This window comes from Pseudomonas sp. IPO3747, from assembly GCF_013385245.1.
Lineage (GTDB): Bacteria > Pseudomonadota > Gammaproteobacteria > Pseudomonadales > Pseudomonadaceae > Aquipseudomonas > Aquipseudomonas edaphica.
The window spans coordinates 203,735-434,420 of sequence record NZ_JACAQL010000022.1 but is presented as its reverse complement, the minus strand read 5'-3'; the positions used below and the strand labels follow the sequence as shown (position 1 = coordinate 434,420).

Sequence of the window (230,686 nt, the reverse complement as noted above, 5' to 3'; positions counted from 1 at the left end):
GCTGACGTCCGGTGCGACGCTGGATCCTTACACCGTTGAGAAGCTCAATGCGATTCTCCAAGAGCGTCCAAACTACCGGTTGCTTCCCGCGGGCCAACAGATCGGCCTGATCTCGGAGGCCTTTTTAGGCACGCCCTATGTTGCCAACAAGTTACAGGGCTCACTGAGCACGCCCGAACAGTTGGTGGTCGATTTTCGAGGCCTGGATTGCTTTACCTACCTGGATTACGTCGAGGCCCTGCGACAATCGGCAGCACAACCCGACTTTATGAAAAACCTGCTGCGCACGCGTTATGTTGATGGCGATCTCGACTTTCTGAGCCGTAAGCACTTCTACACGGATTGGGCCTACAGCGGCACGTATAAGCCGGCGCAAGACATCACCGCGCAGATAAGTGCCCATGCCGTTCGCCGCGAAAAACGCCTCAACCAAAAAGCCGACGGCAGTACCTACTTGCCTGGCCTGCCGGTGGTCCAGCGTACGGTCACCTACATTCCTGCCGGTTTTATCGATAAGAAGGTCATCAATCGCCTGCACGAGGGCGATTTTATTGGCATCTATACGCCCTTGGCCGGGCTGGATGTGACCCATGTGGGGTTCTTTATCATGACGGACAAAGGCCCCGTACTGCGCAATGCGTCCTCACATTCAGGCAGCCAGAAGGTGGTGGATTCGCCGTTTCTGGCGTATGTGGCCAACACGCCGGGGATTGTTGTGCTGAGGGCGAAGGAGTAGGTGGGCGAAGTAGGGCTTTAGCGCGCGAGGCCGCAAACGCGGTGGATCGGCAACCTTGAACTTGGGTCTCTATGGGTTTTGTTACAGGCTATCGGGGTTCCAAAAAAATTGACGAAGAGAAGCTTCCCGGCAATGCAATCGAGCAACCAAGCTCAAGCAGGTGCGCAGTTCTTCATATCGCGAAACGGGGTGATTTCCAGTGGGGGCGTCTGCGCACAAAGTGGCGCCCGCCAATAGCCCACGCTGTGCCATTGACCGTGTTTGTACCCAACTTCAGGGTAAGTACCAATATGAGTAAAACCGAGCGCTTCATGGAGGCCTATGCTCCCCGCATTGGGTAATGCGATGCCAGCATAGGCCGCATGGAACCCCTGCTTCTCAAGAAGGGGAAGTAGCTGCTGATAAAGCGCACGAGCTATCCCTCGTCGGTGCACGGCGGGGTCAACGTAGACGGTGACGTCTACCGACCAGCGATAGGCCTCTCGAGTTCGATGCTGGCTTGCGTAAGCGTATCCAACGACCTTGCCGCCCATCTCTGCAACCAGATAGGGGTACGTCCGCAGGGTTACTGCAATTCGCTCCGCCATCTCGTCGATTGTCGGTGGTGCCAGCTCAAACGAGATGACGGTGTCCAACACCATAGGCGCATAGATAGCCTGGATGGCAGAGGCATCAGCGGGTGTTGCAACCCTAACGTTGTAATTCATGTTTTTCCTTGCTGTTTGCCATAATGAACCGTGGCTGGTCCGGGCTGAACCATGCAAGGCATCAACCGGGATCAGAATATCGCGCTGGATTCGTATATCACCCTTTTGAAAAGCTTCATCACATCCGCGAATCGAAGCGAGGCTCGATCACTGTATAGGGAGCTTCTGCTCCTGCAGGCCTGGCTGCGGGATGTCCACGATCACTTCTTTCCCCCCAAGAACCTTCGCCAGGAATAGTGCAGTCAGCCCGCCAAAGAACTGCGAAATAATGAAGGGTGCAGCATCTGAAATACGTATTCCCGAGAATGTATCGGTGAACCCGCGAGCAATGGTCACTGCCGGATTCGCAAAGCTCGTGGAGGACGTGAACCAGTAGGCTGCGACAACATACGCGGCAACTACCTGAGGCACTTTTGCTTTGTGATATTTATCGCACAGCAGAATTGTCAGTACCAATCCCGACGTTGCCAGGTACTCACTGAACCACTGCGAGGGTCCTGTGCGAGCGTGGTGGGAGAACTCGACCAAGGGCAGCTCAAACATCAAGTGCGCGGCGAATACACCGAAAATCGCACCCATCGTTTGAGCTACCACGTAGGGGCCCAGTTGCTTGCTGCTCAGTCCTCCGCGCAAATAGTCGACTACAGAGACTACCGGGTTGAAGTGCGCACCCGAAAAAGTGGAGAAGCACACGATCAGTACATACAAGCTCGTGCCAGTTGCCAGCGCATTGGCAAGAAGCGCTAGCGCATCGTTACCGTTGGCCAGGCGCTGACCCATGATTCCAGAACCAACTACGGTGCACAGCAGAACTGCTGTACCGAGAAACTCAGCCAAGATCTTCCGTGAAGTACTCATTGGATAGGCTCTATGAGGAGAGATTTTAGGGGTAGCGGCTACTGAGATGGCTCGTAGCCGCAGACGCTGTTACGAGCAGCAGGACTTGGGCTTAACGGGCTGACTTCCCTCCACGACATACAGCGCATCGCCTGCGGAAAGGTAGGCATCCTGTGAGGCTAACTCCGTGGGCACGCCACGCTTGTAAACTCTGCCGCTATCTCCGGTGAGTTCGCGGCCAGGCCCTCGGTAGATCACCGTTGCAGGTGTCCCATTCTGAACTTCGGGTTTGGTACCGGTGACAGTGACGGAGTAGAACCGGACAGAGCCAATTCGCTTGGTTGAGGCGTCGTTCCGGGCCTCAATCTTTATTCCCGTGAGACCGACTTCCTGAAGCTGCTTGTAGAACTCCTGCTCCTGAAGTACGCCTGAGTAGCAGGCCGACCACAGCTTGGTGTCTCGTTTCAATTCGTCAGGAATGGCGATATCTGAGACGTTGTCAGAAATTGCAAAACGGCCACCTGGTTTCAGTACCCGATAAATTTCGGCGAAAACATTCTGCTTTTCGGTCTCACCAACTAGATTGATCACGCAGTTCGAGATCACCAGATCGACAGACTGGCTGTCGATAAGAGGCTTGGACTGGGAGCTATCGCTGATGAACTGCTCGAAGTTTTTCCACGATGCCCAATCAGCACAAGGCTCTGTACGCAGGCGTTCCTCGGCCAGCTCCTGATCGATTTTCAAGTTGCTCGCGGAGGCCTGGTAGAAACGCAAAGGTGCGCTATCCGTTGCCTTCTGAAACGCCTTCGCTTCTTCACGAGCGATCTGCAACATGCTTGGGTTGATGTCGATACCAAAGACAGCACCGTTACTACCGGCGATTTGGGCAGCGACGTAGCAATTCAGACCGGCCCCTGAGCCCAAGTCCAGGACGACATCACCTTCGCGCACATACTTGGTCGGGTTACCGCAACCGAAGTTGGCTTCGATGATTCGCTTTGGAATGTTCTTCAGGTACTGGGCACCATAAGCGTCGCTGCAGCAGCTCTCAGTCAGCTGCGATTCAAGGACAACGTTGCCGTTGCTCAACGCTTCGGTGTAGTCCGCGATGATTGTGTTTTCAATTGCAGAAGTCATTGCTCACATCTCCCGTTCAGCAGCACGAACTACCATCAGCGCAGCACGATTCCTCGGCTGAGCCTGCGATGGGCACAAGCCCTTTGGTGACCTTGGGGTCTCGAACTGAAGGCGTGTTGCAGTCGAAGAAGCCGCTCTTGTCCAAGTCTGGCTCGACATAGCAGCGCACTGGTATGAATTGGCCTTGGTAAGGCGCTGACATCAGCAGATTGAAGGTCTTCTCGCACACCGCGGTACGGACGCCGCGCTGGTAGGTATGGCCGTCGTCGTCGACCGTATGTTTCCAAGGACCTTTGTAGATAACGGCATGCCCTTGGTCGAGGCACACGCCGGCCTTACCCTTGTATGCGCTCACGGTGAACAGGCGGAACTCAATGCCGTCCTGAATGGAGACAGGCACCTCGGATGCCAGCTCATAGGTGATGCCATGGAAGCCCGCCTCGCAGAGCTGCTCGGCAACAGCAGACTCGGTGAGTGCGTTATTACACTCCAACCCCTCAACAGTGAAGGCCCGGAGCGCTACGGCTTCCTCATCAGACAGAATCGCCGGAAATACCAGTCGACCATGACGTTGCAGTCGCTCACAGAGCGATTGCGCGATTCGGCCAAACTCGGGCTCGGCATTGAACCCTTCCCAGTAAATGTTCGCGAACACGGCCGCAGTGGAGTTGGCTTCGTCCGAACTCGGACTGAACACTACGCCCTGAGCTTGCCCATACTGGGCTGTGAGTTCGTCATTGCGGCTCGCGGAGCAGATGAAAAGAGTGTCTTTGCCGTTCTTGAGCGACCTGCTCAACGACTCGTTATGAGCGCGCCAAGCAATATGGCCCGGCACCTGAAGACCATCGGTTTGGTTGGCCAGCCTGAGAGCCGCCTGCAACAAAGTAAGTGACGACATCTATTATCTCCTTAGCATTTCAGGCAGCAACGTTTGAACACACCTGCTTCTGGCGGTGTGACCGAGTCCATGAAGAGCTTGTCCAGGCGGGAATCCGAATGCTGCCAGTCGAAGTGAAACTCGTGCTCCTCCAACTGCAGTTCCTTCACCGTGTCGTTGTTGAGCAGCGGTGAGCCCTTGTAGAGATGCAGCCGAGTTTCAAACTGAATGGGGTCGACGATGTTCTCCAGCTCGTTGCGAGCAATGAAATCGTGCAGCTCGGCCATGTCCTCAAGGCTCACCCAAGGGTTGAACGTGATGAAGGTCGGGTTAACCTTGACGCTGGCCTCTTTCAGAAACGCCAACGCCTCCTCGATCATGGGCACGTTCATTTCCTTGAAGACCTGGTCGAGAACTTCCTGCTTGGGGAACTCCAGCGCGGTGGTGATGAAGGCAAGCCCGAGCTGCCCCATTTCTGTGATGGCGTCCTTGTTCTCCAGAATATGATCCACGCGAGTGGTGAAGTCATAAGTGAGATCAGGGAACTGCGAATGCAGAGTCCGGATGATTTTCAAACCATGCTTCTTGGCATTGAAAAAATCGGCATCCGTGAACGTGAGGTGAGTCATGCCCTGTGCAACGAGGTTCGCCACGTCGCGCTCAACGAGATCGTCGGAGACCAAAAGCACCTTGCCGTCATAGGCCGCATACACCGAACAGTAGGAACACTTATGGTGACATCCGCGCGACCCTTCGACCCCACCCACAACTTTCTTTTCGCCGAGCAACTTCTCCAGCTGAGGTTGCGGATATTTGTGTAGAGGCGGTGCCAGGTCCCTGCGCGGCAGGCGGAATCCGTCACGGATCAACTGAGGCACAACGATCTCACTGGAAAGGCCGCGAGTCCGATCGATCACTCCGCGCAGATCTTGGTCCTGTTCGCCACTCAGATGTTTGGCCAAGCTGACAATAGGTTTTTCACACTCGCCTGCGATTGCATAGTCACCGTATTTGGAGGCCAGGCTTTTTGCATTGATGGTCGCGTATTGACCGAAGAAGCAAACTTTTTGGGAGGGCTTCGCTTCTTTAAGCTGCTTGGCCAACTGCGTTCCCGCAGTCAGAGAGTCAAAAAGCGGTACGCAGATGAAGACCACATCTGCGTCGCTGAATCTCTCCAGGGAAAGTCCCTCGACGTAGATATCGATGAGCTGCGCGTCGATATCTGCATCGAGTAGGGCTGTGGTTGCAGATATCGCGTTGAGCGGTTGATACCCCCCTTCGAATGTACTGGCGACCAGATAATTCATTCTCTTTCTCCTTGAGTTCAGGCACGACAATTCGGTGACTGGAGTCACTGTTGGTTTTGTAGGAATTCGAAGTTAAGGCGATATCAGCAGAAGAACTGCCAGCCCTATGAATGCTTGTAGAACTGAGCCTGCTGTCACCAAGCGCATGTATCTGCCGGTGCTGTATTCGGGAAAAGCGTCCGATTTGACCAGCCAGTAATAGCTGTCGTTAGGGAGAATGGCGACAAAGGATCCGAGACACACGGCGAATGTGACGCTCATCAAGTCCACCCCGCTGGACGCCAGGATCGGCGAGAGAACAGGAGGGATGGCAGCGAAGGTCGCAAGCGAAGAACCATTCAGTGTTTTGAATACCGCTGCCAACAGGAACACCGCAACCAGAATATGCGTGGTGCTGCCCGACGCGCTGAATGCCTGCTGAATCAGATCCTTGGGAAGCACCCTACCAAGGGCCTGCCCCAACGCAGATGCACAGCCGATGGTGAACAGTAGCGAGCTGGTTCTACGCATCGCTTTGGAGAGCAGATCTTGAACCTCACCAGGTTTGCAGCTAATCGCGATCAATAACGATGTGGCGATCAGCGCACCGGCGGGCGTAGTAAAGAACTCGATTACAGAGTGCTGGTTCTTTGTGAGGGTGTACCCGGCGACCAGGAGCGCGAAAAATACTGCCAGAGGCAGAATTACTTTGAAAACCGAGTCCTGAGGCACGGTCGGGGCCGTCGAATTCTGGGGGAATGAAAAGTCTGTGCGAGTCGTCCAGTACGTCCAGATCGTTCCAGTTATCCACGTGACGACGGTGAGCAGCAACCCTAGATACAGAAACTTTGGGTCATGAGTGTTGGCTCCCAGCCCAATCCCGATGATCAGCGGGCCTGCGGGCATCAGCAGCTTGAACCCTGAGTAGCATCCTATGGCGATGTATTTCCTGTGTTGCCCCGCAATGGGAGCAAGAGAGGCGTAGGCCGTATCGGGACAAACCATCCCAGCACCCAAAAGGGGTGATAGAGAGATACCGAATTTTCCAAAAGACACACTGCCTTGCGTCGAGATCCATCCGGCAATGAAAAACGCGCTCAGGATGACGATGGCGAAATAGCCGAGGTTGTTTGCGAAGCCTTCGCTCAGCGATTGAAATACGTCACCGCTGCTAGTGCCGGCAAGAAGAGGGATTAGAATCGCGCCCAGTAGCATTGCGACAGGGAGAGGCATGGAAACGCTGCTCCATAGGTTCCGTAAACGGGAACCTGTTTTCGTCCTAAGCGCTTCTACCAACATCCTTGTGTCTCCGAAAGCTACCGGAATTGCCGTTTGATAGGGCCGCAGGCCTTGCCTTCAGTCCACAATCGCAAAATACGTTGCGAGTCGCAACTAATATATTGGAACAATTTTGCTAGGGCTTATACCCAAAAAAATGTGTCGCTTCGGGTGCTAAGGTGTTATTAGCGTTTCCCCGGAATTGCGAGCCGAGTGCTATGACAAAGATTGATCAGATCGACCAGGATGCCGAACAGCTTTACGAAGCGCTTAGTCACTTGGTTCGCGTCTACCAGTTTCGTGACAGAGACCGCAGCTGCTGCGAAGGGTTATCCGTAACTCAATGCTACGCGCTGGAGCACGTGATAAAGGCTGGGCCTGTTCGCGTTCAATCGCTGGCGAGTGAGCTTTATCTAGACAAGAGCAATGCCAGCCGGCTGGTGGACTCACTTGCCAAACAAGGGCTGGTGCGCCGCGTACCCGACGAAACGGACGGCCGAGCGTTAGCCATTACAGTTACACCAGAAGGCACGGCCATCTATGAAAGTATTCGGTCGGATTTGGTGGGAGAAGCTCGCGATCTTGCCTGTGATTTGTCGAAAGAAGCACGTGACGGGGCGATACAAATGCTTCGCCGTTTCGCCAACGCCACAGAACAACGCTGCGGCTTGAAAGACTTCAGTCGTGACGAGTACCTGCCAAGCAAATGCTGCTGATTTACAGGTTCAGTAATGCAACCGGTTGTAGGTAGGTCTAGCTAGGCAGTAACTATCAAAGGGTAGTGGTTCTATCCCTGTACATGATCCAAAGCTTGTATTTGGCATCAGTGAAAACATCCGCCCACACATCGCCCAGGCGAAAACCGATCAATACGTTGCGTGCAGCGGCCTCGGCTTCAGCGCAACGATGAACCAGATCCCCAGCCAAGCCACCCAGTCCCGTTGGGGTTGTGGATCGTGAGATCCAGATAGGAGAGGGCATTCACCCTCTAAGAGCGATGAGCGTTCTTGAATTCTGCGAACTATAGTCATCCTGCTATGCGGTGATTAACCACACTCACGGCATAAGGGCATTTACATAGTTCAACGATTGCAGACCACTTACGAGCCTGGGGAATACTATGCAAAAACTTGAATGGGTGTGTGTTCTGACGGGGTGCATCGGACTTTTTGCGTGTTCAGACCAGCGATCAGTTATGGAACCGTACGAAACGAGCCTGAAGGTTGGTAGTTCCAATGCCAAGAACTTCCATTCTGTTTTGCATTTTCCGTCCGGAACCGCCTTGCATTACCCAGGTTACGTGGTTGCGCTCGAAAAAAGCCCACAATCGATAGTGGGTGGTCCCAAGCCCTACCCACAGGTAAGTTTTGTAAGAAGTGGTCAGTACATAAACAGCGAGCAAACGAGTGCGGGTGATACGTCCAATATTATCAGCAGATTTCAGCGCAACGATCCGAAGGCAATGTTCATCTCACATATCGTTCAGAATCGCTATACCCAGAACGTTGCGGTGTTGTCCAAGCCCTACGTTTCCACCTCACATTGTTTTGTTTACAACGCTTATGCCGCTAAACCATTGGCACTCATAAAAGAGGATTATGACCTCGCTAAAATCAGCGATTGGCACGCCTGCAGAATCTCCACGAACCTGGATAAGGTGGACGCGAAAGCCTACCAATTGTATGACTATGGAAAGTACGCGTTGGCCTCGTTGGAAACCAACCTTACGCAAGACCTGCTCGACGGTAGTTATACGCACATTCTGGTTATTGTTATGGGCTGGAATACCTCTCAGCAAGAGGCAATCCGAAACTTTAATGACCTCACCGGCAACGTAATTGCGGCCTCGCTTGAGGACAAACGAGGCCTCCAGGAAAACGAGATCAATCGCAAGGAGGCACTGGATACACAGAAAGCTATCAATGGACCATTCAGGCCACTAGTGATTGGCGTCACCTGGCCTTCCTATTGGTCGAACTCTGCCGGTAACGTATTGAGCTACTCAAATAAGGCAGGCGACGCAGATGAAGTCGGATTGTCTTGGCTCAATAAAATTCTGAACGAGACAATTCCCAAGAGCCTGGCCGCTTCAGGTAGCCCCGCACGTGTGGTTGCACTAGGGCATAGCTTTGGGGCTCGGGCAATGACGAGGGCTGTTTTCAGTTCGCCTGCGCTGGTACCTATAGATAACCATTTCCCTGATCAGAAGATGGTGACTAGCTCCGTTGATCTCGCCGTCGCTTTACAAGGTGCAATGAGCATCAATCGGTTTGTAGCTGGCTTGAGCAGTGAGGGCGCTCCTTACCGTGATTATGCGAAGTTAAAAAACACTCAGTTGGTACTTACTGCCGCGGCTAATGACAGTGCGGTGGGCTCTCCATTTATCATTTGGACGTCACCAGCAGGGTCGATCAGTTCTTATCATAAAGCTTGCGACTCGCCCGATTCGCCTTATAAGGATATATTTAATTGTATGACCGCGTCTGATACTTCGGCAGCGTCGGCAGGCAGCTTCAGTATCTGCAAGCATGGGGGGCAAGCTTGTAATGATCCATTCGATGGCAATCGGCAAGTCCGGAAGGTCTCTTATATAAACGTGTCGGACGGCATCACCCAATTTAATTCTCCGGGATCAGGAGGTGGTGCGCATAGCGATATTTATCGCGTGCCCATGGGGCGTCTACTGTGGAAGTTGATAGAGGAATATGCCGTAAATAAATGATGGTTCTTATGAGCGAGGTTGGTATCGTCGATTTTTTTGAGAGCTGTAAGGCAGGCTTTGCCTGCCTGGTCTTTTTAACGTTTGCTAGAAGTTATACGGTTGCGATCTTGAATCGCTAAGGTGATTGAGTCAGTAGCGCTAGAGCAGTAATAAAATTGCTTGGCTCGATAAGAGGAGGGCTGTTTGTTTTCCATATGGCGGGCCTTAGTATGCTTTGGGTGGCACAGGCAAATGCGAGAAGGAAAGTTAAAACCGAAAATGCTTTTTGAGTATTCAGTTTGAATTGAGCCACGGTACTGTCACGGAGGCGACGTTTACAGTGAACTTCGCCGCTGCATGAGCTAACGTTCATGCCTACGCTTTTCCGATAACTCGCTGGATACCGCCCCTATGAGAGATCTGCCGCCCACCGCGACCTTGCGTGCTTTTGAAGTTGCGACCCGCCACCCGACGTTTACAGCCGCCGCACAGGAGTTGCATGTGACTCAAAGCGCGGTCAGTCACCAGCTCAAGCACCTGGAGGCGCTTTGGGGCGTGCAGTTGTTTGAGCGTGGCAAGGCGTTACGCCTCACGGCGGCGGGGGCTACGCTGGCGCCCATCGTGCGGGAGTTTTTCATCAGCCTGGAGGCGACGTTGGGTGACTTGCGCGAGCAAAAGGGCAGGGTGCGACTCAGCGTCAGCACCACCTATTCCTTCGCGCTCAAATGGTTGCTGCCACGCTTGCCACGTCTGGCTCGTCAGCGCCCCGAGCTGTTGGTCTCGCTGGACACCACGGATAAAATCATCCACTTCTCGCACGGCCAGGCGGATGTTGCGATCAGGCTGGGCAAGGGCAATTACCCAGGTCTGCATTCGGAGTTCCTGTTTGGGGAGCAGGTATTCCCTGTGGCCAGCCCCGAACTGCTGCGACGCGTGGGGACGCCGCAGAGCCCCGCAGACTTGTTGCACTTCCCGCTGCTGACGCGCGATGGCGCCGAGTTGGTGCCAAAGTGGGAGGTGTGGTTTCAAACCGTCGGCCTGGCCTATTTGCCGCTCAAGGAGAGCGTCAGGTTTGGCGATACCAACATGACGGTCGAGGCGGCCTTGCTCGGCCAGGGCGTTGCATTGGTGCGCAGCGGGCATGTCGAGAAGGAAATCAGCGATGGCCGTTTGGTGCGGCTGTTCGACATACCGCTGCCATCGCCGCTGGCTTACTACTTCGTCTGCCCCAAGGGCATCGAATCGCAGCCGCACATCGCCAGCTTTCGCCAATGGCTGGTCAGTGAGGCGCTGAAAGTACAGGCGTAGACAAGCGAGTTATGAGCATCTGCTCATGGCGCAATGAGGAGACTTCGCTTTAGCTCCGGCGCCGCATTGCCTACAGTGGCGCATGCCTATTCATCTCGTGTTCCTCGTGCTGTTCGCCGCGCTCCTGCATGCCAGTTGGAACGCGCTGCTGCGTAGCGGCGCCGATCGGCTGTGGTCGATGACGGTGATGTGCGTCGCCATCGCCATCACCAGTGTGGTTGCTGCGACATTCATGGCGTCCCCGGCGATTGAAAGTTGGGGCTACGCGGTGGTGTCGGGGTTGCTGCATGTGGGCTACAACCTGTTTCTGGTGCGCAGTTACCGGGTTGGCGACCTGGGGCAGGTCTATCCGATTTCACGTGGATCGTCGCCGGTGCTGATCACTTTTGGTGCCGCCGTGTTTGCCGGAGAAAGCATCACCCCCGGCGAGCTCGTCGGTATTGCGCTGGTGTCGGGCGGGATTATTTCGCTGGCTTTCAGAGGCCGCAGTCTGTCGGTTCCCAGCTTGCCCTATGCGCTGGGAACGGGCGGCTTTATCGCGGCCTACAGTGTGGTCGACGGCATCGGTGCGAGGCTCTCCGGTGCGCCGCTTGCCTACACGGTGTGGATGTGCGCCCTGTGGGGCGTGCTGATGCCGGTGGTCTACATCGGCCTGCGCGACAGCCGCAGCTTGTTCTGCGTCCGGCCCGGAACAGTGACCGCGTTGGTCGGCGGCCTGGTCTCATTGCTCGCGTATGGAATGATCATCTACGCCATGAACGAAGCGCCCCTGGGCGCGGTATCGGCACTGCGCGAAACCAGCGTGCTGTTCGCGGCGTTGATCGGCTATGCGTTTCTTGGCGAGACGCTCACTGCACGCCGGATACTGGCGTGCGTGGTGATAGCCGGCGGTACGCTCATCATCGGCTGATACAGCCAACAGCTCAGGAGCTATGTTCAATGGTCAATGTCTCGCAGGCACCGCTGATTCTAATCACGGGTGGCAGTCGTGGAGTGGGGGCCGCCACCGCCCGGCTGGCCGCCGAAAGGGGTTATGACGTGGCTATCTGCTACGTTGCCAACGAATCCGCAGCGCTGGCCGTGGCTGCGGATGTAGAAGCACTGGGGCGCCGGGCGTTGGCGATGCGGGCCGACAGTGCCGACCCGCAACAGGTGGCCGACTTGTTCGCGGCCATCGACCGCAGGTTCGGACGTATCGACGTGCTGGTCAATAACGCCGGGATGCTGGGGCCTCAGTCTCGCCTGGAAGACCTTGGCATGGAGCGGATGCAGCGCATCTTTGCGGTCAATGCCATTGGGCCAATACTCTGTGCCCAACAGGCGGTGAAGCGCATGGCTTACCGCCACAACGGCCCGGGCGGTGTGGTGATCAATGTCTCTTCGGCGTCGGCGCGCCTCGGCAGCCCCAATGAGTATGTCGACTATGCGGCGTCAAAGGGCGCGTTGGAGACGTTCACCATTGGGTTTGCAAAGGAGGTGGCGCGCGAAGGCATACGCGTCAACTGTATCCGCCCCGGGCATATCTATACCAACATGCACGCCAGTGGCGGTGAGCCGGGGCGGGTCGATCGGGTCAAGGATTCGATCCCCATGGGGCGCGGTGGTCAGCCCGAAGAGGTGGCTCGCGCGATTCTATGGCTGGCGAGCGCGGAGGCATCCTTCGTTACCGGTACATTCCTCGACGTGACGGGCGGTAAATGAGCCGGCGCCACGGCTCATCGGCTGCTTGCGCCCGGTTCAAGTCAGCGCGGGCTGCCTGACCTTGCGACTCAATCCCGGTGTCTGCCCCGTAATGCGCTTGAATGCACGACTGAAGGCGGCCTGGGAGGTATAGCCCAAGCGCTGCGCCACCTCTTCAATCGGCAGCCTTTCGAGGGTCAGCCACTGGCTTGCAAGCCGCATTCGCAGTTCGGTGACATAGCGCAGCGGGGTCATGCCGATAGTCACTTGAAAGCGCTCGGCGAACACCGAGCGCGAGGTATTGCAGTGCTCGGCCAGCTGCGCAACGGTCCATTCGCGACCCGGTTGTTGGTGGAGCGCAAGCAGCGCACCGGCCAGGCGTGGATCGCGCAAGGCGGCGACCAGCCCAGAGGCGTTGCCGCAGGCGCACTCCACCCAGCCGCGAACGACCATGGCCGCCACCACGTCGGCCAGCCGCGCGAGGATACCAGCGAAGCCGACACGGGCGGCGCTGACCTCGCGTTCCATGGTGGTCAGGATCGGCACCAGTCCGGGGTAACGCTGGCCACCGGCATCAATCAGCATCAGGCCCGGCATCAGCCGACCAAGCCCATGGATGCTGCCCAGTTCAAACTCCATGCAGCCACTGAACACAATAGTTCTTGGCGTAGGGCTGCCGTCGGTCCCGGTATCCACCGCGCTGACGGTGTCGCCCAGAGGGGCGCCGTCTAAACGGTCGATGTCTTGAACCGGCACGTCCGTATGGGAAAACAGTTGATGGGCCGCGCCATGGGAAATAAACACGGCGTTGCCGGCAGACAGCGCGTAGGTGGTTCCGTCCTCCATCTTTAACACCGCAGTGCCGACGGCCATGAAGTGGAACCAGGCGTGCCCGGGTTTTTCCGCGAAGCCCAAACCAAAGGTCGGCCCCGTTTGGATACGCCGGTATTCGACCCCACGCAGGCGCATGCCGCGTAACAGCTCGTTGATGAGATCTGAGGAAAGCGCAAACTGATCTGTAGGCATCGTTCAGGTGTTTTGATCAAAAAGTAGAGACTTTAGATCATAGATCATCCGGATTCCCGTGCCTAGACTGCGGCTCGCAATGAAGATTGGGAGATCCGTGCAATGACTGACTGTGTGTGTAATACCGTTTCCGATAGCCCGTGCGGCGTCGACTCGGACCTAGAACCTGCAACCCCCGCGTGGATGGCAGTATTTTCCCTGGCCATGGGGGTGTTCGGATTACTGACCGCTGAGTACCTTCCAGCCAGTTTGTTGACGCTGATGGCGACTGACCTGGGCGTGTCCGAAGCGCTGGCTGGCCAGGCAGTAACGGTGACGGCCGTGGTGGCGTTGTTCGCCGGCTTGTTGGTACCAGGCCTGACCCGTGGCATCGACCGACGGTGGGTGTTGCTGGGTTTTTCCACGTTGATGGTCGCCTCCAATCTGTTGGTCGCCGTTTCCTCCAGCTTCGTGGTGCTGTTGTTGATGCGTATCTTGCTGGGCATTGCCCTTGGCGGGTTCTGGAGCATGGCGGCGGCAGTAGCGATGCGCCTGGTGCCGAGTGCCTTGTTGCCCCGGGCGTTGTCGATCATCTTCAGCGGCATCGCCATCGGCACGGTCGTTGCGGTACCGCTGGGCAGCTACTTGGGTGGGCTGTATGGCTGGCGCAGCGCGTTCTTTGCGGCGGCGGCGGTAGGCATGGTCACGCTGGCTTTTCAGGCGTTCACTCTGCCGCGCCTTGCGCCGCGCCGACCGGCACGCCTGCGCACCGTTCTTGAGGTGTTGCTGCGCCCGGGCATCGCCATGGGGATGTTCGGTTGTGTGCTGGTGCACAGCGGGCACTTCGCGATGTTCACCTATGTTCGGCCCTTCCTCGAGGGGACTACGGGTATCGGCGCCCAAGGGCTGTCACTGATGCTGCTGGGGTTCGGTGTCGCAAACTTCGTCGGCACGCTGTTGGCCGGGAGGCTGCTGGAGCGCCACCCGCTGGCCACGCTGGTGTTGATGCCCGCACTGGTCGGCGTCGCCGCACTGGCGTTGGTGCTGTTGCCGGCCTCGGTGCCGGGGCAGGCGGTCCTGCTGGCGATCTGGGGCCTGGCCTTTGGTGGCGTGCCGGTGGCGTGGTCGAACTGGGTCGCCAGCTCGGTCCCTGACCAGGCGGAAAGCGCCGGGGGCATGGTGGTGGCCTCGGTGCAGTCCGCCATTGCCACGGGCGCCGCCGCTGGCGGTGCGGTGTTCAGCCTCGGTGGAAGCGCAGGCGTATTTGTAGCCGCGGCCGTGTTGATGCTGCTGGCCGCGTTGCTGATCGCGCTGCGTGTTCGCGTCCCCTCCGCCCATGGCATCCGCCAGTCCAAGCCCGCGTTGCATCTTTGATCCGGTTAGCCAAACCGTTTCGAACCCGTTCGTAACGTGCTTGAGCATTTCTTGCGCAATACGCGCATGGGATAGATGATCTGGGACTTCATTCCCGTTGATTAACCCACCGCGCTCCAGGTCTGAATGGCTCTAAAGCGTAAATGGCGTTAGCATTCCCACCACTCGGCTTAAACAGCCTGTTTTTCAGATCAGGGTCGCATTGTGGAAAAGCTAAAACGCCTCCAAAGTGGAATCGAAGGGCTCGACGCTCTGCTCAAGGGAGGGCTGGTCGCGGGCGCCTCCTACATAATCCAGGGGCGGCCAGGTTCTGGCAAAACGATCCTGGCCAACCAACTTGGGTTCCATCATGCGAACAATGGAGGCCGGGTTCTGGTCGCCACACTGCTGGCCGAGTCACACGACCGTCTGTTTCAATTTCTTTCTACTCTGAGCTTTTTCGACGCATCCAAAGTGGGCGCCGACATTCAGTTTGTCAGCGCGTTTGATACGTTGGAAAACGAAGGGCTGGACGAGGTGGTAAAACTGCTTCGGCGCGAGATAAGTCGCCAAAAAGCTACAGTGATGGTGGTAGACGGCTTGCTTAATGCTCGCTCAAAAGCCGACTCGCACATCGACACCAAGAAATTCATTTCCGAGTTGCAAGGGCACGCCGCTTTCGCGGGTTGCACGGTGCTATTTCTGACCAGCTCCCGTCTCGACGACGGCAGCCCTGAGCACACCATGGTTGATGGCGTCATTGAAATGGGCGAAGAGCTGTTTGGCACCCGCTCGGTACGTCGTATTCAACTGCGTAAAACTCGCGGCAGTGGAGCCATGACAGGCCTTCATGAGTGTGAGATTACCGACAATGGCTTGGTGGTTTACCCTCGTCTCGAAAGCCTTTATAGCCACCCGTCCGCCCCCGACAGCGCCGACATGACGCGTATTGCCAGTGGCATTGGTTCGCTGGACGGCATATTGGGTGGCGGCCTTTACAGTTCCAGCGTGTCTCTGGTCATGGGCCCCTCCGGCATTGGTAAAACGACGCTGGGCCTGAAATTTCTGGCCGAGTCGACGGTGGAAGCTCCAGGACTGCATTTTGGCTTTTATGAAAGCCCGCAACGGTTGCGACTCAAAGGCCAATCATTGGGTATCGATATCCAAGGCATGGAGAACAGCGGCGCCCTGAGCATTGCCTGGCAGCCTACCACTGAGGGGTTGCTGGATGGGTTGGGCGCACGCTTGTTGAGTCTTGTAGAAGAGAAGGGCATCAAGCGCCTGTTCATCGATAGCCTTAGCGGTATGACACGAGTTTCTACAAATCCGGCGCGAATTACTGACTTCTTGAGTGCGCTGATGAATGAACTGCGCTCCAGGGGCGTAACCGTATTCGCGTCCTGGGAAATGCGTGATCTATTTGGCTCCGAGGTCAGCGCGCCAAACTCTGACCTGTCCAGCATCGTCGATAACTTGATGCTGATGCGTTTCTCTGAGAATCACTCTGAACTAAGCAGGACGCTTTCCATTCTTAAGGTACGAGATAGCTCTTATGACCCCTCCAGATTTGAGGTTGTCATCCAAGATCGCGATGTTTTCCTGAAAAAGGCTTCGAGACATGAACCTTCAGCCCCCACTGGGACATCGCCCGGTTCACTTTCTTAAGCTTTTGAGTGGGTTGAATTAACATGACCACCATCCTGGTCGTCGATGACGAGTATTTGATCGCTGACATTCTCAGCTTCGCGCTGGAGGATGAGGGGTTCATGGTGGTGACTGCCAGCAATGGTCGAAAAGGACTGGAAGTGCTGGATAGAGAACGGCCAGCCTTGATCATCACCGATTTTATGATGCCCGTGATGGACGGCCTGGAATTTGCCACAGCCGTTCGAGCCCTCCCGTGCGCTAATCAATTGCCGATCATCCTGATGAGCGGTGCTCAGGCACACATCGGTATGCAGAGATCGGACCTGTTTGATGCGGTATTGGCGAAGCCATTCAACATCGACTTGATCATTGCCGAAGTTAAAAGGCTACTCGCCTCTGATCAGTGAGTACTGCCTCTACCTGCCCGGAGCCACGTGGGATCGGGCTCCGCTAGCCCGGCTGCAGCTCAGCCCTGGATCGGTAGTCATCAGGTTTTCCTTGAGTCCAATTTTCTTCTGTTTTAATCAACCTTTGACACGCGCACGTGTGGGGTTTTCTGCCGTGGTCGTTGCCGGTTGAAATACGCCTTTTGACTCAACCGAATTGCCCTGCCGATTCAACGGCGGTTTTTGGTTTCCTGCTACGTGTCAGCTGATAGGCAATTGCCAGCCATATGAACCACCCCGGCATGACCATCAACGCCACGCGTGTGTCAGGTCTCAATGCCAGCAGGCAGAGCACGAAGCCCATAAAAGCCAGTGACAACCAGGCCATTGGCACGCCGCCTGGCATCTTGTAAGCAGATTTGGCGTGAAGCTCAGGACGTTTTTTGCGATAGGCAATGTAAGACGCGAGGATGGTCGACCACGTGAAGATCACCAGGATCGCCGACACGGTGGAAACGATGGTGAAAGCTGTCATGACTTGCGGAACGATGAACAGCACGAGCACACCTGACAGCATCAACAGTGTCGTGAAGGCCAGGCTCAACAGAGGCACGCTGTTGCCCGATAGACGCCGAAAAATACCCGGAGCGTTGTCTTGATTCGCCAGCCCGAACAGCATGCGGCTGGAGGAGAATACGCCGCTGTTGGCCGATGACGCGGCGGATGTCAGGACCACGAAGTTAACGATGCCGGCTGCTGCGGGAAAGCCTGCGACGAGGAAAAGCTCGACAAAAGGGCTTTTTACCGGTGAAACCTGTTGCCAGGACGTCACGGCAATAATGCAGGCCAATGCCAACACGTAGAACAGGATGATTCGCAGCGGAATCGAGTTGATTGCCTTGGGTAACGTCCTCTGCGGAGCGCGGGTTTCTGCTGCAGCGGTGCCGATCAACTCGGTGCCGGCAAATGAGAATATCGCCATCTGAAAGCCGGCAAAAAACCCCAGCAAGCCATTAGGGAATGCAGCCTGCTTATCCACCAGATGGCTTAGCGACGCGGTGACGCCATTGGGCGAAACGAACGAGCTGGCAATCAGTACGATGCTGACCCCGATAAGCGTTACGACGGCGATGATCTTAATGATCGCGAACCAGAATTCGACTTCACCGAAAAGCCTGACCGTCAGCACATTCAAGGCAAACAGTGTCGCCAGCATCCCGATAGCCGGTATCCAGGCAGGCAGATGGGGAAACCAGTACTGGAAAAAACCGCCGACGACGACGGCATCGCCGATCACTGCAACGCTCCAGCTTAGCCAATAGGACCAGCCGAGAAAAAATGCAGCGCGAGGCCCCAGGTAGGCGCCGGCAAAATCCGCAAAGGTCTTGAAATTCAAATTGGAAAGCAGCATTTCGCCCATGGCACGCATGATGAAGTAAACGAACAGGCCAATGATCATGTAGATAAGAATGATCGAGGTGCCGGAGAGGGCGATGATCTTTCCGGAGCCCATGAACAACCCTGTACCAATGGCTCCGCCCATTGCCATTAACTGGATGTGACGATTGCTGAGCGTGCGCTGCAGCGCAGGCTGCTCAACCTGCTCTGATAGATTCGATTTCATTTCAAAACCTCTTGATTTTATGTTTTTGAGTTTTGGCAGAAAAGTGCATAGTCAGCGCCATTGTCAGGATGCAATGGCGGGTGACGGTGTTGGTTTATGGTGGACAGCGCCGGCCCCTTGCACATGCCTGGGGGCGGCTTTGGTCGGCTGCTGATCAAGCCTCTGGAACAGGTTTTTTATATGTTCAGGTTGATCACGCCGTCTTCGGGCGGATGCTCAAGCGCGCTTGCTCTCGAAGCCATGCAGTACGTTCACCGCGTTGATTCCGATTTCATCGACCATATAGCCGCCTTCCATCACAAACAGGGTGGGGCAACCCACACTCGCTATCAGCTCGCCGATCCCGATGAAATCCTCGCTTTCCAGCAGGAAGTGACTGATCGGGTCGTCCTTGAAGGTGTCGACCCCCAGTGAGATCACCAATACCTGCGGCGAGAATTGATGGAGTTTCCTGCAGGCATGCAGCAGGGCGTCGCGGTAGGTATCCCAGGCGGTGTTTTTCGGCAGCGGGTAGTTGAGGTTGAACCCTTCGCCAACACCTGCGCCGACTTCATCGCTGAACCCCGAATAGTAGGGATAGGACACGGCCGGCTCGCCGTGCAGCGATATGAACATCACGTCATTGCGCGGGTAAAAAATGTTCTGGGTGCCGTTACCGTGATGAAAATCGACGTCGAGCACCGCGACGCGTTTGGCGCCCTGGGTGATTGCCTGCTGTGCAGCAATGGCCGCGTTGTTGAGATAGCAGTAACCCCCCATGTATTCACGCGCCGCGTGATGGCCCGGCGGACGACAAAGGGCAAAGGCGCTGTCATGGCCCTCATCGATAAGCGCCAGACCCGTCAGGGCGATATCGGCACTGGTCTTGACCGCCTGCCAGGTGGTGGCAGTGATCGGCGAGCCGGCATCCATCGCATAGAAGCCGAGTTTGCCGTCAATGAACGTGGGCACCTGATCGTTGGCCAAGTCACGTACAGGCCACACCAGTGGCAGCGCATCATGGGTGCGCCCTGTGGCACACCATTGCGACCAGGCGCTTTCCAGGAAGCTCACGTAGCGCTCGCTGTGCGCGTTGACGTAACACGAGCGGTCGAACGCGCGCGGTTCGACTATCTGGCCAAGGCCAACTTGCTTGACGCGGTTGTGAACCGTGTCGGCCCGACTGGGCTGCTCGAACGACGGCTTGAGCACGCCATCCTTCAACTCGGTGCCATGGTGCAGACGATGGGAATCACTGAAAACTGTAAACATTCTGCGCATCCGTTAATGTGAGCCAGTGCAAATATTCTGTTCTGGTCAGGAGGCGATTTCTTTGCTTTGTTTTTGTGATTTTGTATATTTATCGGGCGATTTAACTCAGGAATGGCGTAATGAAGAAAAATATATCCAGGCGCATCAGCCTCGATGAGACCGATCTGGCCATTCTTGAGTTATTGCAGGAGGACGCGAGCATTTCCAATGCCGAACTCAGTGAGCGGCTTTCATTGAGCCTTACGCCTTGCTGGCGACGGCGCAAGAGAATGGAGGAGGCGGGGGTGATAAAGGGCTATCAGGCAACGCTTGATCGAAGAATGCTGGGGCTGGATATCATGGCATTCGTGCACATCCGCTTTTCCACGCATGCCGATCACGCTCCGGACGCCTTTGAGGCAGTGATTGTGCAACTGCCAGAGGTACTGGCCTGCCACAAGATCACCGGAGATGCCGACTACGTGCTCCAAGTGTTGGCGGAGGACCTTGATAGCTACAGCGACTTTATCGAGCAAGTGCTGCGGCGCCAGGTCGGTATTGCGTCTATTCAGTCGAGTTTGGCGTTGCGTGAAATCAAAGCGGGCAGCCGTATGGCCATACCCAAATTGAGCAAGGATTGAATGTCGGAGGTTCTGGGCCGCGCATGGGTGATTGCGGGGTGGTCATGCTGCGGCGCGCCGAGAATCTGCCGCGGTGCCCCTTGCTCCACCACTTGCCCCCGTTGCCTCGCTGTTGGATGTGCGCAACGCCATCGCCTGCCATAATCCACCCGTCTCACCCCAGCCCCCCCACACGGAGTCCATGCCATTCATGGTGCTGTTCAATCGATTGAGCGCGTTTTCCATCCAGGCGCGCCGGGCACTGAAGCTGGTGTGGGGCACGTCGCGTCCCTTATTCATAGGCCTGCTGCTGGCCACCATCGTTGCCGGTCTGTTGCCCGCGCTGGCTGCCTGGATCGGCCAGCGTATCGTCGATGGCGTGGTGCACGCGATGCAGATTCACGCAGCCGGCAGCCAGGCGCCCGTGTGGCCGGTGATGCAGTACGTGCTGGCCGAGGCGGGCGTGTTGGCGCTGCTGGCCGCCGCCCAGCGTGCGTTGTCCATGCAGCAATCGTTGCTGCGGGTGCAGTTGGGGGTGAAGGTCAACCTGATGATTCTGGAGAAAGCCCAGACCCTCTCACTCCTGCAATTTGAAGACGCCGAGTTCCACGACAAGCTGGTGCGCGTGCGCCAGGGCGCGTCGACACGGCCGCTGAGCCTGGTCACCAAGGGCCTGGGGCTGGTGCAGAACCTGATCTCGCTGATCAGCTTTGCCGTGCTGTTGGTGCACTTTTCGCCGTGGGCGCTGGTGATTCTGGTGGTCGGCGCCTTACCGGTGTTCTTCGCCGAGACGCATTTCTCGGGCAATGCGTTTCGCCTGTTCCACCGGCGCGCGCCCGAGACCCGTCAGCAGAATTACCTGGAATCGCTGCTGTCCCACGAAACCCACGCCAAAGAGGTCAAACTGTTCGGCCTGGCGCCGCTGTTCCTCAAGCGCTACCGCGACAACGCCCGGCGCTTGTACACCGAAGACCGCCAGTTGACGGTGCGCCGGGATGCCTGGGGCTTTGCCCTGGGCCTGCTGGGCACCGCGGCGTTTTATGTGGCTTACGCCTGGGTGGTGCTGGACACCGTGCGCGGCCAGACCAGCCTGGGACAGATGACCATGTACATCGTGCTGTTCAAGCAGGGGCAAAGCGCGATCACCGCCAGCCTCAGCGCGATTGCCGGCCTGTATGAAGACAGCCTGTTTCTGTCGGACCTTTATGAGTACCTGCTGACCCCCGTGGTCGTGCCCCGTGGCCGGCTTACCCAGGGCGCGCGTCCCGGCGACGGTCTGCGCTGCGAGCACGTGGGGTTCAGTTACCCCGGCGCTGAGCGGCCGGCATTGACTGACATCAACCTGCACTTGGCGCCGGGGCAAAGCCTGGCCCTGGTGGGCGAGAACGGCTCGGGCAAAACCAGCCTGATCAAACTGCTCACGCGCCTGTATACCCCGCACGCGGGGCGCATTCTGCTGGATGGCAGCGACTTGCAAGACTGGGATGAACAGACACTGCGCCAGCGCATCGGGGTGATTTTTCAGGATTACATCCGCTACCAGATGACCGTCGGCGAGAACCTTGGCGTGGGTGACGTCGATGCGCTGAACGACGAGGCGCGCTGGCGCACGGCCGCCACACAAGGGGTGGCCGCTGAATTCATCGAGCGTCTGAGCAAGGCCTACGGCACACCGTTAGGGCGCTGGCTTGGCGGCCAGGAGTTGTCGGGTGGGCAATGGCAGAAAGTCGCCTTGTCACGCGCGTATATGCGCCAGGAGGCGGACCTGCTGATTCTTGACGAGCCGACGGCCGCGCTGGACGCCGGCGCCGAGGCGGCGGTGTTCGAGCACTTTCGCGAACACGCCAAGGGCCGCATGACGTTGTTGATTTCCCATCGCTTCTCCAGCGTGCGCAATGCCGACCACATCATCGTGCTGGACGGCGGGCGAATCCTCGAGGAGGGTAGCCATCACCAATTGATGGCGGCGGGTGGGCGCTATGCCGAGTTGTTCGATGTTCAGGCGCGGGGGTATCGCTAGGTATCCGAGCGGCCGTCCAATCCGGCCAAGCGTATTGTTTCAAAGTTTTAGCACGCCATGCTCACCCCAAGCCCTGCGCGCCCCGGCGCACCGCTGAAACCCTGGCGCAGAACGCCCGACAATACCTCCAGGGTATCCCTTCAGACTTTTTCCATATTGGACGCCCCCGTACCCACGCGTCAGCCTGAGCCCAATAACTATAAAAGAGTCGCAACCATGACCGTGCTATTGAGTGAGCGCAGCCAGATTTTCCGGGGTGCCGATGCCTACGCGGTGTCGGACTACGTCAACCAGCATGTGGGCAGCCACTGCATTCGCCTGCCTCCCAAGGGCCGGCCACGGGCGAGTATCAGCCATCGCACCTTTGCCAGCCTGGACCTGTGCCGCATCAGCTACGGCGCTCCGGTACGGGTCACATCGGTGGCGCTGGAGACCATCTATCACCTGCAGATCCTGTTGAGCGGGCATTGCCGCTCCAGCTCCCGTGGTGAGGATGACGTGTTCGGGCCGGGGGAAATCCTGCTGATCAACCCGGACGACCCGGTAGACCTGACCTATTCCGCCGACTGCGAGAAATTCATCATCAAACTGCCGGTGCGCCTGCTGGAAAACGCCTGCCTGGAGCAGCACTGGAGCCTGCCGCAGGTGGGTATCCGCTTCGCGACGGCCCGCCACGCGCTCAGTGAAATGAGCGGCTTCCTGCCGTTGCTCGGGCTGATCTGCCATGAGGCGGAAAACGCTGCCGAGCCCCACATGCAGGGCCTGTACGAACGCATCGTGGCCAACAAGCTGCTGGCATTGCTGGGCAGCAATGTGTTGCGGGTGATCCCCCAGTCGGCCCACGGCGGTGGGTTTGAAGCGGTGCGCGAATTTATCCAGCAGCACCTGGGCGATGACATCAGCGTCGAGCAGTTGATGGCGGTGGCCAACGTCAGCGAACGTTCGCTGTACAGCCTGTTTGCGCGCCAGGTGGGGCTGTCGCCGCGCGACTATGTACGCCGCTGCAAGCTCGAACGCGTGCACGCACGCTTGCAACTGCGCAGCACGCGCAGCGTGACCGAGGTGGCTTTGGACCATGGCTTCATGCACCTGGGGCGGTTTGCCGAGGCCTATCGCAAATGCTTCGGCGAACTGCCGTCGCAGACCTTCAAACGCCATCGTTAAGCGACGTGCGCATGGCGGATAACGATGTGCAGGCAGCGGATATTGACGCGCAGGGCGAACACGTACGGTGAGGGCGCCTGATACAAGAACAACGGAGGGCCCGCCCCATGATCAGTACACTCGACCGACTCGCCGGCCAATTGCGCGAGTCCGTACAGGAAGACCCCGCCACCGGAGTGTTCCGCTGCCGCCGCGACATCTTTACCGACCCCGACCTGTTTGCCCTGGAGATGAAACACATCTTCGAAGGCGGCTGGATCTACCTGGCCCATGAAAGCCAGGTGCCCGAGATCAACGATTACTTCACCACCTGGATCGGCCGCCAGCCGGTGGTCATCACCCGTGACAAACACGCCGCGCTGCATGGCCTGGTCAACGCCTGCGCGCATCGCGGCGCCATGCTGTGCCGGCGCAAACAAGGCAACAAGGGCTCATTCACTTGCCCCTTCCATGGCTGGACGTTCAGCAACGCCGGCAAGCTGCTCAAGGTCAAGGACGCCAAGACCGGCGCCTACCCGGACAGCTTCGACTGCGACGGCTCCCATGACCTCAAGCGCCTGGCGCGCTTTGAAAGCTACCGCGGTTTCCTGTTCGGCAGCCTCAGCGATGCGGTGCCGGAACTGCGCGATTACCTGGGCGAAACCCGGGTGATCATCGACCAGATGGTCGACCAGGCGCCTTTGGGCCTGGAGGTGCTGCGCGGCAGCTCATCCTATGTCTATGACGGCAACTGGAAGCTGCAAATCGAAAACGGCGCCGACGGTTACCACGTCAGCTCCGTGCACTGGAACTACTCGGCGACCATGGGCCGGCGCAACTACGAGGCCGAAGGCACGCGCACCGTCGACGCCAATGGCTGGTCGAAAAGCCTGGGCGGCGTCTACGCCTTCGACCACGGGCATATCCTGCTGTGGACGCGCCTGCTCAACCCCGAAGTGCGCCCGGTGCACGCTCACCGCGAGGCCTTGGCCGAACGCCTGGGCCAGGCGCGCGCCGACTTTATCGTCGACCAGACCCGCAACCTCTGCCTCTACCCCAATGTGTACCTGATGGACCAGTTCTCGACCCAGATCCGCGTGGTGCGCCCCCTCGCCGTGGATAAAACCGAAGTGACCATCTATTGCATGGCGCCCATCGGCGAAAGCGCCCAGGAGCGCGCCACGCGGATTCGCCAGTACGAAGACTTCTTCAACGTCAGCGGCATGGGCACCCCGGATGACCTCGAGGAGTTCCGCGCCTGCCAGACCGGTTACCAGGGCGCGAGCACCCTGTGGAATGACCTCAGCCGTGGCGCCAAACAGTGGGTGGAAGGGGCCGATGAGAATGCCTTGGCCATGGGTATGCAACCGCAGCTCAGCGGGGTCAAGACCGAGGACGAGGGCTTGTTTGTGCGCCAGCATGCGCACTGGGCCCAAAGCCTGCAGCGTGCGATAGAGCGCGAGCAGCAAGGGCTGATTGCCAGCGACCGCGAGGTGCAGCCATGAGCCTTGCCCGTGAGCACCTGCTGGATTTTCTCTACCGTGAAGCGCGCCTGCTCGACGACCGCCAATGGGATGACTGGCTGGCCTGCTATTCGCCCAAGGCCGAGTTCTGGATGCCCGCCTGGGACGATCACGACACCCTCACCGAAGACCCGCAGCGCGAAATCTCGCTGATCTACTACCCCAGCCGTGACGGTCTGGAAGACCGCATCTTCCGCATCAAGACCGAGCGCTCCAGCGCCAGCACGCCCGAGCCACGCACCGTGCATATGCTGTGCAACCTCGAAGTTCTGGCCGACGACGGCTCGCAGGTGGACCTGCGTTTCAACTGGCACACCCTCAGCCACCGCTACAAAACCACCGACAGTTATTTCGGTACCTCCTTCTATCGCCTCGACATCGGTGCCGAGCAGCCGCTGATCACGCGCAAGAAGGTGGTGCTTAAAAACGACTACATCCACCAGGTCATCGACATCTACCACATCTGAGGACACCGCCATGACGTATGCCATTGCCCTGAACTTCGAAGATGGGGTGACCCGCTTCATCGACTGCAAGATGGGGGAAAAGGTGCTCGATGCCGCCTTCCGCCAACGCATCAACCTGCCCATGGACTGCTCGGACGGTGTGTGCGGCACCTGCAAATGCCGCTGTGAAACCGGCGCCTACGACTTGGGCGACGACTATATCGACGACGCGCTGAGCGCCGACGAAGCGCAGGCGCGCCTGGTTCTGACCTGCCAGATGGTGCCGCAGTCCGACTGCGTGATCGCCGTGCCGGTGCCGTCCAGCGCCTGCAAGACCGGCACCACGCAGTTTGCCGCGACGCTGGCCGGCATCACCCGACATGCCGATGCCGCGCTGCAGGTGAGTTTCGAGCTGGACCAGGCGCCAGTATTCCTGCCCGGCCAGTACGTGAATATCAGCGTGCCCGACAGTGGGCAGACACGCGCTTACTCCTTCAGCAGTCGCCCGGGCGACACGCACGCCAGCTTCCTGATCAAGCACGTGCCCGGCGGGTTGATGAGCAGCTGGCTGGAGCACGCCCAGCCCGGCGACCGCGTGGCGATTACCGGCCCGCTGGGGAGTTTCTACCTGCGTGAGGTGGCGCGGCCGCTGCTGTTACTGGCCGGTGGTACCGGCCTGGCGCCGTTCCTGTCGATGCTTGAAGTGCTCGCGCAGCGCCAGGAAACCCGCCCGGTCCGGTTGATCTACGGCGTAACGCGCGATCAGGACCTGGTGATGGTCGAGGCGTTGCAGGCTTTTACCGCGCGTTTGCCCGACTTCAACCTGGTGACCTGCGTGGCTGATCCGCACACCACTCACCCGCGCCAGGGCTATGTGACGCAGCACATGGCCGACGAAGCCCTCAATGGCGGCGATGTCGACGTGTACCTGTGCGGCCCGCCGCCGATGGTCGATGCGGTGCGCGAGCACTTCAAGCAGCAGGGCGTGACCCCGGCCAGCTTCCATTACGAGAAATTCACCGCTAACGCCGTCGCCACGTGCGATGCCGCCTGAGGACTGCCGCATGACTCAACGGTTTAACAACAAGGTCGCGCTGGTCACCGGCGCTGCCCAAGGGATCGGCCGGCGTGTCGCCGAGCGCTTGCTGGAGGAGGGCGCCTGGCTGGTCGCAGTGGATCGCTCCGAGCTGGTGCATGAATTGCAGCATGAGCGAGCGCTGCTGCTGACCGCCGACCTGGAACACTACAGCGAGTGCGCGCGGGTGATGGCCGCCGCCACGGCGCGTTTCGGGCGCATCGACGTGCTGGTCAACAACGTCGGCGGGACTATCTGGGCCAAGCCTTTCGAGCATTACGCCGAGGCTGAAATCGAGGCCGAAGTGCGCCGCTCGCTGTTCCCTACGTTGTGGTGCTGCCATTGCGTGCTGCCCTACATGCTGGAGCAGGGCGCGGGCGCCATCGTCAACGTGTCTTCCGTGGCGACGCGTGGGGTCAATCGCGTGCCGTATGGCGCGGCCAAGGGCGGCGTGAATGCCTTGACGGCCTGCCTGGCCCTGGAGACTGCCGGCAGCGGGATCCGGGTCAACGCCACCGCGCCCGGCGGCACCGAGGCACCGCCACGGCGGATCCCGCGCAACAGCCAGCCGCAGAGCGAGCAAGAGCGTGTGTGGTACCAGCAGATCGTCGACCAGACCCTCGACAGCAGCCCGATGAAACGCTACGGCAGCATCGACGAACAAGCTGGCGCGATTCTGTTCCTGGCCTGCGACGAGGCCTCCTACATCACCGGCGTGACCTTGCCGGTGGGCGGCGGCGACCTCGGCTAAGGCTTTTTCCATCAGCTGACACTGACTCACAACAACAATAAAGAGAGCACTGCCATGCGTAGCCATGATGTCCATTCGATTATCGATAATGCCCCGTTCAACCGCTTCCACTGGTTGATCGTGAGCCTGTGTGCCTTGCTATTGATCTTTGACGGCTATGACTTGTTTATCTACGGCGTGGTCCTGCCGTCAATCATGCGCGAGTGGGGGCTGACGCCGTTGCAGGCTGGCGCCCTGGGCAGCTATGCGCTGTTCGGCATGATGTTCGGCGCGTTGATTTTCGGCACCCTGGCGGACCGTTTCGGGCGCAAGAAAGGCATCGTGTTCTGTTTCACCCTGTTCAGTCTGGCCACCGTGATCAATGGCTTTGCCAGCAGCCCAACCGAGTTCGGTATCTGCCGTTTTATCGCCGGGCTCGGCTGCGGCGGGTTGATGCCCAACGCGGCGGCGCTGATCAACGAATACGCGCCGAAGAAATTGCGCAGTACCTTGATGGCCTTCATGTTCAGCGGCTATTCCCTGGGCGGCATGCTCGCCGCCAGCGTGGGGATTTTCATGCTGCCGGCCTATGGTTGGCAGTCGATGTTTTTTGTGGCGGTGATTCCGCTGCTGCTGTTGCCACTGATTGTGTACTGGCTGCCAGAATCCATCGGCTTCCTGATCCGCCAGGGCCAACAAGACAAGGCTCGCGCGCTGCTTAATCGGTTGTCGCCAGGCACCAGGATCGAGGTCGACGATGCACTGGTGATCGTCGACAGCAAAGGTAAAAGCGCCTCGGTGGTAGAGCTGTTCCGCCATGGCCTGGCGGTACGTACGGCAATGATCTGGGTCGCGTTTTTCTGCTGCCTGCTGATGGTCTATGCATTGAGTTCATGGCTGCCCAAGCTGATGGCCGGCGCCGGTTACAGCCTGGGGTCGAGCCTGTCGTTCCTGATCGCGCTGAACCTGGGCGGCATGGCCGGGGCGCTGCTCGGCGGCCGTTTGGGCGACCGCCTGAACCTGGTGAAAGTCGTGATCTGCTTCTTCGCCGCCGCCATGGTCTCGATCAGCCTGCTGGGCATCAACAGCCCGATGCCGGTCCTATACCTGCTGATCTTCGTCGCGGGTGCCACCACCATTGGTACGCAGATCCTGCTGTACGCGGGGGCTGCGCAGCTTTACGGCTTGTCGATTCGCGCCACAGGCCTGGGCTGGGCGTCCGGCATCGGTCGCAATGGCGCGATAGTCGGCCCGCTGTTGGGCGGCGCGCTGATGGCGATCGAACTGCCTCTGCAACTGAATTTCATGGTCTTTGCGATCCCCGGCGCGATTGCAGCGCTGGCGATGACGGTGTTTGCCCTGAATGAGCGGCGCACCCGTATTGCCATGCCCGTTGCCCCGGCGCTGTGACTGCCAAACCGTCGGCGTTGCTCTGGCAGTTGCATTCGAGCCCTCCAGAAGACGCCTAGAGACTGTCAGGGTCGCCAAAAAACATCTGAATCCGCGACCTCAACCACCGCTCCCCCGGATCATTATCCTGCGACCCACGCCACGCCATGTGCAGCTCAAACGTGCGTACCGGCAACGGTGGGTCTTCGGCGCGCAAACCGCCCGCCGAGGTCAGTGCTTCGGCGGCGTAATCCGGCACGGTGGCGAGGATGTCGGTGCCGGCCAGCAGTGTGCCCAGCCCGTTGAATTGCGGCACGGCCAATACCACGTGGCGTTTGCGATCGAGCTTCTCCAGCTCTTCATCAATAAACCCGCTCAGGTCGCCTGCGAAGGACACGAGGGCGTGAGGGCGGGCGCAGAAGTCGTCCAGGCTCAGGGAGCCGGGCACGCTGTCGGCGCGCAGCAGTTTTGGCAGGCTGCGGCGCAGCACTTTGCGTTTGGCGTTGGCCGGCAGGTCGGCGGTGTAGCTCACGCCGATGGAAATTTCGCCGGAGGCCAGCAGGCCCGGCATCAGGATGTAGTTGACGCGGCGCACCACCAGCACGATGCCAGGCGCCTCGGCACGCAGGCGTTTGAGCAGTTGCGGCAGCAAGGCGAATTCAACGTCGTCGGACAGGCCGATACGGAACACGGCGGTGCTGGTGGCCGGGTCGAACTCGGCGGCGCGGCTCACCGCGGTGGAGATCGAGTCCAGGGCCGGGGAGAGCAGGGCGAAGATTTCCACGGCACGTGCCGTCGGCTCCATGCTGCGCCCGGTACGTACAAACAGCGGGTCATCGAACAGCCCACGCAGACGCGACAACGCCGCGCTGATGGCCGGCTGGCCAAGGAACAATTTCTCGGCAGCGCGGGTCACACTGCGCTCATGCATCAAGGTTTCGAATACGATCAAGAGGTTAAGGTCGACACGACGCAGGTCGTTACGGTTCATCTTGTGTCCTGGAAGAGTCAGCTAACTTGACGTGAGCGGCCACATGTAAACAATGACCGGCATGAATCTTACGGGGAAAGGCTGGTACTCTGCACCGGATAATTGAGTTTTCCTACGATACTTGAGGCAAATGCCTCAGTTGCGGAATCAATGACAGACATGTCGACTATTAATGGCGACCGGTGGCCTTACCTGGAAAGCCCAGATAGAGTTCATGGCATTAGAGGTTACTTTGACGAGGTTTGCGATGTCCCGCACGATCCGTTTTCACAAGTTTGGTCCGGCCGAGGTGCTCAAATGCGAAGAGCATGCAGCCGCGCAGCCCGCACCGGGCGAAGTGCAGGTGCGTGTCGAAGCGATTGGCATCAGCTGGTATGACATTCTGTGGCGCCAGAACCTGGCGTCCTCCCATGCACGCTTGCCGTCCGGCCTTGGCCATGAGATGGCCGGTGTGGTGGTGGCCCTCGGTGAGGGCGTGGATGACTTGGCGGTAGGCGATAAGGTGGCCAGTTTTCCGGCCGAGAGCCCCAATGATTACCCCGTGTATGGCGAGCAAATCGTGCTGCCGCGTTCGGCGCTGACCCGTTATCCGGATGTGCTGAGCCCGATTGAAGCCAGCGTGCATTACACGCCGCTGTTGATCGCCTACTTTGCCTATATGGACCTGGCGCGGGTCAAACCCGGCCAGTTTGCCCTGGTGACTGACGCCAGCCACTGTGCCGGCCCTTCGTTCGTACAACTGGGCAAGGCGCTGGGTGTTCGGGTGATCGCCGCCACCAAGGACAGCGCCGAGCGTGAATACCTGCTGTCGCTGGGGGCCGAGAAGGTCATTGTCACCGAAGAGCAGGACCTGCTGATGCAAATCAACAAGTTCACAGATAACCGCGGCGTGGATGTGGTGTTCGATGGCTTGGGCGGCCCGCAGATGTCATTGCTCGGTGATGTGCTGGCGCCCCGTGGCAGCCTGGTGCTCTACGGTTTGCAAGGCGGCAATCAGACGCCATTCCCGGCCTGTGCAGCGTTCCAGAAGAACATCCAGTTCTTTGTGCACTGTATCGGTAACTTCACCGGTAAGCCGGAGTTGGGCATCATTCAGGACCACGTTGCCTTGCAACGCGCCTTGCGTGACATCAACCAACTGACGGCCGATCGCGTGCTGGTGCCGCTGAAAACCACCGTGTTTGCGTTCAACCAGTTTGTAGAAGCACACCGTTACATGGACGAATGCCCGTGCCGCGAGCGCGTTGCGTTGCAGGTTGAGGCTGTTTGAGGTGTAGGAAGATTCGTAAATGAGTTTTACAAACCCTCGGCGCATGGGGCAAATGCGCCATTTGAAAGGGTTGAATCCGCGCGTTGTCTGAAACGCGCAACGGCCGTCCGGTCCCGCAAACGATGCCCTTTTTCCCGCCGCCGCCCTGAAATTCAGCGCGGCGTTGTTGTGTCTGCGCCCTGCGTATTTGGCCCGGCAACTATCTGAACTGGTTTTCGGCCAGCTTCTGTATCTGTTAATCATTATTTCAGCCCTGATAATTGGTACTTCACTTTCAACTCAAGGACTGAGTAATGAATGATTGTCTGATTCATCAGCAGGTACTTCCTGCAACTACGCGTGACGCCATTGCTATCAGGACGCGAGGTGATCGGCACGCCAAGGACTGGTTCCGATCGATGCATGACCGGAGATTGAAAATTGACAAGTTTTATTTGTCAGATGGATCTTTAAATTCGAGGTTAAAGAGCTGTAGGAGCTTGTCTGAATATTCCTAGGAGCGCTGCTGAAAATCGCTGGGATGCTTGCGGTACGGCTGTTCGACGCCAGCGCTGCCGTGCAAGGAGCCCCCTACGCGGTCCTTATCGATTTGTTACCGGGTGCTAGTGTTTATCTGTCGCACACACTGCGCCGCAGGCAACGTTCTTACACATGCAATAGATCGGACAACTACGCTCGGTAGTTGTTTTGAACTGATATTTCAACTCAGGTAGTAGAACTATGAGCGCTATTCACGAGCAGGCCATGAATTATGTTTACCAGCAAGTTCAACAACGCTTGGTTGGGTATTTCACACGCGCGGAGCGCACCGCACTTCAATTATTGATTCAGCGTATTGTCGTGGCCGCCGGCGGCATGGAACAAGTAGGCGATTACAAAGTGCTGGTGGCCCATGGCGGTGGCGAAGTCAGCAGCTACACCTTGGCGCTACTGCGTGCCGCACAGTTGAGTATTGCCGCACGTGCGCCCAGGACCTTCCAGTTACGGGTGGCAACGTTACGCCACGCGGGTATGACGCAAGAAACCCTCGACGCGATTCATCGCGGTTATAGCCGGCTGTTTTTCCATGATGACGAGCGGGTCGAGTTGTTGATGGTCGAAAACGAACAGGTGTTGCCCTTCAACCATCAGCGTCCGGCCTCCAGCCGTGGCTGTGAAGCTCACCAGCGCAACATGTTGATGGTGGGGCACCTGACCTCCGGCGATGTTCGCGCCACGCTGTGTAACGATGCCTACCTGGCACTGGGGGACTTTTATCAGCGTGTCACCGCCTGGAACGGTGGCGTGCACGCGCTGGTCAGCGGCGATTCCGCGCGCAAACAGAGCCAGCTGCTGGCCTGGCTGAAAAAAGCCGCCCAGGCCAAAAGCGTCAAGGCTGCCAAGGGTATACCGACGTCGCTTGGCGGGTTGTTCACGCGCATGGATGAGTGGAGCGGCGACTTCTACCGTGACCTGTACGGCGAGCACTATGTGCCCAAAGCTGACGTCAGCCCAGGTGGGTATCGCCACCTGGCCTATATCGGCATTGCCGACTTGCTCGAAGGCATCGACCGCGCGACTGCGCCGTTGCTCATCGACTTCATGGCTTACACGCCAGATCCGTTGGGCTTTCACTTTAGCCACCCAAGCTTTGCCAACCCACCGTTGATGGCGCACCTGCGCGGCCTGCAGGCCGAATGCCTGCGCGAGTTGCATTACGAGGAGGGCGTGGAGGAGTTCCTCGGGCAGGCGCGCAATTACCTGCGGCGTCGGCAGGTGCCCGAAGAGCTGGTGAACCAGGTCGCCAATCGCGGGGAGCGTGCGTTGTCGAGCAGCCTTGCCCAACAATTTTTCGGTCTGGACGAGAACCAGTTGGTCTGCCTGCTGTTTTCGCCTTTCATTCATCATGGCGAACGGCTGGAAGGCTATTTGCGTCAGTGCCACCCTGGCATGCTGGTGGCGTTGCCCGAGTTGCACAAGGTTTTGCAGGGTAAACCGGCAGCCGAGATGCTGCAGCAATGGGTCGCCGATGCCAGTGGGTTGCCGTTGCCTTTGCTCCAGCATCTGTACCGCAAGCGGCCGATGAACCTGGCCCTCGGCGGTGCCCGCAGCGCGCCTGTGCAAAGGTCTCAAGCCCGTGATGGCATGGCCTTTCAGCTGTCTGGGCGATGACGCTGCGGGGCGCACGGCAGGCTGACTTTGCTTATCAGGCGGTCTACCGCTACATGATCAGCCTGATTAACGAGGTGAGCACGGATACGCGCGTAAAGCTGCCGTCATTGCGCCAGTTATCCCAGCGACTCAACGTGTCGATCTCCACCATTCAATATGCGTATTCGTTGCTGGAAAAGGAGGGCAGGGTGTATTCGGTGGCCAAGTCGGGGTACTACGCCTGGCCGCTCGCCGGTGGACCCGTGGCGTGTCCCAGCGGGGATCTGCTCGAGCGTCTCTATGTGGCGTCCCGGCGCCCGGGCATGACAGTGCTCAGCGGCGATGAACCGGCCTTGCTGGCATCATTGGACGGCACCTTGCTGCGCCTGGAGCGCGAGTTGGTGCGCCAGTATCCTGGGCATCTGCAGCCTTGGTCACAGCCCTGCGGGGTGTGGGAACTAAGAGCCGCACTGGCGGCTCGCTACACCTCATCACCCACCCGCTGCTGGCATGCTGATGACGTGTACATCGGCGCGGACTTGCGCGGTGTGCTCGACATCCTTATCGAGGTATTGGGCTTGCGCGGTGCCTCGGTGGTGGTCGAGTCACCCTGCGAGTGGTCGATCCTGCGCCTGCTGCAGGATGCCGGGGTACGTGTCCTTGAACTGCCCTGGGGCGAGGATGGCCGCCTGGAACTGGCATTGCTTGAAGGGATGCTGCGTCACGAATCAGTGCAATTGGTCGTGCTGTCGTCGTCGATCAGCTTGCCGTCAGCCTTTGCCCTGCAGCCCCAAGACCGCCTGGAGGTGGCGCAACTGCTCGATCGGTACGATTGCTGGCTATTGGAAAACGATACCTGCGGCGAACTGGGATTCAAGCCGGCACCGGTTGCCCTGCGCGATCTGGTCAACCCTGAGCGGTTGGTGGTGTTTGCCTCTTTCGAGAAAATACTCGGGCCAGAGGCGCCGTTTGGCTACGCATTGTCGCGGCACTTAAGCGGTGAGTTGCAGCGCCAGTTCCTGCTGCGCTCGTTCCGGCTATCCTCAATTCGCCAGCGCGCGATTGCGCGCCTGTACCACAGCGGCAAGATCGACCAGCACTTGCACCACTTACGCCTTCTGCTGCGTGAGCAGGCGCGCGAAATGGGTGAACTTTTGGGTCGGCACCTGGGTGATCAAGTGACTTACCGAGTGCCGGCGGGCGGGGCCACCTTTTGGTTGGGCGCCTCCCGGGCGGTGGACATGCGCAAGGCTTTCCACGCCTTGCTGGCCCGTCAGGTAGTCGTGGCGCCCGGTGAGTTGTTCAGCCTGTGTGGCCTGCATCACCAGCATCTGCGGTTGAGCAGCACCTTCCATGGGCAGCCCAACCTGGACATTGCCCTGGCCTTGGTGGGCGAGGCGCTGCGTGATGCACAGATCAGCTAGATGCATGAAATTTCTCTGTGTCTTGTAGGATCAATACCGTCGCGCAGTAGTCCAACTCTCAGTAAACTGTCATTTTTTCCGAATCCTTCTTTCTCGAGGTTTATGCATGACAATCAGTCCTTTTGCGGGCAAGCCGGCGCCAGCTCAGTTGCTGGTGGATATCCCGCGACTGGTCACGGCCTATTACACCGGCCAGCCTGATGCAGCGATCTCCACCCAGCGCGTGGCCTTTGGTACTTCCGGGCACCGTGGCAGCTCGTTCGAGCTGAGTTTCAACGAATGGCACGTACTTGCTATCAGCCAGGCTATTTGCCTGTACCGTGAAGCCCAGGGCATCAATGGTCCCTTGTTCGTCGGCCTGGACACCCACGCACTGTCGACTCCAGCGGGCGCGAGTGCCCTGGAAGTGCTGGCCGCCAACGGCGTGCACGTGATGCTGGCTGAAGGTGATGAATACACGCCGACCCCGGCCATTTCCCACGCCATCATTTGCTACAACCGTGGCCGTACCAGCGGCCTGGCAGACGGCATCGTGATTACGCCGTCGCACAACCCGCCACAAAGTGGCGGTTACAAGTACAACCCGCCCAATGGCGGCCCGGCCGATACCCACGTTACCAAGTGGATCGAAGCCAAGGCCAACGAGCTGCTGGCCAACAAACTGGCCGGGGTTAAACGCATTACCCACGCCCAGGCACTCAAGGCCGACACCACCCATCGCCATGACTACCTCAACAGCTATGTGGCCGACCTGGTCAATGTGATCGATATGGACGCCATCCGCAGCGCCGACCTGCGCCTGGGCGTGGATCCGTTGGGCGGAGCAGGGGTGCGCTACTGGTCGGCGATTGCCGAGCACTACCGTTTGAACCTGGACGTGGTGAACACCGAGGTCGACTCGACTTTCCGCTTCATGAGCGTCGACTGGGACGGCCAGATCCGCATGGACCCGTCCTCCAGCTATGCGATGCAAGGCTTGATCGGCCTCAAGGACCGTTTCGACGTCGCCTTCGCCTGTGACCCGGACCACGACCGCCACGGCATCGTTACGCCATCGGGTGGCCTGCTGGCACCGAACAACTACCTCGCCGTGTCGATTGATTACCTGTTCCAGAACCGTGCGCAGTGGCGCGCCGATGCTGCGGTGGGCAAGACCGTGGTCAGCAGTGGCTTGATTGATCGTGTTGCAGCGCGTATCGGCCGTCGCCTGTTTGAGGTGCCAGTGGGCTTCAAGTGGTTTGCCGATGGCCTGTTCGAAGGCTCACTGGGCTTTGGCGGCGAAGAAAGCGCCGGCGCGTCGTTCCTGCGCAAGGACGGCACGGTGTGGAGCACCGATAAAGATGGCCTGATCCCGGCCTTGCTGGCCGCCGAAATGACCTCGCGCAAAGGCCAGGACCCCAGCCAGATCTACCGTGGCCTGACTGACGCGCTGGGCGAGCCGTTCGCGATTCGTGTCGACGCCAAGGCGACCCCGGCGCAGAAAGCGTTGCTGGGCAAGCTGTCGCCTGCGCAGGTCACCTCCACGCAACTGGCCGGGGAGAGCATCGAGCAGATCCTCAGCCACGCGCCGGGTAATAACCAGGCAATCGGCGGCTTGAAAGTGATGACCAAAAACGGCTGGTTCGCCGCACGGCCATCGGGCACCGAGGACATCTACAAGATCTACGCTGAAAGCTTTGTGGGTGAAGACCACCTCAAGCAGTTGGTGGAAGAGGCGCAGGTGCTGGTAGACGGCGCCATCAGTTCTAACTGACGCAATGTGGGAGCTGGCTTGCCTGCGACTGCATCAACTCTGTGTACCTGATGTACCGAGTTGTGCGCATCGCAGGCAAGCCAGCTCCCACAGTTGATTGGGTTCAGGCTGAAGGTCAGGCCAGGTCTACCAGGACGATTTCACTGTCTTCAACCGCTGTTACCCGCAACACCTGCTCATCTTCAACCGCCACACCGTCTCGCGCTTGCGCACGCAGGCCATTGACTTCAATCACCCCCGTCGCCGGCACCAGATACGCCCGGCGCCCGCTGTCCAGCCGATATTCGGCACTTTCCCCTGCCTTCAAGTTAGCCGCCACCAGACGTGCGTCCGCCCGAATGCGCAAGCTTTCAGTGTCACCGGCCTTGCCGCTGGCCAGGGTCACAAAACCCTCGCGATTGCCCTTGGGAAACGGCTTGGCACCCCATGATGGCGGCAGCCCGGCTTCATTCGGGATGATCCAGATCTGGAAAATCTTGGCGGGCATGGCTTCCAGGTTGTATTCGCTGTGGGCAATCCCCGTGCCGGCACTCATGACCTGTACGTCGCCCGCTTCGGTGCGGCCTTTATTGCCAAGGTTGTCGGCATGGCTGATGGCACCTTCACGCACATAGGTGATGATTTCCATGTCGCGATGCGGGTGCTGCGGGAAGCCCGTGCCGGGCGCAATGATGTCGTCGTTCCACACCCGCAGGTTGCCCCAGTGCATGCGCTTGGGGTCGTGGTACTCGGCGAAGGAAAAGTGATGATGGGCGTCGAGCCAGCCATGATGGGCGCCGCCCAGGGTAGTGAATGGTCGAAGTTCAAGCATGATGGGTCTCCTGTGGATGGTGGCTATCATCCAGCAGTACATGATCGATAAAAAGCGTAAAAAATGCCGGATTCCAATCTGTTTATTCGATTGATTGCTGGCGTTTTGACTTTTACTTCATCGCCTAACTGCATGACAACAAAGCAATTGGCTGGAACTGCGCGCCGATTCCGGCGACCATGGCACCTTCGCCAGAACCAACCTCATCGCTGGAGTCCGCGTGCCGCAACAAACGCCCGATCTGCCCCCCGAACTGCGTCCCCTGGCAGAAATGCCCCTGCTGAAACGGCTCGCCGCCCGTTTGTTTGGCCATGGCCTGACGCGTTTGCGTGCCCAGCATCGGTTTTCCTGGCTGCACGGCCAGGCGGACGGCTTTCGCAGCGGGCACGAAGCCGGCGTGGAATATGGCTATCGCGAAGGCAAGGCCGACGGCCTCGAGGAAGGTCGGCAGGTGTTGCTGATCCGCGACTTTCGCCCCGACGAGCACCGCGCACCGGGGGTGGATGACAGCTTGTTCGACGATTGGCGCTTGCCACTCACGGCCGACGTGAAGAAGCGCATGAAGGCTGACGTAGCACGTCTGCTACCGGCCCACGCCCAGCCCAGTGCCGCGCAATGGAAGATGATCTTCAGTGACACCCCATCGACCTCAGTGATTGCCGGTGCCGGGGCGGGTAAGTCCACCTCGCTGGTGCTGCGCATCCTCTTGCTTAACCACTATCTGGGCTTTGAGCTGAGTTCGATGACCGTGGTGACCTTCACCCGCGAATCGCGCAAAGACTTCATCAACAAGCTCATGGAAATTCTCGGCCTGTGGGGCCAGCCCCTTGGTTTCAAAGAAGCCCAGGCCGTGGTGCGTACCTTTCATTCGCGCATTCTGCCGATGGTGCGCAGCCTGCCGGGCTTCGAGCGGCTGCAAGCGTTTGAAAACCTCAGCAGCGGTTTCGACGATGCCGACAGCAACCCCTTCGACCTGCGTATCAGCGACGCCCAGCGCCAACAGATGAACACTTGTTATCACCGGCTGCATGGCCGCCATGCGCGCTTTCGCGAGCTGATCGCACCACTGGCCCGTCATGGCCTGCAACTCAAGGAACTGGAGCGCGACCACCCCGACGTGCAGAAACGCATCGCCGTCACCGAGTTGGCAGCCAAGCGCGATGAAGAACTTTGTGACGTGATCGAGGACCTGTGGTTTCGCGCCGGCGCCTGGCCGATCAAGGGCATAGAGCCCAGTCGCCAGACTTTCGAAATCAATGGTGCGCTATTCCACTGCCACGGCTACATCGCGGAACTGGATGCCTGGGTAGTACTGGGTTTTGATCCGCGGGAAAACGCTCAGATCAGCCGGCCGAATTCAAAGCTTTCAGTGCGCGCTGAGTGGGCGGTAAAGCGCACCTTGTTTCAAGCTTTCTGTCGCAAGCCATTGATATGGATCGATAACTACGAATCATCAAAGCGCCTTTTAAGCAGCCTGGCGGGCGATGCCAGCGCCGGGCCTGGATTTGATTACAAGGTCAAGGGCGAGCTGGCCTCGGCGCCGCTGTTGGACAGTTTCGTGATGGCGGCCGGGTTTATCGAGAATCTCGGGTTGGATGTGCCAACGGCTGTGGGCCAAATGAGCTTCGCCAAGGACGACCCGGACCGGGGCTACTTTGAAGCCTTGAGCATTTTCTGGAAGGCGCTGGAAGATCATTTGCTCGATCAATCGCCGCCGATCATGACCTATAACCGCATGTTTTCGCTGTTCGGTGAGAACACCCCGGAGAACCTCAAGCTGCTCAGCGATCCACTGCTACGGCCGATGTCGCACCTGATGATCGACGAGTTCCAGGACGTATCGCCGCAGATCGTCTCGTGGATCCGCGCCAGCCTGCGCGAGATTCGCAGCCGTGGCCCGGCGATGCACGTAGGGCGCGGGGCGCAACGCTCGTCGTTGCTGTGCGTGGGTGATGACTGGCAGTCGATCTACGGCTGGCGCGGCAGTTCACCCAAGTACTTCATGGCGTTCAACCAGGAATTCCCGTCACCCAGCACCACCCGCGTGATGCTCAGCGAGAACTACCGCAGCCACCAGCACATCATCGACGCCGCCGAACATGTGGTGCGCGCAGCCCCGGCGATTCCCGGCAAGAAGGCCAAGGCCAGTGGCGAGCCCAAGGCTTTGGAACCCGTCGTGGTACTGGAACGGGACGACGCCGCACTGGGGCGGCAGTTGCTGGAGCACTATCAGCGCGGTAATACAGTGCTAATGCTTTATCGAAAAAGTAGCGATAAGTTATTGATACAAGAGCATATTCAGTCTGTAGTTAATGTGGATTCTAGCTTGAATCCACAGGATCGCCGACTCAAACAGCTGACTTATCACAGTGCCAAGGGCCTGCAAGCAGACGCGGTATTCCTGCTCGGGGATTGCCAGCACGTCACCAGCTCGCCTTACAAAAACCAGGTTTACCGCATGGCGGGCCTGGGCAAGGACGGCGACAGCGAGCCCTACGACAGCGCGCAGAAAGACGAAGTGCTGCGCCTGGCGTATGTCGGGATTACCCGGGCGGTGAGCCATTGCTATTGGTATGTGGAGAAGCCGGAAGGCCAGGGCGTGAACGTGCCAAGGGCTTCGGAGCGGGTTGATGGGCGCAAGGCGTTTTTTGATGACCGACGCAGCTAGCAGCTAAACACAGTACCCAATGTGTGGGCGGGCTTGCCCGCGATAGCAGTAGATCAGTTGGCAACTTTGCAAACTGACACTCCGCCATCGCGGGCAAGCCCGCTCCCATATTGGTTAAGATTTACCTGTTAAATCGGGTTCACGCCCGCAACGACAGCGGCGGCACAAAACACTCCAGCTCATCCTCCACCGCTTCGATGATGCGCTCCACATCGGCCGCATTCATCACCGTGGCGCAAGGAATGCCGGCAATCGCGATCAACGTCTCGCCGCTGGCCCGGTCGAACAGGCGCGCAACCATACTGCCGGGGGCGTCCATACTCCCCTCGAAGCCCATCGGATGAAAATGCCAGCGCATCAGCTGGCAGGCGTTGGGAAATGTCACTTTGTTCATGTTGCCCACCTTGTTTATTGAGCGCTTCCTTTAGCTCGCGGCAGGGGGCCATGACCTTCACTGGTCGTGGCATCAAGACCTTCAAAATAGCATTCGTTCGCAAGCGCGCGGTGACTTTTTAGGGGCCGTTCGGCAGTTCTTTAGCGATCATATGACGTGGATCATTTCTTACTCAAAACCAGGCAAAAGGCCATTAGTCAGAAGTTCCAATTGACCATTGAATGCCGCCGGCAAATTCGGCAATCTCCCAGGCATTCCCGCCGCAGAGCCTTCCATGCAGCCCGTCTTGAGTGAAGAGTACGAACAAACCCAAGCCACCGGCGATCTGGTGTTGCGCCATCACCTGTGCTGGCGCCATCGCGACCTGGATGGCGTGATGTCCTACTACCACCCCGACATTCAGTACCACGACTTTTTCCAAAACCGCGTGGTGGGTCAGGCCGAGTTGCGCGAGTACCTGCAAGCCAGCATGCCGCGTGGCGCCGACGAGGCGATTGAGCACATCGACCGTATTCGCGCCGACGGCGATACCGCGTTTATCCAGTACCGCATTACGCTGCGCGGCGGCCAGGGCCTGGTGTCATTTCGCACCAGTGAGGCGATTACCGTGCGCGATGGGTTGATCTGGCGCGTCAACGAGTACGCCTCCCTGGTGCATGAGCAGCCGACCCAAACCCTGCGCCCGACAGTCAGCCGCCTGGGCCTGTCGCCCCAACAATTGGGGCATATGGCCAAAGATCTGCAGCAGTACTTCGAACTCAAGCAACCCTATCTCGACCCGGAGCTGGACCTGCAACGTGTGGCCAATGAGTGTGGCTACAGCCGCAACCAGATTTCCTACCTGCTCAACCAGGTGCTGGGGCAGAGCTTCTACCGTTACGTCAACCAGGCCCGGCTCCAACACCTGCTGGCTGCGCTGGACAAGGCTGTGCCGCCGATAAAGGTCGATGACCTGGCCTTTGCCGCCGGTTTTAATTCGCTGTCGGCGTTCTACAGCGCGTTCCGCCAGCACACCGGGCAATCGCCCAAGGCCTACGTCAAACAAATTTCTCTGCGTGCACGCGCGCAAGACAGCCCATAACGCCGCGCTCTAGGATCCAGCCTATCGAAATGAGGTTGGGGAGCTTGGCATGCCGGCATGGCGCAACATCAGTTTATGGATGGACCAGTTGGACGACCCGCTGGTGGCGCGGCCGTCCCTTGCGCACGACCTGGACGTCAATGTGGCGATTATCGGCGCCGGCTACACCGGGTTGTGGACCGCCTACTACCTCAAGCACCAGGCCCCGGAGCTGAAGATTGCGATTATCGAAGCGCAGACAGCAGGCTTCGGTGCGTCTGGCCGCAATGGCGGCTGGCTGATGGGCAACCTGTTGGGCGAAGACCGCCTGCTGGCCGGCCTGTCAGCGCAACAACGGCGCGCCTCGTTTGACCTGTTGCATGGCATCCCCGACGAGGTCGCCCGGGTGCTGTCCCGCGAAGGCATCGACTGCGACTACCGCAAAGGCGGCGTGCTGTACTGCGCGGCGCGTTACCCGGAGCAGGAAGGCAGCCTGCGCCGTTACCTGGACACGCTCCACGCCCTGGGCCTTACCGAAGCGGACTACCGCTGGCTGAGCCCGCAACAGCTGGCCGAGCAAATCCGCATCGCCAAGCCGTATGGCGGTATCTATGCGCCCCATGTCGCAACCATCAACCCCGCCAAACTGGTACGCGGCCTGGCGCGGGTGGTGGAGAGCATGGGCGTGACGATCTATGAGAACAGCCCGGTCACCCATTGGCAGTCCGGCAGCGTGCGCACGGCCAATGCCAGCGTGCGCGCCGCGTGGGTAGTGCCGGCGGTTGAGGGCTACGCCACCACGTTGCCGCCGCTGGGGCGCTATCAGTTACCGGTGCAAAGCCTGATTGTCGCCACTGAGCCGTTGCCGGCCAGCACCTGGGATGAAATTGGCTTGAGCCGAGGCCAGGCTTTTGGCGAAAGCAGCCGCCAGGTCACCTACGGCCAGCGTTCGGCGGATGACCGCCTGATATTCGGCGCCCGTGGCGGCTATCAGTTTGCCGGCAAGCTGCGCCACAACTTCGACCTGACCACCAGCGAAGTGGAGCTGCGCCGCTACCTGTTCAGCGAACTCTTCCCACAGCTTAAACACGTCAGGATTACCCACTCCTGGGGCGGCAACCTCGGCATGTCGCGCAACTTCCGGCCGCACATGCTCTGCGATCACACCACCGGCATCGCGCTGTCCGGTGGTTATGGCGGGGAGGGCGTAGGTGCCACCAACCTCGGAGGCCGCACCCTGGCCGACATGATTCTGGGCCTCGATACGCCGCTGACCACCCAGCCCTGGGTGATTCGCGAGCGTGGCCTGGACGCGCTCAAGGCCTGGGAGCCCGAACCCTGCCGCTGGCTGGGTTACAACGCGATCATTCGCAGTTTTGTCCATGAAGACCAGGTGCTGGCCAACCCCAACAGCGCGCCGTGGCGGCGCAAATTGGCGACCGGCGTGGCCGGGTTCATGGAAGGTTTCATGCACTGAGACGTTTCACTCACACGGGAAAACCCATGAGCATCACTCACTTCAAAGACGCGCTGAACGCCCACCTGCCGGACTCGTCACCGGTGGCCGTGCCCTTGGGCGAGCCTATCGCCGTAGCCTCGACCTTAAGCGTTGAGCGCAACGATGGCGTCGAAACCGGCATTTGGGAATGCACCCCAGGCCGCTGGCGTCGGCAGATCAAATCCCAGGAGTTTTGCCACTTTATCCAGGGCCGCTGCACCTTCACCCCCGACAACGGTGAAGTCGTTCACCTACAAGCCGGCGATGCACTGATGTTGCCGGCCAACAGCACCGGTATCTGGGACATCCACGAGACCGTGCGCAAGACCTACGTGTTGATTCTGTAACGCTTTGATCCTTGATCGCCTGCCATAAAAACAGCCCTAAAACCGCCAGGAAATCGAACCATGAAAGCCATTGCCCTGTTGCCCTTGATGTTGGTGGCCACTATCAGCCAGGCCGCCGAGACGGTGAAGATCTACAACTGGTCGGACTACATCGCGCCGGACACCACCAAGAACTTCCAGAAAGAAACCGGCATCGGTTTTACCTACGACGTATACGACAGCAACGAAACCCTCGACGGCAAGTTGATGACCGGCAAATCCGGCTATGACGTGGTGTTTCCGTCCAACCACTTCATGGCTCGGCAGATCCAGGGCGGCGCCCTTAAAAAACTCGACAAGAGCCAGCTGCCCAACTGGAAAAACCTCAACCCGGTGCTGCTCAAGGCTCTGCAAAACAACGACCCGGGCAACGAGCATGGTTTCCCGTACCTGTGGGGCAGCACCGGCATCGGCTACAACATCGACAAGGTCAAGGCGGTGCTCGGCGACAACGCGCCGGTGGATTCCTGGGACTTGATCTTCAAACCCGAGAACATGGCCAAGCTGCAAAAATGTGGCGTGGCGATTCTCGACAACGGCCCGGAACTGCTGCCGGCGGCGCTTAATTATCTGGGCCTGCCGCCCCACAGCAAGAAGGCCGAGGACTACAAAAAGGCTGAAGGCCTGTTGATGAAAGTGCGTCCGTATGTGGCCTACTTCCATTCCTCGAAGTACACCGCCGACCTGGCCAATGGCGAGATCTGCGTGGCTGTCGGCTTCTCCGGCGACATCCTGCAGGCCGAAAGCCGCGCCAAGGAAGCCAGGAACGGTGTGAATATCGGCTACAACATTCCCAAGGAAGGCGCCGCGATCTGGTTCGATATGGTCGCCATGCCGGCCGATGCCCCGGATGAAAAAGCCGGTTACGCGTTCATGAACTACCTGCTGCGCCCGGAGGTGATGGCCAGCATCACCAACTACGTGCACTACGCCAACGGCAACGCGGCGGCTGACAGCCTGGTAGACCCTGCAATCAAGGCCGACACCAAGGTGTACCCAAGCCCGGAAATGATGGGCAAGTTGTTTGCCCTGGAAGCAATGCCGCTGAACATCGACCGGATTCGCACGCGGGTGTGGAACACCATTCGTACCGGACGCTAGGGGTTACACCGAGCCCCTGTAGGAGCTGGCTTGCCTGCGATTGCGACCTGTCCGTCGGCTAGTGGGGACTGACACACCGCTATCGCGGGCAAGCCCACATTTTGACTGTGCAATGCCGGTTTTCAGGGGTTTTCCAGATCATGCCCCAACGACTGGATAAACAACGAAAACAGCTCCGGCTGCGACGAAATATCCAGCTTTGCGTACAGGTGCCGCCGATGCACCTTGACCGTGTCCGGCGAGATTTTCAAACGCTCGGCCATGGCCTTGGACGAGAACCCACGCAGCACCAGGCGCGCCACTTCCAGCTCGCGCTCCGACAGTACACCGCTGCCAAAATGGCTCAGCGCATCGCGAATCTGCGTGTCCATCGCCGGTACACGCTGGGTGCTTTGCTGCCAGTGCTGCTGCATCAACGGCAGCACCCAGGCCGCCAGTGTGGTCATCAACCCGGTCTCTTCAAAGTTGAAGCGTCGCTGCATGCCCAGCGACAAAGACAGCGTGCCTGTACCGGGTAACTGCAGAATGAATTGCACCTCGTCTTCCAACACGTTGTCGTGGAAGTAGTTGAGGAAGTATTCACTCTGGCGAAAATGGTCCGGTGCCACTTCCTCCAGGCGATACACGCCGCTGGCATAACCTTCGCGGTAAGCCTGGTAAAACGGGTCGATCAGGTACAGGCCATTGAGGTACACCAGCATCGAGGCCGGTTTGCTGCTGGGCTGGGCGTCGTATTCTTCCAGGGCCACGGGCGGGCCATCGAGGGGGTAAAAAATCGCCAGGGCGTTATCGAACGGCAGGCATTGGTGCAGCAACAGCACCAACTGCTTCCAGAAGTGCTCGGTGCCCAGGTGTGCGACGGTGCGGCCCAGGCCTGCGTGCATGCCGACCTCTCTGAACAGGCTCATAAACACGGCTCCAGCCCTCAATTGATCAGCCAAGGGTTCGGCTTTTGCCGAGTATCGTCAAGGGGAGTACGCCAATAGGGGAATTGGCCCGCATAAACACAGCGTTTACTTTGCCGTCATCCAGCGAGAAACATATCTCGCAACCGCCCGACTTTTTTCGTTTCTGCCTCCTACCAAAAATAACGACAGAGGATAACGATATGAGTGCTTCCCCCGCGCCAGACGGCGTGCTCAAGCCAACGCTGAGTGTTTTCGATGTGGTGGCCATCACGGTTTCGGCGGTCACGCCGGCCAGCTCCGTATTCGTGATTGCGCCGTTTGCCATCCAGCAGGCGGGCAGTGGTGTGTTCATGGCGTTTGTGATGGCGGCCTTGCTCGCGCTGATGTTCGCCTTCTGTTACGCCGAACTCGGTCGCGCCCATAACAGCGCCGGTGGTGAATATGTGTATGCCAAGCGAGTGTTTGGCGGCATGGCCGGTTATGCGACGTTTCTGACGGTGCTGGTGATGCTGTTGTTTATCCCGCCGGTCTTGGCCACAGGGGCCGCGACGTACCTGAATAACGCCCTGGGCACAAAATTCGACTCGCAAACCGTCGCCCTGGTGATCGTGGTGTGCAGCTACGCCCTGGGCATCCTCAATATCAAGCTCAATGCCTGGATTACCGGCACCTGCCTGCTGTTGGAAGTGGCGGCGTTGCTGGTGATCGTGTTTATCGGCTTTGGTAATCCCGTGCAGCCCGCCAGCGTGCTGTTCCAGCCGCAGATCGTCGAAAACGGCGTGCTGCACCTGGCGCCCTGGGCATTGGTGATTGGCGCCGTCGGCATCGGCCTGTTCTCGTTCAATGGGTATGGTCCTGCGGTATTGCTGGCCGAAGACATGAAGTGCGGTGGCAAAGGCGTGCACAAAGCGGTGCTGTGGTCGCTGGGGTTGGTGGTGGTGATCGAGCTGGTGCCGATCACGGCACTGCTGATCGGCGCGCCGTCGCTGAGCGCGATGATCAGCAGCCCTGACCCGATTGGCTATCTGCTGACCAGCCACGGCAATGAAACCCTGTCACGCCTGGTCAGTGCCGGGATCTTCCTGTCGGTGTTCAACGCGATTGTCGCTATCGTCATCCAGATTGGTCGAGTGGTGTTCAGCAGCGGCCGCGATGCCCTGTGGACGCCGCGCATCAACGCGCTGTTCACGCGTATTCACCCGCGCTGGGATTCCCCATGGCTGGCAACGCTGTTCCTGGCGGTGCCTTCGGCGCTGTTGAGTTTCAGCTCGAACCTGGCGGACCTGACGTCCTTCAGTGTATTGCTGATCATCCTGGTGTACCTGGTGGTGGCGTTGAGCGCGCTGATGAGCCGGGTGCTGCTGCGTGATCGCGAGCACCCTTATCGCATGCCGTTATGGCCGCTGCCGGCAGTGCTGGCGGTACTGGGCGCCGGTTACCTGCTGGTGACCCTGATCGCCGCGGCGTCGGTGCGCGACATCATGATCATCATCGGCTTGCTGGCCTTGTCGGTGATTTTGTATTGCATCACTGGCCGGACGAGTCCGGCGTTTCAGAAATTGTAAGGAGTGGGTATGCGAGCACGTCAACTGGGCATTACGTTGGGGCTGGGCACGCCCGGCAAATTGAATGCCATCACCGATGTTCCCGGTGTCCGGGTGGGGCACGCCACGCTCAAGACCAGCATCGACGGCAAGCAGGTGCGCACCGGCGTCAGCGTGATCCAGCCGCGCGCCGGGGAGGCGCGACAGCAACCGTGTTTCGCCGGCTACCACGTGCTCAACGGCAATGGCGACGCCACCGGCCTTGAGTGGATCAGCGAAGCGGGGCTGCTGACCACACCCATCGCTATCACCAACACCCACAGCATCGGGATTGTGCGTGACAGCCTGATTGCCCTGGAGCGCGAGCGCCTGGCGGACCCGGCGGTGTACTGGTGCATGCCGGTGGTGATGGAAACCTACGACGGCCTGCTCAACGATATCTGGGGCCAGCACGTCAAGCCTGAACATGTGCGCCAGGCGCTGGACGCGGCCGAGGGCGGCCCGGTGCAAGAGGGCGCCGTCGGCGGCGGCACCGGCATGATCTGCCATGAGTTCAAGGGCGGCATCGGCACGGCATCCCGGCGTGTGCCAGAGGAGCAGGGCGGTTGGACCGTCGGCGTGCTGGTGCAGGCCAACCATGGCAAGCGCCAGGAGCTGCGCGTGGATGGCTACCCGGTCGGGCGCCAGTTGATGGACATTCCATCACCCTTCGCCGAGCGCGGCACGCCGGGCATGGGTTCGATCGTGGTGATCATCGCCACCGACGCGCCGTTGCTGCCCCATCAATGCCAGCGCCTGGCGCAACGCGCCTCCATCGGTATCGCGCGCACCGGTGGCGGCACCGAGGATTCCAGTGGCGACCTGTTCCTGGCCTTCGCCACCGGCAATCACGGCCTGCCACCGGCCGATTACGGGCGCAAGGACCTGGCACTCAGCAGCGTATTGCGCATGGTCAACAACGACCATATTTCGCCCTTGTTCAGTGCCGCCGCAGAGGCGGTGGAGGAGGCGATTATCAACGCGATCCTGGCGGGCGAGGACATGACGACGGAAGACGGCATCACGGTACCCGGACTTGCCGACGAAGTATTAATCGGCGCGTTAAACAAGTGCGGCTGGAGTCTGTCCCGGTAATGGGGGGCACGCACTTTAATAGTGCGGGTGGTGGCTCTTTAATATTGAACTATGACACCGTGTCAATATATTGGATCCATTATTAGATAGGGCCGCTCAGCAAGAGCGGCTTTACCGCTATTTAATATTTAAATAACAGTCGGCGGCGATTTGCAGCGCTAGCGCAATTACCCCCAGCAAACGCTGTGTGCGACTTCCTTAAGTTGAATCTAGGTCACATTTTTGTTGCGGAAATATTTGTAGACGAAAGATTTCAAGTTGTGTCAGTTTCGATACGCCTTCAAAAGAGGCGAGTGATAGGACGATCCTCGCCCGCGAGGTTCCTATCGAACAAAGACTGATGCACTTGCAAACAAGGAAGTACGTTTATGTCAAAAGTAAAAGACAAAGCTATTGTATCTGCCGCGCAAGCCAGCACTGCTTACTCGCAAATCGATAGCTTCAGCCATCTGTATGACCGTGGCGGTAACCTCACGGTCAATGGAAAGCCCTCGTTCACAGTGGACCAGGCCGCCGACCACCTGTTGCGCGAGAATGCTGCGTATCGGGACATTGATGGCAACGGCAAGATCGACCTCACCTACACCTTCCTGACCTCGGCTTCCTCGGCCACCATGAACAAACATGGCATCTCCGGGTTCAGCCAGTTCAACACCCAGCAGAAAGCACAGGCCGCATTGGCCATGCAATCCTGGGCGGATGTGGCCAACGTCACCTTCACCGAGAAATCCTCGGGCGGTGACTTCCACATGACCTTTGGCAACTACAGCAGCGGCCAGGATGGCGCAGCGGCCTTCGCTTACCTGCCTGGCACCAATGCCAAGTACAACGAGAGCGGGCTGGACGGTACTTCCTGGTACCTGACCAACAACAGTTACACACCGAACAAGACCCCGGACCTGAACAACTATGGCCGGCAGACCCTGACCCACGAAATCGGGCACACCCTGGGCCTGGATCACCCTGGCGACTACAACGCCGGGACCGGCAACCCTTCGTACAAAGACGCGGACTATGGACAGGACACGCGTGGCTACAGCGTCATGAGTTACTGGAGCGAGAGCAACACCAACCAGAACTTCAGTAAAGGCGGGGTCGAAGCCTATTCGTCCGGCCCGCTGATCGACGACATTGCCGCGATCCAGAAGCTCTACGGCGCCAACTACGCCACCCGCGCCGGCGACACCACCTACGGTTTCAACTCCAACACCGGGCGTGACTTCCTCAGCGCCACGTCCAATGCCGACAAGCTGGTGTTCTCGGTATGGGACGGTGGCGGCAACGACACCCTGGACTTCTCCGGTTTCACCCAAAACCAGAAGATCAACCTCAATGAGGCCTCGTTCTCCGACGTTGGCGGCCTGGTGGGCAACGTGTCCATCGCCAAGGGCGTTACCATCGAGAACGCGTTCGGCGGTTCGGGCAATGACCTGATCATCGGCAACAACGCCGCCAACATCATCAAAGGCGGTGCCGGCAACGACATCATCTACGGCGGTGGCGGTGCCGACCAACTATGGGGCGGCGCCGGCAATGACACCTTCGTGTACGGTGCCAGTTCCGACTCCAAGCCGGGTGCGGCGGACAAGATCTTTGACTTCACCTCCGGTTCGGACAAGATCGACCTGTCCGGCATCACCAAAGGTGCAGGCTTGAGCTTCGTCAATGCATTCACCGGGCATGCCGGCGATGCTGTACTGAGCTATGCCTCGGGTACCAACCTGGGCACCTTGGCGGTGGACTTCTCCGGGCACGGCGTGGCGGACTTCCTCGTCACCACCGTCGGCCAGGCAGTCTCCAGCGACATCGTAGCCTGATGTAAAGCGCGCGGCGCCCCGGCGCCGCGCTCTCAGGATGGAGCAGCAGATGCCGCGTTTTTCCCATTTGATCGCCTGTGCTTCACAGGTGTTGTTCGTTTCGGCAGGAGCCCACGTCATGGCGAGCAGTCTGGTTTTACCCACCACCGCGCAATTGGCCGGCCATTGGCAATTGCAGCAACAGGACCAGGTGTGTGCACTCGACCTGTTGGATGAGCCCAACGCCGTGGCCGGTGATGTTGCCTGTGCCGAGCTATGGCTGAGGGAAAAGCCCCTGACTTGGTTGCCGACCCCGGACGGTATCTGGCTGTTTAATGCAGAGGGCAGCGGGATTATTCATTTGAATCGCGAGAAAGACGGTGAATACAAAGGGCGCACGCCTTCAATACCGGAAGTTGTGCTGCAACGAACACCCTAATTAAAAAGTTATAAGCTTATAACAAGAGTTTAATAGTTGACCGCTCACTTCAGGGCGCGGACAACTATTGCGCGTCATTGACTTCGGGGAAGAACAGACACTATGGCGAAGTCCAATGTGATTGCGCCCTTATTTAGGGCGCTGGGTGAATACAAGGGTATTTTGATCAGCATCGGCTGCTTTACCGCCTTGATTAACCTGTTGATGCTGGTGCCGTCGATTTACATGCTGCAAGTGTACGACCGTGTGTTGTCCTCCCAGAATGAAACCACCCTGGTGATGTTGACGCTGATGGTCGTGGGTTTCTTTGTCTTCATCGGCACGCTGGAAGTACTGCGCAGTTTTGTCGTGATTCGCATCGGCAGCCAGTTGGAGCGGCGCTTCAACTTGCGCGTGTACAAAGCCGCGTTTGAACGCAACCTGCAACGCGGGCAGGGGCATGCCGGGCAATCGCTGGGCGATTTGACCGTGATCCGCCAATTCATCACCGGGCCTGCGTTGTTCGCGTTCTTCGATGCGCCGTGGTTTCCCATCTACCTGTTTGTGATTTTCCTGTTCAACGTGTGGCTGGGCGTGTTGGCCACGGCGGGCGCTGTGTTGTTGATCGCGCTGGCGTGCCTGAATGAATACCTGACCAAAAAACCACTGGGCGAGGCGGGTGTTTTTTCCCAACAATCAACCCAGCTGGCTACCAGCCACCTGCACAACGCCGAGACCATCCAGGCCATGGGCATGCTCGGCGCGTTGCGTAAACGCTGGTTCGCGGTGCATTCGCAGTTCCTCGGGTTTCAGAACCGGGCCAGCGACACCGGCTCGGTGATTACCTCGCTGAGCAAATCCCTGCGCCTGTGCCTGCAATCCTTGGTGCTGGGCCTGGGCGCCTTTCTGGTGATCAAGGGCGAGATGACCGCCGGGATGATGATCGCCGGGTCCATCCTGATGGGCCGTGTACTCAGCCCTATCGACCAATTGATTGCGGTGTGGAAGCAGTGGAGTTCGGCCAAGCTGGCTTACCAACGCCTTGACGACCTGCTGCGTGAATTCCCACCCGAAGCCGAGCAAATGGCGTTGCCGGCGCCCAAGGGCCAGGTGAGTTTCGAGCACGTCAGCGCCGGCCCGCCGGGGCGGCGTGTGGCGACCTTGCAACAGGTCAGTTTCAACCTCGGCGCCGGTGAAGTGCTGGGCGTGCTCGGTGCTTCGGGTTCGGGCAAATCGACCCTGGCCCGTGTGCTGGTTGGCGTGTGGCCAACCCTGGCCGGCACCGTGCGCCTGGACGGCGCGGATATCCATCGCTGGAACCGCGACGACCTCGGCCCGCATATCGGCTACTTGCCCCAGGACATCGAACTGTTCAGCGGCAGCATCGCCGACAACATTGCGCGCTTTTGTGAAGCCGACCCGGAGCGGGTGGTGAAAGCCGCGCAACAGGCCGGTGTGCATGAGTTGATCCTGCGTCTGCCGCAAGGCTACGACACCGTGTTGGGCGACAACGGTGGCGGCCTCTCCGGCGGCCAGAAGCAGCGGGTGGCCCTGGCGCGTGCGCTGTATGGCGCGCCGCGTTTGATCGTGCTGGATGAACCCAACTCCAACCTCGACACCGTGGGCGAGGCCGCCTTGGCCAGTGCCATCGTGCAGATGAAAGCCCAGGGCAGCAGCGTGGTGCTGGTCACCCACCGCTCCTCGGCGTTGGCCCAGGCCGACAAGTTGCTGGTGCTCAGTGAAGGCCAATTGCAGGCCTTCGGCCCCAGCCAGGAAGTGCTGCGCGCGTTGTCGGGCCAGCAACAGCAGGAAGCGCCACGGGAAAAGGCCGGTGTGAGCCTTAGCCGTCAGTACCAGACCGGAAGGAATCCAGGCGCATGAGCAGCCTTACTGTAGAGCCCCGCTTTAAAGAACGTGATGCCGGTTTTTTCGTAAAGATGGGCTGGTGGTTGACGATTGTCGGCGCCGGTGGGTTTTTCCTTTGGGCCAGCCTCGCGCCCTTGGACCAGGGCATCCCGGTGCAAGGCACGGTGGTGGTCTCGGGCAAGCGCAAGGCCGTGCAAACCTTCAGCCCTGGGGTGGTCAGCCGGATCCTGGTGAAGGAGGGCGAGTTGGTCAAACAGGGCCAACCGCTGTTTCGCCTCGACCAGACCCAGAACCAGGCCGACGTGCAGTCGCTGCAAGCCCAGTACCGCATGGCCTGGGCCAGCGTGGCACGCTGGCAGAGCGAGCGTGACAACCAAGCGGCGATTACCTTTCCCGCTGAGCTGAGCGCCAACCCCGACCCGGCCCTGGCCCTGGTGCTGGAAGGCCAACGCCAGCTGTTCAGCAGCCGCCGTGAAGCCTTTGCCCGTGAACAAGCCGGTATTCGCGCCAACATCGACGGTGCCACCTCGCAACTGAGCGGCATGCGCCGCGCCCGTACCGACCTGTCCGCCCAGGCGCAATCGCTGCGTGATCAACTCGCCAACCTGCAACCGTTGGCCGACAACGGCTATATCCCGCGCAACCGCTTGCTGGACTACCAGCGCCAACTGTCCCAGGTGCAACAGGACCTGGCGCAGAACAGCGGAGAAAGCGGACGCGTGGAGCAGGGCATTCTCGAATCACGCCTCAAATTGCAGCAGCACAGTGAGGAGTATCAGAAAGAAGTGCGCAGCCAGTTGGCCGACGCGCAACTGCGCAGCCTGACCCTGGAACAGCAACTGACCTCGGCGGGTTTTGATTTGCAGCACAGCGAAATCAATGCACCGGCCGATGGCATTGCGGTCAACCTCAGCGTGCACACCGAAGGCGCCGTGGTGCGCGCCGGTGAAACCCTGCTGGAGATCGTGCCCCAGGGCACGCGCCTGGAAGTGGAAGGGCGCCTGCCGGTGCATCTGGTCGATAAAGTGGGCACCCACCTGCCGGTCGATATCCTCTTCACTGCCTTCAACCAAAGCCGCACACCACGCGTGCCGGGCGAAGTCAGCCTGATCTCGGCCGACCAGATGCTCGATGAAAAGACCGGCCAGCCTTACTACGTGCTGCGCACCACGGTCAGCGAGGCTGCATTGGAAAAACTCCACGGTCTGGTGATCAAGCCGGGCATGCCCGCCGAGATGTTTGTGCGTACCGGCGAACGCTCGCTGCTCAATTACCTGTTCAAACCGCTGCTCGATCGCGCCGGTTCTGCGTTGACTGAGGAATGAGCATGCGCGTTGTGTTCATTTCGTTGATGTTGGTGTGCGGCGTTTCCCAGGCAGCCATGGGGCCGTTTGATGTGTACGAGCAGGCATTGCGTAACGATCCGGTGTTTCTGGGCGCCATCAAGGAGCGCGACGCGGGCCTGGAGAACCGCACCATTGGCCGTGCCGGGCTGCTGCCGCGGCTGTCGTACAACTACAACAAGGGCCGCAACAACTCCGAGGCGCACCTGCCGGACGGGCGCGGCGGCAGTTATCGCGACGACCGCAACTACAACAGCTATGGCTCGACCTTCAGCTTGCAACAGCCGTTGTTCGACTACGAAGCCTATGCCAACTATCGCAAGGGCGTGGCCCAGGCGCTGTTCGCCGATGAAAGCTTTCGCGACAAGAGCCAGGCGTTGCTGGTGCGGGTGCTGAGCTATTACACCCAGGCGCTGTTTGCCCAGGACCAGATCGACATCGCCCGCGCCAAGAAAAAGGCCTACGAGCAGCAGTTCCAGCAGAACCAGCACCTGTTCCAGCAGGGCGAAGGCACGCGCACCGACATTCTCGAAGCCGAGTCGCGCTATGAGCTGGCCACCGCCGAAGAGATCCAGGCGCTGGACGAGCAGGACGCGTCGTTGCGCGAACTGGGGGCGTTGATCGGCGTGCAAAGCGTCGACATCCACGACCTGGCGCCGCTGAACCAGAGCTTTGCTGCCTTCACCCTGACCCCGGCCAACTACGACACCTGGCATGAACTGGCGCTGAGCAATAACCCCACGCTGGCGTCCCAGCGCCAGGCCGTGGAAGTGGCGCGTTATGAAGTGGAGCGCAACCGCGCCGGGCATTTGCCCAAGATCACCGCGTATGCCAGCTCGCGCAAACAGGAGTCCGACAGCGGCAACACCTACAACCAGCGCTACGACACCAACACCATCGGTGTCGAAGTCAGCCTGCCGCTGTACGCCGGTGGCGGGATCTCCGCCTCCACTCGCCAGGCCAGCCGCGGCATGGAACAGGCCGAGTACGAGCTGGAAGGCAAGACCCGCGAAACCCTGATCGAACTGCGCCGCCAGTTCAGTGCGTGCCTGTCGGGGGTGAGCAAATTGCGTGCGTACCAAAAGGCACTGACCTCGGCCGAAGCGCTGGTGGTGTCGACCAAGCAAAGCATCCTCGGTGGCGAGCGGGTCAACCTCGACGCACTGAACGCCGAGCAGCAGCTGTACAGCACCCGTCGCGACCTGGCGCAGGCGCGTTACGACTACCTGATGGCCTGGACCAAATTGCACTACTACGCGGGCAACTTGCGCGACACCGACCTGGCGAAAGTCGATGAGGCTTTCGGCCCGGTGAAATGAGCATCCATAAGAAGAATAAGGAGGGGTTAGATGATTACCCATTCACCACGTTTCAAACCGTTTACCGCAGGCTCGTTACTCCTGTTGTCCGTTGCGGCACAGGCGGCCTATACCGAAAACGGCCAAGCGGGAAACCCCGCCAGTTGGCGCTCCGCCGAATTCCAGAGCGACTGGGGCCTGGGGCGCATGAAGGCGGATGAAGCCTATGCGGCCGGTATCACCGGCAGCGGGGTCAAAGTCGGCGCGCTGGATTCGGGTTTTGACCCCAACCACCCTGAAGCTTCCAAAGACCGCTACCACGCTGTCACCGCCAGCGGCACCTACGTCGATGGCAAGCCGTTCAGCACCACCGGCGCACTCAACCCCAACAATGATTCCCACGGCACCCATGTCACCGGCACCATGGGCGCAGCCCGTGATGGCGTGGGCATGCACGGTGTGGCCTACAACGCGCAAATCTACGTGGGCAACACCAACGCCAACGACAGCTTCCTGTTTGGCCCGACCCCGGACCCCAAGTATTTCAAGGCGGTGTATACCGCGCTGGTGGATTCCGGCGTGCGCGCCATCAACAACAGCTGGGGCAGCCAGCCCAAGGATGTCAGCTACCAGACCCTCGGCGACCTGCACGCCGCCTATGCCCAGCATTACAACCAGGGCACCTGGCTGGATGCCGCGGCGGATGTGGCCAAGGCCGGGGTGATCAACGTGTTCAGCGCCGGCAACAGCGGGTATGCGAATGCCAGCGTGCGCTCGGCCTTGCCGTATTTCCAGCCGGAACTGGAAGGCCACTGGCTGGCGGTGTCCGGCCTGGATAAAGCCAATAACCAGAAATACAACAAATGCGGAATCGCCAAATATTGGTGCATCTCTACGCCTGGCGCGCTGATCAACAGCACCATTCCCGATGGCGGTTATGGGGTCAAGTCCGGCACCTCGATGTCGGCACCGCATGCCACCGGCGCGCTGGCGCTGGTGATGGAGCGCTACCCGTACATGACCAATGAGCAGGCGTTGCAGGTACTGTTGACCACTGCCACGCAACTCGATGGCTCTGTCACTCAAGCACCGAATACCATCGTCGGCTGGGGCGTGCCGGACCTTGGCCGAGCGATGCATGGCCCGGGGCAATTGCTTGGCAACATGAACGTCAACCTCGCGGCCGGGCAGGGCGATGTGTGGAGCAATGGTATCTCCGACCAGGCCTTGGTTCAGCGCCAGGCCGAAGACCGCGCCGAGCACAGTGCCTGGCAGCAAACCCTGATCGACAAGGGCTGGCAGAACGGCGTGGGCGCGAATGCCAGCCAGCAGGACCAGACCGATTACGCCGTTGGCACTGCCCGTGATCAGGCCGCAGCCAACCGCGTGTATGAAGGCAGCCTGATCAAATCCGGTGCCGGCAGCCTGGTGCTCAGCGGCGACAGCACGTATCGCGGTGCCACCAGCGTCAATGGCGGCCTGCTGGCAGTCAACGGTTCGCTGACCTCGGCGGTGACCGTCAACAACAGCGGCACCCTCGGCGGCTCCGGGCGCATCGGCGCCTTGAGCGTCAACAGCGGCGGCACCGTGGCACCGGGTAATTCCGTAGGCACCTTGCAGGTAGCCGGTGATGTGAACCTGGGCGCAGGCTCCACCTATGCGGTGGAACTCACGCCCACCAGCAGCGACCGCATCGTCGCAGGCGGCAAAGCCGTGCTGGGCGGCGGCACCGTGACCCTGGCGCTGGAAAACAGCCCCACACTGCTCAGCCAGAGCCAAGTGCAAAGCCTGATCGGCCGCCAATACACCATCCTCCAGGCGGCGGGCGGCGTTCAGGGCCAGTTTGGCCAGGTGCTGCCGAACTACCTGTTCCTCGGCGGCACCCTCGATTACGCCGCCAACGGCGTGCAGTTGGACGTGGGGCGCAACAACGCGGCGTTCGCCAGCGTTGCCGCCACGCGTAACCAGCGCAGTGTCGCGGCGGCGGCCGAGCAGTTGGGCGCCGGCAACCCGGTGTATGAAAGCCTGTTGCAGTCGGACTCGGTGGCCACGGCCCGCCAGGGCTTGCAGCAACTGTCGGGTGAGATCTACCCGGCGATTGGCGCGATGCTGATCAACGACAGCCTGCAACTGCGCGATGCTGTAGGTGAACGCCTGCGCCATGTGCCCGTGAACGGCGAAAGCAACCTGTGGATCAAGGCCCTTGGCGCCTGGGGCAAGACCGACAGCCGCAGCGAAACGGCAGGCTCGACCACCTCGATTGGCGGTTTGCTCGCCGGTGTGGACGGCGCGCTGGATGAACAGACCCGCGTGGGTGTGGTCGCTGGCTACAGCGACAGTTCGCTGAACATGGGCAGTGGCACGCATTCGTCGGCGTCCATCGACAGTTACCACTTCGGCGCGTATGCCGGGCGTGAACTGGGCGACTGGCGCGTCAGCGTGGGTGGTGCCTACAGCTGGCATCGCGGCGACGTAAAGCGTGACCTGCAGTACGGCGAAGTCAGCGGCAAGCAAAAGACCAAGCTGGATGCGCGCACGGCGCAGTTGTTCACTGAAGCTGCGTACCGCATTCACCTGCAACCGCTGGCGCTGGAGCCGTTCGCCAACCTGGCCTATGTACATCTGGACAGTGATTCCTTTCATGAAAAAGGCGCTGCGGCGGCGCTGGAACGTGGCAGTGATCGGCGCGATGCGGTGCTCAGCACCCTCGGTGTGCGGGCCTTGAAAACCCTGCCTCTGAATGACCATCAGCAGCTCGAACTGTCCGGTTCGCTGGGCTGGCAGCACAGCCTGACGGCGGTTGAATCCGAAGAACACTTGGCGTTTGTCGCCGGCGGGCCGTCCTTTGCCGTGCGCAGTTCGCCGTTGTTGCGCGATGCCGCGCTGGTCGGTGTGCAGGCCAGCCTGGCGCTGAGCAAGGCCACGCGGGTCAACCTGGATTACAACGGCCAGTTGGGTGGACGTGCGAAAACCCAAGGCGTGGGGCTGAGCCTTAACTGGCAGTTCTAAACACGCCGCAGCGATGATCGTTCCCACGCTTTGCGTGGGAATGCCTCTTGTGACGCTCTGCGTCACACTTTGGACGCAGAGCGTCCTGGGCTGCATTCCCACGCGGAGCGTGGGAACGATCAGGTTGGATTTCCAAAAAAGTGCAATAAGAAAACTAAGGAAGGTCACCGTGAACAAACGCAAACCAGGGTTAAATACCGCCACTCACACAGGCCCGGGCTACCCGCTCAAGGCTTTGAGCTGCGTGCCATACGGCGCGCTGCTGTGCTGCCTGGCAAGTCTGGGGACTGCCCAGGCCGCACCCTATGTGGAAACCGGCAAACTGGGCGATGCCGCCAGTTGGCGCAGCAACGAGTTCAAGGCCGATTGGGGGCTGGGCGCCATCCATTCAGACACTGCGTATGCCGCCGGCTACACCGGCAAAGGCGTCAAGCTGGGCATCTTTGACCAGCCGGTGTATGCGCAGCACCCGGAGTTCGCCAGCCCCAACAAGGTGGTGACGATTGTCACCGAGGGCATCCGCCAATACACCGACCCGTATATCCCGGTGAAGGCCGGCGATGCGTTCCGCTATGACGGCACGCCGTCCAAGGACTCCAACGGCAAGCTGGGTAACCACGGCACCCACGTCGGCGGGATTGCCGCCGGTGACCGTGACGGCGGGCCGATGCATGGCGTGGCGTTCAATGCGCAGATCCTCAGCGCCGAAAACGGCGACCCAGGCCCGGAAGACGGGATCATCCTCGGCAACGACGGCGCGGTGTACAAGGCCGGTTGGGATGGGCTGGTGGCCAGCGGCGCACGCATCATCAACAACAGCTGGGGCATCGGCATTGGCGATCAATACGCCAAGGGCGGCCGCGATCCGGCGTACCCCAACTTCACGGTCAATGAAGCCCAGGCGCAGTTCAACAACATCCGGCCGATCCTCGGCACGCTTGCCGGCGGCGCCTACCAAGGCGCAATCGATGCGGCCCGCAGCGGCGTGCTGACCATCTTTGCCGCCGGTAACGACTACAACCGCAACAACCCGGACGCGATGTCGGGTCTTGCGTACTTTGTGCCGGAAATTGCACCGAACTGGCTGTCGGTAGCCGCCTTGCAGCAAAACCCGGACACCGCGAGTGCCAACCCGTATGTGATCAGCACCTTCTCGTCACGTTGCGGTTATGCGGCGAGCTTCTGTGTGTCGGCACCCGGTACCAAAATCTTCAGTTCGATCATCAACGGCACCGACCTGAGCAACCTGACCACCGACTGGGCCAACAAAAACGGCACCTCCATGGCTGCGCCCCATGTGGCCGGCGCAGCGGCGGTGCTGATGGAGCGCTTCCCGTACATGAGCGGCGAGCAGGTCGCCACCGTGCTCAAAACCACCGCCACCGACCTTGGCGCGCCGGGCATCGACGCGCTGTATGGCTGGGGCATGATCAACCTGGGCAAAGCAGTCAACGGGCCAGGGATGTTCGTGACCGCTGAGGATATTCCTGCTGAGTTCCGTATCGATGGCGCCTATGGCAGCAGCCAGTTTGTCGCCGACCTGCCAGGCATTGGTGCGGTGGTGGATGCCGGTAAACCGACCCAGCGTCTGTGCACCGACGTGCATTGCGGCCTGGATGTGTGGAGCAATGACATTTCCGGCCATGGCGGCCTGACCAAGCAAGGCATCGGTACGTTGGTGCTGAGCGGCACCAACACCTACAGCGGGCCGACCCTGGTCAACCAGGGCTTGCTGGCGATTAATGGCTCGGTCACTTCCGACGTTACCGTCAGCCAGGCCGGCGTGCTCGGTGGCTCGGGCCGTATCGGCTCGCTGACTGCCAAAAGCGGCGGCACCGTGGCGCCGGGCAACTCCATCGGCACCTTGAATGTGGCAGGCAATGTCACCTTTGATGCGGGTTCGACCTACGCGGTTGAGCTGTCGCCCACCAGCAGCGACCGCATTGTGGCCGGCGGCACCGCCACGCTCAATGGCGGTACCGTGACCCTGGCCCTGGAGAACAGCCCGACGCTGCTAACCAACGCACAGGCGCAAAGCCTGATTGGCCGCCAGTACAACATCCTGCAAGCCGCAGGCGGTATTACCGGCAGCTTCGGCGCGGTGCTGCCGAATTACCTGTTTATCGGCGGCACGCTGAACTATGCCGCCAACGGCGTGCAACTGGACGTGGCACGCACCAACAGCTTCGCCAGTGTGGCGGTCACGCCGAACCAGCGTGCGGTCGCGGCGGCGGCGGACCAATTGGGCGCCGGCAATGCGGTGTATGAAAGCCTGTTGCTGGCGCCCAATGCGGCCTCGGCCCAAGGCGCGTTCCAGCAGCTCTCCGGCGAAATCTACCCGGCGCTGCAAAGTGCGTTAATCAACGACAGCCGTTACGTGCGCGAAGCCGTTGGCGAACGCCTGCGCAATGGCGAGATGGGCGCCAGCAGCGAAACCATCGACAGCCGTGGCAACGTGTGGGTCAAGGCCTTGGGCGCGTGGGGCAAGACCGACAGCCGCAGCGACACCGCGGGCTACACCACGTCGCTGGGCGGCATGCTCGCCGGTGTGGATGGCGCACTGGATGACTCGACGCGTATCGGTTTGGTCGCTGGCTACAGTGACACCTCCTTGAACATGGGCAACGACACCCATTCCCGTGCCTCGGTCGACAGCTACCACTTCGGTGCCTATGCCGGGCATGAAATCGGTGCCTTGCGCCTGAGCGGTGGGGCGACCTACAGCTGGCATCGCGCCGATGTGAAGCGTGACCTGCAATACGGTGATGTGGCCGGCAAGCAGAAGGTCAAAGTGGACGCGAGCAGCACCCAGGTGTTTGGTGAGGCGGCTTACCGCGTCAACCTGCAACCGCTGGCCCTGGAGCCATTCGCCAACCTGGCCTATGTGCATCTGGACACTGATGGGTTCACCGAAAAGGGTGACGCCGCCGCGCTCAAAGGCCATGACGACACCCGCGATGTGGTGCTGAGCACCCTGGGCGTGCGCGCCTTGAAGACCTTTAACGTGAACGATCACCAGCAACTGGAAGTGTCCGGCACCCTGGGCTGGCAGCACAACCTGAGCAGCACCGATTCCGAGCAGCACCTGGCGTTCGCCTCGGGCGGCCCTGCGTTCGCAGTGGAAAGTGCGCCGATGGTGCGCGACGCCGCGTTGGTCGGTGCGCGGGTCAGCCTGGCGCTGAGCAAGGATGCGCGGGTCAATTTTGATTACAACGGCCTGTTGGCCAGCAAGGACAAGGTCCACGGGGTGGGGTTGAGCCTCGACTGGGCGTTCTAAAAGGCTTCACACCTTGTATGGGTTTGGGCTTATGTGGGAGCCGGGCTTGCCCGCGATGCAGACACCTCGGTCGGTCAGTTGTACCGAGGTGAGGTTATCGCAGGCAAGCCAGCTCCCACATAGGCTCACTCACTACGAGGGCCACACGTGTTTTCGCTTTCTCTACAAATCCAACAACAGAGAGGCACTACCATGGGTATCTTTGACTATAAAAACCTCGGCACCGAGGGCTCCAAAACACTGTTCGCCGATGCCATGGCGATCACGCTGTATTCCTACCACAACCTGGACAACGGCTTTGCCGTGGGTTACCAGCACAACGGCCTGGGGCTTGGCTTGCCGGCCACGCTGGTGGGGGCGTTGCTGGGCAGTACTAATTCGCAAGGGGTGATCCCGGGGATTCCCTGGAACCCCGACTCGGAAAAGGCCGCGCTTGATGCGGTGCAAAAAGCCGGCTGGACGCCTATCAGCGCCAGTGACCTGGGCTATGGCGGCAAGGTCGATGGGCGCGGCACCTTCTTTGGCGAAAAGGCCGGTTACACCACGGCCCAGGTCGAGGTGCTGGGCAAGTACGATGACGCCGGCAAACTGCTCGAAATCGGCATCGGCTTCCGCGGCACGTCGGGGCCACGGGAAAGCTTGATCACAGACTCCATCGGCGACGTAATCAGCGACCTGCTGGCGGCCTTCGGCCCCAAGGATTATGCAAAGAACTATGCGGGCGAAGCCTTTGGCGGCTTGCTCAAGAATGTCGCCGACTATGCCGGCGCCCATGGCCTGAGCGGCAAGGACGTGGTCGTCAGCGGCCACAGCCTGGGCGGGCTGGCGGTCAACAGCATGGCAGATTTAAGCAACAACAAATGGTCGGGGTTCTACAAGGACGCCAACTACGTGGCCTATGCCTCACCGACCCAGAGCGCGGGCGATAAAGTGCTCAATATCGGCTACGAAAACGACCCGGTGTTCCGCGCGCTCGACGGCTCATCCTTCAACCTGTCGTCCCTGGGCGTGCACGACAAACCCCACGAGTCGACCACCGACAATATCGTCAGCTTCAACGACCACTACGCCTCGACGTTGTGGAATATCCTGCCGTTTTCGATCGTCAACCTGCCGACCTGGGTCTCACATTTGCCCACCGGTTATGGCGACGGCATGACGCGCATCCTCGAGTCCGGCTTCTACGACCAGATGACCCGCGACTCCACAGTGATTGTCGCCAACCTGTCTGACCCGGCGCGGGCTACCACCTGGGTGCAGGACCTTAACCGCAATGCCGAACCGCACAAGGGCAACACCTTCATTATCGGCAGCCACGGCAATGACCTGATCCAGGGCGGCAAGGGCGCAGACTTTATCGAAGGTGGCAAAGGCAATGACACAATCCGCGACAACAGCGGGCATAACACCTTCCTGTTCAGCGGCCATTTTGGCAATGATCGGGTGATTGGCTACCAAACCACGGACAAGCTGGTGTTCCAGAATGTGGAGGGCAGCACCGACCTGCGCGACCATGCCAAAGTGGTCGGCGCAGACACGGTGCTGACCTTTGGCGCCGACTCGGTGACCCTGGTCGGCGTCGGGCACGGCGGCCTGTGGGCGGATGGCGTCAGCATCGGCTGATCAGTGCCAGTGTTGCCCCCGCCAGCCACCGCCCCAATACGGCCGGTGGGGGTAGCCGTAGCCATAGCTGTAAACATGATGTGGGTAGTAATAAGGCCGTGGGGCGTAACCCCAATGCCCGTAATAAACCGGCGGCGGCGGGGGAGCAACCACGATGACCCGCGGCGGCTGACGAATGATGATGGTATCGGCAAACGCCGGCGCGCTGGCCAGCGCCGCCAGGCTCAGGGGGATGAGTAACAGCGCGCGTACCGTCCGGGACATGAGTGCCATGGCCGTCTTTCTCCGTTCTACCGCCTTCGAAGATGAAGGCGGCTTATCGGTTGAACGCCGGGTTGGCGAAAATCCTTCGGTAAATAAATCTTCACCGACCAGCGGCGCAACGCTGCGACGGGTCCGGCAGGCCTCACGCGTTTAATCACTACCCGCGAGCTGTTTCGCGCGTCATGTGAGGAACCGAACATGTCCCGACTTCGATTGCTGCTGTGCGCCTTGGTGCTACTGGGCTTGGGCGGGTGCGCGGTGTACCCGGCCTATCCTGGCCCATGCTGCTACCGGCCGTACTACCACTCGTATTACTACCATCCCTACTATCACCCGTATTACCACCCGTACTACCGGTACTGATCGTTCCCATGCTCTGCGTCACGCTTTGGGACGCGGAGCGTCCTGGGCTGTATTTCCACGCGGAGCGTGGGAACGATCATCAAACAAAAAGCCCCGCATTGCGGGGCTTTTTATGTTCAGGCGATTGCTTTCACTTTTCGCTGCGTACCGTCGCAACGTCATCAGCCTTGATGCGGATGTGCTTGCCGGCGATGTCGGTGAATTCATAGAACCCATCGGCTGTCTTGGTCTTGGGGGTGTCCTTGGTCAAATACTGCGTGCCATTTTGCAATGTCACCACGGTTTGCGTGGAGCAACCGGCCATTAGCAGAAAAGTGAGTGCAACCAGCGGCAGACCCAAATTCTTCATGTTCATTACCCTTACCTTTAACCCTGAAAAGTCCCGCGCCTAAGGCTTCGGGCCACAAATGTTACGCCATCAACTGTCCTATCTGATCACTTTTATACAAAAAGTTGCGTGGGCCATTTATCTATTACTGATTGCAACAGCCCGCCGCTGGCGGCACTCTGTATGCATAACCAGTATTTGATCAGTGCGCGACATGGCCAATCCCCTCGACGATCCCTTGTATTACCTGCATAACTTCCGCCAAGTCCTGCTGTGGCTGGGGCAGCGTTATGCCGATTTGCTCGACCCGGATGAAATGCAGTTTATTCAGCAATTTGACAGGTTACCGCAGCCGTCCCAGGCGTTATTGGTGCGCATGGTGATGCGCAAGGGCGCGCATTTTCGTGCGAGCAAACTCAATTACCTCGAAATTGGCTGCACTCACGCGGCGGCGCTTGCACTGGTGCAGCAGGGCTGGGTGGCTCAGCAGAGCCAACTGGGTTTTGATGAGCTGTTCGCACTGCTGCAAAAAGGCGAAATCCTCGCCGCCTTCGCGCCGTGGATTGACCAGCCCAAAGGCAAAAAGGCCGACTGGCTGGAAGGGCTGGCGGCGCAGTTCACTGAGTCACGCAGCTTTGCCCTGTGGTGCCCCGAACTGAGCGACACGCTCTACAGCCTCACCGTGATGGACCTGTGCGACCGCCTGCGGCTGATGTTCTTCGGCAACCTGCACCAGGATTGGTCGGAGTTCGTGCTGGCTGACCTGGGCATCTACACCTACGAAAAAGTCGAGTTCTGCGCCGAATCCCGTGGCCTGCGCAGCCGTGACGATGTGCACGGTTTTCTGTTCCTGCACCAATGCCAGCAGGCCTTCGAAGCCGGCCAGGCGCTGGACGAGGTACTGGCGCAGATCGTGCTGCTTGCCACCGATAACCCCTGGCTGGAAAAACGTCGGGCTAAATTGCTGTTCCAGATCGGCCACTATTGCGAACGCAGTGCCGAGCTGGAATTGGCGGCGCAGATTTACCGTGATTGCGCCTATCCCGGCGCGCGCTCGCGGTTGATTCGCGTGCTCGAACGCCAGGAGGATTACGCTCAAGCCATGGCCCTGGCGTGCGCGGCGCAGCAAGCACCGCAAAGCGCTGCCGAACAGCAGCACCTGCTGCGCGTGCTGCCACGCCTGCGGCGCAAGCTCGGTGAACCGGCGCTGCCCAAGGTCAAGCCACGTGAAGTCACGCGCCTGGACCTGGCGCTGGTGCAGGCGCCGCTGATGTCGGTGGAATCCTGCGTGCAGGCGCACCTGAGCGCGCCCGATGCGCCGGTGCATTACGTCGAAAACGGGCTGATCAATTCGCTGTTCGGGCTGTTGTGCTGGGAGGCGATTTTCGCGCCGCTGCCGGGTTCGTTTTTCCACCCGTTCCAGCGTGGGCCGGTGGACCTGCACAGCGAAGACTTTCATCAACGTCGGGCTGTGTTGTTCGCCGCGTGCTTCGAACAGCTTACGGATGAGCGTTACAAAACCACCATCCGCCAGCGCTACGTGGACAAATGGGGCATCCAGTCGCCGTTCGTGTTCTGGAACCTGCTCAGCGAAGAGCTGCTGGAGCAAGCCCTGACGTGCCTGCCGGCCGAACACCTGCGTTACTGGTTTGAACGCCTGCTGCTGGATATCCGCGCCAACCGCGCCGGCATGCCGGACCTGATCCAGTTCTGGCCGGCGCAAAAGACCTACCGCATGATCGAAGTCAAAGGCCCTGGTGACCGACTGCAGGACAACCAACTGCGCTGGCTGGAGTTCTGCGGCGAATACCAGATGCCGGTGACTGTCTGTTATGTGCGCTGGGCGCAAACCGCTTGAGCTACAGCGTTGCGGTGCGCGCGCTGTGCGAGTTCACGGCCAAGGTCGGCGACCTGGACCTGCGCTTTACGCCGTCGCCCAGCGCCCAGGAAGGCATTATCGGCCATCGCACGGTGGCCTCACGACGCAGTGCCCATTACCAGAATGAAGTAGCCCTGGAAGGCGAATACCAGCAGCTCAAAGTGCGGGGCAGGGCAGACGGCTACGACCCGGACAGCAATCGCCTGGAAGAAGTCAAAACCTATCGCGGCGACCTCGACGCGCAACCCGCCAACCATCGCCAATTGCATTGGGCGCAGGTCAAGGTGTACGGCTGGCTGATGTGCCACAAACTCGGCCTGCAGGAAATCGACCTGGCGTTGGTGTACTTCGATATTGTTGGCGAAGGTGAAACCTTGCTGAACCAGCGCTTTCAAGCGGCCGACCTTGAGCAGTTCTTTAACCAGCAATGTGCGCTGTTCCTCGGCTGGGCACGCCAGGAAATGCAGCACCGCGCGGCGCGCAACGACGCCGCGCGGGCGCTGGCGTTTCCCCATGCGCAGTTTCGCACCGGCCAGCGTGCGTTGGCCGAGTCGGTCTACAAGGCCGTCAGCACCGGCCGCTGCCTGATGGCCCAGGCGCCTACCGGCATTGGCAAGACCGTCGGCACGATCTTCCCGCTGCTCAAGGCGCTGGCGCCGCAGCAACTGGACAAGGTGTTTTTCCTGACCGCCAAGACACCCGGGCGCAAGTTGGCCCTCGACGCCGCGCACGTGCTCTACACCAGCAGCCCCGATTTGCCGCTGCGCGTGCTCGAACTGGTGGCGCGTGACAAGGCCTGCGAGCACCTGGACAAAGCCTGTCACGGTGATTCCTGCCCGTTGGCCAAGGGCTTTTATGATCGCTTGCCGGCGGCACGCGTGGCGGCGTCCAAGGTGCGCCTGTTGGACCAGCGCAACCTGCGCGAGGTGGCGTTGGCCCATGACGTCTGCCCGTATTACCTGAGCCAGGAAATGGCGCGCTGGGCCGACCTGGTGGTCGCCGACTACAACTACTATTTCGACTTCGGCGCCATGCTGTTCGGCCTGGCCCAGTTGAACCAATGGCGCGCCGCCGTGCTGGTGGACGAAGCCCACAACCTGGTGGAGCGCGCCCGCTCGATGTACAGCGCCAGCCTTGATCAGTACAGCCTCAAGACCCTGCGCGACAGCGCGCCTGAGCCGTTGAAAAAACCGTTGCAGCGCCTGAACCGCGAATGGAATGCCGTGCACAAGGACCAAGTCGCACCGTACCAGGCCTACGCCAGCAAACCCGACAAGCTGCTGCAGGCCTTAAGCCTGTGCACCAGCGCCATGGGCGATTACTTCAACGACCACCCCGAGGCCCTCAGCGGCGACCTGCAAACCTTCTATTTCGAGGCGTTGCAGTTTGCCAAGGTGGCGGAGCTGTTCAATGAACACTTCATCTTCGATATCAGCCAGCGCCAGTTCGGCAAGCGCAGCGCCTCGACCCTGTGCCTGCGCAACGTGGTGCCCGCCGAATTCATCCGCCCCAGGCTGACCGCCGCCCGCAGCAGCGTGCTGTTCTCCGCCACCCTGAGCCCGCGCCACTATTACGCCGACTTGCTCGGACTGCCTGCCGATACTGCGTGGGTCGATGTGGAATCACCGTTCCAGGCCGAGCAACTGCAGGTGCGCATCGTCGATGCGATCTCCACGCGTTTTGTGCATCGCCAAGCCTCCTTGGCGCCGATTGTCGAGCTGATTGCCGAGCAATTTGCCACGCAACCGGGCAACTACCTGGCGTTTTTCTCAAGTTTTGATTACCTGCAACAAGTGGCGCAGTTGATGGCCGAGCGGCACCCGCAGATTGTGCTGTGGCTGCAGTCACGCGGCATGGCCGAAGCCGAACGCCAAGGGTTTCTGGACCAGTTCACCCAGCACAGCCGGGGCATTGGCTTTGCCGTGCTGGGCGGCGCGTTTGGCGAAGGCATCGATTTGCCCGGCACGCGCTTGATCGGCGCTTTTATCGCCACACTGGGCTTGCCGCAACTGAACCCGGTCAACGAGCAAATGAAAGCGCGCATGGGCGCGATTTTCGGCGCGGGCTATGACTACACCTATTTGTATCCGGGTATCCAGAAGGTCGTACAGGCGGCGGGACGGGTGATCCGCAGCCAGCAGGACCAAGGCGTGGTGATGTTGATCGATGACCGCTTTGGCGAGGCCCGTGTGCGGCAGTTGTTGCCGCGCTGGTGGGCGGTTGGGCGAGGTGCATAACTGGTATTGGGGTAACCGCGGCGTAGAGTTGCGCCATCACCCCAATAACGGTTATGCCTCCCGCTCTTGCGATAGAGCGGCCCAGCCGAGGCCAAGACTTACCTAGATACCGACGCGCATTCCAGGCAAGCCAGCCCTCAAAGAGACTGCGTTATACCTTCAAGGTACGGGTCATGCGCAACGCCAACACACTGCCGGCCACAATCACCGCCGCCAGCAGGTACAGCGCCATGTCCGTGGACCCGGTGGCATCCTTCACAAAGCCGACGATATACGGGCTCAAGAACCCTGCCATCTGCCCCATGGAGTTGATCAGCGCCAGGCCGCCAGCCGCCGCACCCGCGCTGAGCAGGGCAGTGGGTACCGGCCAGAACATCGGCAGGCCGGTAAGGGCACCCATGGTGGCGATGGTCAGGCCGAGAATCGCAAGCGCCGGGGTGGTGGCGAAGTTCACCGCAATCACCAAGCCAATCGCACCCATCAACATCGGCACCACCAAGTGCCAGCGACGTTCCTTGCGCAAGTCGGCGGAGCGGCCCACCAACAGCATGAACACGGCGGCCAGCAGGTACGGAATCGCACTCAGCCAGCCAATCACCAGGTTATCGCTGAAGCCCAGGTTCTTGATGATGGATGGCAGCCAGAAGTTGATGGCGTACACGCCGCTCTGGATACAGAAGTAGATCAGGCCGAACGCCCAGATCGCCGGGTTCTTGAACACTTCGCCGAGCGAATCGGTGGTGGTTTTCGGTTTGTTGGCCAAGTCCGTCGCCTGATCGGCTTCCAGCACTGCACGTTCATGGGGCGTGAGCCACTTGGCGTTGGCAAAGCTGTCGCTGAGCAGGAAGTAGGCGAGGGCGCCCAGGATCACCGTGGGAATGCCTTGCAGCAGGAACATCCACTGCCAGCCCGCAAGGCCGCCTTGGCCGGCGGCGAAGTGGTTGAGGATCCAGCCGGAAAATGGGCTGCCCAGCAGGCCGGACACCGGAATTGCCGACATGAACAACGCCATGATCCGCCCACGGCGAAAGGTCGGGAACCACTGCGAGAGGTACAGCACCACGCCGGGGAAGAACCCGGCTTCTGCGGCACCGGTCAACAGGCGCAAGCCGTAGAAGTGGCTGGGAGTGGTGACGAACAGCAGGCAGGTGGAAAGCGTGCCCCAGACGATCATCATCAGTGCAATCCAGCGCCGAGGGCCGAACCTGGTCAGCGCCAGGTTGCTCGGTACACCACACAGCACGTAGCCGATAAAGAAGATCCCGGCCCCCAGGCCGTACACGGTCTCGCTGAATTTCAACGCATCGAGCATCTGCAACTTGGCAAAGCCAACGTTCACCCGGTCCAGGTAGTTGAACAAGTAGCAGATAAAAATGAAGGGGATCAGGCGCAGGGTAATGCGCTTGTAGATGGCGTTTTTATCGTCATCGGTGGCCAGTGTGGCAGCGGCGCTCTGTGACATGGCAGTCTCTCTTTATTATGATTTTTCGCGATGCGAGGGTAACGTTGATCGCCCAAAGAGTCTCGGCCACCTTGCTGGGTGCTGTCTTTGTGCCCGCGCACAGTCAAGCAGGCTTTGCGCTGTGCCTCTGAACAACAGCATGAACACCCCATGAACAACCGCGCCTTTCAAGGAACTTAGCCTCATGTTCGAGCTCGATCATGACCTGGCGCAGGATATCGTCAATCGCACCATGGCGATCCTGCCCTATAACGTCAACGTCATGGACAGCCAGGGGCTGATTCTGGGCAGTGGCGAGCCGGAGCGAATCAACACTCGCCATGAAGGCGCGCAGTTAGTGCTGGCCAATGGTCGCGTAGTGGAAATCGACGGCCAGACCGCCAAACACCTGAAGGGCGTGCAGCCCGGTATCAACTTGCCGTTGATGCACGACCAGCGCCTGATCGGCGTGCTGGGCATTACCGGCGAGCCGGCGTTGCTGCGCACCTACGCGCAACTGGTGCGCATGACCGCCGAAATGCTGGTGAGCCATCGCCATCAGCAAGCCGAGCAGCAATGGCGGCGCCAACGCTGTGATGACCTGCTGGCCTTGCTGCTGGCCGACAGCGGTAACTCGCCGCGCCTGGTGGATGAAGCCCAGCAGTTGGGGCTCAAGCCTCAGCTGGCCCGCACGCCCTACCTGTTCGAGTTGGGCGCAGGCCAATCGGCGGAGGCATTAAGTGCCTGGCTGACCAGCCGTTACCCGGATAGCTGGTGCGTGAGTTCCGCACAATTCTCGTTGTTGTGGTGCCGGCCTGCGTTGGCTCAAGTGGATAACCCAAGGCTGCTGGAAAAGCTTCAGGGTCTGGGCTGGAATATCTTGCGGGTCGCCGTCGGCGGGCAGGCCGATGGCCTCGCCGGGCTGCGTCGTTGTTACCGGCGTGTGGGGGATTTGCTGGCCTATGGTCGCGATATCCTGCCGCAATCGCAGCTGTTGACCCTCAATCGCTACCGCCTGCCGGTGATGCTCTGGCGTCATCGCAACGACGATGCCTTGGACGAACTGCTCAACCCCTTGCGCAAAGTCCTGGCCAGGGACACCAACGGCCAGCTGTTGGCTACTTTGCGCAGCTGGTGTGAACACGATGGCCAAAGCCAGGCCTGTGCCGACGCCCTGGGCATTCATCGCAACAGCCTGCGTTACCGCATGGAACGCATTGCCGAACTCAGCGGCGTCGACCCGCTGACCCTTGACGGCATGCTCGCGCTGTACCTTGGCGTGCAGCTATTGCCCCAGGCTTTGTCGCAATGAACAACAAACCTCACCCGCACTTGTGCATCGGACCGGCGTCATTGTCGATGGCAACTGGCAGCATGGGCGTTATAAAAACCGGAGAAAGCCCATGAAAATCATCATCGCCCCCGACTCATTCAAGGACAGCCTGAGTGCCGAAGGCGTAGCCCAGGCGATTGCCGACGGCCTCGCGCAGGTGTGGCCGGATGCACAGGTAGTCCAGTGCCCGATGGCCGACGGCGGTGAAGGCACGGTGGACTCGGTTCTCGCCGCCTGCCATGGCGAGCTGCGTCGCGAAACGGTGAGCGGGCCACTGGGCGAGGCGGTGGAGGCACGCTGGGGCTGGCTTGCCGACAGCCATACCGCGATGATCGAAATGGCCGAAGCCAGTGGCTTGCAACGTGTACCGACGGGCCAGCGTGATGCTTGCATCAGCAGCACATTCGGCACCGGCGAGCTGATCCGCGCCGCCCTGGATGCCGGTGCGCAGCGCATCATCCTGGCGATTGGCGGCAGCGCCACCAACGACGGCGGCGCGGGTGCGATGCAGGCGCTTGGCGTGCAGCTGCTTGACGCCCAAGGCCAGGCACTTGCACCGGGCGGGTTGGCTCTCGCAGGCCTGGCGCGGATCAGCCTGGAGCAACTGGACCCACGTTTGGCCCAGGTGCGTTTTGAAATCGCGGCCGACGTCAACAATCCACTGTGCGGGCCGCAGGGCGCCTCTGCCATTTTCGGCCCACAAAAAGGCGCCAATCCACAGCAAGTCGAACAGCTTGACGCGGCGCTTGGGCACTTTGCCGATCACTGCGCCCAAGTGCTGCCCAAAGACGTGCGCGATGAACCGGGCAGCGGCGCGGCAGGCGGTTTGGGGTTTGCCGCCAAGGCCTTTCTCGGCGCACAGTTTCGTGCGGGCGTGGAGGTGGTCGCCGAGCTGGTCGGCCTGGACTCGGCCGTGCGTGGTGCGGACCTGGTCATCACTGGCGAAGGCCGCTTCGACGCCCAGACCTTGCGCGGCAAAACACCTTTTGGTGTGGCACGGATTGCTCAACGTCATGGCGTACCGGTCATCGTGATTGCCGGCACCTTGGGCGAAGGCTATGAGCAAATGTACGCCCATGGTGTGGACGCCGCCTTCGCCTTGCCATCAGGCCCAATGAGCCTGGAACAGGCGTGCAGCGAGGCGCCGCGTCTGTTGCGCGAGCGCGCGGTGGACATAGCGCGGGTATGGCGCACAGCGTTCAGCCAGCGCAGTTAACAAGCCAGCTCCCACATTTTGACCGCGTAACTCGGCGTAACAGACCGACCGAGTTGCCTGCATCGCGGGCAAGCCCGGCTCCCACCCTAGCCAGCATGCAGCCTCGGCCCCTACACTGGCCGGCCACTTGTCTTTCATAGGATGAAACGCAATGCACACACGTGAACCCCATATCGTGATCCAGCGCTTTACCGAAGCCCACCTCGAAGGCGTCGCTGCGCTCTATAACGAACCGGCCGTGTGCCGTCAGGTGCTGCAAATGCCTTACCAATCGGTGGAGGCCTGGCGCAACAAGCTGGCGTTGGATAATGAGCGGCGGCTACAGCTGGTGGCGGTGCATGGCGGCGAGGTCATCGGCCAGCTTGGCCTGGAGCAGACCCTGCGGGTGCGGCGCAGCCATGTCGGCTCGTTCGGCATGGGCGTGGCCACGGCCTGGCAGGGCAAGGGTGTGGGTTCCAGGTTGTTGGCGGCCGCGCTGGACGTGGCGGATAACTGGATGAACCTGCACCGCGTGGAACTCACGGTGTACGCCGACAATCAAGCCGCGCAAGGCCTGTACCGAAAGTTCGGCTTCGAAGTCGAAGGCCTGTTGCGCGATTACGCTTTGCGTGATGGCAAGTTTGTCGACACCGTCAGCATGGCGCGCCTGCGCCAATCGGCCTAATCCGCCAGTGCAAACGCCACCGCAGCCTGCGCATGCAGCTCGGTGGTGTCCAGCAACGGCAGGTGGCTGTGTTGTGGCTTGATCAGCAGGCCGATTTCCGTACAGCCAAGAATGATCGCCTGGGCACCCTGTGCCGCCAATGACTCGATCACGCGTTGATAAACCTGGCGCGAAGCCTCGCTGATCACCCCGACACACAACTCCTCATAAATGATCCGGTGCACGGCCTCGCGCTCGTGCGCGTCGGGCACGAGTACGGTCAAGCCCTGCGCGGCCAGGCGGGCCTTGAGAAAGTCCTGCTCCATGGTGAACGCGGTGCCCAGCAGGCCGACCGTCAGGGTGCCGGCTTCGACCGCTGCCGCTCCCGCTGCATCGGCAATATGCAGGAACGGAATCGATACGGCCGCCTCGATACGCGGCGCCACCAAATGCATGGTGTTGGTACACAGCACCACACAGTCGGCGCCACCCGCTTGCAGGCGGCGCGCGGCGTCTTCGAGGATCAGCGCGGTGTCATCCCAGCGCCCGGCGTGCTGGGCTTGTTCCACCGGACCGAAGTCCACGCTGTACATCAACAGTTGCGCCGAGCGCAGCGGCCCGAGCTGGTCGCGCACCCGCTGGTTGATGATGCGGTAATACTCGGCGCTGGACTCCCAGCTCATGCCGCCGATAAGGCCGATGGTGCGCATGCGATGCTCCGGAACAGAAATGTTACCTCACCTTACCCACAGGCCACGGATTAGTCATACGCAGTTGCCGGCGAAATTACCGGTGCAGTTGCGCAGGCGTTAATCAAACGGTCAGCCGCCGCATCTGCCATGATCACCGCTCGCAACCTGGTTAACCCAAGGAAAATGGCAATGGACGATGTACAGCAACTGGGCGAGATGCTTCGTCATTACGCCGACAGCGAAGCGCATAAAAAACAGCAATTTGACCTGCAGTCAGCGCGCTGGGCACAAAAGCTCGGTGAGTTGTTCGGGCAGATCGAACAGTGGCTGGAACCGGTCAAGCGCGTTGGTTTGCTCGAGGTTCAGCGTGAAGCCTACGTCGCCAGCGGCCCGGGCCTGCCGGCCGAGAGTTCGACCTTCAAGACCGAAAAACTCACCGTGCATATCACCGGCAAGCCCGTGGAGTTTGTCCCGGAAGTGATGGGGGCCGGTGGTTTGATATCGGTGTCGGTGATGGGCCTTACCGCTGCTCGGCACGGCAGTGTGTCGCTGGTGTTGCCGGCCGATAAAAACGATTGGCTGTGGAAGAAAACCAATGGTTTGAAAGACCCGGACACCTTTGCCTTCGATGCCAACTTCCTGGCCACGCAACTGCAGAGCCTGATCCCGCGTGAGCGCGGCTGAAGGCTATTGGCTCGACCCGGTCAAATGTGGGCGTGGAGCGTCGGCGTGATCGGGTAATCATTTTCGGGCGCGCAGGGCGAATTTCTTCGTTTTGCGCTTGATGAAACGTTTAATCAAACAAAAAAATGCACGCGCAAGCGCTTGCGTACGGAAATGCATCTGGCATAGAGTCGGCAACACTCGATTACAAAAATAATAAATCCAGGAGCTCATCCATGAGCCTTGAACCCTTGCTTGAGATGCAGGGCATCAGCAAAACCTTTAATGGTTTGCGCGTGCTCAAGAATGTCGGCCTGAAGGTTTACCCCGGTGAAATCCACGCCTTGATGGGTGAGAACGGCGCCGGTAAGTCAACCTTGATGAAAATCCTTTCCGGCGCTTACCAGGCCGACCCCGGCGGCGAAATCCGCATCGACGGCCAGCCCGTCGCCACCTTCGACCCCGCCACTGCCAAGACCCTCGGCATCGCCGTGATCTACCAGGAACTGAGCCTGTGCCCAAACCTCAGCGTGGCCGAGAACATCTACCTGGGCCGCGAACTGCGGCGTGGCTGGACCATCGACCGCAAAGGTATGCAGGAAGGTTGCATCGAAGTGTTGCAACGCCTGGGCGCCGAGTTCAAACCCGCCACGCCCGTCAGCAACCTGTCGATTGCCGAGCGCCAATTGGTTGAAATCGCCCGCGCCCTGCATGCCCACGCACGCATTCTGGTGATGGACGAGCCGACCACGCCGCTGTCATCGCGCGAAACCGACCGCCTGTTTGCCTTGATCAAACAACTGCGCAGCCAGGGTCTGGCGATCATCTATATCAGCCACCGCATGGCCGAGATCTACGAGCTGTCGGACCGGGTGTCGGTGCTGCGCGACGGCCAGTACATCGGCGAACTGACCCGCGATGCGCTGTCGGCCGAAGTGCTGGTGAAGATGATGGTCGGCCGCGATCTGTCAGGCTTCTACAAGAAGGAACACGCCGCGTACAACCCCGGCAACGTGGTGATGCGCGTGCGCGACATGGCCGACGGCAAACGCGTGCGCAATTGCAGTTTCGACCTGCACGCCGGTGAAGTGCTGGGCATTGCCGGGCTGGTCGGGGCAGGGCGCACGGAACTGGCACGGCTGATCTTCGGCGCCGACCCGCGCACCTGCGGCACCCTGGAAGTGGTCGGCAAGACCGTCACCCAACTGCGAAACCCGGCGGATGCGATTCGCGCAGGTGTCGTCTACCTCACCGAAGACCGCAAGGCTCAAGGCCTGTTCCTGGACATGAGCGTGGCCGACAACATCAACGTGTGCGCCTGTGTGCCGGATGCGCATGCCGGTGGCGTGCTGGACCGTGGGCACGCGGCGCAACGTGCCAATGATGCGATCAAGTCACTGTCGATTCGCGTGGCGTCGGGCAAGGTCAATGTCGGCGCACTGTCCGGCGGCAATCAACAAAAGGTGCTGTTGGCGCGGCTGCTGGAGGTCAAGCCGCATGTGCTGATCCTCGACGAGCCGACTCGCGGCGTGGACATCGGCTCCAAGTCCGAGATCTACCGCATCATCAATCAACTGGCGCTGGCCGGTGTGGGCATTGTGGTGATCTCCAGCGAGCTGCCGGAAATCATCGGCACCTGCGACCGTGTGCTGATCATGCGCGAAGGCCAGTTAGTGGCCGAAGTCGGCGGGGCTTCGGGCCACGTCATTTCCCAGGAACGAATTATCGACCTCGCCACTGGTGGCGATCAGGTGGCTGCCCATGGCTGATTCAATGATTGCAACAACTGGCAAGGCCGAACGCGTGCGTGAGCTGATGCGCACCGTCGGCATGCTGCCCGTGCTGGTCTTGCTGCTGGTGGGCTTTGCCCTGGCCAGCGAAAACTTCCTCACGGTGCAGAACCTGTCGATCATCACCCAGCAAGCTTCGGTGAATGTGGTGTTGGCGGCGGGCATGACCTTTGTGATCCTGACGGCGGGTATTGACCTGTCGGTGGGCGCGATTCTGGCGGCGTCTGCAGTGGTGGCCTTGCAGGCATCGATGTCGCCGCAGTTCGGCATGTTCGGGATTGCGGCGGGCATTGGTTTTGGCCTGTTGCTGGGCTTGGTCAACGGCGGGCTAATCGCTTTCATGCGGCTGCCGCCGTTTATCGTCACCCTGGGTGCGCTGACCGCCATGCGTGGCCTGGCGCGGTTATTGGCCGATGACAAGACTGTGTTCAACCCCGACCTGCCGTTTGCGTTTATCGGTAATGACTCCGTGCTCGGCGTGCCGTGGCTGGTGATCATCGCCGTGGCTGTGGTGCTGCTGTCCTGGTTCATATTGCGCCGCACCGTGATGGGCGTGCAGATCTATTCGGTGGGCGGCAACCCGGAGGCGGCGCGGCTGTCGGGCATCAAGGTGTGGAAAGTGCTGCTGTTTGTCTATGCCATGTCCGGCGCGCTGGCTGGGCTTGGCGCCGTGATGAGCGCCTCGCGGCTGTTCGCCGCCAACGGCCTGCAACTGGGGCAATCCTATGAGCTGGATGCGATTGCGGCGGTGATCCTGGGTGGCACCAGTTTTACCGGCGGCGTGGGCACTATCGGCGGCACGCTGATCGGCGCACTGATTATCGCGGTACTCACCAACGGCCTGGTGCTGCTGGGGGTATCGGATATCTGGCAGTACATCATCAAGGGCATCGTGATCATCGGCGCGGTGGCGCTGGATCGCTATCGCCAGTCCGGCGCACGAACCTGATACACCTCAACAACAATCACAAGAGAGACCGGTATGAACTTCAAACGTATCTTTCCCGTTATGGCCTTGGCTGCCCTGATGTCCCATGGCGTCGAAGCCCGCGAACTCAAAGCCCTGGGCATCAGCATGGGCTCGCTCGGCAACCCGTATTTCGTGACCCTGGCCGACGGCGCCGCCGCGCGGGCCAAAGAGCTGAACCCTGCTGTGAAGGTCACCTCGGTGTCGGCCGACTATGACTTGAGCAAGCAGTTTTCCCAGATCGACAACTTCATCTCATCCAAGGTTGACCTGATCCTGCTCAATGCCGTCGACCCATCGGCCATGGCCTCGGCGATCAAGAAAGCCAGGGATGCCGGCATTGTGGTAGTGGCGGTGGATGTGGACGCCAAAGGCGTAAACGCCACGGTACAAACTGACAATGTCGAAGCTGGCAAGCTGGCCTGCCAGTTCCTGGTGGACAAGCTGGCGGGCAAGGGCAATGTGATTATCCAGAACGGCCCGCAAGTGACCGCCGTGACCGACCGCGTCAAAGGCTGCAAAGCGGCATTGGCCGGTGCACCGGACATCAAGGTGCTGTCCGATGACCAGGACGGCAAAGGCTCACGCGAAGGTGGCTTGAATGTGATGCAGGGTTACCTCACGCGCTTCCCGAAAATTGACGGCTTGTTCGCGATCAATGACCCACAAGCCATCGGCAGCGACCTGGCGGCCAAACAGCTCAAGCGCAGCGGCATCATTATTACTTCGGTGGACGGTGCGCCGGATATCGAAAACGCGCTGAAGACCGACACCCAAATCCAGGCCTCCGCCAGCCAGGACCCTTGGGCCATGGCCCAGACTGCCGTCAACGTCGGCAATGACATTCTCAATGACAAAGCCCCGGCCGAAGCGGTTACCCTGCTCACGCCAAAACTGATTACCCGCGAAAACGTTGCGACGTACAGCGGCTGGTCGAGTAAACATTGAGTTAAAGGGGGAAGCGTCGTGGTCACCATGGATGACGTGGCAAGCCGGGCCGGGGTGTCCACCTCGACCGTGTCCCACGTGTTGAACGGCACCCGCAAGGTCAGCCCGGCCACGGTGCAGGCGGTGCAGCGCGCGATCCAGGCGTTGGGCTATATCCCCAACACCCTGGCGCGCTCGCTGGCGCGTTCGAGCACCAATACCATTGGCGTGGCGATCTCGGCGCTGTCCAACCATTACTTCAGCGAAACCGTGCAAGCGATTGAAACCGAGTGCGTCCGCCACGGCTACATGATGCTGTTTGCCGACCCGCACGACGACCCGGAGCAGGAATTGCGGGTGGTCACGGCGCTGCATCACCGGCGGGTCGACGGGATTTTATTGGCGCCGTCGACCGGCTCCAGCGCGTTGGAATATCTGCAGGCCAACGAGATGCCGACGGTGCTGGTGGACCGCATGATGAGCGAGCAGTTTGATCAGGTTGGGGTGGAGAACACCCAGTCCACCCAGGCGCTGGTCGCACACTTGATTGAACATGGGCACCGGCGCATCGGCTTTATTGCCGGGCGCGAAGGGCTGAGCACTACCGATGAACGCGTGGCCGGTTATCGTGCGGCGTTACAGGCAGCGGGGCTGGTGTTCGACCCACAGTTACTGGTCAACGGCGGTTCCAACAGCGAGCCTGCGCGACAAGCAACCGCGCAGTTGTTGGCGTTACCGGTGCCACCCACGGCAATCATGGCCGGCAATAACCTGATGACGCTGGGCGCCATGCACGCCCTGCGTGAGGCACGCATTGAGGTGCCCGGCCAGATGGGCCTGGTGGGCTTTGATGATTTTGACTGGGCGGATTTCTTCGTGCCACGCCTGACCCTGATCGCCCAGCCGGTCAAGGAACTGGGCGCCCGCGCGGTGCATATGCTGCTGCAACGCATGGCCACGCCCGGCGCACCCACCCAAAGCGTGCGCCTGGCGCCGAGCCTGCAACGGCGTGACTCTTGTGGCTGTATTGAAGTGGAATAATCTACGTATGCGCAACCCTGTTTCCCTCGGCATAGACCTCGGCACGTCAGAGCTCAAGGCGATTTTGATGGACGTCGACGGCAGCGTGCTGGCCCACGTCGGTGTGCGCCTTGGCGTTTCACGGCGCCACAGCGGCTGGTCCGAACAGGCCCCCGAAGACTGGTGGCAAGCCTGTTTGCAAGCGCTGGCGCAGCTGCGCGAGCATGCGGCGTTTGCCCGTGTGGCGTGCATCGGCCTGTCCGGGCAGATGCATGGCGCGGTATTGCTGGGCAACGATGATCGCGTGCTGTACCCGGCCATCCTGTGGGATGACGCGCGCGCAGTGGCCCAGGCCACGCAACTGGGCAGCGGGTTTGCCGAAACCACCGGCAGCCTGCCAATGGCCGGGCTGACGGCGCCCAAACTGCTGTGGCTGCAACAGCATGAACCCGAGGTATTCAAGGCGATTGAGTGTGTGCTGTCGCCCAAGGATTACCTGCGGTTACGCCTGACAGGCGAGCGCATCAGCGATATGTCGGATGCCGCCGGCACCCTGTGGCTGGACGTCGCGCAGCGCGAATGGTTTGCGCCGATGCTCCACGCCACCGGCCTGACGTTGGCACACATGCCCCGGCTGGTGGAGGGCGGTGCGGCGAGCGGTGTACTGAATGTAAGCGGGTTGGGCCTGTCGCCCGAGGTGGTGATTGCCGGTGGTGGTGGCGATAACCCGGTGGCGGCGGTCGGCATCGGTGCGGTCAATGCCGGTGACGGCTTTATCACCTTGGGCACCAGCGCGGCCATCGTCGCCATCACCGACCACGCCGCCGGCAACCCGGCCAGTGCCGTGCACAGTTTCTGCCACGCCTTGCCCAACCGCTGGTACACCATGGGCGCCATGCTCGCCGGGGCCAGTTGCTTGCGCTGGGTGACGCGCTTGACCGGCCAGCCGGATGAACAAACATTGCTGGATCAGGTGCAGGCGCAGTTGCCCATCGAGCAGCCGGTGTCGCTGTCGACGCCGTTGTTTCTGCCGTACCTGGCCGGTGAACGCACGCCGCACAACGACCCGTTATTGCGCGGTGGGTTTATGAACCTGGGGCATGACTGCACCCCGGCGATGCTCGGTTATGCGGTGATGGAAGGCGTAGGTTTCGGCTTGCTCGATGCGCTGCGTGCGGTGCAGTCGACCGGTGCCGACGTGACCGCCTGCGCCTTGGTCGGCGGCGGGGCACGGAGTGCGTATTGGGCGCAGTTGCTGGCCAATATCCTCCAGCGGGAGATCTTCACGCTGCACGGCAGTGAATTGAGCGCGTCTGTGGGGGCGGCGAAGCTGGGGTTTATGGCGATTGGGCAGGGCGCGGATTTGCTTACGGCGGGGATGCCGGTCAAGGCGAGGTATTTGCCGAACCCTCTGCAACAGAAACTGTTAGAGGCTCGGCACTGTAAATTCAGGGGGCTCTTGGATGCTGCAAAATTTTTGAACGTTTGATTCAAGAGTCTCGTAGTTACGCACTCCTTTGTTGCCCCCGATATTAACGTCGATAAAAATTTCTTTTTTGCACATCGCTCAACATTGCACTCCACTCAGTAAAAGAGGGTTCGCCATTAACGAAGTCCGCCTCCAACCTCCAGGAACCGGCGTTACTTGAAAATTCAAGTACAGTCTCCTGCCTGCCGTCGCTATAAAAATGATAGTGCCCATTCACGTTTTGCTTTTCCCCCAAGGTCCGATCACTAAAATAGCCACTGAAATAGCCGTCCTTCTCGCGAAAGTAGTCGATTTCCAAGGTGTATTCATCATTGACACCGCTGTCGTAAAAACCGTTGATAGGATTTGACATGTTGATCGTCCTCTGAGCGTTATAGGTCATTGTGGCTATCGTTGAATGTTTCACTTTATCTGTTAGCCGCCGAGTGTGGCGCAACAGGCGATACTGCAAGTACGGTACTGCCGGTTTATGGGGCTATTGAGTGCCGTACAAGCATTGCATGCCTGATGTTCAAAGGTTCGAATCCAAAAAGGCTTTAAGCTGCGGCTTCGATCCGGCGCCGACTTTGGTGGCAGCCAGCTCGCCGTTTTGAAACAGCATTAGGGTAGGAATTCCTCGGATGCCGAATTGAGCCGGAACCTCTCGGTTCTCATCGACGTTCAATTTAACAATGGTCAATTTGCCGTCGTAGTCGTTGGCCAGCTCATCCAAGATAGGCGCGATCATCTTGCACGGCCCACACCACTCGGCCCAGAAATCCACCAGCACCAGCTGTTGCGCTTTCAAGACGTCAGTATCAAATGAGGCGTCAGTAACATGGATAATCTCGCTCATGAAAAACTCCTTTTATTCTTGAACAGCATCAACAAAGGCGTCTCAAACACCCCATACTTCGCCGCAACGCTGGGGTTCTCATCGATATTCAGCATCACGATGGTCAATCGGTCGGCATAGTACTCGACGAACTTTTCAAGGAACGCTGGTGGTTCCTCATCAGCATTTTTGTAGCACACCAGCACAGGCCCGCTGGCATTGAGCACTTGTGTTTCAAAGCTCGTATCGGTGACTTCTTTAAGCGTTGTGGTGAGCATCGGATCCTCTCCAGTGATGCACAACGTTAACAAGCCGTACGCAGGCGGGAACCTGTAAGAATTGACAGTTTTTTATATTTAAAGGCGATAAACGCTGCTGTTTCAGACAGTTATATCGGCTAACTCACGCAGCACCGTCAGCAACGATGTGTCCCCCTTAAGCACCTGCTCATGCTCAAAACAGATCCAGCCTTCATTGAATCCATCGACCATGCGCATACGTGGCAGTGGGTTCTGAGCGCCCTGGGCGCGCAACAAGGCTTCCCAGGTGTCACGCGCCACCCCTTCAGCGTGCACGTCGCGGCCGAGCACCTGTGACAAGCCTTGGGCGATGTCGTTGGGGCTGACCCACTGGCCTTCCAGTTCAACCACCCGATGGCCGGCCCACGCCTGTTGCAGCAACTGCGCGGCGAGGGTGCCGATATCCGCCGTGGCGATCATCGGCACCGACTTGTCCAGAGGTTGCAGAAAGCTGTGGATCACGCCGGTTTCCCGCGCAGTAATCAGGTCGTACGCCGCATTTTCCATAAACCACGCGGGGCGCAGGAAGGTCATCGGAATGTCCAGTGCGCTCAGGGCCTGTTCCATCAGGGTACGCTGGGTCAGCAAGTTGACCTCAGTAGCCTGGGCACCGATGGTCGAGAGGCACAGCACCTTGTTCGGCGCAGCTGCCTGCAACGCCTGGCTGACTGCGGCAATCACCGCACGGGCTTCGGGAAAACCCGGCTGCGGATCAAACCCGGGAGGCGGCAGGATAAACACGCCGGTTGCGCCGATGAACGCTTCGGTTAATGCCTGTGCGTCGTCCATCTGCGCAAACACCACGTCGCAACCTTGGTCGGCCCAGTAGGCCGCCTTGCCGGCATCGCGCATCACCGCGCGCACCGGTTGGCCGGCCTTGATGAGGTTGCGCGCCAGGGCGCCGCCGACTTTGCCTGTAATGCCAGTAATCACGTACATGAGCTTTATACCTGTGGGTTCCAATCAGTGGAGCCCAGCATAAAGATCGGCCAGTGATGACAGAATAGCGATTGTGTCACTGCGTTGATGACGCAGAATCACTAATCCGCCAAGGGCGGCAAACGGCGTTTTACCGGGGTTTTCTTGACGATGGCGGTGTTGGTTTCGGCATAGGCGTTGAGGCGGTCGAGCAAGCTGTCGAGCTGGTCCATGGTGCGCACATGCAAGCGTGCGATAAAGCAGTCGTCGCCGGTGACCTTGTCGCACTCGGTGAACTCGGGTATCGCCTGGATCTGGCGCTCCACCTCCTGCAACTTGCCGGGCAGGGGGCGGATACGCACGATGGCTTGCAGCAGGTAGCCGAAGTGTTTGGGGTCAATATCTACCGTGTAGTGGGTGAGCACGCCGCGCTCTTCAAGGCGCCGCAAGCGCTCGCCGACACTGGGCGATGACAGCCCGGTAATGCCCGACAAGGCCTTGAGCGACAGGCGCGAGTCGTCCATCAAGGCGCTGATCAGTTGCTGGTCGATGGTGTCAATCATGCTGTCTGCCTAATAACAAAAGGTGAATAAAGGGTTTTGCCTTTTTTAGTCGCTGGAGCCGCTGACCAGCAGATTGCCATAATTGCGCCTCACTTGAGGAGCTTTCATCGTGGACACATCTATCCGTCGCGGGTCGTGGGAAATGGTCGCCGCCATGCTGATCTCGGGCACCATCGGCTGGTTTGTATTGGTCTCTGGTGTATCGGTGATCGAGGTGGTGTTCTGGCGCTGCGTGATCGGCGCGCTGGCCTTGTTGCTGGTCTGCGCTCTGCTGGGTTATCTGCGGCTTGAATTGCTCACCTGGGCCAAGTTCGGCTTGGCGATGCTCAGTGGCGTGGCCATCGTCGGCAATTGGTTGCTGTTGTTCGAATCCTATTCCCACGCCTCAATTGCCATCAGCACGGCGGTCTACAACGTGCAGCCGTTTATGTTGGTGATGCTGGCCGCGGTATTTCTCGGTGAGAAAATCACCGTGCAGAAAATGGCGTGGTTGAGCGTCGCGTTCCTCGGCATGTTGGCGATTGTCACCGCCCATGGTGAGCAGCAAAGCGGTGGCGAGGCTTACCTGGCAGGTGTTGCTCTGGCCTTGGGCGCGGCATTTTTGTATGCGATTGCCGCGCTGATCATCAAGCGCCTGAAGGAAGTGCCGCCGCATTTGATGGCGTTGATCCAGGTGACAACCGGCGCACTGTTACTCGCGCCGCTGGTGCCCTGGAGCAGCCTGCCGGTGTCAACCAATGCGTGGGCTGCACTGGTGACGCTTGGGGTGGTGCACACCGGTTTGATGTACGTGTTGTTGTACGGCGCGATCCAGAAACTGCCCACCGCCATCACCGGGGCACTGTCGTTTATCTATCCGATTGCGGCGATTTTCGTCGACTGGATAGCGTTCGGCCATCGCCTGGGCTGGCTGCAATGGCTGGGCGTGGCCGCAATCCTGCTGGCGGCAGCGGGGTTGCAGCGGGGCTGGTGGTGGCCCCGCGCCCCAAGGGCTAGTGCGTGCCCTGAAAGATGATGTTTTCCGGGTTGAAATGCTCCACCTTACTGCCCGGCTGCGGCAACCCAAGGATATGCCCCTTGATCTTGCCCACCACGTGCATCTCGCATGGCTTGCAGTCGAACTTGAGGGTCAGCACTTCGTCGCCGTGAATCAACTGCATCGGCGCCACCTTGGTTTTCACGCCGGTCACCCCCTTGGCCTGTTTAGGGCATAGGTTGAAGGAGAAACGCAGGCAGTGCTTGGTGATCATCACCGGCACCTCGCCGGTTTCTTCGTGGGCTTCGAAGGCCGCGTCGATCAGCTTGACGCCGTGACGGTGATAAAAATCACGGGCCTTCTGGTTGTAGACGTTGGCCAGGAACGACAGGTGCGCTTCCGGGTAGACCGGCGGCGGTGAGGTTTCAGCTTTGCGCCCGCCACGCGGGTGCGCGGCAACGCGTGCGGCAGTCAGTGCTTCGATCACTTCACGGCGCAAGGCCTTGAGCTGCGAGTTGGGGATGAAGAACGCCTGCGGCGCATCCAGCTCGATGTGCGTGGCGTGGTATTCGGTGGTGCCGAGTTGGCCAAGCAGGTCGCGCAGGGTGTCGAGCGCCTGTTCCGGCTTGTTGGCCACGCCAAACGGGCCGGGCAGGGTGACGCTGGCGCTGATGCCTTCTTCGCTGGTGGCGGTGACTTCAAGCTGGTCTTCACGCAGACGTGCCACCCAGGCCAGGCCGATGCGGCGCTCGGCGGAGGTTTTGAGCAGCGCTTGTTGCCAGTTATGGTCGAGGTTGCGGTTCAGCGGATGGTTCGGGCGCAGTTGATGCAGGCCGGCCGGCATTTCATTCGGCTCGACGCGGTAGCGATAGCGCTTCTGGCCGTCTTCCTCGAACTCGCCCTTGGCTTCGGCGATGTTGGCACGGAAGCCCACCACTTCACGCTTGACCAGCACATTGAGGCCGTCGCCATTGGACAGCGGCTCATGGGTGACCACCTGCAAGTCGCGCTTGCCGGCTTTTTCCACCACACCCACCGGCAGGCCGGTAAAGGTTGGGGTGTCGAAGGCGCCGATGTCGATCTTGCGGTCGCTGACGAAATAGTCGGTGCTGCCACGGTGGAAGGTTTTTTCCGGGTCGGGCAGGAAGAAGTGCGCGGTACGGCCGCTGGAGGCACGGGCCAGGTCCGTGCGGTCTTCGAGCACATCATCAAGGCGCTGGCGGTAATAGGCGGTGATGTTCTTCACATAGCCCATGTCCTTGTAGCGACCTTCGATCTTGAACGAACGCACGCCGGCTTCGACCAGGGCGCGGATGTTGGCGCTCTGGTTATTGTCTTTCATCGACAGCAGGTGCTTTTCAAAGGCCACGACGCGGCCCTGGTCATCTTTCAAGGTGTATGGCAGGCGGCAGGCCTGGGAGCAGTCGCCACGGTTGGCGCTGCGGCCATTTTGTGCGTGGGAGATATTGCACTGCCCGGAGAACGCCACACACAGCGCACCGTGAATGAAGAACTCGATGGCGGCATCGGTCTCGTCGGCGATGGCGCGGATCTCTTGCAGGTTCAGCTCACGGGCCAATACCAACTGCGAGAAACCGGCCTGGTCGAGAAACTTGGCGCGGGCCAGGGTGCGGATATCGGTCTGGGTGCTGGCGTGCAGCTCGATGGGCGGAATATCCAGCTCCATCACGCCCAGGTCTTGCACGATCAAGGCATCGACACCGGCGTCGTAGAGCTGATGGATCAGCTTGCGCGCAGGCTCCAGCTCGTTGTCATGCAGGATGGTGTTGATGGTGGTGAACACGCGGGCGTGGTAACGGCGGGCGAACTCCACCAGTTGAGCGATATCGCTCACCTCGTTGCACGCATTATGGCGTGCGCCGAAGCTTGGGCCGCCAATGTAGATGGCGTCGGCGCCATGCAAGATAGCCTCGCGCGCAATGGCGACATCACGGGCAGGGCTGAGCAATTCCAGGTGGTGCTTGGGCAAGGACATAGTTTTTTTAGTCAGGCTTGTCACGGTTGAGGCGCGCATTGTAGCTGTGAAATGCCTGACCGGCATCTACCGCAGGGCTGTCATGTAGGAACTGGCTTGCCTGCGATGCAGGCAACCCGGTCCATCAGGCATACCGAGGTGATGCCATCGCAGGCAAGCCAGCTCCCACAGTGGATGTGTGCTGAGGCTTGGAACTCAGGCTTTGGCGGCCATCGCGGTGACTTCCACACGCATGCCTTCTACCGCCAAAGCCTCCACGCCAACGGCGGCACGAACGGGCCAGGGCTTGGCGAAAAAGCGTTTGTAGACTTCGTTGAATGCCGCGCGGTCAGCCATGTCGGTGAGGTAGATGGTCAGGTGCATCACCCGGTCCATGGAGCTGCCGGCTTTCTCCAGCGCGACCTTCAGCGCTTGCAGGGTGCATTCGCTTTGCAGGGTGATATCGCCCAGTTCCAGGCTGCCGTCGGCGTGCGTCGGGATTTGGGTGGAAACCAGGATGCCATTGAAGCCGATGACGTCGCTGGAGATGGAGTCGGCATCCGGGTCGGGGGTGAAGGACAGGTCGTGGTTGGCCATGGGCGCCTCTTGTTGGCGGTTGCAGAAAGGCGCCCATGGTCCCCGAAATCTACGGCAGGGGCAAACTACACCCAGCGCCGGAACAGCACGCTGGCATTCACGCCGCCAAAACCGAAGCCATTGGACAGCGCGTATTCAATCGGCATGGGCCGCGCCTTACCGCGCACCATGTCCAGGCCGTCTGCCAGCGCATCCGGGTTGTCGAGGTTAAGGGTCATCGGCGCAATCTGATCGCGCAGTGCGAGGACGGTGAAGATCGCTTCAATGCCGCCGGCGGCGCCCAACAGGTGGCCGGTGGCGGATTTGGTCGAACTGATGGCCGGGTGGCCACTGGCGCCGAACAGGATCTTGATGGCTGCCAGTTCGCCCTTGTCACCCACGGGGGTCGACGTTGCATGCGCATTCAAATACTGCACCTGGGACGCCTCGATACCGGCTTGACGCAATGCTTGCGTCATTGCCCGCCGCGCGCCATCGCCGTCTTCCGGGCCTGCGGTCATGTGATAGGCATCGGCGCTGGTGCCATACCCGACCAGTTCGGCGATGGGTTGCGCGCCGCGTGCCAGGGCGTGTTCAAGCGCTTCGATGACCAGGATCCCTGCGCCTTCGCCCATCACAAAACCATCACGCGCCTGATCGAACGGCCGCGAAGCGAGCTCCGGCGTGTCATTGAAGTCGCTGGACAACGCCCGTGCGGCAGCAAAGCCGGCAAGGCTGACCCGATGAATCGCCGCTTCCGCGCCGCCGCACACCGCCACATCGACTTCCCCGGCGCGGATCATTCGCGCCGCATCGCCAATCGCCTGTACACCCGCCGCGCAGGCGGTCACCGGTGCGCCCAATGGGCCTTTCAAGCCATAGTTGATCGACACATGCCCGGCGGCCATGTTGCTCAGAAACGATGGAATGGTAAACGGCGACAACCGCCGTGGGCCTTTGCTGTCGGTGGTGCGCACCGCCTCGGCAATCGCCGGGAAACCGCCGACGCCGGAGGCAATGATGGTGGCCGTGCGTTCCTGCTCCTGCGGCGTTTCTGGCGCCCAACCGGCTTGCTTCAGGGCTTCATCCGCAGCGGCCAGGGCGAACAGGATAAAGCGGTCCATCTTGCGCTGTTCCTTGGCGGCCAGCAGTCGATCGGGGTCAAACCCGGCTTCGGGGTCTTGCAGCACAGTTTGCACCTGGCCACCGATGCTGACGGCCAGGTCGCCGACCAAGTCTTGCGGCAGGCGACGAATGCCCGATTGCCCGTTCAACAAGCGCTGCCAGGTGGATTCCACACTCGACCCCAGCGGCGTCAGCGCGCCCATGCCTGTCACGACGATACGTTTACTCATGATCAATCGACTCCTGTTGCTTGAGGGATACACAGCTGTGGACGTCACTATCATGATGAAAGTAACATGGCGTCACACACTTTTGCACCCGCACACAGGAACGTCCATGCAACGCAAATCCCTTGTCAGCGACGAATGCCCCATCGCCCGCAGTCTTGAACGGGTAGGGGAGTGGTGGAGCATGTTGATCATGCGTGACGCGCTGCACGGCTTGCGGCGTTTTGATGAGTTCTCGCGCAGCCTGGGCATCGCGCCGAACATGCTGACGCGCCGCCTGAATGGTTTGGTGGAGGCCGGCATGCTTGAGCGCCGCGCCTACAGCGAGCGGCCGCCACGTTACGAATACGTGCCGACAGCCAAGGGCGAGGACTTTCGTATGGTGCTGATGGCATTGGTGGCGTGGGGCAATCGGCATTACGCCGAAGAAGGCCGCAGCGTGGAGGTGGTGGAGCGCGAGACCGGGAAGTTGCTGGAGCCGATGATGGCAACCGCCGAAGGCTCGGTAGTGGGGTGGGATCGCTGCGTGGTGCAGGCCGGTCCAGCCGCCAGCGCAGGAATGCGCGAGCGGCTGAGCCTGGAATGATTACAACAGGGTAAACGGATAGTCGACGATCACCCGCAGCTCATTCAACTTGCCATCGCGTTGGTCGGCGTTGGATGAAACCATGGCGTCACGCACACGAAACGACAGGTTCTTCGCCGGGCCGCTTTGCAGTACGTATTTGGCTTCCACATCGGTCTCGTGGTGGTCGCCGTCGGCGCCATAGTCGCCGGCGTAGGCACTGTTGGTCGGGGTGTGGGTGCCGTTGATGTCCGAGCCGTTGACGTAGCGGGTCATGAAGCTCAGGCCCGGTACGCCGTAGCTGGCCATGTTCAGGTCATAACGAATGCCCCACGACTGTTCGCCCGGCCCGTTGAAGTCGCCCCACTGGATCGAGTTGGCCAGGAACACCGAGTCGCCGCCTTCGCCCGCGCCATTGTTGCCGGTGCCGATGTAGTCGAACGGCGTGTCGCCGTGGACTTTCTGGAACGACAGCGTCAGGGTATGCGCCGCCAGGAACGAGTAGGCCGCCGCCACCGAGTAGGTGGTGTTGTTGATGGCCCCGGCCTTGGCGCTGCCGGTGTCGAGGGTGCGGTACAGGTTGCCGTCCAGCGCGAGTGACTGGTCATGCCCCAGTGGGATCACGTAGTTGAGGTTGGTGTAGTACTGGCGCCAGATGTCTTCCAGCTCACCGGCATACAGGGTCGCGCTCAACGATGGGGTAAAGGTGTATTTGCCGCCGACAAAACTTGCGCTGTTGGCCGCCACGTTGGCGTAGGTCGCGTAGATATCGTGGTCATGGTTGCTGGTCATGCCGCTGTTGGTGCTGGTGAAGTGCCCGGCTTCCAGGTCCAGGCCTGCGATTTCGCTGCTGGTCAGGTCAAACCCGGTGGCGGTCTGCGGCAGAATGCGCGTGCCGCCGGTGGCGAATACCGGCGCGGTGGGTTGCATGTCACCGAATTTAAGCTGGGTTTTGGAAACCTTGATCTTTACCGCAGCGCCCACTGAGCCATAGCCATTTTCCGGGTCGCCATTGCGGTTGGTCGGTAATTCACCGGTGCCGGCATCGGCGTGGGTGGCGTCGAGTTTCATCGCGCCGTAGGCGTAGGCATCCACGCCAAAACCGATGGTGCCCTGGGTAAAGCCCGAGGCGTAGTTGAGCATCGCGCCTTGGGTCCAGTCGCGGTTGTCGGCCTTGCCACTTTGGCGGTCGCGGTCGAAGTAATAGTTGCGCAATAACCCGGTAATGCTGCTGCCGTCGATAAAACCTTTGGAATCGGCCTGGTCGCTGACTGACTCGGCGAGGGCCGCTTGGCTGATACTGGCGCACACCGCCAGCGTTAACAGGCTCCACTGTTTGATCATGTTGTTAGTTCCCCGGAATAATTAACGCGTGCACAGAAACACCGCATGCTTGGATTGCGCTTAAGGTTGTATGGCAGATGTTTCAGGTGAGCGTAATGCTGTTTTTATTGTGCTCGACGTGGTTGTCGAAGCTGATTTTTATCATATTTTTCGAGGGCTGCAGCGGTGCCGAGGATTAAACTCGATTAATTAAACTTCACCTCTTTTAATGTCCCATGGGTGTAGCGTTGACAGGGTCTTAGCCGCTCTGCTTCGACAAAACCTTTGGTTTGCCGCCGCAGGCTCTGCGGCGGATTTTTTAAGCTGATATCAATAAATATATATCCATGTTGATACTTCTAAGTCGCCATCAGTAGTGGCGATATGCTTGCGCGCGCCTAATTATTTTGTTTGTAACAAGACTGTTGCACTTGCGCTCCAATAATCCTTCCCAGTGTTGCGTGAAAGACACTCTGCGAGAAGGTGGACGTGGGAAATCCCAACGCCAATCACTGACGCAAGGCGCAACACCATCACTGTGGCGAGGGAGCTTGCTCCCGCTGGACTGCGCAGCAGGCCCGTTTTTCAGGGACGCTTCGCGCCCCAGCGGGAGCAAGCTCCCTCGCCACAATGGTTGCCTGTTTTACTTGGGTTGCAGTTGCGGCGCAGAACCCATGCCCTATCATGGCGCCCATCATCCTCTCTGAAAGGACCAGAGGCCTCATGAAAAAAGCGTCATGTATCCTGCTCGCTACCGTTTTATTGGGGCTTAGTGCCTCAGCGCTGGCGGCCGAAGGTTTTATTGGCACCGGCATCAATACAGGGAACGGTTATGAGCCGGACGGCCACGGCGGCCTTAGAGGTACCGGGGGAAACCTGGGCGGTGACTACGCGCTGCAAGAAGATGGATCACTCAGGGGCACCGGTAAAAATATGGGCAAAGGCTATATTCCCGCCGATGACGGTGGCCTCAAGGGCATCGGCTACAACAATGGCCGCGGGTTCAGCCCGGACGGCTCGGGCGGCTATAAGGGCACAGGTTTTAACTCAGGTGAGGATTACCGGTCTGACGGCAAAGGCTATTTCCGTGGCGACGGCAAGGCCTCAGGCGCCAGCTGGCGCTCCGATGGCAACGGCGGGTATGAGGGCACCGGCGAGTACCGCAAGCGTGGGTACAAGTCCGATGGTCGGGGCGGCTATGTAGGCACCGGCAAGAACGAGGGCAGGGGGCTTGAGTCCGATGGTCGCGGTGGCTTTATCGGCACCGGCTTGAATGCGGGGGGCGGCTGGGAGCCGGATGGAGACGGCGGCTACAAAGGCACGGGCAATAATCGCGGGGAACGCTGGAGGATTGATTGAAGCAGCCCTCACCGTGAGTATCCGGTGCTGATTGCAACAATCAGCACCGTTGCGGCAATTACTCTTTAACGTCCATGAACTCTTCAGCCCACGCCACATAGCTTTCCGGCAACGTGTAGGTATGGGTCAGCTCCGTAGCGCTGAGGTTGGACGTGCTGCTGGTCAGCTTGCGCTGGGCGCGCAGGCTGTCGTAAGTGGCCTTGATCGACGCAAAGTAGGCGCCGTGGCCGGCCACCACGATGCGCACGCCCAGGGCCGCCAGACGCTCACTGTCATTGAGCTGCGGGTTGCCGTAGGTCACCAGCATCAACGGCACCGTCAGGTTGGCGGCGATCTGCTCAAGGTGGTCGAAGTCTTTGACGCCAACCATGCAGATGCCGTCGGCGCCGGCTTTCTCATAGGCCTTGGTGCGTGCGATCACATCTTCGGTCGGCAGCACACCGGCGTTGGTGCGCGCGATGATCGACAGTTCAGGGTCGACACGCGCTTCAAGCGCCGCCTTCACTTTGCCGATCCCTTCTTCGACGGAAATCAGGTCGGTGGATTTGCGCCCGAACTGCGCCGGCAACAGCGTGTCTTCAATGGTCAGCGCGGCCACACCGGCACGCTCAAGCTCTTCGACGGTGCGCATCACGTTCAAAGCGTTGCCGTAACCGTGGTCGGCGTCGGCAATAAACGGCAGTTGGGCGACGCGGCCGATGCGGGTGGCCTGTTCAACGAACTCACTCAGTGTGATCAACGCAAAATCGGGGGCTGCAAGTACCTGCAACGAGGCGACCGAACCACCGAGGATACCGACTTCAAACCCCAGATCGGCGGCGATGCGCGCGGACATGGGGTCGAAGACGGAGGCGGTTTCAACGCAGATTTGTTTTGCAAGCAGTTCACGGAAGTTGCGGCGCAACGCTGAGTGAGAAATCTTTGGCATGTTCTTTCCTGGCTTTGGTCATCGTCATGTGACGATCAATGTCTATTCGTGGTGGCGCCAAGATTACCACGCAGAGGAACCAGGGATTATGACGTTTGAGCATGAGACAGGCGCCGAACACATGGATCATCGGTTCACGCTCAGGCGCTGGACAGGCCGATTGCACCGTCGCAGGGCAAAGCCGCCCCATCCTGCACAACTGCTGTGCCGGCGGAGTGCTTAATCCCCGCAAGCGCAATGCCTATAGTGGATTTAAACCCGCCCAAGCCTGAGGTGAACCATGAACAGCGAGTTCAAACCCGACCTGACCGATACAGTGCCAAACGAGCAAGTGGACGCCGAGTACTTCGAGTACAGCAAGGCGGCCAACCCGATCAGCGCCAACCTGATTACCCGGATTCCCTACCACAGCTTCCCGGCCTCGCTCTACGACAGCGGCGCCTCGCGGGTGGTCGCGCTGGACCTCAGCCAAGCGCTGGGCTGTGAAGGCCCGGCGACCGGGCCAGGGTTGTGCGCCAATTTTATCCGGTTGAACGCCGGTGACGCCCTGGACCTGCACCCCAATGCGACCTCACAGGTGTTTTATGTCATCGCAGGCGAAGGCCGCGTGGTGCAGGGCGAACATGAGATCCAATGGTCGAGCGGTTGCTTTATCGCGCTGCCTGGCCTGCAGCCTGCGCGTTTCAGTGCGTCACAGGATGCACGCCTGTACTACGTGCATGATGAACCGCTGTTGCGCTACCTGGGCGTGACCCGCAGCACTGATCGCTTCGTGCCGACGCTGTACCCCGCCGCGCTGGCCAACCAGAAGCTGCGGGAAGCCGCGGATGACCCCCGCGCCCAGGACCGCAGCCGCATCAGCATTTTGCTGGGCAACCGCAATTTCCCCCAGACCCGAACCGTCACGCATGTGCTCTGGGCCATGTACGGCATTCTGCCGGCGGGCTCGATCCAGAAGCCGCACCGGCACCAGTCGATTGCGCTGGACTTCATTATCGACTGCCCCAAGGGCTGTTACTCATTGGTGGGCACTGATCTGGACGCTGATGGCCAGATCCGTAATCCGGTGCGGGTGGACTGGTCGCCGGGGCTGGCGTTCGTGACACCGCCGGGTTACTGGCATGCGCACTTCAATGAGTCAGACACCGAGGCATTCCTGATCCCTATCCAGGATGCAGGGCTGCAAACCTACCTGCGGGCGCTGGATATCCGCTTCAGCTGACAGTACTCGGTCAAAATGTGGGAGCTGGCTTGCCTGCGATTGCATCAACTCGGTATGCCTGATGTACCGAGGTGCTAGCATCGCAGGCAAGCCAGCTCCCACAGGTTTTGCTTTAGTGCCAGCCGCTCAGGTCGGCCTTATTTCCAATAGGGCGTTTCACCCAGCTGCTCGACGACAAAGTCGATAAAACAGCGCACCTTGGACGACACGATCCGCTTGGGCGGGTAGACAAACCACACCGCAAACGCCTGTTCAGCCCCCAGAATGCTCCAGTGCGGCAACCAGACCTGCAACTCACCCGCCTCAACGCTTTTGCTCACCAGCCAATCAGGCAGCAAGGCAAAGCCCAGGCCTTGGCGTGCAGCGAGCAACTGCGCGTCCAAGTCGTTGATGCGGATACAGTCGCCGTATACCAGCGGCAAGACTTCACCACCGGCCTCGAAGGCAACATCATGCGTGCTCAGGATGGCGGGCAGGCCGGCCAGGTCTGCCGGTGTCGCTGGGGCCGCGTGCTGCGCACAAAACCCCGGGCTGGCCACCAGCAAGTACTTTCCCGCGCAGATCTTGCGCGCCTTGAGCGTGGAGTCGGGCAGGGCGCCAATCCGAATGGCCAGGTCAACGCCTGCATGAATCAGGTTGACTTGGGCGTTATCCAGCACCAATTCCAGCTTGATTTGCGGGTAGCGCACCAGGAACACGTTCAAGACCGGCAGGATATGGTGCCGGGCAAACGCCGGTGGCAAATTGAGCTTGAGCACCCCACGGGGTTGCTGGTTGAGCGCCGAGGTCGCCGCCTTGGCTTGCTCCAGCTCATCCAGCACACGGCGGGCGTGCAGCAGAAACGTCTGGCCGCCTTCGGTCAGGTGCAGCGTGCGTGTCGAGCGGTTGAACAGGGCGATGCCCAAGTCCTGCTCAAGATCCTTCACATAGCGCGAGACGGTAGAGGCCTTGATGCCCAGTCGCTCAGCCGCCCGGGAGAAATTATTGCCTTCGGCGGCCTCGACAAAGGCGGTTAGCGCAGCGAAATAATCCAAGTGCCGCCTCGGTGGTCAGCGTGGGTGAGCGCTCAGGTTACCGGCTGTGGTCAGGCACCGCCACGGGCACGGATCCCGGTTGTTCGACGTCCTTATGATGGGTTTCACCAATAAACATATACATCGCCGGCACCATAAACAGCGTCAGCAACGTGCCAATCGACAGCCCGCTGAAGATCACCAGGCCCATATCATGCCGCCCCGCAGCGCCAGCGCCCGACGCCCACACCAAGGGCACCACGCCCAACACCATGGCGGCGGTGGTCATCAGGATCGGCCGCAGCCGCACCGCCGCCGCTTCTTCAATCGCCTCACGCTTGCTGTGACCAGCGCGCTGCAATTCGTTGGCAAACTGCACGATCAGGATGCCGTGCTTGGTGATCAGCCCCAGCAACGTCACCAAACCGACCTGGGTGTACACGTTGATCGAGGCGTAGCCCATGGTGATAAAGGCCAGGGCGCCGAACAGGGCAGGCGGCACCGAGAACAGAATCACCACCGGGTCGCGAAAGCTCTCGAACTGGAACGCCAGCGCCAGGTAAACGATCAGGATCGAAAACAACAGCAGCCCGACGAAGCCGCCAGACTCCTGAATGAACTGGCGCGACTCGCCGGAGAAATCCGAGGTGTAGCCCGACGGTGCCACGTTGGTGAGGATGGTATTGAGCTTGGCCAGCAACTCGCCCTGGGCCACGCCGCTGACGCCCGATAGCGTTGCCGAGTTGAGTTGCTGGAAGTGGTTGATCGATTCCGGCTGGGTCGAGGTCTCGATGTGCGCCACCGTGCGCGCCTGGATCATGCTGCCCGATGGCGTGCGGATGTAGTAATCGAGAATCTGGTCCGGGTTGAGGCGGTCGACTTGCAGCACCTGGGGAATGACTTTGTAGGAGCGCCCGGCGGTGGAGAAGTAGTTCACATAATTGCCACCCAGTGCCGCCGACAGCGCGGCACCTACATCGGCTTGGGTCATGCCCAGCGCGGCGATTTTTTCGCGGTCCACCACCAGCTTGGCTTGAGGTTTGTCGAGTTTCAAATCCATGTCGGAGAACCAGAACAGCTGCTGTTTCTGTGCCTCGGCCATCACCGCCTGCGCCACTTCGTTGAGGTTTTCCACCGAATCGGTGGTGGTGATCACAAACTGCACCGGCAGCCCTTGGGCGCCCGGCAGCGAGGGCAGCGGGAAGGCGGCAATGGTGGCGCCCGGCACCTGGTTCCACTTTTGCTGCAAATCCAGAATCAGTTGGGCCTGGGAGCGTGTGCGCTCATCCCAGGTTTTAAGCAGCACGCCGCCCAGGCCCTGGTTGAGCGCGGGCAGGCCGGTGAGCTGGAACATCTGCGCGTATTCCGGCTCTTTATTGGCGATCTGGAAGGCCTGGTCGGCAATCCGCTCCATCTGCTGCGGTGAGGCGGTGGGTGGGCCTTTGATCTGCATAAACACCAGCCCTTGGTCCTCGGTGGGCGACAGCTCACTCTTGGCCGTCATGCCACTGGCGGCCACCAGCAAGAACAGCACAAAACCAAAGGTCACCAGCACCGGCCAGATATTCAGGCCGCCCGCCAGCACGCGGTGGTAACGCTTGCGCAACCAATCAAAATAGTCATCGAGCTTGCGCGCGAAACGACCTTCTTCCTGCCCTGGTTTGAACAACTTGGAGGTCATCATCGGTGAAAGGGTCAACGCCACCACGGCCGACACGGTCACAGCGCCCGCCAGCGAGAAACAGAACTCCTTGAACAATGCGCCCGTCAGCCCGCTGCGCAGCCCGATCGGCACATAGGCGGCAATCAGCACCACAGTCATCGCGATGATCGGCCCGCCCAACTCCCGCGCCGCCACCAGCGCGGCCTCCAGCACGCCTTTGCCTTCTTCCTTGATGTGCCGGTCGACGTTTTCCACCACGATAATCGCGTCGTCCACCACCAGGCCGATGGCCAATACCAGTGCGAGCAAGGTCAGCAGGTTGATCGAATAGCCCAGCAGGTACATCACAAAGAAGGTGCCGACCAACGACAACGGGATCGCCACCAACGGCACGATCACCGCGCGGAACGAGCCGAGGAACAGGTAGATCACCACCGACACAATGATCATGGCCTCGACCAGGGTCTTCACCACCTCGTAAATCGAGGTGTTAATAAACGCGGTGGAGTCATACACAATTTCGCCGCGCACGCCGGCCGGCAGTTGCGATTGCAACTCGGGGAAGGCTTCGCGCACGCTGCTGGCGACGGTGAGGATATTGGCGGTGGGCGCCGCCTTGATGCCAATAAACACCGAGCGCTTGCCGGAAAACGCCACGCTGCTGTCATAGTTCTCGGCGCCAAGGGTGACGGTGGCCACATCCTCCAGGTACACCAGCGCATCGCCTTTCTGCTTGATCACCAGCCGCTTGAACTCATCCACCGTGTGCAAATCGGTGCCGGCGGTGAGGTCGACCGTCACGGTTTGCCCACGTGTCGAACCAACGGCCGACAGGTAGTTATTGTTGGCCAGCGCCGTGGACACGTCCTGCGCGGTGACGTTATGCGCCGCCAGTTTGTCCGGGTCCAGCCAGGCGCGCAGGGCGAACTGGCGCCCGCCGAGGATCTCGGCGGTTTGCACGCCCTGGATCGAGTCCAGCTTGGGCTTGACCACCCGCACCAGGTAGTCGGTGATGTTATTGGTCGGCAGCGTGTCGCTGTAAAAACCCAGGTACATGGCGTCGGTGGTCTGCCCCACGGCAATGGTCAGCACCGGCTCCTGGGCTTGCGCCGGCAACTGGTTCTTGACCGAATTGACCTGTGTGTTGATCTCGGTAAGGGCTTTGCTGGCGTCGTAGTTCAGCCGCAGCGTGGCGGTGATGGTCGAGATGCCGGTGATGCTCGACGAAGCCAGGTAGTCGATGCCCTGGGCCTGGGCAATCGCCGATTCCAGCGGTTGGGTAATAAAACCGGCGACCGTGGAGGCGTCGGCGCCGTAGTAGGAAGTGGTGATGGTGACCACGGTATTTTCGGTGCGCGGCCATTGATTCACCGGCAGTTCAAAAATCGAGCGCAGCCCCAGGATCAGAATGAACAGCGAGACGACGATGGCCCACACCGGTCGCTGGATAAAGGTATCGGTAAGCTTCATGGGACACCTTTAATGTTCTTGGGGCGTCGGCGCCGGGTCGTTCAGCGGCGCGGCGCTGTTGTCGACCTTCACCGGCGAGCCGTTCTTGAGCTTCATCTGGCCGCTGGTGATCAACAGATCGCCTTCCTTGACGCCGGACAGGATCGCGACCTGATCGCCACGGGTCGGCCCGGTCTTGATAAAGGTCTGTTGCGCGGTGAGCACCTCGTCACCCTTGTCATTCTTGCTCGAGGTGGCAATGAACACCGTGGTGCCATACGGGTTGTAGGTCACCGACGTTTGCGGGACGGTGAGGTAGCGTTGGGTGGCGCCCGAGCTGACCACGGCACGGGCAAACATGCCGGGCACCAGGTTTTGCTTGGGGTTCTCCACGGTTGCTTCAACGGTAATGTTGCGCGTGGTGGCATCGAACTGGGTGTCGATGGTGCTGATGCGGCCCTTGAACGTCTGGTTGGACAGGCCGTCAGCCGTTACCGCGACGCTTTGGCCAATGGCGATGGCTTCCATCTGCGTCTGCGGTACACTGAAGTCGATATAGACAGGATCAAACGTCTGCAATGTGGCGATCTTGTCGCCGGGGTTGAGGTATTGGCCGGGGTTGACGCTGGTGATACCGATGCGCCCGGCAAACGGTGCGCGAATGGTCTTTTTCGCCACCAGCGCACGCTGCTGCTCGGCGGCGGCAAGCTTGGCCTTCAAGTCGGCGGTGTCGCTGTCGACCTGGGCCTGGGAGATTGCGTTGACCGCCAGTTGCGCCTTGTCGCGCTTGAGCACGATGACGGCGAGGTCGGCTGTGGCCTCGAGCGAGTGCAGTTGCGCGATGTCGGAGTCGGCATTCAACTGCACCAGCAGTGCCTGGGCTTCGACATCCTGGCCGGGTTTGAACCCGATGGTGCGCACGATGCCGCCCACTTCCGTGGTCACATCTACGCCGCGCACTGCCTTCATCGAGCCCACCGCCGAGACGCTGGGTTGCCAATCGCTGAATGGCACCTGCATCGCCGTCACCACCGCTGCAGGCAAGGGCTGTTTGGACTGGGCGATCAGCGCCGAGATCTGCACGAACTTCACCCCGGCAATGATCGCGACAATCACCAGCACCACCACGATCATGATCAGCATCGGCCGCCACAGTCGCCGCTTGCGCGGGCCATTGGGGGCCGGTGGTGGGGCAGAGACAGGGGTGACTTCAGCCATGGGGTTTCTCACTGTTGATTCAGTTGAGCCGCGCGGCATCGGCCGGCGCGGCTTTGCTCTTGGCCGGCATGATTTCCTGCCACGACGGCAGGCCGAAGCGATCCGGGCTGCCCTTGGTGTCCGGATTTACATCCGCACGGTTCCACCAACCGCCACCCAGGGCCTGGAAGAGGGCGGTGGTGTCGCTGTAGCGGGCGGCCTGGGCCTTCACGCGTGACAGTGCAGTGTTTTGATAGGTCTGCTGGGCCGTGAGCAGGTTGATATAGGCCACCGCGCCGAGACGGAACTGGGCCTGGACCAGATCCAGGTTGGCCTGCGCGGAGCGCTCTGCCACGACCTGCTGGTTGAGCGCGTCGGCGTCGGCTTCCAGCGCCCGCAGTGCGTTGGCCACGTCCTGGAAGGCGGTCACCACCGTGCCGCGATAACGCGCCGCCGACTCGTCGTAAGCGGCCACGGCTGCGCGTTTGCGGTGTTCGAGTGCGCCAGCGTCAAAGATCGGCTGGGTGATTGAACCCGCCAGGCTCCACACGCCAGAGCCCGATGAAAACAGCTTGGTCCCGCTTGCCACCGTGGAACCCAGCGAGCCGGTAATGCTGAACTGCGGCAACTGGTTGGCGACGGCCACGCCGATATTGGCGCTGGCCTGATGCAATTGAGCCTCGGCTGAACGCACATCCGGCCGCTGGCCAACAATGGCCGAGGGCAGGCTCACCGGCAGTTCTTCGGGCAGCCGTAAAGACGCCAGGTTGAAGCGTTCGCCCTGGTCCTGATTCGGGAAGCGCCCCAGGTAGGCCATCAACTGATTGCGTGTCTGCGCCAATTGCTTTTGCAACGGCGGCAAGGTCGCACGGGTTTGCGCCAGTGCGGTTTGCTGGGTCAGCACGTCGGAATCGCCAATCGCCCCCAAACGCCGCTGGGCTTGCAGCAGGTCAAGCTGGCCGCCCTGCAGGCGAATGATTTCCTCGGTAGACGCGATTTGATCACGCACAGACGCGAGGCTGATGGCGGTATTGACCACATTGGCGGTCAGGGTCAGGTAAGTCGCCTCCAGCTGGAAGCGCTGGTATTCGGCCTGCGCCGTGGTCGACTCGATTTGCCGGCGCGTACCGCCAAACACATCCGGGGCATAGGAGACGCTCAGCGACGCTGAACTGACGGTCAGTATTGGCGATTGCGGCACGCCGGAGGTGACCCCCGAGACTTTCTCACGGGCCTTCTGCACATTGCCGCTCACCGACGGGAACAACGAAGCTTGATCGGCATAGATCAGCTCGTTGGCCTGGCGCAACGCGGCTTGCGCGGCGCTCACATCCGGGTTGGCCTTCAAGGCTTCTTCGACCAATGCGTTCAAGGCGGGCGAACGAAACAGTGTCCACCATTGCCCGGGAATATCCATCCCGGCGATCAGCCGCTGCGCGGCGCCACCGGTGTCGATATCGGCGTGGGCGGTGGTGGTGAGTTTTTCTTTTGAATAGTCGGCGTTCGCGGCCACATCGGGTCGGGCGAAATCCGGCCCGACGGTGCAGCCGGCGAGGGCCAGGCACAGGAGGCTAAGCGGAGCGAGAACGTGTGATACACGCTGCCGATGCTGCTCTTTCATGTTGACTCTATTAATCAGTTGGCTAACTGTTTTTTTGTTGAGCAATGACTGCAGGTGCATCAGGGACGCTGGACTCAAACCAGTGTAGGTGGTGCCGGGCGCTATGCAATGTCGCCCCCTGAGTTTCCGATGCACTGATGGCTATAAAATGCATATTCCGCATTCTTGTAGAATTAGGATATGCATAATCAGTATTTTACACAGGATGATCAGTCCCTCATCTTCTCCCTCCTTATAAACAGGCTTCTGGAGAAAAACGTGCGTTACCTGACAACACTGACGGCCGGGATGACCGCCGCCTTGCTATGCCTGACTGCGCACGCGCAAACGCTGGTGGTAGGCGACCAAAGCTACAACGCCCAGGCCGTGATGGAAGCAGCGGGGGTGCTCAACGACCTGCCCTACACCCTGGAATGGAAACAATTCACCGCCGGCTCGCCCGTCGCCGAAGCGCTGAATGCCAACAGCCTGGACATCGGCCTGCTGGGGGATGCGCCGGTGTTGTTCCTGGGGGCACTCGGCGCGCCGATCAAAGTGATTGGCATCAGCCGACAGAACCTCGAAGGCGTGGCGATTCTGGTCAGAAAAGACTCCTCGATCCACAGCCTTGCCGACCTTGCCGGCAAGCGCGCGGCCATCTGGAAAGGCTCCTGGAGCCAGCAACTGCTGCTGACGGCGCTGGACAAAGCCGGCGTGCCACATGACTCGCTGGAGCTGCGTTACCTCAGCGCGCTGGATGCTTCCCATGCGTTGGAAGGCGGCTCGGTTGATGTGATCGCCACCTGGGAACCCTACGTTACCCAGCAGGAACGCCAAGGCGCACGGGTGCTGGCAACGGCTGAGGGGTTGATACCTGCGCAGAGCTTTATTGCCGCCAACACCAAGGCCTTGGAGAGCAAACGCGCACCCATCAGCGACTTTCTGCAGCGCTTGAAGAAGGCCCGCGACTGGACACGCCAAAGCCCGGCCAATGCCGATGCGTATGCGGATGCCTGGGCCAAACGTACCCGCGCCGATGCCGACATCGCCCGCGCCTGGTTTGCCCGCGCGCGCACCACGGTTGAGCCGGTCACGGCCCAGTCACCGGTGGAAGCGCAAAAGACCGTGGACTTTTTTGCCAGCCAAGGCCTGGTCAAGTCCTATTCGGCGGCCAGCCTGTTCGACGATTCATTCGCGGCCGCCTTGCAACCCGCCGTGGCCAAAACGCTTCAAGGAACACTGAACAAATGACTAAAAGACAGCTGAAACTTGGCGCCCTGACGATGGGCTGCGGCGGCCCCGGCCGCCATAACCTATGGCTTGACCCCGAGTTACCGGCCGATGCCAGCGTCAACGTCGACTGGTACATCGACATTGCCCGCCAGGCGGAGGCCGCACTGTTCGACTTGATATTTATCGTCGACAGCCAGTTCATCACGCCCGGCTCGCCGTCCCATTACCTCAATCGCCTGGAGCCGCTGACCCTGTTATCGGCATTGGCCGTCAGCACACGGCATATCGGTTTGGTCGGCACACTGACAACGTCCTACAACTCGCCCTACAACGTGGCACGGCGCTTGGCCTCCCTGGACCTGATCAGCAAAGGCCGCGCCGGCTGGAACGTGGTCACCAGCGGTGACGCTGGCACCGCCGGCAACTACAGCCGTGACGAGCATTACGACTACGACACCCGCTACGGCCGCGCCGCCGAACATGTCCAGGTGGTACAGGGCTTGTGGAATTCCTATGAGGATGACGCCTTCGTGCGCGACCGTGCGACGGGCCAGTTTCTCGACCCCAGCAAACTGCACAGCCTGAACCACAAGGGCGAGCACTTTTCAGTGGTCGGCCCGCTGAATATCCAGCGCTCGCCCCAAGGCCAGCCGGTGATCTTCCAGGCCGGTGACTCGGAACAAGGCCGCGACCTGGGCGCCGCCACCGCCGATGTGATCTTCACTCACGCCGCCAGCATCGAGCAGGGCCGGGCGTTTTACCGGGATATAAAGGGCAGGGCGCTGCAACACGGGCGCGACCCGGAGCAGTTACTGGTGATGCCCGGCGCGGAAATCTATGTAGGCGATACCGACGAGCATGCGCGTGAAATCGAGCAGTATTACCATCAGGCTGACCATAGTTTTGAGCTGGCACTGAAGGAGTTTGGGCGTAATTTCGGCTGGCATGATTTCAGCCAATACGACCTGGATGCGCCGTTTCCGCAGGAGAGTCTGGAGGCTGCACGCAGCAGCTTTTTTACCAATGCCAAGCGCATTGCTGATCAGGCGCGGGAGAAGGGGTTTACCTTGCGTCAGACGGTTGAATTTGGCCGGCAACTGCGGCCGGGGGCGTTTGTGGGGACGGCGGATACTGTCGCGAAAAAAATGGCCGATTGGCTCCAGGCGCGGGCGGTGGATGGGTTCAATATTTATATTGGGCATCCGGGGCAGTTCACGCGGTTTACCCGGGAAGTCATACCGTTGTTGCAAGAGCGCGGGGTTTATCGCGCGGCGTATGAAGGCACGACGTTACGCGAGAGTTTGGGGTTGGGCGTTGCGTAGAGGGTTTTGGGCGCGGGTGGCCTGTTGCAACTTATCAGCGCAGGCCACCGTACCAGCAATAACAGACTCGAGGTTACAACGGGCTCAACCCTGTCGAGGGTTGAGCAGTGTCCAGTCAAACTCGAGTTGCACACGCTTGACCATTTCGATGACCTGAAAGGCAAAACCCGTCTGCTCACGGTCATTTAGCATTAGCCAGGCATCCGGATCAACGCTCCAGTCCGATGCAATGGGCAGCGAGGAGAATGCGCGGGCGTCGTATGTCCACCAGGGCCACCATTTCGTCGTGCCGCCTGACACATCACACAGTGCGTCCATGTGTTTACCGAGCCGCTGAACATCCAGCTCAGCATGTTCACCTTCGTCCCAGCGGCATATCCCGAAATAGAGCCTGCCGTGATTACCCCGATCAAACGCCCAGCCGAGGCCAAACAGGTGTGAGGGATCAAAACGAATACTGAACGACCCTTGCGGCGAACCGTCCAGCAATGTCTGGTCCCAAAACAACTCAGCATTTAAGTGACTAAGGTTGAGTTTCAGGTGAGCCAGAAAGCCTCGCCACATTTCGCGCTTGGCCTCACGCAACTGCTGGGAAATCAAGAATGCAGCCTTGATGTTTTTGTCATTGCGCAGCAACAACCGCGTGAGTTCCTGGGTTGTGTCCAAATGCCGTTCTCCATTGATGTGTTGATCTACAAACTGGGCGAGCGCCTCAACGAACACCCTTACTGAGTTTGCCCGCGTATGACGCGCACAGTCTTCGAGCCACGCCTTGAGACGGAAGAAATCAAAGGTGACGATCCGTTCAGCGAGTGAGGCTGGCGTGCCCATGGGGAGGCTGCGTTCGCAAACATCACCATTGCTTAGGTAGATGAGCAACCACTCATCACCATGCTGCTTGTTAAGGTAGATTGCGTAGTCGAGCAATTGGTTGGGTTGATCGGGCGCCCAAGGTTTGTTCTCGATTGCTACGCTGCCAGAACTGAAGCGCAGGTACATGTCCAGACGGCGACCGCTGGGCAGCCTGAACTCCGTGTGGTTGCTCTTGTGTTCCGCTGGCGCGGGGTGAAATTTCTGATCCTGAAACAGACGCAGGAAGCTGCTCAAATACAGATCACTCTGCCCGTGTGCGCCATTCGGATCGAGCAGCAAGCTCAGATAGGCGGAGAGGGCGTTCTCGTCGCTTCGCAAAAACGCCATGAGCTGAAAGTCAGGGGCCAATTGCGCCTGGTAGCGACGTTTGGCCTGTTGGTCCACGTCATACCAGAGATGGAACTCGTTAAGCAGATCTTCAACAGCGCCGATATTCATCTCAATCCTTGTTGTTCGCAAAAAATCCGGCATTACGATCGCCGCGCCCCATTTGAATGCGTTTGCTTCATCCAGGACCCAGGGTGGCGCAGGCGCTGGCAGGCACCCCGAAGGCAGTGTCAGGCAATAAAAGCGGAGCATACCTAGGGCATGGAGGATTTACGCGAAAGTAAAGATCCGGGTTTTGCCCGCAGGCAAAAATAAAGATTGAGTATTCACACCAAATGTTATTTTAATAACACCCATAAGAGCGTCACGACCGTCCTGGACGTGCTCGCAAGAAAATGGGATGCCCCTGTAAATGACAATTGAACAGCGTTTGATGGAAGAGGCCAAGCGGGCGGCCGAACGCACGTATTCGCCTTATTCCAGGTTTCCGGTCGGCGCGGCATTGCTGACCGCCGATGGTGAGGTCGTACTGGGCTGCAACGTGGAGAACATCTCCTACGGGCTGACCAATTGTGCCGAACGCAGCGCTTTGTTCAGTGCCATCAGCCAGGGCCATGCGCCGGGCAGTTTCAGGGCCATCGCGGTTTACGCACCCAACGTTTCACTGATAAGCCCTTGCGGTGCCTGCCGCCAGGTGATGCTGGAGTTGATGGCCAAGGATGCAGTGGTGATTTGCCAGGGCAGTGACCCGGCCGCCACGCGTACCTGGACCCTGGCGCAATTGTTGCCGGGTGCTTTCGACGCTTTCTAATCCTGGGCAGGCCAATTGGCCTGTGTCCGCTCGGTCCATTATTGAGACGCCTGCATGATCAGTCTTGTCGGAATAGCGACCCTTATTGTCATTGCCATTGCTTTATCCCACCAGCGACGCTCGATCAACTGGCGCACGGTTTCGGTCGCCTTTGTGATCCAGGTCCTGATCGGCGCTTTTGCGCTGTACGTGCCCTGGGGCCAGAAGGTGCTCGCCGCGCTGTCGGGCGCGGTAGCCTCCCTGCAGCTCTACGCCAACAAAGGCATCGAGTTTTTGTTCGGCGGTTTGAGTTCTCCGCATATGTTTGAAGTGTTCGGAAATGGCGGGTTTGTATTCGCTATCCGGGTGTTGCCGATGATTGTGTTCTTCGGCAGCTTTATCTCGGTGCTGTATTACATCGGCGTGATGGGCTGGATTATCCGGTTGGTGGGCGGCGGCCTGCGTCTGTTGCTGGGCACCAGTCGCGTCGAGTCGATGGTGGTGACGTCGGCGATTTTCATCGGCCAGTCGGAGGTGCCGCTGGTGGTACGGCCGTTCATTGCCAAGCTGACGCGCTCTGAGTTGTTCGCGGTGATGGTCGGCGGTTTTGCCGCGGTAGCAGGTTCGGTGCTGCTCGGTTACGCCGGGCTTGGGGTGGAACTCAAATACCTGATCGCCGCATGTTTCATGTCGGCGCCGGGGGCGTTGTTGATGGCCAAGCTTATGGAACCGGAAACCGAAGCGGCGCGCACCGACGAGGTGATTGAAGAGCTGGGGCAGGCCGAGAATCGGCCGACCAATATCATCGACGCGGCTGCCGAGGGCGCGCAGGTCGGCTTGCGCCTGGCGTTGGCGGTGGGCGCCATGCTGCTTTCGTTTATCGCGCTGATCGCCTTGTTCAACGGGCTGCTGGGCTGGGCGGGCAACTGGTTTGGCTACCCGCAGCTGACCTTGCAACTGGTGCTCGGGCACGTGTTGGCGCCGATCGCTTTTCTGCTCGGGGTGCCGTGGCATGAGGCAGTGCTGGCCGGCGGTTTTATCGGGGAAAAACTGGTGCTCAACGAGTTCGTCGCCTATGCCGACCTGGCCAACTACCTGACCGCGGACAAGGCCGCCGCAGCCGGGGTGCCGCTGTTGTCGGCACACACCCAAGTGATCGTCACCTTCGCCCTGTGCGGCTTTGCCAATCTGTCCTCGATTGCCATCCAACTGGGCGGCCTCACGGGTATCGCCCCGCAACGGCGTCAAGAACTGGCGCGGCTGGGCTTGCGGGCCATGATCGGCGGTACGCTTTCGAACCTGATGAGCGCGGCGATTGTCGGCTTTTTCATTTCGCTGTAAGGAGCACAGTATGTGGTTGCCACAAGAAGTGATTCGCCGTAAGCGCGACGGGCATGCCCTGGCCGCTATCGACATTCAACGGTTTGTCGCCGGCATTGCCGACGGTAGCCTCAGCGATGGGCAAGTGGCGGCGTTCGCCATGGCGGTGTTCATCAAGGGCATGGACGTGAGCGAACGCATTGCCTTGACCGAGGCAATGCGCGATTCCGGTCAAATACTGAAGTGGGAGCTGCCGGGGCCGATTGTCGACAAGCATTCCACCGGCGGCGTCGGCGACATGATCAGCTTGTTGCTCGCGCCCTTGCTGGCGGCCTGTGGCTGTTACGTGCCGATGATCTCCGGGCGCGGCCTGGGGCATACCGGCGGCACTCTGGACAAGCTCGAAAGCATCCCCGGCTACGACTGCCAACCCAGCACCGAACGCCTGCGCGCGGTGGTGGCTGAAGTCGGCTGCGCGATCATCGGCCAGACCGCCAACCTGGCACCCGCGGACAAGCGCTTGTACGTGATCCGCGATGTGACTGGCTCGGTGGAGTCGATAGACCTGATCACCGCGTCGATCCTCGGCAAGAAGCTCGCCGCCGGCCTCGATGTGTTGATCATGGATGTAAAGACCGGCAACGGCGCCTTTATGGCTGAACCTGAGCAGGCGCGAGCTCTGGCCGCCAGCATCGTCGCAGTGGCCAACGGCGCCGGAGTCAACACCCGTGCCCTGATCACCGACATGGACCAGCCGCTGGCCCGCAGTGCCGGCAATGCCCTGGAAGTGGCTGAAGCGGTGGCTCTGCTCAAAGGCGAAGTGCGCAGTGAACGCCTGTGGGCGGTGACGTTGGCGCTGGCCACACAGGCACTGACGATGGCCGGCCTGGCGAGGGACGAGGCCCAGGCCCGTGATCAATTGCTTCAAGCCTGGCAGAGCGGCGCGGCCTTGCAGCGATTTGAGCAGATGGTTGTTGCGCTGGGCGGCCCGCAGGGTTTTACCGACAAACCCGATGAACATTTACCCAAGGCGGTCGTGTCGGTGCCGGTGTGGGCCGAGGAGGAGGGCTGTGTCACCGAGATCGACACCCGCGCCGTGGGGTTGGCGGTGGTGACATTGGGCGGTGGACGCAGCCATCCGGACGACGTGCTGGACCTGTCCGTGGGCTTCAGCGAGTTGGCCTTCGTCGGCGAACAGGTGAATGCAAAACGGCCCCTGGGCTGGGTTCACGCGCGCACCCAAGAGCAGGCCGGGCAGGGCGCATCCGCCTTGCGCGCAGCGTATCGGCTGGGCGGTGAACGCCTGGCCTCGCGCGAATTGATCCAGGCAATCCTATGAGCAGGGCCATCGTATTAGTGCTGGATTCATTGGGCATTGGCGCGAGTGCCGACGCCGCGCTGTTTGGCGATACCGGCGCCGACACCTTGCGCCATATCGCCGAAGCCTGTGCCCGTGGTGAGGCCGATGGGCCATTGCGACGGGGACCTTTGAACCTGCCGAACCTGGGCCAGCTGGGATTGGGCGCCGCAGCGGCGGCCAGTGGTAATGGCCCGCTGCCAGGCAACTGGGGCGACGCGACACCGATCGGCGCCTTTGGCCATGCGCGCGAGCAATCATCCGGCAAGGACACGCCGTCCGGGCATTGGGAAATGATGGGCGTGCCAGTGTTGTTTGACTGGGGTTATTTCGAGCAGCCGACCGAGTCCTTTCCACCCCAACTGCTGGCCGACCTGATCGAGCGGGCAGGGTTGCCGGGCATCCTGGGCAATTGCCATGCCTCGGGCACCACGGTGCTGGACGATTTGGGTGAATTACACATCCGCAGCCAGCAGCCGATTTGCTACACCTCGGCCGACAGCGTGATGCAGATCGCCGCCCATGAAAGCCATTTCGGCCTTGAAGCGCTGTACCGAGTGTGTGAAATCGCGCGCACCTTGTGTGATGAATACACGGTCGGCAGGGTCATTGCCCGACCGTTCACCGGGGAGCACGCGGGCCAGTTCCGGCGCACCGGCAATCGCCGCGACTACACCGTGCCGCCACCGTCAGCGACGCTGCTTGATCGCCTCTGCGACGCCGGCGGCACCGTGCACGCGGTGGGCAAGATTGGCGATATTTTCGCTCACCGAGGCATCAGCCGGTTGTACAAGGCCGATGGCAACGACGCGCTGTTCGATGCCACGCTCAAGGCCTACCGGGAAGCACCCGACAGCAGCCTGGTGTTTGCCAATTTCGTCGACTTCGACATGCTCTACGGGCACCGCCGAGACCTGGCCGGCTACGCTGCCGCGCTGGAAGCCTTCGACCGCAGGCTGCCGGAGTTACTGGCGTTGATGGACGCGCAAACGTTGCTGATCATCAGCGCCGACCACGGCTGCGATCCCTCGCGCCCGGGCAGCGACCATACCCGCGAGCATGTGCCCGTACTGGCTTATGGTGCAGGCGTGGCGGCGGGATGGTTGGGCGAGCGAGCCAGCTTTGCCGATATCGGCCAGAGCCTGGCGGTGCACCTGGGGTTGGAGCCGTTGGCATGGGGCACGTCTTTTTTGCTGCGTGAGCCATAGCATCACCAAGCGTCATCGGCCCCAAACTACGTTAAGGTGCTCATCACTTATCCATCATTACGTGAAGCATGAATCGTCCATTATTTGTCTCCCTGGATGGGCCGAAAGGCACGGGTAAAACCACGCTGTTGGAAGCCGTCACCCAGGCACTGCGGGCAGACAACAAAAAGGTGATCCGTCTTTGCGAGAGAAAAAGCGATCCCTACAGGGCTGAAACCATGGCCCTGGTCAACGCACACGCCAGAAACCCCACCGATGATTCGGAGTGGAGAGTGTGTGAGCGCTTTGCGGATAGTCGGCTCTGGATTTCCCGGCACGTGCTGACTAAACAGCCAGCCGACAGCATTATCCTGATAGACCGTTGGTACCCCTCAGATGCCGCGTTTCGCCGGACAGTCCCGTTCGCCGACATATTGCAGTTAAACCTGGACCGACACGTGCGAGTGCCAGACCTGCATGTGGGCGTTATCACCGACCCCGAGATTTCATGGTCGAGGGCCGCGCAACGACGGCGCGGGATGGGCAGTACGTTGATCCATACGCTGCAGGAGCATGTCGAGTGTACCCAGGCGTTTTTGCGAGCGGCGGGTGATCAGGGCTGGGTTTTGTGCCGTAATGAAGGGGCGATTGAACAGGCGACGGGGCAGGTGATTTCCGAGATCTACAAGGTCCTTAAGGCAGTCGAAGCAGGTTAGAGAAATTGCTCCTGCCATCCCGGCCCTGGGATGGCAGAGGTACACAGCCGATACTCGAAAACCTTCAAATGAGAATGAGTTGCAAATGAGATCTGCTGGTATATCATGCCTCCCGAATCCAGGCAGGTTTACCTTCCCGTCCGCTCATCCATTAGGTCCAAAACCCATGCGTCATACCCTGATTTCTCTCTGCGTACTTCAGGCGGTTGCCCCTGTTGCCTGGGCGCAGGTTGCCGGCAGCGAAAATGCCAGCCTTGAGTTGCAAGCCATCAACGTCACGGGAGACGTAGACGCCGAGACGGCTCAGGGGCCTGTCAAAGGGTATCGCGCCACACGCTCTGCCAGTGCCACGCGCACAGACACCTCAATTCATGAGACGCCACAGTCCATCAGCGTCGTGCCCAAGGACGTGGTCGAGGACATTGGCGCGACTCGCCTGCAGGAGGCCCTGGACTATGCCGGCGGCGTCGGCCGAGCGAACAACTTCGGTGGCCAAGGGCTTACCAGCTTCACGGTGCGTGGGTTTACAACAGCAGAGTTCTACCGCAACGGTTTTCCGATCAACCGGGGCTATCCCAGCATGCCGGACGCCAACAGCATTGAGCGCCTTGAAGTGCTTCGTGGGCCAGCGACGATGCTCTATGGGCGCGGCGATCCCGGCGGTACCTTCAACGTGGTCTCCAAACAGCCTTTGCCTGAACGTACGGTCACATTGGGTAGCCAGGTGGATGATCAGGGTATGAAGCGCGGCACCCTCGATGCCTCCGGCCCGCTGGATGAGCAAGGCCGCCTGGCCTATCGCCTCAACGTGGTGGGAGAGGGCGGCGACACCTTCCGCGACCATGTCTCAACCGAACGCTATGGGGTCACGCCGGTACTGAGCTGGCAGGTCAGCGACGACACCAAGGTGATTTTCGAAGGCGACTTCATGCGTAACAATCATCCGCTGGATCGCGGTCTGACCCGCTTCGCCAACCAGCGTGGCACGCCGTCCCGTGAGACCTTCTGGGGTGAAAAGTACGCCGGTAACCTGCACAACGATAACAACATGGCTCAGGTGCGCTTCGAGCATCTACTCAACGACAACTGGACACTGGGCGGTGGTATGCAGTGGTTGGACGGTACGATGAAGGGCAATGGTGTTGAGGCAAACAATGCCACCAGCCTCAACGCCGATGGGCGAACACTCCAGCGCAACTTCAACTACCGCAAGCTGGACTGGACCGACCAGGACTATCAACTGAACCTGACCGGGCGCTTTTCCACGGGCGGCCTTGATCACACGTTGCTGACCGGCATCGAGTATGAGGATTACGACTACAAGTCGATCATCCAACGCTCCAGCGGCGCGGCGGGGGCTTTCCCAATCGATATCTTCAACCCGGTCTATGGCCAGCCACGTCCGGCGCTGACGCGTACGCCCACCCACGACAAAGAAAACCTCAAGACTTACGCCGCCTTCGTCCAGGATCAAGTGGCGCTGACCGAGCGTTTAAAGGTGCTCGCCGGTGCGCGCTTTGAGCGCTTCGAGCACCAGTACGAATCCTACGTGCCCGGTGTGAGAAGCTGGAACGCCGCCGACAACGCCGTCACGCCGCGCATCGGGGTGATGTATGACCTCACTGACACGGTTGCGATCTACGCGGACGCCGCGCGCTCGTTCAAGCCCAACACGGGTGCCAGTCGTCAAGGCGGCGGATTCGAGCCGGAGAAGGGCAAGTCCTACGAAGTGGGGGTTAAGTGGGAAGCGCTGGACCGTCAGTTGAGCGTCGACGCGGCGATCTATCAGATCGAGAAGAAAAATGTCCAGGGTGTCGACCCGGTTGATTCGGCCTTCAATGTCGCGACAGGGCAAGTCCGCAGCCGCGGCTTCGACCTGAACGTGGCCGGCAACCTGACGCCCGAGTGGCGCATGATCGGTGGCTATGGCTATGTGGATGCCGCAGTGACCAGGGACACCACCGTGCGCTCCGGAACACGTCTGGCGAATATTCCGCGCAATAGCTTCAGCCTGCTCAACGTGTACGAGTTTCAGGATGGCGCGCTCAAAGGGTTTGGCCTTGGCGCAGGTGGAAAATACGTAGCCGAGCGTGCCGGGCAGACCGCCAATGACACGTTCTCGATGGGCGCTTACACCGTTGTCGACTTGCTTAGCTATTACAAGGTCAACGAAAAGGTCAGACTCAACCTCGACGTGAAGAACTTGTTTAACCGTGAGTACGACGAAGGCTCGTTCCTGAACTTCTACGCTTATCCCGGTGAGCCGCGTACGGTGCAAGTGGGGATCTCTTATACGCTGTAACCCAATCGGAATACGGTTCGTCGTGGGGGATTGGCGAACCGTGGGCCAGCCTTGGATCGGGGCGGGCTGCATACTGAGTGCGTGGCGGTGCTGACTTACCATCGCCAGTGCGTGATACATAATTTAACATAATATACATTATGCGTAACACGATGTTACTTAATCAGGAGCAGTACGCGTCAGATTTTGAGTCAGCGTCTCCAGGCTTTTCCTCCTCTCACTGATCATCACCACTCAGTTGCCAGGACGCCGCAACCTCATCGTTTTCACCCACCACATGGCAACGCCCTCAGGTTTGATCTTTACTCGTCCCAACGCCACCCGTGCGCAAGGAAGATCTGCATGAAGCTCTATGCTGCCGTATTGCTCACTGCTGCGTTGCTTGGCGGCTGCGATGTCAGTAAGCGCTGCGTCTCGGTCTGGGTTCTTTACAGGCGCGAAAACCCGAAAGCATTGGCTTTATTGTTGACCTGCCAGATGCATCTGCGGGACGCCACGCAGTGATCAAATTCGCCTCGACGATACTGCAGGCCGGTACGGGATTCCGTACTAAAGTGGGGGTGTAACAGCCCCCCCCCCACTCCAATCACCAAGAATGCGAATCCAGTTTGTAGGTTTGATTGACCGCGCCTGTGAAAGACGCTTTGGGGAAATCAGAGGCTCAAGGTGAGATAACATCTCTAGCATTCGTCTCGCGAAGAAAAACCCCAGAGTTCTGGTGATCTCTGGAGTTTTCCGTCTGGGTTGAGATCAGCCGGCTTAGCCGGTTACCGGCGCGGATGTTGATTTTCCTGACTGTCAATCAGGTGGCGGCTATTGCTTTGCGGGCAGGTCGAGGTTTTCTGAAGAGTTCAGGTCCTCATCTGATTGGTACATCTCCTCTAATTCTTTGGCGTACTTCTGTGAGGCCGATATAATCACATCCATGGTGCTCGGATCGCGGAGATGAGTTTCCCATACTAGCTGCTCGCGCAGTAATTCGTCTCGCTTTTTCAATTGCTGTGATGTCAGATTTATCAGTTTTTCTTTAGGAAGATCTAAGAGTTGTTGTTCCGTGTAATCGGGCATGGGAGTTCTCCTTATGTAGAAAATACAGCGTTCCAACAACCCCCATACTTCGGTAATCAACTCTATTTTTGTACTGTTAGAAATAACAGGTTTTTAGACTTTTTTACGTTAATCGTCATTCAGAAAAATCATAAAAAATCCTCTGATATGGACGTTCTGGATAAATCTTCACCGGAACTTCATCATTTTCCCGACTACGCTTTCCCTCCAACCTGATAATCCATTGAATCCGCATCCCTCAATCCTCATCCCGCGTCAGCTTTTCAATCAACGCTCGATGCTGTGGAAACGCTGTCGTGAGCTTCTGGCGATTTCCCATTTCCATGTCGGCAAAATCAAATCCTGGCGAAACCGCTTCACTGATCAATCCAAATCCGTTTGTCCCGTCCAGCAATCGTGATGCTTTCCAGATGCCACCCGGTACGTGCAATTGCAAACACTGTCCTGCGAGAACATCGTTGCCCATGATGACTGTCTGCAATGAACCGTCCGCATGGATCAGGCTGTATTCGAGTGCGTCGCCCAAGTGGAAATAATGCAGGATGTCAGACTGATTGAAATGAAACTGGCCCACCGCTGATTGCTCGGTCAGCAGATAGTAGATCGACGTCATCAGGTAACGCGGTCCTGCAGCGGTTTCGAGCCAGTCGAGATGGTCCGCCTGATAGGTTCTGCGAAAGTAGCCGCCTTCGAGATGCGGTTCGAGATCCAGCGCATTGATTACGTCTTGTGCGCTTGCTTTACGTTGAATCATCGCCCGCTCCCTTGATTTTATGGTGGTTTTTTATAGCTCAACTAAATGTCTATTTAGTTGAGTTATATAAACAGCGTTTCAATAACCGCCCACCGCCGCCATTTCCCCACCCACAATTGCAACCCCCGAACTGCTGCCCAAACGCGTAGCCCCGGCCTCAATCATCTTCACCGCCGTCGGATAATCACGCACGCCACCGGAGGCCTTGACCCCAACCCCAGCGCCTACTGTCTTGCGCATCAGTGCCACGTCCTCAACTGTGGCACCACTGCGGCTGAACCCGGTGGACGTCTTGACGAACGCCACGCCCAAATCCCGGCAGATTTCGCAGGCCTGGATCTTTTGTTCGTCGCTGAGCAGGCAGGTTTCCAGGATCACCTTCAATGGCACGGCGCCGCAGGCTTTATGCACCAAGGCTATGTCTTCGCGCACGGCCTCAAGCAGGCCGTCCTTCAGCCAGCCGATATTGAGCACCATGTCGATCTCCCCTGCCCCGGCGGCTATCGCCCGTTCGGCTTCAAAGGCCTTGGTGTCGCTCAGGCCGGCGCCCAACGGGAAGCCCACCACCGCACAGATCACCACGCGATCGTCGGTCAGGCAGGACGCGGCGTAAGGCACCTGCCCCGAGTTCAGGCATACGGAATAAAAGCCGTGCGCCTGTGCTTCTTCGCACAAGGTGCGAATCTGTTCACGGGTGGCATCGGGGGCCAGCAAGGTGTGATCGATGTACTTGGCCAATGCTGCGGGTTGAAGCGTATTCATATAACGTGCCCTTGCCTGTATGTTGCCAATGGTGGTGTGCCGCGTGTTGCGGCGCTCACATTAAACGTTACAATATTCACAATTAATGTTACTTAGTTAACACAAACAATCAAGCCCTGGAATGCCCGTGGACAGTAAAAAAGCCGAGCGACTCAAGCTTATCCAGCAAGCCCTGCAGGACCAGAGCGCCATTCACCTGCGGGAAATGGCGGCGCTGCTGGATGTTTCCGAGATGACCCTGCGCCGCGACCTCAGCCACTTCAGCGAGCATTTGCGCCTGCTCGGTGGCTACATCACACGGGTCGGCAGTGAGGCCGGTGATTACCGGGTCGCCGACCAAGGCACGCGTCACGTCGAAGAAAAACGTCGCATCGGCAAACTCGCTGCGCGGTTGATACAGCCCGGCGACACGGTATTTTTTGACTGCGGTACCACCTCGCCGTTTGTGATTGATTTCATCCCCGACGAGTTGGAGTTCACCGCGGTGTGCAGCTCGTTGAACGTGTTGCTCAAGCTGCAGAACAAGCCCAACTGCCATATCGTGCTGTGCGGCGGCACCTTTCACCGCAAGAACCAGGTGTTTGAAAGCAGCGCCGAAAGCAGCATTCTCGACAGCGTGCGCCTCACGTGGGCCTTTGTGACGGCGGCGGGCGTCAGCCAGGAATTTGGCGTGACCTGCTTCAACTTCAATGAAGTCGAGGTCAAGCAAAAGGTCCTGCGCCAAGCCCAGCAGCGCGTGCTGCTGGCGGACTTCAGCAAGTTCGATACGGTGCGCACTGCGCACTTTGCCAGCCTTGCAGACTTTCAATACGTGGTCAGCGACAAGAAAATCCCCCAAGCGTACAAAGAAGCCATCCAGGCCAGCGGCGCGCAATTGCTGGTTTAACCCAGCAACGTTTGGCGCTCCCGCGCATTCAAGTAGCCGGTGGTCACGCTGAACGAAGCGCTGGCCCCGGCCGCCAGCACACGCACGTGACCTTTGGCTTTTTCGGCGTTATAACCTTCGGGTTCACAGGTTGACGGCAGTACGAACGCCGCCACTTGCTGGTCCGGTGAGTGCAGGATCCAGCGTGCGGCGTGCTCGAACTCCTTGGGGCGATAACGGGTGTAAAACGCCGCACCATTCGGGTGGTCCAGCAGAAAATGTGCATGGCCGCTGGCGTCTGTGCCCACGTCGTCGAAGAAAAACACGATTTCAGGGGCGTACAACGCCGGTGTGTCGAGACACGCCAACTGCGCCGGATGCTCGGCCAGTTGCGCCATATAGGCGCTCCAGTCAGGCGTGGGCTTGACGTGGTCCGGCACGCTGGTGCGCAGGCGCAGGCGCTGCATGCCCAGCGGCTCGACAAACCGCGCGCCGGCCACATAGGCGTAGTTCATATGGGCCATGTACATCAGTTCCATGGGCTTGCCGGCCAGGTTGGTGACGTCCATATCGATATCGAACAGGGCTGAATCCGCGCGCAGTGTCACGCTCGGGGTTGCCCTGTATCGATCGCCAAAGCCCTTGGCATATTGGTAAGTGCCACCCAGGCTCACAACGCCCTCGCCTATTTCCAGCCAAGCTGTGTCCATGGGCGCGCAGGGCATTTCGCCGTGCAAGGCATGGGTGTCATCCGGCGCCGGGCAACCGTTGCGCAGCAGGCCACTGTGAAACATAAAGCAGCCATAAGTATCAATGACGGTCGGGCTGGGCCTTGGCTGCTCGAACAGGTTGGTCATGGTCAGGTCGCAGCCGTCGAACACCGCCGACCAGATCATCTGCCCTTGATAAGGCAACACCACCAGGCGTCCACGGCTGTTCTCCAGGCCCACGGCCAGCACGCCGGACGGGTAAACCCAGGCGCTGACCTTGAAGTCTTCGGACTGTAGCAAGACCTTTTCCTGCTCGCTGAACAGCACCGGATACAACGGGATACGCGTGTTCATGAGGCCACCGCCGCCGCACCCGACGGCACGCTGTCCGACTGGCGCATGCACTTGAGCGCATACATCACGATCACGATAAAGCACAGCAACGGCACACTGTAGGCCAACTGCATGTTGCCACCGCTGGCGTCAGACAACAGGCCCTGGAAGATCGGAATCACCCCGCCACCGACAATGCTCATCACCAGTAATGAACCGCCGACACCGGTGTCCTCACCCAGGCCATCGATGGTCAGGCCGTAGATGGTTGGCCAGCACGGGCCGAGAAAAATGCTCACGCCAACTGCCGCATATACCGCGGAAATGTTCGGCACCAGGATGGTGTAGGCCAGCAGCACAATGCACAGCACGCCATAAATCGCCAATACCCGGGCCGGGTGCAGGCGGCGCATCAGCAGGTTGGCGATCATCTTGCCGACAAAGTAGGCGGCAAACGTGGTCAGCAAAAACCATGAAGCGCTGCGCTCATTCATGCCGCCCATCTGCATGGCCAGGCGAATGGTGAAACTCCATACGCCGACTTGCGCACCCACATACAGAAACTGCGCGAGTACACCAAAGGTAAAACGCGGGTTGCGCCACAGGCGGCCCAGGCTTTGGCGCAGGCTGCCGGATTTATTGTCGACGGGGTTATTGCCCTTGCAGGCCGGAAACCGGGTAATGGCGATCAGGATGAACATCAGCACCAGTACGGCGATCATCCATTTGTAGGGCAACAGCGTGGACTGGATCATCTGCAACTGCTGCACCGCCGCCTCGGAGGCGCTCATCTGCGTCAGTTGCTCGGTGGTGGCATCGGTGTCCTTGAACATCACAAAGCTGCCCACGTACACCCCGGCCATGGCGCCGAACGGGTGAAAGGTTTGCGAGATATTCAAGCGCCGCGTCCCGGTTTCCCGTGGACCCATCAGGGTTGAATAGGTATTGCACGCTGTTTCCAGGAACGACAGACCGGCGGCAATCACAAACAGGGCCAGCAGGAACATGCCGTACTTGGCGGTGGACGCCGCAGGAAAAAACAACAGGCAGCCCAGCATGTACAGCAACAGGCCGATCAGAATGGTGCTTTTGTAGCTTAAGCGGCGCACCACCATCGCGGCCGGAATCGCCACGAAAAAGTACCCCAGGTAAAACGCCGACTGCACAAAGGCGGTTTGGAAATCGCTGAGCAGGAAGGCTTTCTTGAAGTGCGCGATCAGCACGTCGTTCATGCTCGCCGCTGCAGCCCACAATGCAAAAATGCTGCACAGCAGGATAAACGCGAACCAGGGCGTGCGGTTCAGATAGAAGCCATCGGGTGTCTGTTGCAGCGCAGGTTTGTTCATTATTGTTCTCCGGGCTGGGTTGAGAGTCTTACCGCCGTTGCTGGAAACGGGCGAACGCTTCGGCGTCGGGATAGGAGGTCTGTGTACCCAGCGCTGTGACCGAACAGGCGGAATACGCCACCGCCTGCTCCATGGCCTGGCGAATAGCGCCGTCGCGGCTCCAGTGCTGGATGAAACAACCGATAAACGCATCACCGGCGCCGGTAGTGTCGCGGGCCACCACCCGCTGGCCGGGCACCTGGAATTCGCCCTCCTCGCCCACGTACAGCGCGCCGTGCTCGCCGAGGGTGACGATCACGTGGCGAATGCCGCTGGCCACCAACGTACGCGCGGCGCTGCGGGCCGAGTCCGGCGAGTCCACGACGCGACCGGTGATCAACGCCAGTTCCGATTCGTTGGGAATCAGGAAATCCAACTGCGCCAAGTGCTCGGCACTCAAGTCGGCCAGGGCCGGCGCCGGGTTGAGCAGCACCGTAATGCCATGACGACGGGCAAATTCGATGGCGTAGTAGACCGTGTCCAGGTTGATCTCCAGTTGCAGCACGATCAGCGTGCATTCACGCAGGTCGGCAGCGGCCGTCTCGATGTCCGCTGGCAACAAATGCGCATTGGCGCCTTTGACGATCAAAATGCTGTTATGGGAATCGGCCCGCACAAAAATCGGCGCCACGCCGCTGGAGACGCCCGGCACACGCTGCACGTAACGGGTGTCGATACCAAAACGCTGGAAGTTGGCCAGGGTGTTGTCGGCAAACATGTCGTCACCGACTTTGCTCACCATCAGCACCTGCGCCCCAAGCTTGGCCGCCGCCACCGCCTGGTTGGCGCCTTTGCCGCCACACCCCAGGGCAAAGCCCGGCGCTTCCAGGGTTTCGCCCTGGTCCGGCATGCGGTCGATGTAGGTAATCAAATCCACCATGTTGCTGCCGATGACTGCGATCTTGCCCATTGCTATCTCACCTTGTTGCGGCACGACCAGGCAGGTCGTAGCGCTCTTGTTTTGTTATTTAAATAACATTAAGTGTGATTATTCAATCTTTATTTTATGAAGATCAGTCAAGCCGCAGGAAAATGTAGCGTCTGTGTAAGCATCATCTTGTGTGCCCAGGTACAGCTCACTAAGCTGGCCGATCTTTTGCTGTGACCCGGAACCCCCATGTCTCGAAGTATTGCCCACCTCGCCTTGTTGCTCGGGTTGATCACCGCCATCGGCCCTTTCGCCATCGACAGCTATCTGCCTGCGCTACCCACCCTGGGTGCCAGCCTGCAGGCGTCGCCGGCGGCCGTGCAGATGAGCCTGACGGTATTCTTCATGATCATTGGCGTGTGCCAGTTGTTTTACGGGCCGATCAGCGATGTGTACGGTCGCAAGCCGCCGATTTACGCGGGCCTGGCGATTTTTGCGGTGGCCAGCGTCGGCTGTGCGCTGGCGCCGACGATTGAAGTGCTGATTGGTTTTCGTGCCCTGCAAGCCTTTGGCGCCTGCGCCGGCATGGTGATCCCACGGGCGGTGGTGCGTGACCTGTACACCAGCCACGAAGCCGCACGGTTGATGGCCCTGCTGATGCTGGTGATGAGTGTTTCGCCGATCCTCGCGCCCTTGGCCGGCAGCGTGGTGATTTCACTCTGGAGCTGGCGTGAAGTGTTCGTGGTGCTCGCAGTGGTTTCGCTGTTGTGCCTGGTGATGACCTTTGTGCAACTGCCCGAAACCCATCCTGCCGAACGCCGCCTGGGCAAGACCCTGGGCAGTGCGATCGGCAGCTACGGCGCCTTGCTGCGCGACCCGGTATTCACCGGCCTGTCGGTGGTGTGCGGGTTTGGCTTGGCGACGTTCTTTGTGTTTATCGGCAGCGCGCCGTTCGTGTACATCGAGTATTTCGGCCTGACGCCTACGCAATTCAGCCTGTGTTTTGCAGTAAACGCCGCGTCCTTCTTCGCCATGAGCCAACTGACCGCACGCCTGAGCGCGCGTTTTGGCCTGGCGCCGCTGATTCGCGGGTCGGTGATCGGCGTGGCGGTGGTTATGAGCGCGCTGGCCGTCACCACCTTGTGGAGTGACAACCTCGCCTTGATGATGGCACTGCTGTTTATCGGTTTCGGTTTTCTCGGCCTGTTATTGCCGGCCGCCGGTGTGTTGTCCATGGAAGATCACGGCGCAGTGGCAGGTTCTGCCTCGGCACTGCTCGGTGCTATCCAGATGATCACGGCGGCCGTGTCCATGACGCTGGTTGGCGTGTTTGCCGACCATACGCCTGCGCCCATGCTGGTCGGCATCGCGCTGTGTGCGGTGGCGGCGATGCTGGTGACCTTGTGGACCCTGCGTCGTTTGCCGGCTCACCTGGCGCGTGATTGACGCCATTCGTCGGGGGCGTGGCCCATCCATTACAACTATCGCGGGCGGCAAAACACCTAACTCCATAGCACCTTTGACGTTCTATGGAGTTAGACATGACCGACTACCCTCGCCCACCCTTCGCGCCTCAAGCCCAGTCCGTACCCGGCACCCAGAAGAAAATGGACCCGTACCCCGACTGCGGCGAGAAGAGCTACAAAGGCTCCGGCCGGTTGGCCAACAAGATCGCCCTGATCACCGGCGCCGACAGCGGTATTGGCCGCGCGGTGGCGATCGCCTTTGCCCGTGAGGGCGCCGACGTAGCCATCGCGTACCTGGATGAGCATGAAGACGCCCAGGAAACCGCACGCTGGGTCGAAGAAGCGGGCCGTCAATGCCTGTTGTTGCCGGGCGATATCGCGCAAAAAACCAACTGCCAGGCGCTGGTGGACAAGACCGTCGAGCAGTTTGGCCGCATCGATGTGCTGGTCAACAACGCCGCGTTCCAGATGACCCACGAAACCCTCGAAGAGATCGAGGATGAAGAATGGGTCAAGACCTTCGATATCAACATCACCGCAATGTTTCGAATCTGCAAGGCGGCCCTGCCGCATATGAAAGCCGGCAGCTCGATCATCAACACCAGTTCGGTTAATTCCGATATGCCCAAGCCAACCCTGTTGGCCTACGCCGCCACCAAAGGCGCGATTGCCAACTTCACCGGTGGTCTGGCGCAGTTGCTGGGTGACAAGGGTATTCGCGTCAACAGCGTGGCACCAGGGCCGATCTGGACGCCGCTGATTGTAGCGACCATGCCCGACAAGGATGTGCAGAGCTTTGGCAGCGAAACACCGCTCGGGCGGCCAGGCCAGCCTGTAGAGGTGGCACCGATCTATGTGCTGCTGGCCTCGGACGAAGCCAGCTATATCTCCGGCTCGCGGTACGCGGTCACTGGCGGCAAACCGATTCTCTAAACCTCACATAGCCCTAATGTGTGGGCTTGCCCGCGATTGCGGTGTATCAGGCAGTCAATCTGTCACTGACACACCGCAATCGCGAGCAAGCTCGCTCCCACAGTTTTAATCAGTGTCTGACCTGGAAGCTACAAATCAAACCTGTCCACCGCCCGGCGCCGCTCATTGTCATCGCGCACGTCATAACTGGCGGTGGTCTGGATATTGGTGTGATGCGCCAGTTTCTGCGCAATCGACAGGTCGTGTTCTTCAATCACCCGCGTGATGAACGAGCGTCGGAAGTCATGGGGCATGATCTTCACGCCCACCTGCTCACCGCGTTGACGGGCGATGTAGTAAATCGCGTGCTTGGTGATGCGTTCACGGGTGATATGGCTGCCACGGCGAATACGATTGAACAGGAAGCTATCGTCCTGCTCGCCTTCCTTGAGCTGCTCGCGACGAAACGCCAGCCAGGCCTGCAACTTGTCAAACGCCCAGGCTGGGGCGTACTTGATCAGTTCTTTGTTGCCTTTGCCAATCACACGCAAGCTGCGTTCATCGAAGTTGATCTGCGCCAGATCCAGGTTGACCGACTCCGACTTGCGCATGCCTGAACCATACAAAATGCCGATCACGGCGGCATCCCGCAGGCCTTGAGGGCGTGGGTCGGCGGCACAGACTTCCATCATTTCGCGGATCAGGGTGCGGCGCAGGTTACGGCCCTGGCTGAGGCGTGTGCCCGGCGTGGCCTTGACCGAGCGCATCTTCAACAGGTGGTCCTGGCTGATCAGGCTCATTCGCCAGGCCTCGTTCATCACCCCGCGTACCGCATTCACATACAGCGAAGAAGTGTTCGGCGCGCAGCCGTCCTCGCGCAATGCGCCGACCAGGGCAATCACCTGTTCGGGTTGCAGCAGGTGCCAGTCGATCTCTTCCAGGTTGATATCTTCATAGCCCAGGCGGTCGGCGGCATCTTGCAGCACGTAGCGCATGGTCAGTTGGCTGGAGGGCGCCAAGCGGGTGAGGTAAAGGGTCAGTGGGTTGCGGATAGACTCAGTCAAGGTAGATCAGCCTTTGGATTAAATACCTCATTCAAGCCTTTGTTTAATCGAGGTATTTAGTGAATTGGCGAAGGCCGAGTCTAACCCAGGACCGGGCTTGGCACCAAATCACGGCACAACATCACGGCGCCGATTCGTCGTCCTCGGTCGGGCTTTCAGCCTGAGGTTGCGCCTGGGATTGACTCCAGTCGGCGTCCTGTTTGTGCATCAGTGCAAACCAGTGCTGACGCATGAACGCCAGGTAGCTGTCCGGCGCTTTGGCAAAGTCGCTTTCATCGCCATAACAGCCCGGCAGCGGCAACTCGGTGCCCTGCTCCTTGTACTGGCTGACCAGTGCCTGCTGTGCGGCAACGCTGCAGTCAGTAGGCAGCGGCATACCCCGCAGGGCACCGGCATCCTCGTCCCACCAGCTTGCGCCGACGCGATCGACACCGCGCAGGCGGTACTTCTGGGACTTGCCGACATGCATGATCAGCTTGAACTCACGCGGGCTGACATCGCTGGTGCAGGTGCGCGAGTAGCCCACCGTGGCCTGGGTAATGCCATCGCCGGCAAGATCAGTGACCTTGGTTGCCGCCCTGTCAAAACGCAGCCCTGCATCGAATTCGCAATGCTGCACATCGTCATAGAGCATCCAGACACGCTTGGGGCGGTCGCCGCCGAGCAAATACTGGGCCGCGTAGACAAATGCCGACTGGGTACCGTCGTCATCACGCTCGCTGACTTGCTCGGCGAGTACCAGCAAGTTCTTGCCTTGGTGGTCGTCCCAGGTATAGGCCGCGACCTGTTTGCCGCGCACTTCCACGCCGTCCGGCACCTGCTCGATGCTGGTCAGCGCCACGCCATCGTCGGCTCGAACGGTGGTGACACAGGCCACTACCATCAACAAGCCCATCAATGCAGGCCGCAACTGGCCGTGCAAAATCCGCACACTATTCATCCGAGTACCCTGGCAAGAGATGGCTTACTTTACCGGCACTTGAGGGCCATTGCAGAGAAGTTTGTTGAATTACCTTGCGCGCCTGCGCAGCGGTGCAGAATCCGTCGCGGTTTTGCCTGCAGAACCAATCCCCAGGCGCTTCAGCGGTTTAGCTGAACCCTACCTGTCTACCTGTCAAATAAACGAGTTTTTCATCCGCCTTTCATATTCGTTCAACAATTTTCCGCTTAATCTTGACCGCAGGACTTGAGAACGAACCGCGTCTTCCCCGACTAACCTGTTGATTACGCTTTACCTTTCATAGTTTTCGTCTTTACTCTGCTAGCCCATGGAAGAAACCGTTGCCCGTCCTCAGGAAAGTCGAACGAATGCCGCACACCCACGCTACATTTAATCGGCCGGCGTTGTTGCCGACTGATTACTGCTGTTTTCACGCTCCAATTGTTCTAGCCCCGAGGTCATGAATCTTTGAAACCCTACCCTATTCATTGCGTGTCGATCGTTATCCCGGTCTACAACGAACAAGAGAGCCTGCCTGAATTGCTGCGTCGCACGACTGCAGCTTGCAAGCAATTGGCTTACGAATACGAAATCATCCTGGTGGATGACGGTAGCCGCGACAACTCGGCCCAATTGCTGGAAGACGCTGCCGCAGAAGACGGCAGCAACGTGGTGGCGGTGATCCTCAACCGCAACTATGGCCAGCATGCCGCGATCATGGCCGGCTTCGAGCAGTGCCGTGGCGAGGTGGTCATCACTCTTGACGCCGACCTGCAGAACCCGCCCGAAGAAATCCCGCGGCTGGTCGAGCAAGCCGCCCTGGGCTACGACGTCGTCGCCACTGTGCGTAACAACCGTCAGGATTCGGCCTTCCGCCGCTGGCCTTCGCGCCTGATCAACCTGGCCGTGCAACGCTCCACCGGCGTGGCCATGACCGATTACGGCTGCATGTTGCGTGCTTACCGACGCACCATCGTCGACGCCATGCTCGCCTGCCGCGAGCGCAGCACCTTTATTCCGATTCTGGCCAACGGCTTTGCCCGGCACACCACCGAGATCCTGGTGCACCACGCCGAGCGTGAGCATGGCGAGTCCAAATACAGCGCCATGCGCCTGATCAGCCTGATGTTCGACCTGCTGACCTGCATGACCACCACCCCGCTGCGTCTGCTGAGCATCGTCGGCTTCAGCCTCGCGGCACTGGGCATGCTGTTTGCCTTTGCGCTGGTGTTCCTGCGCTTGGTCTTCGGCGCCGAATGGGCCGGTTCAGGCATGTTCGTGCTGTTCGCGGTGCTGTTTGTGTTCACCGGCGGCCAATTCATCGGCATGGGCCTCTTGGGTGAATACCTGGGCCGCATGTACAGTGACGTGCGTGCCCGTCCACGGTTCTTTATTGAAAAGGTGCTGCGTAACCAACCCGCAGAGCCGGCTCCGGTCGTCGTGGTCGACGGCCTTACAACTTCCCACTCTCCTACTTCTCCTTCCGATCAGGTTTCGTCATGAATTCAAAAGCTGTTGTCTTCGCTTACCACGATATTGGCTGTGCAGGTATTGAAGCCCTGCTGACCGCCGGCTACGACATTGCTGCCGTGTTCACCCATGCCGACGACCCCAAGGAAAACAATTTCTACGGCTCCGTCGCCCAACTCTGCGCCCGCAACGGCATCCCGGTACATGCTCCGGAAGACGCCAACCACCCGCTGTGGATTGAGCGTATTGCCAAGCTGAACCCGGATTTCATCTTCTCGTTCTACTACCGCAACCTGCTGAGCGAAGCCCTGCTGGCCACTGCCAAAAAAGGCGCGTTCAACCTGCACGGTTCCTTGCTGCCTAAATACCGTGGCCGCGCTCCGGCCAACTGGGTGCTGGTCAACGGTGAAACCGAAACCGGCGTCACCCTGCACCGCATGGTCAAGCGTGCCGATGCCGGCGCGATCCTGGCCCAGCAAAAAGTCATTATCGACCGCACCGACACCGGCCTGACCCTGCACGCCAAACTGCGTGATGCGGCCACCAACTTGCTGCGTGATGCCCTGCCACAGCTGGCCCAAGGCAAATTGGCCGAAACGGCCCAGAACGAAAGCCAGGCCACCTACTTCGGTCGCCGCACTGCCGCTGACGGCAAGCTGGACTGGAAAAAACCGGCTGAAGAGCTGTTCAACCTGGTTCGTGCCGTGACCCAACCGTACCCAGGCGCATTCTGCGCTGTCGGCGAGCACAAACTTATCGTTTGGCAAGCTGAAGTGGTCAAGGGCAACGAAGGCCTGGCGCCAGGCCGTGTGATCAGCGTCAACCCGCTGCGCATCGCCTGCGGTGAAGATTCCCTGGTGGTCAAGTTCGGCCAGCGCAACGAAAACGGCCTGTACCTGGCCGGCCCTTCCCTGGCTGACGAACTGGGCCTGGTCGACGGTTCCGTGCTGCGCGGCGCCGAGTCCGGCCGCAAGCCACGTCGCACTCGTGTACTGATCCTGGGTGTGAACGGCTTTATCGGTAACCACCTGTCCGAGCGCCTGCTGCGTGACGACCGTTATGAAATCTACGGCCTGGACATCGGTTCCGACGCCATTGAGCGCCTGCGCAGCCACCCGAACTTCCACTACGTGGAAGGCGACATCAGCATCCACTCCGAGTGGATCGAGTACCACATCAAGAAGTGCGACGTGGTCCTGCCGCTGGTGGCCATCGCTACGCCAATCGAATACACCCGTAACCCGCTGCGCGTATTCGAACTCGACTTCGAAGAGAACCTGAAACTGGTTCGCTACTGCGTCAAGTACAACAAGCGCGTGATCTTCCCGTCGACCTCCGAAGTCTATGGCATGTGCCAGGACCAGTACTTCGACGAAGACACCTCCAATCTGGTGGTTGGCCCGGTCAACAAGCAGCGCTGGATCTACTCGGTCTCCAAGCAACTGCTGGACCGCGTGATCTGGGCTTACGGCGACAAGGGCCTGAACTTCACCCTGTTCCGTCCGTTCAACTGGATGGGCCCGCGCCTTGACCGTCTGGACTCGGCACGTATCGGCAGCTCCCGTGCCATCACCCAGCTGATCCTGAACCTGGTGGAAGGTACCCCGATCCGCCTGTTCGACGGTGGTGAGCAGAAGCGTTGCTTCACCGACATCGCCGACGGCATCGAAGCACTGGCACGCATCATTGATAACGACAACGATATCTGCAACGGCCAGATCATCAACATCGGCAACCCGGAAAACGAAGCCAGCATCCGTCAGCTGGGCGAAGAACTGCTGCGTCAGTTCGAAGCTCACCCGCTGCGCAGCAACTTCCCTCCGTTCGCCGGTTTCCGCGACGTAGAAAGCAAGGCGTTCTACGGTACCGGTTACCAGGACGTGGCGCACCGCAAGCCAAGCATCGAAAACGCCAAGCGCCTGTTGAACTGGGAGCCAACCGTTGAGATGAGCGAAACCATCGGCAACACGTTGGACTTCTTCCTCAAAGAAGCCATGCTCGAAATCGCGGACAAGAAGTAATGCAGGCAGGCTTGCGAATCGACGTCGACACCTACCGTGGCACCCGTGAGGGCGTGCCGCGGTTGCTCGAATCCCTGGATGAAGCCGGGGTAAAAGCGACGTTCTTCTTCAGCGTCGGGCCGGACAACATGGGGCGCCACTTGTGGCGCCTTATCCGCCCGCAATTTCTGTGGAAGATGCTGCGTTCCAATGCTGCCGGCCTCTATGGCTGGGACATCTTGCTGGCCGGCACCGCCTGGCCAGGCAAGCCGATCGGCCGTGACCTGGGGCACTTGATGCGCCAGGCCAAGGCCGCCGGCCATGAAGTCGGCCTGCACGCATGGGACCATCACGGCTGGCAAGCCAACACCGGGCGCTGGAGCGACGCACAGCTGGTCGAGCAGATCCGTCGAGGCGTGGACACCCTGAGCGACATCCTGGGTGAGCGCATCGACTGTTCCGCAGCCGCCGGCTGGCGTGCCGATGAGCGCGTGGTGCAAGCCAAGCAAGGTTTCAACTTTCGCTACAACAGTGATTGCCGGGGCACCAGCCTGTTTCGACCAACCCTGGCCGATGGCAGTGCGGGCACCCCACAAATTCCGGTAGACCTGCCGACCTTCGACGAAGTCGTCGGGCCGGTGGTGGCTGCCAAAGATTTCAACGGCTTCATTCTTGACCGGTTCGCCGAGTCGAAGCTGAACGTCTATACGATCCACGCAGAAGTAGAAGGGATTCTGATGGCTGAAGATTTTCGCCAACTGCTCGCCCAGGCCGGGCAGCGCGGCATTGACTTCAAACCCTTGGGCGACCTGTTGCCCGCGGATGTGACCACCCTGCCCCAGCAACAGCTGGTACGCGGCGCGCTCAGCGGCCGCGAGGGTTGGCTCGGAGTACAGCAGGCATGATCCGGCGCTGGGCATTGCCCCTGCTCCTGTTGGCGTTTGCTGTGTTCTACCTGTTGCCACTGGCCAGCCATGGCCTGTGGATCCCGGATGAAACCCGTTACGCGCAGATCAGCCAGGAAATGCTGCTGACCGGCAAATGGGCCTCGCCGCACTTCATGGGTATCCGTTACTTCGAAAAACCCGCTGCCGGCTACTGGATGATCGCGCTGGGCCAGGCGATTTTCGGGCAGAACCTGTTCGGCGTGCGCTTTGCGTCGGCCTTGAGCACCGGGCTGAGCATCCTGCTGGTCTATCTGGTCTCGCGCCGGCTGTGGAACAACCCGCAAAAAAGCCTGGTCAGCAGCGTGCTGTACATGAGCTTTGTCAGCGTGGCGCTGCTTGGTGGTTACGCCAACCTGGACCCGCAGTTCACCTTCTGGGTCAACCTCACCGGCGTTGCGCTGTGGTTCTGCTTCGACAGCACCACGCGCAACGGCCGCTTGGGGTCTTGGGCCTTGCTCGGCTTTGCCTGCGGCATGGGCTTCATGACCAAAGGGTTTCTTGCCTGGCTGCTGCCAGTGTTGATCGCCCTGCCCTACGCTATTTGGCAGAAACGCTTTCGTGAATTGCTTGGCTATGGTGTGGTCGCTGTGGCCGTCGCAATTATCGTCAGCCTGCCGTGGGCACTCGCCGTGCACCTGCAAGAGCCGGACTACTGGAACTTCTTCTTCTGGCATGAGCACATCCAACGCTTTGCCGGCGATGACGCCCAGCATGCCGAGCCGTTCTGGTTCTACCTGCCGCTGATGGTTGCGTTCTCGTTGCCATGGATCGCCCTGCTGCCGTCCACGGTCAAACAGGCCTGGCTGGAAAAGCGCCTGCCCAAGACCGCGTTCCTGCTGCTGTGGCTGTTGATGCCTCTGGCGTTCTTCAGTTTGGCCAAAGGCAAGCTGCCGTCCTATGTCATGCCGTGCCTGCTGCCCTTGGCCCTGCTGATGGGGTCGACGCTCAGCGACAAGTTGGCCAAGGGCCATGGCCGCGCCTTGCGCATCAACGGCTGGTTGAACCTGGCTATCGGAATCGTGGCGTTGCTGGCCATCAGTTGGTTCCAATTGAAAAAACCGGTGTATGAGCCGGGTCAGGAGACTTTCAGCCTGGTGCTGGTGTTTACGTTCCTGTTCGGCTGGATCGTGGTCAACCTGCTGCAAGCTGCACGCCCATTGAAGCTATGGGCTGCGCCGGCCATCGGCAGTTGGTTGCTGGTGGCCCTGGTGCCGGCTGCCCTTCCGCATTCGGTGGTTTATAACAAGACCCCGGACCAGTTCATCATCGACCATTTGCCCGAACTGCAACCCACCGCGGCACTGCTCAGCAATGACCTTGGCGCTGCCTCGGCGCTGTCGTGGCGCCTGGGCCGCCCGGAGGTTGCGCTGTACAACACGGTCGGTGAAGTGAAGTACGGCATTGCCTATCCAGACACTGCCTATCGCAAGATCGGCACCGCCGACGTCCAGCAATGGATGAGCGAGGCGCGTAAAAAAGGCTCGGTTGGCGTCGTCATGCGGGTCAAGGGCGACGATGAAGTGGCCGAAGTGAACCTGCTGCCCCAAGACGGCAAGCGCTATGAGCAAGGCAATATCGTCATCCTGATCTTCCCACAGGCTGCGCAATGATCACCTTGCTTCTCCTGTTGAGCGCCTGTCTGCTCACCTGCATGGGCCAGGTTTCGCAAAAGTTTGCGGTAGAAAGCTGGCGTGACCAGCCCGACGGTTGGGCGCCGAAACTGCGCTCGCCGTGGCTGTGGTCGGCGCTGGTGTGCCTGGGCCTTGGCCTGCTGGTATGGCTGCTGGTGTTGCAGCGCCTGGAAGTGGGCATCGCCTACCCCATGCTCAGCCTCAATTTTGTGCTGGTGACACTGATGGCGCGGTTTGTCTTCCATGAGCAGATCGATGGCCGTCATTGGCTGGGTGTAGCGCTGGTGATTGGCGGCGTTGTGCTGCTAGGGCGTCACGTATGAGCCGCACGCAAGGGTTTACCCTGGCCTTGGGCAGTGTTGGCCTGGTCAGTGCTGCTCAATTGGGCATGCGCTGGAGCATGACGCGCCTGCCGTTGCCAACTGAGTGGCTCAATGCGTTTAACAGTCAATCGATTGATCTTGGCGCCCTGGGCGTGGTGATCCTGGCGATCATCGCCTATGCGCTGTCGATGCTGTGCTGGCTCGGCGCGCTCAAGCACTTGCCCCTGGGCCGCGCCTATTCGCTGCTAAGCATCAGCTACGCGCTGGTGTACCTGCTGGCGGCCAGCCTGCCGGTGTTCAACGAACATTTTTCGCTTTCAAAAACCCTGGGGGTGGCCTTGGTCATTCTCGGTGTTCTGGTTATTAACTCTCGTCGTGCTAGCGTTGCAAGCCCCAGGAATGCCCCATGAAAATCAGTGTATTTGGTAGCGGTTACGTCGGTCTGGTACAGGCCACCGTATTGGCCGAAGTCGGTCACGATGTGATCTGCATGGACGTGGACAAGAGCAAAGTCGAGTCGCTGCAAAAAGGCCACGTGACCATCTTCGAGCCGGGCCTGGCGGCCATGGTCAAGGAAAACCTGGAAAGCGGGCGCCTGCACTTTACCTATGATGAAAAACTCGCCGTAGAACACGGTGAGGTGCTGTTTATCGCCGTGGGCACGCCGTCGGACGAAGACGGCTCGGCCGACCTCAAGTACGTGCTTTCGGTGGGCGATGCCGTATCCCGCCATCGCGTGGAACCGGTGATCCTGGTGGAAAAATCCACCGTGCCGGTCGGTACGGGCGACACCCTGCGTGCCCATATCGAAAAAAACCTGCACATTGCCGGTCGCCACCTGGAGTTCGATATCGTCTCCAACCCCGAATTCCTCAAGGAAGGCTCGGCCGTTGCCGACTGCCGCCGCCCGGACCGCATCATCATCGGCTGTGAACGCGAAGAAGTGCGCGAAGTGATGCGTGATTTGTACGCGCCGTTCAACCGCAACCATGACCGCATCATCTTCATGGACCTGCGCAGCGCCGAACTGACCAAGTACGCCGCCAACTGCATGCTGGCCACCAAGATCAGCTTCATCAACCAGATCGCCGAGTTGGCCGAACACTTGGGCGCCGACATCGAAGCCGTGCGTTTGGGCATTGGCGCCGACTCACGCATCGGCTACCACTTTATCTACCCGGGCTGCGGCTACGGCGGTTCGTGCTTCCCCAAAGACATGCGCGCCCTGATCCACAGCGCCAAGGAAGCCAACTGCTCCAGCGACCTGCTCGAAGCGGTCGAAGCGATCAACCAGCGCCAGAAGAGCAAGCTGTTCGAGCGTATCAATGCGTATTTCAAAGGCGAACTGCAAGGCAAGACCTTCGCCTTGTGGGGCCTGGCCTTCAAGCCCAACACCGATGACATGCGCGATGCCCCAAGCCGCGTGCTGATGGAAGCCCTGTGGGCGGCCGGCGCCAATGTCCGTGCGTTCGACCCCGAAGCCATGCAGGAAACCCAGCGCATCTACGGTGACGAGTCGCGTCTGACCCTGCTGGGCACGCCGGAATCGGCCTTGAGCGGCGCCGATGCGTTGATCGTGTGCACCGAGTGGCAGCAATTCAAGGCGCCGGATTTCGAACTGATCCACGCCCGCCTGAAAAACCCGGTGATCTTCGACGGTCGCAACCTGTACGACGGCGAGCGCCTGGCGCGCAAGGGCTTCAAATATTTCCCGATGGGCCGTGGCGACTCCTGCGAGCTGCCGATTCCACAGCAAAACTGGGTAGCGCCAGCCAAGGAAGACTAAAGACGTGAACAAAGCTCAATCGCCGCTGCTTACAGCAACGATCCGCAATCAGTCGCTGGGGCTCGGGCTCCTGGCGCTGGTGCTGTTTATTGTCGGCAACTGGCACCAGGCAATCATCGGCTTTGACTCGCGTTTCGTGGTGTTTGCCCAGGAAATGCTGCGCCATGGACCGAGTTTTTTCCCCACCACCTATGGCCAGCCTTACGCGGACTACCTGGCGACCTCGACCCTGCTGACCTGGCTGTTGTCCCTGCCGTTTGGCGAGGTCAGCAGCCTCACCGCGTGGTTGCCCACCTCCATCGCCTCGGCGGTGATCGTGGTGCTGGTGTATCGCCTTACGGCGCCCTACTCCACGCGCTGGGGTTTGCTCAGCATCGCGATGCTGCTGCTCAGCAGCACCTTCATCAGCGAAACCCGCGCGGTGTCGCTGGACCAGATGCTCGCGGCCATCGCCTTGACCGTGTTCTATCTGGGCTATGCCCATGACCACTTCGGGGCAGCCAAACGCTTGCATTGGCTGTTTTTGCTGCTGATCCTGGGCTTTGCGGTGCGTGGGCCAATCGGCCTGGTGATCCCCACTGGCGTGCTGTGCAGCTATTACCTGATCAACCGCCAATGGCGCCAACTGTTCACCTTCGGCTTTATCGCGCTGGCAGTGCTGGCGGCGTGTGTCGGCCTGTTGTTGCTGCTGGCCAAGCTCAGTGGTGGCGAGGACTTCATGCAGGACGTGATCCGCATGCAGTTCCTGGGGCGTATGGACGGCACCGAAGGTTCCAGCGGGGTTTTGTATTACTTCACCAGTTCCATGGGCAACTACGCGCTGGCTTATCCGCTGGCGTTGCTGGTGCTCCTGGCAATCGCCATCGGCGGTCGTCGGTCACCCGACCCGGCACTGAAACTGGTGCTGTATTGCGCGGCGGCAGGTTTGCTGGTGATGCTCGGCCTGTCGGTCCCTCAGGCGAAGAAGGCACGTTACATCCTGCCGATGCTGCCCATGGCGGCGATCATTGCGGCCTACCCGTTCCAGGTCACCCAGGGGCGGCTGTTCGCCTGGCTGCGCGGCTTGATGCTGGGCATCTGGACGCTGCTGCCAGCGCTGCTGGTGATCGGGCTGGTGGTGGCGCGCAAGCGTTACCCGGCACAGCTGGACAACCTGGGCGTGGTCTTCGGCGTGCTTGGCGTGCTTCAGGTCGTGTCGCTGCTGTCACTGCTCAAGGCGCGTCTACGCCCGCTGGGGTCGGCACTCGCGGCGGTGCTGGCGCTGTGGTCGACCTACATTGTGGTGGTCGAGCCATTGGAGCGTACGCTTTACGACACCCGCAAATTCAGCCTTGGCGTCAAAGAACAGATCATGCAGCAACCGGCCCCCGTGGTGCTGCATGGCTTGGGCAAAGATGCAAAAGCCATCAAGTTCATGGTCAACTTCAACTGCGATAAGGTGCCGCTGTTTACCCAGTCGGCTGCAGACCTGGCGCCACTGCAAGGTCCGGCATGGCTGGTAATGAGCACGAAAGACTTCGAAAATCTGCAGGATCCGCGCTTGCGTTCGATCACCCCGACACTCACCGGGGAGTTCGACAAAGACCCGTATGTGTTGCTCCATCTAGAGAAAGTCAGCGCGCCGTAATTACGCTGACAGTGGTCTGACGGAAACAGCGCCCACTCCTTCAAGAGTGGGCGTTTTTCGTTATGACTGCCCGGAAAGCCCCTACATGGCTATGCGTAAACGCTGGCGCACTTTGCCTTTCGATGCCCGGAACCCAAATGTAGACTCCTTTGTCATGTGCGTTAACTATCTACTACCGGGCGCCGTCAGCCTTCCACGCACACAGACCTGCTTGATCAAAAGGGCAATGCCGTGCCAGAAGACCTGTTGCTTATCCCTGCGCCGAGGCTGGATCGCTTGATGGCGTTGCGCGATGCCTTGGTGGCATTGAAGGGGCCTTTGGCCGACGACCCTGCCTTGCGGGAGAACCTGCAAAGGCAGCTGTTCAACGAAGAGGCTGATAGCCGCGTGCTCGGACGCATCAGCACGCCGCTGCCGCAACCGACGCATCGCATCACCTATGACGAGGGTCACTAACTGCATTATTTTTGCATTTAACCCTCATTAATATGCATTGGCGCCATAGCATCAAGCTCGGCACACTGCACAGGTTCCTCCCCCAAATGTTGGAACGTTCAAAGGGCTTATCCGGGCAACCAGGCGAGCCTTTTTTTTCGTCTGCTGCTTTATGGATCGTGTCGATGCTCGCTCGCTGGTTACCCGCTGCAATCAATACCCGCCCCGTCGAATGGAGCCGCGCCGCCATTGGCATGGCCTTGGGCACGCTATTGAGTGTCTGGGTGTGTGCCCAGGTATTCGGTATGGAAGTCGCCTTGCACCTGCTCGGCCCGCTGGGGGCATCGGCGGTTTTGCTGTTTGCCGTGTCCTCCGGTGCGTTGGCACAGCCCTGGTCGATTATCGGCAGCTACTTGTGCGCTGCCGTTGTGGCTCTGCTGGTGGCGCGGGTGCTTGGCCGCACGCTGGGCAGCGCATGCCTGGCTGCGGGCATGACCGTCGTGTTGATTTGCTGGCTGCGCTGCCTGCACCCGCCCGCCGGTGGCTTGGCCATGACGCTGGTGCTCGCCGATCCGGCCTCTATCGCCCTGGGTTGGCAGGAAGTGGGGCCGGTGATGCTCGGGGCTGGCGCGCTGCTGGCCGGTGCGCTGGCCTATAACAACGTGACACGCACGCGTTACCCCAAAGGCGCGCTCGAATCGCCCGCCGTGGTCCTGGGCAGCACAGCGCCGGTGACAGATGCCGCCATCACGGCAGCCGATCTGAAACTGGCCCTGGCCGAGATGGAGCGGTTCTTTGATGTGGAGCCGACGGAGTTGGAGCAACTGATACACGCGGCTGAAGGGCATGCCCGGCGCCGCAGCATCGGTGAAGTGCTGGGTGGCCGCAGCGCTGCATAAATGCAAAAACGACCTGCATGATTCCGGGTTGTACTTGGCAAATTTGCACTGGTACGATCGCGAGATAGTTCGTGCGCGAACATCTTGATAAAGAACAATAAAAGCAGGGAGTTAGTGATGACTGCTCAGGTTTCATCCGAAGCAAGCCACACCAGGATTCTTCAGGGCGAGGTGCTGGCCGAAGTCCGTAACCATATTGGCCACCTCACCCTCAACCGCCCCGCTGGCTTGAATGCCATCACTCTGGAGATGGTCCGCAGCCTGACCACACAACTGCTGGCTTGGGAGAGCGATCCGCAGGTGTATGCCGTGGTCCTGCGCGGTGCCGGTGAAAAAGCGTTCTGCGCCGGTGGCGACATTCGCTCTCTCTACGACAGCTTCAAGCAGGGCGACAGCCTGCACCAGGACTTCTTCGTCGAGGAATACGCCCTCGACCTGGCAATTCACCATTACCACAAGCCCGTGCTGGCCCTGATGGACGGCTTTGTCCTCGGCGGCGGCATGGGCCTGGTGCAAGGCGCCGACTTGCGTGTGGTGACCGAGCGCAGCCGCCTGGCGATGCCGGAAGTGGCCATTGGTTATTTCCCGGACGTAGGTGGCAGCTATTTCCTCTCGCGCATCCCTGGCGAGCTGGGGGTTTACCTTGGGGTCACCGGCGTGCAGATTCGCGCCGCCGACGCGCTGTACTGCGGGCTGGCGGACTGGTGTATCGACAGCGCGAAACTCGCCGAACTCGATCAGAAGCTCGACCACCTGCAATGGCAGGATTCGCCGCTCAAGGACCTGCAGGGCGTATTGGCAAAGCTCGCGGTACAACAATTGCCCGACGCCCCGCTGGCCGCGCTGCGCCCGGCGATCGACCACTTCTTTGCGTTGCCGGATGTGCCGAGCATGGTCGAGCAACTGCAGCAAGTCACTGTCGCTGACAGCCACGAATGGGCGCTCAGCACCGCCAGCCTGATGCAGACCCGCTCGCCGCTGGCAATGGCCGTGACCCTGCAGATGCTGCGCCGTGGCCGGCGCTTGTCGCTGGAGCAGTGCTTCGCATTGGAATTGCACCTGGATCGCCAGTGGTTCGAACGCGGCGACCTGATCGAAGGCGTTCGCGCGTTGATTATCGACAAGGATAAAACCCCGCACTGGAACCCCGCGACGATCCATGAGTTGGACGCCAGCCATGTCGAGAGCTTCTTCAGTGACTTCAAGCAGAGTGGGAAATAAGCCATGCAAGATATTGAATACACTGAAGAACAAGTGATGATTCGCGACATGGCGCGCGACTTTGCCCGTGGCGAAATCGCCCCGCATGCGCAAGCCTGGGAAAAAGCCGGCTGGATCGATGACGCCCTGGTCGCGAAGATGGGCGAACTCGGCTTGCTGGGCATGGTGGTGCCGGAAGAATGGGGCGGCACCTATGTCGACTACGTGGCGTATGCCCTGGCGGTCGAGGAGATTTCCGCCGGTGATGGCGCCACCGGCGCACTCATGAGTATCCATAATTCAGTCGGTTGCGGGCCAATCCTCAACTACGGCACCGATGCGCAGAAACACACCTGGCTGGCTGACCTGGCCAGCGGCCAGGCCATTGGTTGCTTCTGCCTCACCGAGCCTCAGGCCGGTTCCGAAGCCCATAACCTGCGCACCCGCGCCGAGCTGCGCGACGGCCAGTGGGTGATCACCGGTGCCAAGCAGTTCGTCAGCAATGGCAAGCGCGCCAAGTTGGCCATTGTGTTTGCGGTGACGGACCCGGAACTGGGCAAGAAAGGTATTTCTGCCTTCCTGGTGCCCACTGACACACCAGGCTTTGTGGTCGACCGTACCGAACACAAGATGGGCATTCGTGCCTCGGACACCTGCGCCGTCACGCTGAACCAGTGCACAGTACCCGAAGCCAACCTGTTGGGTGAACGCGGCAAGGGCCTGGCCATCGCCCTGTCCAACCTCGAGGGTGGACGCATCGGCATTGCCGCCCAAGCGTTGGGCATCGCCCGTGCGGCGTTTGAGGCGGCGCTGGCGTATGCGCGTGATCGGGTGCAATTCAACAAGGCGATTATCGAGCACCAAAGCATTGCCAACCTGCTGGCCGACATGCAGACCCAGCTCAATGCCGCCCGCCTGCTGATCCTGCACGCCGCACGCCTGCGCAGCGCCGGCAAGCCGTGCCTGTCGGAAGCCTCCCAGGCCAAGCTGTTTGCTTCGGAGATGGCCGAAAAGGTCTGCTCCTCGGCGATGCAGGTCCATGGCGGGTATGGGTATCTTGAGGACTACCCGGTGGAGCGCTACTACCGGGATGCGCGGATTACGCAGATATACGAAGGCACCAGCGAGATTCAGCGGATGGTGATTGCCAGGGAGCTGAAGAACTACCAGCTCTAAAAGCCACACAAGACCAATGTGGGAGCTGGCTTGTCGAATCGTCGCACCGCTGCGATAGCATCACCTCGGTCTAACCGATAAACCGAGGTGTCTGCATCGCAGGCAAGCCAGCTCCCACATTTTGATCTTCAGTGTTTACGGCCGGGTTACTGGTCCTTGAACTCCGGCGCGCGCTTGGCCACAAACGCCGCCATGCCTTCCTTCTGGTCCTGGGTGGCAAACGCGGCATGGAACACCCGCCGCTCAAAGCGCACGCCTTCAGACAGGCTCACCTCAAACGCACGGTTCACGCTTTCCTTGACCATCATGCTGATCGGCACGGACTTGCCGGCAATCAAGGTCGCGGTTTTCAGCGCTTCTTCAAGCAGGTCATCGGCCGGCACAATGCGCGCCACAATCCCGCAGCGCTCAGCTTCAACGGCATCAATAAAGCGCCCGGTCAGGCACATTTCCATGGCCTTGGCCTTGCCCACGGCGCGGGTCAGCCGTTGGGTGCCGCCCATGCCCGGCAGTACGCCGAGGTTGATTTCCGGCTGGCCGAACCTGGCGCCGTCACCGGCCAGGATAAAGTCGCACATCAAGGCCAGTTCACAGCCGCCGCCCAGGGCGAAACCGTTGACCGCAGCAATGATCGGCTTGCGGCGGTTGGCGACGCGGTCGCTGTCGCTGAACAGGTCGTCGAGGTAGATCTGCGGGTAGGTCAGCTCGGCCATCTCTTTGATGTCGGCGCCGGCGGCGAAGGCTTTTTTCGAGCCGGTCAGCACGATGCAGCCGATCTGCGGGTCGGCTTCCAGGCCGTCCAGTGCCTGGTTCAACTCGCTCACCAACTGGGCGTTCAAGGCGTTCAGGGCTTGCGGGCGATTGAGGGTAATCAGCCCGACGCGGCCCTGGACTTCGAGCAAAAGGGTTTCGTAACTCATGTATCGGCTCCTTAAAGGTTGCGTGAGATGACCATGCGCTGAATATCGCTGGTGCCTTCGTAAATCTGGCAGACCCGCACATCGCGGTAGATCCGCTCCAATGGGAAGTCGCTCAGGTAACCGTAACCGCCCAGGGTTTGCAAGGCGGCCGAGCAGACTTTTTCGGCCATTTCCGAAGCAAACAGCTTGGCCATCGACGCCTCGACCAAGGCCGGCTTGCCGCTGTCACGCAGGGCTGCGGCGTAATGCACCATCTGCCTGGCCACCGCGATTTGCGTGGCCATGTCGGCCAGACGGAAGGCCACCGCCTGGTGTTCGATCAACGCCTTGCCAAAGCTTTCGCGCTCACGGGCATAGTCACGCGCGGCTTCGAAGGCGGCGCGGGCCATGCCCACCGATTGCGAGGCGATGCCGACGCGGCCGCCTTCGAGGTTGGCCAGGGCGATCCTGTAGCCTTCGCCCTCCTCGCCCAAACGGTTGGCGACTGGCACTTTTACGTCTTCGAAGAGGATCTGGCAGGTGTCGGACGCATGTTGGCCGAGTTTGTCTTCAACCCGCGCCACCGTGTAGCCCGGCGAGTCGGTCGGCACGATAAACGCGCTGATCCCACGCTTGCCTGCGGCCGGGTCGGTGACGGCAAACACAATCACGATCCCGGCGTTCTGCCCGGAGGTAATGAACTGTTTGCAGCCATTGAGCACGTAATGGTCGCCCTCAAGGCGTGCGCGGGTTTTCAGGCTGCTGGCATCGGAGCCTGCCTGCGGCTCGGTCAACGCAAAGGCACCGAGCATGGCGCCACTGGCCAGCGGCGTGAGGAACTGCTGTTTCTGCTGCTCGTTACCGAATTTGAGGATCGGCACGCAACCCACCGAGTTGTGCACACTCATGATGGTCGAGCACGCGCCATCGCCGGCGGCAATTTCTTCCAGGGCCATGGCGTAGGCCAGGTAGCCCGTGTCGCAACCACCCCACTGTTCCGGTACCAGCATGCCGAAAAAGCCCAGCTCGGCCATTTCGCCAATGGCTTCCTTGGGGAAACGGTGCTCGCGGTCCCATTCGGCGGCGAAGGGTTTCAGGCGTTCCTGGGCAAATTGCCGGGCCGCTTCGCTGATTTGCAGTTGTTCGTCATTGGGCAGCATGTTGAGTCCTTAATACAGGCATTCGACGGCCATGGCCGTGGCTTCACCGCCGCCGATACAAATGGCGGCAACCCCGCGCTTGAGGCCTTTCTGGCGCAGGGCCGAGAGCAACGTCACCAGGATGCGCGCACCGGAAGCACCAATCGGATGCCCCAGGGCACAGGCGCCGCCGTGAATATTGACCTTGCTGTGGGGGATTTCCAGCTTGCTCATGGTCACCAGGCTGACCACCGCGAAAGCTTCGTTGATTTCAAACAGGTCAACGTCGCCCAGGTTCCAGCCGGTCTTGCTCATGAGCTTGCGAATCGCACCCACGGGCGCCACCGGGAACAGCCCCGGCTCGTCGGCAAAGGCCGCATGCCCGTGGATCACCGCCAAGGGCTTGAGGCCACGCTGTTGCGCCTCGGACTGGCGCATCAACAGCAACGCCGCCGCACCATCGGAAATCGAGCTGGAGTTGGCCGCCGTCACCGTGCCGCCCTCGCGGAACGCCGGTTTCAGGCTGGCGATCTTGTCCAGCTTGGCCTTGGGCGGTTGCTCGTCATGCAGGATGGTCTTTTGCTCTTTGCCAACGGTGACCTGCACCGGGACGATCTCAGCAGCAAAGCTGCCATGGGTGATGGCCTCTTGCGCGCGGGTCAGCGAGGCAATGGCGAAGGCGTCCTGGGCTTCACGGGTGAAGCCATTGTGCTCGGCGCAGTCTTCGGCAAAGGTGCCCATCAGGCGGCCCTTGTCGTAGGCGTCTTCGAGGCCGTCGAGGAACATATGGTCAAGCACCTTGCCGTGGCCCATGCGGTAGCCGCTGCGCGCGCGGTCGAGCAGGTACGGCGCGTTGGACATGCTTTCCATGCCGCCGGCGACCACCACGTCGACACTGCCGGCCAGCAGCGAGTCGTGGGCGAGGATGGTCGCTTCCATGCCCGAGCCGCACATCTTGTTCAAGGTGGTGCAGCGCGTGGCCTTGTCCAGCCCGGCGCCCAGCGCCGCTTGACGCGCAGGCGCCTGGCCCAGGCCCGCGGGCAACACGCAGCCGAACAGCACTTCGTCCACGGCATCCGGGGCAATCCCGGCGCGTTCGACGGCGGCGCGGATCGCGGCAGCGCCCAGTTGCGGCGCGGTCAGGCCCTTGAGGTCGCCCTGGAAGCCGCCCATGGGTGTGCGCACGGCGCTGACAATAACAATCGGATCGTTCATGGGGTGTTCTCCTTACTTGGCTGCCATACGCAAGGCGCCGTCGAGACGGATCACCTCGCCATTGAGCATGCTGTTTTCAATGATGTGGCGTACCAGCGCGGCGTACTCGGACGGTTTGCCCAGGCGTGGCGGGAATGGCACACCCGCGGCCAGGGAATCGCGCACTTCGGGGGTCATGCCGGCCATCATCGGCGTTTCGAAAATGCCCGGGGCAATAGTCATCACGCGGATGCCAAAGCGCGCCAGTTCGCGGGCAGCGGGCAAGGTCAGGCTGGCGATGGCGCCTTTGGAGGCGGCATACGCCGCCTGGCCTATCTGCCCGTCAAAGGCGGCTACCGACGCGGTGTTGATGATCACGCCGCGCTCACCGTCGGCGTTCGCCGCGGTTTCAGCGATGGCGGCAGCCGCCAGGCGCAACAGGTTGAAGCTGCCGATCAGGTTGACGTTGATCACCTGGGCAAAGCTGGCCAAGGCGTGTGGGCCATTTTTGCCGAGGATTTTTTCGCCGCGTACCACCCCGGCGCAGTTCACCAGGCCGTGCAGGCCGCCAAAGGCTGCAACGGCGGCGTGTACGGCCGCTTCGGCGGCGGCTTCCTGGCTGATATCGGCCACAGCGCTGCGGGCGTTATCGCCCAGTTGCTTGGCTTTGGCCGCCACAGCGTCGGCGTTCAGGTCGACCAGCATCACCTTGGCACCAGCGGCAATCAACATCTCAGCGGTGGCCGCGCCGAGGCCCGAAGCACCGCCGCTGACCAGGAATACCTTGTTTTCAATCTGCATCATTGTTTCCTTAAAAGTGGATCAGGCGATGGCCTGTGCCTTCGCAATTTCCTGATTACGCAAAATAAAACGTTGCAGCTTGCCGCTCGGGGTCTTGGGCAAGTCGCTGACAAATTCGATTTCCCGTGGGTAGGCGTGGGCCGCCAAACGCTTGCGCACGTGCAGACGCAACTCCTCGGCCAGCTCGGGCGTAGCGCGGTACTGTTCGTTGATCACCACAAAGGCTTTGACCAGCTCGGTGCGCTCCGGGCAGGGTTTGCCGACCACAGCGGCTTCGATCACGGCCGGGTGCTCGACCAGTGCGCTTTCGACATCGAATGGCCCTACGCGGTAGCCCGATGTGGTGATCACATCGTCACTGCGCCCGACAAAGCTGATGCTGCCGTCCGGGTTGAGCTCCACGGTGTCGCCACTGAGGTAGTACTTGCCGACAAACGCCTTGGTCTTTACGCCGTCGTAGCCGGCGAACCAGCACATCGGCGACTGTTCACGGTCGATGGCGAGAATACCGGGCTGGCCTGCCGGCAATTCCTGGTTCTGATCATCGAGCACCACAATGCGGTGGCCCGGTGAGGCAAAGCCCGCAGAGCCGACATGCACGGGGTGTTCCAGGCCGTGGTGGTTGCACAGCACCATGCCCAGTTCGGTCTGGCCGTAATGGTCATGAATGGTCACGCCCAGGTTGTCGGCAAACCAGCGGATCACTTCCGGGTTCAGCGGCTCGCCGGCGCTGCTGACGATACGCAGCTTGCCCTTGATAGCGCGCGCGAACTGTTCGCCACCAGCAATCAGCAGGCGGTAAGCGGTGGGCGAACCGGTGAGGTTGGTAATCCCATATTTATTGATCACCCGGCAGGTGCTTTCTAGGGTGAACGGCCCATCGTAGAACGTAATCGGGTGGCCCATGGACAACGGCCCGGTCACGCCAAAATAGATGCCATAGGCCCAGCCCGGGTCGGCGACATTCCAAAACGCGTCTTCGGGACGCAAATCCACCGCGTCGCGGGTGTAGCTCTGGAAGGCGACAATGGCCTTGAGCGGCACCGACAGGGCTTTTGACGGGCCGGTGGTGCCCGAGGTGAACATCAGCAGGAACGGGGCTTCTGCGCCCAGCAGCACCGGTTCGCAGGTATTCGAATAGTTCGGCAGTTCAGCCCAGAAGCTGTAGTCGCCGCGCACGATGCCTTCGCCCTTGTCCCCGGCCACCGTGACGATGGTCGGGCAGCCTTCGACTTCAGCCAGCTTGGGGCGGTTGACCGCATCCGTGACCACCAGTACGGCGCCGGAGCTGTTCAGCCGATGCTCGATGGCCTTGGGTCCGAAGGCGGTAAACAGCGGCTGATACACCGCGCCGATACGCCAGGTGGCGAACACCACCACCAATAACTCTGCCGTGCGTGGCAGCAGCCCCGCCACCTTGTCACCCTGTTGCACGCCTTGGGCCAGGAGGAAATTGGCAAAGCGCGCCGCCTGGTCCTGCAATTGGGTGAAGGTCACACTGGCGCTGCGCCCATCCTTACCTTCCCAAAACAACGCAATGCGCCCCGGCAGCGCGTGGCGATCGCAACACTCCACACAGGCATTCAGGGCTTGCAGGTTGCCGGACAGGGCGGCGTTGACGGTGTGCTGGTAGTCGAAGGCAGTGGTGGCAGCCAAATACTCACGCATGGTTCCAAATCCTTGTGTGTTTTTATTTTCAGGACATTTTTCACGACGAGAATCGCTGAAATAGTCGCTCTAGAGCGCTTTGGCGGCAATGGTCAAAGCCTTCAACTTGGCTGACTGGTTTGGCCAATCATTGATCCGGCTTATCAGCCGGTCAGCCGCAGTGATTGGACGCTCTGGGCGCAAACTCCTAATCTCCAGGCCTGCGCCGCCAAAGAAGCCGTGTCCCGATGATCGTCCGCCCCAAACCCAACCTAATGGGTATCCTGTTTTCCCTTAAAGGTTCGATTGCCAAGCGCATTGCCTTGCGCAGCCTGATGGTCACGTTGCTGGCTTCAGTGATCGTGCTGGTGGAGACCCTGCACCCGGCCTACTTCTCCAAGGTCAATGCCACGCCGTTCACCTTGCTCGGGTTGTCGTTGTCGATCTTCATGAGCTTTCGCAACAACGCCTGCTACGACCGTTGGTGGGAAGGCCGCAAGCAACTGGGGCAGATGATCATTGAGGTGCGCTCGCTGATTCGCGAAACCCAAGTGCTGGGCAACTCACCCGAGCGCGCCAGCCTGCTGCGTGGGGTGTGCGGGTTTGCCCACGGCCTGGTCGCGCACCTGCGCCGTGAAGACGAGGCCCGCGTTATCACACCCTGGATAACTGTTGACCGGGCGCATCCCAATCTCCCCGACAACGTGCTGCAACAACTGGGCGCGCGCTTTTCGCGGCTGGCCGAACAGGGTGTGATCAGTGAATGGCGCTACACCCAGCTGGAAACCCGGCTGGTCAGCCTCATCCTGGTGCAGGCCGCCTGCGAGCGGATCAAGAGCACGCCACTGCCCTTCCCTTACACGCTGCTATTGCACCGCACCATCTACCTGTTCTGCATTTTGCTGCCGTTCGCCATGGCCGAACCGCTGGGCTGGTTGACGCCGGTGTTCACCGCCATCGTCAGCTACACGTTCTTCGGTTTGGATGAAATCGGTGATGATCTGGAAGACCCGTTCGGTTTTGATGAAAACGATCTGCCCTGCAATGCGATAGTGCGCACCCTGGAGCGCGAGATTCTCGCCGCCCTGGGCGAGATCGATCTGCCTCCTGCCCTGGAACCAGTGGAATACGTGCTCGGCTGATACGGGTTTGACACTCGTCGTGGTCTGACCGAAGCTTGAGGCTTTGCGATTAGCTGCCCCCAGCTTTTGGACGCCTGCATGTCAAAGTCACGCCGTTACTCCATCGTCGGCCTGTGCGCCCTGTTGTTGCTTGTCTTGGTCACCTGGTTTTTCTCCCGCTCCACTCCGGTGGCCGTGCCGCCGGCGATCGCCCATGGTTACGCCAAGGCGTTGAAGCAAGCACGTAACGGCGAACCCGGCGCCGCCCGTGTGCTGTATCAACAGTTGGGTCGCCCGGACTTGTCGCCTGAACGTCGCGCCGCATTGCACGCCGAACTGCCCAATTACCCAAGCCCTCAGGCGTTGAAGCTGGCGGATAAAGACCTGGCTGATGAGTCGCCGTTGGTTCGTGAAGCGGCGATTCACAGTATTGTTGGCCTGGTGCCCAGCGGCCAACGCACCTTACTGCTTGGCCCGGCACTGGACGATCCTGAACAAGCCGTGCGTTTTGCCGCCGCCAACGCCCTGCTCGGCCTGTCGCCGGATACCCTGGGCCTGTATTTCGGGCCTTTGCAGCAAGTGCTCGATGAGTTTGTGAAAAAGCTCAAGGCTGAGCCCGAAACCGCCGAAGGCTGGATTCAGCTCGCGCGCTTGTACATCCACAGCGCCCTGCTGCCGGACGCGCAACATGCACTGGAGCAGGCCATGCGCCTGCAACCGGACAACCTGCAAGCTGTGGTCGCACAAATCGAATTGCTCGATAAGCAGGGCAAGACCGATGAGTCCCGCCAGTTGCTGGCGCGGCAATTGGCGGCACATCCGGAGTCGGCCTACCTGCAACACGCCCTGGGCATGTGGCTGTTGCACCATGGGGAGCGGCCATACGCGTTGCTTGGCCTGTCCAAAGCCGTGGAGCTTGAGCCTGACAATCAGGATTACCGCTTCGACCTCGCCACCACGCTGCACGACCAGGAAGAGGTGGACGCCGCCCAGCGTCAGCTGGAAGAAATCGTCCAGCGCCACCCCGCCAATCGCAAGGCGCGTGTGTTGCTGGTCAGCTATTGGAAGGAAACCGGGCAGTTACAGAATGTGCAGGTGTTACTGGCGCAGCTGGAGCAGCAGAATCCGGATGATCCGGCGTTGCAGCAAGGGCTTTAGTTTCGCGCGCTATGTGGGAGCTGGCTTGCCTGCGATGCAGACACCTCGGTCTGACAGATAAACCGAGGTGATGCTATCGCAGGCAAGCCAGCTCCCACACACAAGCAGCGCTTTGGCGCAGGTCACAAATCCACCACGATTTATACGACAGGTTGAACCGCCACAACCCGCTACGGTCAAGTAAATATGGCGCGTCCAAGCCGACGCGCCTCCCTTTACTTGTACGTGACCCGAGGGCACTTCTTGTCTACATCCAAAGAGCTGTTCAGTGAAAAGGCGGCCACCGGCATCGAAGGTCTTGATGACATTCTTTCCGGGGGGCTATCACGCAGCCACCTGTTCCTGCTGGAAGGCGAACCCGGCACCGGGAAAACCACCGTAGCGCTGCACTTTCTGCAAGCCGGCGCGAAAAACGGTGAGCGATCCTTGTACATCACCCTGTCAGAAACCGAACGCGAGTTGCGTCAGGGCGCCAAGTCCCACGGCTGGGACCTGGACGACAACATTCACATCTTCGAGCTAACCCCGCCAGAAAGCCTGCTCAACGCCGAGCACCAGCAAAGCCTGCTGTATTCCTCCGACCTGGAACTGGGTGAGGCAACCCGGCAGATTTTTGAAGTGGTGGAACGGATCAAGCCCACCCGCGTGGTGGTCGACAGCCTTTCGGAAATCCGCCTGCTGGCGCAAAGCTCGCTGCGCTATCGCCGCCAGATCCTGGCGATCAAACACTACTTTGTGCGCTACGACGCCACCGTGCTGCTGCTTGACGACCTGACCACCGAATCCCTGGATAAAACCGTGCACAGCGTGGCCCACGGCGTAATTCGTCTGGAAGAGCTGACGCCCACTTACGGCGCTGAACGCCGCCGCATCCGCGTGGTGAAGTACCGTGGCCAGAAATACCGTGGTGGCTTTCACGACTTCACCATCATGCAAGACGGCATCCACGTGTTCCCGCGCCTGGTGGCCGCCGAGCATCGTGGTGGTTACGTGCGTCAGACTTTGAGCAGTGGCATCCGTGAATTGGACGCCTTGATGGGCGGCGGCGTAGAAACCGGCTCCAGCACGCTTATCCTCGGCCCGGCCGGTACCGGCAAATCGTTGATCTCGATGATATTTGCCGCCGCCGCAGTGGCGCGTGGTGAAAAAGCTGCGCTGTTTATTTTCGATGAAGAGCTGGGCCTGTTGTTCGAACGCATGAAAAATATGGGTATCGACCTCGCCGCGCTGCAAGACACCGGTAACCTGCTGATCGAGCAGGTGGACGCGGCAGAGCTGTCGCCAGGCGAGTTCTCCCACCGAGTCAGGCGTTGCGTCGATGAACGTGGGATCAAGACCGTGGTCATCGACAGTATCAACGGCTACCAGGCGGCGATGCCTGAGGAAAACTCTCTGATCCTGCATATGCACGAGTTGCTGCTGTACCTGAACCGTCGCGGCGCGGCGACGTTCATGACGGTGGCCCAACATGGGTTGGTAGGCGACATGCAGGCCCCCGTCGATATTACTTACCTGGCTGATACCGTGATCCTGTTGCGTTATTTCGAAGCACTCGGCAAGGTTCGCCGGGCCATTTCGATCATCAAGAAACGTACCGGCAGCCACGAGTCCACCATTCGTGAATACCGTATCGGCGGCAGTGGTTTGACAGTGGGCGAGCCGCTCGACAACTTCCAGGGCGTACTGCGCGGTATCCCGACTTATATGGGCGCCGGTTCCCCACTGCTCAAGGAAGAGGGCGTGTGACCGGCCTTTCTCCCCTCTCCGAGCGCGCAATTATTCTCGCGCCACTGGGCCGTGACGGCTCCCTGGCGCTGATGATGCTCAAGGAAGCCGGCTACACCGGCATGGTTGCCGGGAACCTGACTGAACTCTGCGAAGCACTTGGGCAAGGCGTCGGTATGTTGGTGATTGCCGCTGAAGCCCTGCGCGGTGTCGATCTGGAGCCCCTGCTGCATTACCTGCATGAGCAGCCGGCCTGGTCCGATTTGCCCATCGTGCTGATGACCCACCATGGCGGCCGTGAACAGAACGGCTCATCCCACCTGAGTGGCCTGCTGGGCAACGTGACCTTCCTGGAGCGCCCTTTCCATCCAGTAACCCTGATCAGTCTGGTGAGCGCGGCACTGCGTGGGCGGCGCCGCCAATACGAGGCCCGTGACCGCCTGGTTGATTTGAGCGAGAGCGAGCAGCGCCTGCAAAGCACTTTGGAAACCCTTGAGCAGCAGGTTGAAGAACGCACAGCGCAATTGCGCAACAACGAAGAAGCCTTGCGCCAGTCACAGAAAATGGAGGCTGTCGGCCAGTTGACCGGCGGTATCGCCCATGACTTCAACAACATGCTTACCGGTATTATCGGCAGCCTGGAGTTGCTGCGCAGGCGGGTCGCGCGTGGAAAACTGGACGATCTGGACAGTCTGATTGACCTGGGTGTCACCTCGGCCAACCGCGCCGCCGGCCTGACCCATCGCCTGCTTGCGTTCTCACGTCGCCAGTCGCTGGACTCCAAGCCGGTGGAGATCAACCAGTTGGTCAGCTCCATGGGCGAACTGTTGCAACGCAGTATCAATGAAAGCATCGCCTTGGACATGCGTCTGACCGATGAACTCTGGACCGCCGAGGCCGACCCCAATCAGCTGGAAAGCGCCCTGCTCAACCTGGTGATCAATGCGCGCGATGCCATGCCCAGCGGCGGTAGCCTGACCGTTGAGACCACCAACCGCCACCTCGACAATGTGTTCACGGCCGCCTATGGCACCTTGCTGCCAGGCGATTACGTGGAACTGAGCGTCAGCGACACCGGCTGTGGTATTCCCGAAAGTCTGTTGGGCCGCGTCTTCGACCCGTTCTTCACGACCAAGCCGATCGGCCAGGGCACCGGCCTCGGCTTGTCGATGATCTACGGCTTTGCCCGCCAATCCCATGGCCATGTCACCATCCATAGTGAAGTCGGCAAGGGCACGACAGTCAGCCTGTTCCTGCCGCGTTTTATCGGGGAGCGCGTCGCGGACGCCGTCACCAACCCGGCACTGCTGCCATTCGCCAATGCCGGTGAGACGGTATTGATCGTCGAAGACGACGCCGCCGTACGCGTACTGGTCAGCGCAGTGCTCAAGGAATTGGGCTATGCCTTTGTCGAGGCTGGCGATGCCAATACCGCCGTGCCGATCATCGAATCCGACCAACGCATTGACCTGTTGATCAGTGATGTGGGCTTGCCCGGCATGAACGGGCGGCAGCTGGCAGAAATCGGGCGGCAATTGCGCCCGGAGCTCAAGGTATTGTTTATCACTGGCTACGCCGAGCATGCGGCGGTGCGCGGCGGGTTCCTGGACCCAGGGATGCAACTGATCACCAAGCCGTTCACCTTCGACCTGCTGACGGCCAAGGTGCGTGAGATGATCAAGCAATAGGGCTGCTGCGAGGCAGCCCTATTGCTTCAGGCCAGCAGGCGCTGGATATGCTCTTGCAAGGTATCCAGATCAAACGGCTTGGCCAGGATTGGCGCGTTGCGCGTGATCGGGCTGTTGCAGTCGAGTATTTCTTGCGGGTAACCGCTGATAAAGATCACTTTCAATTCAGGTCGCAGCTTGATCGCAGGCTCAGCGATCTGCACCCCGGAAATCCCGCCCGGCAGGCGGTAATCCGTGACCATCAGGTCCAGGTGCGGCTTGGTCGCCAGAATCTCGAAGGCCTGCTCCCCATCGATCGCCTTCAGCACCCGGTAGCCCAGGCCTGCCAGGTATTCACCCAGCACAAACATAATGGATTCGTCGTCTTCGACGATCAGTACGACATCTTGTGCATCTTCACTCATGGGAAGCCTTTGTCCGGTCAGTTGCTGCAAGTACGACCATGGGGTCACGCAGAGGTTGCGTCGAGGCGACGATTGATTTCATTGCGGCTCGCCAAGTGGCAGGCACACCCTGAACAACGCGCCCTCGCCTATCTGGCTTTCCACCTCGATGGTGCCGCCATGGGCCGTCACGATCTGCTCGGAAATAAACAGCCCCAAGCCCAGGCCTGCCGCTACATGGCTGGCCGAAACGCGTTCGAATTGCTGGAAAATGCGCTTCTGGTTGTCTGCGCTGATGCCGATGCCACGGTCACGCACCTCGACGCGCGCCTCACCGTGCTCGGTGTACACACGCACATCCACTGGGCTTTTGGCACCGTAACGCAAAGCGTTGGTGAGCAGGTTGGTGACCACTTGCTCAATACGGAACTCATCCCAATTGCCCTCCACAGGTTCATCGGCAACCAGGTGCATCGAAGAACCGGCGGATGCCACTTGCGGGGCGAAGTTTTTCACCAGGTTGCGCACCAGTTGCGCCAGGTCAAAGCGCGCCGGGCGAATCGACAGTTTGCCGGTGCGGATGCGCGACACGTCGAGCATGTCCTCGATCAGGCGGATAAGGCTCTGGATCTGGCGCTCGTCGCGGTCAACCATGGCGTGCATCTTGTCCAGGGTAAACGCGGCGGCGTTATCCCGAGCCAGGTGCATCTTGCGCAGCTGCGTTTCCAGGATCAGCCCGTTAAGCGGTGTGCGCACTTCGTGAGCGACGATCGACATGAAGTCGTCACGCATGCGCACGGCCTGCTCAAGCTCCGCCTGGGTGGCCTGCAGGCGCGTCAGCAGCAGCTCCTGCTCGCGGCGGCTGCGCTCCAGGGCTTCGACCTGCTGTTTCATGGCCTTGCTCTGGCGGTACAAGTCGACGAACACATTGACCTTGCTTTTCACCGCATGGATATCCAGCGGCTTGTGCAAAAAATCCACCGCACCGCTTTCATAGCCTTTGAAGGCATAGTTGAGTTCGCGGCCGGCGGCGCTGACGAACACAATCGGGATGTTCTTGGTCTTTTCGGTGCCGCGCATCAGTTCGGCCAGCTCGAAACCGTTCATGCCGGGCATCTGCACATCGAGAATCGCCATGGCGAACTCATGCTCCAGCAACAGTGACAAGGCCTCGTCAGCGCTCAAGGCCTTGAAAACCTGCCGATCTTCGCGCTTGATCAGCGCCTCAAGGGCCAGCAGGTTTTCCGGCAGATCGTCGACGATCAGCAGTTTGGCCTGGACAGTACTTAACATGGGGAAGATTCCAGGGAAGCCAGCAGTGAGCCAATCCGGCTCAAGGTGAGAATATGATCAGGTGTGTGCAAGGCCAGCGCCGCCAAGGGCATCACGGCGATACGTGCTTCTGTGGGCTCTTGGACGATGGTGGTGCCACCCGAGTCTTTGACGTGGGCAAGGCCACGCGCGCCATCCTGGTTGGCGCCGGTCAGCAGAATCGCCAGCAGGCTGTTGCCGTAGGTGTCGGCAGCCGAGGCGAACAGGTAATCGATGGCCGGCCGCGAATGGTGCACGCGGTCTTCCTGGCTCATCGACAGGCTACGGTCGCTTTCTACCGACAGGTGATAGCCGGGGCCGGCGAAATACAGGGTGCCTGGCGTAATCGTTTCCTTGTCGCGTGCTTCTTGCACCGGAATGCTCAGGCGCCGCGCAAAGACTTCGGCCAGCTGGCTGCGGCGCTCATCCGGCAGGTGCAACACGGCAATAATCGGCAAACTGAAGGTGTCAGGCAACGTACCAAAAATCGTCAGCAACGCCTCAACACCGCCGGCGGAGGCGCCGACGACGATGGCTTCAATCCCGCGTGGCGGGTTAGTTGCGGCCTCGCTCATGATTTTCGGTAGATCCGTTCCTGTTTGACCAAGGGTTCGAATTGCTTGCTGTAGGCGGAGAAATCCAGGGTTTCCTTACTGCCCAGCACCAGGAAGCCGCGATGGCACAGCGATTCATGAAACAACCCAAACGCTCGATCCTGTAACTTTTTATTGAAATAAATCAATACGTTACGGCATGAAATTAACTGAGTTTCTGAGAATACGCTATCGGTTGCCAGGCTGTGATCGGCAAAGGTCACGTTCTCGCGCAGCGTCTTGTCGAAGATCGCGTAATCGTAAGCCGCTGTGTAGTAGTCGGCAAATGAACGTTGGCCGCCCGCCTGCTGATAATTGGCAGTGTACGCACGCACGTTCTCCAGGGAGAAAATCCCTTGCTTGGCTTTGTCCAGGGACGCCGGGTTGATGTCCGTGGCGTAAATGATGGTGCGCTCCAGCAAACCCTCTTCGCGCAGCAGGATCGCCATGGAGTACACCTCCTCGCCCGTGCTGCACCCGGCGATCCAGATTTTGATCGACGGGTAGGTCTTGAGCAGCGGCACCACTTCCCGGCGAATCGCCAGAAAGTGCGAGGGGTCGCGAAACATCTCGCTCACCGGGATCGTCAGAAACTGCAGCAACTGCATGAACGCCGTCGGATCATGCAGCACCCGCTCCTGCAGCGCAGAAATGGTCGCGCAATCGAACTGGCGCAGTGCGTGGGCCACGCGGCGCTTGACGGACGCGCCGGAATAGTCGCGAAAGTCGTAGCTGTACTTGAGGTAAATTGCCTCAATCAGCAGGCGCAGCTCAATGTCGCTGCTTTTTTCCAAGAAAACTTGCTCCACTTAAATGCGTTCCATCTTTGGCAGCCATACGCGAATCAGCGAGAACAGCCGGTCCAGGTCAATCGGCTTGGCCAGGTAATCGTTGGAGCCCGCCGCCAGGCAGCGTTCCTGATCGTCCTTCATGGCTTTGGCCGTCACTGCAATAATCGGCAGTTTCTTCCAGCGTGGGTCCTGGCGGATCAAGGCAGTCGCCTCGTAACCGTCCATCTCCGGCATCATTACGTCCATCAGCACCAGGTCGATGTCCTCGACTTCATTGAGTTTGTCGATGGCTTCATGACCGTTACGCCCGATCACCACCACCGCGCCTTTGTGCTCCAGGGCACTGGTCAGGGCGAAGATGTTGCGCACATCGTCGTCGACCAGCAGGATCTTGCGCCCCTCGAAGACCTTGTCGCGGCTGCGGGCGGTCTTGAGCATCTTCTGGCGGTCATGGGACAGCTGGGATTCGACTTTGTGCAGAAACAGTGTCACTTCGTCCAGCAAGCGTTCAGGTGAGCGCGCGCCTTTGATGATGATCGAGCGCGAATACTTGCGCAGCTCGGCTTCTTCGTCGCGGGTCAGGTTACGCCCGGTGTACACGATCACCGGCGGGAACGAGCAGATATCCTCGGTGGCCATGCGCTTGAGCAGCTCATTGCCGAGCATGTCCGGCAGCTTGAGGTCGATGATCATACAGTCGTAGACGTTAGTGCGCAGCAGGTCCAAGGCGGCCTGCGCGTAGCCGACGTCGGTGATTTCGATGTCATCGTCGCCGATCAGGCGGGCAATGCTGTCGCGCTGCAGGTCATCGTCCTCCACCAGCAACACGCGCTTGACCTTCTGGGTCAGCTTGGCTTCCAGGCGCGCAAACACGTCCTTGAGCTCTTCGCGGGTGGTCGGCTTCACCGCATAACCGATGGCGCCCATGTGCATGGCGGCTTCGACGCGGTCTTCAACGGAGATCACATGCACGGGAATGTGGCGGGTATTGGCGTGCTCCTTGAGGCGTTGCAACACGGTCAGCCCGGAATGGTCGGGCAGGCGCATGTCCAGCAGAATCGCGTCCGGGATGTACTCCTCGGCCAGACTGTAGCCTTCGTCTGCGCCGTGGGCGACCAGGCAGTTGTAGCCCAGTTCGTGGGCCAGGTCGTAAAGGATGCGGGCGAAATTGGGTTCATCTTCCACCACCAGGATGCAGCGGGTAGCGAACGGTGCCTTGTCGCGGTCGTCGGCAAAGCGCGGAATCTGCTTGGCATCGGCCACCGGCAGCGGTGAGATCGCGATGGGCTTGGGTGCAGGTGCCGCCACCACTTGGCGCGGCGGCTCGATCGGCGCGGCACCTTCCTCGCGCTCTACATATTGCTCCGGCAGTACCAGGGTGAATACGCTGCCCTTGCCCGGTTCGCTGGTCACGCTGATATAGCCGCCGAGCAAGGTCGCCAGATCACGGGAGATCGACAGGCCCAGCCCGGTGCCGCCGTAACGGCGGTTGGTGGTGCCATCGGCCTGGCGGAAGGCTTCGAAGATACTTTCCTGCTGGTCTGGCGCGATGCCAATGCCCGAGTCGCGAACGGTAAAGGCTACGCCCTCCCCTGGTGCACGGGATACCGACAGGCTGACATCACCCTGCTCGGTAAACTTGACCGCGTTGGACAGCAGGTTCTTGAGGATCTGCTCCAGGCGCTGGCGGTCGGTGAACAGCATCGGCGGCGCATCCGCTTGAATGTCCACCTGGAAGCCCAGCTTGCGGTCAGCCGCCAGCGGCTCGAACATCCCGCGCAGGCCATCGACCAGGCGCGCCACGCTGGAGTTTTCCGGGCGCATTTCCAGCTTGCCGGCTTCGACCTTGGAAATGTCCAGAATATCGTTGATCAGGTTCAACAGGTCGTTGCCCGCCGAATAGATCGACTCGGCAAACTTGACCTGCTCGGTGCTGAGGTTTTCCTGCGGGTTCTCGGCCAGCAATTTGGCCAGAATCAACGAGCTGTTGAGCGGCGTGCGCAGCTCGTGGGACATGTTGGCGAGGAATTCGGACTTGTACTTGCTGGAGCGCTGCAGCTCGTCGGCACGGTCTTCCAGTTCCAGTTGAGCCTTGTTCAACTCGACGTTCTTGCGATCCATGGCGTCGCGCTGTTCGGCCAGAGTCTGGGTCTGTTCGGCCAGTTGCTCGTTGGTCTGCTCAAGCTCAGCCTGCTGGGTTTCCAGATGGGCCTGGGACTCCTTGAGGATACGTGACTGTTCTTCGAGCTCTTCGTTGGCGGTTTTGAGTTCTTCCTGCTGCACTTGCAGCTCTTCGTTGAGCTGCTGGGTTTCGGCGAGCACTTCCTGCAGGCGTTGGCGATAGCGCGCCGCTTCGATGGAGGTGCCGATATTGCCGGCAATCAGCTCCAGCAGCTCGACGTCACGATCATCCAACGGGCGCAGGAAGCCGAGTTCGATCACGCCGTTGACGCGATCATCGTCGCTGGTCGGTACCACCAGTACGCTGCGGGTCGAACCTTCGCCCAGGCCGGAACTGACCTTGAAGTAATCCACCGGCACATCATCCAGGCGAATCAGGCGATCAAGCTGGGCGGCCTGCCCGACGATGCCCTCGTCGCTATAGATCGCCTGCTCTTTTTGCTCCTGCTCGCGGGAAAACCCATAGGTGGCCACGCGCTTGAGGCCGCCGTGCTCTTCGCGCACATACAGCGCCGCTACCGCCGAGCCCATGTATTGGGCGAAAAACTGCAGGATATTGCGCCCAAGCATGTTCAGCGTCAGTTGGCCGAGCACCTGTTCGGCCAGTTCGGTCTGGCCGTTACGCAGCCAGGCCTGTTGCTCCAGGCGCCGGGCGATCTTCTGTTGTGACGCGAGGTTTGCGCTGTAACTCTCTGACAATGCAATTAAATTCTTTCTACCGATGTAGGCCAGAAAACCGCTCAGTCCAAGCACGAAGGCCAGGTACAAGGTCACGCTGATGATCGTGGTGCGGGTGACATCGGCATTGCGCGTGACACGGAACGCTTGCTCCATCGCCACCGCATCCGTGTATTCGTTGCGAATCGCGTCGGTCAGGCTCTTGCCGCGGCCGGCCTGCACCGCCCCGCGGTAATCGCCACTGCTGCGCTGCAAGTCGATCATCGATTGGGCGTACTTGTTCCACTCGTATTGCATCGACTCCAGACGCTTGAGGCGGTCGACCTGCTGTGGGTTGTCCGCCACCAGCTCCTGCAGGTTGCGCAGGTCACCAATGATGCGGGGCTTGGCCACTTCGTAAGGGTCGAGGAAATGCTCGTCGCCAGTGATCAGAAAGCCACGCAGGCCGGTTTCCAGGTCCACCGTCAGTTTGGATGACTCATTGAGGTTATTGATAACCCGGTCGGTGTGCTCCACCCACTGGATAACCGACAGCAAATAAGTGATCAGGCAGACGAAAAACACCGCGCTGAGCACGCCGACGCCCAAGGGTAACGCGACGTTTCGGCTCAACAGGGTACGGAAGCTCTTTTCATCGACGGACGACGCGGGAGTCATGGGCATGCCTTGGCCAAGTGCAGAAAAAGGGGGAGTTTGCCCGAATATCAGGGGGCAAGGCTATGTTTGTGCGTTGTTTTGAAGCGCTGGCCTACAGGCTGCGAGTGAGTTACACGCCAATTCGGGCCGGTTTCATCAGACCCCTTACATACGTGCATACAGATGCGGCGGAACGTAGGTGAAGGGTTGCGGCACTCAGGACAGCGCCTCACGAACACGGAAGATCTTTTGGAAGGCGTCTTTTTTGCCCCCCAAGGTACCCCCAATGAGCATAACCGCCCCTACCCGCACACTGGCAGACAACCCCAGCGCCTTTGTCGTCGAAGCTCCCGCGCCGGTTGCGCAAGACGCTTCACACACGTTCACTACGACCGCCTCAGATTCCCCACACGCGGTTCAAACACCTGCCCCCGCCACCTTGCGCACACAACTGGCAGACCAGCAGAACCTGCGCAACCTGGCCGAGCAACTGCGCGGCATTGATACCCGGACGTATGGCAAGCCCGTTACCCCGGACAATGTCTCATTCGGGTTGAACAATAGTCGTCTGACGCCCCATAAAGACTCGGCGTACGCCCACGTGCAGCCGGCAGCGCAAACCCTGGCGACAGTGATCACGCACTTGGGTTTTGAACTGCCGCGCACGGTCGATGAGATGGCGGCACTCGCGCAGAAACTGGAGCAAAAGGCCTTACAGCACCCCCTGGGTGATTTCGGTGGCGCTCTCACCTGGCCAATTCCCATGGCGAAGGCGGACCAGCACAGCATTCGCGCCTTCCTCAAATCCGACACAACAGGTTTGCCAGGTTTGCCGTTGCCACCCCATGGCAATGGCGTACTGACCTATCTGCTGAGCGGCAGTTCGGTCAGCCAAAGCGACTTGCAAGACCCGACCGTGACGATACAAAAGCTGCTCGACTCGCCTAAGGCCCGAGCACTCGGCCTGGCTTTGCAGGCCCACCTGCAGGGCGCGGCCACGGACAACAGCCTCTACGACTACGTATTAGCGGCGATTCACCTGGGGCTCGACCCGGAGTCACTCAGGGCACCTGAGCGCAACAAAATCGCCGAATGGCCTCTGCATGCCCCTGATCACTGGGGGCAGCGACCCTCAGAGGTTACCGCGTGTTTGAGCCGTCATCTTGAGAAAAATGGCCGCGCCAATTCCAGCACGGTCAAACTCGCTACCCATCTGTTGCTGTCCAGGGTAGCGCCGCAGTTTCTGATTAAAGATATTCCCGACAGTGTAAAAATCGGCAGCGTGGCGTGGTTCAACCTGACGGTTGCGGCCGCGGCTATCGAAGCCGAGCGGCCAGGTACCGTCGCCAATATGACCTTTGCCGAGGTCATGTGCCATGCACAAAAATGTGCACCATCGGCTGCGAATGAGCACGCTCAGGCCCGCGCACTGGTGGATTGGGGAGTTGCCAACGGTGTATTCGTTGCAAATGCAGAGGACAGCTATAGCCTCGAACGACTCAATACCCTCAAGGATGAATTCAACAGACAAGTCAGCAAGCGGTTGGTTGCCAGCCAGACATTGGACAAAGCACTACCCACGCGAGAAGGTATTGCGCGGACCAAGCTCATCGAGCGATTTGGCGACCTCGGAGCGCTTTTCGACTTGAAGGTGCTCGGTACAGACCCGTATCGCGGGGAGCCCGGTCAAGTCGGGCTGGGCGGCATGCATTCGCTATTGGACATCGCCATGATGGACATGCCGAATCCGCGCCCCTTTATGTCAACTGACCCGCGTATCCCATTGGAAGCCTTGAACAGTAACCCAAGGTTTGGCGTCCAGGAGGCGTTCGATCAGCAGTTTGCACGCGCAATCGCTGATAAAAAGGACGCGGTCGCTACGACCGTTCAGCACATGATCTCCCAACTTCTCTTAGAGGACCGAGAAAAATTCGATTTCGGGAAGCTCGAGTTTTTTTATGAGCGCACATCCAGGCTGTCGACCGGCTTCTGGGGCAGCACGCCAGATAAAAATCAACCGGAACTGTTGGTCAAGGTTGAGCTGGAAGGTCAGATAACCACCTACGAAATCGACCTGAACCGCGGCACGATTGAAGGGGTGCCGCTGTCCAGGATCACGCAACCCAAGCCAATGATTGCCAACAGGGTATTTACCGTCAATCAGGTCAAGCTCGAGGGGGCAGACAGTCGTCTGAGCACGGAGCAACCGGTAAAGGACGGCCCCTTGGATAGCTTCAATAGCGAGCGCTCCCATCGCATAGGCACAGTATTTGCCGAACACCTTGAACTCGACGACCCCGCGATAAAAGAACTGGCGCGCGGCCAGACTACCCTGGATACATTGCAGGGCGGGCCAAAACCACTGAGTAATTTCCTGTTAAATCTGATTCCTTTCAGATCAGCCGTCATCAACTTTCAGAACGGCAACTATGGCGATGGAATATTCGACCTGACACTGGATATCTTCGGGTTCCTGAGTGCCGGTGCCGCCACCGCAGGAAAATTGATCAAGATAGGCGGCTCGGCTCTTTCCACGGGCGCCAAGGGGTTAAAGGCCGTCCAGATTATCGGCGCCTCCACGCTCGGCCTGCTCAACCCCGTGAGTGGTTTGGGTGATTTGGCGGTTGGAGGCCTCAAGCTATTGGGTAAAGGCGGCAATTACCTGTTGTCCAAAGGTGCCGATGCTATCAGCGCGCTCAAGGCAGCCAGTAATACCCACGGCATAGTGGCGACGGGGACCTTCAAACTTGCAGGGCGGACTGCTGAAGGGGCCGCGGTGTTTCAAAAGGGCAAGTGGTATAGCTATAACCCTGGCACGCAACAACCGTATGGTACCGGGCTCACCGATTTCAAACCTGTAACCGTCGCGGCCAATGGTGAAATAAACAACAACTTCATAGATTGGCTGGCCACTTATGTCGCTCCCGTACCAAATGCAACCGGAGATCAGTTCAGGCAAGCCTTACAGGCAGCGCAACAAAGCAACCCAGTTGCTTACGCTCGAGGTCTTTCCGGGGTTGTCGACGATATCCCGGGCTATCACTCGAGCATGAGGGTCTCGCAGATAAAAAGCTTGGCCGTCAGCAAGGCCGGGAATCCCGAAGCCATCGGCACATTGGCCAAAGAGATAGAAAAGCGCATGGCGATCCAGAGTCTTGAGAGCTTCAAGACGTTTGAAGCGGAAGTACTGGCCGAAGGTGGCAAGGCCTACATCATGCCGCAGAACTTCTATCTCAGCCAAACTGACCTGGCGTCCAATGGTGAGTGTGCAGCCCTAGTGAATACGATGGCGCTGGCCATTCTTAACAACCGCAGGGACGCCTTCATCAATAACTTTTTCAAAGCCGCCAGGAATGCTAACGACACCAAGGTTCGGGCCTTTCGCAAAGAGCTGAACGAAATGCATCAGGTGCTCCGCGAACAGTTTCACGGTATTCAACGCGTCAGCCAAGTGCCGTATACCGACGTTGCTGCGCGTTTAAGTACCGCAAGCCCTCCCACGCTCCTGAAGATCAGCACCCAGAACCATGGGCTTCTGGCGGGCGTCACGCTCGATAAAAACAACCAGAAGGAATGGTTTTTCTTTAATCCAAACTTCGGTCTTGCAACTTTTCCAAATGAAGCCTCAATGCGAAAAGGCTTGGAAGTCTCCTTGAACAGCGGGAAGACGGCGGGCACCCTTGATCCCGTGGCGGTGACCAAAGGTGTGCCGGAGTACCACATCAGCGAATTCAGTGATGGAGACTTTGTTATGACGGTGCCCTACAACAAACCGTATGCCCTGTTTAACACCACACTTTGACTTTCGCTTGACCCCCTGGTGTCAATGGCCCGCTTGTAGCGTGTCATTGACGCATTGCCCGCTCAGCACACCGCCTCCATGCCACGCGACATTTGCCCCCTTTCCCTTCACAATGCCCCACCAATGGAACTTGCCGAGATGGCCGTGACTCAGTAGAGAACGGTCTTACAACCGACAGACACCTGCCCTTCCATTTTTCAGGAATTCCCCCTATGTGCGCTGCCCCCTCCACCATCCTTGTAGTCGAAGACGACGCCATCGTGCGCATGCTGATCGTCGATGTACTCGAAGAGTTGGAGTTCTCGGTGTTTGAGGCTGCCGATGCCGAACAGGCCCTCAAGATGGCTGAAGATGCCGACAAGCATATCGACCTGATGATGACCGATATGGGCCTGCCAGGCATGAGCGGCAAGGATCTGGCCACCCAAGTACGCGTGCTTCGCCCTAGCCTGCCGATCCTGTTCGCCAGCGGCTATGCCGAAAACATCGACGTACCCGCAGGTATGCAGGTAATTGCCAAGCCGTTCTCCATTGATCAACTGCGTGACAAGGTCAAATCGATGTTGCCTGCCGCTTGAGGGCACTGCCTCACAGGCAATGCCCACAACTGCGGCACTCAAAACCGTGAACACCCCCACATCCACTACATTCCCATCGACTGGGCACGGGCAGGGCCTGGAAAGCCGGCAGTCATATCCTTGGCGCTTTTGACGAACCGCCATGGACAGTGGCACGCAAGGCCGACGGAGTCACTCAGCTCACGTTGTTTGCAGGGATTAACGTGACGTTCGGCCAATAAAACAGGAAACTCTGGGCTTTGATCCCACGCCCTCTAAAAAGCACTCAGGAAGGACGCAACAACATGATTGGAAAACCGACGCGCCTGCTGTTGGCGAGCCTCTCGATACTCATGAGCACCGGCGCCTGGGCCGATTTCACGGCGACCCCGACTGAAGCCCGGGCCATTGCCAAGGAAGCCTACCTGTATGGCTACCCGGTAGTGGAGATGTACAAGACGCTCTACACCCAGGCCGTTGATAAAGGCGGTGCCAACTACAAGGCACCGTTCAATCATATCGGCAACACCGCCCAGGTGTTCACACCCAGGGACACCGCATTCGTCACTCCGAACTCGGACACACCCTACTCTTTCGTGTGGATGGACCTGCGCAAAGAGCCGTTGGTGCTGACCCTGCCCAAGATTGAAGACAACCGTTACTACTCGGTACAGTTGATCGATCTATACACCCAGAACATCGCCTACCTGGGCACCCGCAGCACCGGCAACAATGGTGGCCACTACATGATCGCCGGGCCGGACTGGAAAGGTCAGCAACCTGTCGACGTCGATCGCGTGATCTACAGCGAAAGCAACATTGCCTATGCGCTGTACCGCACGCAGCTGTTTGATGAAAAGGACTTGAACAAGGTCAAGCAGATCCAGAATGGCTACAAAGTGCAGCCGCTGAGTGCCTACGTGAAACAGCCTGCGCCGGCCAAAGTAGCGAAGATCGAATGGCCCAAACCCATGGCAACCATGACCGAAGGCCCGCAGCTGTTTCGCTACCTCAACTTCATGCTGGCCTTTGCCGCGCCTCAGGACAGCGAGAAAGACCTGATGACGCGCTTTGCCAGGATCGGCATCGCCCCCGGCGCGCCCTTCAAGGTCAAGGACCTGACCGCTGAACAGCGCAAAGCCCTGGAAGACGGGATTGCCGATGGCCGCGCTGAGTTCGCCGCGTTCAAGAAAGACAAAATCGACACTCACCAAGTCACCAGCAGCGACCTGTTCGGCAGCCGTGACCGCCTGAAAAACAACTACCTGTACCGCTATGCCGGCGCAAACATGGGGATTTTCGGCAACTCCACCGACGAAGCCATCTACATGAGCTACTTCGTCGACAGCGAAGGCAAACCGGCCAACGGCGCACGCCACAGCTACACCGTGCACTTTGCCAAGGACCAGCTGCCACCGGCCGAAGCGTTCTGGTCGCTGACCATGTACGACGCCAAAACCAAGCTGCTGGCGCCCAACCTCAAGAAGCGCTACCTGATCAACTCAGCGATGCTGCCCAACCTCAAACTGGACGCCGACGGTGGCCTGACCTTGGCCTTGCAGCATCACGAGCCGCCAAAGGCCGAACAGAGCAACTGGTTGCCGGCCCCGCCCGGTCCGTTTTACGCCGTACTGCGGATTTACCTGCCCAAGCCTGAGGTGGGGAATGGCCAATGGAAGCTGCCGCCACTGACCCCGCTTAAATAATGCTCGGGTGAAAGCAGCGTGCCCGTGCGCAAGGGCGGGCACGCGCCTGAAGACATCAGGCCAACAAGGGTGCTTGCGCCCTTGCCACAGTTAGTAGTCAGGGCTTTTTGAGCTTCACAAAGGACTGATGCAAGTCCGACGCCCAGCCGTCAATCACGCTTTTTACGTCATCGGCCTTCATCACCTGCGAGTCGTTGGACAACGGCTTGCCGGTGCCTTTGCGCACCACCTGGGCAATTACTTTGCCGCTGCCACCGTCGAGGAACTGCGCTTCAGTGCCCAGGGTGGTTTCCTGGTCACGAATGCCGGTGCCGGCGCTCACTGCAGCAGCCACCAGCGCCACAGGGACATACTCGTAGGGCTTGAGACTTTCGGTCTTGCTGCTGACGGCGGTAATGGCCGCGCGCACCACGATCACACCTGGGCCTGGCGCGTTGGCCAGCGGCAGCGATTTGGCCAGCTCACGCTTGAGCGCCTGGTTGTAATAGGTGTTGATGCCGTTGAGGGTGCTGTCGGGAATTTTCGCAGTAGCTTGGGGCTTGGGGTAAAACTGCGTCGGTTCGATGAACACCGCCGTGAAGTTATTCAGACTCAGCTCGGGATCAACCCAGCGCATCACCTCGGCCCCTGAAGGCGACTTCGCCTCTTTGAGGAGGCTGTAGTCCGAGAGAAAGCCTGAATATTCGTCCGGTTGCGTTACCTTGCTGGCACAGCCGACCATTGCAATTGCAACGCACAGCGTGCTGATCATTAGCCTTGATTTCATCATTGAACTCCCTGGCAGTCATCGTCGATAGCCCTGAACTGTAGGTATAGCCCACTTATCCATTGATCGAAGGCGACCTGATTGCCGATTACGAGGGTAAATTGTGGGAGCGGGCTTGCTCGCGAATGCGGTGAGTCAGTCAACACGTCCTTCTCTGACACTCCGCTTTCGCGAGCAAGCCCGGCTCCCACAAGGGTTATGTGTAGGTCTGGGGATCTAAGGGTCCAGCACACCGCCGCTGTAGCTGTCCGACAACCGTGTGCCGGTGAATTTGGCCACCACCGCCCCCTGGGCCACCCGGCGCTCACGGTGGCGTGTCACCATGCGGCCGGTTTGCGCTGCCTGCAAAAACACTTCCGAAGACGGGTCGCCAGGGCAGCCTATAATGCGCGCGAAACGCTCGCCCTCTTCTACCAGGTCACCCAGGCTTTTTTCAAACACCAGCACACCGGCACAGGGCGCGAGGACGGTTTCCATGCAGCCCATGTCCACCACTTCGCCCTGCCATTCGCTGATCGTGGCGACTTCATCAATCACGCCATTGATGCACAGCCACGCCCACAGCCCGTCGGCGTCTTGTTGCGCGAGCGCATCGCTGACATCGGCCTGCCCGCGCAATTCGACAGTCGCGGCCAAGCGCGGCGCGCCATGGTTGATGATGGTTTCTTCAAAAGAGCCGTCACCGCCTTCATCCCAGACAATCACCACCTCGACCTGCAACGCGGCCGCCAGTGCCAGGCCTTGTTCAGGCCAGAAACTGCGATGAATATAAAGGTACGGCAAGGCCTCATCGTCGGTATGCAGGTCCAGCACCAGATCGGCGTCGGACGCCAACTGCACTAAACTTTTTTGCCAGTGCGCCAGGTTGCTCGCGGGGCGTTCCATGGCCAGGGAATGATCGAACGCACGGTTGAAGTTTTGCCCGGTGGCCTCATGGAAACGCCCGAGCAATTTGCCCTGGCGAAACTGGCCAATGCCAAAGGGGTTGGCCTGGGGCACCACGGTCACACTGCCGCGCAGGCGGCCCTGGGCCTGACACGCCTGCAAGCGCGGCAGCAGTTGGTGCAGCACCAGCATTCCGGCGATTTCATCGGCGTGTACACCCGCTTGCAGGTGCACCTTGGGGCCACTGCCGTCGCCTTCAAAGCGCCAGGCGCCGATGTGCAGTGTGTTGCCGGCATCGCCTGGCACCTGCCACGAAAGGTCTTTTGCCATGCCTTGCCCTCCTCTGATCATTTAATCGCTAGAGATTGAACACACGTTCAATTAACCTGAGCACCCTGGTCTTTTATCAAAGGCATGCCCGTGACCATCGACCCTCCCAAACTGCGCCGCGCCGACCCCGATGAACGCCGCGACTTATTGGTTGCCGCGACCCTTACCTGCCTGGCCCGTGACGGCCACGCCGGGATTTCCGTGCGCCGCATTGCCGCCGAAGCCGGCGTTTCGGTGGGTTTGCTCAACCACCATTTCGGCAGCATCGACGCATTGATCGCCGAGACTTACCACAAGCTCGCCAATGAGCTGACCAGCGCGTTATGGGCGCAAGTCGAGCTGGCCGAAGGCGCCGCTGCGCGCCTGGACGCGTTTCTTAGCGCGTCGTTTTCGCCACGGGTGATGGACCCCGACCTGCTCGGCGTGTGGGTGGTGTTCTGGAGCCTGATCCGCCACTCGCCCCACGTAAACCAGTCCCACGAAAACAGCTACCGCGCCTACCTGGCGCTGATCCAACAGCTGCTGGACGACCTGGCCCGCAGCGAAAACCTGCTGATCCACGACAGCCACCTGGCCGCCATTGGCCTATCGGCGATGCTCGACGGGCTCTGGCTCGAGGGGTGTCTGAACCCCGGTACTTTCAGCCCCGCCAACAGGCTGCACATCTGTCGTTGCTGGGTACAGGGGTTGCGTTACGGAGCATTCGGCGCCGACCACATCTTGTGATTCCGAGTGGCGGGCGCTGAGCATGGCCAGGGTGCCGCTGACCGCGATCAACACGGCGCCGATGATCAGCGACACATCCATTGACGTGCCCCAGATCAGGCTCGAGAGCAAAAACGCCCAGATCAACCCGGTGTATTCGAACGGCGCCAGCAAGGTCGCCGTGGCCCGGCGGAAACTCGCAAACAACAGGAACTGACCTATGCCGCCGACCAGACCTGCGGCCAGCATCCCCAACCAGGCCGGGGTCGGCGCTGGCGTGTGGGTCCAGGGCAAGGTCAGCGCCATACAAACCACGAACACCACATTGGTGATCAGCATCTGCTCCAGCACCGAGGTTGCCGGGTCGACCTGGCGCAGCTGGATATAGGTGAACGCCCAGCACAACGCGGCCGCCAGGGTCAGCGCGATAGGCACTGGATCGAGCATGTTGCTGGGGCGACAAGCGATCACCACACCCACAAACCCGATGATCAGCGCCACCCATTGCCCACGGCTCGCACGTTCCTTGAGGATCAGCGCAGCCAGCAGCGTGACCATGACCGGCGCGGAGAAATACAAGGTGGTCATTTCCGCCAGGGTCAGGTCCTTGGCGGCGGTGTAATACAACAACCACGCCAGCAGCGAGAGCAGCCCACGAATGATCAGCAGCTTGCGGCTCACCGAGCTCCACGCCCGACGCAACAAGCCCATGCGCCCGGCGATCACGCACGCACCGACCACCACCAGGCTGCGCCAGAACAGAATGCTGAACACCGAATAATCGGCCACCAGCCATTTGATCACCGCGTCCTGCAACGCCAGAAACGCGTAGGCCAATGAGCACAGGGCAATCCCTTGCAGCGCGCCGTCCTGTTTCATCCCGCCGACCTGCGCAGCGGCGTGCCGCGCCGTTCGGCGATGGCGTAGACGCCCTCGATGAGGAAGGTCAGGCACAGGTAAACACCGGCCACCAACAATAAGGGTTGATAGATCTGCAAGGTCTGCGCACGTACGACGTTAGCCGCGCCCAGCAGGTCGACCACGGCAATGGTCGATGCCAGCGCGGTGGATTTGAGCAGCATCACCGTCTCACCGGCCAAGGTCGGCAACAGCAGACGCATCGCCCGTGGCAAGCGCACCCGCAGCAGGGCCTGGCGCGGGGTCATACCAAATGCCGAAGCGGCTTCCATCTCGCCCTTGGGCACCGCCAGCAGGCCACCGCGAATCACTTCACCGACGTAGGCGCCCACCGACAACACCAGGGCGAACACGATGTACCAGTAGCCGTCACGCAGGAACGGCCACAAAAAACTGCCGCGGATCATCGGGAACTGGGCAAACAGGCTGCCCAGGCCGTAGTAGAAAATGTAGATCTGGATCAGCAGCGGCGTACCGCGCAGCACACTGGTGTAGGCCAGCGCACCGCGCGCCAGCCATTTGCGCCGTGATAACCGCGCCAGAGCCACCAGCACCGCGAGGGCAAAACCCAGCACGGCGCTGATCAACAGCAATGACAAGGTGGTCTGCAAGCCCTTGGCGATCAGCCCGGCGTAGTAACTTATCCACTCAGGCATGCGCGCCTCACTCGACAACCGGCATCCAGCGACGAATACGTCGTTCCAGGCGTCCGGACAGGTAGTTGGAAGCCAGCGTCACCAGGTAATACAAGGCGGCGGCCGTGAGGTAGAACAGCAAGTAATGACGGGTGGAACCCGCCGCCTGCTTGGCGGTGTACAGCAGCTCATTGGTACCGACCACGCTGATCAAGGCACTGTCCTTGATCAAGTTGATCCACAGGTTGGACATCCCCGCCAGCGCATACGGCGCCATGATCGGCAAGGTCACCCGGCGAAACAGGCCAACGCCGCTCAAGCCGAAGGCCCGCGCCGCTTCGATCTGGCCGTGGGGAATCGCCAGGATTGCCGCGCGGAAAATCTCTGACGCATAGGCGCCCTGTACCAGCCCCAATACCAGGATCGCCACCAACGGCCCGCTGATGTTGACCTGGGCAAAACCCAGCCACAGCATCAACGCGTTGAGGCCCATGGAGCCTGCGTAATACAGCAGCAGGATCAGCAGCAGTTCCGGCACCGCGCGAAACACCGTGGTGTAACCGCGCATCAGCAGCGCAATCGGGCGCGGCGCGCTGAGCTTGGCGCAGGCCACCACCAGGCCGATCAGCAAGCCCACGGCAAACGCGCCAACGGAGATTTGCAGGGTCATCCATAACCCTTTGAGCAGTGCGTTGCCCCATCCTTGGTCACCAAAGCTGAGGAGATCGAGCATTATTCGGTCTTCTGGGCGATTTGCTGATAGGGGCTGTCACAGGTCTTGCTCACAAAGGCCGGCGTGTCACCGCGCTTGCACGGGCTGACCGACAGGCCGAAATAGTGCTGGGACAAGTCGTCATAGTCCTTGCTCACCAGCAGTTCGCCGATGGCTTTGTCCAGGCGTGCCTTGAGCGCGGTGTCTTCCTTGCGCAAACCAGCGCCGACGCCACGCCCGATGATCGGGTCGTAGGGCACGCTGGCGATATGCGCCAGGCCGCTGGCTTCCGGGGTCTTGACCATCATGGCGATGGCGGTGTCGTCGGCCATCATGTAGTCGATACGCCCGGCGATCAGGTCGGCATTCGCCGACTCCTGGGTGTCGTAGTACTTGAGGTCAGCGATGTTTTCGTAGTACTTCTTCAGGTAGTTGGCGCTGACCGTGGAGATCTGCACGCCGATCAACTTGCCCTTGAGGCCTTCGGGGGTGATGTCCACCGTAGCGCCTTTGGGGCCTGCCACGCCCAGCAGTGAATCGTAATAGGCGCGGCTGAAGGCGATTTGTTTTTCACGTTCATCGGTGACCGACATCGAGGAGAAAATCACGTCGATTTTCTTCGCCAGCAACGACGGAATGATGCCGTCCCACGCCACTTCCTTGATCTGACATTCGGCTTTCATGCCTTCACACAGCTTGTGGATCAGGTCCACTTCAAAGCCCGACCACTGGCCGTTACCGCCTTTTACGGTGAACGGCGGATAGGGTTCGGCCGCCACCGCGAACACGATGGGTTTTTCTGCCGCCAGGGTAAAACCTGCGGTCAACATCAACACTGCACTGCCCAACCACGTTGCCATGCGTTTGCATTTCATGATTTGCCCCGTCTTTTTCTGGAGTTAGCGAGTTTGATGCGCGTTGACGAACTGTCGGCAACGCTCACTGCGTGGGTCGAGGAAAACCGCGTCCGGCGTGCCGGTTTCTTCGATCAAGCCTTGGTGCAGAAAAGCCACTTTGGAGGACACATCCCGGGCGAAGGCCATTTCATGGGTGACCAGGATCATGGTGCGGCCTTCTTCGGCCAGGGAGCGGATCACACGCAGCACTTCGCCCACCAGTTCGGGGTCGAGGGCTGAGGTGGGTTCGTCGAACAGCATGACTTTGGGGCGCATGGCCAACGCGCGGGCAATCGCCACACGCTGCTGTTGGCCTCCGGACAGGAACGCCGGGAATTCATTGCGTTTGGCGGCCAGGCCAACGCGGTCGAGCAAGGCTTCGGCGCGCTCGATGGCCTCGGCACGGCTTTCGCGCAGTACCTGGGTGGGCGCTTCGATAAGGTTTTCGAGGACGGTGCGGTGCGGCCACAGGTTGAAGTTCTGGAACACCATGCCCAGGGTCGAGCGGATGCGTACCAATTGCTTGGCATCGGCGACCAGCGGCGCGCCGGGCATGCCGTAGTTGAGCTTGATGCTTTCACCGTCGACATGGATGCTGCCCTGGTCGGGCACTTCAAGCATGTTGATGCAGCGCAGCAAGGTGCTTTTGCCTGAGCCGCTGGCGCCGATCAGCGAAATCACCTCACCTTCGTTGGCCGTGAGCGAGATGCCTTTGAGCACTTCGATATTGCCGAAGCGCTTGTGCAGGTCGATCACCTCAATCATCTTGCGCGCTTCGACAGGCGGCAGCACGTCGATCTCAGGCGTCGGCGCCACACGCGGCTCACCGGCCAGCTTGGCGACGAACCTGGCGATACGCTGGCAGGCTTCGGCCAGGCGTGCTTCGCCCAAGGTGAACGACAGCCGCACAAACCCTTGCGCCGGCTCGCCAAACGCCGCGGCATCCAGCACCGAAACACCCGCCTCGCGGAACAGGCGCCAGGCAAAATCCAACGACCCCAGGCCCGTGCCACGCACGTCTACCAGCACAAACATCCCGGCTTGCGGCGCTTGTACCTTGATGCCCGGGCACGCACTCAGGCCGGCCACGACCAGGTCACGGCGGCGCCGGTAGATGTCGCGCATGCCCACCGTCACTTCGTCATGGGCCAGCACGGCTGCTGTGGCGGCTTCCATCACAAAACCCGGCAAGCCGTAGAGCATGCTCAGCACCAGGGTTTCGGCGTGGGCGATCATTTCCGGCGAGGCGATCAACCAGCCGGTTCGCCAGCCGGTCATGGCGTGGGATTTGGACAGGCTGCCAATCACGATGCAGCGCTCGGCCATGCCGGGTAACGCGGCGAGGCTGTGGTATTGGCCGTCAAACACCAGGCTTTCGTAGACCTCATCCACCACCACCCACAGGTCGTGGGCGGTGGCCAGGTCGGCTATCGCTTGCAGTTCCTGCGGGTTGAGCACCACGCCGGTGGGGTTATTGGGGTTGGAGAAGAAGATGGCGCGGCTGCGCGGGGTGATGGCGGCAGCCAGGCGTTGTGCATCCAGGCGAAACCCGGACTCCGGCGAGCACGGTACGCGCACCAGGGTGGCGCCACTGGCTTTGAGCGTGGCTTCGTAGGTGACGTACATCGGGTCGAGCACCAGCACTTCATCACCGGCTTGCAGCAGGCACAGGGAACTGATGAACAACGCGTTCTGTGCGCCGGGCACGATGATCACGTTGTCGGCGTTTAGTGAGCATGCCAGGGTCTTGCTGTAGCGCGCCGCCACAGCCTCGCGCAGGGCGGCGCGGCCGGGGATTTCGGTGTAGTGCGTGTCACCGCTGTGCAACGCGCTGACTGCGGCTTCGGTGATGAAGGCCGGCGTGGCGAAATCGGGGTCGCCGACGCTGAGGATGATGATGTCTTCGCCCTGGCTGGCAGCCTGGAACGCGGCGTGGTGGATGTCCCAGGCGGCGACGCCCTGCCCTGCAATTCGTTCGACGAAGGGGGAAAACCGCATGCCAGAGCCTCTCGTTCAAGAAGAAAAAGCGCGAACCCGGTTGTGTGCAAACGGGTGGATGCGGTCAACATAGTGCAAACTGAACAGTCGTTCAATGGGTATGTTTGAGGGGGTGTCGTTTATCGAGTGAACAGGTCGTGAATAACATTTGCGGGGGGAGTTTGAGTGTGGCGGATGAGTGCATACCCGTTATTGGGGTAACGGCGGCTAAGGGTTGCGCCCTGACGGCGGTTCACCTTGGCAACAGCAGAGCTGCACGCGATCAAATGTGGGGGCTGGCTTGTCGAGCCAGCTCCCACACTTGGAGCAGCAGGCAGATCAGATCAGATCAGATCAGATCAGGATAAAAATCAGCGCCAACCCAGCGAAAATCGCCCATTTTTCCAGGTAATACCGCGCACGATTACGCTTTTTCAGTTCCTTGCCACGCAAACGAATCTTGTACAACCGCGTAAACGCGCGGTTCAAACCACCGGTCTTGTCACCCTCATCATTAGGCGAACCCGCAGCCGCCATTACATTACGACTGAACCAACGGTTAAACGCCGCCGCCCAGCGGTACTTCATCGGGCGCTCAATGTCACAGAACAGAATGATGCGGTTCTGCTGCGTAGTGTTTTCCGCGTAGTGAATGTAAGTCTCGTCAAACATCACCGGCTCACCGTCCCGCCAGTAGTAACTCTCGCCATCCACATTGATGTAGCAACCCGGATCGTTCGGCGTGTCCAAGCCCAGGTGGTAACGATAAGAGCCTGCATACGGGTCACGGTGGCGCACCAGCTTGGAGCCCGGCGGCAACTCGGCAAACATCGCCGCCTTGATCGAGCCAATGCCTTGCACCAGCTCAGTGGTACGCGGGCACAGCTTCATCGCCGAAGGGTGACTGTCGCCGTACCACTTAAGGTAAAAGCGCTTCCAGCCCGACTTGAAAAACGAGTTGAAACCCACGTCATTGTATTGGTCCGAGCGCTTGATCTCGCCCGCGCGCATCAGGTTCTGACCTTCCTGGCGGATTTCCTCCCAGTGCTCCTGCAGCGGGCTCAGGTCCGGAAAGTCGCTGGGCGACAGAAACGGACGGCTTGGCTGCCTGGAAAACAAGTAGAGGAAACAGTTGATCGGCGCAAGGAACGTCGAGTGATCGCTAAGCTGGCGACCCAGCTTGTGTCGCACTCTGCCACGCAGGTGAACATACGCAATGGAGGCAACGTAGAGAACAACAATGATGAGTTTCAAGGGATTCGTCACAAGTTAGAAGAGAACAGGCTGCTCCTGCATGCCCACAACGGCCGAGGATAAATAAGCAGCACCTGAAATCACGATTACATAGTGGCGGCTGGCCGGACGAGTCACTTCCTAAACCACGCCTTAGACCTTTATTTAGCCACAGTTTGTAACCAAAGGTTAACTAAGAATTGTGAAAAGCTGTCTACGCAACGCGTAGGACTCACGTGCGCCTGCCTGGATGCAAGCCCAGAGTGAGGCTATTTACAGCGCAGGCGGTTGCGCTGGCAACCCACAAAAAACTCGGCACCCAACCAGGTTCAATCCCCTTTCAGTTATCATCGCGCCAATCAATCTCCAGCAAAAGGAACTTGCATGAAACTTCAACCAGACCCGGACTTCACCGCGCTTCAGGGCGCCTGGGAGCAGACTTCCCTGGAAGACAGCGGCGTACTCAACCCTGCGGACGCACACAGCGCGCCAGGCGCCATTACCACGATTGAGGGTGATCAGTTCGAAGTCCGAACCGTCGCTGGCAACGTATTGCTGGCTGGCCGGTTTTCCCTGGACAGCAGCACCACGCCCAAACGTATTACCTGGGTAGATTCCATGGGCGATGACGCCGGCAAAGCGTTACCCGCCAGTTATCGCCTCGAAGGCGATAATTTTGTGTTTATCGCAGCGGATGAAGGCATGCCCCGCCCAACGGTCTTCAGCACCGGGCCAGGGCAAACCATGCGCGCCTTCGTGCGCCGCACCTGAAAACCGCATGCCATCCGAAACGCCGACATGCTTTTCACACGGTGTTTACTTCCTGGCCTTTAGCGTAAGGCCACCTACTCCAGTGAATCACTTGGCCCGCCTCTTCTGTCGCGGGCCTTTTTTTGTGCGCGAAAAACCCGCTCAAACAGCGCGCTTGATGGCCGTCAGGGTGAAACACAACGGCAATTGGGCCGACTGGTGCTCGTACTGGTCATACAGCTCCTCGCGGTTGGAGTGCGGATACTCCTGCAGATGCTCGATCTGCAAGTGCGCCGCAATCGCCGCGGTGACGACGCTGCCCAGGGTATGCACATACCAGTAGGACGTCGGCCCAGGCACCTCTGTCAGCCCTTCATACACAATTGACGCCTGCAACACGAACGGATCGCGTTGAAAATACGAGCTGTCGGGCAAAAACGGGTTGCTGGCCTGAGGGTCGAAGACTTCCAGGAAAGGGTGAGTCTCGTAGATCACCAGGGTGCCGCCGGGCTTGAGGGTACTGGCCACGTGCTGCATGAACAGCGCCACATCCGGCATCCAGCCGAGTACGCCAATCGTCACCAAGGCAATATCGAACCGGCCAAGCAAACGCTCAGGCAGGTGATGGATATCGGCTTCGATGAATTGCGGGTTATGCGGGGAAATATCAGCCAACTCCCGAGCTTGCGCCAGAAAGGCTGTCGATTGATCGACACCCACCACCTCGCGCGCGCCCAGGCCAAACAGCGACAGGCTTTCACGCCCGTTGTTACAGCCGACTTGCACCACCGACTTGCCGGCAACGCCGACAGTTTGCAACAACGCGGTGATGGTGGGATCGAGGCAGGAAAAAGCCGGCTCAACGACTGATTGCAGCAAGGTATTCCAGGTCGCAGTATCTTTGTGCAGCGCGGCAGAGGCGTCCCAGGCGGCCTTATTATCGGCGATTGCCTGTTGGGCTGAGGGCATGTCCATTGCGTCTCCAGGGAGTCATTTCAGCGGGCTACGGAAAATAATCCAAACGCCCGTCAGATGAAACCCTCAGCGGCAGCGAAACTTCTGTTCAGGCCCACGGGTCACTAGCCCAATGAGTGTCCAGCCCCTGAACACCCTTTGCGAAGACAACGCCGTGGCCAATCACTCTGACTTGCGTAATACCTTGTCCCTGGACAGCCTCAATTTTTTCCTGGCCGATGTGCGCGACGGCCTCGGGCCTTACCTGGCGATTTACCTGCTGGCCGTGCACAAATGGGACCCGGCCAGCATCGGCGTGGTCATGACCCTGGCGGGCATCGCCGCACTGGTCACCCAAGGCCCGGCGGGCGCGCTGATCGACCGCACACGCAGCAAGCGCGCGGTGATTGCGGCGGCTGCCATCCTGGTGACCATCAGTTGCCTGATGCTGCCATTTGTCAGCGCCTTCAGTTGGGTGGCCTTGACCCAGGCCGCCAGTGCCGTGGCCGCCTCGGTGTTTGCACCGGCCATATCGGCCATTTCCCTCGGAATTACCGGGCCACGCGCCTTCACCCGCCGAACGGGGCGCAACGAAACCTTCAACCACGCCGGCAATGCTGTGGCAGCGCTGCTGGCCGGCGGCCTGGCGTACCTGTACGGCCCGGTGGTGGTGTTTTACTTGATGGCCTTTATGGCGTTGGCCAGTATCGTGGCCGTGAGCTGCGTGTCGGCCAAGGCGATTGACCATGAAGTCGCCAGGGGCTTTGACCCGGCCCACCACAGCGATCACGAACAACCGTCCGGTGTGAAAGTCCTGCTGGCCAACCGGCCGCTGCTGATATTCGCCATCTGCTGCGCCCTCTTCCACCTGGCCAATGCGGCGATGCTGCCGTTGGTCAGCCAGAAGCTCGCGCAGATCAACCTGCAGATGGCCACGCCGCTGACCTCGGCGTGCATCGTCGCCGCGCAGTTGGTGATGGTGCCGATGGCCTGGCTGGTGGGGTTCAAGGCCGATGTGTGGGGTCGCAAACCGCTGCTGCTCGCAGGTTTCCTGATCCTGCCACTGCGCGGCGTGCTCTACACCTTGTCCAGTGATCCTTACTGGCTGGTGGCGGTACAGATGCTCGACGGCATCGGCGCGGGGATCTTTGGCGCGCTGTTCCCGGTGATCGTCAAGGACCTTACCCAGGGCACCGGGCGTTTTAATGTGAGCCTCGGCGCGCTGTCCACGGTGTTTGGCCTGGGTGCGGCGTTGAGTAGCAGCCTGGCCGGTTTCGTGGTGCAACAGGCCGGCTACAACGCGGCATTCCTGACCCTGGCAGGCGTGGCGGCCGTGGCTTTGGCGCTGTTATGGCTGGCGATGCCGGAGACCTTGGAGAAACCATCGTTCGCCTGCCATACAACTGTCGCCTGACATATGCGACAATGCGCGCCAAATTCCAACACACAGCCAAAATTTTCTGCTCAGCGACCGGGTTTCGCGCCTTGATGTCGCTGTTGACGCATGCCTGAAGGCTCCTGCCGCCACGCTCGCAACTCATTGATAGGTAAAGTAATTGATCTCCACAGCTAACATCACCATGCAGTTCGGCGCCAAGCCGCTCTTTGAGAACGTCTCGGTCAAATTCGGCGCCGGCAACCGTTATGGTTTGATCGGTGCCAACGGTTGCGGCAAGTCGACCTTCATGAAAATCCTTGGCGGCGACCTCGACCCGTCCGGCGGCCAGGTCATGCTGGAGCCAAACGTGCGCCTGGGTAAACTGCGCCAGGACCAGTTCGCCTACGAAGAATTCACCGTACTCGACACCGTGATCATGGGCCACGAAGAGCTGTGGCGGGTCAAGGCTGAGCGTGACCGCATCTACTCGCTGCCGGAAATGAGCGAAGAAGACGGCATGGCCGTTGCCGAGCTGGAAACCGAATTCGCCGAGATGGACGGCTACACCGCCGAGTCCCGCGCCGGTGAACTGCTGCTGGGCCTGGGTATTCCGCTGGAGCAGCACTTTGGCCCGATGAGCGAAGTCTCGCCAGGCTGGAAACTGCGCGTATTGCTGGCCCAGGCGCTGTTCTCCGATCCTGAAGTGCTGTTGCTCGACGAACCGACCAACCACTTGGACATCAACACCATCCGCTGGCTGGAAAACATCCTGACCCAGCGTTCCAGCCTGATGATCATCATCTCTCACGACCGTCACTTCCTGAACAGCGTGTGCACCCACATGGCTGACCTGGACTACGGCGAGCTGCGCCTGTTCCCGGGCAACTACGACGAGTACATGACCGTGGCGACCCAGTCCCGCGAGCAGCTGCTGTCGGACAACGCCAAGAAGAAGGCGCAGATCTCCGAACTGCAATCCTTCGTCAGCCGCTTCTCGGCCAACGCCTCGAAAGCCAAGCAAGCCACGTCCCGCGCCAAGGCGATCGATAAGATCCAGCTGGCCGAGGTCAAGCCGTCGAGCCGTGTGAGCCCGTTCATCCGTTTCGAGCAGAACAAGAAGCTGCACCGCCAGGCTGTCATGGTCGAAAAAATGGCCAAGGGCTTCGACGGCAAGCCGCTGTTCAAGGACTTCAGCTTCCAGGTTGAAGCCGGCGAGCGCGTGGCGATCATCGGCCCGAACGGTATCGGCAAGACCACCCTGCTGCGCACCCTGGTCAACGAACTGACCCCGGACGCCGGCAGCATCAAGTGGACCGACGCCGCAGAGCTGGGCTACTACGCCCAGGACCACGCCCATGACTTCGAAGACGACGTGACCCTGTTCGACTGGATGGGCCAGTGGACCCAAGGCGAGCAGATGATCCGTGGCACCCTGGGCCGCATGCTGTTCTCCAACGACGAGATCCAGAAGTCGGTGAAGGTGATTTCCGGTGGTGAGCAAGGCCGCATGCTGTTCGGCAAGCTGATCCTGCAAAAGCCGAACGTGCTGATCATGGACGAACCCACCAACCACTTGGACATGGAATCCATCGAAGCGCTGAACCTGGCGCTGGAAAACTACCCGGGCACGCTGATCTTCGTCAGCCACGACCGTGAGTTCGTATCGTCCCTGGCCACCCGCATCATCGAGTTGAGCGCCACCGGCGTGATCGACTTCAGCGGCACCTATGACGACTACCTGCGCAGCCAAGGCGTGGTGTTCTAAGCACCCGCGGCTAGCCGGCTTGTTGTGGCGAACCCGCTTGCTGTGGCGAGCAGGCTTGCCCTGCGCTGGGCTGCGAAGCAGCCCCAATAAAAAACACCGCGTTCTGCCAGGCAAAACGCGGTGTTTGGTTTTAGGGCCGCTGCGCAGCCCAGCGCAGGGCAAGCCTGCTCGCCACATCGAGCCTGTTCACCACAATAGAGCGGCTTATGATGACGGGCCTCTTCAGCAAAACCCGTTAGCCAGCTTCCTTTTCCCCCACGCCCTTGCCATCATGCCCTCACCGCCCGCCAGCGAATGAGTGACCATGCCTGCCGCCGCCCCCAACTCCCTGTCGATCACCCTGCAGATCGTCTCCATTGTCTTCTACACCTTTATCGCGTTTATCTGCATCGGCCTGCCAATTGCGGTGATCCCAGGCTATGTGCATGAACAACTGGGCTTCAGCGCCGTAGTCGCCGGGGTCACCATCGGCTCGCAATACCTGGCCACCCTGCTCAGCCGCCCGATGGCTGGGCGCATGTCGGATAACGTCGGCACCAAACGCGCCATTGTGTTGGGTTTGGCCGGCATCCTGGTCAGTGGCGTGCTGACATTTTTCGCAACCTTGCTTGAAAGCATCCCCGCCGTGAGCCTTGGGGTGTTGATCGTCGGCAGGCTGTTGCTCGGCGTGGCCCAAGGCCTGATCGGCGTTGGCACCATCAGTTGGTGCATGGGCGCGGTCGGTGCCGAACACACGGCGCGCTCGATATCCTGGAATGGCATTGCGTCCTACGGCGCCATCGCGATTGGCGCGCCGCTGGGCGTGATGATGGTGGCCGATTATGGCTACACCAGCCTGGGCATCGCGCTGTCCGTGTTGGCCGCCTTGGGCCTGGTGTTGATCCGCAATAAACCGTCGGTGCCGGTGGTGCGTGGCGAGCGGCTGCCATTCTGGTCGGTGTTCGGGCGCATCGCGCCGTTTGGCGCCAGCCTGTGCCTGGCGTCTATCGGCTACGGCACGCTGACCACCTTTATCACCCTGTATTACCTCAACCGTGGCTGGGTCGGTGCGGCGTACTGCCTGACGGTGTTTGGCGTGTGTTTTATCTTGTCGCGCCTGGTGTTTATCTCCGCCATCAGCCGCTTCGGCGGGTTCAGCGCGGCGATTGCCTGCATGACCATCGAGACCGTCGGCCTGACCCTGTTGTGGCTGGCGCCCTCCACCGGTGTGGCGCTGATCGGCGCCGGGCTGACCGGCTTCGGTTTGTCGCTGGTGTACCCGGCGCTCGGCGTGGAGGCCATCAAGCAAGTGCCCAACAGCAGCCGTGGCGCGGGGCTGAGTGCGTATGCGGTGTTTTTTGATCTGGCCCTGGCGATTGCCGGGCCATTGATGGGCGCCGTGGCACTGAACCTCGGCTATGGCTGGATCTTCTTCTGCGCCGCGCTGCTGTCGGTCACGGCCCTGTGCCTGACCGTGCAGCTCAAGCGCCGCGCTTACTGATCAGCGGTCTGCAAACCGGCGCGGGTCGACTGACCCAGGGTATGCACGAAGAAGCGCCCCGCCTCCGAGATCAGGTCGCGGTGGATGCCTTCGCGGTCGACACCGTCGGCATCCGTGCAAATCGCCGGCATGGCCAGCAGTTGGTCGCTGTCACACGGCGCCATGAACACAAAGTGCCCGGCCCCGGCCAATAGTTTGAAATCCGGCGGCTGCGGCAGTTTGCGCGCCAGGGCAGCGGCGTTCTTGTCCACGGCCACCAGCTTGTCGCCGTCGCCACTGTAGAGCAGCACCGGCACGTGCACATCGGCCAACGTGTGGCGGCCAAACATCAGGCTCAACGGCGCCATCAGCATCAAGGCGTGAATACGCGGGTCGGCTTGCGGCTGCAGGTCTTCACGGTCGACCACCAGCTCACCTTTGGTGGTGCAGGCGTCGCGGTCTTCCGGGCGCTCCTGGCAATAGCGGCGCAGGCGGTCGAAGTCCGGCTTGGCCCCGGCCAGGATCAGCGCGGTTTCGCCACCGGCTGAGTAACCGATAACGCCCACCTGGTCGATATTGACGAACGGCGACAGCATCGTATCCCCGAGCGTGGCGGTAATCGCTGCGGAAATCTGGATCGGCCGCCCGTACAGGTTGCTCACCGTGCCCAGGCGGCTGTGATCCTTGTAGTTGTCGCCGGGATGCAAAACGGCCACCACCACAAACCCTTTGCGCGCCAGCGAAGTGGCCAGGTCGTGCAGCGCCAGCGGTGTACCGGTGTTGCCGTGGGACAACATCAGCATCGGGAAACGCCCGATGGCCACTTTGGAATCCTGGGTGGCAGCCACGTGGTAGGGACCCAACTGCGTGGAATGCTCGTCATCGGTGGACGGATAGAACGCGATGGCGTTCATCGGCTGCTGATCCAGCGGGTCGAGAAAACTCATGCGATGAAAGCCCACACTCCAATGCGGGTGCGGCGCCGGGGCAGCGTGCACTGAAATCAGGCCACCGAGCAGGGAAAGAACCAAAACAGCACAAAGACGCATCATGGGGATGTCCACCTTTGCTGCGCGACCACGTTCAACACCCGCGGCATGTCGGTTTGAAAAGTCCATGGGCCAAGGCACTCGCTCCGGGTGATAAACCCATGCGTGCATAACCTGGGCCAAAGTAATGACAGCGGGTAAACGAAAAAACTCCGTACTCCGGTCGCGTTCAGGCGATCAGAATACAGAGTTTAGGCGCCCCGGTTCAGATTGGAACCGAACAGAGGCGAACTTTACACAAGCCTTACGCGGCGGCGAACAATTGTTCGTTGATCACTACGTTGGCGTCGCTCAGGGCCTTGCTGCGAACTTCTTCACCGTACGCCAGGCCTTGGGCGCGGACAAATTCGATATCAGTGATGCCGAGGAAGCCAAACACCAGTTTCAAGTAATCCTCGTGCCCCACATTGCTCGCCTGGCCCGCATGCAGACCGCCAGCGGTGGAAACAATGATCAGCTTCTTGCCGCCGCACAGGCCTTCAGGGCCGGCTTCGGTGTAACGGAAGGTTTGGCCGGCCACGGCAATACGGTCGATCCAGGCCTTGAGCTGGGACGGCACCGAGAAGTTGTACATCGGCGCACCGATGACTACAGCGTCGGCGGCGATGAATTCAGCCAGGGACGTAGCGCTCAGTTCGGCCTCGTGTTTTTGTACGGCGTCGCGCAATTCGGCAGCGGTGCCCAGGGCGCCCAGGGTCAGGCCGGAAAAGTGGCTGATGCCTTCGGCAGCCAAGTCACGATAGGTCACTTCCACACCTGGCTCAGCCGCTTGCCAGGCCTTGACCACACCAGCGCTGAGCTGACGCGAAGCCGAGTTGTCGCCGAGGATGCTGGAATCGATATGCAACAGTTTCATGCGGGTTCTCCAAGTGAGGATCGCGGCTGGGCGATCGAATGAAGTTAATCCTACACATGAACCCAATAGTCGATTAGACGGCACAAATGTGATTGTTCGTCCTGCCAGCAGGACAATCAGCTCGCCAACTCAGTGCGAAGACACATAAATCGATGCCGACGTAGGCGCCGGCAGCGCATAGGTGCGTTTCATCCACTGAATCTCCTCCTGGGGCGTACGCCCGAACAAGCGCTTGAACTCTCGGCTGAACTGCGAGGCACTCTCATAGCCCACCTGAGCACACGCCGTGGCGGCAGTGATGTCGTTGCGCAGCATCAGCAAACGCGCCTGGTGCAGGCGCGTGGACTTGAGGTATTGCATCGGTGAGGTGTCGGTGACCGTGCGAAAGTGCGCATGAAAACTCGGCACGCTCATCATCGCCTCGCGCGCCAACGCTTCCACGTCCAGGTGCTGGTGGTAGTCCCCATGAATCTTGCGGATTGCGCGTGCCACCTTGCCGAACTGGCCTTGGCGGTTAAGCGCGGCGCGCATCGAACCGCCCTGCTCGCCTGTAAGGATGCGGTAGTAGATCTCGCGCATCAGCGCGGGGCCGAGAACCTGTGCCTCCATCGGCGCACTCATGGCTTCGAGAAACCGCAGCAGCGACTCACTGAGTTTGTCGTCCATGGGCGAGGAATACATGCCGCGCGGCTTGGCTTCGAGCAATTCGGGAAACGCATCCAGCGCCAACATCAATTCGGCGGCGAGGGTGAAATCCAGGCGCAAGTACACCGCCAGCATCGGCTCTGCTTCGCTGGCCTCGGTTTCCATGGTGAACGGCACCGGCACCGACACCACCAGGTAATGCTGGGCGTCGTACAGGTAAATCTCTTCACCCAGGTAACCGCGCTTGCGCCCCTGGCAGACGATCACGATGCCGGGGTCGTACAGCACCGACACCCGGTGCAGCGGCCGATTTGAGCGCAGGAAACGCACATCCTCCAGAGCGCTCAGGTTATAGCCTTCGACAGGCGCCAAGCGCCCCATCAGCTCGATGATTTTTTGGGTGCGGCCCATGGCGCATGGCTCCTGGCGAAAACAGCACGGTACTGCGCAAACACCGATATGGCTATGCACTCATAGGAATAGGCAATCAGCACATTGGAATGGATATTCGCTCAAACCGCAGTGTTCCGTAGCCTGAAACAGCACTTTCAGCCTTCGGAGTTTGCCCATGCTTATCGTCTACAACCCTGCCACCGGCGAAGAAATCGGCCGTGTGACCAAGCACACCTCAGCCCAGGTCAAGGCCGCCGTTGACCGCACCTGCGCCGCCTTCCCCGAATGGTCCGGCAAACTCGCCAAGGAGCGCAGCGACATTCTGCGCCGCTGGCACGACAGCGTTAAGGCGGACAAGGAGGCCTTCGCCGAACTGCTGTGCCGTGAAAACGGCAAGTGCCTGAGCGAAGCCCGAGGTGAAATCGACTATGGCCTGGGCTTTATCGAGTGGTACGCCGAAGAGGCCAAACGCGTTTACGGCGACACCATTCCCACCCACGACCGCAATGCCAATGTCATGGTGACCAAAGAAGCCATCGGCCCCGTAGCGGCCATTACGCCGTGGAACTTCCCGTTCATGATGATCACCCGCAAAGTCGCCACGGCCCTGGCCGCCGGCTGCACCATGGTGATCAAGCCCGCCGAAGACACACCGCTCACCGCCCTCAAGCTGCTGGACTACGCACGCAAGGCCGGTATTGAAGCCGGTGTGCTTGAAGTGGTGGTGGGTGATCCCAAGGAGATCGGCCTGATCCTCACTGGCGACCCACGTATCCGCAAGATCTCGTTCACCGGCTCCACCGGTGTGGGCAAATTGCTCGCAGCGCAGTGCGCGGCGACTATCAAGAAGATGACCCTGGAGCTGGGCGGCAATGCGCCGTTTATTGTGTTTGAGGACGCCAACCTGGATGAAGCGGTAAAAGGACTGGTCGGCGCCAAACTGCGCAACTCGGGCCAGGTGTGCATCTCGCCGAACCGGATCTTTGTGCAGCAGAGCATTCTCGAAGACTTTATCGAACGCATGAAGGCTGCCGTCGCCAACATCGAAGTGGACCAGGGCCTGCGCGAAGGCTTTGTGGTCGGGCCGCTGGTCAATCAACTGGGTTTTGACAAAGTCGTGCGTCTGGTCGAGGACGCCAAGGCGGCGGGCGCCAAGGTGCTGATGGGCGGCAAACCCCACGCCAAGGGCGGGCTGTTCTATGAACCGACCGTATTGACCGGCTTGCAGGACGATTCACCGCTGGCGACCGAGGAGATCTTCGGCCCCGTGTTCGCCGTCTACTCGTTCAAGGACGAAGAAGAAGTCATCGCCCGCGCCAACCAGACCGAGTTCGGCCTGGTGGCCTATGCCTACACCAGCGCGCTGGGCCGGTCGTTGCGCCTGTCACGTCAACTGGAGGCCGGCATGGTGATCCTCAACTCGGGTTCTGTGGGCACGGCGTCGGTCCCGTTTGGTGGCATCAAGCAGTCCGGCTATGGGCGTGAAGGCAGCTATTACGGGATCGAGGAGTACGTGCACGTGAAGTATGTGTTGATGGCGGGGGCGCAGTTCTAAGCCCTCTCACCCTCCAAAAGCCAGTGCCTGCAAGGTGCTGGCTTTTTTTTAGGCTGGATTTGCGCACGCCACACGCGGATAGTTCGTCCCACTGACAGGACAATAGGTTGACCATGCAAGACCTCAACGACCTCTACTACTTCGCCAAAGTCGTCGAAGCCGGCGGCTTTGCGGCGGCTGGCCGGCTGCTGGGGATTCCCAAGTCACGGCTGTCGCGGCGCATCGCCGAACTGGAAGAACGCCTTGGCGCCCGCCTGTTGCAACGCACCACGCGGCAATTGACCCTCACTGCCGTCGGCGAGCGCTACCTGCGCCATTGCCAGGCGATGCTGCTGGAAGCGGAAATGGCCGACGAGGCCGTGGCCAGCATGTCCAGCGAACCCCGCGGGCGCCTACGCGTGAGTTGTCCGGTGGGCATGGCGCAGCACATGTTGCCAGGCATCGTTGCCGGCTTTCTCGCCGCTCACCCACTGGTGCAGCTGGAGATGACCCTGGTCAACCGACGCGTCGACCTGGTGGCCGAAGGTATCGATGTGGCCCTGCGCGTGCGCGAGTTGGGCGATGAAGACCCGTTGCTGGTGACCAAGCGCCTGCGCCAGGCCCAGACAGTCTTGGTGGCCAGCCCGCAGTTCCTGCAAGGCCGCCAAATCAACACCCCGGACGATCTCAAGCAATTGCCGGTACTCGCTGCGCTTGAGGCCGATCGCCTGGTGCACTTGCGGTTGATCGACCCGCAGGGCAATACCGAAAACCTATCCATGGAAGCGCGCCTGGGCATCGACGACTTTATCGTGCGCAAAGCCTGCGCCTTGCAGGGCCTGGGCTTTACCCTGCTGCCAATGATGTATTGCGAAGAGGAGCTGGCCAGCGGCCAATTGGTGCAGTTGCTGCCGCAATGGTCTTCGCCGGGCGGCTGGTTGCAGGCGGTCTACCCGCACCGCCGTGGCGTGTTACCGGCGATTCGGGCCTGGATCGACTATCTGGAAGAAGCCTTCAAGGGTTGCGGAGACCGTTTGCTATGAAGATGAGCGAAGCACAAGTCGCGGCATTCTGCCTGGGCCTGCCCGGCGCGCGGGAAGACTACAAGTGGGGCGGCGTGCGCGTGTTCTCGATTGCCGGCAACAAGATGTTCGCCCTGCAGAACCTGCGCGGTGACTCGCTGGCGTTCAAGGTCGACAAGGAGCTGTTCCTCGGCCATGTGGACCGCCCTGGCATCCACCCCGCGCCGTACCTGGCGCGGGCGCAGTGGGTGATCATGAACACGCCCTACCCGCTGGGCGCCGAGGAACTGCGTGGCCTGTTGCAGCGCTCGCACCAGTTGGTGGTAAGCAAATTGCCCAAGCGCGCGCAGGTGGGACTGAAGCTGGATTGATGGTTCAACGCGCAAACGGCAGTGCGCGCTCAATGGCCATCGCCGCCCCCAGCGCCAAATGCTCGTGCCAGGCCCGTGCAACGATCTGTACACCCACCGGCAAACCCGAGTCAGCAGTACCGGCGCGCACCACCACACAGGGCCAGCCGGCCAGGCTGTATGGCAGCGTATGGCTGAACAACCCTGGCCGGGCGGTGCCCAGCAGCGGCGCCGGGGCCGCGTCAACCGGGCACAGGATAATGTCGTAGTCCGCCATGAACCCCAGCATGGCACTGCGAAACTGATCCCAATCCGAGAGCAACTGTATCGCCTGTGCCCCGGAGCCTTTGCCCATTGCCCAGTAGCGCTCGGTAATATCGCGAGCATTACGCAATGCCGAAGGGAACGCCTGACGGACCACGGCGCCCGCACCTGCCAGCAGGTCGGCAGCCACCTGCAGCGTGACCTGGGTACACGTGTCTACCGGTTCGATGCCGCCCTCGCTGTACCAGGCGACGCGCAAACCATTCAGTGCCTGTGGAGGCATATCCGGCAGCGGCATTGGAATCACCCCACAATCGTGCCCATCCTCACCGGCGATCACCCGGAACACCAGGTCCAGGTCTTCGACATGCCGGGCCATCGGGCCGATCTGGCTGCGGCTATCACTCAACCCACCCGGGTGATCGAAAACCCCGGTGTTGGGCACCCGGCCCGTGGTGGGCTTCAAGGTACTGACCCCGCAAAAATGCGCTGGTATGCGCAGGCTGCCACCCGAATCGCTGCCCAGCCCCAGCGGCGAAAGGCCGGCAGCCACCGCAGCAGCTTCGCCACCGCTGCTGCCGCCGGGGCCATGGGACAGCGCATGGGGGTTACGGGTAGCGCCGTAGACCGGGTTATCGGTCACTCCACCGCCACCGCCCGGCGGGCAGTTGCTTTTACCCAAAAGAATGGCGCCGGCCGCTTTCATGCGCGCCACTGCAACAGCATCGTGCTGAGGACAATAATGAGCCCGATCAACCAGGCCCGCTGCCGACACCACCCCACGGGTATCGAAAATATCTTTGACCGTGAAGGGAACGCCCTGCAACACGCCGCCATACTCGCCTTGGGCGATAGCACGATCAACCGCCCAAGCATCGGCCAACGCCGTATCGGCACAGACCTGCACCAGCGCGTTGACCGAGGGGTTGAGCGCCTCGATACGCGCAAGGTAAAAGCTGACGATGGCGGTGGAAGTAAACTTGCGTTGTTGAATCAGCGCTGCAAGCTCAGTTGCCGAATGATGGAGCAATGAATCTGAAAAAGACATTCGTGTGGGTCCCGTGCGCTCAAGTGCCCGAAGCATAACGCGAGCCTGCTGCCGGTTTACAGGGCCGTCTGGGTAAGCTGCCTCCCGCAATCGCGTAGGAAATATCCCAGACACCTCAACACTATAAAACCGAGAGCAGCGTGCCACCCAGGAACAGCTGGTCCAGCCAGAACACTTGGTGCAGCAACACAATCACCCAGAACAGCACCTGATACGACACCTTGCGCGTCTTGTGGCGAAACACCTGCTGGGCAATCAGCGCCCCCGGCCAACCGCCCGCCAGCTCCACGGCATGCAGGATATTTTCGCGCACGCGCGGGCCTTCGGCTTGGGCCTTGCGTTTGTCGCCCCAGTACAGGAAAAACGCCACCACGCTGACCACGCCATAGGCGGCCAGCGGGATCAGCGTCTCGCCGCGATGCCACAACAGTGCCGCGCCAGTCAGCGGCGCGGCGCACAACAAAACAAAGATGAACGCCTTCAAGCGCGGGTGTTGAATGCTCATAGCTTGACCGCCGTCCAGTCGATCCAGCCAAACTGCCAGGTCGCCAGGATCACCAGGCCAAACGCAATCCGATACCAGGCAAACGCCGCGTAACTGTGGCTGGCGATGAACTTGAGCAACGCCTTGACCGCAATCATCGCGAAGATGAACGAGGTGACAAAGCCGATGGCAAACACCGGCAAGTCATCGGGCTGGAACAGGTGACGGTACTTGTAGCCCGAATACACGGCAGCGCCGACCATGGTCGGCATGGCCAGGAAGAAAGAGAACTCGGTGGCGGTCTTGCGCGACAGGCCGAACAACAGGCCGCCGATAATGGTCGCGCCGGAGCGCGAAGTGCCCGGAATCATGGCCAGGCACTGGGCCACACCGACCTTGAGCGCGTCTTTCCAGGTGATCTCATCCACCGTTTCAGCGTGCACTGCATGTTGGCGGCGCTCGGCCCACAGCATGATCACCCCGCCCACCACCAGCGCGGTGGCCACCGTGATCGGGTTAAACAGGTAATGCTTGATCAGGTCGGCAAAAATCACCCCCAACACCACCGCCGGCAGCACTGCGATGATCAGGTTGACGGTAAAGCGCTGGGCGTTGCGCTGGGTCGGCAAGCCGATCACCACGTCGAGGATCTTGCGCCGAAACTCCCAGACCACCGCGAGGATCGCGCCCAGTTGAATAATGATGTTGAACGCTTCAAAGCGTTCTCCGCCGAAGCCGATCAAGTCGGCGACGATAATCTGGTGCCCGGTGCTGGAGATCGGCAGGAACTCGGTCAGCCCCTCCACCACGCCAAGAATCAATGCCTGTATGGCGGTCCAAAAATCCATGTATCCCCCAAAGGTCATGCGCTGCGGCATGCCTTGTCTGTCTTTTTAATGTTCACTGACCACGTGCAATCGTGATGCGCTGCGGATTTTCACCAGCCGTGCGCAAAAATTTCGTGAAAAATCAGGGAGTACTCAGGTTTTTCGATTACAGGCCGAAAGCCTATCAGACAAGCTGGAATTGTCGATGCAGCACACAATTATAAAAAGCACGGAGTGACAGGACGATGAACAGTTTGCGCAGCATGTCGATCAGCCGCCGTCTTTGGCTGATCCTGATAGTCGCCGTGTTGATGCTGCTAACCTTGGGGCTGTTGATGCTAAAGCAGATCCATGGCGACCTCTACCAGGCCAAACGCCAGCAGACCCAGCACGTGGTGCAAACCGCCAGCGGCGTGCTGGCTTACTACCAGAACCTTGAAAAAACCGGCGTTCTCACCCGCGAGGCCGCGCAACAGCAAGCCCTCAGCGCAGTCCGTGGCTTGCGCTACGACCACGATGATTACTTCTGGATCAACGACCTGACGCCCGTGATGATCATGCACGCGGCCAACCCCAAGCTCGACGGCCAGAACCTCTCGGCCATCCGCGACCCGGACGGTTTTGCGGTGTTCAATGAATTTGTGATCCTGGCCAAGGCCAAGGGCGCCGGCATCGTCAACTATCGCTGGCCCAAACCGGGCGCCGACGCGCCGGTGGAGAAGACCTCGTATATCCAACTGTTCGAGCCGTGGGGCTGGATTATCGGCTCGGGCGTGTACGTGGACGATGTGCAGGCCGAATTCACCGGCCAGGTGTGGAAAGCCTCGTTGATCGGCCTGGGCATTGCGCTGCTGATGGCGCTGTTGGTGATCCTGATCGCGCGCAGCATTGTGCATCCATTGCAGGCGGCGGTGAATGCCATGGGCAATATTGCCAGCGGCGAAAGCGACCTGACCCGCACCCTCGACACCCACGGGCGCGACGAGGTCACTCAATTGTCGCAGCACTTCAATAGCTTTACCGCCAAGCTGCGCCAGGTGGTCGGCCAATTACAGGAGTGTGCCAACGCGCTGGGCCAATCTTCCACGGAACTGGGCACCAATGCCAGCCAGGCCCACGACCGTAGCCAGCAACAATCCCAGCAGATGGAGCTGGTGGCTACCGCGATCAACGAAGTGACCTATGGCGTGCAGGACGTGGCAAAAAATGCCGAGCATGCCGCCAGCGAAATGCGCGACGCCCAGGCCCAGGCGCAGCAGGGCCAGGTGAATATCGACGGCAGCCTGCAACAGATCGACCAGCTCTCCAGCACCATCAGCCAGGCCGTGGAGGTGATCCGCACGCTGTCCAGTGAAAGCACACAGATTGGTGGTGTGCTGGAAGTGATCCGTTCGATTGCCGACCAGACCAACTTGTTGGCCCTCAACGCCGCCATCGAGGCGGCGCGTGCCGGTGAACAGGGTCGCGGGTTTGCCGTGGTCGCCGATGAAGTGCGGCTGTTGGCCCAGCGCACGCAGAAATCCACCGCCGAAATCCAGGTGATGATTGAGCGCCTGCAAGGGCATTCGGAAGCGGCGGTCAAAGTGATCAGCGACAGCCACAGTGCCTCGCAACTGACCATTGAACAAGCTGGCCAGGCAGGTGCGAGCCTCACCGCCATTGGCCAGGCGTTGCGCAACCTCAATGGGCTGAATGCCTCGATCGCCAGCGCGACCTTGCAACAGGCGCACGTGGTGGAGGATATCAACCAGAACGTCACCCAGGCGGCGGGTTTGTCCCACAGCACGGCGCTGGCGGCGGAGCAGTCCAGTGTGGCGAGCGCGCATTTGCGTGGGTTGAGTGAGCAGCTTGGAGGGTTGTTGCGCCAGTTCAAGATCTAGCACTCATGCTCGTTCCCACGCTCCGCGTGGGAACGCCGCCACGGACGCTCTGCGTCCAGGCCTGACGCGGAGCGTCTGGGGATGCATTCCCACGCAGAGCGTGGGAACGAGCATTCCTCCCTCCCACCATCTTGGTTACAATCACCGCCCTCACCCACTCTCCCAAGGAACCGCCATGTCCGGGCTTGAATTGTTCGCCGCCGCCCTGGGGGTGATCGCTGTCTGGCTGACGGTCAAGCAAAACCCCTGGTGCTGGCCCATCGGCCTGGTGATGGTGCTGCTCTACACCTGGGTGTTCTTCGACGTAAAACTCTATTCCGACATGCTCCTGCAAGTGGTCTACGCCGCCCTGCAACTCTACGGCTGGTGGCAGTGGACCCGCGCCGGTGAGGTCGCGCAGGGTCGCCAGGTCACCAGCCTGGGCTGGTCCGCGATCATGGTCAGCCTCACCGTCGGTGCCGTGTTCAGTGGCCTGCTCGGCGCCGCCATGGCCCACTGGACCGATGCCGCGCAACCCTGGCTCGACGCCGCACTCACCGGTTTCAGCCTGGTGGCGCAAATGTGGATGGCGCAAAAACGCGTGCAATGCTGGCCGCTGTGGGTCGCCGTGGACGTGATCTTCGTCGGCCTGTTCCTCTACAAAGGCCTCTACCTTACCGCCGCGCTGTATGCACTGTTCACCGCGATCGCCGTACAAGGCTGGCGTGAATGGCGCGCCGACCCGGCGTTGCACGCATGAAAGTGGTGGTACTGGCCGGCCCCGAATCCAGCGGCAAAAGCTGGCTGGCCGCGCAACTGCACGCCCGTTTCGGTGGGTTGATGGTGGGTGAATACGTGCGCTACTTCATCGACCATTACCAGCGCGACACTACCCTGGCGGACATCCCGGCCATCGCCCGTGGCCAACTGGCCTGGGAAGACGCTGCGCGCGCCGAGCAGCCTCGCCTGCTGATCCTCGACACCCACCTGCTGACCAACAAACTCTGGAGCCAGACCCTGTTCGGTGATTACCCGGCGTGGCTGGATGATGAGTTGCTGGCCCGCCATTACGACCTGCACCTGTTGCTGTCCCCCGAGGACGTGGAATGGAGCGCCGACGGCCAGCGCTGCCAGCCGGAACTGGCGGATCGCCGGGTGTTTTTCCAGGGCAGCCTGGACTGGATCGAACAGCATCAGCAACCCGCCCTGGTGATTCGTGGCGACTGGGAAGCACGCCGCGCCATAGCCTTTGAGGCGGTCGAGCAGCTGCTTGCCCAGCCGTGCCGAGGACATCTTGCATGACCATCTCACTGCGTATCGCCATTGTCGGCGCCGGCCCCGGCGGTTTGACCTTGGCGCGTATCCTCCACCGCCACGGCGTGGCCGCCTGCGTATTCGAACGCGAACGCGGGCCTCTGGAACGCCCCCAGGGCGGCACCCTGGATCTGCATGTCGAATCCGGCCAACTGGCGCTGCAGCAGGCCGGGCTGGAAGACGCCTTCCGGCGTATCGCGCGCTATGAAGACCAAGGTGCGCGCCTGATGGATCAGCACGGCCATCTGCTGTTCGAAGCCCCCAACCCCGATGACGGCGAGCGCCCGGAAGTCGACCGCACCCAATTGCGCCAGATCCTGCTGGATTCGCTGCCTGAAGGCTGTGTGAAATGGGGTGTGAACATCAATGACATCCGCCCGGCCGGTGTTGCACGCTGGACACTGCATCAAGGCGAGATCACCCACGGCCCCTTCGACCTGGTGGTCGGTGCCGATGGCGCCTGGTCCAAACTGCGCCCATTGCTCTCGCCCTACCTGCCGCAGTACAGCGGGCTGACGTTTATCGAATTCGGCATCGATGATGTCGACCGCCAACACCCGCACATTGCCACGCTGGTGGGGCGCGGCAGCCTGCAAGTGCTGGGCGGCGCCAAAGCGATCATCGTGCAGCGCAACGCCCATGCGCATCTGCGCGGGTATGCGATTTTTCGCGTGCCCACCGAGTGGGCAGCCGACCACCTCAGCCTGCCTGCACTCAAGGCTCAGTTTGCAGGCTGGCACCCGGACATTCTGGCGCTGTTTGAAGCGGCAAATGCAACCGTCCTGGCCAGGCACATCCACGCCCTGCCGGTGGGCCATCGCTGGGTCCACCGCCAGGGGTTGACGTTGATTGGGGATGCGGCGCACCTGATGTCGCCGTTTGGCGGCGAAGGCGTGAATGCCGCGATGCTCGATGCGGCCGAACTGGCCCAGCAGCTGCTCCACACGCCTGGCTGCTCAGCCGCAGTGCAGGCGTATGAAAACCACATGTTCGAACGGGTGATACCGGCAGCCCAGGGCAGCGCCGAGGGCGCCGCCATCCAGTTATCCCATGACAGCCTGGCGCTGTCCCTGGCCTTCCTGAATCAACACCTCACACCTCAGTAACCGAGCGACAACCCGGTATTGCGGCGTGGGTCGTTAGCCCCGTAGAAACGGTTGTTGCCCACTGGCTTGCCACCCAGCGAAGGCGCACCCACCAGGATCGCCGCCAAGTGGTTGGCATCCTGGGGGCCGGCAAACTTGTGGCCCCAGCTTTCCAGAATCTTCTGGGTGTCCGGGCTTACCGCGAAGGTTTCCAGGTTGGTGGTCTCCGGCATCCACTGCTGGTGGAAACGCGGCGCGTCCACGGCTTCCTGGATGTTCATCTTGTAGTCGATGACATTGAGGATGGTCAGCAAGGTAGCGGTGATGATCCGGCTGCCGCCCGGCGTACCGACCACCATCACCGCCTTGCCATCCTTGGTGACGATGGTCGGGCTCATCGACGACAGCGGCGCCTTGCCCGGTGCGATGGCGTTGGCTTCGCCCTGCACCAGCCCGTACATGTTCGGCACACCGACCTTGACGGTGAAGTCGTCCATTTCATCGTTGAGGATCACCCCGGTCTTGCTCGCCATCACGCCGGCACCGAACCAGTCGTTGAGGGTGTAGGTCACGGACACCGCGTTACCCCACTTGTCGACGATCGAATAGTGCGTGGTGTTGTTGCCTTCATGGGGCGACACACCCGGCTTGATCGCCTGGGAATCACCCGCCTTCTGCGGCTCAATGGCGGCACGCAGCTTGGCGGCGTAGTCCTTGTCCAACAGGTGCGCGATAGGGTTCTTGACGAAATCCGGGTCACCCAGGTAGCTGTTACGGTCCACGTAAGCGTGACGCATCGCTTCGATCTGGTAGTGCAGGCCTTGGGCCGAGTGATAGCCGAGGTCGGCCATCGGGTAACCTTCGAGGATGTTCATGATCTGGCAGATCACCACACCGCCGGAGCTTGGCGGCGGTGCCGAGACCACGTGGTAGCCACGGTAATCGCACTCGATGGGCGCCAGTTCGCGGGTCTTGTATTTGTCGAGGTCGGCCTGGGTGATGATGCCCTTGCCGGCCTGGCTGGAATCCACCAGCGCCTTGGCCACCCAGCCTTTATAAAAGCCGTCGGTGCCCTTGGCGGAGATTTCCTTGAGGGTCTTGGCCAGGTCTTTCTGCACCAGTTTCTGGCCGACCTGCATCGGTTGGCCGTTGTGCAGGAAGATCCCGCGCAGGTCTTTGTCTTTTTCGAACTCGCCGGTGGCGGTGTGCAGCAGGTCGATATCGCCCTGCTCCAGTTCAAAGCCGTTTTCGGCCAGTTTGATCGCCGGGGCAATCACCTGGGCGCGCTTGAGGGTGCCGTATTTGTTCAGCGCGGTTTCCATGCCGGACACGGTGCCGGGTACGCCGACGGCCAAGTGGCCCTTGGCGCTGAGGCCGTCGATCACCTTGCCGTCTTTGTCCAGGTACATGTCGGCAGTGGCCGCCAGCGGGGCTTTTTCACGGAAGTCCAGGAAGGTCTTGCGCCCATCTGCCAGCTGCACGGTCATAAAGCCGCCGCCACCGAGGTTGCCCGCTGCCGGGTACACCACGGCCAGCGCATAGCCCACGGCAACCGCCGCATCCACCGCGTTGCCGCCGGCCTTGAGTACATCCACGCCAACAAGAGTGGCCAAATGCTGGGCGGTCACCACCATGCCATTTTCACCGGCCACCGGGGCCTGTGACGCGGCTTGCACACCGCTGACCGTCAACACCAGCGCAGTGGCAATCAGGGTACGGCTGAAGGGTTGGTATTTCATCCATGGCTACTCTATTTATTGAGGTGCACCAAAATAGCCCGACTAGGATCCAATCCCCAGCGCAATGGCGTTTTTATTACAGAACTTGTCGGTCATAGAACGGGCACGAAAAAGCCCATGCTATATTTCGCGCCCAGACTGGCGGCAAGGCGCTTTGTGATGGCGATCAAGAAGACCGGAATTCGAGCGCAACAGGCCGACCAGACACGTGCGCGTATCTTGCAGGCGGCAGTCAAGGTGTTCACTCGCGACGGCTATTCCGGTGGGCGCGTCGACACTATTTCCAAGGCCGCCGACTCCAACGACCGCATGCTTTATTACTATTTCGGCAGCAAGGAACACCTGTTCGTCTGTGTGCTGGAACATGTCTATGAACAGTTCAATAAGGCCGAAAGCAAACTCAAGCTGGACCTGGGAGACCCCGTGCAAGCCTTGCGCGAACGGGTGGCATTTATCTGGAGCTACTACGTCAAGCACCCCGAGTTCGTAGCGATCCTGAGCATCGAGAATCTGCACCAGGGCAAGCATGCCCAGCAGTCCGGCGAGATGCGCAGGTTGTCGGGCGAAGCGGTTGGCGTGTTGCGCCCGATCATCGAAGCCGGCCAGGCCCAAGGTGTGTTTCGCCAGGACATCGACCTCAAGCACGTGTATTTGATGATTGCCTCGCTCTGCTACTTCTACAACTCCAACCGCCACACGCTCAGTTCGTTCCTGGGTGAAGACTTGGGGGATAAGGAGCATCAGCAGGATTGGCTGGGGTTTATCAGTGACTTGGTGCTGCGTGGTGTAACGCCGATTCCACTGTAGCAACCGGCTCATCCTGTGGGAGCTGGCTTGCCTGCGATGGCGGTCTTTTGGTGTACATATCCGTCACCGCAGCAACGGATATACACCCATAGCCCCTCTCAAAAGCACCACCGAAACAAATAAAACAATCCCATGCTCAACAGCACCGTAATCAACACGCTACGCGTCCAAAACATCAAGGCCACCGCGCAGACTCCCGCCAGCAAGTAAGGATTCGTGGGGCTCAAATTCAGCGTGTGATCAGCGAGAAAAATAATCGGCCCGCAGATCGCCGTCAGCATGCCCGGCACCGCAAACCCCAGGAACTCCCGCGCCCCCCGATTAAGCCGTACCGGCAGGCGCGGCTCGATAAACAGGTATCGGTTAAGGAAAACCACCAGCCCCATGGCCACAATCATGATGTAGATCACTTCTGCCCTACCCCCAGCCGCTTGCAGGCAAACCCCGCACTCATGCCCAACACCCCGGACACCACCACCGCCGACTCCCAGTGCAAAAAGCTCAACCACACCGAAAACAGCAACGACACCGCCACGCACACAACCGTCGGCACATCACGCACCACGGGTGTGATCAACGCGATAAAGGTGGCGGCAATCGAAAACTCCAACCCCAACTGGTCAAGCCCGGGAATGCTTTTGCCAAGCACGATGCCAGCCAGGGTGAAGAGGTTCCAGGCGATGTAGAACGTCAGGCCCACCCCCAGCGCATACCAGCGATTGAACGTCTCGCGGTCATAGTGGTTGACCAGCGCGAAGAACTCATCGGTCAGCAGAAAGCCCAGGCTCATGCGCCAGCGGGCGTTGAGTGACGAGAGTGTCGGGCGCATGTGCATGCCGTAGAGCAAATGTTGGGAAGTCAGCAGCAGCGTGGTCAGCACGATCGAGATCAGGCTGGCGCCGCTCTTGACCATGCCGATGGCCACCAGCTGCGCGGCACCGGCAAACACGATGGCGGACAAGCCCTGGGCCTGCAGCGGGGTAAACTGCGCATCAATGGCCATGGAGCCGGCGAGCAGCCCCCACGGCGCACAGGCCAGGGATAACGGGATAACGGCGATAGCGCCGCGGGCGAAGGCGTAATGCGGTAAGGCAGTGGGCATGGAGACGGCTCATCGACAGACAGTCGACAAGCATGCCAGCGTTTAAAGCGGGTTGTCTTGAACGATCTTGCTCACTCAGGCGAGCTTGACCGATACCTGCTCCACCGAGTCGCGCGCCTCACGCAATTCATGGGCGTCCTGATTGAGCCGGTGAATGGTGTTGAGCAGGCGTTGGCGCAGCACTTCATCGCCGAGCTTTTCGACGGCGCGCATCAGGTCAAACGCCGCGGTTTCGTTATTGTCCGCGACGGAATCGAGGGTCTTGCGCAGGTTGCGAGTGGCACGGGTCACGCGGGTTCATCCTTCATCAGCAATGGGCAGGCACTTTAGGACATTCGTGTTTCATTTTAATTTCAGTCACTTGTGGTGGATTGAGCGGGGTTTGATCCACATCAATCGAATTCAGGAATTGACCTACATATATGGATATTCGTATATTCGGATAACCATATACAAAGAAGACCCTGATCATGTCGGCCCCCTTCTCACCGCCCACCCTGTTCAAATGCCTGGCTGACGCGACTCGCGCCCGCTTGACGTTATTGATCCTGCGCGAAGGCGAACTTTGCGTGTGCGAACTGATCCATGCTCTGGGCGACAGCCAGCCAAAGATCTCCCGGCACCTGGCGCAACTGCGCAGTTGCGGGCTGCTGCTGGATCGTCGTCAGGGCCAATGGATCTACTACCGCATCAACCCGGCACTGCCCGCCTGGGTCACGCAAGTGCTGGACACTACCTTGCAAGCCAACCAACCCTGGTTGCACCACGACGCACAGCGTCTTGATGCCATGGGTGACCGACCACAACGGGCCAGCACCTGCTGCTGAGCCATCGGAGCGTTTATTCATGCTTGTCGCAATTGGCATTTTTATCTTCACCATCGTTCTGGTCATCTGGCAGCCCAAAGGCCTCGGGGTCGGCTGGAGTGCAAGCATGGGCGCCATTCTGGCCCTGGCCTGCGGGGTGATCAGCCTGGCGGATATTCCGGTGGTGTGGCACATCATCTGGAACGCCACCGGCACCTTTGTTGCGCTGATCATCATCAGCCTGCTGCTCGACGAAGCCGGCTTCTTTGCCTGGACCGCCCTGCACGTGGCGCGCTGGGGCCGTGGGCGTGGCCGGCGGCTGTTTGCCTATATGGTGTTGCTGGGCGCGCTGGTCTCGGCGCTGTTTGCCAACGACGGTGCCGCGTTGATCCTCACGCCCATCGTCATGTCGATGCTGCTGGCCTTGCGCTTTTCCCCGGCGGCCACCCTGGCGTTTGTCATGGGCGCTGGGTTTATCGCGGATACCGCGAGCTTGCCGCTGGTGGTGTCGAACCTGGTGAATATCGTCTCGGCGGATTACTTCAAGATCGGCTTCAACGAGTACGCAGCAGTAATGGTGCCGGTGAACTTCGTCAGTGTCGCCGCCACCCTTGCGGTACTGCTGTGGTTCTTTCGCCGCGATATTCCCCAGGCCTACGACCCGGCCGACCTGGAAGACCCCGCCAGCGCCATCCATGATCGTGCGACCTTCCGCGCGGGCTGGTGGGTGCTGGGTATCTTGCTGGTGGGTTGTTTCGCGCTAGAGCCGCTGGGCATTCCCATCAGTGCAATTTCCGCCGTGTGCGCCGTATTGCTGCTGGTGATCGCCGCCAAGGGCCACAAGATCTCTACGCGCAAAGTATTGAAAGAAGCGCCGTGGCAGATCGTGATCTTTTCCCTGGGCATGTACCTGGTGGTCTACGGCCTGCGTAACGCCGGCCTGACCACCTACCTCGCGACCTGGCTCGACACTTTTGCCACCTACGGCGTGTGGGGCGCGGCCATGGGCACCGGCGTGCTGACGGCGCTGTTGTCGTCGGCGATGAACAACCTGCCGACGGTGCTGATCGGCGCGCTGTCGATCGAGTCCAGCCATGCCGTGGGCGTGGTCAAGGAAGCGATGATCTACGCCAACGTGATCGGCAGCGACCTGGGCCCCAAAATCACCCCGATCGGCAGCCTGGCCACCTTGCTGTGGCTGCATATCCTGGCGCGCAAAGGCATCACCATCACTTGGGGTTATTACTTCAAGGTCGGCATCGTGCTGACCTTGCCGGTGCTGTTGATCACCCTCGCCGCCCTCGCCTTGCGCCTGAGTCTCTGAAGGAAATACCGCTATGAAAGTCCTGTTCATGTGTACCGCCAATAGCTGCCGCAGCATCTTGTCCGAGGCGATGTTCAACCACCTGGCGCCGGCAGGTTTCGAGGCGATCAGCTCCGGCAGTTTCCCCAAGGGCCAGGTACTGCCGCGCAGCCTGAGCACGTTGCAGGCAGCGGGCATCAGTACCGAAGGCTTGTACAGCAAGGGCAATGAGGCCTTTGAGGGCAGCCCGCCGGATGTGGTGATTACCGTGTGCGATAAAGCTGCGGGTGAAGCCTGCCCGGTGTATTTCGGGCCGGCGGTGAAGGCGCACTGGGGGTTGGAAGACCCGTCGGATGTTCAGGGTGACGAGGCCCGTGTAGACGCCGCCTTCAAGGCCACGCTCAGCACCATCGAAAGGCGTTGCAAGGCGTTCCTGGCCTTGCCCTTCGCCCAACTCAGCCCTGCCGAGTTGAAGGCAGAACTGGCCCGCATCGCAGCGCTTTAACCGGAGAACACAATGACCACCCTGCCCAATCTCAACAGCACCCTCGCAGGCCCGCTGCCTGTCGGGCCTGGCCACCCGCCGCGCATCCTGCTGCTTTACGGCTCCACACGCCCGCGCTCATTCAGCCGCTTGCTGGTGGAAGAAGCCGCGCGGCTGTTGCGCCACTTCGGAGCCGACACGCGGATTTTCAACCCTTCGGGCCTGCCGTTGCCCGACGATGCGCCCAACGATCACCCTAAAGTCCAGGAGCTGCTGGACCTGATGCAATGGTCCGAAGGCCAGGTGTGGTGCTCGCCCGAGCGCCACGGTTCGATGTCGGCAGTGTTCAAGGCCCAGCTCGACTGGGTGCCGCTGGCCCTCGGCGCCGTTCGCCCGACACAGGGCAAAACGCTGGCGGTGATGCAGGTGTCCGGCGGCTCGCAATCGTTCAACACCGTCAACCAACTGCGCGTGCTGGGGCGCTGGATGCGCATGTTCACGATCCCCAACCAATCCTCGGTGCCCAAGGCGTTCATGGAGTTCGATGACCAGGACCGCATGAAACCATCGGCGCTCTACGATCGCGTGGTGGATGTGATGGAAGAGTTGGTGAAGTTCACCGTTTTGCTGCGTGATCGCCCGGACCTGGTGGACCGCTATTCAGAGCGCAAGGAAAGCGCCGATGAGCTGTCGCAGCGTGTCAACCAACGGTCGATTTGAGCAGCCCTGCTGGCGTATGCTCGTGCCAACCGCATCCTGAGCTGAATCATGAGCACTCTGCACCACGCCTTGCTGGGCAACTACGAAGTCAGCAGTACAGCCTGCACGGGCCTGACCTTTGCCAGACACAGCCATGATGAGTGTGTAATCGGCGTCAACCTGGTCGGTGAGGAAAAGGTCTGGCTGGACCGCCGCGAATTCGAAGCCGGGCCGGGCAGCATTACCCTGTACAACCCCGGTCAGATTCAAGGTGGCGGCGCGGCGCAAGGCGCGCCTTGGCACTTTGTCAGCCTGTATGCCACAGCCGATCAGCTGGCGGCTGACCTTGGGTTGGCGCAGCTGGAGTTCGATCGCTCGTTGTGCTTTCAACCTGATCTGGCGCAGCGCCTGGCGGTAGCGGTGAAAGGCGCCTTGAGTACCGATGCATTGGTCCGCGATCTCAATGAAGAGGCGTTGGTGTTGCTACTGGGTGAAGTGGTCGGCGTCAGTGGTGTACGTGTGCCTGGCAGCATGGCAACGGGCAAAAGCATGATCAGCCGAGCCCAGGAATTGCTCGCTGCACACTTGCATCAAGGGTTGCCCCTGGACCACCTCGGCGATGAGCTGGGATTGTCCAAATTCCATCTGCTGCGCGCTTTCCAGAAGGAAACCGGACTCAGCCCGCGCCAGTGGGCGATGCAACTGCGCACCCGCCGCGCCAAAAGCCTGTTGCGCAACGGGGTGGCGGCCGGCGAAGTCGCCCATGACTTGGGCTTTGCTGACCAAAGCCACCTCAACCGCCATTTTCGCGCCGCCTATGGCATCACGCCCGGCCGCTATCAAAGCGTGTTGAAGCGCTGAACAGCGCAATCTGGTTCAAGACGAACGCTTTCCCCATCGCCACACTGCCTGGACTTTCTTGAAGGAACGCGGGCATGTTAACGATCTTCTTTTATGCGCTGGTATTCGGTTTTGTGTTTTGCCTCTCGCCCGGTGCCGTGCTGGCGGAAACGTTGCGCCGTGGCTTGCTGCACGGTTTTACCCCGGCCTTGCTGGTGCAGATCGGCTCGCTGGTAGGCGATGCGGTGTGGGCGGTGATCGGTCTCACCGGCATTGCCTTGCTGATCCAGCATGACGCGGTGCGTGTGCCCCTGACGGTGGTCTGCGCGCTGTACCTCGCCTGGCTGGGTATCCGCAGCTTGATTGATGCCTGGCGCTTGCCCGAGGCGAGCGACGCGCCCGCCAGCTCCGGGAAAAATGCGCTGGCGGTGGGCGCGGCGATTTCACTGGCTAACCCGAAAAACATCGTCTATTGGGGCGCGCTGGGCAGCGCCTTGTCCGGCATCGTCGGGGCTGCGCCCAGCCATGGGCAAACGCTGATGTTTTTTGCAGGCTTTATGCTGGCCTCGGTGTTGTCCTGCTTTCTGATTGCAGCGTTGGTCAACCTGCTGCGCAAGAACGCCTCAGCGTTATGGCAACGCATCAGTTATGGCGCCTGTGGTGTGGTATTGATTTATCTGGCAGTTCTGGCCGCGCAAGGCATATGAAGTTATATAAGGTGAAACTTGTCTGGGCCTCTTATCTGAATGAACTCTGAACACAGGGTAATTTAACTCATCCTGCGTTGACATTTTGCAACCAGCTAAGTAGATTGCCCCTGCCCACAACTGGGGCCTTTTTTAAACCTCACAAAAGAAGCCAATGGACACAGTATCTAGTCGCTGTCCGAGCACCGTTCACGCGGGCATCGGGCGCCAAACCCAGAATATGACAGGACTCGCCTTCCAGGTCCGGTAAGCTGCGCTAGAGCTTGATGCTCCACCGTAACTGCCTCACCGGTCGCCCGTCCGGTCCCGAGGTGTGTTATGACCTTTCAACTGATTGTTTTGCCTGACATTCGCACGCTAGCCGCAGCCCTGCGCGCCAAGCTGTGCCGCGAGCCCGCTGGCTTTTCACCTACCCGCTCGGCCTTTGCTGCACCCTCTCCCCTAGCCAGTAAAGATCAGCTGCGCCCAGCTCCCCCGCTGGCGCACTGGCGTGTCTGCCCTGCCAGCGGCCAATTGCTGCAGCACTGGGACCACGCCGACCCTCAAGACCCACAGAGACCTCAGGTTTCCACCCTGGCTCAAGCCAGCCTGTTGCTCGGTTTTTACCTGAGCAATCGCGCCGCTTAAACCAGCTGGAAACAGCAACTTCCTGATAATTATTCTGGAGTTCGTTATGAACACATCCAGTAGTAGCCCGCTGCGCGCCAGTTAACTAACGCGCACTTGGCGGGCGCTGTAGAAGTTATGTGAACACCCTATTTAAACCGATCGCGAAGTCCGCGGCTCGGCATGCTTTCGCTCGCCTGTATTCAGGTAAGTACCGGGTATGTTTTGTCGAGAATTGGCGACAGGAGTACAGACAATGAGCGCCGTAAAAAACACGCCTCTGCACAAAAAGAATGGCACCGACACCGACACCAAACTGTCGATGCGTGCCGCCCGTGAAGCCCAGAACGGCCTGTCGGCCACCCTCGCCAATGTGCGTGCCACCCAGGACGGCCTGACCGAACTGGACGCCTCGGCACGTCTGCAACGCGAAGGCTACAACGAAGTGGCCCACGACAAGCCGCCTCACGCCATCGTCCAGTTCCTGCAGGCACTGAACAACCCGTTCATCTATGTACTGCTGACGCTCGCCGGGATCAGCTTTGTCACTGACTACTGGTTACCATTGCAGGCCGGTGAAGAAGTGGATTTGACCAAGGTCATCATCATCATGACCATGGTGCTGCTCAGCAGCCTGCTGCGTTTCTGGCAGGAGCACCGCTCGGCCAAATCCGCCGAAGCCCTCAAAGCCATGGTGCGCACCACCGCCACCGTATTGCGCCGCGAGCAAGTCGGCAGCCAGCCGATCCTGCGCGAAGTACCGATGCGCGACCTGGTCGCCGGTGACATCGTGCAGCTGTCTGCTGGCGACATGATTCCGGCCGATATCCGCCTGATCGAATCCCGCGACCTGTTTATCAGCCAGGCCGTGCTGACCGGCGAAGCCTTGCCGGTAGAGAAGTACGACACCCTGGGCGACGTCACGCAAAAATCCGCCTCTACACTGGCGGCCGACCAAGGCAACCTGCTGGACCTGCCGAACATCTGCTTCATGGGCACCAACGTGGTCAGCGGTCGCGCCAAGGCCGTGGTGGTCGCTACCGGGCCGCGCACTTACTTCGGCTCCCTGGCCAAGGCAATTGTCGGCTCCCGCGTGCAAACCGCCTTCGACCGTGGGGTGAACAGCGTCAGCTGGCTGTTGATCCGCTTCATGCTGGTGATGGTGCCGATCGTGTTCTTCCTCAATGGCTTCTCCAAGGGTGACTGGGGCGATGCGTTCCTGTTTGCCCTGGCGGTGGCCGTGGGCCTGACCCCGGAAATGCTGCCGATGATCGTCAGCGCCAACCTGGCCAAAGGCGCTACCGCCATGGCCAAGCGCAAAGTGGTGGTCAAGCGCCTCAATGCGATCCAGAACTTCGGTTCGATGGACGTGTTGTGCACCGACAAGACCGGCACGCTGACCCAGGACAAGATCATCCTTGAGCATCACGTCAACGCCTTTGGCCAGCGTGATGACGCAGTGCTGTCCCTGGCCTGGCTCAACAGCTTCCACCAGAGCGGCATGAAGAACCTGATGGACCAGGCCGTGGTGCAGTTCTCGGAGCAGAACCCCAAGTTCCAGTTGCCACTGGCCTACAGCAAGGTCGATGAACTGCCGTTCGACTTCGTACGCCGTCGCTTGTCGATTGTGGTACGCGACACGGCCGGCGACCAGTTGCTGGTGTGCAAGGGCGCCGTGGAAGAGATGTTGAGCATCTCCACACACACGCTCGAAGGTGGCACCGCCGTGCCGCTGGATGATCAACGTCGTGAAGAACTGTTGGCATTGGCCAACGACTACAACGAAGACGGCTTCCGCGTCTTGGTGGTCGCGACCCGCAATATCCCTAAATCCATGGCGCGCCAGCAATACACCACCGCCGATGAACGCAACCTGGTGATCCAGGGTTTCCTGACCTTCCTTGATCCACCCAAGGAAACCGCAGGCCCGGCGATTGCCGCACTGCAACAAATCGGCGTAGCGGTAAAAGTGTTGACCGGCGACAACGCCGTGGTCACCAGCAAGATCTGCCGCCAGGTCGGCCTGGAGCCCGGCCAGCCGCTGCTGGGTGTGGAAATCGAAGCGATGGACGACGCCACGCTGCTGCGTCGCGTCGAAGAACGCACAGTGTTTGCCAAGCTCACGCCACTGCAGAAGTCCCGCGTGCTCAAAGCCTTGCAGGCCAACGGCCACACAGTGGGCTTCCTCGGCGACGGCATCAACGATGCCCCGGCGCTGCGTGATGCCGACGTGGGTATCTCGGTGGACAGCGGCACCGATATCGCCAAGGAATCGGCCGATATCATCCTGCTGGAAAAGAGCCTGATGGTGCTCGAAGAAGGCGTGCTCAAGGGCCGCGAAACCTTCGGCAACATCATGAAGTACCTGAATATGACCGCCAGCTCCAACTTCGGCAACGTGTTCTCGGTGCTGGTGGCCAGTGCGTTCATCCCGTTCATGCCGATGCTGGCGATTCACCTGCTGCTGCAAAACCTGATGTACGACATCTCCCAGCTGGCCTTGCCGTGGGACAAGATGGACAAGGAATACCTGGCCAAGCCGCGCAAGTGGGATGCGAAAAACATCGGCCGCTTCATGATCTGGATCGGGCCGACCTCGTCGATCTTCGACATCACCACCTTTGCGCTGATGTGGTACGTGTTCAGTGCCAACAGCGTAGAAATGCAGACGCTGTTCCAGTCCGGCTGGTTTATCGAGGGCCTGCTCTCGCAAACCCTGGTGGTGCATATGTTGCGCACCCGCAAGATCCCGTTCTTCCAGAGCACGGCTGCCTGGCCGGTGTTGATGATGACCACCATCGTCATCTGCCTGGGGATCTACGTGCCGTTCTCGCCGCTGGGCACCCTGGTGGGCCTGGAGCCGCTGCCGCTGGCGTACTTCCCATGGCTGGTCGGTACCCTGCTCGCCTACTGCTGCGTGGCTCAACTGATGAAAACGATCTACATCCGCCGCTTCAAGCAGTGGTACTGATCACCCCCGCCGTTTAAACGGTGGCGGTCGCCCGATCGCCACCGTGCATCACAAGGACCCTGACTATGCGCATCCTGATCTGTGCAGGTCGTCATTACGCCGACACCAAAAAGACCCGCCAAGTGCTGGACGCCTACCACCGCTTGCGCCCGGTGCAGGTATTGATACACGGCGGCAACCAGTTCCTGGGCAGCGACATCGAGGAATGGGCGCGGGAAATGAGCATCGACGTGGTGCGCTACCCGCCCAATTGGCAACGCCACGGCAAGCAGGCGGAACGCCAGCGCAACCATTTCATGCTCGCCGACAGCCGCCCCGACGTGATCATCGCCCTGCCGGGTGGTGACGACACCTCGGAGCTGGTCTGCCAGGCCAAAGCCAGCGGCATTTCGGTGCTGACCGTAGAAAGCTGAATTCAAGCGAGGTGCATCATGCACAAAAAACACAGCCCTGACCGTCACGACGGGTTTGCCAAATATCGCGCGCGCCATTATCGCGGCGCTCGCCACACCCTGCTGTTGCTGCCACCGGCCAAGCGCCGCGCGCTGCAACGTAACCTGATCTTTATCGGCACCACACTGGGCCTTATTTTACTGATCGCGCTGTTTTCAAAAGCTCAGGCGGCCGGCGGCTCCTACGTGGTCGACGACGGCGGGATCAACGATCCGGGCGAGTGCAGCGTCGACGCCTGGTACACCGCCAACCGGCATCAAGGCAACATTCATAACCAGACGCTTAACCCGGCGTGTACCTTCAGCGCGCTACCTGCCGTGGAATGGAGTGCAGCACTGTCGCGCGCCAGCAATGCGGGGGAAGCCGAGACGCAAATCAGCCCGCAGGTAAAGGCCCAAGTGTGGTCGCAGGAGGCGTTGGGGCTGCAAATCGCGGTGTCTGCCACCAGCCACTTTGCCCTGGACCGCCAGCATGCATTCGACGGCGCGGACTTTAATGTACCGTTGACCTGGCAACCGGTGCAGGCATTGCGCCTGAGCCTCAATGGCGGCTGGACCCATGCCTATAATGGCGGTGAACAAAACCACCGCCTGACGTGGGGCGCAGGCTTTGAGTACCAGTTGGCAGACGCGCTCACGCTGATCGGGGAGCGCTACGGCCAGGAAGGCGGCGACCAGGCTTGGCAGGCCGGGCCGCGGTTCCATGTGGGCAAGCTGTTGGATGTGGATGTAGTGGTCGGGCAGAGCCTCACCGGTGATCACAACCAATGGTTGACCACCGGCGCGACCGTGCGTTTTTAAGGTTTTTTAGCTTGCTGCTCCAGGTGTAGTTGCAACTCTGGTTCGAGTCGCAACTGCGCCGCCAGTTCGTCTAGATAGCTGCGCTCCTTCGGCGCCTGGTCATTGACCAGCATCACGCTGGCCAGGTAGACCTCGGTCGCCAGCGCCGGGTCAGCGGCATATTCGGCAAAATCGGCGGCATTCAGCGGCTTGGCGACTTCTTCGTCGAGCCACTGCTGCAACTCAGGGTCGTCGGTATGGCGGCCTATCTCGGCTGAGATCATTTGCTTCTCGTTGTCATCGATACTGCCGTCGGCCTTCGCTGCCGCAATCAGAGCGCGTAACACCGCATGGCTATGAGCTTCAGCTTCCTGACCATCTAGCTGGTCAACCGTCTGGATGGCTTGCTGCGGTGCGCTGGCCTGCTGGCGTTGCCAGGCCTGGTACGCCTGGAAAGCCGCCATGCCCAAGGAGGCCAATGCTGCGTAGTTCATCCCACCGGAGCGCGTTTGGGGGGTGCCACCTGCAGGTGCACCGCCCAACAATCCGCCCAGGCCACCTAATAAACCACCCAGCCCACCGCCTGCCGAAGCGTTGGTGCCGCTGGCGGAGCTGTTCAACAGGCCGCCCAGCAAGCCACCCAGGCCGCCGAGCCCACCGCCCTGCGCACCGCCTGAGCCGCCGCCTTGCTGGCTGGCACGCAGCAGTTGTTCCAGTAAATTGCCGGTATTCATGGTGTCACTCTCCCGCAGCGTAATATTGGCGTTCAACAACCATAGCCCGCCTGCGCAGGAACACCAAGACCGCCGAGCGGGCACGCCTTATGATGGCCTCACCACGTTGAAGGAGAAACCTTGTGAACCGTCTTGAGCACATAGTGTTGATGGCTGACTACAACCAGTGGATGAACCGCAAAGTCTATGCCGCCGCCAGCCAGCTTACCGACGCAGAGCTGACCACGGACCGGCAGGCGTTCTTCGGCTCGATCCTCGGCACACTCAATCACCTGACGCTGGGGGACACGGTGTGGCTCAAGCGATTTGCCGAGCATCCGACAGGCTTTGCCCGGCTGGCGCCATTAACGTCGATTGCCACGCCCTCTGACTTGAAGCAACTGGCTTTCGCCAACCTGCGCGAGCTGGCGGCCCGCCGCACCTGGCTGGACCAACTGATCATCGACTGGGCCAACAGCCTGCGCGAGCCCGATCTGGACCAGCGCCTGCAGTACCACAACATGCGCGGCGTGGCGAACCACAAGTCGTTCTTCGCGCTGCTGGTGCATTTTTTCAACCACCAGACCCACCACCGAGGCCAGGCAACCACGTTGCTGACCCAGGCGGGCGTGGACGTCGGTGATACCGACTTGCTGGCCCTGATTGATTGAACTCAGCGGGCACTGAAGGTGGCGTAAGCCTGCATCAAGCGCGGGAAGTCCTGCGGCTCGGGCAGTTGCGCGAAGCTTTCGAGCGCCGGCGTCGCGGCCCAAGGCAGTTTTTCGCTGGTCCAGGTTTCCATGAACGGCACATAGTCGCGGGCGTTATCCAGCAAGGTTGCGCGCACATTGACGAACTCATCGATGCCATGGGGGCGCGTAAACAGCCAGCTCATGCAGTGCGGGCAGCAATAATGGCGGTCCACGCCGTGCAAGCCACCTATCACCGGGCAACCCTGGGTCACGGTGAAGCCTGCGGCCGGAATCAACGCGCTAAGGGAAAACGCACTGGCGGTCATCTTCTGGCAGCCGTTGCAATGGCACGCCATGGTGATTACCGGCGGCAAACTCACACTGAAACGCACCCGGTTACAACGACAACTGCCTTCCAGCGGCAAGGTTTCGACGCTCATCACTCACTCCTTTTCATGATTGTTGGCACCGCAGGGTAACGTGAACTGCCCCCGGAATAAAACCGAACGCCGCGCCGCCTGCGAGGTCACAACCCTGAGGGTGCGGGGTTGTTTGCCCGCGCCCTGCCCACGCGCCGCCGCTGCTTTATGGCCGCGCGTACCCCCATAAGAAGGAGACGCTTACATGGTCACTCACTTCAAGGTCGCCGGGCATCTGGCTTGCGGCCATCACGGCACCAACCTCACGTCCAGCACCGAGCTGAACCGAGTCAAATGCCGCACCTGCCGCAATACCGACGCCTACAAAGAAGCGCGCCGCACCCAGCGCAACGCTGCCCGCCGCTCCGCGCGCAAAGCCAAAACCCATACTGCCGTTGACTGGCGCAGTGCCTGGACGCAACGCCTCACCGACTTGCCTGGGCTGCAGCGCCTGCCACGCGGTTTCAGTGGGCAGCCATTTGTCTGAGCTGTTCAGGCGTTGAAAACAGATTAACCCGGTTCCCATCGGGATCCTGCAGCAGATGCTAGGTGTCAGTGCGCCTTGTGCTCGGCTGGCGGTGCATCGGCCTGCAACTTCTGCACGTCGCTGACCGCCAGCTCACTCGACTGGCCACCCCAACCCTGGCGCAGATAGTTGAGCAGGTCGGTCAGCTGTTGGTGATTGAGCTTGTCGGCAAAGCCCGGCATCGGTTGCATGCGCTCGAACCCGGTGAATTGCTGCTCGCCGATGCCGTCCTCGATCACCCGCAGCAGGTTGCGCGGGTCTTCCAGGCGCAGCGTGGTGTTGCCGCGCATGGCCACCGCGATGTGCGGCTTGCCCTCGCCGTTCGGCGCGTGGCAACCGGCGCAGACGTTCAGATAGTCCTGGCGGCCGCGTTGGGCGCTTGGGCTCATGGCGTCCAGCGACGTCTCGCTCAGCACCTTGGCCACCGGCGGTTGATCGCCCAGCAGGAAAGTCGCCATGGCGGCCATGTCCGGATCGCTCAGGCCCTGGGTGCTGTTGTGGAACACCGGGAACATCTCATTGAACATCGTGCCCTGGGCACTCATGCCGTGCTTGAGGAACGTGCTCAGGTCCTGATGATTCCAGCCGCGAGCGGCCAGGTCATTGGCCAACAGGCTGGGTGCCAGATAGCCATTGAGCAGGCCGCCGGTCAGGCGTTTATCCTGCTGCATTGCGCCGGGCAAGCCCCGAGGCGTGTGGCATTCGCCGCAGTGGCCGAGCACCTCGACCATGTATTGGCCACGCTGGAATGCTTCACTTTTGCCCTCGGTCGGGGCAAGTTTTACATCCTTGCCGTAGAGCATGTTCCAGCCCATCAGGCCCAGACGAACGTTGAACGGAAAGCTCAGGCGGGTAACCGGCGCCGCACGCTCGATAGGCTCGATGGTTTTCAGGTACGCATGGATCGCGTCCGAATCTGCACGGGGCATCAGGTGGTACGAGGTGTACGGCATTGCCGGGTACAGATTCGCGCCATCCCGGCGTTTGCCTTCGGTGAGCGCGGCGAAGAATTCGTCATCGGTGTACAGGCCAATGCCGTGCTCTTTGCTCGGGGTGATGTTGGTGCCATAGATGGTGCCGAACGGCGAAATGATCGGCAGACCGCCTGCAAACGGTGCGCCACCCGGTGCGGTGTGGCAGGCCATGCAGTCAGCGGCGCGGGCGAGGTATTCGCCGCGTTTGACTTGATCATCCGCGTGCGCCAACAACACCGGCGTAGCCAGGCCAACCGCCAGCGCAAGACGGGAAAGTAGTTGCTTCATGCTTAACCCTCCTTGACCAGGCCGAGATCGGTCAGCACGTTGCGGGTCGCGTTGTAGTAACGCACGTAGCCGGTGCAGCGGCAGATGTGGTGGCCGAGGCTGTCCTCAATGACTTTTTCCAGCTGGCTTTTGACGATGGGCTGACGCTGCAGCTTCTCGACCAGCACGGTCGCGGCATTGACGAAACCCGGCGCGCAGTAGCTGCACTGGAAGGCGAATTCATCGACAAAACGCTGCTGGATCGGGTTCAGCTCAGTGACTTTACCCTGATCGTCGCGGGTTGCGTGGCCTTCGATGGTGCGGACTTTTTTGCCTTCGAAATAGTGTGCCCCCGTGATGCAGGTGCGCACTTCTTCGCTGGTGCCGTCCGGGTTGTCGACGATCACCACACAGGCGTGGCAAATGCCCTGGCCGCAGCCGAGGCGCGAGCCAGTGAGGTTTTTGTATTCGTGCAGGTAATCGATCATCGGCAGGTCATCAGGGATGTCCACCGGGCCGACGGATTGACCGTTGAGGGTCAGTTGAAACGGACGGTTAGCCATTGAGGGCCTCCTTGATGCGCGCAGAAGTGATGGGCAGGTCGCGGACACGTTTGCCGATGGCGTGGGCCACGGCGTTACCGATGGCGCCGACAATCGGGATCATCACCACTTCGGCAATGCCCTTGGACGGGTCGCTCGGCGACAGCGGCGCCAGGATTTCAGCCGTCTGGTTCCACACCGCAACGTGGCGAGCCATCGGCAAACGGTAACGGTTGAAATTCCAGTCACCCTCCCCCGGCCCGCCTTCGTACAGCGGCATCTCTTCCATCAACGCATGGCCAATGCCCATGGCGATCCCGCCTTCGAGCTGACCCTTGACCAGCTCTTCCACCAGCACCCGACCGCACTCGACCCACGAGTGATGGTTGAGCACTTGCACGTCGGCGGAGCCCTTGTTCACTTTCAATTCCACCAGCGTCGCGACCGGGCTGTAGTAAGTCACCGCCGCGTTGTTCAACTGGGTGTCCGGGTAGTGGACGTTCTGGCGATCCAGCAGGTGGAAACCGTTGCTGGTCATTTGCGCCAGTTTCGCCTTCGGCGCGCCGTCGCCGTACTTCACGGCCAGACCGTCGAGCGGCAGGCGTTCACGCACGCCGTCGATGCTGTAATCGGCCTCGGCCCAGCTCCAGCGGTTGAAGCCGTGCACGGTAGCGCCGGTCACCAGGCCTTTTTCATGGGCATGTTTGGCCAATTGCTCAAAGCTCAGCGGCTGCATGCCGTTGGCGGTGAGTTTGCCGTCCACCCAATGTGCGTCTTCGCGGCGCACCACGTATGGGTTGGCCTGGCCGCCGTAAGGGCCTTGGCCCCAGATCTGCAACGCCGCCGGCCACAGGCCGTGGTTGAACAGCACCCGAGAGGCTTCACGGGTGGCGTGGCTGAAGTAATACGCAGAATTGGTCGCCGACGAGGCCGACGCCAGTTTGCCGACCCAACGTGGGTTGCGCAAAAAACCATCCTGCTCGGCCTGGCTCATGACGTAAGGGTTGCCGCCAGTGATCAGTTGCAACTCTTGCCATTCGGTTTCGCCGGTCTTCACTTGCGTGGCCGGAATGCCGATGAAATCCGCCACCACCAGCGCTTGCGAGGTGGACATGCCGGTGCCGATTTCAATGCCGATATGGCGCAACGTCACGTGGCCTTCGGCGGTGAATTCGATGCTGGCCATCGGTGCCTCGGAACCGGTGCCGAAGTCTTTCTGGCAGATGGCAAAACCCACGCCATACCAGTTATCCGGGTCAGCGGCTTCGCGCGTCTTTTTGATTTGGTCGCGGTTTTTCCAGACGTCGTGGGCAGCCGCTTTGTCGAGAATCTCGTGTAAGCGCAACGCCCCGGCCGGCACCGCGCCCTGGGTGTTTTTCATGCCCGAGAGCATGGCGTTTTTCTTGCGCAGGTCGATGGCGTCGATGCCCAGACGCCCGGCGATTTCGTCGACCATCATCTCGGTCGAGGCCATGCTCTGCAGGGTGCCGTAACCGCGCATCGAACCCGCTTCAACCGCGCGGGAATGGTAGGCCGTGACCTGCAAATCGTTCTGCGGCATGTAGTAAATCGACTGCGCTGCCGTGGCGCCAACCGCCGCCACCGAAGGGCTGTAGTTGATCCGCCCGCCGCCATCGACGTTCATCTCGGCGCGAAAAATCTGGAAACTGTGATCGTTCTTGTCCACCGCCAATTGGTAACGGATGTCGAACGGGTGACGCTTGATGCCACTCTGGAACTGCTCATAGCGGTCGTTGGCCAGGCGCACCGGGACACCGGCGCCATACAACGCGGCGAGGGCTGCGTAGTAGACAAAAATGTTGTGGTCCTTGGAACCGTAACCAACGGTGTAGCCCGGGTGCATGTTCAGGCTCGCCAGGCCGAAGCGCGATGGCGCGATCATTTTTGCGGTTTCGGTGGCGGCTTCCAGAGGGCACTGAGTCGCGACGACAAAGTGCAAGGTTTTGGTGGCCGGGTCGTACCAGCCGTTGCCGTTGTCCGGTTCCATCGCCGCCGGTTCAATCGACGGGGTTTTGTAGCGCTCGTCGAACACCAGCCAGTTGTCGGGCGGCGCGTCGATTTGCTGCTGCATCCGGTCGGCGTAAAACAGCCCGCGCTCGGTCAGGTTGCCGTGCAGGTCCGGCTGGGAATTCCATACCGGGCGACGGTTTTTCAGCATCGGGAACAGGATCGAATCCTTGAGGCTGGCGAATTCATCCTCGTCCGCCGAGGTCGCACCGCCGACGCGCACGTAGCGGAAGCTGCCGTATGGGTCACGTTCGTAGTACGGCACCTGGGCGCCGTAACGGATGGCTTTGTCATTGAATTTGAGTTTGGCCTTGGCCTGGCGGAAACGCTCGAAGTCGTTCCAGATCAGGATCGCCACAGGATGACCGATGAACATCGGCACCTTGCCTTCCGGCAGCAGCGGATCCGGCGCGTGTTCTTCCGGGAAGACGATACCGTCCTTGTCCAGGTCGGCGGCGGTCACAATGCGGTCAGGCTGCAAGTCGGCACCGAGCCACGACAGATCGTAGCCGGCGTAGATGCGATCGGCCTTGGTTGTCTTCAGCAACATGGCGTGGCCCTGCTGCTGCGGCCAGCCCGGCATGTCCTTGGCGCGGATGTCGCGGGCAAAGACTTTGCTGCCGCAGACCTTGGACAAGGCGTCGTTACGCGAGCGCGCCTTGCCGTTGTTGCCCAGCCATTGCTCGGACGGCACGGTCACGCTGTTTTCCATCAAGGCAGCCAGCGCCTGGGTGCTGAGCGGTGTAAGCGTCACGCTCACACCCGCCACCAGCCCGCCCTGAAGGAACGAGCGCCGGGAGATATCACGGTTGGACATGGATCATCCTCTGGGCGGTTATGGGTCCGCCCTTTTAGTTATGTTCTGGGGGTCTCGATCCTTGCAGGAGCGCTTTCGCTGGAAACAAAAGGCTGGAGTTGACAGTGCAAAGCTGACCGAAAGGTTAACTTTATAGGTTTCTGCGCCTGCCGCAAACAATCTGTTACAAAAACCGAACAAAGAATCAACGCGTTGCCGCTTTGCTCTGAGTAAAAGCAAAGGTCGCGAAGGATCAGGGGAATGTCAGGATGGCTACACACGCAAAAGGATCGGCAAACAGGTCATGCCGACAAAACGAGCGGTGGAGTTTTCTAATTTGGGGGAGCACAAACGAAAAAGGGCTCGCATGAAAAATCATGCAAGCCCTTGATATCTATGGTGCCCGAACCCGGAATCGAACCGGGACGCCCTTACGAGCGGGGGATTTTAAGTCCCATGCGTCTACCAGTTTCGCCATTCGGGCGGTAGCGCGATGTTGCAGGGTTGGGAATATATAGACCCCGGCGCTTGGATGCAAGGTCGAGGCGCACCTTTATCGTGCTCTTCCTGAGCTGAAAAACCTTGTCAGATCAGTGATCTACGCAGCCAACCTGGCATTGCACCAAGCGGGTTGGGTGACCGTCCTGGGCCGATGCCACGGGTTAAATGCAGCACTCGTTTTCCAGAATCAGCTAAGTTGAAGACTTTGGCGACACCAAAACCAATGATCAAACAGGAATGATCGCAATGCGCACCTTTTCAATCCAACATATAGATCATGTTGTTTTACGCGTGAAAGACATCACCCGCAGCCTGGCGTTTTACACCTCGGTACTGGGCTGTGAGGTCAAAAAACGCCGTGACGACCTCGGCATGATCCACCTGAGTGCCGGGACGTCCCTGATTGACCTGGTCGATGTGAACGGGTCGATCGGCCGTGAGGGTGGGGAGCCGGCGGGCAAGCAGAGGCATAACGTCGATCACGTTTGCCTCAGGGTTGAGCCTTTTGATGAGTCCGCGATTCTCAACCACTTGGCTGAGGCGGGTGTGTTTGCGGAAAAGGCGCAGAAGCGCTATGGCGCAGACGGGACAGGCTGGTCGATTTACTTCAACGATCCAGATGACAACCGGATCGAGCTGAAGGGCCCTGCCATTTAGTCTGGTTGCTTAGAGGGCGGCGAACGATACGTTTATCGTGCGCTAGGCTTTCAGCGCACTAGTCAAAAGCGCCGTTAAGCACTTCGTAGATGATCCCGGAAGCAATTGCCACGAGGATCAAATCCGTGCCTGCCTGCTGCCATTCGTAGCCGTCGTAATGAGGCAGCCTGCCGAGTAATCGGCCGTCCAGTTTTTTTGCGATCCCTGGAGGCAGCGGCTTTCCTCGAGCGAGGTTCTTTTGTACGCCAGGTGGCAGTGATGGGCCAGGCCGCCAATAATCACGATAGCCACCCAGCACGCCTAGCACGCTGCCTCGATCAATGCTGGGAGCATATTGCGAATCGCCGCCTTTGCCCTTCTTGCCCTGCCCCCCATGGCCGTTGCCGTTGCCATGGCCTTGCCCCTTCCCGTTACCAGGATCAGCCAACGCCGTCGCCGAGCCCGCGACCAGGGCAATGCAAGTGATGACGACTACCAACGAGCGAGATTTGAACATGATCATTCACTCCAGAAGGGACTGCCCTTTTGAATATAGATCGAATTGCCGAAATCAGTAGCGCTCGCCCATTACGGAGCGCTCAAATGCAGCCCGCTCAACTTTATAAAAACGATTCTCTTGCGAACGCCCTGCGAAGGTTTTTATTGAGGTATGCGAAAGCTGCCCGCCGATTTTCTCCATCGCCCGCTGCGAGCGAATATTGTCGGCGCCGACGTGGAACCATACGGTATCGACCCACTGAAAGGCGTGCTTGAGCATCAGTTGTTTAAGCTCGCCATTGGCCCCGCCGCCCCATTTTTCACGGGCCAGAAACGTGTAACCGATGGCCACCTCACGTTGCGGCTCACTGAAGTCGTAGTAACGAGAGCTGCCCACCACCCTGTTGCTCTCAAGGTCGATCACCACCAGTACGCTGGGGGATGCCAGCGCCTGCTCGAACCATTCGCGAAACACCGGTTCCTGGTAGCGCGTGGGGCTGGGGTGCTGGGCCCAGATCAACGGGTCGCAGGCGACGCCATACAGGGCCTCGAAATCCCCGGTTTCCAGCGGGCGCAGCTCAAGTAACACACCCTTGATGGAGGGCGGGATGGGTAGCGATTGCATCACTGTACTCCAGGCGCTGACAGTGCCAGATCATCGCGCATGGGCGATGGCATTCGCAACAACCGGTGAGCCACCGTGAAGCTACACCCCCACTTCTCTGTTGCGTGCAGTGGCCACAAGGCTGGGATCAACCCTGGCCATGAGCTGGGTGAGCGTGTCGAGGTCCGGCAACGGCAATGCACTGATCAATACCTTGTCCTGACGGCACACCAGAAACGCCGGGATACCCGATTGCCTTTCATCGTAGATCATTGCGTAACGCACGTACGGGTTGTCCATGCAGAACGAAAACAGATCAAATTTCACGCCTTTCACCAGTGAAGCGTTGATGATCAGCAGGTCCAAGGGTTCGCAGTCATACTCCAGCGCGCTTAATACCTCCTCCAGCCGGTGCATCGGCGCAATCCGGTAGTAACCCAGATGGTTCAGGGCACGCTCGATCCTCAACCGGGAGAAATGCTGGTCATCTGCGATCAGAATCCTGAGTGCTTTATTTGGCATCTTTCGCATCCTCGCGATTAGTCTTACGTACTCCATCACTGATAAATAATCGTAAACGTTGCCGACGCGTTGGCCGGCCCCGGCGTGACCTTGGACTGGGTTTGCAGATAACGGGCGCGCAACGGGATTGAATAGCTGCCCTCGGTCGCTCGCAGGGCCAGGCCACTGTTTTGATTCGTCGCTAAAGGCAAGCCGATTCCGTTAGGGGTTGCAACCTGCACACCTACGCCTGTGGCGGCAGGTGCACTGCCGCCCGTTGTAGAGTCGAGGCTCAGCACGCCATTGCCTCCGTTGATCGCAGTCCGCGCCGGGTCGACGCGATATTGCAGGGTGTTATTGACCACGGTGCCAGGCGTGCTGCTGCCGGAGGGTGAATTGCCGCTCTGGGAAATCCAACCGGGACCTGTGGTCCTGAAGGTCCCCGTAAACGCCGGGCAATCATTTAATCGAATGGCAAAATCGACCCAGGCGCTGGCAGTGTTGACTCCGGTAAATGTCTTGGTCTGATGTGTACCCATAGGGACGTTCACATCCGGCGTGCTGCAGGTGCGCGAAACAATCTGGATAGTGCCGGAGATACCCATTTTGAAGCCCAGCATTCTGGCGTCGCCAAAATTGCCAAATAGGCTCACGGTCGGCAACGTATTGCCCACCAACACGCCCGGTTCCACATCGCCCAGTTTGATTAATACCAATTCAAAATTGGAAGGTCCGTCAAACGGGACCAGGCACCGCCAGCCCGGCGTACACGAGGTCCAAATTTTGCTCGTTGCCCTTGGCAGAGGGCCGCCCGTGCTAGTGAAGGCGACCCCTAGTCCTTGAATGCTGGTTCTGTAGACTTTGTTGGCATACACCCCGCTGGTCACATTGGCCAGGCCATAGCCCGAATCAACCGTAAACTCGGTCGACTGTTCATATGGGGCATACAGGCACTCCAGCTTTACCGCCTGGCCCGCTGCCATGCTGAACTTCTGTCGATAAACTTCGGCGCCTACCGGCACATCGCGCCCGACGGTGATCGCCGATATTTGCAACGGCATGGAGCCATTCGCTGGCTGGATGCCATTCATGTAGGTGCACGTGACCGCCATGGCCGTGTCGGCTGCTACCCACAGTGCGATGACTGCCAATCCCGAGTTGATCAAAGCCCTGATGTTCATAACGGTACCTTTTGCATAGTGTTGGGCCGCACGCGGTCAGCGACCTGTTTGCCTGCCGCACACACGGCGTCCAGCTGCTGCAACTGCTGGCCCTCGCCCGGGCCCGGTGGAATGACCAACGCACACTGCTGGTGCGCTTTGCTGCCCCAATTGATCAGCAACTGGCGGGTGTCCGGCTTGATGCGTGCGTAGAGCTGACCGCCCTGCCCGACCACGCCCACCGTGGCGCCTTCGCCGTCCGTTACGCCGGCACCGAACGGCAAACTGTTGCCATCGTCCAGGCGCACATTGAGCAGTACTGCCCGCCCCTGGTTGGTGGTGTATTTGAGGTGCACTACGGCGCCGGCACGCGGCGCGACCTGCTGGCTGGTTTCGTTGAATTCAACGTCCAGGGAACTGCCGATCGGGTCGATGGCGACCTCGTTCAATTCATAGGGGCGCAAATACGGCACCACGGCGTTACCGCTTGCATCAAGCCTCAGACCTGGATAGCCCGACACCTTGGCACCCTGCGCACCCGGCGCGCTGATCACCGCCATGGTCTCGCCACGATAAGGCGTCATGGTCATACCGTCGGCATGGGCCACCAGCGTGCCGCTGGCACCCACGGAAGCACTGGTGTAGCCGTCGCCACGCCCCAGTGCGGCACTGAGCATCGCCCTGGCACCGGTGTACTGCCCGTTGAGCGCTACACTTTTGCTATTGCTGCCACCGTCATGCCCGAAGGTTGCGCCGTAGCCGTACTGGCGATCGTCGCCCGCGGTGCCGCTGATGCCGGCCTGCTCGCTGTAGTTGCCGCGCGTGTCACGGCCAACCTGCGCCGTCATCTGTGGGCCATAACCAGATCCACCAAACTCCAGGGGCATGCTCATGGTCAGCAGGAAGCTGTTCTCCATATCGCCCAGGCCCATGCGGCTGCGATTGGCGTTCACGCTGAAACTCACGCGATTGAATTGCTTGCTGTAGCTGAACTGGTACTGCACATCACTGCCCGGCTGGTTCCAGTAATTCTGCGCATAGCCGCTAAGAGTCACTTGGCCCCAAGGCCCCAACGTCTGGTCTGCGGTGATGGACAGGCGGCTGCGCGGACGTCCGAACATACGGGTGTCCCAACCATTTTTCTCGGCATCCACCAGTTGCACGGCATTGCTGAAATCCAGGTAGTCACCGGTAGAAAAACGGTAAGCCGCCACCGAGAAGTTGCTGCCGGTACTGAGTACATTCTTGCTATAGGACACACGCATGCTCTGCCCTTTGGCCGTCCCGGCAGCCAGCTCGGTCTGTGCGTGAGTCACGTCCACCGCCATGGCGCCGATGGGCGTGCCAAACGCCAGGCCCGTGAGCAGCGCCGTGTAGTGGTCGCTCGACTGCAGGCCACCGAAGCCTGTGAACGTGTTGTTCAGGCCATATTGCAGCGTGCCTTGCAGCACGCGTGCCTGTTGGTCGACAAAGTTGTTGCGGGTTTCACCGGCGGTGAAGCTGAACCGCGAGGTACCGGGGCGCAACAACTGGCTGACCGAGGCATAGGGCACGATAAAGTTTTGCTCGGTGCCGTCTGCCTCGGCAACGCTCACGTTAAGGTCTCCGCCGTAGCCGGTGGAGTACAGGTCATCGATCACGAAAGCACCCGGCGCTACGGTAGTTTCCAGCAGGACGTTGCCGGCCTGGCGAATGGTCACGCGGGCGTTGGTGCGGGCAATGCCACGGATGACCGGGGCATAACCGCGCATGGAATCAGGCAGCATGCGGTCATCGCTGGCCAACTGCACGCCGCGAAAGGACAAGGTGTCGAAGATCTCGCCACTGGTGTTGGACTCCCCCACCGTCAACTGGCTTTTCAGCGCCGTCACATCACGTTGGGCGTAGGTGTCCAGAGCCTGGTACTTGTTGCCCTGGCGCGACTGCCAGCTCATCGACGCGTTGTGGCGCAGGCGCCAGTCACCCAGATTAAGGCCCGCATTAAGGCCCATGAACGCCGAGTCATAGTCGCCCGTGCGGGTGCGATTACGGTTGGCGTTGAAGGTGTAACTGAGCATGCTGGCGGTCACACCGCGGTCCCATAGCTCAGGGCTGACGTAACCCCGGGAATTACGCTTCAAGGCGGCCTGAGGAATGCTGAGGTCGAGCGCCTGGTTCTCCGGTGAAAAACTCGCACTGGCACCTTGGATCAAACTGCCCAAAGACACGCAGCCTGTGGTGTCCAGCGGTTCGGACAGCTTGGACATGTCCACGCCCTGACGTTCAAGCAAGCCATGGTCCATGCACACCACCGGTTTGCTGCCGTCGGGCTGGGCCTCAATGCGAATGTCCTGGCGGCTGTTCAACTGGCCGTTGAGCAACACATCGGCGCGGTATTGCCCCGGCGTCACCGGGTTGCCGGTCTGGTATTTACCCAGGTCGAGGTTACGCGAGTCCTCAGGCAGGAATGCGTCGTTGAACTGCACCTCTTGCGCCAATGCGCCCTGTATTCCCCATGCACCAGGCGCGATGGCCAGCACCTTGAGCACCAAGGCTGTAAGCGGATTCAAGGCAAAGCGAGGCTGCGCCCGCAGGGCAAGCCTGGAGCTGGAAGAGGTTTGCATAATTAACTCGCGTGTAAAGACGTCAGGAGTTGATCAAGGCTTGAGTGCTTTCCGAGTCGGGATCAGCGCGCCGTAATCGTTGATGGCGTTGAACTCCACTTGGGCATCGGCGGCAGGCCGAGTCTTGAGAGTCGGCAGCGGGAACTGTCGGGTTTCACCCGGAGCGACCATGCCGTCCTCACTGCGAGCACGTACTGAGCCCGACACCAGTTCCAGTTCAACCAGCGATACGTAAAAGGCCGACGGGTTGAACGCCTGCAAAGCCAGGCCCAAGCCATCACGGCTGGAAACCACTTGCCATTGCACCTGTTCAATCGCTTCAGTGGCGGTTCCGGGCAACTCGGTGGGGCGATAGAACAGCTTGATCCGCGAGCGAAATGCCATTTGAAGGGTGTTAAGGTCCTCACCCGCCTCGGGCTTGGGCGGAATTTCCAGTACGTTCAGCCAGAACACCGACTCCTTGTCCGAGGCCAACGCCGCCCCCGTGAACAATACCCGCAGGCTTTGGCCTTTGGCCGGGTCGATACGTGCCACCGGCGGCGAAAGCAGAAACGGTGCCTTGGAACTAGTGGGCGTGGACTCGACACTGCCAGTATCGATCCAGGCTTGCATCAGTGCAGGCTGCGTGCCGTTGTTATTGAGTTTGACGGTGACTTCCTTCTGGCCAGCCGGGTAGATCACCCGCGTGCCGGTAATCACCACGCCCGCAATGGCTTGGGCGCTTGCCAGGGCCAGAAGGCTTGCCAGCAGCAACTGTTTGAGTGGAAGTTTGCAAGGCATGACAGTGTCCCATCGCCGCCAGAAAACACGCCCTTTTATCGACCACACAGGGCGTGTGTTCATTGGCGAGCGACTTACTGATAATTAATGGAGTACGTCACGTTACTGATAACGGTGCCCGGCGTAGTTGCGGCCTGGGCGTAGTACTGGACGGCGTAAGGCAGGTCGGCACTCAGTGTTGTTGTATCGATGCTGATACGGCTGGTAGACGCCACTTGCCCGGTGTCACCGGCTTTGATGGCTTTACCATTTGAGGCGTCAACCAATTGCAGTTGCGCCTTGGTGGCGGTGCCGCTCAAGTTCTTCAAGTTGCCGCTGGCCGGGTCCACCGAGCCACCTGCTTCAAAGAACGCAGAGGCGGTTTTAAGCGCCGCAGAGCACTTGCTCAGTTGAATGCTGAACCCGGTCTGGCCCGCCACTTGGCCCTGTGCAGCCAGCGAAGCGGTCGAAATCGTCGGCAGCGTGACGGTGCTGCCTGCTGAACCTGCCGCGCCATTGACTGCGACTTGGCAAGTTTCGGCTTTCAGTTCGCCGTTGAAGTTGATAGTACCGTCCGACGCCATGGCGGCGGAGGTGGCGGTGGCGGCGACCAGTACAGCGAGGACGCGGGCTTTGTAATCCATGAGTAACTCCAAGAGCGCAAGATGCTGAGTAGAGAGTGAGTTCCCTGTTGCAGGAGAACTGCTGTGTTGTTGCGGAGTTAAGTGTAAGGAAGTCACCGAACTGTCCAAATAGGACTGCTCCGAAAAAGCAACTAAGCCCTGCAGATTTTAATTAATTAACTTGGCGATGCCCGCGCAAAACAATTCAATCTGCCGAGGAAGGTTTTTATTCTGCAGACAACTTTATGGTCAATAGGAGTGCTCCTAAAAACAACGCCGTCACCCCAACAATTCAAGGGCAACACTCAAGCGCTTAATGCTGCCCACTGTTCAACCATACGGCTGAGATGACCGGCAATAACGACAGTTGGCCAGGCTGTTTTATCCTGCAAGGCCGCATCGATCAGGTCCGCCGTGGTCGCGATGTCTATCCACCCCGCCACTAGCGCGGCAGCCTGCAGGTTATGCGCGGCGAGCAACGCCAGGCTGCGATCACGCAGGGCTGCCGCCTCAAGCAAGCCGCCTAGCTGTTTGCGCAGTATTTCAGGCCCGGAGGTACTCGGCGCCGATGGGGGTTGCAGCAGGTTGACCTCGCACCACAGTTCAATGGTTTCGCGTAGAAGGCCCTCGCCAATGGGTTTGCTCAGCGCGCCATCCATACCCGCTTCAAAGCAGCATTCCAGCATGTCATTGCCGGTGAGCTGTGAGACCGCGATGATCGGGCAGTGTGTACGCTGTCGCTGGCTCTGCACCTGCCTGAATTCACCGGCCAGTTTATAGCCAGCGCCTGCTGGCAGGTCGCAGTCAATAAGTATCAAATCAACCTGGTGTGCATTGAAAAACCTTAAACCCTGGTTGGCATCGTCCATTGGTAAGGGATGGCAACCTAACGCGCGCAGCTGCGTCACCAGCCCTTGCTGGTCGACATTGGTGCCCCCCACCACCAACACCATCAAGCCCACAGGTTCGTCGGGCGAAGGCATCACCTGCACGGGTGAATCAAGCGGCGCAGCCCATTCAACCGGCAATCTCACACCCACGCGGGTGCCTTTGCCCTGGAGGCTGCTGAGCGTCAACTCGCCCCCCATCAACTGCACTAACCGCTGGCAGATCACCAACCCCAGCCCGTTACTGCCACTGGCACGCGCGGATGAGCTCAGCAATGAGGCGTGTGCCTGGTCGGACAACCCGATCCCATTGTCGATGACCTCAATCATCAGGTGGTGATCGCCCTCAAGCACCTGAAGCCGAATCTCTACATGGCCCCTGTCGGAGAACTTGATGGCATTGACGATCAGATTGCGCAAGACCTGCGCCACGCGCAGTTCATCCAGCAATAACGGGGCGTGCAGGTGCTCACCCGTTACCGTCAGTTCAAGGCCTTTTGCCTCGGCAGACGCGCGCTGGCTGTCCACCACGCGCTGGACCAGCACACCCAGGTCCACGGCTTCCACATTCAGCGTCAATTGCCCGGCCTCCATCCTGGAGATATCCAGCACATCGTCCACCAACCGCAACAGGGTATTGGCGCCGTTGTTCGCAAGGGCCGCAAAGTGATGTTGCTGTTCGTCAAGTGCGGTGTGCTCCAGCAACTCAACAGCGGCCAGTATTGCGTTCATGGGCGAACGGACTTCGTGGCTCATAACCGCCAGGAACATCGCCTTCTCCCGTTCGTTATGGATGGCGCGCCGGCGTTGCACGCGGCTTTGCCACACCAGCGTGATGAGTATCAGCACGCTGCTGAGCAGCAACCACAACTCACTTTTGTAGTGATCAAGGATGGCCTTGATGGGCGGGATATCGAGGTTCATGTCCGCGAACCAGGCATCGTAGATCGCCTGGCGCTCATCGCCCGAAATGGACCCCAGTACCTTCTGCAGAATCGATAGCAAAATCACGTCGTTGTCGCGCACCGCCATGCTTACCCCAGTACGCTGCTCGGGCACCACACCGGAAACCTGCAGCACGCCCTGGTACTGGCGAGACAGATACGGGATCAGCAACCACTCCGAAGCAATGGCGGCGTCCGCATCGCCGTCCTTGACCATTGCCATCATGTCGATCGCGTTCTGGGCCGAAATGATCGTGATGCCCGGCGCCCGCTCACGCAAAAACGCCGAATAGCCTTCACGCCCCAGCATCACCAGGCGTTTGCCGGCGAGCTGGCCCAGTTCGGCAAACGGCTGATCGTCAAAACGGCTGATAAGGATGGTCGAGCTGGTGTTGTAAGGCGCGGTATAGAGGACGCCGCGATCTTCAGCAGGGTCGTCCGACCGGCGCCGGGTGGACAAGATATCCACCTCGCCACTGAGCAGCATGTCTTTGCGCGCACTGCGTGAGGTAGTCGGCACAGACTTGAAACGCAGCCCCGTACGCCGTGCGATCAAGTCCAGGTACTTGGCCGACAGCCCTCGCAGTTCGCCACCGCTGATGTACTCAAAGGGCAACAGGTTATCGAACACCCCCACACGCAATACCGGGTGGGCTGCAATCCAATCGAGTTCCTGTGGTGTCAACGCCAACGCCGGCGCGTTGGCTTGCGCAACACACAGACCAATCTGGCCCATCAGCGCCAACACCGCCAACAAGCGCCACATCAAGGCAGCATCCGGTGCGAACGAGTGGCAGGCAGTGCATCAACCTGCCGATCGCCGCCCAGGTCACGCCATTGCTGGAGCAGCAACCGCAAAGCCTGTGCATATGCCGGGTCATCCCATCCCGACTGCGCGCGCAGCAGGTTCTGCAGGTTTTCGGCAGCCTGACCCATCGCCGACCATTCCATGATCAGCGCTGCGCCGTGCAAACGGTGGGTCACGTGCAGAGCGGATGATCGATCACACAGCGCAAGCGCTTTGGTCAGTCTGCCCAGGTCAGCGGCCACTTCGCGATTGATCCCGGCCTGGTCCAGCACAGGGGCCATCAGGTTTAACCGAGGGTCTGCCAGTGTGACGTCGCACCAACGCTCAATCACCCCGCGCAATGGCTCCAGGCGAATAGGCTTGCTCAACACCGCGTCCATTCCCGCCGCCAGGCAGCGCTGAAGATGTTGCTCACCGGTCAAGGCAGAGATGGCAATGATCGGGCAACGCAGTCGGCCCACCTGCTGTTCGAATCCGCGCAGTTCGCGGGTCAGGCTGTAGCCATCCTGGTCCGGCAGGTCACAGTCCATCAGGACCAGGTCGTAACGGGTGTGCACAAACAAGGCGCGGGCTTGGGCGGCATCGCCGGCTATCACCGGCAGGCTGCCGAAGCTTTTGATTTGCGCGCCCAACACCTGCTGGTTCGCCCGGGTGTCCTCCACCACAAGGATCTGCAATGCTTTGCCAGCGTTTGCCGTTAATGGCGCCTCTGCCGGTTGCGATGCAAGGGGTTGCGGGGCGTTTATCACGGGCAAGCAGATCGTCACCGTGGTGCCCGCGCCCGGCGCGCTCTTGAGCGTCAACGTCCCGTGCATCAAGTTGACCAACTGCTGGCAGATCACCAGCCCCAAGCCTGAGCCGCCCGCGCGTTTGTATGACTGGCTATGCTGCGCGTAGGGTCGAAACAACGAAGCCTGCACCGCCGCCGAAATGCCGATGCCGGTGTCGCGGACCTCGATCTGCAAGCGGCCGTTGCTCGCGTCCAGGCCAACCTGGCGCACGTCGATATCAATACTGCCCGCATCGGTAAACTTGATCGCATTCGAGAGCAGGTTATGCAGGATTTGCGTCAGGCGCGCACTGTCGAGCATCAACAGGGGCAACGCCTCTTGGATATGCGCATTGAGCTCCAGGCGTTTTTCCCTGGCCCGCAGGCGATGCAGCCCGACGACTGCCTGCACCAACGCTGTCACATCGGTCGACTCGACCTTCAGGCGTTTCGGCTTGACCTGCGACCCGGAGGTTTCAAGCACATCGTCCAGCAAACGCAGCATCGCGTCGGCACCACTATTGGCCAGCTGGGCAAAGTGGCGTTGTTGCTGATTGAGCCGTGTGTGCCCCAGTAACTCCATCGCCGCCAGCACTGCGTTCATGGGCGAACGTATTTGATGGTTCATGACCGCCAGGAACATGGATTTTTCTTGTTCATTGCGCAACGCCCGCCGGCGCAACCGATGACCGCGATAGACCAGCGCGCAAAGGCTGGCGAATGCCAACGCACCGAGGATGAACACATGCGCATAATGATTGACGATGTTTGACAGGGACGGCACGTCCACTTCCAGGTCGTGATACCAATTCTCATAGATATCATTGCGCTGCTCCGCCGTTATGGAGCCCAGTACCTTTTCAAGTATGGAACGCAACATGAGGTCATCAGCGCGCACGGCCATGCTCACATCCAGCATCTGGCTGCCGACCACGCCGGAAACTTCCAGCACGCCCTGGAATTGTCGATACAGGTAAGGCATTAAAAAGGTTTCCGAGGCCACTACCGCATCGGCCTTGCCCTCCTTCACCATGGTCAGCATCTGCAGGGCCGAGGTGCTTCTGATCAGATGGGACTTGGTCGCCTTGTCCCGGAATATCGTCTCGTAATATTCCACATCGGGAATCATCACGTTTTTGCCCTGTAGTTGTTCAAGGTCGAAGACACCCGGGCTGTCGACGCGCGTGACGATGATGGGCGAGGTGGTGTGGTAAACCAGCGCAACAATGCCCTTGGTTGCAGGCTCAGAGCGAAAGCGCAAGTATGAGGACAGCAGGTCCACCTGCCCTGCCAGCAGCATGTTTTCGCGTGCGGCCATTGTATTTCCGGGCACGTAGCTGAAACGAAGGCCCGTAGCGGCCGTCACGAACTGCAAATACTGCATGGACCGCCCGCGCAGTTCTCCACCGTTCATGTACTCGAACGGAATCAAGCCCTCCACCACCCCGACGCGCAACACCGGCTGCAGTGCTATCCACTGCAGTTGCTCGTCGCTCAGCGCGACGGCAGCCGCACAGACGAGCGGCGAGCCCAGCACAATCAGCGCCAATAGCACTGCCCTCCACAACCCGATTGTCATGGCGTGCCGATGAGTTTATTCAGCTTGAACAGCTCGTTGTTCGAGGTGACCCCAAGCTTGCGAAACGCTGCGGTTTTCTGGGTGCTGATGGTTTTGATGCTGCGGTTGAATTTCTCGGCAATCTCACTCACCGTCATGCCCGCCAGGTAACAGCGAATGACTTCCTGCTCACGGCTGGTCAACTCCGCCTGGACCAACGCGTCAGGCGCATCGCCACGGCCTTGGCCAGTATCGCTGGTCACCGTCTCCGCCAGGCGGTAGGTCATGTCGGTACTCAGGTACACCGCACCCGCCGCCACCTTGCGGATGGCCTTGACCAACTGCGCCATTTCTTCACCCTTGCCGACAAAGCCACGGGCACCGACACGCATGGCCAGGCTGACCGTCGCCGGGTCGTGATGCGTGGACAAAACAAGGATATGACAGCTGGGAAATTTGACCCGCAAGGCGCGGATCAGTGAGACCCCGTCCAGCTCGTCAGGGTTCAGGGAGAAGTCCAGCAGCAGCAGGTCTGCTGGCGCCGAGGCGAGGCCGGCGATCAGGTCGCGGCTGCGCGCATAAATGCCAACCACTTCAAAGTTCGCCTCGGCCGCCAACGTGGCGGCTAGCCCGTGTCGAACAACTGCATGATCATCCAGCAAAGCAATACGTATTGGTTTCATCGTGATCGACCCACTCGGCACAACGCTGTCGGAATACTGGGATACCCCACCGCTACAACGTTCAACCCGTCTTTGAGTATATGCAAGGATCGGTAAATCACACCCCGCTCGTTGCTGGGTGTCGGAAACCAGGATCAAATACCATCAATAATGTGTTTGATCCTGAACAACTCATTGTTCGATACCACGCCCAACTTGCGAAACGCCGAGGCTTTTTGTGAGCTGATGGTCTTGATGCTGCGATTGAATTTTTCGGCGATATCGGTAATGGTCATACCCGTCAAGTAACACCGAATCACGTCCTGTTCACGCGCGGAAAGGCTGACAAAACGCAAGGCTTCATCGCGGTTCTGTTCGTCACCGATATGGTTCACCGCCGTCGCTTCGGCTACCCGGTAGGCCATGTCCGGACTCAGGTAGACCTCCCCGGATGCCACCAACCGAACCGCACTGATCAACTGGTTGATATCTTCACCCTTGCCAAGAAACCCGCGCGCGCCGACACGCAGGGCCAGGATCACGGTGGCGGCATCGTGATGCGTGGAGAACATCAGAATGCGGCATTGCGGGTACTTCACTCGCAACGCACGAATCAACAAGATGCCGTCCAGTTCACTGGGCCCGAGCACGAAATCCAGCAACAGCACATCGGCGGGCAGCAACGCGAGCCCAGCCATCGCTTCACGGCTGCGGGCGTAGACACCCACCACTTCAAAATCAGGTTCCTGCTGCAATCGATTGATTAACCCGTGCCGCACGATTGCATGATCATCGAGCAAAGCAATTCTTAAGCATTTCATAACGTGGAAGGCACTCTTTATAACGAGCAAAAGGATGAGGCCTGCAACATTCTCATCTTTAGTAAGTTCTCGTCATCGCAGACGAACCTATAAAATCAACGGCATCCGTGATATTGAACAATCGCACATAACACACATAACAACAGCCAAACCAACTCAGCAACCGATAGTTCTTAAACAGTGAGCGGATGCGAAAGTTAATGCACGGGCACTCATTCGGGTATCAGATCACTCCTAAAAGCGCTCAGCACCCGCACTATTTTCCCGCTGAATAACAAAGTTCAAGAAATCGTCCATTTCCATTGGGCGAGCCAACGCGTAACCCTGCCCCACTCGGCAACCCAAACGATAGAGCAACGCAATCGTCGACTCGTCTTCGATGCCCTCAGCCACCAAATTCAAACTGAGCAGTCGCGCCCAATTGACAATACCGGCAATGACTTTGCGTGAAGACGAGTGCTGTTCAACCCCACGCACAAACGATCCGTCAATTTTCATCTCATCAAACGACAGGTTCGCCAACAGGTTCAACGTAGCAGCGCCCGTGCCGAAGTCGTCCATCGATACCTGGAACCCCTTGGCCCGAATCGCCGTCAACGAGGCGGATAGGTAGAGCTCATCCGGTTCGGGTACATCTTCAGTAAGCTCGATTTTCAGCAGCCGGTTCGGCAGGCCGGCCTGGCGCATCCGCGCGGCCAGGCGCTCGGAGAAATCGGGGGTGCAAATGGTTTTAGCCGACGCGTTTACAGCAATGGGAATCCCGATATGTTCGCGTTTGAGCGCGAGCATGGCCTTGATCGTCCACATCTCCACCAGGCTGAACAGCAGCAGGTCCAGGCCCAAGCGGTTGACCAAGGGCATCAATACCGAAGGGGGGATTTCCCCAAATCGTGGATGCTTCCAACGCACCAGCGCTTCGGCCCCCACGATACGCCGGCTCAGCAGCTCAAATTGCGGTTGGAACACAAAACGCAAGCCCTCGCCTGTGGTCAGCGCGTTGATCACCTCATCTTCGGCCAAGTCATCAAAAGTGTTCATATTCAGCCTTGCATCCGGCTGCGCGCGCGTCAGCACGACCGCGCGCAAGGCGTCGCCCAGCGCCAGGGTTGCGCCTTCGCGCAGGATTTGCACGGAGATCCCCGCCGTTCGCGCCAACCGCGCATGGGACTCCAGCGCACTGACCGCAACCCCGCCCATGTACTTGATCCAGAGCGGGCTTGCAGGCGTTTTACGGGTCACGTCGACCTCGCCCGCGGGCGCGTCCAAGGCCGTCTCTCCGGTCCAGAAGATGCAGGGCAACCGGGCCAGTGTGCCTGCTTCGTGCAGCCCCCTGAGCAGGCTCGGCAACATCAGCCCATCACCGCACTCTGGGCGAATTTCGCAGACAATGACGTCGATCGGGGACTCGCGCAGCCAAGCCTCAACGGCGCTCAAGGTGCCAATATTGGCAATCGGAGTTACCCCCATGCTGCTCAAGGCGAAGGCGAGCCGATGCGCACAGGCAGCATCGGATGCCAACGTGACGACACGTAGCGCGCTGAACTCGTTGGGCACGACGGCATTTTGGATCATGACAAAAATTTCCCGAGATTGTTTCAGGAAAAAAGCTTATCAGCGCCAAAACAGAAACAAATAGGACTGGGACTAAAACCGCAGTACCGCTCAGTCGACCAGTTCGCCCTTACGCGCCAACGCCCACGGCGCAATCAACCGTTGCGGCGTCTGGCAGGCTTTACGCTTGAACACAAAGTTGCGGCACTTCTCGGCAAACTGCTGGCGGTTGTGCACCATGTCCAGTTCCATCTGAGCCAACTCGTTTTGGCGGCAGCGATCCATTGGCTCAAGGTCGATAGTGGCTTTGCGCATGCGTTGCGCGGCGTATTTCTCATCGCTCAGCGCGCCTTGGGCCGCTTGCAGTAACCATGCACTGAACGCACTCGGGCAACGTGGCCCAATGTCCTGCACCATGCCCCACTGCTGTGCCTGAATGGCGCTGATCGGCAGGCACTCTTCAGTGAGCTTATGGGCAATTTCGCTGCCCACCGCGCGGGGCAGGCTGTAAGTCCAGTATTCGGAGCCATACAGCCCCATGCTCTTGTAATGCGGGTTGAGCACTACGCCGGCACGGGCGAAGACGATATCGGCCGCCAGGGCCAGCATCACACCGCCGGCGCCGGCACTACCGGTCAGGCCACTGACCACCAGTTGCCGGGCCGTCAGCAGCTCCTGGCACACATCATCGATCGCCTGGATATTCGCCCAAGCCTCCAGCCCTGGCACGGGTGCGGCCTGGATGACGTTGAGGTGTACGCCATTGGAAAAGCTGCCGCGCCCGCCTTTGATCAGCAGCACCTGGGTGTTCCGTGCCTTGGCCCAGCGCAGTGCAGCGACCAGCCGCTGGCATTGTTCAGTGCTCATGGCGCCGTTGTAGAACTCGAAGGTCAATTCGCCGACATCGCCGCATTCACGGTAGCGAATCGGTTGATAGGCCTGTTCATTGAAGGCTTGGTGGGCAATTGAGCTGTCCAGCACGGGCACACGCGCCAGGCGCCCGGCCAACACGTGACGGGCCGGCAACTTGAAGGTTTCCTCGCCTGGCTGGGCCTTGCGTTTAAGTGAGCCGACCCACACGCTCTGAGCGCCAGCCGCGACCAATACCGCATCATCCTGTACCGCAAGCATTTCACCCGGCAGGCCCCGGCGTGCATCCAGGTGCGCGTCGTACAAGTAATACTGCTCGCCTTGGATGCTGGCCAACACACCCGGCTGGCCGTCGGCGGCGTCGATGCTGCGTTTTATGAAGCGCGCGCAGTCGTGCCAGCTGAAAGCACGGTCTACCTGCTTCATGTTCGGCTGCAAGCGCCCCATAACGTTGGGCTGCGTGTAATCCAGTGGCGCAGGGAGCACACCACGGGTGAATTTTTCCACCACGTCGCGAATACAGGTGATCGCAGCATCACTCACCAGGCCGTTGTACAACTCGGCCTTTCGCACCTCGGCGGGCATGTCGAACTCACAGCTCGACCAGACCGGCCCTGCGTCCATCTCCTCCACCGCCTGCAATGCGGTGACGCCCCAGCGACGGGCCTGCTGGGTGATGGCCCAGTCCAGCGCGCTGGCGCCACGGTCACCGACAATGCCCGGATGAATGATCACCACCGGGCGGTCGAGGTTGCTCCACAACTGCTGCGGCACGCGGTCCTTGAGAAACGGGCAGATCACCAGGTCGGCGTCCGCCGCCTCGATTTGCCGGCACACCGTGGCTTCATCGGTGAACAGCACCACGCTGGGGTCAAACCCAGACTGGCGCAAATCCAGCCAGGCCCGTTGGGTCAAACCGTTGAATGCAGAGGACAACAAGATGATCTTCAGTGATCGCATGGCAGACTCTTCCTTGAGGTGCACGGCCACAGGCTCGCATTGAGCCGTCCCTGGCCTTTGATGGAAGCACAAGGTTAAAAGGCATGTCAGGCGGGGCACCTGACCGAGATCAATGTTCGGTCAGCCAGGGAGAATTGCGTCGCAAGAACCGGAGTTTCAGTGGGTTGGCGCCTGCCTACACTGGCGCAAATGCACAGTGACCGAGGCTTTCATGACTCCCCTTGCCGCCACCCTGGTACACCTGGATTGGCAAACCATCGGCCTGGAACTCGACCGCGAAGGTTTCGTCGTGCTGCCCGGCATGTTCGGGCTTGAGGTCCCAGGCTTGTTCACCCACCTACTGAACGGCTTTTATCCGCCATTGGCACAGCTTTCCAACCGGTGGAACGACATCCTGCAACTGCCCTACCGCTACCCTCCCCAACTCACCGACTTTCATGCGCAGTGCCGCGCCGTCGGCCAGCAGCAAGCACTGCCCCAACTGACATGCCTGCGCAAAGACGAGCACCAGGCGCTGGGGCAGGACGCCGAGGGCGAGCACGTATTCCCATTTCAGTTGGCCGGCGTGCTGTCTGCGCCCGGCGAGGATTTCACCGGCGGCGAATGTGTCCTTACCGAGCAACGCCCCAGAATGCAATCACGGCCGATGGTGGTGCCGTTGCAGCGCGGCGATCTGGCCGTGATCACCACGGCACACCGCCCGTTCAAGGGCAGCAAGGGTTACTACCGGGTGAATATGAAACACGCGATCAGCAGCGTCCGAAGCGGCGAACGGCGCGGTTTTTTGCTCAGTTTTCACTTATGCCCTGGGGCGGCGCATGACTGACGAGCGCATGTGGCGGGTATTGGGCAGCGATGGCCAAGCCTACTCAAGCGCCGAACCGGGCACATTGGCTGGTCATCGACGCGGTAAACGCTACGGCACGCTGGATTGCCGTGCGGCACTGCACGCCATCGCCCGTGGCTGCTATGTGCAGCACCGGGTGTTTTTCCTCAATCAATCCAGCGCCATCGCAGCGGGCTATCGCCCTTGCGCCGTGTGCATGCCGGCCGAGTATCGCCAATGGAAACTTCAGCAGCCTTTATGAACACTCACCTGGAAAATCTCGATTGGCCAATGATCGAAGCGGCCTTGATGAACGACGGCTTCGCCCTGCTGCCACGACTGTTGACTCGGCAAACTTGCCGGCAACTCGCGGCACTCTATGCTGATGAAAGTCACTTTCGCAGCCGCATCGTCATGCAGCGCTACGCCTTCGGGCGAGGTGAATACCAGTACTTTCGGTACCCGCTGCCGGCACTCGTCGACAGCCTGCGCTCGCATCTTTACGCGCGCCTCGCACCAGTCGCCAACCGCTGGCACGCGGCGCTGAAGATGAATCAACGATTCCCCGACACCCATGTGGAATTCAAAGCGCTATGTCACCAGGCCGGCCAATGCAGGCCCACGCCGCTGATGCTGCGCTATCGGCAAAATGACTACACCTGCCTGCATCAGGACTTGTATGGCGAGCAGGTGTTTCCGTTTCAGGCGGTGTTCCTGCTGGACCAGCCAGGCCTGGACTTCGAAGGGGGTGAGTTCGTGCTCACTCACACCGGCTCCAGCAAACCCGCACGGGCTGAGGTAGTGCCCCTTGAACAAGGCCAGGCACTGATCTTTGCCGTCAACAGCCGCCCGGCACGTTCCGCGCGTGGTTTTTGCACAGTCAGCGTGCGTCATGGGGTGAGCCGCCTGCATCGCGGAGAGCGCCACACGCTGGGCATCATCTTTCACGATGCCAAATGAATGCTGTCAACGGGTTAGCTTCACGCCCTTGATCCACTTAACCGCATCATCAACCGACTGGCCTGCACCGCCGGGCGAGACGTTGTGCCCCAACTCGGGATACAGCCGGTATTCAAAGGGTTTGCCCTGGGCTTTAAGCGCACCCAGCCGTTCGATGGCCATGAACGCCGGGGTTTGCAGGTCCTGGCCGCCCAGCAACCATAGCCCCGGCACCGAGATGCTGGCGAGTGCGGCGCGTGGGTCGGTAGCGGCAAAATCATAGCGGTCCGGGTCTTGCGCGATATGTTGGCGGGCATCGGCCTCGCTGTGGGTATGCCAGAAATCTGCCTTGCCCTGGGTCAGAAACTGGAACCGTAGCTGCTCAAGTGTCGTCAGCAGTGGGCCGCTGAATAGCACCATGAAGTTGATGCTCCGATTACGCTCGGCGGCAAGGGGAATGATCCAGCCCGCCTGGCTGAAACCCACCAGCCCAACGGGCACTGGGTTGGCCGCAAGCGTGGTGGATAACACCACGAGCGCCGCATTCGCATCACCCGCCAGCGCCGCCAGATTGGAAGCGTCGAGGTTATTGCCGCCGACTTCCGGGCCAGCGTACACACCGCCAGATTGCCCGACGCCACGTTTGTCGTAGGTCAACACCGCGATGCCACGTTGGGCCAGGGTTGTGGCAAAACTGCTCATACGCGGCACCTGGCCGGAACCGTGTACCAGCACCACGCCGGCTACTGGATGCTCGGGCAGGTAAACCGTGCCGGCCAGTGCAACATCAGCGTTGGCAAATGTAATGTCCCGCGTCACAAAAGTGGCGGGGGCAGCCAGGGCCAACCCAGGCGTCAACATGAAAAGGCCCAGCCAAAAGCCGATGTTTCGCAGCATGATTCAATCCGCACAAAGGTACGTCCGAGTACCGGTGCGCCACTGTGCCTGGGCAGCGTTACTGTCTTATGACTGGCGGCTTTTATGGGGGATACGCTGTGTCAGACACCTGGGTTTTGACTGACCCACCGCATTCGCGGGCAAGCCCGCTCCCACACGAAGAGTGCGGCCCTTGGATTTGGCGCCTATAACTGCTGTAGTGAAAAACCACCTGACGGAGCATCACTATGAACCCGACGAAAACCGCATTGGTCCTGATTGAATTCCAAAATGACTTCACCACTGCGGGTGGGGTGTTTCACGACGCGGTCAAAGGCGTCATGCACAGCACCGACATGCTGGCGAACACTGCAACCACCGTTGAGCAAGCCCGAAAACTCGGTGTGAAGATCATCCATATGCCGATTCAATTTGCCGACGGCTACCCCGAGCTGACGCACCGCTCCTACGGCATTCTCAAGGGCGTGGCAGACGGCAGCGCCTTCCGGGCCGGCAGCTGGGGCGCGGACATCAGCGAGGCACTGAGCCGTGAGCCGGCAGACATCCTCATAGAAGGCAAACGCGGCCTGGATGCGTTTGCCACCACCGGCCTGGACCTGGTGCTGCGCAACAACGGCATCCAGAACCTGGTCGTCGCAGGCTTTTTGACCAATTGCTGCGTTGAAGGCACGGTTCGTTCGGGCTATGAGAAAGGCTACGACGTGGTGACGTTGACCGACTGCACCGCGACCTTCAGTGATGAGCAACAACACGCCGCCGAGAACTTCACCTTGCCCATGTTCTCGCAAACGCTGAAACACACCCAGTTTCTACAAGCGTTGAACGCCCAATAAAAACGGCGGCGACTCATCACTGAGTCGCCGCCTTCTTGTAGGCCTGCCTCACTCGTCGGGCACGTACTGCATCTCTCCGTTGCCAAACGACCAATCCTCGCGTTTCACATCCACCAGGTTGATCCACACATCTTCTTTGCGCAGCCCGGTTTTGGCGTGGATGCCCTCAGCGATACATTTATAAAAAGCCTTTTTCACTGCGATGCTACGCCCGGCGCTCCAGGTCACCTGGATAAACACGATGTTCGGCGTGTAGGTAATCCCCAGATAACCCGCCGCCGGATACACCAACTCATCCTTGGCGTGACGATTGATGATCTGGAATTTGTCGTGCTCAGGCACATTGGCCACGCTGGTCATGGCGGCGTAGATCACGTCACCAATTGCAGCGGCGGTTTCAGTGGAGGTGTCGGCGGCCAGGTCGATTCGAACTAAAGGCATGGGAAATTCCTCGGCAGGTCAGTGGCCGGTGCTCGAAAGTGGCCATTGGCACTACGCTAGCCCGAACAACAAAATTCATCAAGCGCATATTAATTTATTTAATAATGCGTAAGTTGCATGTTATTCATTCTCCCGGCAAATGCATAATCAGCGCTGATCGACGAGTCGATCAGCGCCTTCGGCCCCTAAAGCATCGGCGACAGGCTGACCACCCGCAGCGCCAGCCCCTCATACGCGTCCAGCGTGATGGTGAACTCACCTTCAGCAGTGAGATCGCCCTCAACCCGCTCGTTGATAATGTCCACCACCGGCCCCGGCGCAATGTCGGGCAGGTGCAGGGTTTCGGTCAGCGCCGTACTGCCGAAGTTGAGCGCGGTGATTTGCGTGCCCTTCCCGGCCGGCAACTCGTGAACCATGATCAGCAAACCTGGATGTTCGACATCCGGCACCAGAATCTGGCGGCTGGCGGCGATTCCATAAGCGTTGCGCACGGCGAGAATTTTCTGCAGCTGGGACGCAAACGAGTCCGGGTCCTGCAACTGGCTGTTGAGGCTGCCGTACAAGGTTTGTGCGCGCGGCATCTGGCCGGCGGACAGCTCAGCATCCGGGTTCAAATCCACCAGGTCATAGGCGCCGCGATGAATCCAGCGCGTGTCGCCATCGCCCATCAAATGGGCAACCGCATCGGCCGCCAACGGCAACGCGCCGACCAGGTCCCAGCCAGACAGGGCAAACACCCCAGGCTGCATGGCGTTGTACATCACCAGCAGCACATGGATCCGGCGGATCTGCTCGATATCGGCCGGCGTGATCGCCTCCAGGTCACGGATGCCCAGGGCCGCCGTGATAATGCTGGCGGTGGTGCAGGAAACCCCATTGGTGACGAACTTGAGGTTATACGGCGCATGCTCGCCGGCCAGGCGCTCGTACATCTGCTCGCGAATATGCTCGCGCAGGCTGTTGCCGGGGAACGTCTGGCCTTGGTAGAGGTAACTGTCGTGGGCGTGCAGGGTCCAGAAATGCACCAGCTCCAGGGTCAGCTCATCGTGGTTTTGCAGCGCATGGATCAAAGAGCCTGGGTCAATGCCCTGGCTGTGCATCTCACGCAGCATCAGGCGCAGAAATTCGGTGTCGCCCAGCAGTA

The 230,686-nt window shown here is 60.1% G+C and carries 203 protein-coding genes, 1 tRNA gene and 1 pseudogene (2 of these 205 cut by a window edge); 113 read left to right on the top strand and 92 right to left on the bottom strand.

The annotated features are described in order from the left end of the window. Positions 1–736, top strand: the 3' portion of a protein-coding gene (locus HX790_RS23445) for a DUF1460 domain-containing protein (RefSeq protein WP_099549830.1). Its footprint begins 107 nt before the window's first position; the window shows 736 of its 843 coding nt (coding positions 108–843); the start codon falls outside the window, past its left edge; the stop codon is at positions 734–736. A gap of 152 nt (positions 737–888) precedes the next feature. On the opposite strand, the gene HX790_RS23440 is transcribed toward HX790_RS23445, so the two are convergent. The 6 genes from HX790_RS23440 to arsQ form a co-directional block, all read right to left on the bottom strand. Next, complete coding sequence (locus HX790_RS23440; RefSeq protein WP_017135547.1) at positions 889–1,443, bottom strand: arsinothricin resistance N-acetyltransferase ArsN1 family B; 555 nt, start codon at positions 1,441–1,443, stop codon at positions 889–891. A gap of 147 nt (positions 1,444–1,590) precedes the next feature. Further along, on the bottom strand, positions 1,591–2,301 hold the full coding sequence (locus HX790_RS23435; protein ID WP_017135548.1) for an aquaporin: 711 nt from the start codon (positions 2,299–2,301) through the stop codon (positions 1,591–1,593). A 69-nt stretch (positions 2,302–2,370) separates the two neighbouring features. Beyond that, positions 2,371–3,420, bottom strand: a complete 1,050-nt coding sequence (gene arsM, locus HX790_RS23430; RefSeq protein ID WP_017135549.1) for an arsinothricin biosynthesis methyltransferase ArsM — start codon at positions 3,418–3,420, stop codon at positions 2,371–2,373. A gap of 16 nt (positions 3,421–3,436) precedes the next feature. Beyond that, positions 3,437–4,318 carry a methyltransferase type 11 gene (locus HX790_RS23425; RefSeq protein ID WP_176992250.1) on the bottom strand — a complete coding sequence of 294 codons (882 nt, stop codon included), beginning with the start codon at positions 4,316–4,318 and terminating at the stop codon, positions 3,437–3,439. An 11-nt stretch (positions 4,319–4,329) separates the two neighbouring features. Continuing rightward, positions 4,330–5,604: an arsinothricin biosynthesis radical SAM protein ArsL gene (arsL, locus tag HX790_RS23420; RefSeq protein ID WP_176992249.1), complete on the bottom strand. Its 1,275-nt coding sequence runs from the start codon at positions 5,602–5,604 to the stop codon at positions 4,330–4,332. Positions 5,605–5,676: 72 nt separating this feature from the next. Further along, positions 5,677–6,882: an arsinothricin export permease ArsQ gene (gene arsQ / locus HX790_RS23415; RefSeq protein ID WP_026013569.1), complete on the bottom strand. Its 1,206-nt coding sequence runs from the start codon at positions 6,880–6,882 to the stop codon at positions 5,677–5,679. A gap of 197 nt (positions 6,883–7,079) precedes the next feature. On the opposite strand from arsQ, the gene HX790_RS23410 reads away from it, so the two are divergent. Continuing rightward, on the top strand, positions 7,080–7,577 hold the full coding sequence (locus tag HX790_RS23410; RefSeq protein WP_017135553.1) for a MarR family winged helix-turn-helix transcriptional regulator: 498 nt from the start codon (positions 7,080–7,082) through the stop codon (positions 7,575–7,577). A gap of 55 nt (positions 7,578–7,632) precedes the next feature. On the opposite strand, the gene HX790_RS23405 is transcribed toward HX790_RS23410, so the two are convergent. Beyond that, entirely contained in the window at positions 7,633–7,842 is a 210-nt protein-coding gene (locus HX790_RS23405; protein WP_100219272.1) for a DUF3577 domain-containing protein, read from the bottom strand. Positions 7,843–8,056: 214 nt separating this feature from the next. On the opposite strand from HX790_RS23405, the gene HX790_RS23400 reads away from it, so the two are divergent. The 4 genes from HX790_RS23400 (at position 8,057) to HX790_RS23385 (ending at position 12,571) form a co-directional block, all read left to right on the top strand. After that, positions 8,057–9,583, top strand: coding sequence for an alpha/beta hydrolase (locus HX790_RS23400; protein ID WP_232626295.1), 1,527 nt, complete (start codon positions 8,057–8,059; stop codon positions 9,581–9,583). Positions 9,584–9,973: 390 nt separating this feature from the next. After that, positions 9,974–10,870, top strand: coding sequence for a transcriptional regulator GcvA (gene gcvA / locus HX790_RS23395; protein ID WP_176992248.1), 897 nt, complete (start codon positions 9,974–9,976; stop codon positions 10,868–10,870). An 82-nt stretch (positions 10,871–10,952) separates the two neighbouring features. Further along, positions 10,953–11,780, top strand: a complete 828-nt coding sequence (locus HX790_RS23390; RefSeq protein WP_099549822.1) for a DMT family transporter — start codon at positions 10,953–10,955, stop codon at positions 11,778–11,780. A gap of 29 nt (positions 11,781–11,809) precedes the next feature. Further along, on the top strand, positions 11,810–12,571 hold the full coding sequence (locus tag HX790_RS23385) for an SDR family oxidoreductase (protein WP_176992247.1): 762 nt from the start codon (positions 11,810–11,812) through the stop codon (positions 12,569–12,571). Between the two features lie 36 nt (positions 12,572–12,607). Here HX790_RS23385 and HX790_RS23380 read toward each other — a convergent pair whose 3' ends face one another. Then, complete coding sequence (locus tag HX790_RS23380; protein ID WP_017135559.1) at positions 12,608–13,576, bottom strand: AraC family transcriptional regulator; 969 nt, start codon at positions 13,574–13,576, stop codon at positions 12,608–12,610. 102 nt (positions 13,577–13,678) lie between these two features. Here HX790_RS23380 and HX790_RS23375 point away from each other — a divergent pair, with 102 nt between their 5' ends. The 3 genes from HX790_RS23375 (at position 13,679) to HX790_RS23365 (ending at position 16,962) form a co-directional block, all read left to right on the top strand. Further along, positions 13,679–14,929 carry an MFS transporter gene (locus HX790_RS23375; protein WP_176992246.1) on the top strand — a complete coding sequence of 417 codons (1,251 nt, stop codon included), beginning with the start codon at positions 13,679–13,681 and terminating at the stop codon, positions 14,927–14,929. 204 nt (positions 14,930–15,133) lie between these two features. Beyond that, complete coding sequence (locus tag HX790_RS23370) at positions 15,134–16,573, top strand: ATPase domain-containing protein (protein WP_099549820.1); 1,440 nt, start codon at positions 15,134–15,136, stop codon at positions 16,571–16,573. Between the two features lie 23 nt (positions 16,574–16,596). Continuing rightward, a complete protein-coding gene (locus tag HX790_RS23365; RefSeq protein ID WP_017135562.1) occupies positions 16,597–16,962 on the top strand; it encodes a response regulator in 366 nt (121 codons plus the stop codon). A gap of 187 nt (positions 16,963–17,149) precedes the next feature. Here the strand turns inward: HX790_RS23365 and HX790_RS23360 are convergent, their stop codons facing one another. Then, complete coding sequence (locus HX790_RS23360; RefSeq protein ID WP_017135563.1) at positions 17,150–18,565, bottom strand: amino acid permease; 1,416 nt, start codon at positions 18,563–18,565, stop codon at positions 17,150–17,152. 216 nt (positions 18,566–18,781) lie between these two features. Further along, complete coding sequence (locus HX790_RS23355) at positions 18,782–19,816, bottom strand: histone deacetylase family protein (protein ID WP_017135564.1); 1,035 nt, start codon at positions 19,814–19,816, stop codon at positions 18,782–18,784. A gap of 119 nt (positions 19,817–19,935) precedes the next feature. Here HX790_RS23355 and HX790_RS23350 point away from each other — a divergent pair, with 119 nt between their 5' ends. The 8 genes from HX790_RS23350 to HX790_RS23315 all read left to right on the top strand — a co-directional run bounded on the left by HX790_RS23350 (position 19,936) and on the right by HX790_RS23315 (position 28,762). Further along, on the top strand, positions 19,936–20,436 hold the full coding sequence (locus HX790_RS23350; protein WP_017135565.1) for an Lrp/AsnC family transcriptional regulator: 501 nt from the start codon (positions 19,936–19,938) through the stop codon (positions 20,434–20,436). Between the two features lie 190 nt (positions 20,437–20,626). Beyond that, entirely contained in the window at positions 20,627–22,435 is a 1,809-nt protein-coding gene (locus HX790_RS23345; protein WP_176992312.1) for an ABC transporter ATP-binding protein, read from the top strand. Positions 22,436–22,651: 216 nt separating this feature from the next. Next, entirely contained in the window at positions 22,652–23,599 is a 948-nt protein-coding gene (locus tag HX790_RS23340; RefSeq protein WP_176992245.1) for an AraC family transcriptional regulator, read from the top strand. 107 nt (positions 23,600–23,706) lie between these two features. After that, positions 23,707–25,083 (top strand): Rieske 2Fe-2S domain-containing protein, encoded by a 1,377-nt coding sequence (locus HX790_RS23335; protein ID WP_099549815.1) that lies wholly within the window; start codon positions 23,707–23,709, stop codon positions 25,081–25,083. Beyond that, on the top strand, positions 25,080–25,568 hold the full coding sequence (benB, locus tag HX790_RS23330; RefSeq protein ID WP_176992244.1) for a benzoate 1,2-dioxygenase small subunit: 489 nt from the start codon (positions 25,080–25,082) through the stop codon (positions 25,566–25,568). The genes HX790_RS23335 and benB overlap by 4 nt, the downstream gene beginning before the upstream one ends. A gap of 10 nt (positions 25,569–25,578) precedes the next feature. Next, a complete protein-coding gene (gene benC / locus HX790_RS23325) occupies positions 25,579–26,601 on the top strand; it encodes a benzoate 1,2-dioxygenase electron transfer component BenC (protein ID WP_176992243.1) in 1,023 nt (340 codons plus the stop codon). Between the two features lie 10 nt (positions 26,602–26,611). Next, positions 26,612–27,373 carry a 1,6-dihydroxycyclohexa-2,4-diene-1-carboxylate dehydrogenase gene (locus tag HX790_RS23320; RefSeq protein ID WP_099549812.1) on the top strand — a complete coding sequence of 254 codons (762 nt, stop codon included), beginning with the start codon at positions 26,612–26,614 and terminating at the stop codon, positions 27,371–27,373. 54 nt (positions 27,374–27,427) lie between these two features. Next, entirely contained in the window at positions 27,428–28,762 is a 1,335-nt protein-coding gene (locus HX790_RS23315) for an aromatic acid/H+ symport family MFS transporter (protein WP_176992242.1), read from the top strand. Between the two features lie 55 nt (positions 28,763–28,817). Here HX790_RS23315 and HX790_RS23310 read toward each other — a convergent pair whose 3' ends face one another. Continuing rightward, entirely contained in the window at positions 28,818–29,732 is a 915-nt protein-coding gene (locus HX790_RS23310; RefSeq protein ID WP_244972951.1) for a LysR family transcriptional regulator, read from the bottom strand. Between the two features lie 247 nt (positions 29,733–29,979). Here HX790_RS23310 and HX790_RS23305 point away from each other — a divergent pair, with 247 nt between their 5' ends. The 4 genes from HX790_RS23305 to pgm all read left to right on the top strand — a co-directional run bounded on the left by HX790_RS23305 (position 29,980) and on the right by pgm (position 36,309). Next, positions 29,980–31,002: a zinc-dependent alcohol dehydrogenase family protein gene (locus tag HX790_RS23305; protein WP_017135574.1), complete on the top strand. Its 1,023-nt coding sequence runs from the start codon at positions 29,980–29,982 to the stop codon at positions 31,000–31,002. 720 nt (positions 31,003–31,722) lie between these two features. Further along, positions 31,723–33,153, top strand: coding sequence for a hypothetical protein (locus HX790_RS23300; protein ID WP_099549800.1), 1,431 nt, complete (start codon positions 31,723–31,725; stop codon positions 33,151–33,153). Further along, positions 33,150–34,556: a PLP-dependent aminotransferase family protein gene (locus HX790_RS23295; protein WP_176992241.1), complete on the top strand. Its 1,407-nt coding sequence runs from the start codon at positions 33,150–33,152 to the stop codon at positions 34,554–34,556. The genes HX790_RS23300 and HX790_RS23295 overlap by 4 nt, the downstream gene beginning before the upstream one ends. A 106-nt stretch (positions 34,557–34,662) precedes the next feature. Further along, a complete protein-coding gene (gene pgm / locus HX790_RS23290) occupies positions 34,663–36,309 on the top strand; it encodes a phosphoglucomutase (alpha-D-glucose-1,6-bisphosphate-dependent) (RefSeq protein WP_099549798.1) in 1,647 nt (548 codons plus the stop codon). A gap of 115 nt (positions 36,310–36,424) precedes the next feature. Here pgm and HX790_RS23285 read toward each other — a convergent pair whose 3' ends face one another. Further along, complete coding sequence (locus HX790_RS23285) at positions 36,425–37,120, bottom strand: pirin family protein (protein WP_169985964.1); 696 nt, start codon at positions 37,118–37,120, stop codon at positions 36,425–36,427. A 220-nt stretch (positions 37,121–37,340) separates the two neighbouring features. Here HX790_RS23285 and HX790_RS23280 point away from each other — a divergent pair, with 220 nt between their 5' ends. Continuing rightward, on the top strand, positions 37,341–39,788 hold the full coding sequence (locus HX790_RS23280; protein ID WP_176992240.1) for a UvrD-helicase domain-containing protein: 2,448 nt from the start codon (positions 37,341–37,343) through the stop codon (positions 39,786–39,788). A gap of 139 nt (positions 39,789–39,927) precedes the next feature. Here HX790_RS23280 and HX790_RS23275 read toward each other — a convergent pair whose 3' ends face one another. Continuing rightward, positions 39,928–40,200: a DUF1652 domain-containing protein gene (locus HX790_RS23275; protein ID WP_026013572.1), complete on the bottom strand. Its 273-nt coding sequence runs from the start codon at positions 40,198–40,200 to the stop codon at positions 39,928–39,930. Between the two features lie 256 nt (positions 40,201–40,456). On the opposite strand from HX790_RS23275, the gene HX790_RS23270 reads away from it, so the two are divergent. Genes HX790_RS23270 through HX790_RS23255 form a run of 4 tightly spaced genes read left to right on the top strand, consistent with a single transcriptional unit; the run spans position 40,457 to position 44,227 of the window. Then, positions 40,457–41,263 (top strand): AraC family transcriptional regulator, encoded by an 807-nt coding sequence (locus HX790_RS23270; protein ID WP_017135582.1) that lies wholly within the window; start codon positions 40,457–40,459, stop codon positions 41,261–41,263. 49 nt (positions 41,264–41,312) lie between these two features. Then, positions 41,313–42,719: an FAD-binding oxidoreductase gene (locus HX790_RS23265; RefSeq protein WP_176992239.1), complete on the top strand. Its 1,407-nt coding sequence runs from the start codon at positions 41,313–41,315 to the stop codon at positions 42,717–42,719. Positions 42,720–42,745: 26 nt separating this feature from the next. Beyond that, a complete protein-coding gene (locus HX790_RS23260) occupies positions 42,746–43,087 on the top strand; it encodes a cupin domain-containing protein (RefSeq protein WP_176992238.1) in 342 nt (113 codons plus the stop codon). A 60-nt stretch (positions 43,088–43,147) separates the two neighbouring features. Continuing rightward, positions 43,148–44,227, top strand: coding sequence for a polyamine ABC transporter substrate-binding protein (locus HX790_RS23255; RefSeq protein WP_017135585.1), 1,080 nt, complete (start codon positions 43,148–43,150; stop codon positions 44,225–44,227). A 122-nt stretch (positions 44,228–44,349) separates the two neighbouring features. Here the strand turns inward: HX790_RS23255 and HX790_RS23250 are convergent, their stop codons facing one another. Next, a complete protein-coding gene (locus tag HX790_RS23250) occupies positions 44,350–45,135 on the bottom strand; it encodes a helix-turn-helix transcriptional regulator (protein WP_017135586.1) in 786 nt (261 codons plus the stop codon). Positions 45,136–45,335: 200 nt separating this feature from the next. Between HX790_RS23250 and HX790_RS23245 the strand changes: the two genes are divergently transcribed. The 10 genes from HX790_RS23245 (at position 45,336) to HX790_RS23200 (ending at position 62,443) form a co-directional block, all read left to right on the top strand. Further along, the gene (locus HX790_RS23245) at positions 45,336–46,700 is read left to right on the top strand and encodes an APC family permease (protein ID WP_017135587.1); all 1,365 of its coding nucleotides are present in this window, start codon (positions 45,336–45,338) and stop codon (positions 46,698–46,700) included. Positions 46,701–46,709: 9 nt separating this feature from the next. Further along, positions 46,710–47,813, top strand: coding sequence for a P1 family peptidase (locus HX790_RS23240; RefSeq protein ID WP_099549790.1), 1,104 nt, complete (start codon positions 46,710–46,712; stop codon positions 47,811–47,813). 368 nt (positions 47,814–48,181) lie between these two features. Beyond that, complete coding sequence (locus tag HX790_RS23235) at positions 48,182–49,630, top strand: serralysin family metalloprotease (protein WP_099549789.1); 1,449 nt, start codon at positions 48,182–48,184, stop codon at positions 49,628–49,630. Positions 49,631–49,679: 49 nt separating this feature from the next. Next, entirely contained in the window at positions 49,680–50,048 is a 369-nt protein-coding gene (locus HX790_RS23230; RefSeq protein WP_170037108.1) for a protease inhibitor Inh/omp19 family protein, read from the top strand. A 102-nt stretch (positions 50,049–50,150) separates the two neighbouring features. Then, positions 50,151–51,908 carry a type I secretion system permease/ATPase gene (locus HX790_RS23225; protein WP_176992237.1) on the top strand — a complete coding sequence of 586 codons (1,758 nt, stop codon included), beginning with the start codon at positions 50,151–50,153 and terminating at the stop codon, positions 51,906–51,908. Next, on the top strand, positions 51,905–53,218 hold the full coding sequence (locus HX790_RS23220) for an HlyD family type I secretion periplasmic adaptor subunit (RefSeq protein WP_176992236.1): 1,314 nt from the start codon (positions 51,905–51,907) through the stop codon (positions 53,216–53,218). The genes HX790_RS23225 and HX790_RS23220 overlap by 4 nt, the downstream gene beginning before the upstream one ends. 2 nt (positions 53,219–53,220) lie before the next feature. After that, positions 53,221–54,555 (top strand): TolC family outer membrane protein, encoded by a 1,335-nt coding sequence (locus HX790_RS23215; protein ID WP_017135593.1) that lies wholly within the window; start codon positions 53,221–53,223, stop codon positions 54,553–54,555. Between the two features lie 30 nt (positions 54,556–54,585). Then, positions 54,586–57,543 (top strand): autotransporter serine protease, encoded by a 2,958-nt coding sequence (locus HX790_RS23210; RefSeq protein WP_176992235.1) that lies wholly within the window; start codon positions 54,586–54,588, stop codon positions 57,541–57,543. A gap of 169 nt (positions 57,544–57,712) precedes the next feature. After that, positions 57,713–60,820: an autotransporter serine protease gene (locus HX790_RS23205; RefSeq protein WP_176992234.1), complete on the top strand. Its 3,108-nt coding sequence runs from the start codon at positions 57,713–57,715 to the stop codon at positions 60,818–60,820. Positions 60,821–61,012: 192 nt separating this feature from the next. Continuing rightward, the gene (locus tag HX790_RS23200) at positions 61,013–62,443 is read left to right on the top strand and encodes a lipase (protein WP_176992233.1); all 1,431 of its coding nucleotides are present in this window, start codon (positions 61,013–61,015) and stop codon (positions 62,441–62,443) included. On the opposite strand, the gene HX790_RS23195 is transcribed toward HX790_RS23200, so the two are convergent. Continuing rightward, entirely contained in the window at positions 62,444–62,716 is a 273-nt protein-coding gene (locus tag HX790_RS23195) for a hypothetical protein (protein WP_017135597.1), read from the bottom strand. It lies immediately after the preceding gene. A 189-nt stretch (positions 62,717–62,905) separates the two neighbouring features. Here HX790_RS23195 and HX790_RS23190 point away from each other — a divergent pair, with 189 nt between their 5' ends. Next, positions 62,906–63,070: a hypothetical protein gene (locus HX790_RS23190; protein WP_164487936.1), complete on the top strand. Its 165-nt coding sequence runs from the start codon at positions 62,906–62,908 to the stop codon at positions 63,068–63,070. A gap of 130 nt (positions 63,071–63,200) precedes the next feature. On the opposite strand, the gene HX790_RS23185 is transcribed toward HX790_RS23190, so the two are convergent. Next, complete coding sequence (locus tag HX790_RS23185) at positions 63,201–63,425, bottom strand: YgdI/YgdR family lipoprotein (RefSeq protein WP_017135598.1); 225 nt, start codon at positions 63,423–63,425, stop codon at positions 63,201–63,203. Positions 63,426–63,612: 187 nt separating this feature from the next. On the opposite strand from HX790_RS23185, the gene HX790_RS23180 reads away from it, so the two are divergent. Then, positions 63,613–65,256, top strand: coding sequence for a VRR-NUC domain-containing protein (locus tag HX790_RS23180; protein WP_176992232.1), 1,644 nt, complete (start codon positions 63,613–63,615; stop codon positions 65,254–65,256). Continuing rightward, the gene (locus HX790_RS23175) at positions 65,253–67,514 is read left to right on the top strand and encodes an ATP-dependent DNA helicase (RefSeq protein ID WP_170037160.1); all 2,262 of its coding nucleotides are present in this window, start codon (positions 65,253–65,255) and stop codon (positions 67,512–67,514) included. The genes HX790_RS23180 and HX790_RS23175 overlap by 4 nt, the downstream gene beginning before the upstream one ends. Positions 67,515–67,665: 151 nt before the next feature. On the opposite strand, the gene HX790_RS23170 is transcribed toward HX790_RS23175, so the two are convergent. Next, complete coding sequence (locus HX790_RS23170) at positions 67,666–68,976, bottom strand: MFS transporter (RefSeq protein WP_017135601.1); 1,311 nt, start codon at positions 68,974–68,976, stop codon at positions 67,666–67,668. A 184-nt stretch (positions 68,977–69,160) separates the two neighbouring features. Here HX790_RS23170 and HX790_RS23165 point away from each other — a divergent pair, with 184 nt between their 5' ends. From HX790_RS23165 to HX790_RS23155, 3 genes are all read left to right on the top strand, one after another. Continuing rightward, entirely contained in the window at positions 69,161–70,267 is a 1,107-nt protein-coding gene (locus HX790_RS23165) for a sugar diacid recognition domain-containing protein (protein ID WP_017135602.1), read from the top strand. A gap of 91 nt (positions 70,268–70,358) precedes the next feature. Continuing rightward, complete coding sequence (locus tag HX790_RS23160; protein ID WP_176992231.1) at positions 70,359–71,504, top strand: glycerate kinase; 1,146 nt, start codon at positions 70,359–70,361, stop codon at positions 71,502–71,504. Positions 71,505–71,655: 151 nt separating this feature from the next. After that, a complete protein-coding gene (locus HX790_RS23155; protein ID WP_176992230.1) occupies positions 71,656–72,168 on the top strand; it encodes a GNAT family N-acetyltransferase in 513 nt (170 codons plus the stop codon). Here HX790_RS23155 and HX790_RS23150 read toward each other — a convergent pair. Continuing rightward, positions 72,165–72,857, bottom strand: a complete 693-nt coding sequence (locus HX790_RS23150; RefSeq protein WP_099549783.1) for an aspartate/glutamate racemase family protein — start codon at positions 72,855–72,857, stop codon at positions 72,165–72,167. The genes HX790_RS23155 and HX790_RS23150 overlap by 4 nt on opposite strands. Before the next feature lie 171 nt (positions 72,858–73,028). Here HX790_RS23150 and HX790_RS23145 point away from each other — a divergent pair, with 171 nt between their 5' ends. The 6 genes from HX790_RS23145 to xylB all read left to right on the top strand — a co-directional run bounded on the left by HX790_RS23145 (position 73,029) and on the right by xylB (position 79,695). Next, entirely contained in the window at positions 73,029–73,523 is a 495-nt protein-coding gene (locus HX790_RS23145; RefSeq protein WP_169985987.1) for a hypothetical protein, read from the top strand. Between the two features lie 215 nt (positions 73,524–73,738). Then, on the top strand, positions 73,739–75,271 hold the full coding sequence (locus HX790_RS23140) for a sugar ABC transporter ATP-binding protein (RefSeq protein ID WP_017135607.1): 1,533 nt from the start codon (positions 73,739–73,741) through the stop codon (positions 75,269–75,271). Continuing rightward, positions 75,264–76,241 carry a sugar ABC transporter permease gene (locus HX790_RS23135; RefSeq protein WP_017135608.1) on the top strand — a complete coding sequence of 326 codons (978 nt, stop codon included), beginning with the start codon at positions 75,264–75,266 and terminating at the stop codon, positions 76,239–76,241. The genes HX790_RS23140 and HX790_RS23135 overlap by 8 nt, the downstream gene beginning before the upstream one ends. A gap of 33 nt (positions 76,242–76,274) precedes the next feature. Continuing rightward, entirely contained in the window at positions 76,275–77,207 is a 933-nt protein-coding gene (locus tag HX790_RS23130; protein ID WP_176992229.1) for an ABC transporter substrate-binding protein, read from the top strand. A gap of 18 nt (positions 77,208–77,225) precedes the next feature. After that, positions 77,226–78,227 (top strand): LacI family DNA-binding transcriptional regulator, encoded by a 1,002-nt coding sequence (locus HX790_RS23125; RefSeq protein ID WP_138449491.1) that lies wholly within the window; start codon positions 77,226–77,228, stop codon positions 78,225–78,227. 7 nt (positions 78,228–78,234) lie between these two features. Then, positions 78,235–79,695, top strand: a complete 1,461-nt coding sequence (gene xylB, locus HX790_RS23120; RefSeq protein ID WP_176992228.1) for a xylulokinase — start codon at positions 78,235–78,237, stop codon at positions 79,693–79,695. A gap of 43 nt (positions 79,696–79,738) precedes the next feature. Here the strand turns inward: xylB and HX790_RS23115 are convergent, their stop codons facing one another. The 5 genes from HX790_RS23115 to HX790_RS23095 form a co-directional block, all read right to left on the bottom strand. Next, positions 79,739–80,047 (bottom strand): hypothetical protein, encoded by a 309-nt coding sequence (locus HX790_RS23115; protein WP_138449488.1) that lies wholly within the window; start codon positions 80,045–80,047, stop codon positions 79,739–79,741. A 159-nt stretch (positions 80,048–80,206) separates the two neighbouring features. Continuing rightward, positions 80,207–80,530: a thioredoxin TrxA gene (trxA, locus tag HX790_RS23110; protein WP_176992227.1), complete on the bottom strand. Its 324-nt coding sequence runs from the start codon at positions 80,528–80,530 to the stop codon at positions 80,207–80,209. Next, a complete protein-coding gene (locus HX790_RS23105) occupies positions 80,527–80,787 on the bottom strand; it encodes a co-chaperone YbbN (protein ID WP_176992226.1) in 261 nt (86 codons plus the stop codon). Before HX790_RS23105 ends, trxA begins: the two co-directional genes overlap by 4 nt. A gap of 102 nt (positions 80,788–80,889) precedes the next feature. After that, positions 80,890–81,747: an NmrA family NAD(P)-binding protein gene (locus tag HX790_RS23100; protein WP_176992225.1), complete on the bottom strand. Its 858-nt coding sequence runs from the start codon at positions 81,745–81,747 to the stop codon at positions 80,890–80,892. Positions 81,748–81,848: 101 nt separating this feature from the next. Continuing rightward, positions 81,849–82,289: an Lrp/AsnC family transcriptional regulator gene (locus HX790_RS23095; RefSeq protein WP_176992224.1), complete on the bottom strand. Its 441-nt coding sequence runs from the start codon at positions 82,287–82,289 to the stop codon at positions 81,849–81,851. A gap of 109 nt (positions 82,290–82,398) precedes the next feature. On the opposite strand from HX790_RS23095, the gene HX790_RS23090 reads away from it, so the two are divergent. Next, positions 82,399–83,304, top strand: a complete 906-nt coding sequence (locus HX790_RS23090) for a DMT family transporter (protein ID WP_176992223.1) — start codon at positions 82,399–82,401, stop codon at positions 83,302–83,304. Here the strand turns inward: HX790_RS23090 and HX790_RS23085 are convergent. From HX790_RS23085 to fabF, 3 genes are all read right to left on the bottom strand, one after another. Beyond that, on the bottom strand, positions 83,282–85,261 hold the full coding sequence (locus HX790_RS23085) for a U32 family peptidase (RefSeq protein WP_176992222.1): 1,980 nt from the start codon (positions 85,259–85,261) through the stop codon (positions 83,282–83,284). The genes HX790_RS23090 and HX790_RS23085 overlap by 23 nt on opposite strands. Before the next feature lie 195 nt (positions 85,262–85,456). After that, positions 85,457–85,837, bottom strand: a complete 381-nt coding sequence (locus HX790_RS23080) for a RidA family protein (protein WP_176992221.1) — start codon at positions 85,835–85,837, stop codon at positions 85,457–85,459. 65 nt (positions 85,838–85,902) lie between these two features. Continuing rightward, positions 85,903–87,171, bottom strand: coding sequence for a beta-ketoacyl-ACP synthase II (gene fabF / locus HX790_RS23075; RefSeq protein ID WP_176992220.1), 1,269 nt, complete (start codon positions 87,169–87,171; stop codon positions 85,903–85,905). 106 nt (positions 87,172–87,277) lie between these two features. Here fabF and HX790_RS23070 point away from each other — a divergent pair, with 106 nt between their 5' ends. Then, the gene (locus HX790_RS23070) at positions 87,278–87,754 is read left to right on the top strand and encodes a helix-turn-helix domain-containing protein (RefSeq protein ID WP_176992219.1); all 477 of its coding nucleotides are present in this window, start codon (positions 87,278–87,280) and stop codon (positions 87,752–87,754) included. Here the strand turns inward: HX790_RS23070 and HX790_RS23065 are convergent, their stop codons facing one another. Continuing rightward, positions 87,755–89,077 (bottom strand): OprD family porin, encoded by a 1,323-nt coding sequence (locus tag HX790_RS23065; protein ID WP_176992218.1) that lies wholly within the window; start codon positions 89,075–89,077, stop codon positions 87,755–87,757. Between the two features lie 702 nt (positions 89,078–89,779). On the opposite strand from HX790_RS23065, the gene HX790_RS23060 reads away from it, so the two are divergent. Continuing rightward, positions 89,780–90,415, top strand: a complete 636-nt coding sequence (locus HX790_RS23060; RefSeq protein WP_138453387.1) for a hypothetical protein — start codon at positions 89,780–89,782, stop codon at positions 90,413–90,415. Between the two features lie 58 nt (positions 90,416–90,473). Here the strand turns inward: HX790_RS23060 and HX790_RS23055 are convergent, their stop codons facing one another. After that, positions 90,474–91,343, bottom strand: a complete 870-nt coding sequence (locus HX790_RS23055; protein WP_017135623.1) for an oxaloacetate decarboxylase — start codon at positions 91,341–91,343, stop codon at positions 90,474–90,476. Between the two features lie 280 nt (positions 91,344–91,623). Between HX790_RS23055 and HX790_RS23050 the strand changes: the two genes are divergently transcribed. Then, positions 91,624–92,565: a cupin gene (locus HX790_RS23050; RefSeq protein ID WP_176992217.1), complete on the top strand. Its 942-nt coding sequence runs from the start codon at positions 91,624–91,626 to the stop codon at positions 92,563–92,565. A 137-nt stretch (positions 92,566–92,702) separates the two neighbouring features. Here the strand turns inward: HX790_RS23050 and HX790_RS23045 are convergent, their stop codons facing one another. From HX790_RS23045 to HX790_RS23030, 4 genes are all read right to left on the bottom strand, one after another. Continuing rightward, positions 92,703–93,599 (bottom strand): LysR family transcriptional regulator, encoded by an 897-nt coding sequence (locus tag HX790_RS23045; protein WP_176992216.1) that lies wholly within the window; start codon positions 93,597–93,599, stop codon positions 92,703–92,705. A gap of 37 nt (positions 93,600–93,636) precedes the next feature. Beyond that, positions 93,637–96,711 carry an efflux RND transporter permease subunit gene (locus HX790_RS23040; protein WP_099549768.1) on the bottom strand — a complete coding sequence of 1,025 codons (3,075 nt, stop codon included), beginning with the start codon at positions 96,709–96,711 and terminating at the stop codon, positions 93,637–93,639. Between the two features lie 9 nt (positions 96,712–96,720). After that, positions 96,721–97,833 (bottom strand): efflux RND transporter periplasmic adaptor subunit, encoded by a 1,113-nt coding sequence (locus HX790_RS23035; protein WP_170037736.1) that lies wholly within the window; start codon positions 97,831–97,833, stop codon positions 96,721–96,723. Between the two features lie 94 nt (positions 97,834–97,927). Continuing rightward, on the bottom strand, positions 97,928–99,508 hold the full coding sequence (locus tag HX790_RS23030; protein ID WP_176992215.1) for an efflux transporter outer membrane subunit: 1,581 nt from the start codon (positions 99,506–99,508) through the stop codon (positions 97,928–97,930). A 258-nt stretch (positions 99,509–99,766) separates the two neighbouring features. On the opposite strand from HX790_RS23030, the gene HX790_RS23025 reads away from it, so the two are divergent. Then, positions 99,767–100,738: an ABC transporter substrate-binding protein gene (locus HX790_RS23025; protein ID WP_170037214.1), complete on the top strand. Its 972-nt coding sequence runs from the start codon at positions 99,767–99,769 to the stop codon at positions 100,736–100,738. Then, on the top strand, positions 100,735–102,042 hold the full coding sequence (locus HX790_RS23020) for an LLM class flavin-dependent oxidoreductase (protein WP_176992214.1): 1,308 nt from the start codon (positions 100,735–100,737) through the stop codon (positions 102,040–102,042). Before HX790_RS23025 ends, HX790_RS23020 begins: the two co-directional genes overlap by 4 nt. Before the next feature lie 84 nt (positions 102,043–102,126). Here HX790_RS23020 and HX790_RS23015 read toward each other — a convergent pair whose 3' ends face one another. Beyond that, positions 102,127–103,386 (bottom strand): PD-(D/E)XK nuclease family protein, encoded by a 1,260-nt coding sequence (locus tag HX790_RS23015; RefSeq protein ID WP_236459000.1) that lies wholly within the window; start codon positions 103,384–103,386, stop codon positions 102,127–102,129. 268 nt (positions 103,387–103,654) lie between these two features. Here HX790_RS23015 and HX790_RS23010 point away from each other — a divergent pair, with 268 nt between their 5' ends. The 7 genes from HX790_RS23010 to HX790_RS22980 all read left to right on the top strand — a co-directional run bounded on the left by HX790_RS23010 (position 103,655) and on the right by HX790_RS22980 (position 111,418). Then, positions 103,655–104,053, top strand: coding sequence for a cytidine deaminase (locus tag HX790_RS23010; protein WP_138453897.1), 399 nt, complete (start codon positions 103,655–103,657; stop codon positions 104,051–104,053). A gap of 54 nt (positions 104,054–104,107) precedes the next feature. Next, a complete protein-coding gene (locus HX790_RS23005; RefSeq protein ID WP_176992213.1) occupies positions 104,108–105,373 on the top strand; it encodes a NupC/NupG family nucleoside CNT transporter in 1,266 nt (421 codons plus the stop codon). 10 nt (positions 105,374–105,383) lie between these two features. Continuing rightward, positions 105,384–106,691 (top strand): thymidine phosphorylase, encoded by a 1,308-nt coding sequence (deoA, locus tag HX790_RS23000; protein ID WP_017135631.1) that lies wholly within the window; start codon positions 105,384–105,386, stop codon positions 106,689–106,691. Then, positions 106,688–107,917, top strand: a complete 1,230-nt coding sequence (locus HX790_RS22995) for a phosphopentomutase (protein ID WP_176992212.1) — start codon at positions 106,688–106,690, stop codon at positions 107,915–107,917. Before deoA ends, HX790_RS22995 begins: the two co-directional genes overlap by 4 nt. A 68-nt stretch (positions 107,918–107,985) precedes the next feature. After that, a complete protein-coding gene (locus HX790_RS22990; protein WP_169986009.1) occupies positions 107,986–108,612 on the top strand; it encodes a dTMP kinase in 627 nt (208 codons plus the stop codon). 166 nt (positions 108,613–108,778) lie between these two features. Continuing rightward, entirely contained in the window at positions 108,779–110,914 is a 2,136-nt protein-coding gene (locus HX790_RS22985; protein WP_176992211.1) for a TonB-dependent siderophore receptor, read from the top strand. Between the two features lie 342 nt (positions 110,915–111,256). Then, positions 111,257–111,418, top strand: a complete 162-nt coding sequence (locus tag HX790_RS22980; protein WP_176992210.1) for a hypothetical protein — start codon at positions 111,257–111,259, stop codon at positions 111,416–111,418. Between the two features lie 309 nt (positions 111,419–111,727). Here HX790_RS22980 and HX790_RS22975 read toward each other — a convergent pair whose 3' ends face one another. The 3 genes from HX790_RS22975 to deoC form a co-directional block, all read right to left on the bottom strand. Then, entirely contained in the window at positions 111,728–111,982 is a 255-nt protein-coding gene (locus HX790_RS22975; RefSeq protein WP_176992209.1) for a hypothetical protein, read from the bottom strand. 238 nt (positions 111,983–112,220) lie between these two features. Then, positions 112,221–112,736: a cupin domain-containing protein gene (locus HX790_RS22970; RefSeq protein WP_176992208.1), complete on the bottom strand. Its 516-nt coding sequence runs from the start codon at positions 112,734–112,736 to the stop codon at positions 112,221–112,223. Positions 112,737–112,814: 78 nt separating this feature from the next. Then, complete coding sequence (gene deoC / locus HX790_RS22965) at positions 112,815–113,498, bottom strand: deoxyribose-phosphate aldolase (RefSeq protein WP_176992207.1); 684 nt, start codon at positions 113,496–113,498, stop codon at positions 112,815–112,817. 127 nt (positions 113,499–113,625) lie between these two features. Between deoC and deoR the strand changes: the two genes are divergently transcribed. Next, positions 113,626–114,384 carry a DNA-binding transcriptional repressor DeoR gene (gene deoR, locus HX790_RS22960; RefSeq protein ID WP_017135707.1) on the top strand — a complete coding sequence of 253 codons (759 nt, stop codon included), beginning with the start codon at positions 113,626–113,628 and terminating at the stop codon, positions 114,382–114,384. Here deoR and HX790_RS22955 read toward each other — a convergent pair. Genes HX790_RS22955 through rbsK form a run of 3 tightly spaced genes read right to left on the bottom strand, consistent with a single transcriptional unit; the run spans position 114,381 to position 117,701 of the window. After that, entirely contained in the window at positions 114,381–115,427 is a 1,047-nt protein-coding gene (locus HX790_RS22955) for an aldose 1-epimerase family protein (RefSeq protein WP_176992206.1), read from the bottom strand. The genes deoR and HX790_RS22955 overlap by 4 nt on opposite strands. Next, positions 115,424–116,752: an L-fucose:H+ symporter permease gene (fucP, locus tag HX790_RS22950; protein WP_099549755.1), complete on the bottom strand. Its 1,329-nt coding sequence runs from the start codon at positions 116,750–116,752 to the stop codon at positions 115,424–115,426. The genes HX790_RS22955 and fucP overlap by 4 nt, the downstream gene beginning before the upstream one ends. Positions 116,753–116,780: 28 nt before the next feature. Then, positions 116,781–117,701, bottom strand: a complete 921-nt coding sequence (gene rbsK, locus HX790_RS22945; RefSeq protein ID WP_176992205.1) for a ribokinase — start codon at positions 117,699–117,701, stop codon at positions 116,781–116,783. A gap of 207 nt (positions 117,702–117,908) precedes the next feature. Here rbsK and HX790_RS22940 point away from each other — a divergent pair, with 207 nt between their 5' ends. Together HX790_RS22940 and HX790_RS22935 are read left to right on the top strand one after the other, a co-directional pair. Continuing rightward, positions 117,909–119,105: a multidrug effflux MFS transporter gene (locus tag HX790_RS22940; protein ID WP_176992204.1), complete on the top strand. Its 1,197-nt coding sequence runs from the start codon at positions 117,909–117,911 to the stop codon at positions 119,103–119,105. 95 nt (positions 119,106–119,200) lie between these two features. Then, positions 119,201–120,058 carry an SDR family oxidoreductase gene (locus HX790_RS22935; RefSeq protein ID WP_017135712.1) on the top strand — a complete coding sequence of 286 codons (858 nt, stop codon included), beginning with the start codon at positions 119,201–119,203 and terminating at the stop codon, positions 120,056–120,058. Positions 120,059–120,186: 128 nt separating this feature from the next. Here the strand turns inward: HX790_RS22935 and xerC are convergent, their stop codons facing one another. Then, positions 120,187–121,101, bottom strand: a complete 915-nt coding sequence (gene xerC, locus HX790_RS22930) for a tyrosine recombinase XerC (protein WP_099549753.1) — start codon at positions 121,099–121,101, stop codon at positions 120,187–120,189. Positions 121,102–121,222: 121 nt separating this feature from the next. After that, positions 121,223–122,041, bottom strand: coding sequence for a M949_RS01915 family surface polysaccharide biosynthesis protein (locus HX790_RS22925; protein WP_017135713.1), 819 nt, complete (start codon positions 122,039–122,041; stop codon positions 121,223–121,225). 468 nt (positions 122,042–122,509) lie between these two features. Here HX790_RS22925 and arnC point away from each other — a divergent pair, with 468 nt between their 5' ends. The 12 genes from arnC to HX790_RS22865 all read left to right on the top strand — a co-directional run bounded on the left by arnC (position 122,510) and on the right by HX790_RS22865 (position 135,535). Further along, complete coding sequence (gene arnC / locus HX790_RS22920) at positions 122,510–123,544, top strand: undecaprenyl-phosphate 4-deoxy-4-formamido-L-arabinose transferase (protein WP_099549751.1); 1,035 nt, start codon at positions 122,510–122,512, stop codon at positions 123,542–123,544. Next, on the top strand, positions 123,541–125,532 hold the full coding sequence (gene arnA / locus HX790_RS22915) for a bifunctional UDP-4-amino-4-deoxy-L-arabinose formyltransferase/UDP-glucuronic acid oxidase ArnA (RefSeq protein ID WP_017135715.1): 1,992 nt from the start codon (positions 123,541–123,543) through the stop codon (positions 125,530–125,532). The genes arnC and arnA overlap by 4 nt, the downstream gene beginning before the upstream one ends. Next, positions 125,532–126,416, top strand: coding sequence for a 4-deoxy-4-formamido-L-arabinose-phosphoundecaprenol deformylase (gene arnD, locus HX790_RS22910; protein ID WP_099549750.1), 885 nt, complete (start codon positions 125,532–125,534; stop codon positions 126,414–126,416). Before arnA ends, arnD begins: the two co-directional genes overlap by 1 nt. Beyond that, positions 126,413–128,068 (top strand): lipid IV(A) 4-amino-4-deoxy-L-arabinosyltransferase, encoded by a 1,656-nt coding sequence (gene arnT, locus HX790_RS22905; RefSeq protein ID WP_176992203.1) that lies wholly within the window; start codon positions 126,413–126,415, stop codon positions 128,066–128,068. Before arnD ends, arnT begins: the two co-directional genes overlap by 4 nt. Beyond that, on the top strand, positions 128,065–128,412 hold the full coding sequence (arnE, locus tag HX790_RS22900; protein ID WP_017135717.1) for a 4-amino-4-deoxy-L-arabinose-phosphoundecaprenol flippase subunit ArnE: 348 nt from the start codon (positions 128,065–128,067) through the stop codon (positions 128,410–128,412). The genes arnT and arnE overlap by 4 nt, the downstream gene beginning before the upstream one ends. Then, entirely contained in the window at positions 128,409–128,822 is a 414-nt protein-coding gene (arnF, locus tag HX790_RS22895; protein ID WP_176992202.1) for a 4-amino-4-deoxy-L-arabinose-phosphoundecaprenol flippase subunit ArnF, read from the top strand. The genes arnE and arnF overlap by 4 nt, the downstream gene beginning before the upstream one ends. After that, positions 128,819–130,198: a UDP-glucose/GDP-mannose dehydrogenase family protein gene (locus HX790_RS22890; protein ID WP_017135719.1), complete on the top strand. Its 1,380-nt coding sequence runs from the start codon at positions 128,819–128,821 to the stop codon at positions 130,196–130,198. The genes arnF and HX790_RS22890 overlap by 4 nt, the downstream gene beginning before the upstream one ends. Positions 130,199–130,202: 4 nt before the next feature. Beyond that, positions 130,203–131,825, top strand: a complete 1,623-nt coding sequence (locus tag HX790_RS22885) for a phospholipid carrier-dependent glycosyltransferase (protein ID WP_176992201.1) — start codon at positions 130,203–130,205, stop codon at positions 131,823–131,825. A gap of 267 nt (positions 131,826–132,092) precedes the next feature. Then, positions 132,093–132,281 (top strand): type VI secretion system contractile sheath small subunit, encoded by a 189-nt coding sequence (locus HX790_RS22880; RefSeq protein WP_256349256.1) that lies wholly within the window; start codon positions 132,093–132,095, stop codon positions 132,279–132,281. Positions 132,282–132,445: 164 nt separating this feature from the next. Then, a complete protein-coding gene (locus HX790_RS22875) occupies positions 132,446–133,159 on the top strand; it encodes an HPP family protein (protein WP_176992200.1) in 714 nt (237 codons plus the stop codon). A gap of 117 nt (positions 133,160–133,276) precedes the next feature. Continuing rightward, entirely contained in the window at positions 133,277–134,380 is a 1,104-nt protein-coding gene (locus HX790_RS22870; protein WP_170037419.1) for an enoyl-CoA hydratase/isomerase family protein, read from the top strand. 3 nt (positions 134,381–134,383) lie between these two features. Continuing rightward, positions 134,384–135,535 (top strand): acyl-CoA dehydrogenase family protein, encoded by a 1,152-nt coding sequence (locus HX790_RS22865; protein WP_099549746.1) that lies wholly within the window; start codon positions 134,384–134,386, stop codon positions 135,533–135,535. Positions 135,536–135,681: 146 nt separating this feature from the next. On the opposite strand, the gene HX790_RS22860 is transcribed toward HX790_RS22865, so the two are convergent. Genes HX790_RS22860 through HX790_RS22840 form a run of 5 tightly spaced genes read right to left on the bottom strand, consistent with a single transcriptional unit; the run spans position 135,682 to position 141,236 of the window. Next, complete coding sequence (locus tag HX790_RS22860; RefSeq protein WP_017138783.1) at positions 135,682–136,455, bottom strand: enoyl-CoA hydratase; 774 nt, start codon at positions 136,453–136,455, stop codon at positions 135,682–135,684. An 11-nt stretch (positions 136,456–136,466) separates the two neighbouring features. Further along, positions 136,467–137,594, bottom strand: coding sequence for an acyl-CoA dehydrogenase (locus HX790_RS22855; protein ID WP_017138784.1), 1,128 nt, complete (start codon positions 137,592–137,594; stop codon positions 136,467–136,469). Positions 137,595–137,603: 9 nt separating this feature from the next. Next, positions 137,604–138,788, bottom strand: a complete 1,185-nt coding sequence (locus tag HX790_RS22850; protein ID WP_138450501.1) for an acetyl-CoA C-acyltransferase — start codon at positions 138,786–138,788, stop codon at positions 137,604–137,606. A 12-nt stretch (positions 138,789–138,800) separates the two neighbouring features. Next, positions 138,801–139,568 carry an SDR family NAD(P)-dependent oxidoreductase gene (locus HX790_RS22845; protein WP_099549743.1) on the bottom strand — a complete coding sequence of 256 codons (768 nt, stop codon included), beginning with the start codon at positions 139,566–139,568 and terminating at the stop codon, positions 138,801–138,803. Positions 139,569–139,589: 21 nt separating this feature from the next. Continuing rightward, positions 139,590–141,236, bottom strand: coding sequence for an AMP-binding protein (locus HX790_RS22840; protein WP_017138788.1), 1,647 nt, complete (start codon positions 141,234–141,236; stop codon positions 139,590–139,592). Positions 141,237–141,463: 227 nt separating this feature from the next. Between HX790_RS22840 and HX790_RS22835 the strand changes: the two genes are divergently transcribed. From HX790_RS22835 to HX790_RS22820, 4 genes are all read left to right on the top strand, one after another. Beyond that, positions 141,464–142,357, top strand: coding sequence for a bestrophin family protein (locus HX790_RS22835; RefSeq protein WP_176992199.1), 894 nt, complete (start codon positions 141,464–141,466; stop codon positions 142,355–142,357). Positions 142,358–142,435: 78 nt separating this feature from the next. Then, positions 142,436–143,494: a HEAT repeat domain-containing protein gene (locus HX790_RS22830; protein WP_017138790.1), complete on the top strand. Its 1,059-nt coding sequence runs from the start codon at positions 142,436–142,438 to the stop codon at positions 143,492–143,494. 243 nt (positions 143,495–143,737) lie between these two features. After that, positions 143,738–145,240 (top strand): ATPase domain-containing protein, encoded by a 1,503-nt coding sequence (locus tag HX790_RS22825; protein WP_176992198.1) that lies wholly within the window; start codon positions 143,738–143,740, stop codon positions 145,238–145,240. Further along, positions 145,237–146,907 carry an ATP-binding protein gene (locus HX790_RS22820; RefSeq protein WP_176992197.1) on the top strand — a complete coding sequence of 557 codons (1,671 nt, stop codon included), beginning with the start codon at positions 145,237–145,239 and terminating at the stop codon, positions 146,905–146,907. Before HX790_RS22825 ends, HX790_RS22820 begins: the two co-directional genes overlap by 4 nt. 26 nt (positions 146,908–146,933) lie before the next feature. Here the strand turns inward: HX790_RS22820 and HX790_RS22815 are convergent, their stop codons facing one another. The 5 genes from HX790_RS22815 to HX790_RS22795 form a co-directional block, all read right to left on the bottom strand. Beyond that, positions 146,934–147,311: a response regulator gene (locus HX790_RS22815; protein ID WP_003217591.1), complete on the bottom strand. Its 378-nt coding sequence runs from the start codon at positions 147,309–147,311 to the stop codon at positions 146,934–146,936. A 78-nt stretch (positions 147,312–147,389) separates the two neighbouring features. Further along, entirely contained in the window at positions 147,390–148,583 is a 1,194-nt protein-coding gene (locus HX790_RS22810) for a hybrid sensor histidine kinase/response regulator (RefSeq protein ID WP_017138793.1), read from the bottom strand. Next, complete coding sequence (locus tag HX790_RS22805; protein ID WP_017138794.1) at positions 148,577–149,176, bottom strand: chemotaxis protein CheB; 600 nt, start codon at positions 149,174–149,176, stop codon at positions 148,577–148,579. The genes HX790_RS22810 and HX790_RS22805 overlap by 7 nt, the downstream gene beginning before the upstream one ends. Beyond that, positions 149,173–150,003, bottom strand: a complete 831-nt coding sequence (locus HX790_RS22800; protein ID WP_017138795.1) for a protein-glutamate O-methyltransferase CheR — start codon at positions 150,001–150,003, stop codon at positions 149,173–149,175. Before HX790_RS22800 ends, HX790_RS22805 begins: the two co-directional genes overlap by 4 nt. Further along, the gene (locus HX790_RS22795) at positions 150,004–153,501 is read right to left on the bottom strand and encodes a response regulator (protein ID WP_176992196.1); all 3,498 of its coding nucleotides are present in this window, start codon (positions 153,499–153,501) and stop codon (positions 150,004–150,006) included. It abuts the gene before it with no gap. Positions 153,502–153,766: 265 nt separating this feature from the next. On the opposite strand from HX790_RS22795, the gene HX790_RS22790 reads away from it, so the two are divergent. From HX790_RS22790 to HX790_RS22780, 3 genes are all read left to right on the top strand, one after another. Further along, positions 153,767–157,282 carry a hypothetical protein gene (locus HX790_RS22790; protein WP_176992195.1) on the top strand — a complete coding sequence of 1,172 codons (3,516 nt, stop codon included), beginning with the start codon at positions 153,767–153,769 and terminating at the stop codon, positions 157,280–157,282. Positions 157,283–157,494: 212 nt separating this feature from the next. Next, positions 157,495–157,860, top strand: a complete 366-nt coding sequence (locus HX790_RS22785; protein WP_176992194.1) for a response regulator — start codon at positions 157,495–157,497, stop codon at positions 157,858–157,860. Between the two features lie 284 nt (positions 157,861–158,144). After that, complete coding sequence (locus HX790_RS22780; RefSeq protein ID WP_099549738.1) at positions 158,145–159,545, top strand: DUF1254 domain-containing protein; 1,401 nt, start codon at positions 158,145–158,147, stop codon at positions 159,543–159,545. A 97-nt stretch (positions 159,546–159,642) separates the two neighbouring features. On the opposite strand, the gene HX790_RS22775 is transcribed toward HX790_RS22780, so the two are convergent. Beyond that, complete coding sequence (locus tag HX790_RS22775) at positions 159,643–160,311, bottom strand: DUF3313 domain-containing protein (RefSeq protein WP_176992193.1); 669 nt, start codon at positions 160,309–160,311, stop codon at positions 159,643–159,645. A gap of 216 nt (positions 160,312–160,527) precedes the next feature. Beyond that, positions 160,528–161,526: a succinylglutamate desuccinylase/aspartoacylase family protein gene (locus HX790_RS22770; RefSeq protein WP_176992192.1), complete on the bottom strand. Its 999-nt coding sequence runs from the start codon at positions 161,524–161,526 to the stop codon at positions 160,528–160,530. A gap of 84 nt (positions 161,527–161,610) precedes the next feature. On the opposite strand from HX790_RS22770, the pseudogene HX790_RS29650 reads away from it, so the two are divergent. Beyond that, positions 161,611–162,156, top strand: a pseudogene (locus HX790_RS29650) (TetR/AcrR family transcriptional regulator); the annotation flags it as partial. Here HX790_RS29650 and HX790_RS22765 read toward each other — a convergent pair. The 6 genes from HX790_RS22765 to lpxO all read right to left on the bottom strand — a co-directional run bounded on the left by HX790_RS22765 (position 162,112) and on the right by lpxO (position 168,623). Further along, complete coding sequence (locus HX790_RS22765; RefSeq protein ID WP_099549734.1) at positions 162,112–163,110, bottom strand: DMT family transporter; 999 nt, start codon at positions 163,108–163,110, stop codon at positions 162,112–162,114. The pseudogene HX790_RS29650 and the gene HX790_RS22765 sit on opposite strands and share 45 nt — an antisense overlap. Continuing rightward, positions 163,107–163,805, bottom strand: a complete 699-nt coding sequence (locus tag HX790_RS22760) for an ABC transporter permease (protein WP_017138806.1) — start codon at positions 163,803–163,805, stop codon at positions 163,107–163,109. The genes HX790_RS22765 and HX790_RS22760 overlap by 4 nt, the downstream gene beginning before the upstream one ends. A 7-nt stretch (positions 163,806–163,812) precedes the next feature. Continuing rightward, entirely contained in the window at positions 163,813–164,517 is a 705-nt protein-coding gene (locus HX790_RS22755) for an ABC transporter permease (protein ID WP_056859985.1), read from the bottom strand. Next, a complete protein-coding gene (locus HX790_RS22750) occupies positions 164,517–165,371 on the bottom strand; it encodes a transporter substrate-binding domain-containing protein (RefSeq protein ID WP_026013821.1) in 855 nt (284 codons plus the stop codon). Before HX790_RS22750 ends, HX790_RS22755 begins: the two co-directional genes overlap by 1 nt. A 24-nt stretch (positions 165,372–165,395) precedes the next feature. Then, positions 165,396–167,390, bottom strand: coding sequence for an aminotransferase class I/II-fold pyridoxal phosphate-dependent enzyme (locus HX790_RS29755; RefSeq protein WP_176992191.1), 1,995 nt, complete (start codon positions 167,388–167,390; stop codon positions 165,396–165,398). A gap of 333 nt (positions 167,391–167,723) precedes the next feature. After that, complete coding sequence (gene lpxO, locus HX790_RS22740) at positions 167,724–168,623, bottom strand: lipid A hydroxylase LpxO (RefSeq protein WP_017138809.1); 900 nt, start codon at positions 168,621–168,623, stop codon at positions 167,724–167,726. Positions 168,624–168,986: 363 nt separating this feature from the next. On the opposite strand from lpxO, the gene HX790_RS22735 reads away from it, so the two are divergent. Continuing rightward, entirely contained in the window at positions 168,987–169,373 is a 387-nt protein-coding gene (locus tag HX790_RS22735; RefSeq protein ID WP_017138810.1) for a TIGR03067 domain-containing protein, read from the top strand. A 141-nt stretch (positions 169,374–169,514) separates the two neighbouring features. On the opposite strand, the gene HX790_RS22730 is transcribed toward HX790_RS22735, so the two are convergent. Beyond that, on the bottom strand, positions 169,515–170,327 hold the full coding sequence (locus HX790_RS22730; RefSeq protein ID WP_017138811.1) for a bifunctional 2-polyprenyl-6-hydroxyphenol methylase/3-demethylubiquinol 3-O-methyltransferase UbiG: 813 nt from the start codon (positions 170,325–170,327) through the stop codon (positions 169,515–169,517). A gap of 154 nt (positions 170,328–170,481) precedes the next feature. On the opposite strand from HX790_RS22730, the gene HX790_RS22725 reads away from it, so the two are divergent. The 3 genes from HX790_RS22725 (at position 170,482) to HX790_RS22715 (ending at position 174,929) form a co-directional block, all read left to right on the top strand. Then, positions 170,482–171,720, top strand: a complete 1,239-nt coding sequence (locus tag HX790_RS22725) for an MFS transporter (protein WP_176992311.1) — start codon at positions 170,482–170,484, stop codon at positions 171,718–171,720. A 142-nt stretch (positions 171,721–171,862) separates the two neighbouring features. Next, on the top strand, positions 171,863–173,449 hold the full coding sequence (locus HX790_RS22720; protein WP_176992190.1) for an ABC-F family ATPase: 1,587 nt from the start codon (positions 171,863–171,865) through the stop codon (positions 173,447–173,449). A 304-nt stretch (positions 173,450–173,753) separates the two neighbouring features. Next, the gene (locus HX790_RS22715) at positions 173,754–174,929 is read left to right on the top strand and encodes an MFS transporter (protein WP_176992189.1); all 1,176 of its coding nucleotides are present in this window, start codon (positions 173,754–173,756) and stop codon (positions 174,927–174,929) included. Here HX790_RS22715 and HX790_RS22710 read toward each other — a convergent pair. The 3 genes from HX790_RS22710 to HX790_RS22700 all read right to left on the bottom strand — a co-directional run bounded on the left by HX790_RS22710 (position 174,923) and on the right by HX790_RS22700 (position 177,869). Further along, positions 174,923–175,960: a dienelactone hydrolase gene (locus HX790_RS22710; protein WP_138817555.1), complete on the bottom strand. Its 1,038-nt coding sequence runs from the start codon at positions 175,958–175,960 to the stop codon at positions 174,923–174,925. The two genes, HX790_RS22715 and HX790_RS22710, sit on opposite strands and share 7 nt — an antisense overlap. Positions 175,961–176,201: 241 nt before the next feature. Further along, positions 176,202–176,813 carry an FMN-dependent NADH-azoreductase gene (locus HX790_RS22705; protein ID WP_017138816.1) on the bottom strand — a complete coding sequence of 204 codons (612 nt, stop codon included), beginning with the start codon at positions 176,811–176,813 and terminating at the stop codon, positions 176,202–176,204. 129 nt (positions 176,814–176,942) lie between these two features. Next, a complete protein-coding gene (locus tag HX790_RS22700; RefSeq protein ID WP_169986125.1) occupies positions 176,943–177,869 on the bottom strand; it encodes an AraC family transcriptional regulator in 927 nt (308 codons plus the stop codon). A gap of 157 nt (positions 177,870–178,026) precedes the next feature. Between HX790_RS22700 and HX790_RS22695 the strand changes: the two genes are divergently transcribed. From HX790_RS22695 to HX790_RS22685, 3 genes are all read left to right on the top strand, one after another. Beyond that, positions 178,027–179,406 (top strand): NAD-dependent succinate-semialdehyde dehydrogenase, encoded by a 1,380-nt coding sequence (locus HX790_RS22695; RefSeq protein ID WP_176992188.1) that lies wholly within the window; start codon positions 178,027–178,029, stop codon positions 179,404–179,406. A gap of 113 nt (positions 179,407–179,519) precedes the next feature. Then, complete coding sequence (locus tag HX790_RS22690; RefSeq protein ID WP_017138819.1) at positions 179,520–180,428, top strand: LysR substrate-binding domain-containing protein; 909 nt, start codon at positions 179,520–179,522, stop codon at positions 180,426–180,428. Continuing rightward, entirely contained in the window at positions 180,425–180,778 is a 354-nt protein-coding gene (locus HX790_RS22685) for an MmcQ/YjbR family DNA-binding protein (protein ID WP_017138820.1), read from the top strand. The genes HX790_RS22690 and HX790_RS22685 overlap by 4 nt, the downstream gene beginning before the upstream one ends. Before the next feature lie 4 nt (positions 180,779–180,782). Here the strand turns inward: HX790_RS22685 and HX790_RS22680 are convergent, their stop codons facing one another. From HX790_RS22680 to HX790_RS22670, 3 genes are all read right to left on the bottom strand, one after another. Then, a complete protein-coding gene (locus HX790_RS22680; RefSeq protein ID WP_176992187.1) occupies positions 180,783–182,069 on the bottom strand; it encodes an amidase in 1,287 nt (428 codons plus the stop codon). 121 nt (positions 182,070–182,190) lie between these two features. After that, positions 182,191–182,574, bottom strand: coding sequence for a DUF1294 domain-containing protein (locus tag HX790_RS22675; protein ID WP_017138822.1), 384 nt, complete (start codon positions 182,572–182,574; stop codon positions 182,191–182,193). Next, entirely contained in the window at positions 182,571–183,401 is an 831-nt protein-coding gene (locus HX790_RS22670; protein WP_176992186.1) for an undecaprenyl-diphosphate phosphatase, read from the bottom strand. Before HX790_RS22670 ends, HX790_RS22675 begins: the two co-directional genes overlap by 4 nt. A 224-nt stretch (positions 183,402–183,625) precedes the next feature. Between HX790_RS22670 and HX790_RS22665 the strand changes: the two genes are divergently transcribed. The 4 genes from HX790_RS22665 (at position 183,626) to HX790_RS22650 (ending at position 187,659) form a co-directional block, all read left to right on the top strand. Beyond that, positions 183,626–185,260 carry a methyl-accepting chemotaxis protein gene (locus HX790_RS22665; RefSeq protein WP_170037461.1) on the top strand — a complete coding sequence of 545 codons (1,635 nt, stop codon included), beginning with the start codon at positions 183,626–183,628 and terminating at the stop codon, positions 185,258–185,260. Between the two features lie 175 nt (positions 185,261–185,435). After that, on the top strand, positions 185,436–185,999 hold the full coding sequence (pnuC, locus tag HX790_RS22660; RefSeq protein WP_176992185.1) for a nicotinamide riboside transporter PnuC: 564 nt from the start codon (positions 185,436–185,438) through the stop codon (positions 185,997–185,999). After that, complete coding sequence (locus HX790_RS22655; RefSeq protein ID WP_099549725.1) at positions 185,996–186,541, top strand: AAA family ATPase; 546 nt, start codon at positions 185,996–185,998, stop codon at positions 186,539–186,541. Before pnuC ends, HX790_RS22655 begins: the two co-directional genes overlap by 4 nt. After that, positions 186,538–187,659 (top strand): NAD(P)/FAD-dependent oxidoreductase, encoded by a 1,122-nt coding sequence (locus tag HX790_RS22650; protein WP_099549724.1) that lies wholly within the window; start codon positions 186,538–186,540, stop codon positions 187,657–187,659. Before HX790_RS22655 ends, HX790_RS22650 begins: the two co-directional genes overlap by 4 nt. On the opposite strand, the gene ggt is transcribed toward HX790_RS22650, so the two are convergent. Further along, complete coding sequence (gene ggt, locus HX790_RS22645; RefSeq protein ID WP_176992184.1) at positions 187,653–189,377, bottom strand: gamma-glutamyltransferase; 1,725 nt, start codon at positions 189,375–189,377, stop codon at positions 187,653–187,655. The genes HX790_RS22650 and ggt overlap by 7 nt on opposite strands. A 159-nt stretch (positions 189,378–189,536) precedes the next feature. Between ggt and HX790_RS22640 the strand changes: the two genes are divergently transcribed. After that, positions 189,537–190,184, top strand: coding sequence for a TetR/AcrR family transcriptional regulator (locus tag HX790_RS22640; protein WP_176992183.1), 648 nt, complete (start codon positions 189,537–189,539; stop codon positions 190,182–190,184). A 98-nt stretch (positions 190,185–190,282) separates the two neighbouring features. Here HX790_RS22640 and HX790_RS22635 read toward each other — a convergent pair whose 3' ends face one another. The 3 genes from HX790_RS22635 to HX790_RS22625 all read right to left on the bottom strand — a co-directional run bounded on the left by HX790_RS22635 (position 190,283) and on the right by HX790_RS22625 (position 191,577). Next, positions 190,283–190,594 (bottom strand): AzlD domain-containing protein, encoded by a 312-nt coding sequence (locus HX790_RS22635; RefSeq protein ID WP_017138829.1) that lies wholly within the window; start codon positions 190,592–190,594, stop codon positions 190,283–190,285. Further along, on the bottom strand, positions 190,591–191,286 hold the full coding sequence (locus HX790_RS22630) for an AzlC family ABC transporter permease (protein WP_017138830.1): 696 nt from the start codon (positions 191,284–191,286) through the stop codon (positions 190,591–190,593). The genes HX790_RS22635 and HX790_RS22630 overlap by 4 nt, the downstream gene beginning before the upstream one ends. A 75-nt stretch (positions 191,287–191,361) precedes the next feature. Beyond that, on the bottom strand, positions 191,362–191,577 hold the full coding sequence (locus HX790_RS22625; protein WP_017138831.1) for a hypothetical protein: 216 nt from the start codon (positions 191,575–191,577) through the stop codon (positions 191,362–191,364). A 179-nt stretch (positions 191,578–191,756) separates the two neighbouring features. Between HX790_RS22625 and HX790_RS22620 the strand changes: the two genes are divergently transcribed. From HX790_RS22620 to HX790_RS22575, 10 genes are all read left to right on the top strand, one after another. After that, positions 191,757–192,113: a metalloregulator ArsR/SmtB family transcription factor gene (locus HX790_RS22620; RefSeq protein ID WP_017138832.1), complete on the top strand. Its 357-nt coding sequence runs from the start codon at positions 191,757–191,759 to the stop codon at positions 192,111–192,113. 19 nt (positions 192,114–192,132) lie between these two features. Next, on the top strand, positions 192,133–193,416 hold the full coding sequence (locus HX790_RS22615) for an arsenic transporter (protein ID WP_176992182.1): 1,284 nt from the start codon (positions 192,133–192,135) through the stop codon (positions 193,414–193,416). A 13-nt stretch (positions 193,417–193,429) separates the two neighbouring features. Then, positions 193,430–193,900 carry an arsenate reductase ArsC gene (locus HX790_RS22610; RefSeq protein ID WP_176992181.1) on the top strand — a complete coding sequence of 157 codons (471 nt, stop codon included), beginning with the start codon at positions 193,430–193,432 and terminating at the stop codon, positions 193,898–193,900. Positions 193,901–193,912: 12 nt separating this feature from the next. Then, positions 193,913–194,599, top strand: coding sequence for an arsenical resistance protein ArsH (gene arsH / locus HX790_RS22605; protein WP_058420362.1), 687 nt, complete (start codon positions 193,913–193,915; stop codon positions 194,597–194,599). A gap of 48 nt (positions 194,600–194,647) precedes the next feature. Beyond that, positions 194,648–195,439, top strand: coding sequence for an AraC family transcriptional regulator (locus HX790_RS22600; protein WP_017138837.1), 792 nt, complete (start codon positions 194,648–194,650; stop codon positions 195,437–195,439). A gap of 74 nt (positions 195,440–195,513) precedes the next feature. Further along, positions 195,514–196,125, top strand: coding sequence for a LysE family transporter (locus HX790_RS22595; RefSeq protein ID WP_017138838.1), 612 nt, complete (start codon positions 195,514–195,516; stop codon positions 196,123–196,125). 318 nt (positions 196,126–196,443) lie between these two features. After that, positions 196,444–196,752, top strand: a complete 309-nt coding sequence (locus HX790_RS22590) for a hypothetical protein (RefSeq protein ID WP_099549718.1) — start codon at positions 196,444–196,446, stop codon at positions 196,750–196,752. 235 nt (positions 196,753–196,987) lie between these two features. Then, a complete protein-coding gene (gene mgtA / locus HX790_RS22585; RefSeq protein WP_176992180.1) occupies positions 196,988–199,702 on the top strand; it encodes a magnesium-translocating P-type ATPase in 2,715 nt (904 codons plus the stop codon). 65 nt (positions 199,703–199,767) lie between these two features. Further along, positions 199,768–200,115: a DUF2493 domain-containing protein gene (locus HX790_RS22580; RefSeq protein ID WP_026013827.1), complete on the top strand. Its 348-nt coding sequence runs from the start codon at positions 199,768–199,770 to the stop codon at positions 200,113–200,115. Between the two features lie 18 nt (positions 200,116–200,133). Further along, positions 200,134–200,955, top strand: coding sequence for a hypothetical protein (locus HX790_RS22575; protein WP_176992179.1), 822 nt, complete (start codon positions 200,134–200,136; stop codon positions 200,953–200,955). On the opposite strand, the gene HX790_RS22570 is transcribed toward HX790_RS22575, so the two are convergent. Further along, positions 200,952–201,668, bottom strand: coding sequence for a tellurite resistance TerB family protein (locus HX790_RS22570; RefSeq protein WP_176992178.1), 717 nt, complete (start codon positions 201,666–201,668; stop codon positions 200,952–200,954). The two genes, HX790_RS22575 and HX790_RS22570, sit on opposite strands and share 4 nt — an antisense overlap. A gap of 122 nt (positions 201,669–201,790) precedes the next feature. Here HX790_RS22570 and HX790_RS22565 point away from each other — a divergent pair, with 122 nt between their 5' ends. Continuing rightward, on the top strand, positions 201,791–202,318 hold the full coding sequence (locus HX790_RS22565) for a DinB family protein (protein ID WP_176992177.1): 528 nt from the start codon (positions 201,791–201,793) through the stop codon (positions 202,316–202,318). Positions 202,319–202,320: 2 nt separating this feature from the next. On the opposite strand, the gene HX790_RS22560 is transcribed toward HX790_RS22565, so the two are convergent. After that, positions 202,321–202,779: a GFA family protein gene (locus HX790_RS22560; protein ID WP_017138845.1), complete on the bottom strand. Its 459-nt coding sequence runs from the start codon at positions 202,777–202,779 to the stop codon at positions 202,321–202,323. A gap of 184 nt (positions 202,780–202,963) precedes the next feature. Between HX790_RS22560 and HX790_RS22555 the strand changes: the two genes are divergently transcribed. Next, positions 202,964–203,245, top strand: coding sequence for a hypothetical protein (locus tag HX790_RS22555; protein ID WP_017138846.1), 282 nt, complete (start codon positions 202,964–202,966; stop codon positions 203,243–203,245). Positions 203,246–203,310: 65 nt separating this feature from the next. On the opposite strand, the gene HX790_RS22550 is transcribed toward HX790_RS22555, so the two are convergent. The 4 genes from HX790_RS22550 to HX790_RS22535 form a co-directional block, all read right to left on the bottom strand. Beyond that, positions 203,311–204,546, bottom strand: a complete 1,236-nt coding sequence (locus HX790_RS22550) for a cytochrome c (RefSeq protein ID WP_176992176.1) — start codon at positions 204,544–204,546, stop codon at positions 203,311–203,313. Between the two features lie 2 nt (positions 204,547–204,548). Beyond that, a complete protein-coding gene (locus HX790_RS22545; protein ID WP_017138848.1) occupies positions 204,549–205,088 on the bottom strand; it encodes a (2Fe-2S)-binding protein in 540 nt (179 codons plus the stop codon). After that, positions 205,081–207,912: a xanthine dehydrogenase family protein molybdopterin-binding subunit gene (locus HX790_RS22540; RefSeq protein WP_176992175.1), complete on the bottom strand. Its 2,832-nt coding sequence runs from the start codon at positions 207,910–207,912 to the stop codon at positions 205,081–205,083. Before HX790_RS22540 ends, HX790_RS22545 begins: the two co-directional genes overlap by 8 nt. 376 nt (positions 207,913–208,288) lie before the next feature. Beyond that, positions 208,289–208,375: transfer RNA gene (locus tag HX790_RS22535), tRNA-Leu, on the bottom strand. 263 nt (positions 208,376–208,638) lie between these two features. On the opposite strand from HX790_RS22535, the gene HX790_RS22530 reads away from it, so the two are divergent. Further along, the gene (locus tag HX790_RS22530) at positions 208,639–209,049 is read left to right on the top strand and encodes a VOC family protein (RefSeq protein WP_017138850.1); all 411 of its coding nucleotides are present in this window, start codon (positions 208,639–208,641) and stop codon (positions 209,047–209,049) included. Positions 209,050–209,107: 58 nt separating this feature from the next. On the opposite strand, the gene HX790_RS22525 is transcribed toward HX790_RS22530, so the two are convergent. The 13 genes from HX790_RS22525 to HX790_RS22465 form a co-directional block, all read right to left on the bottom strand. Further along, positions 209,108–209,545, bottom strand: a complete 438-nt coding sequence (locus tag HX790_RS22525; protein ID WP_099549898.1) for an anti-virulence regulator CigR family protein — start codon at positions 209,543–209,545, stop codon at positions 209,108–209,110. Between the two features lie 54 nt (positions 209,546–209,599). Further along, entirely contained in the window at positions 209,600–210,151 is a 552-nt protein-coding gene (locus tag HX790_RS22520) for a GNAT family N-acetyltransferase (RefSeq protein WP_176992174.1), read from the bottom strand. 81 nt (positions 210,152–210,232) lie between these two features. After that, a complete protein-coding gene (locus HX790_RS22515) occupies positions 210,233–210,652 on the bottom strand; it encodes a hypothetical protein (protein ID WP_017138852.1) in 420 nt (139 codons plus the stop codon). A 35-nt stretch (positions 210,653–210,687) separates the two neighbouring features. Then, complete coding sequence (locus HX790_RS22510) at positions 210,688–211,812, bottom strand: fimbrial protein (RefSeq protein WP_176992173.1); 1,125 nt, start codon at positions 211,810–211,812, stop codon at positions 210,688–210,690. Next, positions 211,809–214,394 (bottom strand): fimbria/pilus outer membrane usher protein, encoded by a 2,586-nt coding sequence (locus tag HX790_RS22505; protein ID WP_236448066.1) that lies wholly within the window; start codon positions 214,392–214,394, stop codon positions 211,809–211,811. The genes HX790_RS22510 and HX790_RS22505 overlap by 4 nt, the downstream gene beginning before the upstream one ends. Before the next feature lie 33 nt (positions 214,395–214,427). Then, positions 214,428–215,174 carry a molecular chaperone gene (locus HX790_RS22500; protein WP_017138855.1) on the bottom strand — a complete coding sequence of 249 codons (747 nt, stop codon included), beginning with the start codon at positions 215,172–215,174 and terminating at the stop codon, positions 214,428–214,430. 74 nt (positions 215,175–215,248) lie between these two features. Next, positions 215,249–215,797 carry a fimbrial protein gene (locus HX790_RS22495; RefSeq protein ID WP_017138856.1) on the bottom strand — a complete coding sequence of 183 codons (549 nt, stop codon included), beginning with the start codon at positions 215,795–215,797 and terminating at the stop codon, positions 215,249–215,251. A 284-nt stretch (positions 215,798–216,081) separates the two neighbouring features. Continuing rightward, the gene (locus HX790_RS22490) at positions 216,082–218,373 is read right to left on the bottom strand and encodes an ATP-binding protein (RefSeq protein WP_176992172.1); all 2,292 of its coding nucleotides are present in this window, start codon (positions 218,371–218,373) and stop codon (positions 216,082–216,084) included. Further along, entirely contained in the window at positions 218,373–220,739 is a 2,367-nt protein-coding gene (locus HX790_RS22485; RefSeq protein WP_369683592.1) for an ATP-binding protein, read from the bottom strand. Before HX790_RS22485 ends, HX790_RS22490 begins: the two co-directional genes overlap by 1 nt. Positions 220,740–220,759: 20 nt before the next feature. Continuing rightward, complete coding sequence (locus HX790_RS22480; protein WP_017138859.1) at positions 220,760–221,425, bottom strand: response regulator transcription factor; 666 nt, start codon at positions 221,423–221,425, stop codon at positions 220,760–220,762. Between the two features lie 134 nt (positions 221,426–221,559). Beyond that, positions 221,560–222,225: a response regulator transcription factor gene (locus HX790_RS22475; RefSeq protein WP_170037525.1), complete on the bottom strand. Its 666-nt coding sequence runs from the start codon at positions 222,223–222,225 to the stop codon at positions 221,560–221,562. A 234-nt stretch (positions 222,226–222,459) separates the two neighbouring features. Further along, positions 222,460–223,797, bottom strand: coding sequence for an EAL domain-containing protein (locus HX790_RS22470; protein WP_017138861.1), 1,338 nt, complete (start codon positions 223,795–223,797; stop codon positions 222,460–222,462). A 90-nt stretch (positions 223,798–223,887) separates the two neighbouring features. Further along, the gene (locus HX790_RS22465) at positions 223,888–225,606 is read right to left on the bottom strand and encodes a hydrogenase maturation protein (RefSeq protein ID WP_176992170.1); all 1,719 of its coding nucleotides are present in this window, start codon (positions 225,604–225,606) and stop codon (positions 223,888–223,890) included. Positions 225,607–225,817: 211 nt separating this feature from the next. Here HX790_RS22465 and HX790_RS22460 point away from each other — a divergent pair, with 211 nt between their 5' ends. The 3 genes from HX790_RS22460 to HX790_RS22450 are packed head-to-tail and all read left to right on the top strand — an operon-like array spanning position 225,818 to position 227,392. Beyond that, a complete protein-coding gene (locus tag HX790_RS22460; protein ID WP_170037530.1) occupies positions 225,818–226,432 on the top strand; it encodes a 2OG-Fe(II) oxygenase in 615 nt (204 codons plus the stop codon). Beyond that, positions 226,425–226,694 carry a metal-binding protein gene (locus tag HX790_RS22455; RefSeq protein ID WP_171045891.1) on the top strand — a complete coding sequence of 90 codons (270 nt, stop codon included), beginning with the start codon at positions 226,425–226,427 and terminating at the stop codon, positions 226,692–226,694. Before HX790_RS22460 ends, HX790_RS22455 begins: the two co-directional genes overlap by 8 nt. Further along, a complete protein-coding gene (locus HX790_RS22450; protein ID WP_176992169.1) occupies positions 226,691–227,392 on the top strand; it encodes a 2OG-Fe(II) oxygenase in 702 nt (233 codons plus the stop codon). The genes HX790_RS22455 and HX790_RS22450 overlap by 4 nt, the downstream gene beginning before the upstream one ends. Before the next feature lie 6 nt (positions 227,393–227,398). Here HX790_RS22450 and HX790_RS22445 read toward each other — a convergent pair whose 3' ends face one another. Further along, positions 227,399–228,268 (bottom strand): S9 family peptidase, encoded by an 870-nt coding sequence (locus HX790_RS22445; protein WP_099549699.1) that lies wholly within the window; start codon positions 228,266–228,268, stop codon positions 227,399–227,401. A gap of 227 nt (positions 228,269–228,495) precedes the next feature. On the opposite strand from HX790_RS22445, the gene HX790_RS22440 reads away from it, so the two are divergent. Further along, a complete protein-coding gene (locus HX790_RS22440) occupies positions 228,496–229,101 on the top strand; it encodes a cysteine hydrolase family protein (protein ID WP_017138867.1) in 606 nt (201 codons plus the stop codon). A gap of 48 nt (positions 229,102–229,149) precedes the next feature. Here HX790_RS22440 and HX790_RS22435 read toward each other — a convergent pair whose 3' ends face one another. Together HX790_RS22435 and treS are read right to left on the bottom strand one after the other, a co-directional pair. Beyond that, positions 229,150–229,542, bottom strand: a complete 393-nt coding sequence (locus tag HX790_RS22435) for a tautomerase family protein (RefSeq protein WP_017138868.1) — start codon at positions 229,540–229,542, stop codon at positions 229,150–229,152. A gap of 185 nt (positions 229,543–229,727) precedes the next feature. Continuing rightward, positions 229,728–230,686: the end of a maltose alpha-D-glucosyltransferase gene (gene treS, locus HX790_RS22430; RefSeq protein WP_169986175.1), read on the bottom strand. Its footprint extends 1,108 nt past the window's final position; the window shows 959 of its 2,067 coding nt (coding positions 1,109–2,067); its start codon lies off the right edge, out of view — the gene reads right to left on this strand; it ends in the stop codon at positions 229,728–229,730.

What these genes read in the sequence shown, in the direction of transcription:
- HX790_RS23010 (WP_138453897.1), top strand. Translation starts at nt 103,655, where the DNA reads ATGACAATTGAACAGCGTTTGATGGAAGAGGCCAAGCGGGCGGCCGAA.
- HX790_RS22555 (WP_017138846.1), top strand. Translation starts at nt 202,964, where the DNA reads ATGGTCACTCACTTCAAGGTCGCCGGGCATCTGGCTTGCGGCCATCAC.
- HX790_RS23005 (WP_176992213.1), top strand. Translation starts at nt 104,108, where the DNA reads ATGATCAGTCTTGTCGGAATAGCGACCCTTATTGTCATTGCCATTGCT.
- HX790_RS23050 (WP_176992217.1), top strand. Translation starts at nt 91,624, where the DNA reads ATGAACAGCGAGTTCAAACCCGACCTGACCGATACAGTGCCAAACGAG.
- HX790_RS22850 (WP_138450501.1), bottom strand. Translation starts at nt 138,788, where the DNA reads ATGAACGATCCGATTGTTATTGTCAGCGCCGTGCGCACACCCATGGGC.
- HX790_RS22570 (WP_176992178.1), bottom strand. Translation starts at nt 201,668, where the DNA reads ATGAATACCGGCAATTTACTGGAACAACTGCTGCGTGCCAGCCAGCAA.
- HX790_RS22470 (WP_017138861.1), bottom strand. Translation starts at nt 223,797, where the DNA reads ATGATCCAAAATGCCGTCGTGCCCAACGAGTTCAGCGCGCTACGTGTC.
- HX790_RS22475 (WP_170037525.1), bottom strand. Translation starts at nt 222,225, where the DNA reads ATGAAATGCTTAAGAATTGCTTTGCTCGATGATCATGCAATCGTGCGG.
- HX790_RS23035 (WP_170037736.1), bottom strand. Translation starts at nt 97,833, where the DNA reads ATGCTGATCATGATCGTGGTGGTGCTGGTGATTGTCGCGATCATTGCC.
- HX790_RS22995 (WP_176992212.1), top strand. Translation starts at nt 106,688, where the DNA reads ATGAGCAGGGCCATCGTATTAGTGCTGGATTCATTGGGCATTGGCGCG.
- HX790_RS23225 (WP_176992237.1), top strand. Translation starts at nt 50,151, where the DNA reads ATGGCGAAGTCCAATGTGATTGCGCCCTTATTTAGGGCGCTGGGTGAA.
- HX790_RS22830 (WP_017138790.1), top strand. Translation starts at nt 142,436, where the DNA reads ATGTCAAAGTCACGCCGTTACTCCATCGTCGGCCTGTGCGCCCTGTTG.
- HX790_RS23240 (WP_099549790.1), top strand. Translation starts at nt 46,710, where the DNA reads ATGCGAGCACGTCAACTGGGCATTACGTTGGGGCTGGGCACGCCCGGC.
- HX790_RS23365 (WP_017135562.1), top strand. Translation starts at nt 16,597, where the DNA reads ATGACCACCATCCTGGTCGTCGATGACGAGTATTTGATCGCTGACATT.
- benB (WP_176992244.1), top strand. Translation starts at nt 25,080, where the DNA reads ATGAGCCTTGCCCGTGAGCACCTGCTGGATTTTCTCTACCGTGAAGCG.
- HX790_RS22600 (WP_017138837.1), top strand. Translation starts at nt 194,648, where the DNA reads ATGAGCACTCTGCACCACGCCTTGCTGGGCAACTACGAAGTCAGCAGT.
- HX790_RS22505 (WP_236448066.1), bottom strand. Translation starts at nt 214,394, where the DNA reads ATGCAAACCTCTTCCAGCTCCAGGCTTGCCCTGCGGGCGCAGCCTCGC.
- HX790_RS22500 (WP_017138855.1), bottom strand. Translation starts at nt 215,174, where the DNA reads ATGCCTTGCAAACTTCCACTCAAACAGTTGCTGCTGGCAAGCCTTCTG.
- HX790_RS22860 (WP_017138783.1), bottom strand. Translation starts at nt 136,455, where the DNA reads ATGAGTTACGAAACCCTTTTGCTCGAAGTCCAGGGCCGCGTCGGGCTG.
- HX790_RS22630 (WP_017138830.1), bottom strand. Translation starts at nt 191,286, where the DNA reads ATGCCCACTGCCTTACCGCATTACGCCTTCGCCCGCGGCGCTATCGCC.
- fucP (WP_099549755.1), bottom strand. Translation starts at nt 116,752, where the DNA reads ATGAACAAACCTGCGCTGCAACAGACACCCGATGGCTTCTATCTGAAC.
- HX790_RS23230 (WP_170037108.1), top strand. Translation starts at nt 49,680, where the DNA reads ATGCCGCGTTTTTCCCATTTGATCGCCTGTGCTTCACAGGTGTTGTTC.
- deoA (WP_017135631.1), top strand. Translation starts at nt 105,384, where the DNA reads ATGTGGTTGCCACAAGAAGTGATTCGCCGTAAGCGCGACGGGCATGCC.
- gcvA (WP_176992248.1), top strand. Translation starts at nt 9,974, where the DNA reads ATGAGAGATCTGCCGCCCACCGCGACCTTGCGTGCTTTTGAAGTTGCG.
- HX790_RS22580 (WP_026013827.1), top strand. Translation starts at nt 199,768, where the DNA reads ATGCGCATCCTGATCTGTGCAGGTCGTCATTACGCCGACACCAAAAAG.
- HX790_RS22875 (WP_176992200.1), top strand. Translation starts at nt 132,446, where the DNA reads ATGCTCGCTCGCTGGTTACCCGCTGCAATCAATACCCGCCCCGTCGAA.
- HX790_RS22445 (WP_099549699.1), bottom strand. Translation starts at nt 228,268, where the DNA reads ATGCTGCGAAACATCGGCTTTTGGCTGGGCCTTTTCATGTTGACGCCT.
- HX790_RS23400 (WP_232626295.1), top strand. Translation starts at nt 8,057, where the DNA reads ATGGAACCGTACGAAACGAGCCTGAAGGTTGGTAGTTCCAATGCCAAG.
- HX790_RS22490 (WP_176992172.1), bottom strand. Translation starts at nt 218,373, where the DNA reads ATGTGGCGCTTGTTGGCGGTGTTGGCGCTGATGGGCCAGATTGGTCTG.
- HX790_RS22615 (WP_176992182.1), top strand. Translation starts at nt 192,133, where the DNA reads ATGCTTGTCGCAATTGGCATTTTTATCTTCACCATCGTTCTGGTCATC.
- HX790_RS22980 (WP_176992210.1), top strand. Translation starts at nt 111,257, where the DNA reads ATGAAGCTCTATGCTGCCGTATTGCTCACTGCTGCGTTGCTTGGCGGC.
- HX790_RS23095 (WP_176992224.1), bottom strand. Translation starts at nt 82,289, where the DNA reads ATGATTGACACCATCGACCAGCAACTGATCAGCGCCTTGATGGACGAC.
- HX790_RS22755 (WP_056859985.1), bottom strand. Translation starts at nt 164,517, where the DNA reads ATGCTCGATCTCCTCAGCTTTGGTGACCAAGGATGGGGCAACGCACTG.
- HX790_RS23360 (WP_017135563.1), bottom strand. Translation starts at nt 18,565, where the DNA reads ATGAAATCGAATCTATCAGAGCAGGTTGAGCAGCCTGCGCTGCAGCGC.
- HX790_RS23145 (WP_169985987.1), top strand. Translation starts at nt 73,029, where the DNA reads ATGGACGATGTACAGCAACTGGGCGAGATGCTTCGTCATTACGCCGAC.
- HX790_RS23405 (WP_100219272.1), bottom strand. Translation starts at nt 7,842, where the DNA reads ATGCCCTCTCCTATCTGGATCTCACGATCCACAACCCCAACGGGACTG.
- HX790_RS22940 (WP_176992204.1), top strand. Translation starts at nt 117,909, where the DNA reads ATGTCTCGAAGTATTGCCCACCTCGCCTTGTTGCTCGGGTTGATCACC.
- HX790_RS23155 (WP_176992230.1), top strand. Translation starts at nt 71,656, where the DNA reads ATGCACACACGTGAACCCCATATCGTGATCCAGCGCTTTACCGAAGCC.
- HX790_RS23390 (WP_099549822.1), top strand. Translation starts at nt 10,953, where the DNA reads ATGCCTATTCATCTCGTGTTCCTCGTGCTGTTCGCCGCGCTCCTGCAT.
- HX790_RS23355 (WP_017135564.1), bottom strand. Translation starts at nt 19,816, where the DNA reads ATGTTTACAGTTTTCAGTGATTCCCATCGTCTGCACCATGGCACCGAG.
- HX790_RS23315 (WP_176992242.1), top strand. Translation starts at nt 27,428, where the DNA reads ATGCGTAGCCATGATGTCCATTCGATTATCGATAATGCCCCGTTCAAC.
- arnA (WP_017135715.1), top strand. Translation starts at nt 123,541, where the DNA reads ATGAATTCAAAAGCTGTTGTCTTCGCTTACCACGATATTGGCTGTGCA.
- HX790_RS22770 (WP_176992192.1), bottom strand. Translation starts at nt 161,526, where the DNA reads ATGGCAAAAGACCTTTCGTGGCAGGTGCCAGGCGATGCCGGCAACACA.
- arsM (WP_017135549.1), bottom strand. Translation starts at nt 3,420, where the DNA reads ATGACTTCTGCAATTGAAAACACAATCATCGCGGACTACACCGAAGCG.
- HX790_RS23245 (WP_017135587.1), top strand. Translation starts at nt 45,336, where the DNA reads ATGAGTGCTTCCCCCGCGCCAGACGGCGTGCTCAAGCCAACGCTGAGT.
- HX790_RS23190 (WP_164487936.1), top strand. Translation starts at nt 62,906, where the DNA reads ATGTCCCGACTTCGATTGCTGCTGTGCGCCTTGGTGCTACTGGGCTTG.
- HX790_RS23270 (WP_017135582.1), top strand. Translation starts at nt 40,457, where the DNA reads ATGCAGCCCGTCTTGAGTGAAGAGTACGAACAAACCCAAGCCACCGGC.
- arsH (WP_058420362.1), top strand. Translation starts at nt 193,913, where the DNA reads ATGACCACCCTGCCCAATCTCAACAGCACCCTCGCAGGCCCGCTGCCT.
- HX790_RS22835 (WP_176992199.1), top strand. Translation starts at nt 141,464, where the DNA reads ATGATCGTCCGCCCCAAACCCAACCTAATGGGTATCCTGTTTTCCCTT.
- HX790_RS22700 (WP_169986125.1), bottom strand. Translation starts at nt 177,869, where the DNA reads ATGGGCCGCACCCAAAAAATCATCGAGCTGATGGGGCGCTTGGCGCCT.
- HX790_RS22855 (WP_017138784.1), bottom strand. Translation starts at nt 137,594, where the DNA reads ATGCTGCCCAATGACGAACAACTGCAAATCAGCGAAGCGGCCCGGCAA.
- benC (WP_176992243.1), top strand. Translation starts at nt 25,579, where the DNA reads ATGACGTATGCCATTGCCCTGAACTTCGAAGATGGGGTGACCCGCTTC.
- HX790_RS23080 (WP_176992221.1), bottom strand. Translation starts at nt 85,837, where the DNA reads ATGGCCAACCACGACCTGTCCTTCACCCCCGACCCGGATGCCGACTCC.
- HX790_RS22590 (WP_099549718.1), top strand. Translation starts at nt 196,444, where the DNA reads ATGACCTTTCAACTGATTGTTTTGCCTGACATTCGCACGCTAGCCGCA.
- HX790_RS23020 (WP_176992214.1), top strand. Translation starts at nt 100,735, where the DNA reads ATGACTAAAAGACAGCTGAAACTTGGCGCCCTGACGATGGGCTGCGGC.
- arsQ (WP_026013569.1), bottom strand. Translation starts at nt 6,882, where the DNA reads ATGTTGGTAGAAGCGCTTAGGACGAAAACAGGTTCCCGTTTACGGAAC.
- HX790_RS23385 (WP_176992247.1), top strand. Translation starts at nt 11,810, where the DNA reads ATGGTCAATGTCTCGCAGGCACCGCTGATTCTAATCACGGGTGGCAGT.
- HX790_RS23085 (WP_176992222.1), bottom strand. Translation starts at nt 85,261, where the DNA reads ATGTCCTTGCCCAAGCACCACCTGGAATTGCTCAGCCCTGCCCGTGAT.
- HX790_RS22785 (WP_176992194.1), top strand. Translation starts at nt 157,495, where the DNA reads ATGTGCGCTGCCCCCTCCACCATCCTTGTAGTCGAAGACGACGCCATC.
- HX790_RS23115 (WP_138449488.1), bottom strand. Translation starts at nt 80,047, where the DNA reads ATGTCAAATCCTATCAACGGTTTTTACGACAGCGGTGTCAATGATGAA.
- HX790_RS22510 (WP_176992173.1), bottom strand. Translation starts at nt 211,812, where the DNA reads ATGAACATCAGGGCTTTGATCAACTCGGGATTGGCAGTCATCGCACTG.
- HX790_RS23065 (WP_176992218.1), bottom strand. Translation starts at nt 89,077, where the DNA reads ATGATCAAACAGTGGAGCCTGTTAACGCTGGCGGTGTGCGCCAGTATC.
- HX790_RS22440 (WP_017138867.1), top strand. Translation starts at nt 228,496, where the DNA reads ATGAACCCGACGAAAACCGCATTGGTCCTGATTGAATTCCAAAATGAC.
- HX790_RS23425 (WP_176992250.1), bottom strand. Translation starts at nt 4,318, where the DNA reads ATGTCGTCACTTACTTTGTTGCAGGCGGCTCTCAGGCTGGCCAACCAA.
- HX790_RS22550 (WP_176992176.1), bottom strand. Translation starts at nt 204,546, where the DNA reads ATGAAGCAACTACTTTCCCGTCTTGCGCTGGCGGTTGGCCTGGCTACG.
- HX790_RS23320 (WP_099549812.1), top strand. Translation starts at nt 26,612, where the DNA reads ATGACTCAACGGTTTAACAACAAGGTCGCGCTGGTCACCGGCGCTGCC.
- HX790_RS22480 (WP_017138859.1), bottom strand. Translation starts at nt 221,425, where the DNA reads ATGAAACCAATACGTATTGCTTTGCTGGATGATCATGCAGTTGTTCGA.
- HX790_RS22525 (WP_099549898.1), bottom strand. Translation starts at nt 209,545, where the DNA reads ATGTTCAAATCTCGCTCGTTGGTAGTCGTCATCACTTGCATTGCCCTG.
- mgtA (WP_176992180.1), top strand. Translation starts at nt 196,988, where the DNA reads ATGAGCGCCGTAAAAAACACGCCTCTGCACAAAAAGAATGGCACCGAC.
- HX790_RS23440 (WP_017135547.1), bottom strand. Translation starts at nt 1,443, where the DNA reads ATGAATTACAACGTTAGGGTTGCAACACCCGCTGATGCCTCTGCCATC.
- HX790_RS23305 (WP_017135574.1), top strand. Translation starts at nt 29,980, where the DNA reads ATGTCCCGCACGATCCGTTTTCACAAGTTTGGTCCGGCCGAGGTGCTC.
- HX790_RS23260 (WP_176992238.1), top strand. Translation starts at nt 42,746, where the DNA reads ATGAGCATCACTCACTTCAAAGACGCGCTGAACGCCCACCTGCCGGAC.
- HX790_RS22990 (WP_169986009.1), top strand. Translation starts at nt 107,986, where the DNA reads ATGAATCGTCCATTATTTGTCTCCCTGGATGGGCCGAAAGGCACGGGT.
- HX790_RS22870 (WP_170037419.1), top strand. Translation starts at nt 133,277, where the DNA reads ATGACTGCTCAGGTTTCATCCGAAGCAAGCCACACCAGGATTCTTCAG.
- HX790_RS23350 (WP_017135565.1), top strand. Translation starts at nt 19,936, where the DNA reads ATGAAGAAAAATATATCCAGGCGCATCAGCCTCGATGAGACCGATCTG.
- HX790_RS22840 (WP_017138788.1), bottom strand. Translation starts at nt 141,236, where the DNA reads ATGCGTGAGTATTTGGCTGCCACCACTGCCTTCGACTACCAGCACACC.
- HX790_RS22845 (WP_099549743.1), bottom strand. Translation starts at nt 139,568, where the DNA reads ATGCAGATTGAAAACAAGGTATTCCTGGTCAGCGGCGGTGCTTCGGGC.
- HX790_RS23165 (WP_017135602.1), top strand. Translation starts at nt 69,161, where the DNA reads ATGTTCGAGCTCGATCATGACCTGGCGCAGGATATCGTCAATCGCACC.
- HX790_RS23435 (WP_017135548.1), bottom strand. Translation starts at nt 2,301, where the DNA reads ATGAGTACTTCACGGAAGATCTTGGCTGAGTTTCTCGGTACAGCAGTT.
- arnD (WP_099549750.1), top strand. Translation starts at nt 125,532, where the DNA reads ATGCAGGCAGGCTTGCGAATCGACGTCGACACCTACCGTGGCACCCGT.
- HX790_RS22790 (WP_176992195.1), top strand. Translation starts at nt 153,767, where the DNA reads ATGAGCATAACCGCCCCTACCCGCACACTGGCAGACAACCCCAGCGCC.
- HX790_RS22455 (WP_171045891.1), top strand. Translation starts at nt 226,425, where the DNA reads ATGACTGACGAGCGCATGTGGCGGGTATTGGGCAGCGATGGCCAAGCC.
- HX790_RS23255 (WP_017135585.1), top strand. Translation starts at nt 43,148, where the DNA reads ATGAAAGCCATTGCCCTGTTGCCCTTGATGTTGGTGGCCACTATCAGC.
- HX790_RS23135 (WP_017135608.1), top strand. Translation starts at nt 75,264, where the DNA reads ATGGCTGATTCAATGATTGCAACAACTGGCAAGGCCGAACGCGTGCGT.
- HX790_RS22655 (WP_099549725.1), top strand. Translation starts at nt 185,996, where the DNA reads ATGAAAGTGGTGGTACTGGCCGGCCCCGAATCCAGCGGCAAAAGCTGG.
- HX790_RS22710 (WP_138817555.1), bottom strand. Translation starts at nt 175,960, where the DNA reads ATGATGCGTCTTTGTGCTGTTTTGGTTCTTTCCCTGCTCGGTGGCCTG.
- HX790_RS22670 (WP_176992186.1), bottom strand. Translation starts at nt 183,401, where the DNA reads ATGGATTTTTGGACCGCCATACAGGCATTGATTCTTGGCGTGGTGGAG.
- HX790_RS23015 (WP_236459000.1), bottom strand. Translation starts at nt 103,386, where the DNA reads ATGCCGGATTTTTTGCGAACAACAAGGATTGAGATGAATATCGGCGCT.
- ggt (WP_176992184.1), bottom strand. Translation starts at nt 189,377, where the DNA reads ATGAAATACCAACCCTTCAGCCGTACCCTGATTGCCACTGCGCTGGTG.
- HX790_RS23170 (WP_017135601.1), bottom strand. Translation starts at nt 68,976, where the DNA reads ATGTCACAGAGCGCCGCTGCCACACTGGCCACCGATGACGATAAAAAC.
- HX790_RS22515 (WP_017138852.1), bottom strand. Translation starts at nt 210,652, where the DNA reads ATGCCAAATAAAGCACTCAGGATTCTGATCGCAGATGACCAGCATTTC.
- HX790_RS23100 (WP_176992225.1), bottom strand. Translation starts at nt 81,747, where the DNA reads ATGTACGTGATTACTGGCATTACAGGCAAAGTCGGCGGCGCCCTGGCG.
- HX790_RS22925 (WP_017135713.1), bottom strand. Translation starts at nt 122,041, where the DNA reads ATGAATAGTGTGCGGATTTTGCACGGCCAGTTGCGGCCTGCATTGATG.
- HX790_RS22775 (WP_176992193.1), bottom strand. Translation starts at nt 160,311, where the DNA reads ATGAAATCAAGGCTAATGATCAGCACGCTGTGCGTTGCAATTGCAATG.
- HX790_RS23285 (WP_169985964.1), bottom strand. Translation starts at nt 37,120, where the DNA reads ATGCTTGAACTTCGACCATTCACTACCCTGGGCGGCGCCCATCATGGC.
- HX790_RS22805 (WP_017138794.1), bottom strand. Translation starts at nt 149,176, where the DNA reads ATGAGCGAGGCCGCAACTAACCCGCCACGCGGGATTGAAGCCATCGTC.
- HX790_RS23220 (WP_176992236.1), top strand. Translation starts at nt 51,905, where the DNA reads ATGAGCAGCCTTACTGTAGAGCCCCGCTTTAAAGAACGTGATGCCGGT.
- rbsK (WP_176992205.1), bottom strand. Translation starts at nt 117,701, where the DNA reads ATGGGCAAGATCGCAGTCATCGGCAGCAACATGGTGGATTTGATTACC.
- HX790_RS23030 (WP_176992215.1), bottom strand. Translation starts at nt 99,508, where the DNA reads ATGAAAGAGCAGCATCGGCAGCGTGTATCACACGTTCTCGCTCCGCTT.
- HX790_RS22690 (WP_017138819.1), top strand. Translation starts at nt 179,520, where the DNA reads ATGCAAGACCTCAACGACCTCTACTACTTCGCCAAAGTCGTCGAAGCC.
- HX790_RS23295 (WP_176992241.1), top strand. Translation starts at nt 33,150, where the DNA reads ATGACGCTGCGGGGCGCACGGCAGGCTGACTTTGCTTATCAGGCGGTC.
- HX790_RS22685 (WP_017138820.1), top strand. Translation starts at nt 180,425, where the DNA reads ATGAAGATGAGCGAAGCACAAGTCGCGGCATTCTGCCTGGGCCTGCCC.
- HX790_RS23055 (WP_017135623.1), bottom strand. Translation starts at nt 91,343, where the DNA reads ATGCCAAAGATTTCTCACTCAGCGTTGCGCCGCAACTTCCGTGAACTG.
- pgm (WP_099549798.1), top strand. Translation starts at nt 34,663, where the DNA reads ATGACAATCAGTCCTTTTGCGGGCAAGCCGGCGCCAGCTCAGTTGCTG.
- HX790_RS22560 (WP_017138845.1), bottom strand. Translation starts at nt 202,779, where the DNA reads ATGAGCGTCGAAACCTTGCCGCTGGAAGGCAGTTGTCGTTGTAACCGG.
- HX790_RS22890 (WP_017135719.1), top strand. Translation starts at nt 128,819, where the DNA reads ATGAAAATCAGTGTATTTGGTAGCGGTTACGTCGGTCTGGTACAGGCC.
- HX790_RS22665 (WP_170037461.1), top strand. Translation starts at nt 183,626, where the DNA reads ATGAACAGTTTGCGCAGCATGTCGATCAGCCGCCGTCTTTGGCTGATC.
- HX790_RS22435 (WP_017138868.1), bottom strand. Translation starts at nt 229,542, where the DNA reads ATGCCTTTAGTTCGAATCGACCTGGCCGCCGACACCTCCACTGAAACC.
- HX790_RS22695 (WP_176992188.1), top strand. Translation starts at nt 178,027, where the DNA reads ATGCTTATCGTCTACAACCCTGCCACCGGCGAAGAAATCGGCCGTGTG.
- HX790_RS23310 (WP_244972951.1), bottom strand. Translation starts at nt 29,732, where the DNA reads ATGAACCGTAACGACCTGCGTCGTGTCGACCTTAACCTCTTGATCGTA.
- HX790_RS22935 (WP_017135712.1), top strand. Translation starts at nt 119,201, where the DNA reads ATGACCGACTACCCTCGCCCACCCTTCGCGCCTCAAGCCCAGTCCGTA.
- HX790_RS22595 (WP_017138838.1), top strand. Translation starts at nt 195,514, where the DNA reads ATGTTAACGATCTTCTTTTATGCGCTGGTATTCGGTTTTGTGTTTTGC.
- deoC (WP_176992207.1), bottom strand. Translation starts at nt 113,498, where the DNA reads ATGAATACGCTTCAACCCGCAGCATTGGCCAAGTACATCGATCACACC.
- HX790_RS22970 (WP_176992208.1), bottom strand. Translation starts at nt 112,736, where the DNA reads ATGATTCAACGTAAAGCAAGCGCACAAGACGTAATCAATGCGCTGGAT.
- HX790_RS23265 (WP_176992239.1), top strand. Translation starts at nt 41,313, where the DNA reads ATGCCGGCATGGCGCAACATCAGTTTATGGATGGACCAGTTGGACGAC.
- HX790_RS22815 (WP_003217591.1), bottom strand. Translation starts at nt 147,311, where the DNA reads ATGAGTGAAGATGCACAAGATGTCGTACTGATCGTCGAAGACGACGAA.
- HX790_RS23130 (WP_176992229.1), top strand. Translation starts at nt 76,275, where the DNA reads ATGAACTTCAAACGTATCTTTCCCGTTATGGCCTTGGCTGCCCTGATG.
- HX790_RS22765 (WP_099549734.1), bottom strand. Translation starts at nt 163,110, where the DNA reads ATGAAACAGGACGGCGCGCTGCAAGGGATTGCCCTGTGCTCATTGGCC.
- HX790_RS22865 (WP_099549746.1), top strand. Translation starts at nt 134,384, where the DNA reads ATGCAAGATATTGAATACACTGAAGAACAAGTGATGATTCGCGACATG.
- HX790_RS22610 (WP_176992181.1), top strand. Translation starts at nt 193,430, where the DNA reads ATGAAAGTCCTGTTCATGTGTACCGCCAATAGCTGCCGCAGCATCTTG.
- HX790_RS22620 (WP_017138832.1), top strand. Translation starts at nt 191,757, where the DNA reads ATGTCGGCCCCCTTCTCACCGCCCACCCTGTTCAAATGCCTGGCTGAC.
- HX790_RS22735 (WP_017138810.1), top strand. Translation starts at nt 168,987, where the DNA reads ATGAAACTTCAACCAGACCCGGACTTCACCGCGCTTCAGGGCGCCTGG.
- HX790_RS22780 (WP_099549738.1), top strand. Translation starts at nt 158,145, where the DNA reads ATGATTGGAAAACCGACGCGCCTGCTGTTGGCGAGCCTCTCGATACTC.
- HX790_RS23040 (WP_099549768.1), bottom strand. Translation starts at nt 96,711, where the DNA reads ATGAAGCTTACCGATACCTTTATCCAGCGACCGGTGTGGGCCATCGTC.
- HX790_RS29755 (WP_176992191.1), bottom strand. Translation starts at nt 167,390, where the DNA reads ATGCGGTTTTCCCCCTTCGTCGAACGAATTGCAGGGCAGGGCGTCGCC.
- HX790_RS22675 (WP_017138822.1), bottom strand. Translation starts at nt 182,574, where the DNA reads ATGAGCATTCAACACCCGCGCTTGAAGGCGTTCATCTTTGTTTTGTTG.
- arnF (WP_176992202.1), top strand. Translation starts at nt 128,409, where the DNA reads ATGAGCCGCACGCAAGGGTTTACCCTGGCCTTGGGCAGTGTTGGCCTG.
- HX790_RS22955 (WP_176992206.1), bottom strand. Translation starts at nt 115,427, where the DNA reads ATGAACACGCGTATCCCGTTGTATCCGGTGCTGTTCAGCGAGCAGGAA.
- HX790_RS22545 (WP_017138848.1), bottom strand. Translation starts at nt 205,088, where the DNA reads ATGGCTAACCGTCCGTTTCAACTGACCCTCAACGGTCAATCCGTCGGC.
- HX790_RS23340 (WP_176992245.1), top strand. Translation starts at nt 22,652, where the DNA reads ATGACCGTGCTATTGAGTGAGCGCAGCCAGATTTTCCGGGGTGCCGAT.
- HX790_RS22460 (WP_170037530.1), top strand. Translation starts at nt 225,818, where the DNA reads ATGACTCCCCTTGCCGCCACCCTGGTACACCTGGATTGGCAAACCATC.
- HX790_RS22750 (WP_026013821.1), bottom strand. Translation starts at nt 165,371, where the DNA reads ATGAAATGCAAACGCATGGCAACGTGGTTGGGCAGTGCAGTGTTGATG.
- HX790_RS23195 (WP_017135597.1), bottom strand. Translation starts at nt 62,716, where the DNA reads ATGGCACTCATGTCCCGGACGGTACGCGCGCTGTTACTCATCCCCCTG.
- pnuC (WP_176992185.1), top strand. Translation starts at nt 185,436, where the DNA reads ATGTCCGGGCTTGAATTGTTCGCCGCCGCCCTGGGGGTGATCGCTGTC.
- HX790_RS22715 (WP_176992189.1), top strand. Translation starts at nt 173,754, where the DNA reads ATGCCTGCCGCCGCCCCCAACTCCCTGTCGATCACCCTGCAGATCGTC.
- HX790_RS23185 (WP_017135598.1), bottom strand. Translation starts at nt 63,425, where the DNA reads ATGAACATGAAGAATTTGGGTCTGCCGCTGGTTGCACTCACTTTTCTG.
- HX790_RS23200 (WP_176992233.1), top strand. Translation starts at nt 61,013, where the DNA reads ATGGGTATCTTTGACTATAAAAACCTCGGCACCGAGGGCTCCAAAACA.
- HX790_RS23060 (WP_138453387.1), top strand. Translation starts at nt 89,780, where the DNA reads ATGAAAAAAGCGTCATGTATCCTGCTCGCTACCGTTTTATTGGGGCTT.
- HX790_RS22760 (WP_017138806.1), bottom strand. Translation starts at nt 163,805, where the DNA reads ATGCCTGAGTGGATAAGTTACTACGCCGGGCTGATCGCCAAGGGCTTG.
- HX790_RS22465 (WP_176992170.1), bottom strand. Translation starts at nt 225,606, where the DNA reads ATGCGATCACTGAAGATCATCTTGTTGTCCTCTGCATTCAACGGTTTG.
- arnT (WP_176992203.1), top strand. Translation starts at nt 126,413, where the DNA reads ATGATCCGGCGCTGGGCATTGCCCCTGCTCCTGTTGGCGTTTGCTGTG.
- HX790_RS23335 (WP_099549815.1), top strand. Translation starts at nt 23,707, where the DNA reads ATGATCAGTACACTCGACCGACTCGCCGGCCAATTGCGCGAGTCCGTA.
- HX790_RS22450 (WP_176992169.1), top strand. Translation starts at nt 226,691, where the DNA reads ATGAACACTCACCTGGAAAATCTCGATTGGCCAATGATCGAAGCGGCC.
- arsL (WP_176992249.1), bottom strand. Translation starts at nt 5,604, where the DNA reads ATGAATTATCTGGTCGCCAGTACATTCGAAGGGGGGTATCAACCGCTC.
- HX790_RS22540 (WP_176992175.1), bottom strand. Translation starts at nt 207,912, where the DNA reads ATGTCCAACCGTGATATCTCCCGGCGCTCGTTCCTTCAGGGCGGGCTG.
- HX790_RS22680 (WP_176992187.1), bottom strand. Translation starts at nt 182,069, where the DNA reads ATGTCTTTTTCAGATTCATTGCTCCATCATTCGGCAACTGAGCTTGCA.
- HX790_RS23180 (WP_176992232.1), top strand. Translation starts at nt 63,613, where the DNA reads ATGGCCAATCCCCTCGACGATCCCTTGTATTACCTGCATAACTTCCGC.
- HX790_RS22705 (WP_017138816.1), bottom strand. Translation starts at nt 176,813, where the DNA reads ATGAAACTGTTGCATATCGATTCCAGCATCCTCGGCGACAACTCGGCT.
- HX790_RS23140 (WP_017135607.1), top strand. Translation starts at nt 73,739, where the DNA reads ATGAGCCTTGAACCCTTGCTTGAGATGCAGGGCATCAGCAAAACCTTT.
- HX790_RS22640 (WP_176992183.1), top strand. Translation starts at nt 189,537, where the DNA reads ATGGCGATCAAGAAGACCGGAATTCGAGCGCAACAGGCCGACCAGACA.
- HX790_RS23250 (WP_017135586.1), bottom strand. Translation starts at nt 45,135, where the DNA reads ATGAGCCTGTTCAGAGAGGTCGGCATGCACGCAGGCCTGGGCCGCACC.
- HX790_RS23235 (WP_099549789.1), top strand. Translation starts at nt 48,182, where the DNA reads ATGTCAAAAGTAAAAGACAAAGCTATTGTATCTGCCGCGCAAGCCAGC.
- xylB (WP_176992228.1), top strand. Translation starts at nt 78,235, where the DNA reads ATGCGCAACCCTGTTTCCCTCGGCATAGACCTCGGCACGTCAGAGCTC.
- HX790_RS23380 (WP_017135559.1), bottom strand. Translation starts at nt 13,576, where the DNA reads ATGCCTACAGATCAGTTTGCGCTTTCCTCAGATCTCATCAACGAGCTG.
- fabF (WP_176992220.1), bottom strand. Translation starts at nt 87,171, where the DNA reads ATGAGTAAACGTATCGTCGTGACAGGCATGGGCGCGCTGACGCCGCTG.
- HX790_RS23215 (WP_017135593.1), top strand. Translation starts at nt 53,221, where the DNA reads ATGCGCGTTGTGTTCATTTCGTTGATGTTGGTGTGCGGCGTTTCCCAG.
- HX790_RS23410 (WP_017135553.1), top strand. Translation starts at nt 7,080, where the DNA reads ATGACAAAGATTGATCAGATCGACCAGGATGCCGAACAGCTTTACGAA.
- trxA (WP_176992227.1), bottom strand. Translation starts at nt 80,530, where the DNA reads ATGAGCGAGATTATCCATGTTACTGACGCCTCATTTGATACTGACGTC.
- HX790_RS22985 (WP_176992211.1), top strand. Translation starts at nt 108,779, where the DNA reads ATGCGTCATACCCTGATTTCTCTCTGCGTACTTCAGGCGGTTGCCCCT.
- HX790_RS23105 (WP_176992226.1), bottom strand. Translation starts at nt 80,787, where the DNA reads ATGCTCACCACAACGCTTAAAGAAGTCACCGATACGAGCTTTGAAACA.
- HX790_RS22575 (WP_176992179.1), top strand. Translation starts at nt 200,134, where the DNA reads ATGCACAAAAAACACAGCCCTGACCGTCACGACGGGTTTGCCAAATAT.
- arnE (WP_017135717.1), top strand. Translation starts at nt 128,065, where the DNA reads ATGATCACCTTGCTTCTCCTGTTGAGCGCCTGTCTGCTCACCTGCATG.
- HX790_RS22795 (WP_176992196.1), bottom strand. Translation starts at nt 153,501, where the DNA reads ATGACTCCCGCGTCGTCCGTCGATGAAAAGAGCTTCCGTACCCTGTTG.
- HX790_RS23160 (WP_176992231.1), top strand. Translation starts at nt 70,359, where the DNA reads ATGAAAATCATCATCGCCCCCGACTCATTCAAGGACAGCCTGAGTGCC.
- HX790_RS22975 (WP_176992209.1), bottom strand. Translation starts at nt 111,982, where the DNA reads ATGCCCGATTACACGGAACAACAACTCTTAGATCTTCCTAAAGAAAAA.
- HX790_RS23150 (WP_099549783.1), bottom strand. Translation starts at nt 72,857, where the DNA reads ATGCGCACCATCGGCCTTATCGGCGGCATGAGCTGGGAGTCCAGCGCC.
- HX790_RS22520 (WP_176992174.1), bottom strand. Translation starts at nt 210,151, where the DNA reads ATGCAATCGCTACCCATCCCGCCCTCCATCAAGGGTGTGTTACTTGAG.
- HX790_RS23210 (WP_176992235.1), top strand. Translation starts at nt 54,586, where the DNA reads ATGATTACCCATTCACCACGTTTCAAACCGTTTACCGCAGGCTCGTTA.
- HX790_RS23300 (WP_099549800.1), top strand. Translation starts at nt 31,723, where the DNA reads ATGAGCGCTATTCACGAGCAGGCCATGAATTATGTTTACCAGCAAGTT.
- HX790_RS22730 (WP_017138811.1), bottom strand. Translation starts at nt 170,327, where the DNA reads ATGGACATGCCCTCAGCCCAACAGGCAATCGCCGATAATAAGGCCGCC.
- HX790_RS22810 (WP_017138793.1), bottom strand. Translation starts at nt 148,583, where the DNA reads ATGTTAAGTACTGTCCAGGCCAAACTGCTGATCGTCGACGATCTGCCG.
- HX790_RS23375 (WP_176992246.1), top strand. Translation starts at nt 13,679, where the DNA reads ATGACTGACTGTGTGTGTAATACCGTTTCCGATAGCCCGTGCGGCGTC.
- HX790_RS22530 (WP_017138850.1), top strand. Translation starts at nt 208,639, where the DNA reads ATGCGCACCTTTTCAATCCAACATATAGATCATGTTGTTTTACGCGTG.
- HX790_RS23345 (WP_176992312.1), top strand. Translation starts at nt 20,627, where the DNA reads ATGGTGCTGTTCAATCGATTGAGCGCGTTTTCCATCCAGGCGCGCCGG.
- HX790_RS23070 (WP_176992219.1), top strand. Translation starts at nt 87,278, where the DNA reads ATGCAACGCAAATCCCTTGTCAGCGACGAATGCCCCATCGCCCGCAGT.
- HX790_RS22650 (WP_099549724.1), top strand. Translation starts at nt 186,538, where the DNA reads ATGACCATCTCACTGCGTATCGCCATTGTCGGCGCCGGCCCCGGCGGT.
- HX790_RS22495 (WP_017138856.1), bottom strand. Translation starts at nt 215,797, where the DNA reads ATGGATTACAAAGCCCGCGTCCTCGCTGTACTGGTCGCCGCCACCGCC.